The organism is Aromatoleum anaerobium, assembly GCF_012910705.2.
Classification (GTDB): Bacteria; Pseudomonadota; Gammaproteobacteria; order Burkholderiales; family Rhodocyclaceae; genus Aromatoleum; species Aromatoleum anaerobium.
Genome location: NZ_WTVG02000037.1, coordinates 56,160 through 285,345, shown reverse-complemented (window position 1 = coordinate 285,345; position 229,186 = coordinate 56,160). Strand labels below are relative to the sequence as shown.

At 66.8% G+C, this 229,186-nt stretch carries 212 protein-coding genes and 3 pseudogenes (2 of these 215 only partly in view); 115 read left to right on the top strand and 100 right to left on the bottom strand.

The window, feature by feature from the left end:
- Positions 1-430, bottom strand: the 5' end (the start) of a protein-coding gene (locus tag GO606_RS07335; RefSeq protein WP_169119529.1) for a PAS domain-containing sensor histidine kinase. The gene continues 1,208 nt to the left of window position 1, outside the view; 430 of the gene's 1,638 nt are visible here — the first part of the coding sequence; the start codon lies at positions 428-430; its stop codon lies beyond the left edge, outside the window.
- Between the two features lie 247 nt (positions 431-677).
- On the opposite strand from GO606_RS07335, the gene bssD reads away from it, so the two are divergent.
- From bssD to GO606_RS07320, 3 genes are read left to right on the top strand one after another with little or no spacing between them, the layout of a single operon-like run.
- Positions 678-1,778 carry a [benzylsuccinate synthase]-activating enzyme gene (gene bssD / locus GO606_RS07330; RefSeq protein WP_211166732.1) on the top strand — a complete coding sequence of 367 codons (1,101 nt, stop codon included), beginning with the start codon at positions 678-680 and terminating at the stop codon, positions 1,776-1,778.
- Positions 1,779-1,796: 18 nt separating this feature from the next.
- Complete coding sequence (locus tag GO606_RS07325) at positions 1,797-1,979, top strand: benzylsuccinate synthase gamma subunit family protein (RefSeq protein WP_169119530.1); 183 nt, start codon at positions 1,797-1,799, stop codon at positions 1,977-1,979.
- A 23-nt stretch (positions 1,980-2,002) separates the two neighbouring features.
- Entirely contained in the window at positions 2,003-3,967 is a 1,965-nt protein-coding gene (locus GO606_RS07320; RefSeq protein WP_246979433.1) for a pyruvate formate lyase family protein, read from the top strand.
- A 105-nt stretch (positions 3,968-4,072) separates the two neighbouring features.
- Here the strand turns inward: GO606_RS07320 and GO606_RS07315 are convergent, their stop codons facing one another.
- Positions 4,073-5,374, bottom strand: coding sequence for an IS1182 family transposase (locus GO606_RS07315; RefSeq protein WP_246979209.1), 1,302 nt, complete (start codon positions 5,372-5,374; stop codon positions 4,073-4,075).
- A 76-nt stretch (positions 5,375-5,450) separates the two neighbouring features.
- Here GO606_RS07315 and bssA point away from each other — a divergent pair.
- Positions 5,451-6,119, top strand: a pseudogene (gene bssA, locus GO606_RS07310) (benzylsuccinate synthase subunit alpha); the annotation flags it as partial.
- 8 nt (positions 6,120-6,127) lie between these two features.
- Here bssA and GO606_RS07305 read toward each other — a convergent pair.
- Entirely contained in the window at positions 6,128-7,096 is a 969-nt protein-coding gene (locus tag GO606_RS07305; RefSeq protein ID WP_246979431.1) for an IS1595 family transposase, read from the bottom strand.
- Between the two features lie 146 nt (positions 7,097-7,242).
- Here GO606_RS07305 and GO606_RS07300 point away from each other — a divergent pair, with 146 nt between their 5' ends.
- The 13 genes and pseudogenes from GO606_RS07300 to GO606_RS07240 all read left to right on the top strand — a co-directional run bounded on the left by GO606_RS07300 (position 7,243) and on the right by GO606_RS07240 (position 19,736).
- Positions 7,243-7,488 (top strand): benzylsuccinate synthase beta subunit family protein, encoded by a 246-nt coding sequence (locus tag GO606_RS07300; protein WP_425532193.1) that lies wholly within the window; start codon positions 7,243-7,245, stop codon positions 7,486-7,488.
- A 47-nt stretch (positions 7,489-7,535) separates the two neighbouring features.
- Positions 7,536-8,396 (top strand): AAA family ATPase, encoded by an 861-nt coding sequence (locus GO606_RS07295; RefSeq protein WP_169120768.1) that lies wholly within the window; start codon positions 7,536-7,538, stop codon positions 8,394-8,396.
- 14 nt (positions 8,397-8,410) lie between these two features.
- On the top strand, positions 8,411-10,150 hold the full coding sequence (locus tag GO606_RS07290; RefSeq protein ID WP_246979430.1) for a vWA domain-containing protein: 1,740 nt from the start codon (positions 8,411-8,413) through the stop codon (positions 10,148-10,150).
- Positions 10,147-10,674 (top strand): annotated as a pseudogene (locus tag GO606_RS07285) (DUF4125 family protein); the annotation flags it as partial. The gene GO606_RS07290 and the pseudogene GO606_RS07285, both read left to right, overlap by 4 nt.
- A 133-nt stretch (positions 10,675-10,807) precedes the next feature.
- A complete protein-coding gene (locus tag GO606_RS07280) occupies positions 10,808-11,932 on the top strand; it encodes an ISAs1-like element ISAzo3 family transposase (protein ID WP_169120938.1) in 1,125 nt (374 codons plus the stop codon).
- 75 nt (positions 11,933-12,007) lie between these two features.
- Positions 12,008-12,289, top strand: coding sequence for a MoaD/ThiS family protein (locus GO606_RS07275; RefSeq protein WP_169118027.1), 282 nt, complete (start codon positions 12,008-12,010; stop codon positions 12,287-12,289).
- Between the two features lie 14 nt (positions 12,290-12,303).
- Positions 12,304-12,828 carry a hypothetical protein gene (locus tag GO606_RS07270; RefSeq protein ID WP_169118026.1) on the top strand — a complete coding sequence of 175 codons (525 nt, stop codon included), beginning with the start codon at positions 12,304-12,306 and terminating at the stop codon, positions 12,826-12,828.
- Between the two features lie 119 nt (positions 12,829-12,947).
- Entirely contained in the window at positions 12,948-14,222 is a 1,275-nt protein-coding gene (locus tag GO606_RS07265; protein WP_169118025.1) for a multidrug effflux MFS transporter, read from the top strand.
- Positions 14,219-14,803: a DUF4258 domain-containing protein gene (locus GO606_RS07260; RefSeq protein ID WP_169118024.1), complete on the top strand. Its 585-nt coding sequence runs from the start codon at positions 14,219-14,221 to the stop codon at positions 14,801-14,803. Before GO606_RS07265 ends, GO606_RS07260 begins: the two co-directional genes overlap by 4 nt.
- Positions 14,800-15,723: a DUF4037 domain-containing protein gene (locus tag GO606_RS07255; RefSeq protein ID WP_169118023.1), complete on the top strand. Its 924-nt coding sequence runs from the start codon at positions 14,800-14,802 to the stop codon at positions 15,721-15,723. The genes GO606_RS07260 and GO606_RS07255 overlap by 4 nt, the downstream gene beginning before the upstream one ends.
- A gap of 22 nt (positions 15,724-15,745) precedes the next feature.
- Positions 15,746-16,693, top strand: coding sequence for an SDR family oxidoreductase (locus tag GO606_RS07250; protein WP_169118022.1), 948 nt, complete (start codon positions 15,746-15,748; stop codon positions 16,691-16,693).
- Positions 16,690-18,252 (top strand): amidohydrolase, encoded by a 1,563-nt coding sequence (locus GO606_RS07245; protein WP_169118021.1) that lies wholly within the window; start codon positions 16,690-16,692, stop codon positions 18,250-18,252. The genes GO606_RS07250 and GO606_RS07245 overlap by 4 nt, the downstream gene beginning before the upstream one ends.
- A 119-nt stretch (positions 18,253-18,371) precedes the next feature.
- Positions 18,372-19,736, top strand: coding sequence for a Fic family protein (locus GO606_RS07240; protein WP_169118020.1), 1,365 nt, complete (start codon positions 18,372-18,374; stop codon positions 19,734-19,736).
- A 122-nt stretch (positions 19,737-19,858) separates the two neighbouring features.
- Here GO606_RS07240 and GO606_RS07235 read toward each other — a convergent pair whose 3' ends face one another.
- From GO606_RS07235 to badH, 21 genes are all read right to left on the bottom strand, one after another.
- On the bottom strand, positions 19,859-20,629 hold the full coding sequence (locus GO606_RS07235) for an enoyl-CoA hydratase/isomerase family protein (protein ID WP_169118019.1): 771 nt from the start codon (positions 20,627-20,629) through the stop codon (positions 19,859-19,861).
- Between the two features lie 35 nt (positions 20,630-20,664).
- On the bottom strand, positions 20,665-21,885 hold the full coding sequence (locus GO606_RS07230; RefSeq protein ID WP_169118018.1) for an acyl-CoA dehydrogenase family protein: 1,221 nt from the start codon (positions 21,883-21,885) through the stop codon (positions 20,665-20,667).
- A 51-nt stretch (positions 21,886-21,936) separates the two neighbouring features.
- A complete protein-coding gene (locus tag GO606_RS07225) occupies positions 21,937-22,221 on the bottom strand; it encodes a hypothetical protein (RefSeq protein ID WP_169118017.1) in 285 nt (94 codons plus the stop codon).
- An 80-nt stretch (positions 22,222-22,301) separates the two neighbouring features.
- Positions 22,302-23,531 (bottom strand): CaiB/BaiF CoA transferase family protein, encoded by a 1,230-nt coding sequence (locus GO606_RS07220; protein WP_169118016.1) that lies wholly within the window; start codon positions 23,529-23,531, stop codon positions 22,302-22,304.
- Entirely contained in the window at positions 23,515-24,747 is a 1,233-nt protein-coding gene (locus GO606_RS07215; RefSeq protein ID WP_169118015.1) for a CaiB/BaiF CoA transferase family protein, read from the bottom strand. Before GO606_RS07215 ends, GO606_RS07220 begins: the two co-directional genes overlap by 17 nt.
- Positions 24,748-24,794: 47 nt before the next feature.
- A complete protein-coding gene (locus GO606_RS07210) occupies positions 24,795-25,541 on the bottom strand; it encodes an SDR family NAD(P)-dependent oxidoreductase (protein WP_169118014.1) in 747 nt (248 codons plus the stop codon).
- Between the two features lie 14 nt (positions 25,542-25,555).
- Positions 25,556-26,308 (bottom strand): SDR family NAD(P)-dependent oxidoreductase, encoded by a 753-nt coding sequence (locus GO606_RS07205; RefSeq protein ID WP_169118013.1) that lies wholly within the window; start codon positions 26,306-26,308, stop codon positions 25,556-25,558.
- A gap of 16 nt (positions 26,309-26,324) precedes the next feature.
- Positions 26,325-27,494 carry a benzoylsuccinyl-CoA thiolase subunit BbsB gene (gene bbsB / locus GO606_RS07200; RefSeq protein ID WP_169118012.1) on the bottom strand — a complete coding sequence of 390 codons (1,170 nt, stop codon included), beginning with the start codon at positions 27,492-27,494 and terminating at the stop codon, positions 26,325-26,327.
- A gap of 10 nt (positions 27,495-27,504) precedes the next feature.
- A complete protein-coding gene (bbsA, locus tag GO606_RS07195; protein WP_169118011.1) occupies positions 27,505-27,948 on the bottom strand; it encodes a benzoylsuccinyl-CoA thiolase subunit BbsA in 444 nt (147 codons plus the stop codon).
- Between the two features lie 213 nt (positions 27,949-28,161).
- Positions 28,162-29,475 carry a DUF1329 domain-containing protein gene (locus GO606_RS07190; RefSeq protein ID WP_169118010.1) on the bottom strand — a complete coding sequence of 438 codons (1,314 nt, stop codon included), beginning with the start codon at positions 29,473-29,475 and terminating at the stop codon, positions 28,162-28,164.
- A 26-nt stretch (positions 29,476-29,501) separates the two neighbouring features.
- Positions 29,502-31,469 carry a DUF1302 family protein gene (locus GO606_RS07185; RefSeq protein ID WP_343316183.1) on the bottom strand — a complete coding sequence of 656 codons (1,968 nt, stop codon included), beginning with the start codon at positions 31,467-31,469 and terminating at the stop codon, positions 29,502-29,504.
- Positions 31,470-31,614: 145 nt separating this feature from the next.
- Positions 31,615-34,041, bottom strand: coding sequence for an efflux RND transporter permease subunit (locus GO606_RS07180; RefSeq protein ID WP_169118008.1), 2,427 nt, complete (start codon positions 34,039-34,041; stop codon positions 31,615-31,617).
- A 13-nt stretch (positions 34,042-34,054) separates the two neighbouring features.
- On the bottom strand, positions 34,055-35,032 hold the full coding sequence (locus tag GO606_RS07175; protein WP_169118007.1) for a WD40/YVTN/BNR-like repeat-containing protein: 978 nt from the start codon (positions 35,030-35,032) through the stop codon (positions 34,055-34,057).
- 563 nt (positions 35,033-35,595) lie between these two features.
- Complete coding sequence (locus tag GO606_RS07170) at positions 35,596-36,540, bottom strand: branched-chain amino acid ABC transporter permease (RefSeq protein ID WP_169118006.1); 945 nt, start codon at positions 36,538-36,540, stop codon at positions 35,596-35,598.
- A complete protein-coding gene (locus GO606_RS07165) occupies positions 36,537-37,424 on the bottom strand; it encodes a branched-chain amino acid ABC transporter permease (RefSeq protein ID WP_169118005.1) in 888 nt (295 codons plus the stop codon). Before GO606_RS07165 ends, GO606_RS07170 begins: the two co-directional genes overlap by 4 nt.
- Complete coding sequence (locus GO606_RS07160; RefSeq protein WP_169118004.1) at positions 37,421-37,618, bottom strand: hypothetical protein; 198 nt, start codon at positions 37,616-37,618, stop codon at positions 37,421-37,423. Before GO606_RS07160 ends, GO606_RS07165 begins: the two co-directional genes overlap by 4 nt.
- Complete coding sequence (locus GO606_RS07155) at positions 37,615-38,322, bottom strand: ABC transporter ATP-binding protein (protein WP_169118003.1); 708 nt, start codon at positions 38,320-38,322, stop codon at positions 37,615-37,617. Before GO606_RS07155 ends, GO606_RS07160 begins: the two co-directional genes overlap by 4 nt.
- Positions 38,319-39,170, bottom strand: coding sequence for an ABC transporter ATP-binding protein (locus GO606_RS07150; RefSeq protein WP_169118002.1), 852 nt, complete (start codon positions 39,168-39,170; stop codon positions 38,319-38,321). Before GO606_RS07150 ends, GO606_RS07155 begins: the two co-directional genes overlap by 4 nt.
- Before the next feature lie 41 nt (positions 39,171-39,211).
- Positions 39,212-40,366: an acyl-CoA dehydrogenase family protein gene (locus tag GO606_RS07145; RefSeq protein WP_169118001.1), complete on the bottom strand. Its 1,155-nt coding sequence runs from the start codon at positions 40,364-40,366 to the stop codon at positions 39,212-39,214.
- A gap of 106 nt (positions 40,367-40,472) precedes the next feature.
- A complete protein-coding gene (gene badI / locus GO606_RS07140) occupies positions 40,473-41,255 on the bottom strand; it encodes a 2-ketocyclohexanecarboxyl-CoA hydrolase (protein ID WP_169118000.1) in 783 nt (260 codons plus the stop codon).
- A 44-nt stretch (positions 41,256-41,299) separates the two neighbouring features.
- Positions 41,300-42,067, bottom strand: a complete 768-nt coding sequence (gene badH, locus GO606_RS07135; protein ID WP_169117999.1) for a 2-hydroxycyclohexanecarboxyl-CoA dehydrogenase — start codon at positions 42,065-42,067, stop codon at positions 41,300-41,302.
- 102 nt (positions 42,068-42,169) lie between these two features.
- On the opposite strand from badH, the gene GO606_RS07130 reads away from it, so the two are divergent.
- Positions 42,170-42,640 (top strand): MarR family winged helix-turn-helix transcriptional regulator, encoded by a 471-nt coding sequence (locus GO606_RS07130; protein WP_169117998.1) that lies wholly within the window; start codon positions 42,170-42,172, stop codon positions 42,638-42,640.
- Positions 42,641-42,647: 7 nt separating this feature from the next.
- Here GO606_RS07130 and aliB read toward each other — a convergent pair whose 3' ends face one another.
- The gene (gene aliB, locus GO606_RS07125; RefSeq protein ID WP_169117997.1) at positions 42,648-43,796 is read right to left on the bottom strand and encodes a cyclohexanecarboxyl-CoA dehydrogenase; all 1,149 of its coding nucleotides are present in this window, start codon (positions 43,794-43,796) and stop codon (positions 42,648-42,650) included.
- Positions 43,797-44,077: 281 nt separating this feature from the next.
- Here aliB and GO606_RS07120 point away from each other — a divergent pair, with 281 nt between their 5' ends.
- From GO606_RS07120 to GO606_RS07105, 4 genes are read left to right on the top strand one after another with little or no spacing between them, the layout of a single operon-like run.
- Positions 44,078-45,346, top strand: a complete 1,269-nt coding sequence (locus GO606_RS07120) for an ABC transporter substrate-binding protein (RefSeq protein WP_169117996.1) — start codon at positions 44,078-44,080, stop codon at positions 45,344-45,346.
- 26 nt (positions 45,347-45,372) lie between these two features.
- Complete coding sequence (aliA, locus tag GO606_RS07115; protein ID WP_169117995.1) at positions 45,373-47,022, top strand: cyclohexanecarboxylate-CoA ligase; 1,650 nt, start codon at positions 45,373-45,375, stop codon at positions 47,020-47,022.
- A complete protein-coding gene (locus GO606_RS07110; protein ID WP_211166578.1) occupies positions 47,022-47,795 on the top strand; it encodes an enoyl-CoA hydratase in 774 nt (257 codons plus the stop codon). The genes aliA and GO606_RS07110 overlap by 1 nt, the downstream gene beginning before the upstream one ends.
- Before the next feature lie 35 nt (positions 47,796-47,830).
- Positions 47,831-48,871 carry a porin gene (locus GO606_RS07105; protein WP_169117994.1) on the top strand — a complete coding sequence of 347 codons (1,041 nt, stop codon included), beginning with the start codon at positions 47,831-47,833 and terminating at the stop codon, positions 48,869-48,871.
- A 33-nt stretch (positions 48,872-48,904) separates the two neighbouring features.
- Here the strand turns inward: GO606_RS07105 and GO606_RS07100 are convergent, their stop codons facing one another.
- Positions 48,905-51,964 carry a sensor domain-containing protein gene (locus tag GO606_RS07100; protein WP_169117993.1) on the bottom strand — a complete coding sequence of 1,020 codons (3,060 nt, stop codon included), beginning with the start codon at positions 51,962-51,964 and terminating at the stop codon, positions 48,905-48,907.
- Positions 51,965-52,256: 292 nt separating this feature from the next.
- The gene (locus GO606_RS07095; protein ID WP_169117992.1) at positions 52,257-52,871 is read right to left on the bottom strand and encodes a TetR/AcrR family transcriptional regulator; all 615 of its coding nucleotides are present in this window, start codon (positions 52,869-52,871) and stop codon (positions 52,257-52,259) included.
- 161 nt (positions 52,872-53,032) lie between these two features.
- Here GO606_RS07095 and GO606_RS07090 point away from each other — a divergent pair, with 161 nt between their 5' ends.
- Genes GO606_RS07090 through adeC form a run of 3 tightly spaced genes read left to right on the top strand, consistent with a single transcriptional unit; the run spans position 53,033 to position 58,837 of the window.
- The gene (locus GO606_RS07090) at positions 53,033-54,244 is read left to right on the top strand and encodes an efflux RND transporter periplasmic adaptor subunit (RefSeq protein WP_211166577.1); all 1,212 of its coding nucleotides are present in this window, start codon (positions 53,033-53,035) and stop codon (positions 54,242-54,244) included.
- Between the two features lie 10 nt (positions 54,245-54,254).
- Positions 54,255-57,416 (top strand): efflux RND transporter permease subunit, encoded by a 3,162-nt coding sequence (locus GO606_RS07085; RefSeq protein WP_169117991.1) that lies wholly within the window; start codon positions 54,255-54,257, stop codon positions 57,414-57,416.
- Positions 57,416-58,837 carry an AdeC/AdeK/OprM family multidrug efflux complex outer membrane factor gene (adeC, locus tag GO606_RS07080; RefSeq protein ID WP_169118028.1) on the top strand — a complete coding sequence of 474 codons (1,422 nt, stop codon included), beginning with the start codon at positions 57,416-57,418 and terminating at the stop codon, positions 58,835-58,837. Before GO606_RS07085 ends, adeC begins: the two co-directional genes overlap by 1 nt.
- Positions 58,838-58,880: 43 nt before the next feature.
- On the opposite strand, the gene GO606_RS07075 is transcribed toward adeC, so the two are convergent.
- The 4 genes from GO606_RS07075 to GO606_RS07060 all read right to left on the bottom strand — a co-directional run bounded on the left by GO606_RS07075 (position 58,881) and on the right by GO606_RS07060 (position 64,731).
- On the bottom strand, positions 58,881-59,408 hold the full coding sequence (locus GO606_RS07075; protein ID WP_169117990.1) for a Dps family protein: 528 nt from the start codon (positions 59,406-59,408) through the stop codon (positions 58,881-58,883).
- A 144-nt stretch (positions 59,409-59,552) separates the two neighbouring features.
- On the bottom strand, positions 59,553-62,321 hold the full coding sequence (locus tag GO606_RS07070; RefSeq protein WP_169117989.1) for an Hsp70 family protein: 2,769 nt from the start codon (positions 62,319-62,321) through the stop codon (positions 59,553-59,555).
- A 5-nt stretch (positions 62,322-62,326) separates the two neighbouring features.
- Positions 62,327-64,171 carry an Hsp70 family protein gene (locus GO606_RS07065; RefSeq protein WP_169117988.1) on the bottom strand — a complete coding sequence of 615 codons (1,845 nt, stop codon included), beginning with the start codon at positions 64,169-64,171 and terminating at the stop codon, positions 62,327-62,329.
- A complete protein-coding gene (locus GO606_RS07060; RefSeq protein WP_169117987.1) occupies positions 64,168-64,731 on the bottom strand; it encodes a DUF2760 domain-containing protein in 564 nt (187 codons plus the stop codon). The genes GO606_RS07065 and GO606_RS07060 overlap by 4 nt, the downstream gene beginning before the upstream one ends.
- A gap of 221 nt (positions 64,732-64,952) precedes the next feature.
- On the opposite strand from GO606_RS07060, the gene GO606_RS07055 reads away from it, so the two are divergent.
- From GO606_RS07055 to GO606_RS06985, 16 genes are all read left to right on the top strand, one after another.
- On the top strand, positions 64,953-65,681 hold the full coding sequence (locus GO606_RS07055) for a glutathione S-transferase (RefSeq protein ID WP_169117986.1): 729 nt from the start codon (positions 64,953-64,955) through the stop codon (positions 65,679-65,681).
- A gap of 95 nt (positions 65,682-65,776) precedes the next feature.
- Complete coding sequence (locus GO606_RS07050) at positions 65,777-66,016, top strand: hypothetical protein (protein WP_169117964.1); 240 nt, start codon at positions 65,777-65,779, stop codon at positions 66,014-66,016.
- 141 nt (positions 66,017-66,157) lie between these two features.
- A complete protein-coding gene (locus tag GO606_RS07045; RefSeq protein WP_169117985.1) occupies positions 66,158-68,293 on the top strand; it encodes a TonB-dependent receptor plug domain-containing protein in 2,136 nt (711 codons plus the stop codon).
- A 48-nt stretch (positions 68,294-68,341) separates the two neighbouring features.
- Positions 68,342-70,279, top strand: coding sequence for a carotenoid biosynthesis protein (locus GO606_RS07040; protein ID WP_169117984.1), 1,938 nt, complete (start codon positions 68,342-68,344; stop codon positions 70,277-70,279).
- A gap of 35 nt (positions 70,280-70,314) precedes the next feature.
- Positions 70,315-70,911 carry a YfiR/HmsC family protein gene (locus GO606_RS07035; protein WP_169117983.1) on the top strand — a complete coding sequence of 199 codons (597 nt, stop codon included), beginning with the start codon at positions 70,315-70,317 and terminating at the stop codon, positions 70,909-70,911.
- Positions 70,898-73,735, top strand: a complete 2,838-nt coding sequence (locus GO606_RS07030) for a hybrid sensor histidine kinase/response regulator (RefSeq protein ID WP_169117982.1) — start codon at positions 70,898-70,900, stop codon at positions 73,733-73,735. The genes GO606_RS07035 and GO606_RS07030 overlap by 14 nt, the downstream gene beginning before the upstream one ends.
- Positions 73,728-74,663 carry a GGDEF domain-containing response regulator gene (locus tag GO606_RS07025; RefSeq protein WP_169117981.1) on the top strand — a complete coding sequence of 312 codons (936 nt, stop codon included), beginning with the start codon at positions 73,728-73,730 and terminating at the stop codon, positions 74,661-74,663. The genes GO606_RS07030 and GO606_RS07025 overlap by 8 nt, the downstream gene beginning before the upstream one ends.
- Positions 74,664-74,771: 108 nt before the next feature.
- Positions 74,772-75,707 carry a pyrroloquinoline quinone biosynthesis protein PqqB gene (pqqB, locus tag GO606_RS07020; RefSeq protein ID WP_169117980.1) on the top strand — a complete coding sequence of 312 codons (936 nt, stop codon included), beginning with the start codon at positions 74,772-74,774 and terminating at the stop codon, positions 75,705-75,707.
- The gene (gene pqqC / locus GO606_RS07015; RefSeq protein ID WP_169117979.1) at positions 75,704-76,471 is read left to right on the top strand and encodes a pyrroloquinoline-quinone synthase PqqC; all 768 of its coding nucleotides are present in this window, start codon (positions 75,704-75,706) and stop codon (positions 76,469-76,471) included. Before pqqB ends, pqqC begins: the two co-directional genes overlap by 4 nt.
- Before the next feature lie 58 nt (positions 76,472-76,529).
- Entirely contained in the window at positions 76,530-76,652 is a 123-nt protein-coding gene (gene pqqA, locus GO606_RS22090; RefSeq protein WP_211166576.1) for a pyrroloquinoline quinone precursor peptide PqqA, read from the top strand.
- Between the two features lie 61 nt (positions 76,653-76,713).
- Positions 76,714-76,998: a pyrroloquinoline quinone biosynthesis peptide chaperone PqqD gene (pqqD, locus tag GO606_RS07010; RefSeq protein WP_169117978.1), complete on the top strand. Its 285-nt coding sequence runs from the start codon at positions 76,714-76,716 to the stop codon at positions 76,996-76,998.
- Positions 76,999-77,087: 89 nt separating this feature from the next.
- Positions 77,088-77,984 (top strand): prolyl aminopeptidase, encoded by an 897-nt coding sequence (gene pip, locus GO606_RS07005; protein WP_246979427.1) that lies wholly within the window; start codon positions 77,088-77,090, stop codon positions 77,982-77,984.
- 137 nt (positions 77,985-78,121) lie between these two features.
- Complete coding sequence (gene pqqE / locus GO606_RS07000) at positions 78,122-79,267, top strand: pyrroloquinoline quinone biosynthesis protein PqqE (protein WP_169117976.1); 1,146 nt, start codon at positions 78,122-78,124, stop codon at positions 79,265-79,267.
- Positions 79,268-79,372: 105 nt separating this feature from the next.
- On the top strand, positions 79,373-79,876 hold the full coding sequence (locus GO606_RS06995) for a urate hydroxylase PuuD (RefSeq protein WP_169117975.1): 504 nt from the start codon (positions 79,373-79,375) through the stop codon (positions 79,874-79,876).
- Between the two features lie 4 nt (positions 79,877-79,880).
- Positions 79,881-80,972 carry a 3-phosphoserine/phosphohydroxythreonine transaminase gene (gene serC, locus GO606_RS06990; protein WP_169117974.1) on the top strand — a complete coding sequence of 364 codons (1,092 nt, stop codon included), beginning with the start codon at positions 79,881-79,883 and terminating at the stop codon, positions 80,970-80,972.
- A complete protein-coding gene (locus tag GO606_RS06985; RefSeq protein ID WP_169117973.1) occupies positions 80,969-81,745 on the top strand; it encodes a dihydroorotate dehydrogenase in 777 nt (258 codons plus the stop codon). The genes serC and GO606_RS06985 overlap by 4 nt, the downstream gene beginning before the upstream one ends.
- Here the strand turns inward: GO606_RS06985 and GO606_RS06980 are convergent, their stop codons facing one another.
- Positions 81,746-83,377 carry an isovaleryl-CoA dehydrogenase gene (locus tag GO606_RS06980; RefSeq protein ID WP_169117972.1) on the bottom strand — a complete coding sequence of 544 codons (1,632 nt, stop codon included), beginning with the start codon at positions 83,375-83,377 and terminating at the stop codon, positions 81,746-81,748.
- 218 nt (positions 83,378-83,595) lie between these two features.
- Here GO606_RS06980 and GO606_RS06975 point away from each other — a divergent pair, with 218 nt between their 5' ends.
- Both GO606_RS06975 and GO606_RS06970 read left to right on the top strand, forming a co-directional pair.
- Positions 83,596-84,033 (top strand): MbcA/ParS/Xre antitoxin family protein, encoded by a 438-nt coding sequence (locus tag GO606_RS06975; RefSeq protein ID WP_169117971.1) that lies wholly within the window; start codon positions 83,596-83,598, stop codon positions 84,031-84,033.
- The gene (locus GO606_RS06970) at positions 84,030-84,503 is read left to right on the top strand and encodes an RES family NAD+ phosphorylase (RefSeq protein ID WP_169117970.1); all 474 of its coding nucleotides are present in this window, start codon (positions 84,030-84,032) and stop codon (positions 84,501-84,503) included. The genes GO606_RS06975 and GO606_RS06970 overlap by 4 nt, the downstream gene beginning before the upstream one ends.
- A 5-nt stretch (positions 84,504-84,508) precedes the next feature.
- Here the strand turns inward: GO606_RS06970 and GO606_RS06965 are convergent, their stop codons facing one another.
- Positions 84,509-85,582 carry a tellurite resistance/C4-dicarboxylate transporter family protein gene (locus GO606_RS06965; RefSeq protein WP_169117969.1) on the bottom strand — a complete coding sequence of 358 codons (1,074 nt, stop codon included), beginning with the start codon at positions 85,580-85,582 and terminating at the stop codon, positions 84,509-84,511.
- A 236-nt stretch (positions 85,583-85,818) separates the two neighbouring features.
- Here GO606_RS06965 and GO606_RS06960 point away from each other — a divergent pair, with 236 nt between their 5' ends.
- From GO606_RS06960 to GO606_RS06950, 3 genes are read left to right on the top strand one after another with little or no spacing between them, the layout of a single operon-like run.
- A complete protein-coding gene (locus GO606_RS06960) occupies positions 85,819-86,001 on the top strand; it encodes a type II toxin-antitoxin system HicA family toxin (protein WP_169117968.1) in 183 nt (60 codons plus the stop codon).
- Positions 86,002-86,010: 9 nt separating this feature from the next.
- Entirely contained in the window at positions 86,011-86,403 is a 393-nt protein-coding gene (locus GO606_RS06955; RefSeq protein ID WP_169117967.1) for a type II toxin-antitoxin system HicB family antitoxin, read from the top strand.
- A 34-nt stretch (positions 86,404-86,437) separates the two neighbouring features.
- Positions 86,438-86,776, top strand: a complete 339-nt coding sequence (locus GO606_RS06950) for a nucleotidyltransferase domain-containing protein (RefSeq protein ID WP_169117966.1) — start codon at positions 86,438-86,440, stop codon at positions 86,774-86,776.
- A 44-nt stretch (positions 86,777-86,820) separates the two neighbouring features.
- Here GO606_RS06950 and GO606_RS06945 read toward each other — a convergent pair whose 3' ends face one another.
- Together GO606_RS06945 and GO606_RS06940 are read right to left on the bottom strand one after the other, a co-directional pair.
- Positions 86,821-88,329: an extracellular catalytic domain type 1 short-chain-length polyhydroxyalkanoate depolymerase gene (locus GO606_RS06945; protein WP_169117965.1), complete on the bottom strand. Its 1,509-nt coding sequence runs from the start codon at positions 88,327-88,329 to the stop codon at positions 86,821-86,823.
- Between the two features lie 202 nt (positions 88,330-88,531).
- Entirely contained in the window at positions 88,532-89,092 is a 561-nt protein-coding gene (locus GO606_RS06940) for a tetratricopeptide repeat protein (RefSeq protein WP_246979425.1), read from the bottom strand.
- Between the two features lie 281 nt (positions 89,093-89,373).
- Here GO606_RS06940 and GO606_RS06930 point away from each other — a divergent pair, with 281 nt between their 5' ends.
- The 4 genes from GO606_RS06930 (at position 89,374) to GO606_RS22085 (ending at position 91,354) form a co-directional block, all read left to right on the top strand.
- Complete coding sequence (locus GO606_RS06930; RefSeq protein WP_169119852.1) at positions 89,374-89,808, top strand: pilin; 435 nt, start codon at positions 89,374-89,376, stop codon at positions 89,806-89,808.
- 528 nt (positions 89,809-90,336) lie between these two features.
- Positions 90,337-90,543 carry a hypothetical protein gene (locus GO606_RS06925; protein ID WP_246979424.1) on the top strand — a complete coding sequence of 69 codons (207 nt, stop codon included), beginning with the start codon at positions 90,337-90,339 and terminating at the stop codon, positions 90,541-90,543.
- Between the two features lie 275 nt (positions 90,544-90,818).
- Positions 90,819-91,085: a type II toxin-antitoxin system RelB/DinJ family antitoxin gene (locus GO606_RS06920; protein WP_169119853.1), complete on the top strand. Its 267-nt coding sequence runs from the start codon at positions 90,819-90,821 to the stop codon at positions 91,083-91,085.
- A gap of 104 nt (positions 91,086-91,189) precedes the next feature.
- On the top strand, positions 91,190-91,354 hold the full coding sequence (locus GO606_RS22085) for a type II toxin-antitoxin system YafQ family toxin (RefSeq protein WP_425532201.1): 165 nt from the start codon (positions 91,190-91,192) through the stop codon (positions 91,352-91,354).
- A gap of 147 nt (positions 91,355-91,501) precedes the next feature.
- On the opposite strand, the gene GO606_RS06910 is transcribed toward GO606_RS22085, so the two are convergent.
- Entirely contained in the window at positions 91,502-92,107 is a 606-nt protein-coding gene (locus tag GO606_RS06910) for an EAL and HDOD domain-containing protein (RefSeq protein ID WP_169119854.1), read from the bottom strand.
- A 387-nt stretch (positions 92,108-92,494) separates the two neighbouring features.
- Here GO606_RS06910 and GO606_RS06905 point away from each other — a divergent pair, with 387 nt between their 5' ends.
- The 10 genes from GO606_RS06905 to GO606_RS06860 all read left to right on the top strand — a co-directional run bounded on the left by GO606_RS06905 (position 92,495) and on the right by GO606_RS06860 (position 97,844).
- Positions 92,495-92,767, top strand: a complete 273-nt coding sequence (locus tag GO606_RS06905) for a type II toxin-antitoxin system TacA family antitoxin (RefSeq protein ID WP_169119855.1) — start codon at positions 92,495-92,497, stop codon at positions 92,765-92,767.
- The gene (locus GO606_RS06900) at positions 92,764-93,258 is read left to right on the top strand and encodes a GNAT family N-acetyltransferase (protein WP_169119856.1); all 495 of its coding nucleotides are present in this window, start codon (positions 92,764-92,766) and stop codon (positions 93,256-93,258) included. Before GO606_RS06905 ends, GO606_RS06900 begins: the two co-directional genes overlap by 4 nt.
- A 211-nt stretch (positions 93,259-93,469) precedes the next feature.
- Positions 93,470-95,104 carry a methyl-accepting chemotaxis protein gene (locus tag GO606_RS06895; protein ID WP_169119857.1) on the top strand — a complete coding sequence of 545 codons (1,635 nt, stop codon included), beginning with the start codon at positions 93,470-93,472 and terminating at the stop codon, positions 95,102-95,104.
- 26 nt (positions 95,105-95,130) lie between these two features.
- Entirely contained in the window at positions 95,131-95,277 is a 147-nt protein-coding gene (locus GO606_RS06890) for a hypothetical protein (RefSeq protein WP_169119858.1), read from the top strand.
- Positions 95,278-95,473: 196 nt separating this feature from the next.
- Positions 95,474-95,713, top strand: coding sequence for a type II toxin-antitoxin system VapB family antitoxin (locus GO606_RS06885; protein WP_246979423.1), 240 nt, complete (start codon positions 95,474-95,476; stop codon positions 95,711-95,713).
- A complete protein-coding gene (locus tag GO606_RS06880; protein ID WP_169119859.1) occupies positions 95,710-96,093 on the top strand; it encodes a type II toxin-antitoxin system VapC family toxin in 384 nt (127 codons plus the stop codon). Before GO606_RS06885 ends, GO606_RS06880 begins: the two co-directional genes overlap by 4 nt.
- Positions 96,094-96,285: 192 nt before the next feature.
- Positions 96,286-96,555 (top strand): BrnT family toxin, encoded by a 270-nt coding sequence (locus GO606_RS06875; RefSeq protein WP_169119860.1) that lies wholly within the window; start codon positions 96,286-96,288, stop codon positions 96,553-96,555.
- Positions 96,539-96,835: a BrnA antitoxin family protein gene (locus GO606_RS06870; RefSeq protein ID WP_169119861.1), complete on the top strand. Its 297-nt coding sequence runs from the start codon at positions 96,539-96,541 to the stop codon at positions 96,833-96,835. Before GO606_RS06875 ends, GO606_RS06870 begins: the two co-directional genes overlap by 17 nt.
- A gap of 230 nt (positions 96,836-97,065) precedes the next feature.
- Positions 97,066-97,344 (top strand): type II toxin-antitoxin system TacA family antitoxin, encoded by a 279-nt coding sequence (locus GO606_RS06865; protein WP_169119862.1) that lies wholly within the window; start codon positions 97,066-97,068, stop codon positions 97,342-97,344.
- On the top strand, positions 97,341-97,844 hold the full coding sequence (locus tag GO606_RS06860) for a GNAT family N-acetyltransferase (RefSeq protein WP_169119863.1): 504 nt from the start codon (positions 97,341-97,343) through the stop codon (positions 97,842-97,844). The genes GO606_RS06865 and GO606_RS06860 overlap by 4 nt, the downstream gene beginning before the upstream one ends.
- Before the next feature lie 111 nt (positions 97,845-97,955).
- Here GO606_RS06860 and GO606_RS06855 read toward each other — a convergent pair whose 3' ends face one another.
- The 30 genes from GO606_RS06855 to GO606_RS06710 form a co-directional block, all read right to left on the bottom strand.
- Positions 97,956-99,782, bottom strand: coding sequence for an EAL domain-containing protein (locus GO606_RS06855; RefSeq protein WP_169119864.1), 1,827 nt, complete (start codon positions 99,780-99,782; stop codon positions 97,956-97,958).
- Between the two features lie 103 nt (positions 99,783-99,885).
- Positions 99,886-100,725: an NAD(+) diphosphatase gene (gene nudC, locus GO606_RS06850; RefSeq protein WP_169119865.1), complete on the bottom strand. Its 840-nt coding sequence runs from the start codon at positions 100,723-100,725 to the stop codon at positions 99,886-99,888.
- Positions 100,726-100,803: 78 nt separating this feature from the next.
- Positions 100,804-102,201 carry a heavy metal sensor histidine kinase gene (locus GO606_RS06845; protein WP_169119866.1) on the bottom strand — a complete coding sequence of 466 codons (1,398 nt, stop codon included), beginning with the start codon at positions 102,199-102,201 and terminating at the stop codon, positions 100,804-100,806.
- Positions 102,198-102,878 (bottom strand): heavy metal response regulator transcription factor, encoded by a 681-nt coding sequence (locus GO606_RS06840; protein ID WP_169119867.1) that lies wholly within the window; start codon positions 102,876-102,878, stop codon positions 102,198-102,200. Before GO606_RS06840 ends, GO606_RS06845 begins: the two co-directional genes overlap by 4 nt.
- A 186-nt stretch (positions 102,879-103,064) precedes the next feature.
- Positions 103,065-105,752 carry a winged helix-turn-helix domain-containing protein gene (locus GO606_RS06835; protein ID WP_169119868.1) on the bottom strand — a complete coding sequence of 896 codons (2,688 nt, stop codon included), beginning with the start codon at positions 105,750-105,752 and terminating at the stop codon, positions 103,065-103,067.
- Between the two features lie 65 nt (positions 105,753-105,817).
- Positions 105,818-106,039, bottom strand: coding sequence for a cysteine protease (locus GO606_RS06830; protein ID WP_169119869.1), 222 nt, complete (start codon positions 106,037-106,039; stop codon positions 105,818-105,820).
- A complete protein-coding gene (locus GO606_RS06825; protein WP_169119870.1) occupies positions 106,036-106,524 on the bottom strand; it encodes a hypothetical protein in 489 nt (162 codons plus the stop codon). Before GO606_RS06825 ends, GO606_RS06830 begins: the two co-directional genes overlap by 4 nt.
- A gap of 36 nt (positions 106,525-106,560) precedes the next feature.
- Entirely contained in the window at positions 106,561-107,238 is a 678-nt protein-coding gene (locus GO606_RS06820; protein ID WP_246979422.1) for an acyl-CoA thioesterase, read from the bottom strand.
- A gap of 162 nt (positions 107,239-107,400) precedes the next feature.
- The gene (locus GO606_RS06815; RefSeq protein WP_169120478.1) at positions 107,401-108,579 is read right to left on the bottom strand and encodes an ABC transporter substrate-binding protein; all 1,179 of its coding nucleotides are present in this window, start codon (positions 108,577-108,579) and stop codon (positions 107,401-107,403) included.
- An 87-nt stretch (positions 108,580-108,666) separates the two neighbouring features.
- Positions 108,667-110,295, bottom strand: coding sequence for an AMP-binding protein (locus GO606_RS06810; RefSeq protein ID WP_169120481.1), 1,629 nt, complete (start codon positions 110,293-110,295; stop codon positions 108,667-108,669).
- A gap of 123 nt (positions 110,296-110,418) precedes the next feature.
- The gene (locus GO606_RS06805; RefSeq protein ID WP_169120483.1) at positions 110,419-112,434 is read right to left on the bottom strand and encodes a 3-hydroxyacyl-CoA dehydrogenase/enoyl-CoA hydratase family protein; all 2,016 of its coding nucleotides are present in this window, start codon (positions 112,432-112,434) and stop codon (positions 110,419-110,421) included.
- A 390-nt stretch (positions 112,435-112,824) separates the two neighbouring features.
- A complete protein-coding gene (locus tag GO606_RS06800; RefSeq protein WP_169120485.1) occupies positions 112,825-113,706 on the bottom strand; it encodes a DMT family transporter in 882 nt (293 codons plus the stop codon).
- Between the two features lie 208 nt (positions 113,707-113,914).
- Positions 113,915-115,306 carry a DcaP family trimeric outer membrane transporter gene (locus GO606_RS06795; RefSeq protein WP_169120487.1) on the bottom strand — a complete coding sequence of 464 codons (1,392 nt, stop codon included), beginning with the start codon at positions 115,304-115,306 and terminating at the stop codon, positions 113,915-113,917.
- A 659-nt stretch (positions 115,307-115,965) separates the two neighbouring features.
- Positions 115,966-116,931, bottom strand: coding sequence for an electron transfer flavoprotein subunit alpha/FixB family protein (locus GO606_RS06790; protein WP_169118363.1), 966 nt, complete (start codon positions 116,929-116,931; stop codon positions 115,966-115,968).
- 2 nt (positions 116,932-116,933) lie between these two features.
- Entirely contained in the window at positions 116,934-117,683 is a 750-nt protein-coding gene (locus tag GO606_RS06785) for an electron transfer flavoprotein subunit beta/FixA family protein (RefSeq protein ID WP_169118364.1), read from the bottom strand.
- 33 nt (positions 117,684-117,716) lie between these two features.
- A complete protein-coding gene (locus GO606_RS06780; protein WP_246979421.1) occupies positions 117,717-118,538 on the bottom strand; it encodes a universal stress protein in 822 nt (273 codons plus the stop codon).
- Positions 118,539-118,641: 103 nt separating this feature from the next.
- Positions 118,642-119,781 (bottom strand): acyl-CoA dehydrogenase family protein, encoded by a 1,140-nt coding sequence (locus GO606_RS06775; RefSeq protein WP_169118365.1) that lies wholly within the window; start codon positions 119,779-119,781, stop codon positions 118,642-118,644.
- Positions 119,782-119,819: 38 nt separating this feature from the next.
- Positions 119,820-120,632, bottom strand: coding sequence for an SDR family NAD(P)-dependent oxidoreductase (locus tag GO606_RS06770; protein ID WP_169118413.1), 813 nt, complete (start codon positions 120,630-120,632; stop codon positions 119,820-119,822).
- 82 nt (positions 120,633-120,714) lie between these two features.
- The gene (locus GO606_RS06765; protein WP_169118366.1) at positions 120,715-121,500 is read right to left on the bottom strand and encodes an enoyl-CoA hydratase-related protein; all 786 of its coding nucleotides are present in this window, start codon (positions 121,498-121,500) and stop codon (positions 120,715-120,717) included.
- Positions 121,501-121,529: 29 nt separating this feature from the next.
- Complete coding sequence (locus tag GO606_RS06760; RefSeq protein WP_169118367.1) at positions 121,530-123,206, bottom strand: CoA-transferase; 1,677 nt, start codon at positions 123,204-123,206, stop codon at positions 121,530-121,532.
- 22 nt (positions 123,207-123,228) lie between these two features.
- Positions 123,229-123,975 (bottom strand): SDR family NAD(P)-dependent oxidoreductase, encoded by a 747-nt coding sequence (locus GO606_RS06755; RefSeq protein ID WP_169118368.1) that lies wholly within the window; start codon positions 123,973-123,975, stop codon positions 123,229-123,231.
- A gap of 47 nt (positions 123,976-124,022) precedes the next feature.
- A complete protein-coding gene (locus tag GO606_RS06750; protein ID WP_169118369.1) occupies positions 124,023-124,781 on the bottom strand; it encodes an enoyl-CoA hydratase/isomerase family protein in 759 nt (252 codons plus the stop codon).
- Between the two features lies 1 nt (position 124,782).
- Positions 124,783-126,399: an AMP-binding protein gene (locus tag GO606_RS06745; RefSeq protein WP_169118370.1), complete on the bottom strand. Its 1,617-nt coding sequence runs from the start codon at positions 126,397-126,399 to the stop codon at positions 124,783-124,785.
- Between the two features lie 4 nt (positions 126,400-126,403).
- Entirely contained in the window at positions 126,404-127,186 is a 783-nt protein-coding gene (locus GO606_RS06740) for an SDR family NAD(P)-dependent oxidoreductase (RefSeq protein WP_169118371.1), read from the bottom strand.
- A gap of 12 nt (positions 127,187-127,198) precedes the next feature.
- Entirely contained in the window at positions 127,199-128,386 is a 1,188-nt protein-coding gene (locus GO606_RS06735) for an ABC transporter substrate-binding protein (protein ID WP_169118372.1), read from the bottom strand.
- A gap of 21 nt (positions 128,387-128,407) precedes the next feature.
- A complete protein-coding gene (locus GO606_RS06730) occupies positions 128,408-129,106 on the bottom strand; it encodes an ABC transporter ATP-binding protein (protein ID WP_169118373.1) in 699 nt (232 codons plus the stop codon).
- Complete coding sequence (locus GO606_RS06725; protein ID WP_169118374.1) at positions 129,103-129,813, bottom strand: ABC transporter ATP-binding protein; 711 nt, start codon at positions 129,811-129,813, stop codon at positions 129,103-129,105. The genes GO606_RS06730 and GO606_RS06725 overlap by 4 nt, the downstream gene beginning before the upstream one ends.
- A complete protein-coding gene (locus GO606_RS06720) occupies positions 129,810-130,829 on the bottom strand; it encodes a branched-chain amino acid ABC transporter permease (protein WP_169118375.1) in 1,020 nt (339 codons plus the stop codon). Before GO606_RS06720 ends, GO606_RS06725 begins: the two co-directional genes overlap by 4 nt.
- Entirely contained in the window at positions 130,826-131,677 is an 852-nt protein-coding gene (locus GO606_RS06715) for a branched-chain amino acid ABC transporter permease (RefSeq protein WP_169118376.1), read from the bottom strand. The genes GO606_RS06720 and GO606_RS06715 overlap by 4 nt, the downstream gene beginning before the upstream one ends.
- Entirely contained in the window at positions 131,674-132,336 is a 663-nt protein-coding gene (locus GO606_RS06710) for a TetR/AcrR family transcriptional regulator (RefSeq protein ID WP_169118377.1), read from the bottom strand. Before GO606_RS06710 ends, GO606_RS06715 begins: the two co-directional genes overlap by 4 nt.
- A 151-nt stretch (positions 132,337-132,487) precedes the next feature.
- On the opposite strand from GO606_RS06710, the gene GO606_RS06705 reads away from it, so the two are divergent.
- The gene (locus tag GO606_RS06705) at positions 132,488-133,411 is read left to right on the top strand and encodes a helix-turn-helix domain-containing protein (RefSeq protein WP_169118378.1); all 924 of its coding nucleotides are present in this window, start codon (positions 132,488-132,490) and stop codon (positions 133,409-133,411) included.
- Positions 133,412-133,614: 203 nt separating this feature from the next.
- Here GO606_RS06705 and GO606_RS06700 read toward each other — a convergent pair whose 3' ends face one another.
- Positions 133,615-134,538 (bottom strand): TetR/AcrR family transcriptional regulator, encoded by a 924-nt coding sequence (locus GO606_RS06700; RefSeq protein ID WP_169118379.1) that lies wholly within the window; start codon positions 134,536-134,538, stop codon positions 133,615-133,617.
- A 234-nt stretch (positions 134,539-134,772) separates the two neighbouring features.
- Between GO606_RS06700 and GO606_RS06695 the strand changes: the two genes are divergently transcribed.
- From GO606_RS06695 to GO606_RS06635, 13 genes are all read left to right on the top strand, one after another.
- The gene (locus tag GO606_RS06695) at positions 134,773-135,456 is read left to right on the top strand and encodes a GntR family transcriptional regulator (protein ID WP_169118380.1); all 684 of its coding nucleotides are present in this window, start codon (positions 134,773-134,775) and stop codon (positions 135,454-135,456) included.
- Between the two features lie 116 nt (positions 135,457-135,572).
- Entirely contained in the window at positions 135,573-136,778 is a 1,206-nt protein-coding gene (locus tag GO606_RS06690) for a thiolase family protein (protein WP_169118381.1), read from the top strand.
- A 145-nt stretch (positions 136,779-136,923) separates the two neighbouring features.
- Positions 136,924-138,456: an acyl-CoA synthetase gene (locus GO606_RS06685; RefSeq protein ID WP_169118382.1), complete on the top strand. Its 1,533-nt coding sequence runs from the start codon at positions 136,924-136,926 to the stop codon at positions 138,454-138,456.
- On the top strand, positions 138,456-140,582 hold the full coding sequence (locus tag GO606_RS06680; protein WP_169118383.1) for a hydantoinase/oxoprolinase family protein: 2,127 nt from the start codon (positions 138,456-138,458) through the stop codon (positions 140,580-140,582). Before GO606_RS06685 ends, GO606_RS06680 begins: the two co-directional genes overlap by 1 nt.
- Entirely contained in the window at positions 140,579-142,273 is a 1,695-nt protein-coding gene (locus GO606_RS06675; RefSeq protein WP_169118384.1) for a hydantoinase B/oxoprolinase family protein, read from the top strand. Before GO606_RS06680 ends, GO606_RS06675 begins: the two co-directional genes overlap by 4 nt.
- Entirely contained in the window at positions 142,273-143,406 is a 1,134-nt protein-coding gene (iaaF, locus tag GO606_RS06670) for a benzylmalonyl-CoA dehydrogenase (protein WP_169118385.1), read from the top strand. Before GO606_RS06675 ends, iaaF begins: the two co-directional genes overlap by 1 nt.
- On the top strand, positions 143,403-143,822 hold the full coding sequence (locus tag GO606_RS06665) for a cobalamin B12-binding domain-containing protein (RefSeq protein ID WP_169118386.1): 420 nt from the start codon (positions 143,403-143,405) through the stop codon (positions 143,820-143,822). The genes iaaF and GO606_RS06665 overlap by 4 nt, the downstream gene beginning before the upstream one ends.
- Positions 143,819-145,432 carry an acyl-CoA mutase large subunit family protein gene (locus GO606_RS06660; protein ID WP_169118387.1) on the top strand — a complete coding sequence of 538 codons (1,614 nt, stop codon included), beginning with the start codon at positions 143,819-143,821 and terminating at the stop codon, positions 145,430-145,432. The genes GO606_RS06665 and GO606_RS06660 overlap by 4 nt, the downstream gene beginning before the upstream one ends.
- A gap of 10 nt (positions 145,433-145,442) precedes the next feature.
- Complete coding sequence (locus GO606_RS06655) at positions 145,443-146,309, top strand: FAD binding domain-containing protein (protein ID WP_169118388.1); 867 nt, start codon at positions 145,443-145,445, stop codon at positions 146,307-146,309.
- Positions 146,293-146,766 (top strand): (2Fe-2S)-binding protein, encoded by a 474-nt coding sequence (locus tag GO606_RS06650; RefSeq protein WP_169118389.1) that lies wholly within the window; start codon positions 146,293-146,295, stop codon positions 146,764-146,766. Before GO606_RS06655 ends, GO606_RS06650 begins: the two co-directional genes overlap by 17 nt.
- A gap of 11 nt (positions 146,767-146,777) precedes the next feature.
- On the top strand, positions 146,778-149,195 hold the full coding sequence (locus tag GO606_RS06645) for a xanthine dehydrogenase family protein molybdopterin-binding subunit (protein ID WP_169118390.1): 2,418 nt from the start codon (positions 146,778-146,780) through the stop codon (positions 149,193-149,195).
- Complete coding sequence (locus GO606_RS06640) at positions 149,192-150,385, top strand: CaiB/BaiF CoA transferase family protein (protein ID WP_169118391.1); 1,194 nt, start codon at positions 149,192-149,194, stop codon at positions 150,383-150,385. The genes GO606_RS06645 and GO606_RS06640 overlap by 4 nt, the downstream gene beginning before the upstream one ends.
- 213 nt (positions 150,386-150,598) lie before the next feature.
- Positions 150,599-151,747, top strand: a complete 1,149-nt coding sequence (locus GO606_RS06635; RefSeq protein ID WP_169118392.1) for an ABC transporter substrate-binding protein — start codon at positions 150,599-150,601, stop codon at positions 151,745-151,747.
- Positions 151,748-151,852: 105 nt separating this feature from the next.
- On the opposite strand, the gene GO606_RS06630 is transcribed toward GO606_RS06635, so the two are convergent.
- Positions 151,853-152,557, bottom strand: coding sequence for a PRC-barrel domain-containing protein (locus tag GO606_RS06630; protein WP_169118393.1), 705 nt, complete (start codon positions 152,555-152,557; stop codon positions 151,853-151,855).
- A gap of 207 nt (positions 152,558-152,764) precedes the next feature.
- Here GO606_RS06630 and GO606_RS06625 point away from each other — a divergent pair, with 207 nt between their 5' ends.
- A complete protein-coding gene (locus tag GO606_RS06625; protein ID WP_246979420.1) occupies positions 152,765-153,070 on the top strand; it encodes a hypothetical protein in 306 nt (101 codons plus the stop codon).
- A 61-nt stretch (positions 153,071-153,131) separates the two neighbouring features.
- Here the strand turns inward: GO606_RS06625 and GO606_RS06620 are convergent, their stop codons facing one another.
- Positions 153,132-153,845 carry a PRC-barrel domain-containing protein gene (locus GO606_RS06620; protein ID WP_169118394.1) on the bottom strand — a complete coding sequence of 238 codons (714 nt, stop codon included), beginning with the start codon at positions 153,843-153,845 and terminating at the stop codon, positions 153,132-153,134.
- 217 nt (positions 153,846-154,062) lie between these two features.
- On the opposite strand from GO606_RS06620, the gene GO606_RS06615 reads away from it, so the two are divergent.
- The 6 genes from GO606_RS06615 to GO606_RS06590 all read left to right on the top strand — a co-directional run bounded on the left by GO606_RS06615 (position 154,063) and on the right by GO606_RS06590 (position 162,061).
- Positions 154,063-154,596, top strand: coding sequence for a TRAP transporter small permease (locus GO606_RS06615; protein WP_169118395.1), 534 nt, complete (start codon positions 154,063-154,065; stop codon positions 154,594-154,596).
- 1 nt (position 154,597) lies between these two features.
- Entirely contained in the window at positions 154,598-155,914 is a 1,317-nt protein-coding gene (locus GO606_RS06610; protein ID WP_169118396.1) for a TRAP transporter large permease, read from the top strand.
- A gap of 51 nt (positions 155,915-155,965) precedes the next feature.
- A complete protein-coding gene (gene dctP, locus GO606_RS06605) occupies positions 155,966-156,937 on the top strand; it encodes a TRAP transporter substrate-binding protein DctP (protein WP_169118397.1) in 972 nt (323 codons plus the stop codon).
- Between the two features lie 23 nt (positions 156,938-156,960).
- Positions 156,961-159,141 (top strand): ferredoxin family protein, encoded by a 2,181-nt coding sequence (locus GO606_RS06600; protein ID WP_169118398.1) that lies wholly within the window; start codon positions 156,961-156,963, stop codon positions 159,139-159,141.
- 7 nt (positions 159,142-159,148) lie between these two features.
- The gene (locus tag GO606_RS06595) at positions 159,149-160,750 is read left to right on the top strand and encodes an indolepyruvate oxidoreductase subunit beta family protein (protein WP_246979418.1); all 1,602 of its coding nucleotides are present in this window, start codon (positions 159,149-159,151) and stop codon (positions 160,748-160,750) included.
- Between the two features lie 78 nt (positions 160,751-160,828).
- The gene (locus GO606_RS06590) at positions 160,829-162,061 is read left to right on the top strand and encodes an NnrS family protein (RefSeq protein WP_169118400.1); all 1,233 of its coding nucleotides are present in this window, start codon (positions 160,829-160,831) and stop codon (positions 162,059-162,061) included.
- Between the two features lie 139 nt (positions 162,062-162,200).
- Here GO606_RS06590 and GO606_RS06585 read toward each other — a convergent pair whose 3' ends face one another.
- The 14 genes from GO606_RS06585 to GO606_RS06520 form a co-directional block, all read right to left on the bottom strand.
- Positions 162,201-163,730: a methyl-accepting chemotaxis protein gene (locus tag GO606_RS06585; RefSeq protein ID WP_169118401.1), complete on the bottom strand. Its 1,530-nt coding sequence runs from the start codon at positions 163,728-163,730 to the stop codon at positions 162,201-162,203.
- Between the two features lie 75 nt (positions 163,731-163,805).
- Complete coding sequence (locus tag GO606_RS06580) at positions 163,806-164,516, bottom strand: substrate-binding periplasmic protein (protein WP_169118402.1); 711 nt, start codon at positions 164,514-164,516, stop codon at positions 163,806-163,808.
- A gap of 201 nt (positions 164,517-164,717) precedes the next feature.
- A complete protein-coding gene (locus tag GO606_RS06575) occupies positions 164,718-165,122 on the bottom strand; it encodes a ribonucleotide reductase subunit alpha (RefSeq protein ID WP_169118403.1) in 405 nt (134 codons plus the stop codon).
- A 69-nt stretch (positions 165,123-165,191) separates the two neighbouring features.
- On the bottom strand, positions 165,192-165,605 hold the full coding sequence (locus GO606_RS06570; RefSeq protein WP_169118404.1) for an iron-sulfur cluster assembly scaffold protein: 414 nt from the start codon (positions 165,603-165,605) through the stop codon (positions 165,192-165,194).
- A complete protein-coding gene (locus tag GO606_RS06565) occupies positions 165,602-167,296 on the bottom strand; it encodes an NTP transferase domain-containing protein (protein ID WP_169118405.1) in 1,695 nt (564 codons plus the stop codon). Before GO606_RS06565 ends, GO606_RS06570 begins: the two co-directional genes overlap by 4 nt.
- A 45-nt stretch (positions 167,297-167,341) precedes the next feature.
- Entirely contained in the window at positions 167,342-168,058 is a 717-nt protein-coding gene (locus tag GO606_RS06560; protein ID WP_169118406.1) for an XdhC family protein, read from the bottom strand.
- A complete protein-coding gene (gene meaB / locus GO606_RS06555; protein WP_211166613.1) occupies positions 168,055-169,185 on the bottom strand; it encodes a methylmalonyl Co-A mutase-associated GTPase MeaB in 1,131 nt (376 codons plus the stop codon). Before meaB ends, GO606_RS06560 begins: the two co-directional genes overlap by 4 nt.
- A gap of 74 nt (positions 169,186-169,259) precedes the next feature.
- Positions 169,260-169,646, bottom strand: coding sequence for a hypothetical protein (locus GO606_RS06550; protein WP_169118407.1), 387 nt, complete (start codon positions 169,644-169,646; stop codon positions 169,260-169,262).
- A 54-nt stretch (positions 169,647-169,700) separates the two neighbouring features.
- Positions 169,701-170,093 (bottom strand): RidA family protein, encoded by a 393-nt coding sequence (locus GO606_RS06545; RefSeq protein WP_169118408.1) that lies wholly within the window; start codon positions 170,091-170,093, stop codon positions 169,701-169,703.
- A 91-nt stretch (positions 170,094-170,184) separates the two neighbouring features.
- On the bottom strand, positions 170,185-172,155 hold the full coding sequence (locus GO606_RS06540; RefSeq protein WP_169118409.1) for an oxidoreductase: 1,971 nt from the start codon (positions 172,153-172,155) through the stop codon (positions 170,185-170,187).
- Between the two features lie 133 nt (positions 172,156-172,288).
- A complete protein-coding gene (locus GO606_RS06535; protein ID WP_169118410.1) occupies positions 172,289-172,537 on the bottom strand; it encodes a hypothetical protein in 249 nt (82 codons plus the stop codon).
- The gene (locus GO606_RS06530) at positions 172,534-172,899 is read right to left on the bottom strand and encodes a zinc ribbon domain-containing protein (RefSeq protein WP_211166614.1); all 366 of its coding nucleotides are present in this window, start codon (positions 172,897-172,899) and stop codon (positions 172,534-172,536) included. The genes GO606_RS06535 and GO606_RS06530 overlap by 4 nt, the downstream gene beginning before the upstream one ends.
- A gap of 20 nt (positions 172,900-172,919) precedes the next feature.
- Positions 172,920-173,708 (bottom strand): cyclase family protein, encoded by a 789-nt coding sequence (locus GO606_RS06525; protein WP_169118411.1) that lies wholly within the window; start codon positions 173,706-173,708, stop codon positions 172,920-172,922.
- Positions 173,705-173,860 (bottom strand): 4Fe-4S binding protein, encoded by a 156-nt coding sequence (locus GO606_RS06520; RefSeq protein WP_343316184.1) that lies wholly within the window; start codon positions 173,858-173,860, stop codon positions 173,705-173,707. Before GO606_RS06520 ends, GO606_RS06525 begins: the two co-directional genes overlap by 4 nt.
- 293 nt (positions 173,861-174,153) lie before the next feature.
- Between GO606_RS06520 and GO606_RS06515 the strand changes: the two genes are divergently transcribed.
- Positions 174,154-174,426, top strand: a complete 273-nt coding sequence (locus tag GO606_RS06515) for a ferritin-like domain-containing protein (RefSeq protein ID WP_246979417.1) — start codon at positions 174,154-174,156, stop codon at positions 174,424-174,426.
- On the opposite strand, the gene GO606_RS06510 is transcribed toward GO606_RS06515, so the two are convergent.
- Positions 174,406-175,530, bottom strand: a complete 1,125-nt coding sequence (locus tag GO606_RS06510; RefSeq protein ID WP_169120938.1) for an ISAs1-like element ISAzo3 family transposase — start codon at positions 175,528-175,530, stop codon at positions 174,406-174,408. The genes GO606_RS06515 and GO606_RS06510 overlap by 21 nt on opposite strands.
- Before the next feature lie 65 nt (positions 175,531-175,595).
- On the opposite strand from GO606_RS06510, the gene GO606_RS06505 reads away from it, so the two are divergent.
- On the top strand, positions 175,596-175,916 hold the full coding sequence (locus tag GO606_RS06505; protein WP_246979416.1) for a ferritin-like domain-containing protein: 321 nt from the start codon (positions 175,596-175,598) through the stop codon (positions 175,914-175,916).
- 261 nt (positions 175,917-176,177) lie between these two features.
- On the opposite strand, the gene GO606_RS06500 is transcribed toward GO606_RS06505, so the two are convergent.
- Positions 176,178-176,372, bottom strand: coding sequence for a DUF2149 domain-containing protein (locus tag GO606_RS06500; RefSeq protein WP_169118739.1), 195 nt, complete (start codon positions 176,370-176,372; stop codon positions 176,178-176,180).
- A 51-nt stretch (positions 176,373-176,423) separates the two neighbouring features.
- Between GO606_RS06500 and GO606_RS06495 the strand changes: the two genes are divergently transcribed.
- The 3 genes from GO606_RS06495 to GO606_RS06485 all read left to right on the top strand — a co-directional run bounded on the left by GO606_RS06495 (position 176,424) and on the right by GO606_RS06485 (position 178,561).
- On the top strand, positions 176,424-176,675 hold the full coding sequence (locus GO606_RS06495) for a hypothetical protein (RefSeq protein ID WP_169118740.1): 252 nt from the start codon (positions 176,424-176,426) through the stop codon (positions 176,673-176,675).
- A 238-nt stretch (positions 176,676-176,913) separates the two neighbouring features.
- On the top strand, positions 176,914-177,294 hold the full coding sequence (locus GO606_RS06490) for a DUF6746 family protein (RefSeq protein WP_169118741.1): 381 nt from the start codon (positions 176,914-176,916) through the stop codon (positions 177,292-177,294).
- Positions 177,295-177,379: 85 nt separating this feature from the next.
- A complete protein-coding gene (locus GO606_RS06485; protein WP_169118742.1) occupies positions 177,380-178,561 on the top strand; it encodes a methyltransferase in 1,182 nt (393 codons plus the stop codon).
- On the opposite strand, the gene GO606_RS06480 is transcribed toward GO606_RS06485, so the two are convergent.
- The 7 genes from GO606_RS06480 to GO606_RS06450 all read right to left on the bottom strand — a co-directional run bounded on the left by GO606_RS06480 (position 178,515) and on the right by GO606_RS06450 (position 183,130).
- Positions 178,515-178,790 carry a hypothetical protein gene (locus GO606_RS06480; protein ID WP_169118743.1) on the bottom strand — a complete coding sequence of 92 codons (276 nt, stop codon included), beginning with the start codon at positions 178,788-178,790 and terminating at the stop codon, positions 178,515-178,517. The two genes, GO606_RS06485 and GO606_RS06480, sit on opposite strands and share 47 nt — an antisense overlap.
- 70 nt (positions 178,791-178,860) lie before the next feature.
- Positions 178,861-179,307 (bottom strand): SRPBCC family protein, encoded by a 447-nt coding sequence (locus tag GO606_RS06475; protein ID WP_169118744.1) that lies wholly within the window; start codon positions 179,305-179,307, stop codon positions 178,861-178,863.
- A 621-nt stretch (positions 179,308-179,928) separates the two neighbouring features.
- On the bottom strand, positions 179,929-181,065 hold the full coding sequence (locus tag GO606_RS06470; protein WP_169118745.1) for a COG3904 family protein: 1,137 nt from the start codon (positions 181,063-181,065) through the stop codon (positions 179,929-179,931).
- Between the two features lie 52 nt (positions 181,066-181,117).
- Entirely contained in the window at positions 181,118-181,588 is a 471-nt protein-coding gene (locus GO606_RS06465) for a hypothetical protein (RefSeq protein WP_169118746.1), read from the bottom strand.
- A gap of 262 nt (positions 181,589-181,850) precedes the next feature.
- Complete coding sequence (locus GO606_RS06460; protein ID WP_169118747.1) at positions 181,851-182,315, bottom strand: hypothetical protein; 465 nt, start codon at positions 182,313-182,315, stop codon at positions 181,851-181,853.
- 65 nt (positions 182,316-182,380) lie between these two features.
- Complete coding sequence (locus tag GO606_RS06455; RefSeq protein WP_169118748.1) at positions 182,381-182,806, bottom strand: hypothetical protein; 426 nt, start codon at positions 182,804-182,806, stop codon at positions 182,381-182,383.
- Between the two features lie 36 nt (positions 182,807-182,842).
- The gene (locus GO606_RS06450; protein ID WP_169118749.1) at positions 182,843-183,130 is read right to left on the bottom strand and encodes a hypothetical protein; all 288 of its coding nucleotides are present in this window, start codon (positions 183,128-183,130) and stop codon (positions 182,843-182,845) included.
- Between the two features lie 514 nt (positions 183,131-183,644).
- On the opposite strand from GO606_RS06450, the gene GO606_RS06445 reads away from it, so the two are divergent.
- The 3 genes from GO606_RS06445 to GO606_RS06435 all read left to right on the top strand — a co-directional run bounded on the left by GO606_RS06445 (position 183,645) and on the right by GO606_RS06435 (position 188,460).
- Positions 183,645-184,259: a tyrosine-type recombinase/integrase gene (locus GO606_RS06445; protein ID WP_169118750.1), complete on the top strand. Its 615-nt coding sequence runs from the start codon at positions 183,645-183,647 to the stop codon at positions 184,257-184,259.
- A 349-nt stretch (positions 184,260-184,608) separates the two neighbouring features.
- Positions 184,609-186,372 carry an AIPR family protein gene (locus GO606_RS06440; RefSeq protein WP_210147685.1) on the top strand — a complete coding sequence of 588 codons (1,764 nt, stop codon included), beginning with the start codon at positions 184,609-184,611 and terminating at the stop codon, positions 186,370-186,372.
- 912 nt (positions 186,373-187,284) lie between these two features.
- Positions 187,285-188,460: an SRPBCC family protein gene (locus tag GO606_RS06435; protein ID WP_169118751.1), complete on the top strand. Its 1,176-nt coding sequence runs from the start codon at positions 187,285-187,287 to the stop codon at positions 188,458-188,460.
- Positions 188,461-188,604: 144 nt separating this feature from the next.
- Here GO606_RS06435 and GO606_RS06430 read toward each other — a convergent pair whose 3' ends face one another.
- The 4 genes from GO606_RS06430 to cbiB all read right to left on the bottom strand — a co-directional run bounded on the left by GO606_RS06430 (position 188,605) and on the right by cbiB (position 192,597).
- Positions 188,605-189,900, bottom strand: coding sequence for a cobyrinic acid a,c-diamide synthase CobB (locus tag GO606_RS06430; RefSeq protein ID WP_169118752.1), 1,296 nt, complete (start codon positions 189,898-189,900; stop codon positions 188,605-188,607).
- A gap of 11 nt (positions 189,901-189,911) precedes the next feature.
- Positions 189,912-190,511, bottom strand: a complete 600-nt coding sequence (gene cobO / locus GO606_RS06425; protein WP_169118753.1) for a cob(I)yrinic acid a,c-diamide adenosyltransferase — start codon at positions 190,509-190,511, stop codon at positions 189,912-189,914.
- Between the two features lie 99 nt (positions 190,512-190,610).
- Positions 190,611-191,642 (bottom strand): threonine-phosphate decarboxylase CobD, encoded by a 1,032-nt coding sequence (gene cobD, locus GO606_RS06420; RefSeq protein ID WP_169118754.1) that lies wholly within the window; start codon positions 191,640-191,642, stop codon positions 190,611-190,613.
- Positions 191,635-192,597 carry an adenosylcobinamide-phosphate synthase CbiB gene (gene cbiB, locus GO606_RS06415; protein WP_169118772.1) on the bottom strand — a complete coding sequence of 321 codons (963 nt, stop codon included), beginning with the start codon at positions 192,595-192,597 and terminating at the stop codon, positions 191,635-191,637. The genes cobD and cbiB overlap by 8 nt, the downstream gene beginning before the upstream one ends.
- A gap of 641 nt (positions 192,598-193,238) precedes the next feature.
- Between cbiB and GO606_RS06410 the strand changes: the two genes are divergently transcribed.
- The 7 genes and pseudogenes from GO606_RS06410 (at position 193,239) to GO606_RS06380 (ending at position 203,732) form a co-directional block, all read left to right on the top strand.
- Complete coding sequence (locus tag GO606_RS06410; RefSeq protein ID WP_246979415.1) at positions 193,239-194,390, top strand: SRPBCC family protein; 1,152 nt, start codon at positions 193,239-193,241, stop codon at positions 194,388-194,390.
- A 251-nt stretch (positions 194,391-194,641) separates the two neighbouring features.
- Entirely contained in the window at positions 194,642-197,584 is a 2,943-nt protein-coding gene (locus tag GO606_RS06405) for a chemotaxis protein CheB (protein ID WP_169118756.1), read from the top strand.
- 2 nt (positions 197,585-197,586) lie between these two features.
- Entirely contained in the window at positions 197,587-199,812 is a 2,226-nt protein-coding gene (locus tag GO606_RS06400) for a putative bifunctional diguanylate cyclase/phosphodiesterase (protein ID WP_169118757.1), read from the top strand.
- Between the two features lie 48 nt (positions 199,813-199,860).
- On the top strand, positions 199,861-200,991 hold the full coding sequence (locus GO606_RS06395; protein WP_169118758.1) for a chemotaxis protein CheB: 1,131 nt from the start codon (positions 199,861-199,863) through the stop codon (positions 200,989-200,991).
- Positions 200,992-201,122: 131 nt separating this feature from the next.
- Positions 201,123-201,476 (top strand): annotated as a pseudogene (locus GO606_RS06390) (S-adenosylmethionine decarboxylase family protein); the annotation flags it as partial.
- 45 nt (positions 201,477-201,521) lie between these two features.
- A complete protein-coding gene (gene speE / locus GO606_RS06385) occupies positions 201,522-202,397 on the top strand; it encodes a polyamine aminopropyltransferase (protein ID WP_211166644.1) in 876 nt (291 codons plus the stop codon).
- 273 nt (positions 202,398-202,670) lie between these two features.
- On the top strand, positions 202,671-203,732 hold the full coding sequence (locus GO606_RS06380; RefSeq protein ID WP_169118760.1) for a BON domain-containing protein: 1,062 nt from the start codon (positions 202,671-202,673) through the stop codon (positions 203,730-203,732).
- Between the two features lie 78 nt (positions 203,733-203,810).
- Here GO606_RS06380 and GO606_RS06375 read toward each other — a convergent pair whose 3' ends face one another.
- From GO606_RS06375 to GO606_RS06360, 4 genes are all read right to left on the bottom strand, one after another.
- Positions 203,811-204,620, bottom strand: coding sequence for a proteasome-type protease (locus GO606_RS06375; protein ID WP_169118761.1), 810 nt, complete (start codon positions 204,618-204,620; stop codon positions 203,811-203,813).
- 216 nt (positions 204,621-204,836) lie between these two features.
- Positions 204,837-205,067 (bottom strand): hypothetical protein, encoded by a 231-nt coding sequence (locus tag GO606_RS06370; RefSeq protein WP_169118738.1) that lies wholly within the window; start codon positions 205,065-205,067, stop codon positions 204,837-204,839.
- Positions 205,064-205,588: an ATPase gene (locus GO606_RS06365; protein WP_169118762.1), complete on the bottom strand. Its 525-nt coding sequence runs from the start codon at positions 205,586-205,588 to the stop codon at positions 205,064-205,066. Before GO606_RS06365 ends, GO606_RS06370 begins: the two co-directional genes overlap by 4 nt.
- A gap of 179 nt (positions 205,589-205,767) precedes the next feature.
- Entirely contained in the window at positions 205,768-208,083 is a 2,316-nt protein-coding gene (locus GO606_RS06360; protein WP_169118763.1) for a bifunctional salicylyl-CoA 5-hydroxylase/oxidoreductase, read from the bottom strand.
- Between the two features lie 374 nt (positions 208,084-208,457).
- On the opposite strand from GO606_RS06360, the gene GO606_RS06355 reads away from it, so the two are divergent.
- From GO606_RS06355 to GO606_RS06265, 19 genes are all read left to right on the top strand, one after another.
- Positions 208,458-208,817 carry a copper-binding protein gene (locus tag GO606_RS06355; RefSeq protein ID WP_246979414.1) on the top strand — a complete coding sequence of 120 codons (360 nt, stop codon included), beginning with the start codon at positions 208,458-208,460 and terminating at the stop codon, positions 208,815-208,817.
- Positions 208,818-208,969: 152 nt separating this feature from the next.
- Positions 208,970-210,274 carry a TolC family protein gene (locus tag GO606_RS06350; protein WP_169118764.1) on the top strand — a complete coding sequence of 435 codons (1,305 nt, stop codon included), beginning with the start codon at positions 208,970-208,972 and terminating at the stop codon, positions 210,272-210,274.
- Positions 210,271-211,827: an efflux RND transporter periplasmic adaptor subunit gene (locus GO606_RS06345; protein WP_169118765.1), complete on the top strand. Its 1,557-nt coding sequence runs from the start codon at positions 210,271-210,273 to the stop codon at positions 211,825-211,827. The genes GO606_RS06350 and GO606_RS06345 overlap by 4 nt, the downstream gene beginning before the upstream one ends.
- 1 nt (position 211,828) lies before the next feature.
- Positions 211,829-215,002 carry an efflux RND transporter permease subunit gene (locus GO606_RS06340; protein WP_169118766.1) on the top strand — a complete coding sequence of 1,058 codons (3,174 nt, stop codon included), beginning with the start codon at positions 211,829-211,831 and terminating at the stop codon, positions 215,000-215,002.
- A 107-nt stretch (positions 215,003-215,109) separates the two neighbouring features.
- Positions 215,110-216,324: a TolC family protein gene (locus GO606_RS06335; RefSeq protein ID WP_169118767.1), complete on the top strand. Its 1,215-nt coding sequence runs from the start codon at positions 215,110-215,112 to the stop codon at positions 216,322-216,324.
- Positions 216,321-216,893 carry a hypothetical protein gene (locus GO606_RS06330; protein WP_169118768.1) on the top strand — a complete coding sequence of 191 codons (573 nt, stop codon included), beginning with the start codon at positions 216,321-216,323 and terminating at the stop codon, positions 216,891-216,893. The genes GO606_RS06335 and GO606_RS06330 overlap by 4 nt, the downstream gene beginning before the upstream one ends.
- Positions 216,894-216,913: 20 nt before the next feature.
- Positions 216,914-218,053, top strand: a complete 1,140-nt coding sequence (locus tag GO606_RS06325; protein WP_169118769.1) for an efflux RND transporter periplasmic adaptor subunit — start codon at positions 216,914-216,916, stop codon at positions 218,051-218,053.
- Between the two features lie 10 nt (positions 218,054-218,063).
- Positions 218,064-221,195, top strand: coding sequence for an efflux RND transporter permease subunit (locus GO606_RS06320; protein WP_246979413.1), 3,132 nt, complete (start codon positions 218,064-218,066; stop codon positions 221,193-221,195).
- Positions 221,196-221,223: 28 nt separating this feature from the next.
- On the top strand, positions 221,224-221,616 hold the full coding sequence (locus tag GO606_RS06315; protein ID WP_169120166.1) for a hypothetical protein: 393 nt from the start codon (positions 221,224-221,226) through the stop codon (positions 221,614-221,616).
- Between the two features lie 168 nt (positions 221,617-221,784).
- Entirely contained in the window at positions 221,785-222,021 is a 237-nt protein-coding gene (locus GO606_RS06310; protein WP_169120168.1) for a ribbon-helix-helix protein, CopG family, read from the top strand.
- A complete protein-coding gene (locus GO606_RS06305) occupies positions 222,018-222,416 on the top strand; it encodes a type II toxin-antitoxin system VapC family toxin (protein ID WP_169120170.1) in 399 nt (132 codons plus the stop codon). Before GO606_RS06310 ends, GO606_RS06305 begins: the two co-directional genes overlap by 4 nt.
- Before the next feature lie 253 nt (positions 222,417-222,669).
- Entirely contained in the window at positions 222,670-223,134 is a 465-nt protein-coding gene (locus GO606_RS06300) for a hypothetical protein (RefSeq protein ID WP_169120172.1), read from the top strand.
- Between the two features lie 301 nt (positions 223,135-223,435).
- A complete protein-coding gene (locus GO606_RS06295) occupies positions 223,436-225,796 on the top strand; it encodes a heavy metal translocating P-type ATPase (RefSeq protein ID WP_169120174.1) in 2,361 nt (786 codons plus the stop codon).
- Between the two features lie 10 nt (positions 225,797-225,806).
- The gene (locus tag GO606_RS06290) at positions 225,807-226,646 is read left to right on the top strand and encodes a class I SAM-dependent methyltransferase (protein ID WP_246979411.1); all 840 of its coding nucleotides are present in this window, start codon (positions 225,807-225,809) and stop codon (positions 226,644-226,646) included.
- A 47-nt stretch (positions 226,647-226,693) separates the two neighbouring features.
- Positions 226,694-227,113 carry a hypothetical protein gene (locus tag GO606_RS06285; RefSeq protein ID WP_246979409.1) on the top strand — a complete coding sequence of 140 codons (420 nt, stop codon included), beginning with the start codon at positions 226,694-226,696 and terminating at the stop codon, positions 227,111-227,113.
- Between the two features lie 11 nt (positions 227,114-227,124).
- Positions 227,125-227,379, top strand: coding sequence for a DUF2933 domain-containing protein (locus GO606_RS06280; protein WP_169120176.1), 255 nt, complete (start codon positions 227,125-227,127; stop codon positions 227,377-227,379).
- Positions 227,376-228,032: a methyltransferase family protein gene (locus tag GO606_RS06275; RefSeq protein ID WP_169120178.1), complete on the top strand. Its 657-nt coding sequence runs from the start codon at positions 227,376-227,378 to the stop codon at positions 228,030-228,032. Before GO606_RS06280 ends, GO606_RS06275 begins: the two co-directional genes overlap by 4 nt.
- A 44-nt stretch (positions 228,033-228,076) precedes the next feature.
- Positions 228,077-228,859 carry an HD-GYP domain-containing protein gene (locus GO606_RS06270; protein WP_169120179.1) on the top strand — a complete coding sequence of 261 codons (783 nt, stop codon included), beginning with the start codon at positions 228,077-228,079 and terminating at the stop codon, positions 228,857-228,859.
- A 184-nt stretch (positions 228,860-229,043) separates the two neighbouring features.
- Positions 229,044-229,186, top strand: the 5' portion of a protein-coding gene (locus GO606_RS06265) for a hypothetical protein (protein ID WP_169120181.1). It continues 136 nt past the right edge of the window; only the first 143 of its 279 coding nucleotides appear in the window; it begins with the start codon at positions 229,044-229,046; its stop codon lies beyond the right edge, outside the window.

Sequence of the window (229,186 nt, the reverse complement as noted above, 5' to 3'; positions counted from 1 at the left end):
CGTCGGCCTTCAGCTCCTCTTCGAGCCGTATATGTTCCGATATGTCCTGCACCACCCAGATGCTGCCGAGCTTCGGCTCGGTCGGATCGAGCAGCGTGCCGCTGACGATGCACCAGATCAGCGTTCCATCCTTGCGGACGAATGGCCGCTCGTCCTTGAAAGTATGGTGCCGCTCGAAGAAGTGGCCGTATTTCTCGCCGATCGTTGCAAACGAGTCGTCGCTGGGGTAGTGCACCCGCACCGACTGCTTGTCGAGCTCACCGCGCCCGTAGCCGAACAATTCCTCGTATCGCGTGTTGCAGCGTCTGATTATGCGGTTTCGCAAATGGCAGATTGCTACGGGCGTGTTGCGAAAGATCGCCTCGTAGCCGACCGAGGCATCCTCGTCCTGCTCGTCCTCCTGCTCCACATCGAACGCGTAATCCATCATGCGCATCGCCTCCTTGCGGCCGCCCCGTACGTTCTGTCGACCAAACAGTCAGTCTTCGTACAGTCTGCCACTTCCACAGTACGATAGTGCTCGAACCGGCGCAACCGGCGCATCGACAGCCGCGGGATATCGCTCCCGTTCCGCGGCCCGACGCTGCCACGATTGTGCGCGCACCGCGCGCCGGCCGCATTAAGGGCAATCCCTCCTCTCCTTAAGTGTTCGCACCAATTGGTCGCACCGAGAGCCGATGCTTAAATACACCACATCGACGTTAGGCCCGGGTGCTCCGGAACCGGATTCCTCCGATGCACGCGGATCAACAACCTTCGCAATAAACGCAGGGGCTGTCGTGAGAATTCCTCTTGTTACCGAAATACAGAGGTTCAGCCTGCAGGACGGGCCGGGGATCAGGACGACGATCTTCCTGAAAGGCTGCCCGCTGCACTGTCCGTGGTGTCACAACCCGGAGACCCAGGATGCGCGGCAGGAGTTCTATTATGACCCCGCCCGCTGCGTCGGCTGCGGCAGATGCATCGCAGTCTGTCCGGCCGGAACATCGCGCCTGGTGCGTCAGTCGGATGGCCGCATGAGAGTCGAGCTCGACCGGACGGACTGTCAACGCTGCATGCGCTGTGTCGCCGCCTGTCTGACCGAGGCGAGGTCGATCGTCGGCCAGCGCATGAGCGTCGAGGACATCCTGCGCGAAGCGTTGTCCGACTCCCCCTTCTACCGCAATAGCGGTGGCGGCGTCACCATCAGCGGTGGCGATCCTCTCTACCATCCCGCATTCACATTGGAACTGGTGCGCAGAATCAAGGAGCGCAACGTCCACGTCGCTATCGAGACTTCCTGTTTTCCCAAGAACTGGGGGGCTATTCAGCCGCTGCTGGAATTTGTCGATCTTTTCATCGTCGACCTGAAGTCGCTGAATCCAAAGAAACACGAAGAAGTCGTTGGTTGGCCACTGCAGCCAATACTCGACAACATCGAGCATCTCATGCAATCCAAGGCCAATATCCGCATCCATATTCCCGTGATCCCTGGATTCAACGATTCCCCCCAGGATTTCGACAACTACATCAGTTATTTGAGTCGCCACGCCATGCAGCTGGAGGGTGTCGATATTCTCAATTACCACGTCTATGGAGAAGGCAAATATCGCTCCCTGGGCAGGGAAAAGGAATACCAATACTTGGGGGTGGAAGAGAACCCGCCCGAGAAGGTAGTGCCACTGGTTAAAGGTTTGAAGCTCGCGGGCATCAAGAGCGTGACGATCGGCGGCTTGGTTGGCATCACGACGGACAGACACGAGATTACTCGCGATGCCGGGACTGGGTGTATTACATAAATCAAAGGAGACTCATCTATGGAAACCACCACATGTAAGCAGTGCGCAAACTTCTTTCCTGTCCCCAAGGGCGCTGATGACTACGAAGCCGGCAAGGCTGATTGCGTGCGGGAAAAGGAAGATGAAAAAGGCAAGTACTGGCTCTCCAAGCCCATATTCGAGAACAGCACGCGATGCGAAGCCTTTCACGCGAAGCGATAAACATAAAGCTAGAGGAGACAGTCATGAACGAACTAGTAAGCGCCAAGGTGTTGGAATATAAGGGGAAGACGCTCAATTTCACGCCGGAAGATCCGGCGGAAGCGAAAATTCCGTCCGACGAGTTGCACGAGCATCTGCAGAAGCCTTCGACCGCGAGAACCAAGCGTCTGAAGGAGCGTTGCCGCTGGAAGCATGCATCCGCCGGCGAGTTCATCGAAAAGAGCGTCACGGCCGGCATCGAGCGCATGCGCTATCTGACCGAAGCGCACAAGGCCAGCGTGGGTCAGCCGGAAGCCATCCGTCGCGCGCTCGGCTTGGCGAACGTGCTGAACAAGTCGACCCTGGTGCTTCAAGAGGACGAATTCATCGTCGGCTACCATGCCGAAGATCCCAACATGTTCCCGCTGTATCCAGAACTGTCCCACATGGCGGTTCAGGACTACCTGAGGAGCGACTACTCGCCACAGCCGGCCGACGAGGCGGCGGCGATCAACGAGTACTGGAAGCCGCACAGCCTGCAAAGCAAGTGCCAGCCCTACTTCGACCCGGCGGATCTCGGCCGCATGTACCAGGTCAGCAGTATGGAGGCGCCCTCCTTCGCTTCCGGTTACAACAGCATTGTGCCACCCTACGAAACCGTCCTGGAAGACGGGCTGCTAGCGCGCATCAAGCTCGCCGAGAAGCATATCGCCGAAGCCCAGGCCGATATGTCCACCTTCCCCTGGGACGGCACCAAGGGCCTGGACAACATCGCCAAGATCGACAACTGGAAGGCGATGGTCATCGCCTGCAAGGCGGTCATCAGCTGGTCGCGCCGTCAGGCCCGTCTGTGCAAGATCGTCGCCGAGAACTTCGAAACCGATCCGAAGCGTCAGGCCGAGCTGCTCGAAATCGCCGACATCTGCCATCGCATTCCCGCCGAACCCTGCAAGGGCCTCAAGGATGCGATGCAGGCGAAGTTCTTCACATTCCTGATCTGCCACGCCATCGAGCGCTACGCGAGCGGCTACGCCCAGAAGGAAGACACCCTGCTGTGGCCGTACTACAAGGCCTCCGTCATCGACAAAAAATTCCAGCCGATGAGCCACATGGACGCGGTGGAACTCGTCGAGATGGAACGTTTGAAGATTTCCGAGCACGGCGCCGGCAAGTCGCGCGCCTATCGCGAAATCTTCCCGGGTTCAAACGATCTGTTCATCCTCACCGTCGGCGGCACGAACGCCAAGGGCGAGGACGCCTGCAACGACATGACCGATGCCATCCTCGAGGCGGCCAAGCGGATCCGCACGGCCGAGCCGTCGATCGTCTTCCGCTATTCCAAAAAGAACCGTGAAAAGACGCTGCGCTGGGTTTTCGAGTGCATCCGCGACGGTCTCGGCTATCCGTCCATCAAGCACGACGAGATTGGCACGGAGCAGATGAAGGAATACGCCAAGTTCAGCCTCAACGGCAACGGCGCCACCGACGAGGAAGCCCACAACTGGGTCAACGTGCTGTGCATGTCGCCCGGCATCCACGGCCGCCGCAAGACGCAAAAGACCCGTTCGGAAGGCGGCGGCTCGATCTTCCCGGCCAAGCTGCTGGAAATCACGCTTGACGGCGGCTACGACTGGTCCTACGCCGACATGCAGCTGGGCCCGAAGACCGGTGATCTCGCGTCGTTGAAGACCTTCGAGGACGTTTGGGAGGCCTTCCGCGAGCAGTACCAGTACGCGATCAACCTATGTATCAGCACCAAGGACGTGTCCCGCTACTTCGAGCAACGCTTCCTGCAGATGCCCTTCGTGTCCGCAATCGACGACGGCTGCATGGAACTCGGTATGGACGCCTGCGCCCTGTCCGAGCAACCCAACGGCTGGCACAACCCGATTACGACGATCGTCGCGGCGAACTCCCTCGTGGCCATCAAGAAGCTGGTGTTCGAGGAGAAGAAGTACACCCTCGAACAACTCAGAGTTTGTGAATCTTTCGTTCGCAGGACCGATTAGACGCGCGAGCGGGGTTAACGCCGTTTTGCTGGGCGCGATAGGGTTTTTGCACCGTTTGTGCTGCTATCGACGGTTCATTTGACGTTTTTCCCCATTTTTCGCCCCTTAAACCCCGATTCCGGGAACGGCAGACGCACCTATCCCTACCCCGAGCAATTCCGGTGCGAGGCTGACCATGCGCATCAGGTTGTGCGCCAAAGCAAAGATCAGCATCACACACTTGACCTTCGCCAGACCCCGCACCCGGAACTGCTGCAGGCCGCGGTTGCGGCTGTGCGCATTGACGCATTCGGCCGTTGCCGCTCGCCGCTTGTAAATGACCTTCGCCTCGTCCGTGCCCATCCGTTGCCGCCAGGCCGCCACCGCTTCGCTGTCGCCGGCCTTCGCCTGGTGAGGATCGACCGCCTTGTTCTTGGGTTGCGGCACCGGCCCATAGACGACGGTGCTTTGGCTCGCCTGCTCGATCTGCTCGTGTCCGACGTAGCCGCCATCGACCAGCCAGGCTTCGGGCAGCCGACCGCAGCGCGCGGTGACCTGCTCGATCATCGGCACCATCTGCCCTTGGTCGCTGCCGACGGTGGCCACCTCGACCCCCACGATCACCAGCGAGTCGGCGTCGCTCGCCAGTTGCGGGTTGTACGCCGGCCGAAAGCCGCCGTCGCCCATCTTCATCACCGTCGCTTCGGCATCGGTCATCGACGCGCGCGCCTGGTCGGGGTTTTTGCCTTGCCGCTGCTTGATCGCTTCGATCTCGGGCAGCCGCGCCAGCGCTTTCTCAAGACGCGCTTCACGCTCTTTCGCCGCCCGTAGCCGGGCCGCTTCCCGCGCCCGTTCGGCCTGCGCCGGGTCCGCCTCCACCTCGGCTTTGAGCCGCGCGACTTCGGCACGCGCCGCCTCCAGGTAGCCTTCGAGCTTCTCCTTGCGGCGAAACGAGCCCGCCCCGGCGCTGGCGCGCACACGCATCCCGTCCTGCGCCACCTGTTTGAGCTTGACTACCCCGGCCGCCATCAGGCTGGCGATGCTCACACTCAACAACTCGTCCAGCCCTTCGCCCTGATCCTTGCGAAAGTCCGAAAGGGTGTGGTGATTGACCTGAACCCCGCCGCACAACCAGCGGTAGGCGTCATGCGATTCGATCAGCCGTGACACCGCCCGCGCGCTGCCCACCCCGTCGAGCGTGGCGTACAACCACAGCGCCAGCAAAATCTCCGGCGCGATTGCCGAGCGGCCCACCCCGCCATCGACCGCACGAATCCCGGCGTAGAACCGTGACAGGTCTTGCCGCTCGACGTACGCCCACACCAGGCGCGCCCGATGCCCCTCCGGCAGCAGTGACTCCAGGTCACTCGCCCGAAACTCCATCTGCCCCCGGTTGGGCAGCAGCACCCGTGCTCGCGTCTTCGTCATCGGCGCAAATCCAGACCTCGTAGCAAGACCTAATTATACCAAAGGCATATAACTGGCCGGGGATTTTTCACAGCCTCTCAGCCAGGCATTGAAGGCGAACTGGGAAGGCTTCGAGGAAATGCGCGTCGACTTCAAGCGGGCGCCGAAGTGGGGCAACGACGACGATTACGCCGACGGCATCATCACCCGCTTCTACGAGGAGATTATCGGCGGCGAAATGCGCAAGATCACCAACTACTCCGGAGGTCCGGTCATGCCGACCGGTCAGGCCGTCGGACTGTACATGGAAGTGGGCTCGCGCACGGGCCCCACGCCCGACGGCCGTTTCGGTGGCGAGGCGGCAGACGACGGTGGCATTTCGCCCTACATGGGCACTGACAAGAAGGGCCCGACAGCCGTGTTGCGCTCAGTGTCCAAGGTGCAGAAGAACCAGAAGGGCAATCTGCTGAACCAGCGCTTGTCGGTGCCGATCATGCGCTCCAGGCACGGTTTCGAAATCTGGAACTCGTACATGAAGACTTGGCACGACCTGAATATCGACCATGTTCAGTTCAATGTCGTCAGCACGGACGAAATGCGTGCCGCGCAGCGCGAACCCGAGAAGCACCATGACCTCATCGTTCGCGTTTCCGGCTACAGCGCCCGGTTCGTCGACATTCCAACCTACGGGCAGAACACCATCATCGCCCGCCAGGAACAGGACTTCAGCGCGTCCGATCTCGAGTTCCTGAACGTCGAGATCTAAGAAAATGGCTATGTCACCGTTCGCTGTTGAAATTGCCCCAATGCGGCTGCCAGCAGGGTATCCGGGGAGCGAATACGCTGAGCATCCAAGGCGCGGCGCCAGCCCAAGTAGTTTGGGAGGTACTTTGTGGCGACACCATGGAAGATGCCGAGCCAGGCGTGGAGACGGCTGTGGTAAGCATTGACGTTCTGGACGTGGTAGGCGCCCCGGACCCGGATGCCGGCGCTCAAATTGACCGCCTCATGGGAGAGTCCGGTATCGAGCGCGAAGTAGCGATAGGTCGGATTCCCGTCACTCACCAACAGCGCATCCGGATCAAGAACGGGCGGCAGAACCGTCTTGAGTTGAGCCTTGGTGATCTGCCCCTTGCCGGTGACGAAATCGAGGGTCTGCCCCGTGCGATCGCGGGCGACGAGAACGCAGACCTGCTCGTTGGAGAGGCCGCGCTGGGTTGCAGCGCCGCCGCGTTTGCGCGGCTTGCGAGCCAGTCGGCGACTGCCTTTGTCCGACTCGAGGAGATACGTTTCGTCCGCTTCGGTAATACCTTGCAGATGTGCCGGGCGGTCGTTCTTCGCCCACGTGAGGAAGCGATGGCGCCAACGAAAAGTCGTGTTCCGGTGCACGCCAAGCACCGCTGCCGCTTTGCGCACCGTCAGCGAATCGAGCATCGCCTGGCCGTAAGCCAACCATTTCTCCCTTTTACGCAACCTCGCCAATGGCGTGCCGGTGAGAGCGTTGAACGTCTTGTGGCAACTTCTGCACCGGTAACGTTGCAGCCCGCCCGCGAGGCCGTGCCGATACAAACTCTTCGCCCCACAGTGGGGACAGCCCCCGTCCCCACCCAGGCGGGATTCGATCAGCGTGCTGCACCGCGCCCCGTCATCGTCTTTTGCCAGCAACGCTTTCACCTGTTCGCGCTGCCGCCGGGTCAACGCCCGCAGCTGCTCGATCCACCGTTCAAATTCATGAGCTTTCATGGGGCACCCCGCGCGGTTTCGCTCTCAGAGGTAAGAGCCCGACCGCCACGGGAGGGTTCCACAGCTAACGGTGACATAGCCAAGAAAATCCGCTAAAGAGGGGGGCGGCGTCCTGCTCCCCTCTGTTTATGGTTATACGAGACGATATGGAGAGCTACAACATGGAAGCAGAAAAGAGCTTGCAAAACCAGCCGCATGTCGAGGTCGGCACCGCGAGGCCGTGCCGGAGTTGCAAGTGGCAAACCCCCGATCCCACCGATCCGCACCGCGGGCAATGCACCGCCAACCGTCACGCGATGGGGGGCGTCTGGAAACGTTGGCTGAGGGACGTCGAGAACACGACCTGCTCCCGGCACGAGGAAGGAAAACTGAGCTTCCGCGACCACGTCTGAACATCGGACCGACGTTGTTCACCTCTTGATGGCTGTAACAAAACACCATGAAAATTTCTCCTAGCGCAAATGGCCTGTTCGTCCCGGAAGTCGACCCTTACTACTACGTAAGTACGGAAAATCAGAGCTTTCTCGATAAATTTGCCAAGATATCCCGGAAGCATCCCGTCAATGTCCTGGTGGTCGGGAAACAGGGCTGCGGGAAATCCTCGCTGGTGCGGCAATACGCCGCCGTCAACAGGCTGCCGCTGGCGACCTTCCAGATCGGCATCCTGTCCGAGCCGGGACAGTTGTTTGGCGAATACGCACTGGAGAACGGGGAGACCCGCTACAAGCAGTTCCTCTTCCCGCAGGCCATCCAGACACCCAACTGCGTCATCCATCTCGAGGAGATTAATCGCCCCGAACATCCGAAGGCGTTGAACATGTTGTTCTCCATCCTCTCCGACGATCGTCAGGTATGGATGGACGAACTGGGACTGCTGCAGGTCGCGCCGGGCGTTGTTTTCTTCGCGACGCTCAACGAAGGCGCCGAATTCGTCGGCACCGAGCTTCTCGACCCCGCCCTGCGCGACCGCTTCTATGTCACGACGATGGATTTCCTGCCGAACGAAGTGGAAGTCGAGGTACTGGAAAAGAAGACCGGCGTGACGAATGAGCAGGCGAGGGAAATCATCGCGGTGGCGAACAGCATTCGCGCCAATCCCGACCTCGGCGTCGACGTTTCAACCCGCAAGATCCTGATGCTCGGCGAGATGATCGCCGCCGGCGGAACGCTGCGCGAAGCCATCGTGACGAGCCTCCAGACAGACAAGAAGACGCTCGAATCGGTTTTGCTGTCCCTGCACGTCAATCTGGGGAAGGTGGAAAAAAGCAAGACAGAGTACGTTCAATACATCGCTGCCTAAGGTCTTCCATTGCCATGACCTACGACACCACACTTCGGCTAATGAACGGCACGGGGGACGTCAAGCGTTTCGTCATTCCCGGCGAGGAGGGTTATTCGGACTTCTGGCGTCGCGACAAGTCGCCGATCGAATCCGTCGAGTTGGTGAAGCTTTTGGTCGCCATTCGCAAACTGTCGACTTTCATCGGCCGCAATGTCGGTGAAATCGTCTGGTCGGGAATGGAACTCGACAATGCGCTCGCCCTCGATCCGACACCGATCATGGGCACGTATCCGGTGCCGGCGGGAAAGACCGATCTGATGGTCGGCATCATGGTGCAGGAAGCGTACAAACGCGTCGAGTGGTCCGAACGGCTGCGCGAAATGTTCAGGCTGCGCGTCCAGCCGCCGACGCAGTACGGATACAAGTTCGACATGTTCTTCAATGTCTGCGAGGCCGTCTATGTCGACGGCCTCGCCAACAGGAGCGTGCTCGGCTACTACGCCGAGGTGGCACGCGACTGGCGTATCGTCAAGACGCTGAAGAGCCTGATCAAGCCGCCCACCCTGTCCGAGATGCTGCACTTGTGGTGGCGCTTGGCGGCCCACCGCGATCCGGAACTCTACAAACAGGGCCACAGCGACCTCACGCTGGGTGGCCTCGTCATGCGCGGCAGCCTGGATCAGTATTACAGCAAGCCGATGCAGATCATGAACAGCATCGTGCCGGCCCTGCGCCACGACTGTCCGGCGCTCTCGAGCGTCAGCGATCGCTGTGATTTCCGCCTTGATCTCTACGCAAAGCTTTGGCGCGAAGTGCTCGGGCACATCCGGTTCTGGCCGGGCGACCGCAGCGATCGGTTCATGATGCCCGACATGGGCGAGGATGATGAACTGGCCCAGGAAGAGGCGGAGCAGGCGGCGGTCAAGGCAACCATCGTCAATTACGCCAACCTGATCGAAGCTTCGCTGCCGCAGAAGAACCGGGATTTCACCGATCAGATCAAGGGCAACGTCGCAAACTTCGAGAATGTCGCGCGAGTCGAGGGTAACGACATCGTCATGATGGCGCGCAACCGCGTCGATCGGCACCTTTTGCACCAGCTGCAGCAAGTGGTGCGGAACGCCACCGACCGCCGGAGTGTTTTCAACCGCGGCCTCAGTTCGGGGAAAATTCATAGTCGGCGGCTTTACCGCGCCCACACGACCGGTGCCGTGTTCCAACAAAAGAAGCACGAGTTCGACATGCGAAAGAATGTCGTGCTGCTCGTGGACGCGACCGGGTCGATGGCGGATCCGACTCAGTGGGACCAGGCGGAGATGATCTACCAGACGCTGTTCACGGCGATCCTGGAATACACGAGCAACGCGCGACTGTTCGCCTACAACGAGGTCAGGAACGCCTGCCGCATCACGGAAATCTATCGTGGTGGCCGCATGCTGACGGTGCTGCCCCACGGGAGGACGGCTTCCGGCGAGGCCATTATCGCCACGGCCTTGAATACCCGTATACCGGGGAAAAAAACGCTGCTGGTCCACATCACCGACGGAGCCTCCAATTGGGGGTGCGGCGTGGCGGATGCCATCAAGTACTGCAAGGGCAACGGTGTCAGCCTGCTCACGCTGGGCATCAGTTGCAGTCTGTCCTCCAAGCAATCGCTACGCGACGAATACGGCAGTCTCGTGAAGTTCGTCGACAAGACCGAGCAATTGCCCAAGCTGTTTGGCGAATTGATCGTCAGCGAAATGCGCGAATCGAGGACGCCGCAGAAGTGAGTACATTCTTGCTCGACCAGGTGCTGGAAGCCGAATGGCAGATGTTCGTCCGCGTCAGGAGCGCACGGCATGCCCCCTGTCAGAGCGCTCCCGACAACTTCAAGACGATCCGTTCCAGCCTATTTGAAACGTGGACGCAACCGATGCTCGCCTCTTATCTTGCCGACCTGGAACAGGCCGAGGCGGTTGGCCGCAACCTGCTTGCGGAAAAATACGCGCGCATGGACGACTTGATTCCGCCGCTATCAAGCAGCCCGCTCATCGGCATCATCGTCACGGTGGAAAGCAATTGGCAGGAAGAGTTGCAACGTCGCTATCCCGCCCTTTATCGACGCTGTTGCCGCAGCATGGATGAAACCGGCGACGGCCGGAATTTCGGAATCTATCTCGGCTGCGAACTGGAAACCTACGGCGATCGAACATTGCAGCTGTATTTCGAGAATATCGAGGCAGCGGTGGCGGTCCATCGCAATCTGGCGATGGAGGCCCTGCATCGGCTGGTGTGCAAGAACGGCTATCGCGACCTGGATCACGCCGCAGGGCAATCGCACCTAAAATGCATAACCGATACAGGTAAACCGTTTACGATCATGCGCTTAGCGAGCCCCTGTTCACAACGTCATATTTTGTGTAGCTTACTGTCTTTTTGGGACTCCCATGAAGACAGGCCAGTTGATGCCCGTGAGCGAAGTGTTCGTGTCGGTACCCGACCCGCGCAGCAAGCGGCAGGCCAGGCACGATCTGTCCGAGTTGCTGACGGTGGCGGTGTGCGCGGTGCTGTGCGGGGCGAACGATTTCGTGGATGTGGCGCTGTGGGGCAAGTCCAACCTGGCCTGGCTGCGCAAGTTCCTGAAGCTCAAGGCGGGCGTGCCCTCGCATGACACGTTCTGCCGGGTGCTCGCGATGATCGATCCCGCGGCCTTCGAGGCGGCCTTTCTGCGCTGGGTGGGCGTGCTGGTGCCGGCGCTGGCGCCGGACAGCGTGGTGGCCATCGATGGCAAGACCAGTCGGCGCAGTGGCGGCAAGGATACGTCGGGGCCGTTGCACATGGTCAGCGCCTTTGCCGCCGGGATGGGTCTGGTGCTGGGGCAGCGCGCCACCGATCAGAAGAGCAACGAGATAACAGCGATTCCCGAGTTGCTCGCCATGCTGGCGCTCGAAGGCACCATCGTCACGATCGATGCGATGGGCACCCAGGCAGCGATTGCCCGCACCATCCGTAGTCGTGGCGCAGACTACGTGTTGTGCGTCAAAGACAACCACCCCACGCTGACCGACTCGATTCTGCTCACCCTGGCCGGCGTGGCGGAAAAGATCGCGCCGGCTTCGCATTTCGAAGAACAAACCAAGGGCCACGGCCGTGTGGAGGTGCGCCGCTGCTGGGCCTATGATGCGGTCAGCCAGTTGTACAAGTCCGAGCAGTGGGCCGGGCTGCAATCGTTTGCGCTCGTCGAGCGCGAACGCACCGTCGACGGCAAGACCAGCGTCGAGCGCCATTACTACATCAGTTCCCTGCCCGCAGATGCCGCCAGAATTGCGCAGGCCGTGCGCAGCCATTGGGCGGTCGAAAATCAGCTTCACTGGTCGCTCGATGTGCAGTTCAACGATGATCAGTCCCGTGTGCGCCGAGGCTATGCGGCCAACAACTTCGTGGTGCTGCGCCACATCGTACTGAACCTGCTGCGCCACAACACCACCCGCAAGGCCAGCATCAAGTCCAAGCGACTGCTCGCCTGCATGGAGGATGACTTTCGCGAAGAGTTACTCGGGCTGGCCATATGAGCGCCTCGGGTTATGACAAAACGGTGCAATTGCCCTGGATCACGCCGAGAGCGTATTGAAATCGGGAGAGACGGCATGAAGATCGACGTGAGGCTGAATCTGCTCGGCGTACTGGGCATCAAACAAAGCGAACTCGCCATCGATACACCGGCGAATGCCACGGTCGCCACCTTGATCGGTTTGATCGACCAGCGCAATCCCGGCTTCGCTGCAGCGCTGACGAACGACAACGGAGGCATCTCGCCCCAGTTCGTATTCTTCATTAATGGCCGCAATGCCGTACACCTCGATGGCATGAAGACCAGACTGAACCCAGGCGATGTCATCAACGTGATTCCGGCGATTGCCGGAGGCTGAAAGGGAGGCTCCCCATGATCGTCGACCGGCCGGAGTCGCACTTCATCTTCGTCGTTCCCCTGGATCACGTCGAGTACCGTTACAACTACATCACCCTGCGCGGCGAGCCGCTGACCAACAAGCAATATCTCGAACATTGGGGAAAATGGCTCGTGTTCGGCCTGCGCGAGGAAGTCGAGGAGCTGGCGAGGAAGCTGGACCCCTATGTCGAGGAAAGGAAGATTCCCGCCGTCAAATACGACCGCAAGCTGATCACCGAATTCCAGCTCAACCGCTGTGTCATGTGTGTCTATTGTCACGATGAAACCAAGGACGAGGTATGGGAAATCCTAGCCGCGCTTGGCGTCAAGGACAAGGCATGGATGTATGAACGGGAGACGCTGGAGAAATGGCTGCCGGGCGGAGTCAATCTGGAAAAGTGGATTCAGGGACGCGGGCTGGACCATGAGCATGCCGAACGCGTACGTGCAGATGCGCGCGCAAAGTTCAAGAGAATTTTTGCCGAAGAGAATGAAATCTTCACTGGCATCGATCAATAGCCTGTATCCGTGTTCGCTTGGACCCAGGCGACGCCCGCGAGCCCCTGAGCATGAGTATTGAACGCGTTGACCGGCGGCATATGCGTGTCGGGGACCCGGGCTCCGCGGCGGGTAGCGCAATGACCAACGCGAGTCGCCACGCCGCGCCCCCCCGGGCGCCGGCCGCAGCCGTCGGGTGCCCTGCCGCAGGCCCGCTGCCAGGCCGTACTGCGCATCTGCTGTGGCTGATCACCGGCTTCTGGATGCTGCAGCCGTTGTCGACGGACCTGTATCTGGCGTCGCTGCCGGAACTGGGGTCGTATTTCCATGCGTCGCCGGCGCTCGTGCAGCAGACGCTGTCGATGTTCGCGCTCGGCGTCGCGGTGTCGCAGCTCGTCAGCGGACCGTTGTCGGACCGCTTCGGCCGGCGTCCGATTCTTCTCGCCGGCGTGCTGGTCTATGCCGCGGCGAGTCTCGCCTGCACGCTCGCGACGCGCATCGACGCGCTGCTCGTCGCCCGCTTCATGCAGGCTGCCGGCAGTTGCACGGTCGCGGTGATCGCCCGCGCCGTCGTCCGCGACACCTACCCGGTCGGCGAAGGCGCGCACGTGATCGCCCGCTCGACGAGCATCCTCGCGGTGGCGCTGCTGCTCGCTCCCGTCGTCGGTGCGCAGCTGCAGGCATCCTTCGGCTGGCGCGCCAACTTCGCGCTGCTGACGCTCGGCGGCGCGGCGCTCGGGCTCGCGTCGGTGCTGCGCTTCGCCGAGACGGTTCCGCGCCGCAACCCCGCGGCGATGCGGCCGGCCACGCTGCTCGGTAACTACGGCGCGCTGCTGCGCAGCCCGGCGTTCTGGGCTTACGCGTTGCCGGGCAGCCTCTCCTTCGGCATGGTGTTCGTCTACATATCCGGCGCCTCGTTCGCGCTGATCGACGTGCTGCACGTGCCGACGCGCTACTTCGGCTACTGCTTCGCACTGGGCGTGCTCGGCTATCTCTTCGGCACGCAGGCGTGCCGGCGCCTGCTGCGGCACTACGGGCTGTCGCGCACGCTTCGTGTCGGCAGCACGCTCGGGCTCGCGGCGGGCACGACGTTCGCCGCAGGGCTCGCGCTGGACCTGCAGCACTGGGCCACGGTCGTCGTCGCGCACTTTCTCGTCACGCTCGCGCATGGCATCAACAGCCCGTGCGCGCAGAGCGGCGCCGTGGCGCCCTTCCCCGAAAAGGCCGGTGCCGCGGCGGCCCTGCTGGGGTCGCTGACGATGCTCTGCGCCTTTTCGGTCGCGACGCTGCTCGGCGCAACCTACGACGGCACGCTCCAGCCGCTGGCGACCCTGTCCGCGCTGCTCGCGATCGCGCTGTTCGTCGCCGAGCGCGGGCTCGCCGCGCATCGCCTGCGGGACGAGGCCCTGTCATGACGCATTCCGAATCCGGCCCGGACGCCGCATGGATCGCCGCGCGCGCCGAAGCCTCGCGCTACGTCCTGTCCGAACACGTGATCCGCTCGCTGATGGCGGGACGGATCGAGGTCGCGCAGATCGAAGCGGCGCTGCGCGGCGGCCGCATCATCGAGGAGCACCGGCACGCGGAGCGCGAGACCGCCTACCTGCTGTGCGCCCTCCACGACGGCAAGCCGGTTCATGCGGTCGCCGCCCCGCGCGCCGACGACTGGCTCGTCGTCACCCACGCCTACGTGCCGGCACCGCCGCTCTGGCGCACTGCCCTGCATCGTTCCTCCGGAGAACCGACGATGTCCGATTCGATCACCCAGTGTTTCTTCTGCGGCGGCGCCATCAAGCAGGTGACCGTCGGCAATTTCGACTACCGTCTCGAAGGCCGGCTGTACGTCATCAAGAAGGTTCCCGCCGGCCTGTGCGGGCAGTGCGGCGAAAAATACGTCGACGCCGAGGTCGGCCGGCGCCTCAACGCGCTGATCGTGCGGCAGGCCTTTACCGGCAGCGAAACGGTCGGCGTCATCGACTACGCGACCGCGCCGTGAACGGCCTGACGCTCGCCGAACGTTACTTCGAGCGCTACGGCGACGAATTGCTCGGGGGCGAGTTCGCGCCTTGGCGCGAACGCGTCGCGGTCGGGCTCGCCGGTGACGGTTCCGACTGCCTCGGCTTCGACGACGAACAGTCGCGCGACCACGACTGGGGTCCGGGCTTCTGTCTGTGGCTGACCAATACGGATTACGCCGCGATCGGCGCGTCGCTGCAGCAGGCCTATGACCGACTGCCGAAGTCGTTCGCGGGCTTCGAGCGCTCGACCACCGAGTGGGGCGGCGGACGCGTCGGCGTGCTCGAGATCGGCGCCTGGTACAAGCAGTATCTCGGCCATCCGGACGGCCCGCAGACGCTCTTCGACTGGCTGCGCATCCCGGAAAAGAATCTCGCTGCGTGCACCTCCGGACGGATCTTTCACGACCCGCTCGACGAGTTCTCGCGGCGCCGACGTGAACTGCTCGCGTTCTATCCGGAAGACGTCAGGCTCGCGAAGATCGCCGCCCGCTGCATGTCGATCGGCCAATCGGGCCAGTACAACTTCGCGCGCGCACTCGCGCGCGGCGAGCTTTTCGCGGCGCAATATGCGGAAACCAAGTTCTGCAGCGATCTGATGTCGCTCGTCTATCTGCTGAACCGCCGCTACGCGCCGTATTACAAATGGCTGCACCGCGGCCTGCTCGCGCTGCCGCGGCTGGGCTGCATCGTTCATTCGCAGGTCACGGCGCTGGTGTCGTCGACCGACCCGAACCTGAAGCACGCGTGCATCGACACGCTGTGTGAGGCCGTGATCGCCGAGCTTCGCGGCGAAGAGCTGACCGACTCGGACAGCCCGTTTCTTGTCGATCACGGTCCGCTCATCCATGAGCGCATACACGATCCATCATTACGCCGCCTGAGCGTCCTGATCGGCTAGGGCGGCAACGGGAGAGATCCTCATGGCGAAACGGATATTGATCATTGGCGGCAGCTATTTCGCCGGCCGCGTCTTCGTCGAGGAAGCGCTGAAGGCGCCGGACGCCGAGCTTCACGTCTTCAACCGCGGCAACCTGCCCTTGCGCATGGAGCGCGTGACCGAGCACGTCGGCAACCGGGAGCACCCCGACCGGGTGCGCGAGGGCGTTCCGGACGGGGCATGGGACGCCGTCGTCGATTTCTGCGCCTACACTCCGGCTCACGTCGAAACCCTGCTGCGCAATCTGCGCGGCACGGTCCGCCAGTATCTGCTGATCAGCACCACGACCGTCTACCAACAGTCCGCCGGCGGGCCGGTCGACGAGAACGCCCCCCTGCTCGACGGCCCGCAGCCGGAACTGGGCGACTACGCCGATTACGGCTACGACAAGTGCCTCGCCGAGCGCGCCGCGCGGCGCGAATGCGAGCGGCTGGGGATCGCGCTCACGGTGCTGCGACCGGCGATCATCTACGGCTATTACAACTACGCGCCGCGCGAGATGTATTTCTTCGACCGCCTGCGCAATCGCGAGCCCGTCGTGATCCCCGAGCCCGCTCGCTCGTCGTTCAACTTCATCTGGGTCGTCGACATGGCGCACCTCTTGTGGCGGTGCATCGGCGATCCGCGCGTCTTTGGCGAAACCTTCAATCTCGCCTCGGGCGAAGCGGTGACCCACGCGCGCATCATCGAAACGCTCGGCGAGATCGTCGGCAAGGCCGTCGAAACGCTGCCTCTGCCGGTCGAGGAGATCACCCGTCGCAAGGTTCCGCTCCCCTTCCCGCTCGACGAGCACCTCCTCTACAGCGGCGCGAAGATCGACCGCCTGTTCGGCTTCGAGCACACGCCATTTCGCGCCGGCCTGCGCGAAGCGCTGAAGTACTACCTGATGACGAAACGCCGGCAAGAGGCCCTCGCCGGCGAGGCGCGATGAACGCCGACCTGATCCTGTGCAATCTCGTCGCCTTCACGCCGGAGCGCGCACAGAACGCGCGCCGCGCCGAGCTGATCGCGATCAGGGACGGCCGCATCCTTCACGTCGGTGACCGCAGCGCGCGCGCGGCGCTGGCGGGACCGCACACGCGCGTCGTCGACTGCCAGGGCGCGACGGTGGTCGCGGGCTTCAACGATGCCCACTGCCATCCGGTCGCGTTCGCGATGACGACGCGCTACGTCGATTGCTCGCCGGCACGCGTCGGCAGCATCCCCGAGCTCATCGACGTCCTTCGCGCCCGTGCCGTCGATATGCGGCCCCGCAACTGGCTGCGAGCCGCGAATTACGATCCGGCGACGCTCGCCGAACAGCGCCCGCCGAACCGCTGGGAGCTGGACCGCGCCTCGCCTGCGCATCCGGCGATCCTCGTCGAGCGCGCGGGGCAGCATTGCGTCCTCAACAGCCGGGCGCTGGCGCTGTGCGGCATCGACGAGGCGACGGGGCCGTCGGATGCCGGCGCGGTGCTGCGCGATCCCGTGAGCGGGCGGGTGAACGGCGTCGTCTGCGGCAACCACGCGCAGATCGCCGCGGCGATCCCGCCGCTCGCGCGCGACGAGATCGACGCCGGCCTGCGCGCGGCGAACCGCATCTTCCTCGAATCCGGCATCACCTCGCTGCAGGACACGAGCTGGTCGAACACGCCGACGCACTGGCAGGCGATGGCGGACTACAAGCGGCGCGGCCTGCTCGCCCCGCGCGTGTCGCTGTGCGTCGGCGCCGATGCCGTGGCCGCCTTTGCGGAACAGGGACTGCGTTCGGGAAGCCCCCACGCCGACTGCGAGCCCGACGCACTGCGCATCGGCGCGGCGAAGATCGCGCTTGACGAGAGCACCGATAATCCAGACCCGCCGCAAGAGCTGCTCGACGACACCGCGCTCGCCGCGCACCTGGCCGGCTTCCAGCTGGCGTTTCACGTCCCGGACCTCGGCCTGCTGCAGCGCTCGCTGAACACCCTCGCGTTCTTGCGCGAAAGCTGTTTCCAGTCGTGTTGCCGTCCGCGTTTCGAGCACTGTCCGGTATGCCCGCCCGAATGGATGGACCGCCTGGCGTCCAGCGGCGCAGTGGTCGTCGCGCAGCCCGCGCTGCTTCAACTGGCCGGCCCTGCCTACCGTGAGAGCGTGCCGGCCGATCAGCAGCACCAGCTTTTTCCGTTCCGTTCGTTTCTTCGTCACGGCATTCCGCTGGCGTTCGGCTCCGACGCGCCGCTGGTTTCCTGCGCCCCGCTCAACGGGCTGCAAACCGCAGTCACCCGCCGGGACGACGCAGGCGGTCGCGTCGCGGCGGAGGAAGCCATTTCCGTGGCCGAGGCCCTGCACCTTTACACCTGCGGCGGTGCCTATGCAGCCGGAGAGGACGACGCGAAAGGCACGATCCAGGCCGGCAAGCGAGCCGATCTGGTAGTCATCGCCGGTGCCGGAGAATGGGCGACCGCCGACGACCTCGAGCGCGCGCAGGTCGTCATGACGCTGATCGACGGGGAGATCGCTTGGACGCGATAGCGCCGAAACGGGATCGTTCCGGATCAAAAAATCTCCTCAATTTCATCGTCTTCCTGCTCATAAATGAGTAAATTAGCCTTATCTCCTCATTTTTTGAGGAGATCAAGGGGATCTTCTCAATGATGCAGAAACTACAGCCGGACGCCATTCTTGAAGCGGTCAAGGCGCTTGAAGCGGAAGGCGCTCAGGGTGCCTCGTCGTCCGAAATTCATGCACGAGTCGGCGCCAGCTACGCCACGGTCGGGAGGCTTCTGGACAAACTCGTTCAGGCCCATGCCCTTGTCCGGACCGGGAAAGCGCGGGCCACCCGGTATTTCCTGGCACCGGTCGAAACCGACGTAAGAGAAACGCTCCGCGTCACGGATTTTGTAACCGCGACCGTATCGCCCCCTTGGTCCGACAGAGCGCGGTCATTGCTGGAAGTTCTCAACCGCCCGCTTGGGGCACGGACGCCCGTGACCTACCAGCGCCGGTTTCTCGATGATTACGCTCCGAACGAATCCGCCTTGCTGCCCCGCGAACTCGCGGACGCCTTGGCACAGGAAGGCCGGATGCAGGGGCAGCAACCGGCGGGGACCTATGCCCGGAAAGTCCTCGAACAGCTCCTGATCGATCTGTCCTGGTCGTCGTCCCGGCTGGAGGGCAATACCTATAGCCTGCTGGCGACGGAAGAACTGTTCAAGAGCGGTGACCCACCGACGGATTCGGAAGGCGTGATGCTGCTCAACCACAAGCGCGCCATCGAATTTCTGGTCGACGCGGTGCCGACCTACGGTCTCAGCGATATCGTCATCCGCAACCTGCACGCGCTGCTGATGCAGGACCTGCTGGCCGATGCCGCAGGGCTGGGCGCGATCCGGACCAAAGTGGTCAATATCTCGGACACCACTTATGTCCCCTCACAGGTGCCCCAGCTTCTTGACGAGATGCTCTCCCGGATCGTTGCCAAGGCCCAGCTCATCAAGAGTCCGGCGGAGGCCGCGTTCTTTCTGTGGGTGAACCTCGCTTACCTGCAGCCCTTTGAAGACGGCAACAAACGCACCAGCAGGCTCGCGGCGAATATCCCGCTGATGCTCTATAACTGCGCGCCGCTTGCCTTTCTCGATGTCGATCAGCAGGACTATGCGAAAGCGATGCTGGGCATCTACGAACTGCTTGACGTCACGCTGGCAGCTGAACTCTTCATGTGGACGTACCGGCGGTCCATCCGCAAATACAAAGTGATCCTGGAAGCGATGGGATCGCCCGATCCCTTCAGGGTTCGCCACCGCGAACACTTGAGCGAAGCCGTGCAGCGCGTTGTGAAAAACGGCCTGCCTCTGCAGCAGGCGGTCGCGGCCCTGGGGCTACTCCCCGAGGACATCGGGCCGTTCGTCGAGGCGCTGGAAACGGAACTCAAAACACTGACCGCACACAACTGCGCGCGGTACCGGTTGACCATCGGGGAGGTGCAGGCCTGGATCGAACGCGGCAAGCCGATCTGAGCGCCCCCAGGAAACGGCTTTGCCGTTTCCGCCCCCCGAGGGGGACAATAGAACGATCGTGTGCCGTCCGGCGCCGCACCGCGCGGATTGCTTGCGGCCGGCAGCGACTCGCCGGCTGGTCATCAGGCGCCGCGGAATTCCGGCGCGCGACGCTCGCCGAAAGCCTTGAAGCCTTCCTTGCGGTCCTCGGTATCGCGCAGCACGCCCCACAGCAGGTGCGAGTACAGGATGCCGTGCTCGAGCGGCATGTCCTTGCCCAGGATCGCCGCCTGCTTGGTCGCCTGCACGCTCAAGGGCGCCGCGCTGGCGATCTTCTCCGCGTACGATTTCGCCAGATCCGCGAGGCCGGACGGTTCGACGACGTCGCTGACCAGGCCGTAGCGCAGTGCCTCGTCGGCCGTGATCATCTCCCCGGTCAGCAGCATCTTCATCGCCACCGCCTGCGGCACCGCGCGCGGCAAGGCCTGCGTGCCGTTGAGCCCGGCGAGGCTCGCGACCTTGACTTCGGTGAGGCCGAACTTCGCGTTGGACGACGCGATCCGCAAGTCGCATGCGAGCGCCATCTCGAGCCCGCCGCCCACGGCGTAGCCGTTGATCGCGGCGATGATCGGCTTCCACATCTTCATGTGCGGCAGGATCGGCTGGCCGTCGCGCAGATAGGTCGCGGCCATGCACTCGGTCGGCGTCGGCGCCTTCTTCATGTCTGTCCCGGTGCAGAACGCCTTCTCGCCGGCGCCGGTCAGCACGGCGACGCGGATGTCGGGATCGGTGCGCACGCGCGCCCAGATTTCGGTCAGATCGGCGGTCGATTCCGGATCCAGCGAGTTCATTGCTTCGGGACGATTCAGGGTCACGTACGCGACGTGGTTCGATACTTCCAGCATTACCGGCATGCGATTCTCCTGTGCTCTTCGTGTCCGGCGCCCGTTCAGGCGACGACGAACGGACTGTAGGGCCTGCCGTCGGTCAGCAGCTTCTTCGCGATCGACAGGCGGTGGATTTCGGAGGCGCCCTCGACGATCCGCCAGATCCGGACCATGCGCGCCACGTATTCGACGCCCAACTCGCGCGACAGGCCCAGCCCGCCGTGCAGTTGGATCGCGCGGTCGGCGACGCGCGTCAGCATTTCGGTGGCGGCGACCTTCAGCGACGACGCTTCGATGCGCAGATCCTTGTGCCCCTGGTCCGACTTCCACGCGGTGTAATAGAGCTGCAGCCGCACCTGCTCGAGCTCGATGGTCGAATCGGCGATCCAGTTCTGCACCGTCTGTCGGTCGGCGAGCGGCTCACCGAAGGTCTTCCGCAGGTTCGCCTGGTCGATCATCATCTGGATCAGCCGCTCGGCCATGCCGGTGCAATGCGCCGCGAGTTCGATCCGCCGCACGCCGAAGCGGTTCTGCAGCGGGATGAACGCGTCGCCGACCTCGCCCAGTACCGCGTCGTCGCCGACGCGGACGTTGTCGAGGTACACCGTCCAGCTCGGCATCGCGCCGATGACCGGGATCTCGGCGCCGATGCGCAGCCCCGGCGTGTCCTTGTCGAGGATGAACGCGGTGAAACGCCGCTTGGTCGCCGCCGCCTTGTCGGTCACCGCGATGCAGATGAAGAACAGCTCGTCCTTGTCGCACTTGCTGATGAAGATCTTCGACCCGTTGATCACCCACTGGCCGTTTTCGCGCACCGCCGTCGTCGCGAGCCCGCTGATATCGGAGCCCGCAGCCGGCTCGGTCGCCATCATCGCCGAGTCGATTTCGCCCCGGCAGTAGCGGCGCACGTATTTCTCGCGCTGCGCGGGGGTGCCGCATTCGTTGAGGTAATAGAGGTTGGGCGCGTCGGGCGGCAGCGTGAAGCCGTGGTGCGAGAAGCCGACCAGCGACTTCGACATCTCCTCGACGACCAGGGTCTTGGCGAACATGCCGAGCCCCTGGCCGCCGAGCTTCTCGTCGACCTCGATGCCCCAGAAGCCCATCTCCCGGGTGATATGCATCAGACGCTCGTGATCGGCGGCCGGCAGCAGCGTGTACCCGTCGGTCCACATCCGCATTTCCCGCTCCAGCAAGACCTTTTCCAGCGGCATCAGCTCGTTGGTGGTGAACCGCAAGGCCACCTCCTTGAGCATCATCTGTTCTTCGGATAGGGAAAAATCCATTTTTCGTCTCTTGTCCTGTGTTTATCGGGCCCGCTGCGCCAATTCCGGCCTTCAATCAGCGTCCGAGCGCATCAACGACTCGATCTTGTCCGCCAGCGCCTCGCCGCCGCCGCAGCGACACTTCGCCGCGGCCGCCCGCACGCCGTCTTCGAAAACGGCCATCAGCGCCTCGCGGATCGTCGCGCCGTCGTGGCAGCCGCTGACCATCAGGCAGGCCGCATACGGGTGGTATTCGTCCGCGCCCACGGACATGCCGCACTCGGGACACGTGTATTGCGACAGGCCGACTGGAACGGAAGCGGTGGCTCCGGTTTGCCGCAGGTCTTGCTCATGCATGATTCATCCTCCTTTTGGCTGGACTCGCGGCCGCCCGTCTGGCTTCATCGGCGCCCGCCCACAACACTGGCCAGGGTCCCTCACACCAGGACTTCGTGACTGACCAGATTCTCGATTTCGTCATGCGAATACCCCAGCATCCCGCCGAGCACCTCGCGGGTGTGCTGCCCGATCGACGGCGCGGCGGTCTTCATCTCGAGCGGCGTGCGCGAAAACACGATCGGCGCGCGGTTGTAGAGCGTGACGCCGACTTCGGGGTGGTCGAGGTAGGCCCAGAAGCCGCGCCGGCGCAGATGCTCGTCCTCGATCGCCTCGCGCGCGTCGCGCACCTCGCCCGCCGGCACGCCCGCGCGCAGCAGCTCGGCCATCAACCAGTCACCGTACTGCGTCGCGGTCCAGCACTCGATGCGCTCGTCAAGTTCATCGGCCTGCCGGCGGCGCATTTCCGCGGTGGCGAAGCGCTCGTCCTCGGCCCACGGCGGATTGCCCATCACGCGGCGCAGCGCGGCCCATTGCGTGTCGTCGAACACCGCGATCGCGATCCACTTGCGGTAACCAAGCGTCGTATACACGCCATGCGGCACGGCCTCCGCATCGCCGTAGCCTTGCGGGCCGAGCACCTCGCCATTGGCGGCGAACGCCATCGGCGCACTCGGCGTCATCGAGATCGCCGACTCGAGCTGTGACAGGCTGACCGTCTGGCCGCGTCCGGTCACCTCGCGCTCGAGCAGCGCCGCCATGATTCCGAACAGCGTGTGCGTCGGCACCATCACGTGGTCGGTGTAGTTCGTGCCGGTGCCGAACGGCGGCGCGCCGGGAAAGCCCGCGCGCGCGGTCAGGCCGCACAGCGCGTTGAGGTTCACGCCGTAGCCCATGTAGCGGCTGTGCGGTCCGTCGGTGCCCTGCATGCTCATCGTCACGTAGATCGCGCGCGGGTTGATCTTCTGCACCTCGTCCCAGCCGAGCTTCCACTTCTCCATCTGGCCGACGCGGAAGTTGTTGATGACGATGTCGCTCTTCGCGATCAGCCGGACCGCAACTTCGCGTGCCTGCGGATGGTTCATGTCGAGCGCGATGTCGCGCTTGTTCGCGTTGCGCGCCGCGAAGTAGCCGCTGCGGTCCAACCCGGTGCCGATGCCGTCCTTGAACGGCTCGCCCCGGCGCAGCGTGTCCGGGCGCTTGACGCTCTCGATCCTGATCACGTCCGCACCGCACTGCGCCAGCACGCTCGTCGCGATCGGGCCGGCGCCGACCCACGAGAAATCGCACACGACAATGCCCTCCAAGGCACGTTCAACGCTGTTCGGCATATACCGCCCCCTTCCGCACCAGATTGTCGATTTCTGCCGTCGAATAGCCGCACTCGGCGAGGATGTCCCGCGTGTGCTCGCCGAGCCGCGGCGCATTGCGCCCGAGCCGCCACTGCAATTCGCCGAACTCGTACGGCGCGCCGGGATAGGTGATGTCGGCCCCGAGGGTGTCGTTGAACTTCGTCTGCCAGAAACCCCGGTACTTGAGCTGAGGGTTCGCGAGCAGATCGCAGCCGTCGCTGACGGGCGTCACCGCGACATTGAAGCGCTGCCCGATCTCGTACAGATAGGCCTTGCTGCGGGTGCGCGTGTAGCGCTCGAAGACGCGACAGAAGGTCGCGTAACCCTCCTCCGAAGTCCGGTAGGCGTAGTCGATCCACTTGTCGTCGTCGAGGACTTGCCACTCCTCGACGCCTTCGGCCTCCATCCAGCGCACGAACGGCGTCCACATCGGCTTGTTGCGCCCCATGATCGCGACCAGCGCGATGAACCCGTCGGCGCACGGATGCAGCGTCGCACTGCCTGCCTCGCGGCCGCGCCCGCGCCGGATCTTGCCCTCCAGGTCCCAGAACTGCGCCGCGTTCTCGAGCGCCATCGCCTGCGCTTCGATGCAGGCCACATCGACCACCTGGCCGCGACCGCTGCGCTGCGCGCTGAAAAGCGCGATCGCGCTGCCGACCGCAGCGTACGCCTCGGCCATCCGGTACGCCTGGTTGTCCGGCGCGCGCACCGGCTTGTCGCCGTTGACCCCCGCCAGATAGAGGAAACCGCTCAACGCCGAACAGGTGAGATCCGAACCCGGATACGCGGCCATCGGGCCGGTGCGCCCGAACGGCGTGATCGAGGTCTGCACGAGGCCCGCGTTGTCCCGGCTCAGGACCTCGTAGGGCAGGCCGAGTCCGTCCAGATAGCCGGGACGGCAGCTCTCGATCAGCAGATCGGCGCCGTCGCACAGCCTGCGGAACGCGGTGCGTCCCGCCTCGTGCTCGAGATCGACGGCGACGCCGCGCTTGCCGGCGTTGTAGTAGAGGTACTGCAGGCTCGCCTGAGCGTCGCGCCGGTCGCCGAACCAGGGGCCGACGCGGCGCAGCGGGTCGCCCGCGGGCGACTCCACGTGGATCACGTCGGCACCGAGCCCGGCGAACATCTTGGCCGCGTACGGCCCGAGTTCGCCGGTCATGTCCAGCACCCTGAATCGGGAGAAATCCTGTCCCATGTCACCTTCCCCTTGCCGACCGACCGCCGAGTCCGAGTATTACCGCATCAGCCCGCGAACAGGCTCCGTCCGCCGCACACGTAAAGCACCTGGCCGGTGACGAAGCCGCTGTCGTCGTCGGCGAGGAAGAGCAGCGTGTTGGCGATGTCGTCGGGCTCGCCGAGCCTGCCGGTGGGCTGGCGCGACAGCAGGAACTGCTGATCCTTCTCGGGCAGCTCGTCCCACATCGGCGTGTGGATCAGCCCCGGCGCGACACAATTCACCGTGATCCCGGCGCGACCGAGCTCGATCGCCAGCGCGCGCGTCATGCCGACGACGCCGGCCTTCGCGGACGAATACGGCGTCTGGCCGGCCCCGCCGAGCCAGGCGCGGGAGGCGATATTGACGATGCGCCCGTGCTTGTTCTCGACCATGTGCCCATGCACCGCCTGCGTGCACAGGAACGTGCCTTTGAGGTTGACGTCGACCGTGATGTCCCAGTCGGCCTCGCTGAGCTTGCGCAGCGCGCCCGCCCGCTCCATGCCGGCGTTATTGACGAGGATGTCGATGCGGCCGAACGCCTCGACGGTCTGCTGCACCATGCCATCGACGGCCGCCTTGTTGCTGATGTCGGCGACCGCGCCGAGCACGCGATGCCCCAGTGCGCTGAACTCATCGACCGTCGTGCGCACCTTCTCCGTGTCGATGTCGTTGATGACGACCGCCGCACCCTGCTCGGCGAAGCGCAGCGCCGTCTGTTTTCCCATGCCGCTGGCCGAACCGGTGACCAGCGCGACCCTGTTCTGAATTCCCATTGCCGCCTCCGTGATCAAATGGACATCGAAAAGTACGCGCTCTTGCCGCCGCAGACGAAAAGCGTCTGGCCGGTGACGTACTTCGAGCTGTCGGCCGCGAGAAAGCCGACCGCGTTCGCAACGTCGGCGGGGGTGCCCAGCCGCTTCACCGGGATGCCGGCGGCAAGCTTTTCCCGCTCGGCCGCAGGTGTCGCGTCGTTGTCGAGGTCGCCCATGACGACCGTGCTCACCGTAACGCCGTTGCGCGCTGATTCCAGCGCCAGCGCCCGCGTGAGCCCGAACAGGCCTGCACGCGCTGCGGCGACGTTGGCGCTCGCCGCGAGGCCGAGATAACGAATGTCGCTGATATTGACCACCCGTCCGAAGCCGCGCTCGCGCATCGCCGGAACGACTTCGCGCAGGTAGTGGAACGGGCCCGCGAGGCCCGCCCCGAGAGCGGCGCCGACGTCGGCGTCCGAAATGTCCTGCAACGGCTTGGCAGTCAGCACGCTTTCGTTTTGCACCAGGATGTCGATCCGACCGTAGCGCGCCATCACCCGCGCCACCGTGTCCCGGATTTCTCCCGGCTCGACCGCGTCCGTTACCACTGCGATCACCGCTACCCCCTTCTCGGCGAGTCGTGACGCGAGCCTGTCGAGCCTGCCTGCGTCGGCGCCGACGAGCGCGAGTTGCGTGCCAGGGCGGGCGAGCCGCAACGCGACCGCCTCGCCCACTGCATCGTCGGCATTGACGATCAACGCCACCTTTTCCTTGCCTTTCGATTCCATCGTCCCATCCCCCCTGTTACCAGTCGCTCACCAGCATGTGCATCGTGCACGCCGCGTGTTCCGTACCCGACAGGCCGCCGCCCGTCACGTGCGTCATCGCCACGCGCGGCACCGGATCGACCTGGTAGCCGGGGCACTGGTTGCGCATCTGCTTGACGCTCGCGGCGATCTGCGCCGCGCCCGACGCGCCGATCGGGTGTCCGTACGACAACATTCCGCCGCGCGGGCTGACGACGCATTTGCCGCCGTGCGTCGCGTTGCCGTCGCGCAGGAACTTCAGCCCTTCGCCTTTCGGGCACAGGCCGAGGCACTCGTAATACAGCAGCTCGGCGATCGTGAAGGCGTCGTGCAGCTCGACGATATTGACGTCCTGAGGTCCGATGCCCGACTCTTCGTAGAGCTGCGCCGCCGTTTCCTCGGTGATGTCGTCGCCGGTGATGTCGCGCGGCCGGTTGTGGTACGGCCCCGAGCGCACGACCGAACCGGCAACGAGGATCGGCTTGTCGATGCCGAGCTTCTTCACCATCCGTTCCGAGCACACGACGATCGCACCGGCGCCGTCGGCGATGCCGCAGCACTGCTGCAGCGTCAGCGGCGAGGCGACGACGCGCGACCTGACGACCTCCTCGACCGAAATCTCGCCCTTGAACCACGCATACGGGTTGTTGGTCGCGTGGCGGCGGTTCTTCACCGTGATCATCGCCAGGTCCTCGGCCGTGGCGCCGGTCTCGTACATGTAGCGCTGCGCGCGCATCGCGTACTTACCCGTCATCACCGCGCCATGCACCGTCTCGATGTCCGACATCGCCGTCGCGAACGCGGTGCCCTGCGCCATGTGCAGCGTGTGGTTCTCGCAGCCGATGCCGATCGCGACGTCGGCGAGCCCCATCGCGACATCGCGCACCGCCAGGTGGATCGCCATGCCGCCCGCCGAGCACGCGCTCTCGACGTTGATGATCGGCAGATGACCACACATGCCGAGATCCTTGAGCACCGTCTGCCCGGTGACCATGCCGTTGGTGCCGTTGCCGACGTAGGCGCTCTGCACCATCGTCGGGCGGTCGATGTTCGACGCCCTCAACGCCTCGAGGGCCGCGGCCCGCCCGAGCACGTCGAAATCGACTTCATGCCGGCCGAATTTCGTCTCGCCGACGCCGGCGATATAGACCTTGCGCTGCAGTTTCATTTGTCGTCACTCACCGAGAATTGAGCTTGCGGAACTTGTAGCTGATCAGCGGCACGCCGTCGCGGTTGTCACGCACGGGGCCGACCGTCAGCTCGACGTCGTCGTCGCAGCGGAAGCTGCCCGGCTCGCCTTCCAGCTGTGCGAAGATCCGCAGGTTTTCCGGGAGGTCGATATAGCCGAACGAATACGGCGTTTTCATTCCCGCCTGGCCGATGAAGTTGTCGCTGAAGCTGTAGAGCTTCCCCTGCCGGCTCAGCGGCACGACGTCGAATTCCTCTCCCCAGCAGCTCGGGCACGGGCTCAGTTTCGGGAAATCGAGCTGTCCGCATTTCTTGCAGCGATACCCCTTCAGATAGGGCGCGCGGCCGTCGGCGGGCGCCTCGAGCAAATCGGGATGAAAGAACGTGATATCCGGCTTTTTTTCCGGCTTCTTGTTCGGTTTTTGATCTGACATGACGCCTCCGTAGCAATTCTTTCGTGATCAACCTGTGGTGATTAAAGCGCTGCGGCCGGAGATCAACAATTGGTGCGAACACCTAAACGCTAGGGGGCAACCCCCGACGGGCAAGAGCACGAGACCCCGAGTTGTCCGCCATGGCCAGAAAAAAAAAGCGCGCCGGATGGCGCGCGAAGTTTCTGTGGAGGAGAGTCCCAGAAAATCTATCTCTCAGTTTCCGCCGCGCATGTTCTGGACGCTGAAGAGGTTGACCGGGACCATCTGGGGGTCATGCTGCCCCTTGAACTGGCCAGTCGTACAGTGCTTCGCCTGCACGTCGATCATGCTAAACGAGTCAAACAGGGCGATACCGCTTCCCTTGTTCTTGGGAAGATGAAAATCGGGATCCGATACCCCCACCATGAAAATTTTCCACAAATCACCCTTGCGGTCGTACACGAGCGTGCGCGACATTGCCGAGGTCTGCGCGTCCATGTAATGAACCCGTTTGCTTACCGGATGATTGGGGTCCAACGGAGACGACTCCAGGATGTACACCTTGCGCAGCTGCCACGTGATGTTCGGAAAGCAACCGCCTTGGCCGCCGAAAGAGACATATTTATATCCGTCGGGCTCCTTGTATTCGTCCGACAGTTTCATGTCGTTATGGTTGTAATAGGGCATCAGCATGTTCGCGGTGCCCTTGTACTTCCAGTTCATGTCCGAAATGCGGCCGTTGTAACCCTCGAAGTCCTCGATCATGATGTCTGAACCGAGAAAGGCGTCCGTGGTCTGCCCGGTCGACAACCGGCGCACGCGGCGCTGGAAACCGAGATAGAGGTATGCGTCATCCTGCTTCAGGTCGTCCTCGTAGCGCTGGATCAGCAGCTGCGTGTTCTTGACGTCCTGCGGTTCCTGCACATTCACGTAGGTCGCGCGATACAGCTTTGACGGGTTCGGCGTGATCTCAGGCATCGGCGCCTGGCTTACCCGATGGCTGTACTTTAGGAAATAGAAATTGAACAAAATGTTGCGCTCGACCTTTCCGCTATCCATGTTACGGTACTGCCAGTAAAACGGCGAGATTGCCAAACCGTCTCCCCAGTTGATGCCGTAACGGTAATTCCACGCAAGTTTCTCGCCCGCGCGCGGATCGGCGGCGTCAGGCTCTTCCGGAAAAGGCCGTCCCCCGACGTAGCCGTTGAGTTCGCCGGGCTTGGCGCCGAGCTTGACCTTACCGACGTTCTGCGTCGTCGCCTCGACGTAGCTCTTGTTGACACCCAACGACGTCGTCGTACCGACAGTCACCTCGACCGCCCCTTCCTGGAGGTGCCGTTGCAGTGCCGGGTCGAGCACCGCTTCGAAGGACGACGCGTTGCTCTTGTTGATCACCGTACCTGGTGTCACCCCCGGCGCCGTAGGCACGCCGTTCTTGTACGGGAAGAAGGATTTCTCGACGTCCGCCTCGGTCGCCGCGTGCAGCGTGCCCGCGACGCTGGCCACTGCCAACGCGATCGCGCTCAGCCTTGCAAAGTTTCCGGTCATTTTCACTGTCTCCTCTTATGGATCGGTCAGAACCTGTAGCGAACCGTCAGGTAGATGTCGTCTTCCGCGACTGCTGCCCCGAACGGGCCGGCGCGGAAGCGTCCCAGCGGCTCGATGCCCGCAAGACCCGCGGATCCGGGCACGAAGGCCTGGCCCGAGGCGGTGTAGGTCGTGAAGGGCGGATACGGGTTGGCCGAACGGGTATCGTCGAACTTGTAGTGGTTGTCGCCGTTCGCATACTTGAAGTTGGCCCCGAGCGTGACTTTGAAGTCGTCGGTCACGCTCCATTCGATCTGCGGCGCGATCGTGAACGCCTTCGCCCGGAAATCGCGCGCCATCATCAGTTGCGGATTGACCCGGTCGCCCGCAAGGAATCCCTTGATCAGCAGCGTGCCGATGAAGTTGTCTTCCCAGTCGGCCATACCCACTGTGCCCAACGGGCCATCCTGTCGTTCGTGATCGAATATGTGCTGCCAGAACAGCTGGGCCGAGATCAGTGTCGCCCGTGTCTTGCTGATGAAAGGAATGAAGGTCGGACGATCGACACCGATGACGGTGCGCAGGACCCTGTTCTCCGAGTACAGCCCGCGACGGGCCGTGTTCTGGAACTCCTCGCCCTGCGTCAGCGCGGCTTCCATGCGAATCGCGGCATTGGCTTCGGAAATCTGGAAATCCACCGATCCGCCAATGAGGTTGACGCGTGGGTAATGGACGTCGAATGCGATCAGGCGGCTCACCGGAACACCCGCCGCGGGAGGCGTCGTATTGCCCGTCCCGCCTGTGAAGGGGTTCACGACGCCGGTGCCGAATGCATGCAGACTGGGCAATTGCGAACGGTAGGTCAGCGCATTCAGGGAAAACGCGAGGCCCTCCTTCGTGATCCCCTCGTATTTGACGCCCAGTTGCGTGTTCGAGAGCGACCATTCGGGTAGATGTACCTTGCGGATGCCGATCTGATGCGGTCCGAAATCCGTCGCAGCCCATGCACCCGCAACGCCTGGAGGAACGGAGGCGAAGTTCGCGACGGTCCCGCCGTTGTCCCACAGGTTGGCCATGCCGCGGAAGAAGCAGCTGGCGTCGAGCATCACGTTCGGCGAACCGCATTGCCCGAGGTTGTTCGGGCGGAACTTGTCGAAATTCCACACCACCTGCACGTTCTGGTCCTGCATGGCCTCGCTCGCCCCCATGCGATACTCGGCCTGCGCAATCCACATCGGGATCCGGATATCCTGCAGTTCGTCGTAGATGTTATTGCGCGAATAATCGACGGGGTTGACGACGTCGAGGACGCGAAAAAGGTCCGTGCGCCCCCAGACCACCTGCTGGCGACCGAGCTTGACGAAGAGTTCAGTGCCGTCGGCAAGCGGGATCGTCTTCTTCGCATACAACTCGCGCAGGAAATCGAGCCGGTCGTTGAACTCCGGCGTTTCGAGCTCGTGCACGTTGAGGTCGCCGTAGCCGCCGAAATTCCGGCATCCTCGCGAATCGCTGTCGCATGGCCGGACCGGGACACCGAAAGCGATACCGCCCTCGGTCCGGTGCCAGCGGTCGCCGAGCACGCGCATCGCGTCGTTCGGATTGGCGGCGAGATCGAAGCCGAAGGCGTTTGTCGGCGGCAGCCCGATCGCGGTGCCGATCGGGTTGTTGATGCCCCCGCCGTGCGGAACCTTGGGCAGATTGAGCGGCGTGCCGGCGGTGGTCGGCACCGGCGGCAACAGCGGCGCGGCCGTGTTTTCGAGCAGGATCGGGCCCCCGGCGCGGCGGCCGTACTCGTCCTTGTTCATCCGGTACACGCCGTCCCAGCTGCCGCGCAGAATGCCGCGGACGGCCCAGCCATCGCCCATCTGCTTGTCGGCTTCGACCTGCAGCGTATTGCGGAACTTGGCGAGCCCCGCGTGCCGGCGCCGGGCAGTGTGGTTCTCGTAATAGACATCCGCAACCCAGGGCGAAGCGCCGCCCGCCAGGTCCGGAAGGTTCTCGTCGGCCGCGAGCAACGGTCCTCCTGCCGTCAGAGACAGCGCCGCAACGAGAATTCTGATTTTTGGACTTGAAAACTCCCCTGCCGTGTGCATACAGCATTCCCTCCTTTGGTGGACCCTTTGGGTTCTTGTTCGAGTCTTGCGCCCGCCCGGGGCGCCGTTACGCCGCTTGTACGACCGCGACGCCGCCGGGCCCTTGCGGCTCCGGCTCGCGGACCTGGAGCACCTGGTCCTCGTCCAGATACACCGCGGTGATGAAGCGCGGCTTGAAAATCATGACCCACGCCGGCACCAGCAGCATCGCCGCCACGACGTTCAGGATCAGCATCAGGCTGAGCAGCAGCGCGGCATCCGACTGGAAGCGCAGGTCCGACAGCAGGATCCACATCACCACACCGGCAATCAGCGTCGTCGCCGTGAAGGAGACCGCGAATCCGGTTGTCGCGATCGCCTTGAGGACCGCCTGGCGGAGGTCCTGTAGCGCCGCCATCTCCTCGCGGATGCGGTTCATGATATAGATCGCGTAGTCGATGCCGACCCCGATGCCAACGGCGATGACCGGCACGGTATTGACGTTCATGCCGATGCGCTGGACGCTCATGTACGCGTAAGTCATCACGGTGGCGAAGAGCATCGGCAGCACCATCAGCCACCCGGCGTGCAGCGAGCCGTAGAAGGCCCACACGAAGGCGAACGACAGCGCCAGCACCAAGGGGACGATCAGGAAGTTGTCGTGCCGGACGGCGTCGTTGATTGCCGCGTTGACCCCGATCATGCCGCCGGCCAGCTCGATGCTGAGGCCCGGCGCCTTGCTCGCCGGCGCGGCAATGCCTTCCTTCGCCAACGCGATCGCGCGATCGATGGTTTGCGCCTGATGGTCCTTGTAGAAGAAGACCACGTTGGCGAGATTCTCGTCGGTGTTGGTGTATTCGTTCAGCGCCCCCGGGATCGGGCTCGCCGCCATGAACGTAAACATCAGGCCGCCGATCTCGTTCGGGTCGGAGGGGATCTGATTCCAGCGCGGGTCGGTGTTGTGGATGAGGCCGTTGACCGACCGGATCAGTCCCGGCAATGCCTTCGTGCCGCCGACGTTGGGATCGTTCAGCATCGCCTTCTGGAACGACTCGATCGCGCGCAGCACTTCGGGATTCTTGAGCCCACCCTTGTCCGCCGTCCTCGCCACGACGTAGAGCTCTTCCGAGCCCGGGAAGCTGTGGTTGATCGCGCGCGACGATACGTTGTAGTCGTGCTGCGGATAGAGCAAGGGGCTTCCCGGCTCGGCTTCGCCGATCTGCACGCCCAGACTCAGCCAGGCGCCCGTGGTGACGAGGACGGCCGCCCCGGCCAGCACCGCGATCGATCCGCTGCGATGGCCGACCACGCCGAAAACCCTGACCACCAGCTTGCGCAGTATGCTCGAGCGCTCCGCCCTCACTCGCGGCTGCGGCAGGACGAGCAGCAGCAGCGGCACGACGAGGAGCACGGTGAACACCACGGTAAACGCCCAGAATCCCGCGTAATAGCCCATCTTCGTGTTGATCGGCGCCGCCCCCAGCGCCAGCACGAGGATGCCTGTGGCATCAACGGCGATCGCCAGCGAGCCGGGCCGGAACAGATCGTCGAACGCGTTGCGCGCGGCCTGACGCGAACTGTTCGTCCGGCCGAGCTCGAAGTAATACCGCTCGACCAGCTGGATGCTGTGCGACATCGCACGGGCCGCGATGAGGAAAGGAATCACCAGGTTCAGCGGATCGAGGTTCCACCCCATCAGCGAGATGAAGCCGAGCCCCCAGATCGATGACACCACGATTCCGAGCAAGGGCAGCAGCACGCCGTACAGACGCCGGAAATACATCACCAGCAGCGCCACCATCAGCGCGAGCGTGTAGAGGAAGATCTGCACGATCTGCGGCAGGTAGGTGTACACCCAGCCGATCAGCACCGGGTTGCCGGTCGCATGGATTCGGACCCCGTCCGTGGCCTCGGCTGCCCGCACCGCCTGCAGTTCGGCAAAGGTCTTGCCGTAATCGATGTCGTCCGCCTCGTTCAGCTGGGCCTTGATCAAGGCCGACTTGAGATCAGGTGACACGAGCAGGCCATAGACGCGCGAGTTGGCCATGACATCGTTCTTGAGCGCCTCGAGCTCTTCGATGCCGAGTTTCGGCTGCGTCGGATCGTAGTACAGCCGCGAGATCATCTCGCCGCTCTCGGTCAGCCAGATTTTGCGCACCGTTCGATGAGCGAGACTGGAAACCTGGTTGTGATTCACGCTCGACAGATTGTCGACCGCCTGCGTCAGGCGATGCAGGCGCGACAGCGTTTCATTGGTGAAGATGGTCCCGTCTTCGACCTCGAGAGCGACGACGATCTGACTGGCGCCGCCGAAGCTGCCGCGAATCTCGTTGTGCAACTGGATGTAGGGATGGTTTTGCGGCAGCAGATCTTCGAACGCCGTGTAGATCTGCAGCCCGGGAACCTTCAATGCGAAGAAGACCGTCACCAGAAATATCGCCGTCAGAATCGCCCGCGGAAATCTGAAGACGATGTTCTCCAGCTGATGGACGGCATGGGTAAAACGATGACGCATGACGTGACCTCGCTCAATTGTTCGCCGTGACGTTCTTGCCGCCGGCGGAGCTCGTGATTTCCACGCTGCCCGCCCCGCCCGCGAGAAGGAGTCGCCCATCGCCGAGCGGCAGGACGGCGCGCAGGTAACTCGCCTTGCGGGCGTCGGCGAGCTTCCACTCGTCGCCGTTCAGCCGGAATACCAGCCCGTTCACCCCGACGCCGACCGGGCTGCCACTGTCGAGGACCAATCCGTAAATCGGCGCACCCGCATCGTTGATCCGCTTGCTCCAGCTCTTTCCGCCATCGGTGGTCTGCATGACCACCCCGGCGAGGCCCGAAACCCAGCCGCGGTCACTGTCGGCGAAGACAGCCGCGTAGGGATAGAAGTCGTCGCCGATCACCGCCAATTTCTCCCACGTCATCCCAGCGTCGCCGGTCCGATAGACGGCGCCGAATTCTCCGGTGACGAATCCTTCGCGCTCGTCGATGAACTGGACGCTGGTAAGCATGGCGTCGTCGCCGACGACTGTCGTGTTCCAGGTGGCGCCGCGGTCGGTGCTCGACGCGATGGTGCTCCCGCTACCCACCACCCACAGCCGGTTTTTCGTGTCGCAGGCAATGGCCAGCGGATTGACCGGCTCCTCGATGTCCCGCGGTTGCCAGTTACCAGCAGCAGCATCTGCAACCCAGACGCGATGAAAGAAATCGAGTGCGACGAAGGCTCCATCGGCACATGCCGCGACACCGACGAACGAGCTCCCCGGATCGAGTTGCTGGCGGGTCCAGCTGTGACCACGATCACCCGAGGTCAGGACAGTTCCGGTCATGCCGACCACGACGGTTGTTTTTCCGTTGTCGGCGGCCGCCTGGAAATCGTCGGAACGCTTTATGACGATTGCTTTCTCTTCGCTGACATTGGCAATGCCGGCCGATGCCCCGCATCCTGCCAACGCGACGCAAAGCGACGCGCTCAAGAGATGGGCGGACCACGACCTCGTTGTGACACTCATGAATTCGTCTCCTTCCTTCTGGACTTGTTGATGCGAATCATGCGATCTCTGCTCAAGAACATGAGACGCCCCGCCCGATGAGCCGAATGTAGGCCTGGCTGAACCGCCCAACAACTGGGACGAACACTTAACGAATGAGGTGTTATTCCTACGTCGGAGGCAGGGAGTGGGCGGCCGCGTGCGCATTCGTACGTCATCGAGCCTCTGCAAATGACATGTCGTGCGGGGAATTTTTCGCCATGTCAGTCGACGGCGGAAGGTGTGAAGGCAACCGTTTCTGAAAAGCGAGGCCCAGCACGCGCACATCGGCCACGGCGCGGTGCTGCACTGCTGCACTGCTGCACTGCTGCACTGTTGAACGATCGGGCGCAACGCGCTCGTCGGCATAAGAAACAGGGCCGCTGATAAAAAACCGGCCCGACGCGCGTGCGTCGAGCCGGCAAAAACTCCGGCGAATCAGGAAGGAGGAGAGGGAGGGATCCTTCGCCGGAGGCAAGACCTTTCAGCAGGCTGTGGTGCAGTGGCCGACAGCGGCGCCCGGCCGGGGCGCCGCTGTCGGCCACTCAGCGGTTCTTCTCGCCGATCATGCGGCGGTACAGCGCGATGCCCTCGCCGACGATGCCGCGGCGGAACGCGAGCACGCAGACGACGAAGATCGCGCCCATGATCACCGTCACCAGCGAACCGACCTTGTCCGCGAGCTCGTTCTGCAGCGTCACGATCAGCGCCGCGCCGACGACCGGGCCGAACACCGTGCCGAGGCCGCCGACGAGCGTCATCAGCACGACCTCGCCCGACATGTGCCAGTGCGCGTCGCCGAGCGTCGCGAAGTTGAACACCAGCGTCTTCGTCGCGCCGGCGAGCCCGGCCAGCGCCGCCGACAGCACGAACGCGAGCAGCTTGTAGCGCGTGACGTCGTAGCCGAGCGACAGCACGCGCGCCTCGTTCTCGCGGATCGCCTTCAGGATCTGCCCGAACGGCGAGTCGATCGTGCGCCGGATCAGCCAGAACGCGCCGACGAACAGCGCCACGACAACGTAATACAGCGCGTAGTCGTCCGCGAGATCGATGCCGAAGAGCCGCCCGCGCGGCACGCCCTGCAGGCCATCCTCGCCGTGCGTGAAGGGCGCCTGCAGCAGCACGAAGAACACGAGCTGCGCGAGCGCGAGCGTGACCATCGCGAAATAGATGCCGTGGCGCCGGATCGCGAGGGTGCCGAAGACCCAGCCGAGCGCCGCGGCACCGAGCGTGCCGGCGGCGAGCCCGACGAGCGTCGGCAGTTCCCACACTTTCAGCGCATGGCCGGTGATGTACGCGGCGCTGCCGAGGAAGGCCGCATGGCCGAACGACAACAGGCCGGTGTAGCCGAGCAGCAGGTTGAACGCGCACGCGAACAGCGCGAAGCACAGCACCTTCATCACCAGCACCGGATAGATCACCGCCGGGGCCGCGAGCAGCAGCGCGAGGCCGGCGAGGCCGGCGTACGTCGACAGTCTCGGTTGCATCATTTCTCCCTCCCGAACAGGCCCGCGGGGCGGAACATCAGCACGATCGCCATGACGATGAAGACCACCGTGGAACTCGCCTCGGCATAGAACACTTTCGTCAGGCCTTCGATGAGGCCCAGCCCGAGGCCGGTCACGACCGAGCCGAGGATCGAACCCATGCCGCCGATGACGACGACGGCGAACACGACGATCAGCAGGTTCGAGCCCATCAGCGGACCGACCTGCGTCGTCGGCGCGGCGAGCACGCCGGCCAGGCCCGCGAGCCCGACGGCGAAGCCATAGGTCAGCATCACCATCAGCGGCACGTTGATGCCGAGCGCCTGGGTCAGCGTCGCGTTCTCGGTCGCGGCGCGCAGGTAGGCGCCGAGCCGCGTCTTCTCGATCGTGTACCACGTGAAGAGGCACACCGCGAGCGACGCGGCGATGACCCACGCGCGGTACTTCGGCAGGAACATGAAGCCGAGATCGAGCGCGCCGGAAAGCTCCTCGGGAATCGAATATGGCTGGCCCGCGACGCCGTACAGATGGCGGAACAAGCCTTCGATCATCAGCGCGAGGCCGAAGGTCAGCAGCAGGCCGTACAGGGGATCGAGCTTGTACAGCCGCTGCAGCAGTACCCGCTCGATGACGATGCCGATCGCGCCGACGCCCGCCGGCGCGAGGACCAGCGACCACCAGTAGCCGACCCCGGCGTACTCGAGCAGCATCCACGTGAACAGCGCGCCCATCATGTACAGCGCGCCGTGCGTGAAGTTGATGATGTGCAGCATGCCGAAGATCACCGCAAGGCCGAGGCTCAGCACGGCGTAGAACGAGCCATTGACGAGGCCCAGCACGAGCTGGCCCATCAGCGCCTGCAGCGGAACACCGAAAATGTCCGTCATTGCGCGAAACTCCAGAAAGCGTCGGCCGGGCGGGACAGCGGCCCGCTCGGCTGACCGGGAAACGGCCGGTAGGTGACCGGCCCGAACAGTCCCGGCAAGGGGTGGTCCGCGCCGCGGTCGAAGGGCCGGAACGACGGCGGCGCCGCAAACAGGTCGGCGGGGCCGAACGGGGGAAGTGGCGCGGTCGTCTTCATACGCCGAGCAACTCCTGCAGAAAGTCCTGCTTATGCCGCAACTCGCGCTGCGCGATCTCCGCGACGATCTGGCCGTGCTCGACGACCAGCAGGCGGTCGGCAAGCGGCGCGGCGAAGCGGAAGTTCTGCTCGACGAGCAGGATCGTGTAGTCGCGCTGCTTGAGCTTGCGGATGACTTCGCCGAGCTTCTGCACGATCACCGGCGCGAGCCCTTCGGAGATTTCGTCGAGCAGCAGCAGCCGCGCGCCGGTGCGCAGGATGCGCGCCATCGCGAGCATCTGCTGCTCGCCGCCCGAGAGCTTCGTGCCCTGGCTGTGGCGCCGTTCCCACAGGTTCGGGAACATCACGTAGATCTCGTCGACGCTCAACCCGCCGCTGCCGACGAGCGGCGGCAGCAACAGGTTCTCCTCGGTGCTGAGACCGGCGTAGATGCCGCGCTCCTCCGGGCAGTAGCCGACGCCGATCTGCGCGATCCGGTGCGGCGCGAGGTGGATCGCCTCGCGGCCGTTCAGCATGATCGAGCCGGTGCGGCGTCCGGTCAGGCCCATGATCGCGCGCAAGGTCGTCGTGCGTCCGGCGCCGTTGCGGCCCAGCAGCGTCACGCATTCGCCGCGCCGCACGGTGAAGTCGATGCCGTGCAGGATGTGCGACTCGCCGTAGAAGGCGTGCAGGTCCGAGACCCGCAGGTATTCGGTCGGGCTCATAGGACCAGCTCCGTGTCGTGGGGCCGCGCGTCGTCGGAACCGGACAATCCGCCGGCCGCCGCCTCGTTCGATTCCGATCCCATATAGGCTTCGATCACCGCCGGATTCGCCGAGACGGTCGCGTAATCGCCCTCGGCGAGCACCGCGCCGCGCGCGAGCACGGTGATGCGGTCGCAGATGCCGGCGACGACCTTCATGTTGTGCTCGACCATCAGGATCGTGCGGTTCGCCGACACCTGCTTGATCAACTGCATCACGCGGTCGACGTCCTCGTGGCCCATGCCCTGCGTCGGTTCGTCGAGCAGCATCAGCTCGGGGTCGAGCGCGAGCGTCGTCGCGAGTTCGAGCGCGCGCTTCCTCCCATATGGCATCTCGACGGCGATCATCCGCGCGTAGTTCTCGAGACCGACCGCGGCGAGCAACTCCATCGCGCGCCCGTCGAGCCGCTTGAGACTCGCGCCGGGCTTCCAGAAGTGGAAGCTCGTGCCGAGGGCGCGCTGCAGCGCGATGCGGACGTTTTCGAGCACCGTCAGGTGCGGGAACACCGCGGAGATCTGGAACGAGCGGACCATGCCGAGCCGCGCAACCTGCTGCGGCGCCTCGCGGGTGATGTCGGCGCCGTTGAAGCGGATCGTGCCGCGCGTGGGCTCGAGAAACTTCGTCAGCAGATTGAAACACGTCGTCTTGCCGGCGCCATTCGGCCCGATCAGCGCGTGGATGTGCCCGCGCCGGACCTTCAGATCGACGTCATTGACGGCGACGAAACCGCGGAACTCCTTGACGAGTCCCTGCGTTTCGAGAATCGGCGCGAGGTCGAGCTCCGCGTCCGGTGCATGTTGCCCAGCCATTTATGATGTCTCCTCTCTGTGGGGATGCTTTTCGGCCGGGCTCAATCCGCCTGCGCGCGGATCATGTTGCGGGCAATAACGAGCTGCTGGATCTGCGTCGTACCTTCGAAGATGCGGAACAGGCGCACGTCGCGGTAGAAGCGCTCGATGCCGTACTCGGCGAGATACCCGGCGCCGCCGAAGATCTGCACCGCGCGGTCGGCCACGCGGCCGCACATTTCCGACGCGAAGAGCTTCGCGCACGCGGCTTCGGTGCCGACATCAAGCCCGTCGTCGCGGCGCCGTGCGGCGTCGATCACCATCGAGCGCGCGGCATAGATCTCGGCCTTGCTGTCGGCGAGCATCGCCTGGATCAGCTGGAACTCGGCGATCGGCTTGCCGAACTGCTTGCGTTCCATCGCGTAGCGCAGCGCGTCGTCGAGCATGCGTTCGGCAACGCCGACGCACACTGCGGCGATGTTGATGCGACCCTTGTCGAGCACCTTCATCGCCGTCTTGAAACCGACTTCCTCACGCCCGCCGATCAGGTTCGCGGCCGGCACGCGGCAGTCCTCGAAGATCACGTCGCAGATATGCGCGCCCTTCTGGCCCATCTTCTTGTCGATCGGCCCGAGCGCGAGGCCCGGTGTGCCGCGCTCGACGATGAACGCCGAGATGCCCTGCGCGCCGCGGCTGTCCGGCGTCGTGCGCGCCATCACGGTGAAGATGCCGGCTTCGGGGGCGTTGGTGATGTAGCGCTTCGTGCCGTTCAACACGTAGAAGTCGCTGTCGCGCCGCGCGCTGGTGCGCAGGCTGGCGGCGTCCGAGCCGCTGTCGGGCTCGGTCAGCGCGAACGCGCCGATGATCTCGCCGGACGCGAGCTTCGGCAGGTAATGGCGCTTCTGCTCGGGGGTGCCGTCAATCACGATGCCCTGCGCGCCGATGCCGTTGTTGGTCGCGAACAGCGACCGGAAGCACGGCGAGGTCTTGCCGATCTCGAAGGTCGCGAGGACTTCCTCCTCCATCGTCAGCCCCATGCCGCCGTATTCCTCGGGAATCGACAGGCCGAAGAGGCCGAGTTCCTTCATCTCGTCGACGAGTTCCTGCGGGATCTGGTCGGTTTCGGCGACGTGGGCTTCCTGCGGCACGAGGCGCTCGCGCACGAAGCGCGAGATCGTGTCGAGAAGAATGTTCACTGTCTCCTGATCGCGGATCATGTCCTGTTCCCTCTCCGGTAATGATGGTGCGTTGTGGTTTTCATCGTGCGGCGAAGCGCCGCCGCCGGCGATCGGTCACCGGTCGGGGCGGCGGCTGCGCGAGCGCTTACTTGACGTGCTTGCGGAACTCCGGCTTCCTCTTCTCGCGGAACGCGTTGCCGCCTTCGGCCGATTCGGCCGTCTCGTAATACAGCTTCAGCGCGTGCATCGCGAGGCCGCCCATGCCGCGGATCATCTCGGTGTCGACATTGAACGACTTCTTCGCGAGCGCGATCGCGGTCGGGCTCTTCTCGACGATCTCGTCGCACCACTTCTTCACTTCGGCGTCGAGTTGGTCGTGCGGCACCACCGCATTGACGAGGCCCATCGCGAGCGCTTCCTGCGCGGTGTAGCGGCGGCACAGATACCAGATCTCGCGCGCCTTCTTCTCGCCGACGACGCGCGCGAGCAGCGCGGTGCCGAAGCCGGGGTCGACCGAGCCGACGCGGGGCCCCGCCTGGCCGAGCTGGGCGCGGTCGGAGGCGATCGCCAGATCGCAGATCGTCACGAGCACGTTGCCGCCGCCGATCGCGAAGCCGTTCACGCGCGCGATCACCGGCTTCGCGATGTCGCGGATCGCGCTCTGCACTTCCTCGATCGGCAGGCCGATCACGCCGCGGCCGCCGTAGCCGCCGTCCTGCGTGCCCTGGTCGCCGCCGGTGCAGAACGCCTTGTCGCCGGCGCCGGTCAGCACGACGACGCCGATCTGGCGGTCGTAGTCCGCGTCCTTCAGCGCGTGGATCATCTCCTCGCAGGTCTGCGCGCGGAACGCGTTGTACTGCGCGGCCCGGTTGATCGTGATCGTCGCGATGCCGTCTTGCTTCGTGTACAGAATGTCCTGGTATTCCATTTTGATTTCCTCTGGATGTTCGATGCAGGTTTGCAAGGCGGCGCTCAGCCGGCCATCGTCAGGCCGCCCGACACGCTCAGCACTTGGCCGGTGATGAAGGACGCGTCGTCGCTCGACAGGAACAGAACCGCACCGGGCAGGTCGTCGGGCTGGCCGAGCCGGCCGAACGGCACCGCGCGCGTGAAGGCCGTGCGCAGCTTCTCGCCCTTCTCGCCCTCGCCGCAGATGTCGTCGAGCAGCGGCGTGTCGGTCGGACCGGGGCACACGACGTTGACGCTGATCTGCTGGCGGGCAAGTTCGCGCGCCATCGTCTTCGAGAACGCGATCAGGCCGCCCTTGCAGAACGAATACACCGCCTCGCCCGACGAGCCGCCGCGGCCGGCGTCGGAGGCGATGTTGACGACACGGCCCGAGCCGCGCTCGACCATGCCCTTGACAACCGCGTGGTGCATGTACAGCGCGCCGTACAGGTTGATCGCGACGATCTTGTCCCACAGCGGCTTGTCGGTGCTGAGGAAGTTGCCGATCTTGTCCCAGCCGGCGTTGTTGACCAGCACGTCGGTCGGCCCGAGCGCCTCCTCGGCGGCCGTCACCGCGGTGATCACCGAATCCTGCTTCGTCAGATCGACCGCGAACGCGTGCGCCGCGCCGCCTTTCGCGCGGATGTCCGCGGCGACCGCCTCGGCCGCGTCGCGGTTGATGTCGAACACTGCGACTTTCGCGCCTTCCTCGCCGAAGCGACGGCAGATTGCCGAACCGATGCCACCGGCGCCGCCGGTGACGATGACGACTTTTCCGTTGATTCCTCTCATTTGCTGCTCCTCTGTTGGATACCGCTCAATTTCCGGCCCGTTTGCGTCCGGGCCGCTGTTTGCGTTTCAATGGGCGCCGTTCGAACCCTGACCACCCACCCGATGACCGACGTTTCCACCGCCAAGAACCTCGCCACGATCGAGATCAGCAACCGCCTGTTCTTCCGCTTCTTCCAGGCCGCGAACACGCTGCACACGAAGGGCACGCAGGCGCTCGACGAGTTCGGCGTGACGACGCAGCAGTGGTCCGTGCTCGGCGCGCTGTCCCGGCCGAAGGCGAAGGACGGCATGGGCATCAACGAGCTCTCCCGCTTCCTGCTCGTCAGCCGCCAGAATCTCGCCGGCCTGCTGACCCGCCTCGAACGCGACGGCCTGATCGAACGCGTGACCAGCGAGGAAGACCGCCGCTCGCGCAAGGTCAAGCTGAGCCCCAAAGGCGAGGAGCTGTGGGTCAAGCTCGCTGAGCCGATCCACGCGTTCTACGACCAGGCGCTCAAGGGCTTCTCGTTCGACGACCGGCTGCAGTTCATCCATTACGTGAGCCTCCTGCAGCGGAACATGGCGAAGCTGTAGCGCCGCCTCAGACCCGGTGCGCCGCGAGCTTCTCGCGCCCGATGATCATCTTCATGATGTTCGCGGTGCCGTCGCCGATCTGCAGCCCCATGACGTCCCGGTAGCGCTGGCCGAAGTCGTAGTCGGCTGCGTAGCCGCCATGGCCGTGCGTCAGCAGGCACTGGTGGATGATTTCGCAGGCGAGCTTCGGCGCCCACCACTTGCACATCGCGGCCTCCGCGGTGTGCGGCAGCCCCTGGTCCTTGAGCCACAGCGTGCGCAGGCATAGCGCGCGGCAGGCTTCGTACATCGTCTCGGCTTCGGCGAGCGGGAACGTGACTCCCTGGAATTCGCCGATCTTCTTGCCGAACGCCTCGCGCTCCTGGATATAGCGCCACGTCTCGTCGAGCGACGCGCGCACGACCGCCATGCACTGCATACCGATCAGCGCGCGGCTGTAGTCGAAGCCCTGCATCACCTGCACGAAGCCCTGCCCTTCGTCGCCGAGCATCATCTCGGCCGACACTCGGACGTCGTCGAAGAAGATCGAACCGCGGCCGACCGGACGCGTGCCGATGTCGTCGAACGCCGTGCGCGTGATGCCGGGCAGGTCCATCGGTACGAGGAACGCGCTGATGCCGCGGGCGCGCTCGGCCTCGGCGCCGGTGCGCGCGAACACCACCGCGACGTCGGACTGCGTGGCCATCGAGATCGACGTCTTCTCGCCGTTGAGCACGAAATCCTTGCCGTCGCGCACCGCCTTGAGCTTCAGGCGCGCGGCGTCGGACCCCGCGCTCGGCTCGGTCAACGCGATCGCGATCGTCTTGTGTCCGGCGATTACCTGACCCAGCCACTCCTTCGCGATGTCGGGCCGCGCATGGCCGGCGACGATCTGGCCGCACAGCGACGTGAGCAGGTTCACATACGACACGTTGAAGTCGCCGTACGAGATCTGTTCGAGCAGCAGCCCGCTGGTGAGGCAGTCGACGCCGAGACCGCCGTGCTCCTCGGACAGCTCCGGTCCGAGAAAACCGAGTTCGCCCATCTCGCGGATGACTTCGCGCTCGATGCGCTCGGCCTTCTCGCGCGCCTTGTAGCCCGGCGCGAGGCGCTCGCGGGCAAAGCGGTTCGCGGTGTCGACGAGCGCCTGCTGCTCGGGGCTGAGACTGAAATCCATTTTTCTCCTCCTTATCAAGTCCGACCGATTCTAGGAAGCTCTCGGGTTTTGTGTCAATACCTTTCCTTATTTTTACGCGTAACAGAATTCTTTTGAGGTCTGAAAAAATAATTTTTAAGTAATAAATTCATAATGTTACACAGATTTTCTCGAATGGTTGCCGGACCATTCACGAACGCTGCATCTCGCTTTTTATATCAATCTATTGACTTAAAAAGTTCCGGACGCTAACTTTGGGCGTCCCCGTCGCACATGCGCGTGGACCACACGTGGAGAGAGATATGCATCCAGAAAAAACAGAAACGAAAGCAACGAGCGGCAACACCAGGCTGAGCCGGCGCGTCCTCGCTAGCAGCCTTGCGGTGCTGACGATCGCGTCGGGCACACCGGCCTTTGCCCAGCAGAAGGTCAGCGACGAAGTCGTGAAGATCGGCGTGCTCACCGACATGTCGGGCACGTACTCCGACTTCACCGGCAGCGGCGCGGTCGTCGCCGCGCAGATGGCGGTCGAGGATTTCGCGAAGGACGGCACCGTGCTCGGCAAGAAGATCGAGCTCGCCAGCGCAGACCACCAGAACAAGGCCGACATCGGCGCCGAGCGCGCGCGCAGCTGGTTCGACCGCGACCGCGTCGACGTCATCGTCGAACTGGTGACGACGAACGTCGCGCTCGCGGTCATGGACGTCGCCGCGCAGAAGAACAAGCTCGCGCTGGTATCGGGTTCCGCATCGCAGTCGATCACGAACGAGCGCTGCAACGCGAACACCGTGCACTGGGTGTATGACTCGTATGGGCTCGCATCCGGCACCGCGAAGGCCGTCGTCGGCACGGGCAGGAAGAACTGGTATTTCATCGCCGCCGACTACGCGGCGGGTACCGCGATGACAAACGACGCGAGCCGCGTCCTCACCGCGAACGGCGGCACCGTCGCCGGCATCTCGCGCCATCCGTTTCCAACCGCCGATTTCTCGTCCTTCCTACTGACTGCCCAGAGCTCCAAGGCCGACGTCATCGCACTCGCGAACGGTGGCCAGGACACGATCACCGCGATCAAGCAGGCGGCGGAATTCGGCATCACCGGGTCGAAGCAGACGATCGTGCCGATCGTGCTGTTCATCAACGACGTGCATGCGCTGGGGCTGAAGACCGCGCAAGGGCTGACGCTGACGGAGGGCTTCTACTGGAACCGCGACGATCGTACACGCACGTGGTCGCGGCGCTTCTTCGCCAAGACGAAGAAGATGCCGAGCATGGCGCAGGCCGGCGTCTATTCGTCGGTGCTCAACTACCTGAAGGCGGTCGAGAAGACCGGCACCGATGACACTGCGACAGTGATGAAATACCTCAAGTCGAACGAGATCGACGACGGACTGTTCAAGGGCCGCATCCGCGCCGACGGCAAGTTCGCGCACGACATGCTGCTGCTCGAGGTCAAGAAGCCCGCCGAATCGACCGAGCAGTGGGACTACTACCACGTCCGGGGCGTGATTCCCGCGTCCGACGCCGCGCTGCCGCTCAACGAATCCAAATGCAAGCTGGTCCAGGGCTGAAGCCCGGCAGTGAAGGAGAACAACACATGAACTTCGACCCGGTACTGCTCACCGCCCGCATGGAATCGATGAAGGCCCGCGGCCTGTGGCGCGACGAGACGATCGACGTGTATCTGCAGCGGGCGCTCGCGAACTGCCCCGACAAGCTGGCGGTGGTCGCCTATCGCGACGGCCAGGCCGAGCCGGTGCGGCTCAGCTACCGCGAACTCGACCGCCGCGTCGAGCGCATCGCCCGCGGGCTCGCCGCGCTCGGCGTCGGCCGTGGCGACGTGGTGAGCTTCCAGCTGCCGAACCGCTGGGAGTTCGTCGCGCTCGCGCTCGCCTGCGCGCGCATCGGCGCCGCGGCGAACCCGGTGATGCCAATCTTCCGCCAGCACGAACTCACCTACATGCTGAACTTCGCCGAGTCGAAAGTCTTCATCGTGCCGACGGTGTTCCGCAAGTTCGACCACGCCGCGATGGCGCGCGAACTGCAGCCGAAGCTGCCCCATCTGAAACAGGTCGTCGTCCTCGATGGCGACGGCGACGACAGCTTCGAGCGCCTGCTGATGCGCGACGACTTGCCGCCGCTCGCCGGCACAGCGCTCGACCCCGACGACGTCGCGCTGCTGATGTACACGTCGGGCACGACGGGCGAGCCCAAAGGCGTGATGCACACGTCGAACACGCTGTTCTCGAACCTGCACGCGTACATCGAGCGGATGGAGCTCGGCGCCTCCGATGTCGTCCTCGGCGCCTCGCCGATGGCGCACCTGACCGGCTACGGCTACCTCGCGATGCTGCCGCTGATCCTGAACTCGACGACCGTCCTGCAGGAGACCTGGGATGCGGCGCGCGCGCTCGAGATCGTCCGCGACGAGGGCGTCACCTTCAGCATGGCGTCGGCCGCGTTCATCTCCGACATGTGCGCCGCGGTCGAGGCCGGTGCGCCGGTGTCGCCGCAGTTCACGAAGTTCAACTGCGCCGGCGCGCCGATTCCGCCGGTCGTGATCCAGCGCGCCTGGGAGCTGATGGGCCTCCTCGTGTGCTCGGCGTGGGGCATGACCGAGTGCGGCGCGGTGACGGTGACCGAGCCGGCCCGCGCGCTCGAAAAATCCGGCGTCTCCGACGGCCGGGCGCTGCCCGGCGTGGAGGTAAAAATCGTCGATGCGAACGGTGCGGGCCTGTCGCAGGGCGAAACCGGCAGCCTCTTGATCCGCGGCGCGTCGCTGTTCGCCGGCTACCTGAAGCGTCCGCACCTGAACAGCGTCGACGCCGAAGGGTGGTTCGACACCGGCGATCTCGCGTATCAGGACGCCGAGGGCTACATCCGCATCAACGGCCGCAGCAAGGACATCATCATCCGCGGCGGCGAGAACATCCCGGTCGTCGAGATCGAGAACCTGCTGTACCAGCATCCGTCGATCACGACCGTTGCGGTCGTCGGCTATCCCGACCGGCGGCTCGGCGAGCGCGTCTGCGCGTTCGTGTCGCTCAAACCCGGCTGCACGCTGACTTTCGCCGACCTCACCGCGTATCTCGACAGCCAGCAGGTCGCGAAACAGTACTACCCGGAGCGCCTCGAGATCGTAGCCGACCTGCCGCGCACGCCGGCCGGCAAGCTGCAGAAGTTCAAGCTGCGCGAGACTGCGAAAACTTTCGGCGACGCCGCCAACGCCGCCGTGGAGAAATCCTGATGAATCCCGTGATCCTCGTCGAAACCCGGCACAAGGTCGGCCTGATCCGCATCAACCGGCCCGAAGTGCATAACGCGCTCAACGATGAAGTGATGACCGAGCTCGGCCGCGCGCTCGACGCGTTCGAGGCCGACCGGAACATCGCCTGCGTCGTGCTGACCGGCTCCGACAAAGCTTTCGCCGCCGGTGCCGACATCGCGGCGATGCGCGCGATGGACTTCATGGACGCCTACAAGTCCGACTTCATCACACGCAACTGGGAGCGGCTGCGCACTTTCCGCAAACCGGTCATCGCCGCGGTGAACGGTGTCGCGCTCGGCGGCGGTTGCGAACTCGCGATGATGTGCGACATCGTTTTCGCCGCCGACAACGCGCGTTTCGGCCAGCCCGAGATCAAGATCGGCACGATCCCCGGCGCTGGCGGCACGCAGCGCCTGCCGCGCGCGATCGGCAAGACGAAGGCGATGGACATGTGCCTGACCGGCCGGCTGATGGACGCGCAGGAAGCCGAGCGCAGCGGCTTGGTCGCGCGCATCTTCCCGGCCGGCACGGTGCTCGACGAGGCGCTCGCGGCCGCCGCGCAGCTCGCCGAGTATTCGCTGCCGGTGCTGATGATGATGAAGGAATCGGTCAACCGCGCGTACGAGAGCCCGCTCAGCGAAGGGCTGCTGTTCGAGCGTCGCACGCTGCACGCGACCTTTGCGCTCGCCGACCAGAAGGAAGGCATGAACGCGTTCGTCGAGAAGCGCAAACCGCAGTTCGCGCACTGCTAGCAGCGCTCGATCCAGACTCACACCAAAGGAAATCAATGAACAAAAAACAATCAGTGGTCGCAGTCGGCGCTGTTTTGGCCAATCTGGCCTCGGCGCCCGTCATGGCCCAGTCGAATGTGACGCTCTACGGCGTCGTCGACGCCTATCTCAGCTACGGAAAAATGGGCGACAACAGAAAGACCGGCATCGATTCGGGCGGCCTGACCGGCTCCCGCGTCGGCTTCCGTGGCACCGAAGCCCTGGGCAACGGTGTGGCGGCCGTGTTTGCGCTCGAATATGGGCTCCTGAACGATGCCAACGAAGGCATCGGCACCACCGGACTGCGCGCCCGGCAGCAATTCGTCGGTCTGAAAGGCGGCTTCGGCTTCGCCGGCCTCGGCCGTCAATACGCTCCCGGCTACTATGTCTTCAAATACGACGGTGCCATCGGAACTCCATGGGGGCCGCAGGCGATGCTCGGCATCAAGGCCGGCGCGACGATCGTGCCCGCGAGCCCGGCGCGCGCGAACAATGCGCTGAACTACATTTCGCCGAACATGGGCGGCCTCACGGTCAACACGCTCTACGCGTTCGGCGAGGAAAATCAGGCGACAAACCGCCGCCAGGGCGATCGTTTCAGCATCGGCGCCGAATATGCGAACGGACCGGTCGGCGCGAACGTGATCTACCACCTCGGCCGGGACATGCCGGCCGCAGTGGGCGTCGACGACAAGAAGGAATGGTACGCGGGCGGCTCCTACAATTTCGGCGTCGTCACGTTGCTGGCCAGCTACCAGCAGGTCGAGCAGGATTCGGACACCAACAAGGTCTATCAGGTCGGTGCGATTGCGCCGATCAGTCCGGCCGGCAAGCTGCATTTCGCGATCGGCCGCCTCGATCACGAGAATTCCGACATGGACGCGACGAATCTGACCGTGGGCTATGGCCACGCACTTTCCAAACGGACGACGGCTTACGCCTTCGCCACGCGGGTGAACAACGACTCCGCGCAAAATGCGACATTCGTCGCCAGCGCGGCCGGTCAAACGGGCGAGAACAGTACGAACCTCATGGTCGGCGTGAATCACAACTTCTGATCCTTTCCTGACCCATGCCGTCGACGGGCGCCGCTAGGATTGGCTCCCGTGGCGCAGGAACTGCCGCGCGAACTCGTCGCGCGGCAGCGGCCGGCCGAGGAAATACCCCTGGGCCTGGTCGCAGCCGTGCGCTTTCAGGTATGCGAGCGTGTCGCCGCTTTCGATGCCTTCGGCGACGACTTCCAGCCCCAGCGTGCGGCCGAGCGCAATGACGGCCTCGACGACCGCGCGGCTCGTCGAGCTCTCGGTGATGCCCTGCACGAACGAGCGGTCGATCTTGAGCTTGTCGAGCGGCAGTGAACCGAGATGGACCAGACTCGAGCAGCCGGTGCCGAAGCCGTCGAGCACGATCTTGACGCCCAGCGCCCTGACTGCGGCGAGGATCCCGGCCGCGTCGTCGGCGTTGTCCATCACCGTGCTTTCGGTGATCTCCAGCTGCAACGATGCCGGGTTCATGCCGCACTCGCGCAGGATGTCCGCGAGGCGCTGCGCGAAGCGCCGCTGCCGGAACTGGATCGGCGACACGTTGATCGCGATCGGCACCGGCCCCAGCCCCGCCGCGGCCCACGCGATATGCTGACGGCACGCTTCGGCAGTGACCCACTCGCCGACGGCGCCGATCAGGCCGGACGATTCGGCGACGGGAATGAAGAGCCCGGGACCGAGCCCTTCGCAGTCCTCGCCGGCAAAGCGGAGGAGCGCCTCGGCTCCCGTGACGGCGCCGGTTCTCAGGTCGATCACCGGCTGGTAATGCAGCGCGAACGTGTTTCTTGCGAGCGCCTGCCTGAGCCGACCCTCCATCGTGGTCGACACGTCGTCGCGGTGTTCGAGGTCCGGCGCATACACGAAATAAGCGCCGCCGCTGCAGTGCTTGGCCTGGTACATCGCCAGATCGGCGGCGCGGATCAGCGCATCGACGGTCATGCCGTGCTGCGGAAACAGGCTGATGCCGATCGACGGTGAAACGGAGACTTCGGCGTCGCGGATCACGAACGGCTGCGACACGCTTTCGACGACGTACTGCGCGATGTTCATCGCTTCCTGCGTCTGCTCGAGATAGGGCAGCAGGACGATGAACTCGTCGCCGCCGAGCCGCCCGACGATGTCTTCCTTGCGCACGCCCGCCTTCAGCCGGCACGCGACCTCCTGCAGCAGCCGGTCGCCGGCTTCGTGGCCGTAGCGGTCATTGACCGGCTTGAAGCGGTTCAGGTCGATGAACAGGAACGCACCCTGGCTGTGCTTGCGCCCGGCCGCCGCGAGCAGGTGCTCGGCATATTCGAAGATCAGCCGGCGGTTCGGCAGCGCGGTCAGCGGGTCGTGCAGCGCCGCTTCATGCGCGCGCTGTTCCGCCTCTTTGCGGTCGGTGATGTCGATGTTCATGCCGACCCATTTCTCGACCTCGCCGTCCGCCCCGACGAGCGGCGCCGCCCTCACGTTGGCCCAGCGCCACTCGCGCCGGCGATGATGCAGGCGAAGTTCCGTATCGAACACGCGCCGACCGGCGACCGCCGCGCGCCATTCCCTTTCGACGCGGAGGCGGTCGTCGGGATGAATCGCATCGAGCCATCCGAAACCTGCCATTTCCTCGAAAGTCTGGCCGGTGTAGGCGGACCAGGACGGCGAATGGACGACCAGGGCTCCCGCGGCATCGCCTTCCCAGACCGCTTGGGCGGTTTCCTCGACGAGCACGCGGAAACGTTCCTCGCTCTGGCGCAGCCGCTCGCTCGCGAGTTGCCGTGCGAGCGCAGTACCGGCGGCGCGCGCCAGCACTTCGAGCACCGCGACCTCCTCGTCGTCCGGCCGGTGCGGCTCGAGCCAGTACGCGCCGACAGCGCCGGACGGGATCGCGCCGCCCACTGGAATCATCACCAGGCTGCGCTTCGATACCCCTTCCAGAACCGCCGGCGGCACGCGATCGTCGTCGCGCACGTCGACGATCACCGCCGTCTCGCGGCGCCGGATCGCCCAGTCCGTGACGATCGCAACGAGCGGGTGGTGGCTTCGTTCCCACACCGCACCGTTCGTCGCCCCCCTGCCGATGCAGCGGAAGCGGCCGTTGTCGAGTTCGACCGTGATGCCGTCCGCACCGACGAGTTCCTGCGCCGCGCGCAGCAGCTGGTCGAGGAGTTCGGCGCTGCTGTCCGCGCGCGCAAGCCGCTCGAGCCCTTCGGACAGGCGGCAGAAGCGCACATGCCTTGCCAGCAGCGCCGCTTCGGTGCGCACCTCGTCGGTGATGTTGCTGAACACGATCGCCACTTGCCGCTCGTCCGGCTTGCCGTAGCGGAACGCGTAGACGTCGAACCAGCGGTCGAGCATCCCGGCGCGCCGCTGAAAACGGACCGGCTCGCCGGTGAGCGCCACTTCGCCGTAGATCTGATACCAGGAGGATTCATTCTCCGGCACCAGCTCGCGTATCCGGCGGCCGACCACATCGACCAGGCCGGTGTGCTGCCCGAACGCCGGATTGACCTCGATGAAGCGGTAATCGACTGCTTTTCCGTGCTCATCGAAGATCATCCCGATGATGCAGAACCCTTCGTCGATCGAGTCGAAAAGTGCCCGGTAGCGCGCCTCGCTCGCATCCTGGCGCCGCCGGGCGAGGATCCGCGGGGTGTCGTCGATCACCGTCACCAGCACGCCGCCAATGCTCCCGTCCTCGCAACGGACCGGGCTGTAGCAGTTCGTCACGTACAGCGGCAGGGTGCCGTCGCCGGGCGATTCGACGACCTGCTCGGAGAGCATGACCGCCTCGCCGTCGGTCATCACCTGGCGGCACAGCGGTTCGTGAACCTGCCACGCTCCGCTCCCGCTGTCCCTTGCGCTGCGCCCGAGCGCGTCGGGATGGCGCGCGCCGAGCAGCGGCCGATAGCCATCGTTATAGATCTGGACGAGATCCTCGCCCCACAGCAGGGCCGCCGGGAAGCCCGCCCCGAGCACCAGCGCGACGACGGTCTTGAGGCTCGCCGGCCACTGCGCGACGGGGCCGAGCGCTGTCCGTCCCCAGTCGATGCGGCGCACCAGCGCCCCCGTTTCGCCGCCGGGGGGGAGCCACTCCCGAGGAGGAGCGCGCCCGTCGCTGAGAGGGTCGTCCAAAGTACACCTCGTCTGTGAATCCGGCGCGCACTGCCGCCGGGAGCGGACATCCGAGGCCGGACTTCCGACGTCCGGTGTCCCGCCCTTCCGTGGCAGTGGGAACCCTTGATTCCGCTGGAGATGTTCATGAAAGGACAGGAATCCGTTCCGCGCAAGCTATGAGACTGAAACCTACCCGACGGGGCTCAGCGCGGAAATACCTCGAAACAATGATTTTCATGCCTCACGGGTATTCCGGAAGCAATCCCCGGCCACCGCGGCTGCCCTCGTGGGGCCGCGGAGAAGGCAGGCGTCAGGGATTTTGGCTGAGCAGGTCGCGCAGCGCGCCCTGGAACAGCCGCACGACGACGTCGCGGTCGAGATGCGGGTTGCGGATGCTGCGGCTCGCCAGCCCTTCGAACATCGCGGCGAGCACTTCGATCATGCCGGCGATCGTCGCCTCGTCGTCGTCATGGCCGCTCGCGCGGCGCATGTCGCGCAGCGTCCGCCCGAGGCTGTCGCGGCACACGCGGTCGGCCGACCGGACGATCTCGGCGACATGCGGGTTGCGGGCCGCTTCGGCAAGGATCTCGAGATTGAGTCCCGCCGTACGCGGCTCGAGATTGCGCGCGACGCCGTCGGCGACGTGTTCGACCATCGCCTCCTTCATGTTGCAGGCGACGCGCAACGAGGCGGTCATCGCCAGGACATGTTCAAGGTCCTGCGCGACGATCGCCGCGATGATCGCCTCCTTGTTTTCGAAGTAGTGATAGATATGCCCCGGACTCATGCCGGCGATCCTGGAGATCTGGGCAATGCTCGCACCGTGGAAGCCCTTGCTGCGAAAACAGTCCCCCGCGGCGGCGAGAATCTGCGCGCGGCGGACTTCGGCGCGCGGCGGGTCGGGAGGGGCGGAGTCGGGGGGCATTCGCAGGGTCTCCGGAGATATTGAAGATGTATTGCATCGATCTTGCACTGCGGAAAATCCTAACATAGAATGGTCATTCTAGAATAAACATTCTATTTTTGCACCCCACCCGGACGGTGCGCACTTTCCGGCACCGGTCCAACCATTTCGAGAGGCGATTCATGGGGATCAACGGCAATCGGCTGTTCCGGCCAGTGGCCATTGCACTGGCAAGCGCCGTGCTGCTCGCTGCCTGCGGGAGCGACAAGCAACAGGGCTCGGCAGACGCCGCTGCGCCCCCCCCTCCTGCCCCGACAGTGACCGTCGTCACCGTACACACCGAAGCGGTGCCGCTCGTCGTCGAGTTGCCGGGGCGCACGGCGCCTTACCTGATCGCCGAAGTGCGTCCGCAAGTCACGGGCATCATCAAACAGCGCCCATTCACCGAAGGCAGCGACGTCAAGGCGGGCCAGGTGCTGTACCAGATCGATCCCGCGACTTATCAGGCTACCTACGCCAGCGCCAAGGCGAACCTCGCACGCGCCGAGGCGAATGTTTACGCCGCGCGCCTCAAGGCCGACCGCTACGCCGACCTGGTCAGGATCAACGCCGTGAGCAAGCAGGCTTTTGACGACGCCACGGCCGCGCTGCAGCAGGGCCAGGCTGAAGTCGCGGCCGCGAAGGCGGCGATCGACAAGGCGAAAATCGACCTCGAATTCACCCGCGTCACGTCGCCGATCGCCGGGCGCATCGGCCGTTCCGCGGTCACGCCCGGCGCGCTGGTGACGGCGAACCAGAGCCAGGCCCTCGCCACGGTGCAGCAGCTCGACCCGATCTACGTCGACGTCACCCAGTCGAGCAGCGAGCTGATCCGCATGAAGCGCGATCTGGCCGAAGGCAGGCTGCAACGGGCAAGTGGCGACACCGTACCCGTGCGCCTGGTGCTGGAGGACGGCAGCGTCTTCGGCGCCGAAGGCAGGCTCGCGTTTTCCGAGGTCTCCGTCGATCCAGGCACCGGCAGCGTGACGCTGCGCGCGGTGTTCCCGAATCCGCACGCCGAACTGCTGCCCGGCATGTATGTGCGCGCGCGGCTCCCGCAAGGCGTCAAGAGCGACGCCGTGCTCGTGCCGCATGCGGCGCTCAGCCACGATCCGCGCGGCAACGCCCAGGTCATGGTCGTCGATGGCGAAAGCAAGGTCGAGGCGCGCAGCGTCACCGCCGAGCAGTCGCTCGGCGACAAATGGGTCGTGACCGCCGGCCTCGCCGAGGGCGACCGGGTGATCGTCGAAGGGCTGCAGCGCGTGCGCCCCGGCGCCCAGGTGCAGGTGACCGAAGCCGGCGCGACCCCTCCCGCGGCAGCAAACGCTCCCCCTGCCGCCGCGCAGAAGAACTGAGGACGCGACGATGGCACGCTTTTTCATCGACCGACCGATCTTCGCGTGGGTCATCGCGATCGTCATCATGCTCGCCGGCGCGCTGTCGATCCTGACGCTGCCGGTGTCGCAGTACCCGTCGATCGCCCCTCCGACGGTCGTCATCAACGCCAGCTATCCCGGTGCGTCGGCGAAAGCCGTGGAGGATTCGGTCACCCAGATCATCGAACAGAAGATGACCGGTCTCGACGGCCTGCTGTACATGAAGTCGTCGTCGGATTCATATGGCCGCGCCTCGCTGACGCTGACTTTCGACGCCGGCACGAACCCCGACATCGCGCAGGTGCAGGTGCAGAACAAGCTGCAACTAGGCTTGCCGCTGCTGCCGCAGCCGGTGCAGCAGCAAGGCGTGCAGGTCGCCAAGTCGACCGCCAACTTCCTGATGGTCGTCGGCTTCGTGTCGCAGGACGGCAGCCTCAAGCAGGTCGACCTGGCCGACTTCCTCGTCTCGTCGGTGCAGGATCCGCTGTCGCGCGTCACCGGCGTCGGCGAAGTCCAGGTGTTCGGCTCCCAGTACGCGATGCGGGTGTGGCTCGACCCGGCGAAGCTGGTGAAGTTCGGCCTCACGCCAGGCGACGTCCAGGCGGCGATCCGTGCCCAGAACAACGAAGTTTCCGCCGGCCAGCTCGGTGGTACGCCCGCGGTGGAGGGACAGGGTTTTACCGCGTCGATCACGGCACAGAGCCGGCTGGAGACAGTCGGGCAGTTCGAGGACATCCTGCTGCGCAGCTCGGCCCAAGGCGGCGAAGTGCGACTCGAAGATGTCGCACGCATCGAGATCGGCGCCGAGAACTACGGCACCGTCGGCCGCTACAACGGTCAGCCCGCGGCCGCGATCGGCATCAAGCTCGCCGCCGGCGCGAACGCACTCGACACCGCGACGGCGGTGCGGGCACAGCTCGACCGGATGGCCCCGTACTTTCCCGCCGGCGTGGAGGTGGTGGTGCCTTACGACACCACGCCTTTCGTCGCGATCTCGATCCAGGGCGTCGTCAAGACGCTGCTCGAAGCGATCGCGCTGGTGTTCCTCGTGATGTACCTGTTCCTGCAGAACATCCGCGCGACGCTGATCCCGACGATCGCGGTGCCGGTGGTGCTGCTCGGCACTTTCGGCGTGATGGCGGCGTTCGGCTTCACGATCAACACGCTGACGATGTTCGGCCTGGTGCTCGCGATCGGCCTGCTCGTCGATGACGCGATCGTCGTCGTCGAGAACGTCGAGCGCGTCATGAGCGAGGAAGGCCTGTCGCCGAAGGAGGCGACGAAGCGCTCGATGGACCAGATCACCGGTGCGCTGGTGGGCATCGGCCTCGTGCTGTCGGCAGTGTTCATCCCGATGGCGTTCTTCGGCGGCTCGACCGGCGTCATCTACCGGCAGTTCTCGATCACCGTCGCCGCGGCGATGGCGCTGTCGGTGCTGGTCGCGATCATCTTCACGCCGGCGCTGTGCGCGACGATGCTCAAGCCGGTCGAGAAAGGCCACGAGCACGGCGAAGGCGGCTGGTTTTCGGGCTTCTTCCACTGGTTCAACGGGATGTTCGCGCGCAACACGCGGCGCTACGAGTCGACGGTCGGGCGCATCCTGCACCGCAGCCTGCGCTTCCTCGCGATCTATCTGGCGATCATTGCCGTGCTCGCGCTGCTGTTCCTGCGCATGCCGACCTCGTTCCTGCCCGAGGAGGACCAGGGCGTGATGTTCAGCCAGGTCACGTTGCCGGCCGGCGCGACGCAGGATCGCACGCTGGCGGTGCTGAAGAAAGTCGAGGACCATTTCCTCGAGACCGAAAAGGACACGGTGCGCTCGATCTTCACCGTGGCCGGTTTCAGCTTCGGCGGCAGCGGGCAGAACATGGGACTCGCGTTCATCAACCTGCAGGACTGGGACGAGCGGCAAGAACCGGGAATGGACGTCAAGTCGGTGGCCGGGCGCGCGATGGGCGCGTTCGCGCAGATCCGCGAAGCGATGGTGTTCGCGTTCGTGCCGCCGGCCGTGCTCGAGCTCGGCACCGCGAGCGGCTTCAACATTTTCCTGCAGGATCGCTCCGGCCTCGGCCACGATGCGCTTCTTGGCGCGCGCAACCAGTTCCTCGGCCTCGCTGCGCAGGACAAGCGGCTCGTCGGGGTGCGGCCGAACGGCCAGGACGACATGGCCGAATTCCGCCTCGACATCGACCACGCCAAGGCCGGCGCGCTCGGCGTCTCGGTCGCGGACATCAACGAGACGCTGGCAACAGCATGGGGCGGCACGTACGTGAACGACTTCCTCGATCGCGGCCGCATCAAGAAAGTCTATCTGCAGTCCGACGCGGACGCGCGCATGAAGCCTGAAGACCTTGCCAAGTGGTACGTACGCAACCGCCAGGGCGAGATGGTGCCGCTGTCGGCGTTCGCCACCGCGCACTGGAGCTACGGCTCGCCTCGCCTCGAACGCTACAACGGCCAGCCGGCAGTCGAAATCCTCGGCCAGGCGGCGCCAGGCCTGTCGTCGGGCGACGCAATGGCCGCGGTCGAGGAGATCATGGCGAAGCTGCCTGCCGGCATCGGCTACGAATGGACCGGCACCTCGTACGAGGAGCGCCGTTCCGGAGCGCAGGCGCCGGCGCTGTATGCGCTGTCGCTCTTGGTCGTGTTCCTGTGTCTGGCAGCGCTGTACGAGAGCTGGTCGGTACCGTTCGCGGTGATGCTGGTAGTTCCGCTCGGTGTGCTCGGGGCGCTGCTCGCGGCGACCGGGCGCGGCCTGTCGAACGACGTCTATTTCCAGGTCGGCCTGCTCGCGACGATCGGCCTGTCGGCGAAGAACGCGATCCTGATCGTCGAGTTCGCGAAAGCGCAGATGGAGCACGAAGGCAAGGAGCTCGTCGCCGCGACGCTCGAAGCGGTGCGCATGCGGCTGCGCCCGATCCTGATGACTTCGCTCGCGTTCGGCCTCGGCGTGCTGCCGCTGGCGATCTCGACCGGCGCCGGCTCGGGCAGCCAGAACGCGATCGGCACCGGCGTGCTCGGCGGCACGATCGCCGCGACCGTGCTGGGCATCTTCTTCATTCCGCTGTTCTACGTCGTGATCATGCGCATCTTCAAGAAAAAGCCGGCTCCGCCCGCAACCATCGCACCCGTCGCCGAGGAGGCCAAATGATGACCCGACTGCGCCTCCTGACCGCCGCGCTGGCCGCCACTGTCGCGAGCGCATGCTCGACGCTGGCGCCGGACTACCAGCGGCCGGCCGCACCGGTCCCGGCATCCTTCCCGCAGGTGCCGGACACGGTTTCGGCCAGTGCTGCCGCAGCCGACGCGCTGCCGTGGCGCGATTTCTTCGCCGCGCCCGGCCTGCGCGAGCTGATCGCGCTGGCGCTCGACAACAACCGCGACCTGCGCGTAGCGGCTCTCAACATCGAGCGTGCCCGCGCGCAGTACCGCATCCAGCGCGCCGACCTGTTCCCGGCGATCGGCGCGAGCGGCGGCCAGAACGCGCAGCGTCTGCCCGCGGACCTCGTGCGGAGCAACGGCGGCGGCAACGGCGATGCGACGATCAGCCGGCAGTACAGCGCGACGATCGGCTTCTCGGTGTGGGAGCTGGATTTCTTCGGCCGCCTGCGCAGCCTCAACGAGCAGGCGCTGGAACTGTACCTCGGCACCGAGGAGGCGCGCCGCAGTGCGCAGATCAGCCTCGTCGCGGAAGTCGCGAACGCGTGGCTGACGCTCGCCGCCGACCGCGAGCGCCTCGCGCTGGCGCGCAACACCTACCAGACGCGGCAGGAGTCGTTTGAACTGACGCGGCGCAGCTTCGAGGCCGGCGCGGTGTCGGCGCTCGACCTGCGGCAGGCCGAGACGCTGCAGGAAGACGCCCGCGCCGACGCCGCCCGTTTCGCTGCGCTCGTCGCACAGGACGAGAACGCGCTCGCGCTGCTCGCCGGCACGCGCGTTCCGCCCGAACTGCTGCCGCCGCAGCTTGCCGACACGCTGACCGCCGTCGCCGAGCTGCCGGCCGGCGTGCCGTCCGAAGTCCTCGTGCGCCGTCCCGACATCCTCGAGGCCGAGCGCCGGCTGCGCGCGGCCAATGCCAACATCGGCGCGGCGCGGGCCGCCTTCTTCCCGTCGATCACGCTGACCGCGGCAGCCGGCAGCGCGAGCAGCACGCTCGACGGCCTGTTCTCGAGCGGCTCCGGCACATGGAGCTTCGTGCCGCAGATCCGCATCCCGATCTTCGAGGCCGGCCGCCTGCGCGCGAACCTCGACGTCGCCGAGATCCAGCGCGACATCAACGTCGCGCAGTACGAAAGGGCGATCCAGGGCGCGTTCCGCGAAGTCGCCGACGCGCTGGCCGAACGCGCGACGCTCGCCGAGCAGCTCGACGCGCGGCGCCGCCTCGTCGAAGCGACCGCCGAAAGCTTTCGGCTGTCCGAGGCGCGCTACAAGGGCGGCGTCGACAGCTACCTCGGCCTGCTCGATGCGCAACGCACGCTGTACGGCGCCCAGCTCCAGCTGATCGCCGTGCGCGAATCCGACGCGGCGAACCGCATCGCGCTGTACAAGGCGCTCGGCGGCGGCTGGCAGTAAATCGCGAGGCGCCGGCGCAGGCTGCGGGGGCGCAGGAGGTCGTTCAGTCTTCGAGCAGGCTGCGCAGCATCCACGCGGTCTTTTCGTGGACTTCGAGGCGCTGCGTCAGCAGATCGGCGCTCGGCTGGTCGTTCGCGTCGTTGACGACCGGGAACAGGCTGCGCGCGGTGCGCGCGGTCGCTTCCTGCGCGGCGACGAGGCTGCGGACCATCTCGAGCGCTTTCGGCACCCCTTCGATTTCCTTGATCGAAGCGCGCTCGACGAATTCCCGGTAGGTCCCCGGCGCGGGAAACCCGAGCGCGCGGATGCGTTCGGCGATCAGGTCGAGCGCGGTCCATTGCTCGGTGTACTGCTGCATGAACATCACGTGCAGCGTGTTGAACATCGGCCCGGTGACGTTCCAGTGGAAGTTGTGCGTCATCAGGTAGAGCGTGTAGCTGTCCGCGAGCAGCGCCGACAATCCGTCCGCGATCTTCGCGCGGTCGACTTCGCTCAGCCCGATGTCGATCCTTGCCACCCCTCTTTCCACCTTCTCCTGCTTCTCCTGCTTGTCCTGTTTCTTCGATGCCATAGTGTTCTCCTTGTTGAAAGCAAACGAAAACCGGTGCATTGCACCTGCAGGACTATATACGGGATGCAGCGGCGCGACACAGGACGCAGGCATTGCCGCGGCGATGCGCAGCGCAAATGACGGCATGCCGGGAGGGTTGCGCACTCAATGGTCGAGCAGTTGCAGGCCCGGCGGCAGCGATTCACCGAACGCGCGCCATTTCTCGGCCTCCTCGAGCACGACGACTTCGCGCACCATCGCGGTCCAGCTCGGCGGGGCGTTGATCGCCGCGAGACGCCGCGCCACTTCGTCGCGCAGCTCTGCCGGCAGGTCGCGCGAGCGGTCGCCGGTCATGCGCCCGATCTGCGCGGCGGCGAACGCGGCCGGCTCGATGCGCTTCCAGTCGAGCGCGAGGATCGCGCCGAGCCAGCGCGCCGCGACGTCGGCCGGCACGACGTTGTGCGCGCTGCCGTACAGCGGCTCACGCGCGCCAATGCGCCCGACCGCCCACCACGCGTTGTGCTTTTCCGCAGGTTTCTGCAGCCGCTCGATCAGCCATTCGCCGATCTCGATGCGATGCTCGACTTCGACCCGCTCGAGCGACGCGGCCAGGCGCACGAGATCCTCGAGGCTGCCTCGCGTCCCGACCGGCTGGTGGGCGCGGCGCGCGGCGTCGTCGGCTTCGAGCTGTTCGCCCGCCGCCTGCAGCACGAGCAGCTGTTCGGGCGCGCCCAGGCCGCCTGCCGCGCGCCGCCACAGCGTCCACCATTCCGACCAGTTCTGCCGCTCCCGCACGTACTGGATGCCCTGCGCGAACAGCGTCCACAGCTGCTCGACCCGCCAGTCGTCGAGCGGATAGCCGAGCCCGGGGCGCAGGCAGTAGCCGGCGAGGTTCAGCCACAGCCGCTCGTGCTCGGCCGAGCGGCGCCGGCGGCGCACGCGCTCCCACAGCACGTCGAACAATGCGCGCAGCAGCGGCACGTCCCAGCTTTCGCGCTTGCCGAGCAGGTGGTCGAGCTGGCCGCGCAACTGGCGCACTTCCTTGCCGCTGAGGTCGTGCGAGCGCGAGCCGAAGACGCGGTCGACCGCTTCGACCGCGTCGGCGAAGCGCGGCGGCAGCGCCGCGACCGTCTCCGCCTGCGCTGCGCCGTCGCCGCGCAGCTGGAACGCCAGCAGCCAGCGGCGCGCGGGCTCGACGAGGCTGACGCAATGCATGTCGAGCGTGCCGACTTCGGTCATCGCGGCGACGATTCGTACCGGCACGTCGACGGCGCCGCTGCCCGCCGACGGGATGACGGTCGCGATCGGCGGCAGGCGCACGAAGTCGTCGCCGGCGATGTCGACGAGGTCGCCTGCCCGATGGGGCGTATCGGCGGCCGACGACACGAGGTGGAACTGCACCGGCTGGCCGAGCTTCAGCGCGAAGCTGCGCTCGGGCAGATGGACTTCGACGCCCTCCTCGGTGCCGCGCGGCAGCACGCACACGCCGCGCCGCGACGGCCCGTCGCCCTCGATGACGAGAAAGTAGCTGCGCGGCGAGCCGCCGCCGATGCGCGGCCCGTGGCCGGCGCGCACCAGCGCGTACGCGACGGCGCCGCGTGCGACCGCGACGTCCGGGTCGTCGTTGTGCAACAGGCGCAGCGCCTGGCCGCGCCAGCCGCCGAGCACGTGCTGCAGCCGCTCGCTCAGCGCAACGGCGCGGAACACACCGCCATTGAGCAGCACGGTGTCGGGCACCGGCAGTTCGGGCGCTTCGGGCGCGTCCGCACCGAGCGCTTCGCGCGCCGCGGCGGCATGCCGTTCCAGAAACGCCGCGAGGTGGCGCGTGATCGCGGGATCGGCCGGATACGGCAGGCCGAACTCGACGATGCCGGCGCGCCGCCGGGCGGGCCGCGCGTCGGCGCCGATGCGTGGCAGGAAGCCGTCGACGATCAGGTGCTCGACCTCGTCGCGTGCGAGCTCGACCGAGCGCGCGCCGCCGACGAGCCGGCTGCCGGCACCGAGCAACGTCACCGTCACGCGCTCGGGCGCGGCCGGGCCGAGCAGCTGCTCCTTCGCACCGCGGCAGCGCTGCAGGAGCTGCGAGAAGCGCGCCGCGGACAGCTTGCCCTCGGCCGCGCCGAGGCGCGCTTCGACGACATGCGCGAGCGCGAGATCCATGTTGTCGCCGCCGAGCATCAGGTGGTCGCCGACGCCGATGCGGGTCAAGCGCGGTTCGCCGTCCTCCACGGCGACGCGGATCAGCGTGAAGTCCGTCGTGCCGCCGCCGACGTCACAGACCAGGATCAGCCGCGTCGCCTGCAGTTCCGCCGCGAGGCTCAGGCGATGGCGGAACAGCCAGTCGTAGCACGCCGCCTGCGGCTCCTCGAGGAGGCGCAGCGCCGGCAGCTGCGCGAGCCGCGCCGCTTCGAGCGTCAGCGCCCGCGCCCCTTCGTCGAACGACGCGGGCACGGTGAGCACGACCTGCTGGCGCTCCAGCGGCGCGTCCGGGAAGCGCGCATTCCACGCTGCGCGCACATGCGCGAGGTAGCTTGCGCTTGCCGCGACCGGCGACACTTTCGCGATGTCGTCGCCGGCGCCCCACGGCAGGATCGGCGCGCCGCGATCGACGCCGGCGTGCGACAGCCAGCTTTTCGCGCTCGCGACGAGCCGTCCCGGCACCTGCGCGCCGAGCTCGCGCGCGAGCGTGCCGACGACGACCGGCTCGACGCCGGCGACATCGCTCACCGCCCACGGCAGCTGCAGGTCGTCCGGGCTCAGCTCGCTGGGGCCGGGGTGATAGCGCAGCGACGGCAGCAGCGATCGCGCCGCGACCTGGCCAGGGGCGACGAGCTGATCGATCGGCAGCAGCGCGATATCGTCGTCGCCCGGCGCCGCGTACGCGACAACGGTGTTGCTGGTCCCGAGGTCGATCCCGACGAGGTAAGGTTTCACGGCATTCAGGACTGTCCGCCGCGCACGTCGAACGACACTTTCCAGCGCGCGCTGCCGTCGGCGGGCAGCGCTTCGAGCTCCAGCGTGCCGGCTTCGGTGACGCGCGCATGCAGCTTCACGCGCACAATCTCACCCGCGGCGCGGCCTTCGGCCGGCAGGCTGGCCTCGATCTCCTCGAGCTCCTGCAGCTCGTCCGGCCCCCAGAAGTCGAGCAGCGTGCCGACTTCGTCCTGGCGCCGCACCGACGAACCAAAAAAGCGGAACCGCACCGGTTCGCCGACGATCAGGCCGAACTCCTGCGCCGGCAGCTGCGCCTCCGTTCCCTCTTCCATGCCGAACGGCGCCAGGCACAGCGCCTGGATCGGCGGCTCGACGCCCGGCACCGCCGGCATCGCGGACTCGACCGCGACGTAGTACGCCCGCGCAGTGCCGCCGCGGATGCGCACGCCGCGCCCGCGCCGCACGTAGCCGTAATACGCCGCGCCGCGCGCGACGGCGAGATCGAGATCGGCGCGCTGCAGCACGCGCACCGGCGCGGCGCCTTCGGCTTCGAGCCAGCCGTTGAGCGTCGCCAGCACGCGGTCGGCGAGCAGCGCGGACTTGAACACGCCGCCGTTGAACAGCACCGCGGTCGGATGCAGGAAGCTCGCGTCGGCCGGATGAAGCGCGCCGAACCCTTCGAGCTCGGCGGTCGCGCCGAGCTGGCGGCCGAGGAACGCCGCGAGGTGGCGCGTGATCGCCGCATCCTGCGCATACGGCAGGCCGAGCTGCGTGAGAGCGGCGCGGGCGCGCGACAGCGGGCGGTCGCTGACCTGGGCCGACGGGAAAAAGCCGTCCACGATCGTCGCGGTCAGCGTCTCGCGGCCGAGCTCGGTGCGGATCGAACCGCCGATGAGCTTCGAGCCGCGGCTCGGCACGACGATCGGCACGGCGTCGACCGTCGGGTCGCCGAGCAGCGTCTCCTTCGCGCCGCGGCACGCGTGCGCGAGCGCGCGCATCTGCCACGCGTCGAGCTGCGTGCCCGCCGTGGCGAGCTTGCGCGCGACTGCGTAGGCGAGCGCGAGGTCCATGTTGTCGCCGCCGAGCAGGATGTGCTCGCCGACCGCGACGCGGTGCAGTTCGAGGTTGCCGTCGCGTTCGACGACGGCGATCAGCGACAGGTCGGTCGTGCCGCCGCCGACATCGACGACGAGGATGACGTCGCCGGGCTCCGCCTCGTCGCGCCAGTGCCCTTCGCTCATCTGGATCCAGCTGTACAGCGCCGCCTGCGGTTCCTCGAGCAGCGTCATGTGGCGATAGCCGGCAGTGGCCGCGGCTTCCGCGGTCAGCTCGCGCGCGGCCGGATCGAACGACGCCGGGATCGTCACGGTGATGTCCTGCTCGTCGAACGGCGCGTCGGGCTGCGCGTCGTTCCACCCATCGCGCAGGTGCGCGAGGTAGCGGATCGACGCTTCGAGCGGCGAAATCCGCGCGACTTCGTCCGGCGCGTCGCTCGGCAGGATCGCCGCCTTGCGGTCGACGCCCGGATGGCACAGCCAGCTCTTCGCGCTCGACACGAGACGGATCGGCGTGCCGGCGCCGCGCGAGCGCGCGAATTCGCCGACGACGTAGTCCTGCGCGCTCGTCCACGGCAGCGTCAGGTCGCCTTCGCCCAGCTCGTTCTCGTGCGGCAGGTAGAGGAAGGACGGCAGCAGCGGCAGCGCCTCGACGGCGCCAGGGCCGGTCAGTTGCGGAATCTGCAGCACCTGCTGCGCGGCATGTTCGCCGTCGCTCGCGGCGATGTCGACGTACGACAGCGCGCAGTGGGTCGTGCCGAGGTCGATGCCGATGACGAAACGCGGCTCGCTCATAGCTCCACCTCCGCCTGCGCGATGATCGATGCGTCATGATGTTCGGCGAGCTTCGGCAGGCGTGCGTCGGTGACGCGCCAGCCACGGTGGCTGATCGTGCCGGTGAACGGCGGCTTGCCGACGACGTTGCCGGTGACGCGGATCGCGGCAGCATCGAAACCGTCGGCGAGCGTCACGCGGCTGCCTTCGGCGTCGGCGCGCACCGGTTCGATGCTGAAATGCTCGCCCAGCACCTTGCGGCAGCCGGCGTGCACGAGCCGCGCCGCGCCGCCGACATCGGCGTCGGAATAGGCGGCGATGTCCTCCGCGACGAAGTCGACGAGGCGCGCTTCGCGCTGCAGCATGCCGAGCAGCTGCAACGCGGCTTCGTGCGGCACTTCGCGCAGCGGACGGACGTCCGGGGCGGGTTCAGCGGCGGCCGGGGCGGCCGGGGCGGCGACGTCGGCACCCGCGCGCAGCCGCATCACCTGCGCGGCGAAGTCGCGGTTGCCGATGATCGAGAAGAACGCGCCGAACGCGAGCGACAGTCGGCGCATCAAAGAAGGAGGGGTCTGAGCCATCAATTAGGTCCTGTGGTGGTCGCGTCATCCGCGGCGCGGAATGCCCGACGCCGGAGGATATTGCGACGCAATATAGTCGATTCCTCGACTGACGCCCACAATGACAACGAGACCGGCCGAGCCCCCGCCAGCGGGTGGATCGTACCATTGCTGCCGGACCTGCGCGCCAGCCACGACACCGGTAACGCCGCCGGCCTCGCTCACTGCGGGAGAACGTCCTCATGCGCTACGAACTGTATTACTGGCCGTCGATCCAGGGGCGCGGCGAATTCGTTCGCCTGCCGCTCGAAGAAGCGGGCGCCGACTACCTCGACGTCGCCCGCCTGCCCGAGGAAAACGGCCGGGGCCTGCCGGCGCTGCTGCGGCTGCTCGACGGCGAGTCGCTGGAACACGTGCCGTTCGCGCCGCCGTTCCTGAAAGCGGGGGACATGCTGATCGGCCAGACCGCGAACATTCTGCTGTATCTCGGCCCGCGGCTCGGCCTCGCGCCGAAAACCGAGGCGGGACGGCACTGGGCGCACCAGCTGCAGCTGACGATCGCCGACCTCGTCGGCGAAGTCCATGACACGCACCACCCGATCGCGGGCAGCCTGTATTACGAGGACCAGAAGCCCGAAGCGCAGCGCCGCGCGAAGGACTTCACGCAGAACCGGCTGCCGAAGTTCCTGCGCTATTTCGAGCAGGTCCGCGCGCAGAACAGCTTTCGCAGCGGCTACCTCGTCGGCGACACGCTGTCGTACGTCGACCTGTCGCTGTTCCAGATCGTCGCAGGCCTGCGCTACGCGTTCCCGCGCGCGATGTCGCGCGTCGAACCGGGCTGCCCGGGCCTCGTCGAGCTTCACGAGCGCGTCGCCCGGCGCCCGCGCCTCGCCGCCTATCTCGCGTCGGATCGGCGCCTGCCGTTCAGCGAAGAGGGCATTTTCCGCCATTACCCGGAACTCGACCGTTAGGCCGAACTTCGACGTCGCGAGATACTGGATCCCGCGTCAGCAACGGGACCCAGCTATTGGGCGGCGTGGCCGTACCCAGGGCGGAGGAGGTGTTCGTGGTCGAGCGTCTGGTGGTGTGCCGCAACCCCTTGCTGACCGAGGAGCGGGCGAGAAAGCGCACGGAGTTGCTCGCCGCGACCGAGGCCGAGCTCATGCAGGATCTCGCCACGCTCGCCTACAACGTCACCCACACCACGTTGAATCCGAACGCCAAGATCGTGCTCACCGCCCGGCCGACGCCCTTGCAGGAAAAGGCCTTCCAACTCCTCGGCGTCACCCCCGCGCGTACCCAGTAGCCGGCCGGCAGCGCCGCCAAAAAATCGAAACTGGCAGTTATTAGTTCGCAGCAGTCAAAGTTCGGGAAGGAGTAGTATCCCCGCGCCTCGGCATGATCCGCGACGGGCGCGATCCACGATGCGCCGGGGACAAGGGGAGAAATGAAGAAAGCCGTACTCCGGCATTGCCTGCTGGGCCTGTTGTCGTTCACCGCCTGCGCCCAGGCCGCGCCGGACCAGGATGCGCCGGCCGGGGGCGAAGAGTCCGCCGAGTTGCGCGACCTCCTGGCGGTCCTCGACCAGCAGACCGAGATCGCCACCCGGACGAAGATGAACGCCGACTACGTGCCGGGCCTCGTCACCGTCCTGCTCGGCGACGAGCTGGAAGCGCTGGGCGCGCGCACGGTGTGGGAGGCGCTGCGCCTCGTGCCCGGCATCGAGCCCTCGACCGACCAGATCGGCGGGCGCCAGACGCTGGTGCGCGGCGTGGGCGGCACCTTCGCCTCGGGCAACATGAAGATCCTGCTCAACAGCCAGTCGATGAACTCGGCCCTGTCGGCCAACGCCAATCCGGTGCTCAACATGCCGATCGAGCAGGTCGGCCAGATCGAGGTGATCCGCGGCCCGGGCTCGGCCATCCACGGCGAGTTCGCCTACGCGGGGGTGATCAACGTGATCACCCGCAAGGACGCCGACGGCGTGTTCGCGCGCGCCGGCCGCTTCGACACCTACGGCGCCGGGGGCTTCCGTCACTGGCGCTCGGAGGACGGCCGGAGCGGCGGCAGCATGAGCTTCGGCGGCTGGCACAGCCGAGGGGCGAGGGTTGGTTCCGGGCAGGATGCGCTCTCCGGCATCCCGGTGGACCCGGCCGGCATTCCGGTGAACCCGCTGCTGAACGGCACGCTGTCGAACGCGCCCGGTCCGGTGAACGACGAGATGGAACAGCGCTCGCTGCTGGTGGACCTCTACCGCGACGAGTATTCCCTGTCCGCGAGCTACGTCGAGGACGGCAACGGCGACCACTTCGGCACCGTCAACGTGCTGTCCCAGCCGGACGACGGCATCGCCTACCGCAACCGCTACTTCATGGTGAACGGCAAGGGCGGCTGGCGCCCGTCGGAGACGCTCGCCACCGAGCTGCGCCTGGGCTGGCAGTACTACGAGAACCGCTTCGACTTCCGCCTGTTGCCGGCGGGCCTCACCTGGTTCACGCCCCTCCCGGCCGTCCTGCCGGAAGGCTGGTGGGCAAAGGGCTATTACGACGAACAGCGCCTGTCCGCCGAGTACGACATGCACTGGAGCGGCTGGCGGGACCACAACTGGCTGCTGAGCCTCGGCGCCACCCACATCGCCGCCGGCGACGCCTGGGTGGAAAGCAACCTCGACCCGCTCACGCGGACCCCCCTGCCCGCCCCGCGGCGCTCCACGGCGGACGAAGGCGCACAGTGGGCCGACGACGGCAGCACGCGGCGGATCCTCAGCCTGACGCTGCAGGACGAGTACCGGCTGAGCGACGACGTCACCGTCACCGCCGGCTTGCGCTACGACGACTACGACGACGTGGGCGACAAGCTGTCGCCGCGCCTCGCGGCGGTCTGGCGGCTCGACCGCCGGCACATCCTGAAGGCGCAGTACGCGGAAGCGTTCCGTCCGCCGACCTTCTACGAGATGGCGATGGCGGAGGCGGGGACGGAGCTTTCTCCCGAGACGATCAAGACCACGGAGTTCGCGTACATCTACAAAGGTCCGGCCACCGGAGGCCGCGCGACCCTCTTCCACTCGCGGCTGAAGGACCTCATCGTCGGCAGCCGCATCCTCCAGTACCGCAACGCCCCGGGGGTCGAGGTCGATGGCGTCGAGCTGGAGCTCGACCAGCGCCTGACGAGCCGGCTCCGGCTCAAGGCCAACATTACCCTCTCCGATGCCGAGCACTCGGACACCGGTGACGCCGTGGCCGGGGCGGCCGACCGCCTCGCCAACCTGGCACTGGTCTTCCAGCCGACGGCGACGCAGACCTACAGCCTGTGGCTGCGCCACGTCGGCGAGCGCGCGCGCGAGGCCGGCGACCCGCGCCACAGGCTGTCGGGCTACGAGACCGTCGACGCCACCACGAGCTTCGGCAACGTCGGCGTGCGCGGCCTCACGCTGCGGCTGGGCGTGAGCAACCTGCTGGACGAGCGCGTGCGCTATCCCGCATTCCTCACCCGGGACGTGGCCGATCAGCCGATTCCCTCCTACGCCGGCGACTACCCCCAGCCGGGCCGCGCCGGCTGGGTGCAGCTCTCGTACCGCATGTGACGCAGCGGCCCCGCCCCCGGAACACAAAAAAACTAACGAGGAATTCCGATGCAGCCCGCCGATCCCGCGACCGCCTTCATCATCATCCAGATCCTGAACTACCTGCTCACCGCGGTGCTGCTCGTCCACACGTGGCGGCACGAGCGCCCGCTCTTCTACCTCATCCCGGCGGCGATCCTGTTCGGCTTCATCGTCGAGTACTCGCAGGTCGTCAAGTCGCCGCCGCCCTACTACTACACCGAATCCCTCGTGTGGCTGCCGGGCCCGGTGCCCCTGTCGATCATCCTGAGCTGGGGCACGATCATCTACGCGGCCCTGCGCACGGCGCGCGCGCTGGCCCTGCCGGCGACGCTGGTGCCGATCGCGGCGGGGCTGCTGGCGACCGTGATCGACCTCGTCTGCGATCCGGCCTTCGTCTCCCTCGGCGTGTGGGTGTGGGCCGAGCCCGGCGCCTGGTTCGGCATCCCGTGGGACAACTACGTCGGCTGGTTCGTCATCGGCGCGAGCTACACCGCGATGCTGGAGCTCGCGGGCCGCGTCGGCCACGGCAAGGCCTGGTGGACCGCCGCCGCGCCCTTCCTCGCGATCGTTCCGGCCTTCCTGATCTTCGTCGCGGTGATGCTCGGCTATCTGTGGCTAGTGGGGCGCCACTTCGTCGACGAGGCCACCATCGTCGCGCTCTTCTTCGGCACCTGGGTGACGCTGCTGCTGGCCAGGCTCGGGCGCATGCGCGGCGACGTCCCGGTGGACGGCTGGCGCCTCGCCCCGCCGGCCTTCGTCTTCGCCGTCTCGCTGGCGATCCTGTTCCTCACCCCGCTGCACGCGAAGCAGCCGGAGCTCGCGCTCGTGATACCCGCCTTCGCCCTGCTCGGCATGGCGGGCTACCTGTGGCCCAGCCGGCAGGTGCTCGGCCTGGCGCGGGCCGGCGGGACCGGCGCGGCACACACCCGCCGGCGCTACCTCGTGTGGGCCTTCCTCGCCGGGCTGCTGCCGGCGCTCGGGCTCGCGGCCTTCGCGCCGCACCGGGGCCTGATCGGCGCGATCGAGCTGCCCGGGGACGACGTCTTCCTGCCCGACGAGAAGGTGCAGTGGTGGTACTGGACCGGCCACCTGGAGTCGGAGGAAGGCCGCCGCTTCGGCTTCGAGGTGGTGTTCTTCACCTTCGACAGCTTCCTGGTGATGCGCGACCAGCTCACCCAGGTCGCCATCACCGACGTGGACGGCGACAAGTTCCACTTCGCCGAGCATCTCAAGTTCCACCTGCCCGCGCGCACCACGGACCGCTTCGCGCTCACCGCCGGGCCCGGCGACATCATCCGCGCGACCGGCGACGCCAACGGCGACCGCCTGCGCAGCGAGGTGGGCGGCTACGTCCTCGACCTGGAGCTCGCACCCACCAAGGCGCCGGTGCTGCACTACGGGGGCGACGCCCACCCCTACCGCTACGGCGGCTACACCTACTACTACTCGCGCGTGCGCATGGAGACGCGCGGCACCATCACGGTCGGCGGCAAGACCTACAAGGTGAGCGGCGCGAGCTGGTTCGACCGCCAGTACGGCGAGCTCTACCAGGCCATCGTCAAGGGCTGGCAGTGGTTCGCCATCGACCTCGCCGACAACCGCCAGATCATGCTCTACGACATCCTCGGCAAATCCAACGCGGGCGAGCGCACCGGCTCCGTCACCGACGCCGGCGGCAACACCCGGACGCTGTCGGGGCACCAGTTCCAGGTCGAGATCCTGGGCCACTGGACCAGCCCGCACACCGGCTGCACCTATCCCTCGGGCTGGCGTGTTACCGTGGAAGGCGAGAGCTTCGAGGTCCAGCCCATGGTCAAGGACCAGGAACTGCGCGCCCGCCACGGCTACTGGGCGGGGCCGGAGTACTGGGAAGGCGCCTCCAGCGTGACGGGGGCGGTGCCCGGCAAGGCCTACGTGGAGCTCAACGGCTACTGCCGCGGCGTCGAGGGCTCGCTGGACCTCTGACCCGACGTTTGCCCGCGGCCCCGACACCGACCCGAATGAGCCTGATGGGCAAAATCCGATTCCGCACCCGACGCGCAGCGAGAACGCTGCTGTGCGCGCTGCTGGTGCTCGGCTCGCCCTGGCTCGGCGCGAACGCCGCCGATGAGCAGGACGCCCGGCGCATCGCCGTCGGGCTCAACGTCTTCCCCACCTTCCTCGCCGCCGACCAGGATATCGCGGCCAAGCGCGCGGGCGAGGGCCCGCTGCTGCTGCTCGTGGTGCACCGCGACGAACCCGGGCTGGCCGAGCGCTCCGCCGACGGCCTGCGCGACAAGGGGACGATCCGCGGCATCCCGCTGAAGGTGGAGGCCGTCGCCCTGTCGCGCCTCGCGCACTACGCCGACGCGGACGTGGCCGGCGTCTTCGTCGTCCAGCGCCTGGGCGAGGATCTCCCGCAACTGCTCGCCTTCGGCCGCCGCCACAAGCTGCTCACCTTCTCGCCCTTCGAGGGGGACGTCGAAAAGGGCATCGCCGCTGGCATCGTAGTCGGCGACCGGGTGCTGCCCTACGTCAACCTCGCCGCCGCCGCCGCCGCTGGCATCCGTATCAAACCCTTCTTCCTGCGCATCGCCGAACGCTATGAGCAACCCTAGGCCTCCCGAACGCCAACTGAGGCGGCTGCCCGCCGCGGCCGCAGTCACGCCGCTCTTCCTCGCGGCCAGCCTCTTCCTGGCGGCGCTCCTCGCGTTCTACTGGTTCGGCGTGCTCGCCCCCAAGCTGGACGCCAACGCGCGCGCCAACGCCACCGCGCTTGCCAACTCCCAGGCCCACGCGCTCGTCGACGCGATCCAGACCGGCGAGCCCGAAGCGGCGCGCCGCCGCCTGTCCGACGTCATGGACGAGATTCTCATCGCGGCCGAGCCGACCACCGGCGCCCCAGTCTTCATCGCCCTCAAGACCGAGCTTGACTACGACGTCCTCGACGCCCCGGCGGGCTCGCTCGACATCGACAAGGCGACCGGACGCTGCGGCGATTGCCTGGTGATCGAAGTGCCGCTCTATGCGAGGACCACGCGCGAGCTGCTGGGTATCGCCGAATTCCGCGCCAACCTGCTGTTCCTCGTCGAGCTCAAGGCCGACGTGCGCGCCAAGCTCACGGCCGGCGCCGCCCTCCTGCTGGTCGTGATCGCCGGGATCTGGTGGGCGGTGTCAAACCTGCTGAAGAAGATCACGCGCAGCGAGGACAACCTGCGCGCCGTGTTCGACGCCGCCCCGGTGCCGATGGCTGTGATCGGCAACGCGGACGGGCGCATCGTGCGCGGCAACCAGGCGGTGGCCGACCTCTTCGGCGTCGAGCGGGCCAAGCTCGGGGATCTGCCCGCGGCCCCCTTCCATCGCCTGCGGCCGGACGAGGCGCCCCTCTTCGGGCCGGGCACCTGCCCTGCCGGGGTGGAGGGTCGCGAGATCGAGATCGAGGACAAGCGGGGACAGCGCCATTGGGTACTCGCCTCGTCGCACCCGATCGAGTTCTTCGACGTGCCGGCGCACATCCTGAGCTACGCCGATATCACCACGCTGAAGAACATCCACCGCGAACTCATTGAGGCGAAGGAGGCGGCCGAGGCGGCCACCCGCGCGAAGAGCGCCTTCGTGGCCAACATGAGCCACGAGATCCGCACCCCCATGAACGCGGTCATCGGCTTTTGCCACCTCGCCCTCGGCACGGCGCTCGACGAGCGCCAGCGCGACTACATCCAGAACATCCAGAAGGCGGGCCATGCGCTGCTCGGCGTGATCAACGACATCCTCGACTTCTCCAAGCTCGAGGCCCACAAGATGCAGCTCGCCTGCGTCGAGTTCCGGCCCGCCGAGTTGCTCGACGAAGTGGTCGATCTCTTCCGGGTGATCGCCGACCAGAAGGGGCTGCGCATCGCGGTGACCCTCGACCCCCGAGTGCCGGAGCGGTTGCGGGGCGACCTGCAGCGCCTGCGCCAAGTCGTCACCAACCTCGTCGGTAACGCGCTGGAGTTCACCGAGCGCGGCGGCGTGGCAATCGACGTGACGCCTGCCGGCGCAGACGCAAGCGGCGTGACACTGCGCTTCGCGGTGCGCGACACCGGCATCGGGATTTCCCCTCAGGTGGTCCCCGGGCTCTTCCAGCCTTTCATCCAGGCCGACAGCTCCCTCACCCGCAGCCACGGCGGCACCGGCCTCGGGCTCGCCATCAGCCGCAACCTTGTCGAGCTGATGGGCGGAACGATCGGGGTCGTGAGCACGCCCGGCGCGGGCAGCACCTTCACCTTCACCGCCGTCTTCGCCGACGCGGACGACGCGGACGACGCGGACGAGGCGGACGAGGCGGACGAGGCGGACGACGCCTGCCCGGGCCGCGCCGCCGACGCGGGCGAGCCGCCGTGCGAGGCGCTCGCCGCCATCGCCGGCGCGCAGGTGCTGGTGGTCGAGGACAACCCGCTCAACCAGCGCATCATGCGCGAGCTCCTGGAGAGCATGGGCCTCGCCGTCGCTCTGGCGGGCGATGGCCGGGAGGCCGTCGCGGCGGTCGCAGCCGGACCCTTCGACCTCGTACTGATGGACCTCCAGATGCCGCAAGTCGACGGCTACCAGGCGACCGCCCGGATCCGCGCCGAGCCCGAGCACGACGGCCTGCCGATCGTGGCCATGACCGCCCACGCCCTCCCCGAGGACCGCGCCCGCTGCCTCGCCGCGGGCATGAACGACCACCTCACCAAGCCCATTGACCCGGATGCGCTCGCGCGCATGCTCCTCGCCTGGATCACGCCCGGGGATCGCCGCCCGGCCGCGCCGGGCGCAGATCGCACGCTGGCGCCGGGCGAAGCCGCAAGCCCGCTCCCGGACGCGCTGCCCGGCATCGACGCCGCCGCCGGCCTGCGCCGGGTCGCCCACAACCACGCTCTTTACTTGCGTCTGCTGGTCGATTTCCGCCACGATCACCGGGACAGCGCGGCGCGCCTGGAGGAGGCGCTCGCAAGCGGAGACAGCGCGTCGGTCCTGCGCATCGCCCACAACCTGAAGGGCACCGCCGGCAACCTCGGCGCGACCGGGCTGCAGCAGCGGGTCCATGAGCTGGAGCGTGCCGCGCGCGCGGCAAGCGGCGTCGATGCCGAGCTCGCCGCGGTGAAGGCCGAGCTCGCCCGGGTGACGGCGGGCCTTGCCGCCCTGGCGCCCCCCGCGGCGAGCGCCCCGGAAGGCGGCACGCTGGCGCCGGACGCCTTCGCCGTCGGCGCCGCCGCGCTCGCGCCCCTGCTGCGGGAGGGAAGCTTCCGCGCGGCAGAGCGCCTCGCCCCGCTCGGCGAGGCGCTGGCGGGACGCACGCCGCAGCTCTTCGCCGAGCTCGAAGCGCACGTCCTGACTTTCGACTACGAGGCAGCCGAGCAGACCCTGCAGCGGCTGGCGGACCACCTCGACCGCGTCCCCGGAGAGACCGCGCATGAATAGCGCCCTGCCCCGCGTCCTGATCGTCGACGACGAGCGCTCCAACATCAACATCCTGGGGAACCTGCTCGCGCCCGACTACGAGGTGGTCGTCGCCATCGACGGGGCCTCCGCGCTGCGCCGCGCGCGGGCCGCGACGCCGCCCGACATCATCCTCCTCGACGTGATGATGCCGGACATGAACGGCTACGACGTGTGCCGGCTGCTCAAGGCGGACGCGGCCACGCGCGACATCCCGGTGATCTTCATCACCTCCATGGGGGAGGAGGACAACGAGGCGTACGGCCTCGACATCGGCGCCGTGGATTACGTGGCCAAGCCCTTTTCGCCCGCCATCCTCAAGCGCCGCATCCAGACCCACGTGGAGCTGAAGCGCCTGCGCGACCACTACCAGCACCTCTCGGCCACCGACCCGCTGACCGGCATCGCGAACCGGCGCCGCTTCGACGAGGCCTACGCGGCCGCCTGGCAGAGCGCGCTGCGCCGGCACGAGCCCCTCGCCCTGATCATGCTCGATGTGGACCGCTTCAAGGCGTACAACGACCACTACGGCCACCCGGCGGGGGACCGCTGCCTGCAGCGGGTCGCCCGCGCACTCCACGGCTCGCTGGTGCGCGCGGACGACCTGCTCGCGCGCTACGGCGGCGAGGAATTCGTGTGCCTCCTGCCGGCGACCGACCTCGCCGGGGGCGAGGCGGTGGCGCGGCGCCTGCACCGGGCGGTGCGCGAGCTCGACCTGCCCCACGAGCACCCGGAGGTGGCGGGCCGGGTGAGCATCAGCGTCGGGGTAGCCGTCGCCTGGCCGGCCGCCGGCGGCGAACCCGAGCGCCTCGTGGCCGAGGCGGACCTGCGGCTGTACGAGGCGAAAGCCGGCGGCCGCGACCGGATCGTCGCCGGCGGCGCCGTTTCCGACGGGTCCGGCCAGGCGTGAAGGCGAGCCCCAGATGCCCGCTGCGCCGTGCGCGCCTCCAGAAAACCATGAGGCGCATTTCGCGATTCGACGTACGCGGGCCTTGCGACGGCGGCTGATACTGGACTCATGAAGATCCTCGTTCTCGGCTCGTCCGCCGGCGGAGGCTTTCCCCAGTGGAATTGCAACTGCCGCAATTGCCACGGCGTGCGCCACGGCACCGTCCGTGCCCGGCCACGCACCCAGTCTTCGATCGCGGTGAGCAGCAACGGCGACGACTGGGTGCTGTTCAACGCCTCCCCCGACCTGCTCGCGCAGATCCGCGCCAACCCCTGCCTGCAGCCCGCCCGCGCATTGCGTGACAGCGGCATCGCCGGGGTGGTGCTCATCGACGCCCAGGTGGACCACACCACCGGACTTTTCATGCTGCGCGAAGGCCAGCCGCTGCCGGTGTGGTGTACCGCGCAGGTGCATGAGGACCTCACCACCGGCAACCCGGTGTTCAATGTGCTTTCCCACTTCTGCACAGTCGTCCGGCACCCGCTGCAGGTGGCGCCGCCGACGCCTTTCACGGTGCCCGGCGTGGCCGGCCTGCGTTTCACGCCGGTGCCGCTCGCGAGCAAGGCGCCGCCGTATTCGCCGCACCGCGACGACCCGCATCCGGGCGACAACATCGGCGTGCTCATCGAGGACGCGGCCAGCGCCCGCAAGGTCTTCTACGCGCCGGGCTTCGGCGCGATGGCGCCGCACCTGCAGCCTTACCTCGCCGGTTCCGACTGCGTGCTGCTCGACGGCACGTTCTGGAGCGACGACGAGATGATCCGGCTCGGCATCTCGACGCGCACGGCGCGCGAAATCGGCCACCTGCCGCAAGCGGGTGCCGGCGGCATGATCGAGTTGCTGTCCGGCTACCCGCGGCCGCGCAAGATCCTGATCCACATCAACAACACCAACCCGATCCTCGACGAGGACTCGCGCGAGCGTGCCGAACTGGCGCGGCACGGCATCGAAGTCGCCGCCGACGGCATGCTGCTCGATTTCGGCCCCGCTGGAGACTTGCAATGAGAATCGACGAAACGGAAGCCTGGAGCGCGGAGGCGTTCGAAGCCCGGTTGCGCGCCTTGGGCGGGTGTTACCACATCCACCACCCGTTCCAGGTGATGATGCACCGCGGCCAGTGCACCCGCGAGCAGATCCGGGCGTGGGTCGCGAACCGCTACTACTACCAGGTCAGCATCCCGATCAAGGATGCCGCGATCCTGTCGAACTGCCCCGACCGCGACGTGCGCCGCCACTGGGTGCAGCGCATCCTCGACCACGACGGCCACGGCGGCGAGGGCAACGAGGGCGGCGGCATCGAAGCGTGGATCCGGCTCGGCGAAGCGGTCGGCCTGGCGCGCGACGAGATCGTCTCCGAGCGCCTGGTGCTGCCCGGCGTGCGCTTCGCGGTCGATGCCTACATCAATTTCGCCCGCCGCAGCACGTGGCAGGAAGCGGCGGCTTCGTCGCTCACCGAGCTCTTCGCCCCGACCATCCACCAGTCGCGCCTCGAACACTGGCCGGAACACTATCCGTGGATCGAAGCCGAGGGCTACGCCTACTTCCGCCGCCGCCTCACCGAAGCGCCGCGCGACGTCGTCAACGGGCTGCGCATCACCCTCGGCCACTTCAACACCCGGGCGCTGCAGGAGCGGGCACTCGAGATCCTGCGCTTCAAGCTCGACCTGCTGTGGTCGATGCTCGACGCGATGATGCTCGCGCACTGCGACGTGCAGATCGCCGGCTGGGGAAAATACACGCCGATGGCCGAAGTTTCCGCCACATCATGATTTTCATTAGCCGATTCCGGCGAAATGCCACTGGCTCCGGAAGGGCGGGCTGCAAATAATGGATCAAGGCGCGGCATGGTGTCGCGCCACCGCTGAGGAGACAAACATGACTTGGGAAACCCCTGCCTACTGCGAGATTCGACTCGGATTCGAAGTCACCGCATACGTGTACGTCCGCTGAACCCGGTCGGGGCGGAACCGGCCTGCCGGCTCCGCCCATTCGCCAAGGACGCCTTGCCGCCATGGAAACCATCGCCCTTTCCGCCGACGCCCGCCCGCGGCTGTCGCCGCATTTCATGTTCCGCTGGGAAGCGAGCCAGGACGCCTACATTCTGCTCTACCCGGAAGGCCTCATCAAACTCAACCTTTCGGCCGGCGAAATCCTCAAGCGCTGCGACGGCGAGCGCACGGTCGCCGCGATCGTCGCCGACCTGCAGGCCGCGTTTCCCGGCCATGGCGAAGAAATCGCCGCCAGCGTCCGGGCGTTCGTCGACCTGGCCTGCGACAAAGGCTGGCTGCGCACCTGATGTCGCCGGGCGATCCGCGCGGCGGCCCGCCTGGCTTCCCGCGTCTGCCCGAGAGCTCGCCGCTCTTTGCCGCAACCCCGCCATTCGCCATGCACCGCCTGGCGGTCGGTCACGGCCACGTGCTGCACGTCGAGGAAATCGGACGTCCCGGCGGCCTGCCGGTGGTCTTCCTGCACGGCGGCCCCGGTAGCGGCTGCACGCCGGCCCAGCGCCGCCTGTTCGACCCCGGCCGCTTTCGCGCGGTGCTTTTCGACCAGCGCGGCTGCGGCCGCAGCACGCCCGCGGGCAGCCTGCGGGCCAACACCACCGCCCACCTCGTCGCCGATATCGAACGCATCCGCCACGCGCTGGGCATCGAGCGCTGGCTGGTGTTCGGCGGCTCGTGGGGCAGCCTGCTGGCACTCGCCTATGCGCAGGCGCATCCCGACGCAGTGTCGGGCCTCGTGCTGCGCGGCATCTTCCTCGGCTCGGCCGCGGAGCTGCGCCGCTACGCGCAGGGCGTCGCCACTCCCGCACCGCACGCGTGGCAGCGCTTCGCCCGGGCCGTGCCGCACGGCGAGCGCGACAATCTGCTCGACGCCTATACCCGCCGCCTGCTCTCGCGCGATGCGCCGACTCGCGTTGCAGCCGCCCGGCACTGGCTCGATTACGAACGCGCGCTGATGGGCGAGGCGCCGCTCGTCGCCGACCTCGACCCGCGGCAGCTCGCCAAGACGCGCATCCAGGCCCATTACCTGTCGCGGGGCTGCTTTGGCGACGCGGATCGCCTGCTGGCAGGCTGCGAACGTCTGCGGCACATCCCGGGCGCCCTCGTGCAGGGCAGCGCCGACCCGGTGTGCCCGCCGCAGGCCGCGGAACGGCTGCATCGGGCGTGGCCGCAAGCCGAGCGGGTCGTGGTCGACGGGGCCGGCCATGGCGCGCTGCAGCCGGCCATCGCCGCCGCCTGCATCGCCGCGCTCGACCGCATCGCGCGCCGCGCCGCCTGAGCGTTGCGCGTCTGCCCCTCCATCGCGTGCCGGCCGATCTCAAGAAAATCGCGAGCTGACGTTCCAGCCTTTCTCGTATCGACCCGAACGCCAGCTGCAAATAATGGTGCTAACGATCAAGGAAACAGGAGAACACGATGCCCAAGGAAACCGGCGGTCTCAGTCTGGACGGACAGGGCAAGCCGCTGTGGCTGTCGCTGGAGCTCACCTACCGCTGCCCGCTTAAATGCAGCTGGTGCAACAACCCGCTCGATTTCGAGGACTACGCCGCGAAGGAGCTGAGCACCGAGGAGTGGAAAAAAGTGCTGCGCGAATCGCGCGAGCTGGGCGCGCTGCAGCTCGGCTTCACCGGCGGCGAGCCGCTGCAGCGCCCGGACCTCGAGGAGCTGGTCGCGTACGCCGACAGCCTGGGTTTCTACACCAACCTCATCACCTCCGGCATCGGCCTCGGCGAGGAGCGCCTGATCGCGCTGAAGAACGCCGGCCTGAAGCAGATCCAGCTGTCCTTGCAGGCGACCCGCGCCGACGTCACCGACGCGCTGGTCGGCGCCCGCGCCCACGCCCGCAAGCTCGAAGCGGGGCGCCTCATCAAGGCCCACGGGTTTCCGATGGTGCTCAACATGCCGGTCTTCCGCCAGAACATCGGCATGACCGGCGAAATGATCGAATGGGCGGCCGGACTCGGCATCGAGTACCTGGAATTCGCAAACATCCAGTACTACAACTGGGCGCTGATGAACCGCGACGAGCTGATGCCGACGCTCGAGCAGGTGCGCGACGCCGAAAAAGTCGTGCAGCAGTGGCGCGACAGGCTCGGCAAGAAGATGACGATCTATTTCGTCATCCCGGACTACTACGAGGGCCGCCCGAAAGCCTGCATGAATGGCTGGGGCGCGATCCACCTGACGATCGCTCCCGACGGCGTGGCGATGCCCTGCCAGGAAGCCCGCGTCATTCCCGGGCTGGAATTCGAGTCGGTGCGGGACCGGCCGCTGGCGTGGATCTGGCACGAGTCGCCGCTGTTCCGCAAATACCGCGGCCTCGACTGGCTGCCCGAACCCTGCGGTTCGTGCGCCGAAAAGGAGAAGGATTTCGGCGGCTGCCGCTGCCAGGCTTTCCTGCTGACCGGCGACGCCGGCAACACCGACCCGGCGTGCAGCCGCTCGCCGCGGCATCAGGTCGTGCAGGACGCGGTCGACGCCGTCGCCAGGCCGCTGCGTTTTCGCAAACCGCTGGTGAGGCGCGCCGCCGGCGCGATGTCCACCGCGTTCCTGGAGACCTGAGATGCGCCATCCCTACGACACCGCGACCGGCACGATCGCGCTCGGCATCGCGCTCACCGCGGTCCTGGCCGCGCTCGTGCGCGTCCTCGCGGGCTGAGGCGCGGCATGGACGCGACGCTCGAGCTCACGCTGCGCTGGGCGCATTTTCTCGCCGGCATCATCTGGGTCGGCCACAACTATTCCAGCGTCGTGCAGCGCCCGACCTGGCGCCCGCTGACGGCCGCCGACCTCATCGACGACCGCAGTCCGCGCTTCCAGGCGCTGCTCAATCGCGAACACGGCTTTTTCCGCTGGGCGTCGGTCGTCACCTGGTGCGCCGGCGTGCTGATGCTGTGGCAGCACGGCTGGCTCGCGGGCGCCGCCGGCCTGCAGGGCAGCCTCGCGCCGATCGGTGTCGGCATGTACATCGGCACGCTGATGATGCTCAACGTCTGGTTCGTGCTGTGGCCGCACCAGAAGAAAGTGCTGGGCCTGGTGCCGGCCGGCATCGAGGAGCGCGTGCGCTGCTCGCGCATCACGCACCTGTCGTCGCGCACCAACACGATGCTGTCGATTCCGCTGCTGTTCTTCATGGCGGCGGGGAGCCACGGCGGCTTCCTGCTCGGCTGACGCGATGTCACCGTCGCCTGCGTTCAACTTCGCCGCCGGCCCCGCCCGCCTGCCCGACGCGGTGCTCGAGCGGGCGCGCGACGAACTTTTTGCGCGCGGGCCGGACGCCGCCTCGGCGCTCGAACGGCCTTTCACCGACGACGCGTTTCGCGCCACGCTCGCCCACGCCCGCGAACGCCTGGCCGAACTGCTCGCGCTGCCGCCGAACTACCGCATCCTGTTTCTCGCCGGCGGCGCGCTGCACCAGTTCTCGCTGGTGCCGATGAACCTCCTCGGCGACGCGCGTCACGCGGCCTACGCCGACTCGGGCTACTGGTCGCGGCGCGCGATGGCCGAAGGCGCTCGCTACGCCGACGTGGTGCTGGCCGCCCGCCACGCCGGCCCGGTGCCGCTGGCCGCGCCGGCGCTCGGCCGCTGGGCGCTGCCGGCCGGCTGCGCGTACTGCCACATCACGCCGAACGAGACCGTCGACGGCATCGCCTACCCCGGTTTGCCGGACACCGGCGACGTGCCGCTGGTCGCCGATTGCACGTCGTGTTTCCTCACCGGCCCGGTCGAGGTGTCGAGATTCGGCGTCCTCTACGCCAGCGCGCAAAAGAACATCGGCCCCGCCGGCCTCACCGTCGTCATCATTCGCGAAGACCTGCTCGGGCGCCCCGCGCCCCGCGTGCCCGCGCCGCACTGTTACCGGCTCCAGGCCGAGCACGACAGCTGCGTCAACACGCCCCCGACGTGGGCGATCCACGTCGCCGGCCTCGTTTTCGACTGGATCGCCGACGCCGGCGGCCTGGCGGCGATGGCCGCCGCGAACCGGCGCAAGGCCGAAAGACTCTATGCGGCCATCGACGGCAGCGAAGGCTTCTACGTCGCGCCGGTCGCGACCGGACACCGCTCCGGCTCGAACGTCCGCTTCCACCTCGCCGACGACCGGCTCACCGACCTCTTCCTCGCCGAAGCCGAGGCGCACGGGCTCACCCACCTGCGCGGCCACCGCCAGGTCGGCGGGCTGCGCGCGAGCCTCTACAACGCGATGCCGGAAGCCGGCGCCGCAGCGCTGGCGGACTTCATGGCCGGCTTCGCGAGGCGTCACGGATGAGCCGCATCCGCCTGCGCTGGCACGACCGGCCGGGCCTGGCCGGCGGCATCGACAAGGACGGCACGCGGGCGGAGGAACTGCTGAGCCTGGGCTTCGGCAGCGTCGAATTCGGCACCGTCGCCGCGCACCCGCAAGCGCCTTTCAGCCTCGCGGCGCTGACTGCGCGCCTGGCCATCCTGCCGCCGCGCCATCCCGACGGCAGCGCGATCGGCATCGGCATCGGCCTGTCGCCCGGCGCGGCGCCGGCGGACTTGCCGGCGCAGTGGCTCGCCGGCCTCCTGGGCGCGTGGCGAATTGCGGACTACGTGAGCTTCAATCTCAGCGCGCAAGCCTGCCGGCCGCTGCTCGCCCGCGAGCATCTGCCGCTCCTGGCCGCAGCCATGAAGTCGATCGCGGCCGAACGCGACCGCCTGCCGCGCCGGATCCCGCTGGCGCTCAAGTTTCCGCTGGGCACGGAAGGCGAGCCGCTGCCGGACGTCGCGGCAGCGGCCGCGCAGGCCGGCTTCGACGCGCTGACCGTGGTCCTCCCCGCAGCGGGCGGGCAGCTCTCGCGGCTGGCGCGCTTCGCCGCGCTGGCCCATCGCATCGCAGACGGCCCGGCGCTCGTCGCGGTGGGCGGCATCCGCACCGCCGTCGATGTCGGTGCGGCCCGCGCCGCCGGTGCAGCCGGAGTGCAGGTCCATCGCGCCTTTGTCGACGCCGGGCCCGACTGCCTGCGGGCGCTCACTGGCGCGAGCGGCGCGCGCCGGCGCGCGGCCGTCCTGCCGGGATGATCAGCCGGGCCACGCCCGCTCGATCAGCGCTGCTGCCGCGTCGGGCGTCGCGAGCAGGCCCGCGACCTGTCCGGCCGGGCGGTTGAAGCGGCTGGCGATGAACGCCGCCGCGACATTCCCCGGCGCATGCCGCAGCAGCAATCCCGCCTGCACCAGCAGGACCAGCTGCATCGCGACGCGGCGCGCGTGCCATTCGGCTTCGGCCGGTGCGCGCAGCGCGTTCGCCAGGTCGCCGAGCGCCTGCACGAGCACCGCGTCGCCGGCGAGGCCCTCCGACAATTCCCGCAGCAGCGCCTCGATGCCGTCCGGCTCGCGCGCGACGGCACGCAGCACGTCGAGGCACATCACGTTGCCGGAACCTTCCCAGATCGAGTTCACCGGCGCCTCGCGGTACAGACGTGCCATCGGCCCATCCTCGACGTAGCCGTTGCCGCCCCACACTTCCATGCATTCGGCGGTGAACGGGATCGCGCGCTTGCAGATCCAGAACTTCGCCGCCGGCGTGACGATGCGCCGCCACGCGCGCTCCAGCGGGTCGTCGTCCGACTCGGCCGCCTTCGCCAGGCGCATCGCCAGCATCGTCGCGGCTTCGCTTTCGAGCGCGAGCTCGGCCAGCACGTTGCGCATCAGCGGCTGCGCGACGAGCACATTGCCGAACGCGGAGCGGTGCCGCGCGTGGTGGATCGCTTCGACGAGCGCGCGGCGCATCAGCGCGGCGCTGCCGAGCACGCAGTCGAGCCGAGTCTGCGCCGCCATCTCCATGATTGTCGCGATGCCGCGCCCCTCGTCGCCGACCAGCGTGCCGACGGCGTCCTCGAACTCGACCTCGGCCGACGCGTTCGAGCGGTTGCCGAGCTTGTCCTTGAGACGGCGGATGCGCACCGCATTGCGGCTGTCATCCGGCAGCCAGCGCGGCACGAAGAAGCACGACGGCCCCGCGCTGGCCTGCGCCAGCACCAGATGCGCGTCGCAGGTCGGCACCGAGAAAAACCATTTGTGCCCGACCAGCGCATAGTCCCGGCCGCCGGCGCCGAGCAGGCGCGCCCGCGTGGTGTTCGCGCGCAGGTCGGAGCCGCCCTGCTTCTCGGTCATGCCCATGCCGATCGTCACCGAGCGTTTGCCCGCGAGCGGCACGTCCCGCCCGTCGTAGTCGCGCGAGCGGAACTTGTCACCCAGCGCGCCGAACAGCGCCGGCTCCCGGCGCAGCACCGGGATCGACGCGAAAGTCATCGTCACCGGGCACAGCGACCCCGCTTCCGCCTGCCCGTGCAGGAAGAACGATGCGGCCCGCGCGACGTGCGCGCCGGGACGCGGCTCGAACCACGCCGAACTGTGCACGCCGTCGGCATACAGCATCGCGAGCAGGCGCGACCACGCGGGGTGGAAATCGACGTCATCGACGCGCCGGCCGCAGCGGTCGTAAGCGACGAGCTCCGGCACGTGACGATCGGCGAGTTCCGCGAGGCGCTGCGTGTCGGCGCTGCCCAGCACCTCGCCCTGCCCGCGCAGCGCCTCCGTGTGCCACGCCGCACCTTCGCGCACGAGCGCCTCGCGCAGCGCAATGTCGGAGTCGAACAGATTGCAGTCGCTCAGCACCGGTACCTGGTTGAAGACTTCATGAGTTCGCCACATGGGGCCTCCCGCCGCGACGCTCCACCGTCTTTCAGCCTAGACATGCCTGCTGCGGCCGGCAATCTCCGGGCAATCACGGCTCAGCTCGCCGCGTCGCCGCCACGACCTCACGACCGCGCCGGACCTGCTTTTCCAGGGTTTCTGAAGATGTCATCTTCCTTGCACGGCTGCGCCATTTGGCCCATCATTTGGTTATATTTGGCTCACAAGGTGACACCATGACTCAGACGCTCTCGCTGCAGGATCGATTGAGTGACAAGCTGAGTGGGGTCCTCGGCATGGACAGTGCAGCCGACGAGCTGACGTTGGCGCGGACCGATCGCAAGCGGCTGGGCGCGATGCTGCTTCGCACCCTGTCCGGCGAGCGTGTGCTGGAGCCCGCCGACGTCTATCGCGTGATCCCGCGCCGCACCTGGGTTCGGCGCAAGGGTGAAGGCACGCTGACTCCGGCCGAGTTCGATAGTCTGTACCGGCTGGTTCGGCTGCGATTGCTGGCCGACCTGGTCTTCGACGACCGCCAGCGCGCCCACGACTGGCTCCACACGCCGAAAACTCGTCTTGGCGGTGTCGCGCCGATGGATTTCGCGGCCGACTCCCTCGGCTTCGAGGCCGTGGAGAACTGGCTCCACGAGATCGATCAAGGGTACTTTGCGTGATCCTGTGGCGCATCAGCAACTACGCCGAACTCTCGGGCGCCGGCGGACTGACGCACCCTGGCCGTTGGCACAACCGCGGCCGCCCGGTCGTATATCTGGCGGAAAGTGCGGCCGGTGCGTTGCTGGAGGCACTGGTCCACGTCGAGGCGACTCATCCCGGCGAGCTCCCGCGGCACTACCAGCTGCTGGAGGTCGAAGTGCCCGACGGGGCCTCGATTGCCGATCCGGACTCGCCCGACGGTCTGCGGCTGGAAACTGGATGGCAGCACGAGTTCGCGGCGACCCGCCGCTGCGGAGACCGATGGCTCGCCTCCGGCACATCGCTGCTGTTGCGCGTGCCGTCCGCCGTCGTCGGGCGAACCTGCAACGTCCTGTTCAACCCGCTTCATCCCGGGGCACGGGAGTGCCGCATCCTGTCGGCATTGCGCTACCCCTTCGACGACAGGCTGCTCGGCAAACCAAAAGGTTAATGCCGCTATTGCCGGGCTGCGCCGAGGCGGCGCCACAGGTCGCGCACGACGCCGACGAACGCGGCGGTCCACGCGGCGAGCGCGGCATACAGGAAGATCGGCGGCACGAAGCCGAGGAAATCGAACCCCAGCGCGCCGGCCATCTGCTGCGTGCTCGCGGCGTACATGCCGAGCGGGAAGACCGCGCCCCAGTACAGCGGGTCGTACTTCAGCGGGAAGCGCTTGTAGATATGCCGCCACAGGCCGAGGATCAGCAGCATCGGGATCCACCATGTGCCCGTCGCCCAGTAGAAGACCGTGAACCCCTTGAGGAACGGCAGCAGCGAATGCAGGAAAGGCGCGTCGGGGGCGTTCGCGATCAGCAGCGAGCCGGCGAGTGTCGAGATCGCCATCGCGCCCATGTTGATCCAGTACGGCGGCGCGAGGTCGCCGGGCGAGAACAGGAAGAACGTGTAGCGGTAGAAGATCAGCGACATCATCCAGATGTAGAGCATGCCGCCCCACAGCCACATCGACAGCGCGAAAAAGTTCAGCTCCAGCCGGTAAGGCTGCTCGAGGTGGTTCGCGAGCAGCGCGCCGAGCACCGCGATCGACTGCGTCGCGACCACCGCGAGCAGCCAGCCGCCGCTGATGCCGCGGTCGAGCGTCGGCTTCTGCTCCTTGACGGTGAAGGCCGTGAAGATCGTGTAGGTCAGCCCGATCCACAGCGCGATCGCGACGAACCACAGCGCGAGCCCGACCGCTTCGCTGTCGGCGAGGATCAGGAACTGGCTGCCGAGGATGCCGGAGGCGGCGACAGCGGTGAAGAACCCGGGCCCGCGCAGGTGATCGACCATGTCGCCGAAGAAGCGCTGCGGAAAGCGGACCATGCGCAGCACGAACAGCAGCGCGATGACGGCGTAGATGCCGACGTTGAGGATGAACAGCGCCTGCGCGAGGCGCGGCAGCGCGAGCCGGTGCGCGCCCAGCGAGATGATCCCGGTCGCCATGACCATGCCGAAGTAGGCCGGAGACATGCCTTCGAGATCCTGCAGCAGGCGCGCGCCGGCAAGCGTGCGTGCCGCCGGAACGGCGGTCATTCCTCGGTGCTCCGCGGCGACCACCCGCCACAGGGGACGGACGGCGTGCCGGGCGGGCGGGAAAACGCTCCCGGTGGCAGATCAAGCCCCGTGTGCCGGAACAACTTTCCGCTTGCTGGAAGCATTTCTTCTCCCGAGGCGTGCCGGATTCGGCGCAAAAAGCATATCACGCTCCGCGGCAGGCCTCGGCCTAACCCGGTGTTGCTTGCCGTTGTACGGTAGGTACAATAACCACCATGAACAGCAAGCAAATCATCAAGCAACTGGAAACGGACGGCTGGTTTCTGGCGCGGGTCAAAGGCTCGCATCACCAGTTCAAGCATCCGAGCAAGCCGGGCTTGGTGACGGTCAAGCACCCTGACAGCGACATCCCCGCCGGTACGCTGAACAGCATCAGGAAGCAGGCGGGGTGGAAATAGGAGGTTGTCATGCGTTTTCCCGTGGTGTTGCATTCCGACGATGACGTTCGTTTCGGCGTGACGGTGCCCGATCTGCCCGGCTGTTTTTCGGCGGGCGACACCTTCGACGCGGCGCTGGATTCGGTGGTCGAGGCCATCGACCTGCATCTGGAGGGGCTGACCGAGGAGGGCGGCGATATTCCCGTGCCGCGCCCGATTGCCGAGCATCGGACCAATCCGGATTTCGCCGACGGCGTATGGGCGGCGGTCGAGGTGGATGTGTCGCGCTTCGAGGGGCGCGCCGAGAAAATCAACATCACCCTGCCGCGTCGCCTGCTGGCGAAGATCGACAGTTACGCCAAGGCCCACGGCGAGACCCGTTCCGGCTTTCTGGCCGAGGCGGCCCGTGCGGCGATGCGCTAAGGGGAAGACCCGACCAACGATGATGGAGTCGCCTGTGAACCGCATTGACCACTGCACAGAGGAAGCCATCCGGCGCTTCCTCGCTCTGATCGCCAGCCGCTACGACACGGCAGGCGCGATCGTCTACGGTAGCCGGGCGCGCGGGACGCACCGCCCGGATAGCGATGCGGATGTCGCCGTGCTCCTCAAAGGTGAGCATCAAAGGGTCCTGACAACCACTCTGGCGATGGCAGACGTGGCCTATGACGTACTGCTTGAAACGGGCATCAACATCTCGCCGCTACCAGTGTGGCTCGACGAATGGGAGCACCCGGAGAATTTCTCCAATCCCGCGCTGCTCCGGAACATCGCCAGGGAGGGGGTCAGGCTGTGAAGACCGAGAACTGATGGCGAAGACAAATAGGTTTCGTCGATTGACTAGCCCTCGCAGCCCCGCGGCGGGTGGGCGTACCAGCGGCCCGGCTCGCCTTCGTACAGCGTGACACGCGACCAGAAATCCCAGCTGAAGCCGATGTCCTGCCGGTCGCCGGTGGTCAGCGCGCGGGCGAAGAACCAGCCGCTCGTGCTCGCGCGGCCAGCGACCACGTGGGTGCCCGGCGAGGCCGTGGCCTGCGCGCAGCTCATGCCGGAACCGCCGCGCGCGAGGACTTCGACCGTGCGGCTCGCCGACGCCGTGTTGCCGGCGCTGTCGGTTGCGCTGTAGGTGCACGCGTAGCGGCCCGGCCGGGCAGGGTCGACGCTGCTGCAATCGGCGCTGACCGTGAGCGCGCCGTCCTCGGGGTCGGTGGCCGTCGCGCCCGGATCGACGAACGCCTGCCCCTCTTCCAGCCGTAGCGGGTTCGCCCCGGCGATCGTGATGCGCGGGCCGCCGGGCTCGGCGGCGGCCGCGCGCGGATGGCGCTCGAAGAAATTCCACGCGATGTCCGGGAAACTCGGCCCGCGCCGGATCGACCACTTGCCGTCCCGCCCCTGTTCGCCGCCGATCCAGTAGTGGCCATGGTCGGTGTCGGACGGGTTCGGTGTCGCCTGCGGGCCGTCGTAGAACACCGTCTCGACGACCGAGCGGCTGGCGGTGGCTCCGTCCGTGGTGAAGACGGAATGCCGGCAGCCGTAGTCTTGGTCGCCGAACACCGGGGTGCACGGCATCTGCCGCGCCATCGCCGTCGCCGGCGTATCGTGTCCGGGCGAGCCGAACACCGTCAGCTGGGCGTCGCGCAGGTTGCGGCCGGCGGGCTGGACGACCGTGCAGTCGGCGTTGTTCTGCACCACCAGCAGCGGGATCGGGTAAGGGTCATCGACTTCGGCCTGCATGTCGGCGGCGACGCGGCCAACCGGATGGAACGTCGCCCGCCCCGGGCACTGGCCCGACAGCGACACCGACGCCGAATCCTCGCCATACGGGATGCCGGCCACGCTCGCGGCCGCTGCCCAGTACTCGTTGTGCGCGACCGCCGCGACCACCGTCATCGCCCCGCCTGACGACAGGCCGGTGATGTAGCGCCGCGCCGGGTCGATCGAGAAGTTGCCCTCGACTTCGCGCGCGATGCGATGCAGGTCTTCAGGCTCGCCGCGCCCTTCGTGCTGGTGCGCGTCGAACCAGAACCCCCAGCAGTTGGTGTTGCGCAGGCCGTCGTAGCTGGTGATGCGCGGCGCGACGAGGATGAAGCCATAGCGTTCGGCCGCGGCGGTCAGGCCCCAGTCGCGCAGCACGTCTTCCTCGGTCTGCTGGCAGCCGTGCAGCGCCATGACCAGCGGCGCCGGCCCGCTCAGGCCGTCCGGGACATAGACCTTGTACTGCCGGTCGCGCGAGCCGGAATAGTCCTGCGCGCGGAACGTGAAGGACTCGGTCGTGCCGGCCACGGCCGCGCCGCACAGGACCAGCAGCACCGCAGCCAGCGCATTTCGCCATACCCGTTTCACGCGCATCGACACACCTCCCTGAGGATCGCCGCGGAAAATCCGCCGCGATCGATCATCTCGCGCGTCCCGCCGCGCCGAAGCGACGCCGACGCTCCGGCCGCTGTGCTCCCCCTGCCCTGCGCCTTCACTGTAACGCAGCGCGCGTATTGACACTGTTTTGCGCCGCTTTTGACACGTCGCGCAGATTACTTCGCGACCCCCTTTCCCCTTATCTGTGAGCGGGATGCGCCGTCTCATTCAGCGCACGCAGGACGACTTCCCGATCGATTGCGTCGAGGGCCGCTTCGAGGGCGGCGGGGTCGCGGGGGGGGAGCGGTCGGGTTTCGTGGTACTGGATCATCCGGGGGGCCGTGGCGTGGCCGCGGCTGGCGGCTCTTGCGATCCACTCCATCCCCGCCTTTTCGTCGGCTGGCGCGCCGGTCCCGGCGATGTGGCAGCGGCCCAGCCAGTGCATGGCCTCGGGGCAATTCTGCTGGGCTGCGGGCTCGAGCCAGCGGACGGCCTCTTCGGGCAGGTTCTGCGCGAGGAACAGCAGCGCGAGATCGCACTGCGCTTCCGCGATGCCGGCATCGGCCTCGCGGATCAGTTCGCGGTCGTCGGGCTCCAGGCGTAGCCGGGAGAGCGCCAGCGCGTCGTCGAGCGCGACGAGCGTGCGTTCGCCGGCACCCAGGGTCTGTGTCCGCAGCAGCCCGTCCGCGACCCGGCGCCACAGCGTGCGCTTGCTGAGGCCCGACAGCGACGAGACGGTGTTCAGGGAGATGCAGTCCATCGTGGCTCCGACGCGGCGAGAAAGCGCGAGTTTAACTGCAGGCCCGGCCGGGCAAAACGGTTTCGCGGCACAGGCGCCTCCGGCTGCGCCATGCCCGTCCTGCTGGCACGACCGGGTGTGCCATTCGAATCGCGTGGCACAGGTGGGGGTGTGCCAAGTGTGGGGGGTGGCACACCCCGGATCGCCTGAACCCCGCTGTTTCCGGCCTTTCTCGGCATGGCGCAGCCCTTGCGTTGTATGCCGCAAGCGGGATTTTCCGCGGGCATCCAAGGGAGTACAAAATGAAAAAGGCACAACAGGGCTTTACCCTGATCGAACTGATGATCGTCGTCGCGATCATCGGCATTCTGGCGGCGGTGGCGCTGCCGGCGTATCAGAGCTATACGGTTCGCGCCCGCGTGTCCGAATTGCTCCTTGCGGCGAGTTCAGCGCGCACGTGTGTCACCGAAGCTTCCCAACTCAAGGGCGCGGCGTCCGGTGGCAGTTGCGAGAAGCCTGGTACGGGTGGCTTAGTGGATAAGACCACCCTCGACGCTGCCACCGGCATCATTACTGTGACCGGTACGGATGACACGAAGGCTCAAGTGATCACTCTCACTCCGAAGTGGAGTGCGACTGCGAACTCGGTTACATGGGCCTGCACGTCGAGCAAGCCGGAGTACGCTCCCCAGTCCTGCGGCGCCGCAGCTGCACCTGCACCTGCACCAAACCCTTAAGAAATGGAAAACGGAAGGAAAACGGGGACAGACCCTGAGGGACAGACCACCTTTTCCCCCTTGCTTCCGAAAAAGACCGCCTTGAATAAATACCTTGAATAAATAGGGGACAGACCACGTTTTCCCCCTTGCTTCCGAAAAAGACCGCTGCGGCGGTCTTTTCTTTTGGAACTGAAGCAAGCACGGAAACGGGGGACCACCATTTCGGCGAGTTCCTCGATGCGGCCCGAAGGGAACCTGTCGTCGTCACCAGGAACGATCGTCCGGTCGGGATCATGATCTCCATCGAGGACGCCGCCGACACCCGGAAAACGGGCACCCGGAAAACGGGGACAGACCACGTTTATTCCCCGGAAAACGGGGACAGACCACGTTTATTCCCTTGCTTCCGAAAAAGACCGCTGCGGCGGTCTTTTCTTTTGGAACTGAAGCAAGCACGGAAACGGGGTCCGCCATTTCGTCGAGTTCCTCGACGCAGCCAGCAGGAAACCTGTCGTCGTCCCCAAAAACAATCGCCCGGCCGGGATCATGATCTCCATCGAGGACGCCGCCGACACCCTGCTGCCCGAATTCCTGCTCGACAAGGATCCCGGATACGACGGCTGGCTCTTCGGCAAGGTTTCGGCGACGCTCGCGCGCGTCGACGCGAAGGAGGCCCGCCTCCACGACCACGACGAGGCGATGGCCCGGCTGCGGGAGCGCCTGCGGGAACACAGGGCCGGCAAGACCGCGTAAGAATGGGGATCGTCTGGACGGAAAAGGCTTTCTCGCAAACGAAGATCTGCGAAAGCCTTGCTGAGAAGTTGGCGGCATTGTCGTTTTCAGAAGACGACTGCACCAGTTCATTGGGCTGGTCGCCGCGTGTGCAGCGGACTTCTGATCGGCAGGCTTCAGCAGACCTATGCACGAGACACGCGGATTGCTCAAAACTCCCCTGCACGATGCCGCCTTGTGACGTAGTCACATTGAGACCACAATGGAAGTGTCCAAACTGTTCACGGAGAGCTGTCATGAGCACCACCGATACCTATGTCCGCGCTCGCATCGACACCAATACCAAGGAGCGCGCCGCCAGCGCGCTCGAAGCGATGGGGCTGTCGATCTCCGATGCCATCCGTCTGCTGATGCTGCGCATCGCCGACGAACACCGCCTGCCATTCGACGTGAAGGTGCCCAGTGCCACCACGAAGAAGGCTATTGCCGAGCTGGAAGCGGGCAAGGGCAAGAAGTTCGCCAGCGTTGACGATTTGATAGCGGACCTGCATGCGGACGATTGATCGTTCATCCGCCTTCAAGCGCGATTACAAGCGGGAGGCCAAGGGCCAGCACCGCGCCACGCTCGATGACGCACTCAAGCCGGTGTTGATCGCGCGGGCGACCGATCAGCCCTTGGGATGCACGCTACCGCGATCACGACCTTTCAGGCGATTGGGCGGGCTACCGTGAATGCCACCTCAAGCCCGACCTGCTGCTCATCTACCGCAAGTCGAATGCCGACACCATCCGGCTGGCGCGGCTTGGCTCGCACAGCGAGCTTTTCGGCTGACGGAATTTTCGGCGATTCCGGCTTCCTTAAGCCGGTTCGCTGTTCCATTGCGCCCAACTGGGGACAAGGGAAATACGGACAGGCCGGACAGACCTGAAATCACACCCAGTATCCGAGAGCAAAAACAGCCCTGCAGAAGAAGACGCCTCACGCCCCCGCGAACGCGGCCGGTCGGCCGAAGTGGAAGCCCTGGTAGAAATCGAAGCCGAGCGCGCGGCAGCGGCGGGCGCGTTCGGTGGTGTCGACTTTCTCGGCAAGCAGCCGCGCCGGGTACAGCCGCAGGCGGCGCACCAGCCGTTCGAGCGCGTCGGGATCGAGCTGCAGCACGTCGATCTTGACGATGTCGACGAGCCCGAGCAGCGGTTCATAATCGGGCGTGATCGCGCAGAAGTCGTCGAGCGCGAGGCGGTAGCCGAGGTGCTTGAGTTCGGCGCAGCGATTCACGACCGCCTCGTCAACTTCGATCGTTTCGAGCAATTCGAGGACCACGCCCTTTGTCGGCAGGCGTTCGACGCCGCGGCCGAGCAGGGTTTCGGCGTCGAGGTTGACGAACGCGGCGCAGCCTCCCATGACGCTGTGGACGCCGAGACGGCCGAAGACGCGCGCGATCACCTGCGCGGTGGCGCGTGCGCCGTCGCTGACCCTCGCTTCGCCTGAGCCGTCATCGCGGAACAGCAGCTCATAGGCGATCACATTGCGATCCTTGTTCAGGATCGGCTGACGCGCGACGAACACTTCGTTCTGGTTGCCCATGATTGCCTCCATTGGCGTGATTCCGGCGGCATGTATTGCCTCGACCGCCCTGCCCGGCCCGGCTCTTTCCGGACCATGACTGCATTCTTCGCCCCTGCGGCTGAACCGCTCATGAAGCCGGGAAAATAGGGGACAGACGGGAAAATAGGGGACAGACCACGTTTTCCCCCTTGCTTCCGAAAAAGACCGCCTCGGCGGTCTTTTCCTTTTGGAACTGAAGCAAGCACGGAAACAGGGGACCACCATTTCGGCGAGTTCCTCGACGAGGCGATGGCCCGGCTGCGGGAGCGCCGGCGGGAACGCAGGGCCGGCAAGACCGCGTATTGACAACAGCTACACGCCCTCCCACAATTCGTGTATCCAACATGTATGCAAAAGGAGCCACCCATGCGTGACGCGGCCATCAACCTGCGGGCCTTGCCCGAACAGCGTGACCTGATCGATCACGCCGCCAGCCTGTTGGGCAAGAACCGTTCGGACTTCATGCTCGAAGCTGCTTGCGACCGAGCACAGGCCGTGGTGCTGGATCAGGTTTTTTTTGGCCTGGATGCCGACAAGTTCAAGCAGTTCACTGCCATGCTGGACGCACCCCCCGGACCAAATCCCGGGCTTGAGCGCCTCATGGCCGTGCAGGCGCCGTGGAACACCGACGCGGCATGAGCTTGCAACTGAGCGCACCACAACCCCTCGCTGCCGATCATCTCCTCGAGGGATTCGCCAGCGGGGAGGCCAGTCTCGACGAATGGCTCAAGCGGCGGGCACTGTCCAATCAGTTGAGCGGGGCCAGCCGCACATTCGTCGTCACGGATCAGGAGGCGCGCGTTTTCGGCTACTACGCGATGGCGGTGGGAGCGGTCTCGCACCGGATGGCGACGGGCGGCGTGCGACGAAACATGCCCGACCCCATTCCGGTGATGGTGCTGGCACGGCTCGCTATTGACCATCGTGCCCAGGGCATCAAGCTCGGTGCGGCCCTGCTTCAAGACGCCGTCAATCGGGCCGTGGCAGTGTCGCAGAACGCTGGCGTGCGAGCCTTGCTCGTTCATGCGCTTCACGAGCGCGCCAAGCAGTTTTACGAGCACTACGGCTTTCAGGAATCGCCACAGCACCCGATGACGCTGATGCTGCGCCTGAACGCCGTCAAGGCTTGAGAGCGCAAAAATAGGCCAGGGCGCCAAAAACAGCACCTTCTGCACCATCCGCTCCTATCTCGTTATCATGCACAGGCAGGGCGCCAACCTCTTCCACGCTCTCACCCTGACTTTCCAAGGCCAGCCGCCCCCGCCTCGCTTCGCGTGAGATCCGCGGTCGCCGGCAAGAGCTGAGCAGGTACGAATATCCGAAAAACAACGAGGCTGGTAAATGAAGCTCAATCTTCCCGTCACGAATGTCGAAACCCTGTTGCCCGAGAACGAGTTCATCTATTCACGCACCGACCTGAAAGGGGTCACCGAGGACGCCAACGAGGCGTTCTGCAAGGTGAGCGGCTTTACCCGCGAGGAGCTGGTCGGGAAATCGCACAACATCGTGCGCCACCCCGACATGCCGCCCGAAGCCTTCGCCGATCTGTGGACGGATCTCAAGACGGGTCGTCCGTGGCGCGGACTGGTCAAGAACCGGCGCAAGGATGGCGGCTACTATTGGGTGGTGGCCAATGTGTCGGCGGTGCGCGAGAACGGCGCCGTGGTCGGCTACCAGTCGGTGCGCTCGCGCCCCGGCCGCGACGAGGTGGCCGCAGCCGACGCGGCGTACGCGGCCCTGCGCAAGGGGGCCAAGACGCTCGGTGTCGAGCACGGGCGGGCGGTGCGCAAGCGGCCGGCGTGGCTGGAAGCCCTCATGTCGCTGCGGGCGCAGATGACGCTGGTTGGGTTGATGGCGGTGGTGCAGTCCCTGATGCTGTTCGGGCAACGGCTATTCGACATGGCGGCGCCGCGATCGCTGGAGCTGTTCCTGGCGGGGGTGGCGCTGGTCTACGGGGTGTTCTGGTTGTTCATTTACGCGGGGCGGGTTACGCGTGATCTGGACGCGACCTCGGCGTGGCTGGAACAGGTGCTCGCGTCGGGCAATCTGCGCACCCGCTTCGATCTGTCGCGGCGCGATGTGATCGGCACGATCGCGCGCGGTATCGATACTTTCGTGTCGTCCATTCAGGCGACGTTGCAGGGAGTCTCCGACATCACCGGGCAGGTCGCGATCGCGGCCGACGATGTCGACGGCGGAGTCAGGAACGTGCGCGATTCGGCGCACAAGCAGAGTGAAGCGACTTCGTCGGCGGCGGCGGCGGTCGAGGAGGTGACGGTTTCGATCGGCGAGGTCAATACCTATGCCGGATCGACCCGTGGCGTCGCCGAGGAGGCGGGCCAGACCTCGCGCGACGGGGTGGCGGTGATAGAAGGCGCAAGCAAGACCATACAGTCGCTGGCCGACACCGTGCATACCGCCGCCGCGCAGGTTGAGTCGCTGGGCAAGCGCTCGGAAGAGATCTCGCGCATCACCGCGGTCATCAAGGAAATCGCCGACCAGACCAACCTGCTCGCGCTCAATGCCGCGATCGAAGCGGCGCGGGCCGGCGAGCAGGGGCGCGGGTTCGCGGTGGTGGCCGATGAAGTGCGCAAGCTCGCCGAGCGCACCAGCAACGCGACCCAGGAAATCAGCGGCATGGTCAACAGCATAGGGGTGGAGACCCATTCAGCGGTGAATGGCATGCGCACCGGCGCGGCGCGTGTCGCGGAAGGGGTGTCGCAAGTGAATGAAGCGGCCGATTCGCTGCGCCGCATGCGCGATGAAATGAGCAAGACCATCGAGATGGTCAGCGAGATCGCCCACGCGGCCAACGAGCAGAACAGCGCCATGACCGACCTGGCGCGCAATCTGGAACAGGTGGCGGCGATGACTGAGCAGAACGTCGCGGTCGTGGAGCAGACCTCGGCGACCGTGAACTACCTGGAAGCCGTAGTTGCCAGGATGCGCAAGGCGGTCCAGCAATATACTGTCTGACCGGCCAAGGTCGCGGGGCGGCCGAAGTGGAAGCCTTGGTCGAAATCGAACCCGAGCGCGCGGCAGCGATGGGAGCGCTCGGGAGTGTCGACTTCTCGCCGTCGCTGCCTCGCCTCGCCCGATCCGTCGTCGCGAAACAGCACTCGAAGAAGGAATACCGTACCAGACGCTGATCGCAAGCGTTCCCCACAAGTACGTTACGGGCCGATTGACCGAGCGCCCTGCGCGGCAAGCCCGGAGCCCCGAGGCGAAGCGCCGCGTCCGGTCAGGCGACTGACGCCGCGAAATCCGGGGAACGCGCGCCCTCAGGGGCCACGGGCCTCCCCCTGCCGTTCACCTCTTGCGCAGCTTGCAAAGATGCGTATATTGATGCTTATTAACATCTTTTCTGATGATGGTGCTCGCATGAGAACGACTGTCACGATTGAGGATGATCTGTATGAAAAGGCCCTGGAAGTGGCCGACCCGACGATGGACAGGGCCGATCTCTTCCGCGAGGCGATGAAAACTTTCGTTCGGGTACAAGCCGCCAAGCGTCTTGCTGCGCTGGGTGGCACCGTGTCGGAGATGCAGGATGTGCCGCGACGGCGCGGCGAGCCCTCGCAATGAAAGGCGTCCTGGTCGACACCTCGGTATGGGTTGACCACTTCCGACAACGCAATGATGTCCTGGTGGACTTGCTCGATCTGGACCTGGCGCTGACGCATCCAATGGTCCTGGTCGAACTTGCGTGCGGAACACCACCCGCACCCCGTGTTCAGACACTCAGCGACATAGGACTCCTTCAACAGACGCAACAGGCGAGTTTGCGCGAGGCGATGGACTTCATCGAGCGCGAAAAACTGTATGGGCTTGGGTGCGGGCTGGTTGACATGGTTTTGCTGGCGTCAACGCTGATCACACCGGGCGCAGAGCTGTGGACGCTGGACAAGCGCCTTGCCGCGCTGTCAGAACGGTTCGGCGTGATGCATCGGTCGATCTTGCAGTAGAAGCGGTGTGGGTGGGCACCCACAGCCAAATCCGGGCCTGATCAGCGTTGACGCCAACGAAAACCCCTTCCCGCAGCCCGAACCGGAACGGCGCGACCAAGCGCAAACACCCAAGCCCCAGCCGCGCTAGCGGCCGTTTGTGTATGTACAAAAACCTTGTTCACGCATGTTTTTGTGCATACAATAAATAACATGGAAATCACCTTCGATCCCGCCAAGGATGCCGCCAACATCGCCAAGCACGGGGTACCCTTGTCGCTGGCCACCGAACTGGATTGGGAGTCACTGTGGGCCAAGCCCGATGAGCGCCGCAATTATGGCGAACCGCGCATGATCGGCTACGCCATCGCGGGGGAGCGCCTGTTTTGTGTGGTTTACACGGATCGCGGCGAGGTGCGTCGCGTCATCAGCCTGCGCAAGGCTAACCCGAGAGAGGTCAAACGCTATGTTTCTGAAGACTAAATCAGGCAAAAAGGTCTACCTCCCGACCCCGGAAGAGGACACCGCGATCGCGGCTGGAATCGCCGCCGATCCGGATACGTATGAACTGAGCGACAAGGAATGGGAGCAGCTCAGGCCGATCGGGCGCATCGGCCGCCCGCCCGCAGCGGTGACCAAGGAACGCATCACCATCCGCCTGTCGCCGGAGGTGGTGCAGGCCTTCCGCGCCTCGGGCGAAGGTTGGCAGACCCGCCTCGATGCCGCGCTGAAGGACTGGCTGAAGACCCATTCCCCCGCGTAAGCAGCTCGCGGGCCCGACGCGCGGGCTAGAGCCCCCCGCCACGATCGCGACCGCCACCGGCGCGGCCACCAGCAGCAGGCGCACGCGGTCCAGCCACTGGGCGACACGGGCGTTGCGCGTGCGCCCGACGGCCGCGCCAGCGGAACGATGCGCTTGCCGCATACGTTTTATTTGTCAGGACATCATCCGGACGTTACCATCGATCCAATGTCAGAAACCGGAGGCTGGCCATGACCACCTTGAACCAATCGAAAACCGAACGGATCGATGTCCGGGCGAGCGGCCCCGTCAAGCAGCTCCTGCAGGAAGCAGCGCGTGCTTGCCACAAGAACGTCAGCGAGTTCCTGCTCGACGCCGGCGTGACTGCGGCCAACCAGGCGCTGGCCGACCGTCGCCGTTTCGTTCTCGACGACGAGCAGTGGCAGGCATTCCAGCAGGCTCTGGATCGCCCGGTGCAGGCCAAAACGCGCCTGAAGAAACTGCTCACCGAACCTGGAGTGCTGGGTTGAGTGCAGCGTATGAACCGATAGGCAAACTCAGTGCCGCAGACGCCGTCGAAGGTTTCGACTGTGGTCAGCCGGCACTGAATCAGTTTCTGCATCAGTACGCGCTGGTCAACCAGAAGGCCAACAGCGCGCAAACCTACGTCTGCCGCAGTGCCGGTGAGGTCGTCGGTTTCTACAGCCTCGCGGTAGGCAGTGTTGATCCCGAGTCGGCACCTGCGCGGGTGATGAAAGGTCTCGCTCGCCGCCCTGTCCCAGTGATGATTCTGGCCAGGCTGGCGGTGGACAAAGACCATCAGGGCAAAGGGCTGGGCAAAGCGCTGCTCAAGGATGCCTTGCAGCGCACAGCCCAAGCGGCCGACATCGCGGGCATTCGATGCTTGCTGGTGCACGCGAAGGACGATGCGGCGCGGCAATGGTACGAGTCCTGGGAGTTCGAGCCGAGCCAGACCGACTCTTATCATTTATTCCTGATGCTCAAGGATTTGAAGGCTTTGTTAACGTGAAAGCCCCCGAATCAGGCGAAATACCCCAGGCAGCGAGGGACTATCTGAATCAAGGTGAAGCAGATGCCGAAAACTGACTGACGACTACGAACGCGCCCATGACGGCGGCGCTCAGTGCGGCGAAAGACGCGACGCGTTCGGCGGGCTCGTCGTGGCGAGTCGCGGAACGCCCATCGCGATGCCCGCAAGGTGGACGCCGTCGGGGGAGAGCTTGGCGATTTTCTTTGCCGCGGCAGCCGCCGAAGCCACCTCCTCGGGATCGCGGAACTGCCCGGGCGACACGGCGACTTCGCCGACGGCGATCGTCGTCAGCGGGAAAAAAGCCCGGAACCCGCGCCGGTCCTCGCTGTGGAAGCCGCCCTGTTGCAGTTCCCGGACATCGAAGAGGCGGCGCGCTTCGCGATTGAACTGTGCGACGATCCGCTCGCAGCGCTCGGCCCAGTCGTCGCTCTGGAACAGCACGACGAAGTCGTCGCCGCCGACGTGCCCGACGAAATCCTGCATCCGGTCGCAGTGCCGGGCGACGATTTCCGCCGCCAGCTTGATCATCTCATCGCCCCGCCAGTAGCCGTAGAGATCGTTGTACGGCTTGAAGTTGTTGAGGTCGAAATAGCAGGCGGCGAACGAGGTCCGCGCGTCGAGCAGGCGCGCGATATGCTCGGTGACGGGGATGTTGCCCGGCAGCAGCGTCAGCGGATTCGCATGCCGAGCCGCCTCGATGCGCAGCTCGGTGACCGCGCGCACGAGACTCTCGCCCGTCGCGACGCCCACGTAGCGCCCCTCTTCGGTGACGATGAATCCGTCGTGCAGGTAGCGCTGATCCTCGCCGGCCAGCACGTTGATCAGCGAATCGAGCGGCGCGCTGCGCTCGGCGCAGATCGGATCCGCATTCATGAACTGCCTCACCGGCCGCCTGCTGTTGAGCTCGCGGTAAAACGGCTGCGCATAGCTCTCGACAAAGTCGCGGCGGTTGACGAGGCCCAGCGGCAGGCCGCCCGTCACCACCGCAACCGCGTGCAGGTCCGGATTCGCGCCGAACATGCGGAACAGCTCCTCGCTCGCAAGATCGGGAGCGACCGCGGGCGCGGCCATCTTCAGCCTGTCCACCGAGTGGCCGACGCGCTGCCGCCGCGACAGTGTCGGCAGCACCGAGATCTTTGCCGAACCGAGCACTTTCAGGACAGCGGACGACAGCGAGGACGCCGGCACCGCGGCCGGGCGGCCGATGTAGTAGCCCTGCGCATAGTCGCACCCGAGGTCGCGCAGCACCGCGAGTTCGGCGGCGTCCTCGATGCCTTCGGCGACCAGCGGCGTGCCGAGGACTTCGGCCAGCCGCAGCACGGTCCGGACGACCTCGAGCTTGCGGCTGTCGCGCTGCAGGCCATGCACGAAATACTTGTCGAGCTTGACGATCTGGGGCCTCAGTTGCACCCACAGGCGCAGGCTCGAACGGCCATCGCCGAAATCGTCGATCGCGAGCGTGATGCCGCGCGCGGCGAGGACCTTCATCGCCACCTGGAGCCCATCGGCATCCTCGACGCGTTCGTGTTCCGTCAGTTCGAGCACGAGCCGGTCGGGGGAAAGCCCGGCCTCGTGCGCATGCTGCAGCAGCTCGCGCCCGTGATCGAGCGCAAAATGTTCGATCAGGGGCGCGGACAGGTTCACGAAGAGCTTTCCGGGCAGGCCCAGCCGCGGAAACGCGGCGATCGCGCCGAGGCACGCCGCACGCTCGAGTTCCGCCAGGCGCCCGGCGCTGCGCGCGGCGCGCAGCAGTTCCTCGGGCGAACGCAACGCCGAGCCTTGCGGCCCGCGCATCAGGGCCTCATAGCCGAGCACCGAAGCGCGGCCGATGTCGGCGATCGGTTGAAATTCGTATTGGAGCGCCTGCGTATCGAGCAAGGCGTTGAACAGGGCAAGAGGGTCGGACGTCGACGGCATTGCTTCCTCGCAGCGGATGAAGACCTGCCCGTGCCGCCTGCGCGTGCAGACTGCCGGGCGTGCCGGTGCATTCTGCTTACCTTCTGTTACAGGCCCGCGATCGCTACGCGATGGTCTGCGCGATCGACGCCACGGTCTCGTCGATGAGCCGGCGGGCGATGCTGACCGGATGGGGCAGGCGCGGCAGGCGGTCGATGCCGAACCAGTCGGCGGCCTCGATCTCGCCGGGCTGCGGGACGATCTCGCCGCTGACGTAGTCGGCGACGAAGGCGATCATCAGCGAGTGCGGAAAAGGCCACGGCTGGCTGCCGAAATAGCGCAGGTTCGTGATCTCGACGCCGACCTCTTCGCGCACTTCGCGCTCCAGCGTCTGTTCGAGCGTTTCGCCGGGCTCGACGAAACCGGCGAGCGCGCTGTACATGCCTTCGGGGAAATGCGGCGAGCGTGCGAGCAGCAGTTCGCGTCCGCGCCGCACCAGCCCCATCACCGCCGGCGACAGGCGCGGATAGCCCGCAAGCCCGCAATCCGGGCACACACGCGCCCGCTCCCCCTGCTTCAGCGCCGTCGCCGAACCGCAGCGGCCGCAATACCGGTGCGTGTCGTCCCACTCGATGATCTGGACCGCGCGCCCGGCGATCGTCAGCACCGTTTCGTCGATCCGCCCGAAAAGCCTTCGCAGGCCCTGCCATTCGACGTGTTCGGCCAGCTCGGGCGGCGCTTCAGCCGCAGCCGTGAAGCAGTCCCGCTCGCCGAGCCGGCCGAGATAGTGGCGGCAGCGCGCGGCGGCGACACCCAGTTCCTCCAGTTCGCCGCGGCTCGGGACGCGCGCTGACTCGCCTTCGCTGATCACGAGCAGACGGCCCGCGTTGAACACGAACCACAGGTCGCTGTCGCTCGCCTGCGGAGGTTCGGTGATTCCCGGCACAAAAGTGTCCATGCGCATTGGTTGATTCCCGCTGTTCATCATCGCTGGGCGACAGTCTCCACGCTTTGCGCGGCGGCCGGAAGTGCCGGCGCATCTTCAGGACGGCGCACGCTCGCGCGGCAGAAGCATGCCGAACGTCGTGACGCCATCGGCCGACTCGGCGCTCATCGTTCCGCCGTGCGCCTCGACGATCGCGCTAGTGATCGCGAGCCCGAGCCCCGCCCCTTCGCCGTGGCGCTGCCGGTCGGCGCTGGCGCGATGGAAGCGCTCGAAGACCCGCGACAGCTGGTCGGCAGCGATCGTGTCGCCGTGGTTTCGCACGCGCAGCGCGACCTGGGGGCCTTCGTCCGCGATCGTGATCTCGATCGTCCCGCCCGCATGCGCATGACGGATCGCGTTCGACAGCAGATTCGAAATCGCGCGGCGCAGCATCAGCCCGTCGCCGCGCACGCGCGCGTCACCGCGCACGTCCATCTTCACGCCGCGCTCCTCCGCGAGCGCTTCGTAGAACTCGACGAGGGCGCGGGCCTCGGTGGCGAGCGCGACCGTTTCGTCGGGATGCGGCAGGCGGCCGTTCTCCGCTTTCGCGATGAACAGCATGTCGCCGACCATGCGCGCGATGCGCTCGTATTCCTCGAGGTTCGACGCCAGCACGTCGCGGTATTCGTCGGCGCTGCGCGGGCGCGACAGGCACACCGCGGTCTGCGTCATCAGGTTCGAGACCGGCGTGCGCAGCTCGTGCGCGATGTCGGCGGAGAAGTCGGAAAGACGCTGGAACGCGGACTCGAGGCGGTCGAGCATGCCGTTGAGCGCTTCGACGAGCTCATGCACTTCGGTCGGCGCATCGGCCTCGGCCAGGCGCTCGCCGAGCCGCTCGGCCGACAGGCCGCCAGCGGTCGCGGTGACCCGGCGCAATGGCGCCAGGCCGTGATGCGCCGCCCACCAGCCGAGCATCGCCGCAACCGCCGCCGCGACCGAGATGCCGAGCCACAGCCCGCGGCGCATCGTGTCGAGGAATTGCGCGTGGTGCGTGATGTCGAGCCCGACCAGCGCGGTGACGCGGCTGCCCTCGCCCGCCGCGGACGGCAGCGCGAACGTCCTTTCCCTGCCGACGTAATGGCGCCCGTCCTTTTCCCAGCTCGCGACGCCCGCCGGCAGGCGCTGCCCCGCGAGCTGCGGCGCGCCGAAGTGGCCCGGATGGACGACGTAGATGATGCTGCCTTCGGCGTCGCGCAGCAGCACGCCGACCATGTCGTGGCCGACGAGCGCGTCATCGAGGCGCTGCGCAAGCGTGTCGCGCGCCTCGGACGTCACGGAGGTCAGCAGGTGGTTCTCGATCAACGCGAGCTTGCCGAGCAGCTCATGGCTGTCGAGTTCGACGAAATGCGCCTCGACTGCGCGCCCGAGCACCACGCCGACGACGATCAGCAGGCTCGCCGCCAGCGCTGCGAACAGCAGCGCCAGCCGCGCCGTCAGCGACAACGGGCGCTTCACGGCGTCTGCGGCGCTTCGAGCACGTAGCCCATGCCGCGCACGGTGCGGATCAGCTTCGGCTCGAACGGGTCGTCGACTTTCGCGCGCAACCGCCGCACCGCGACTTCGATGACGTTGGTGTCGCTGTCGAAATTCATGTCCCACACCTGCGACGCGATCAGCGAACGCGGCAGCACTTCGCCCTGGCGGCGCAGCAGCAGTTCGAGCAGCGCGAACTCCTTCGACGTCAGGTCGACCTTCACGCCGGCGCGCGTCACCCGCCGACGCAGCAGGTCGAGTTCGAGGTCGCCCGCGCTGTAGATCTCCGGCTCCTTCGCCTTGCCGCGGCGCAGCAGCGTGCGCACGCGCGCCAGCAGCTCGGAAAACGCGAACGGCTTGACGAGGTAGTCGTCGGCGCCAAGCTCCAGCCCCCGCACGCGGTCCTCGACCTGGTCGCGCGCGGTCAGGAACAGCACCGGCATGTCCCGCCCGCTGCGCCGCACCGTCTGCAGCACGCCCCAGCCGTCGAGCGACGGCAGCATCACGTCGAGCACGATCAGGTCGTAATCGCCGTCGAGCGCCAGATGCAGGCCGTCGAGCCCGTCGCGCGCGAGATCGACGACGAAGCCCGCTTCGGCCAGCCCCTGGCGCAGGTAATCACCGGTTTTCGGCTCGTCCTCGACGATCAGGATTTTCATTGCTCGTGTCCCCCGCGGCTATCCGCGAGCGCATTCTGCCCCGGCATGCCTCAACATGAGCAGAGATTACAAAGATGTAATCGGCGCGTCAGCCTCGAGTCGTCCGGCGAGGCACGGCAGCGTGCCGTCGGGGCGCAGCCGGCACCCGACGGAAACCGACGATGCCGAAAAGAAAACGCTCACGCGCTACTCGATGATCCCGAGCAGCCGCGCCCGATCCACCGCGTGCCGGCGGTTCGCGGCGTTGAGCTTGGCGAGGAGGTTCTTCATGTGCCACTTGATCGTCTCGGCGCCGACATCGAGCATCTTCGCGATTTCCTTGTTCGAGCGGCCGAGCGACAGCGCGCCGAGGATTTCCATCTCGCGCGCGGAGAGCTGCGCCGGGCGGTTTTTCGAGTCCGCCGTTTTGTGCCCGCTCGCTTCCGGCACCCAGCCGAAGCGGCAGCGTTCGGTCGCACGCTCGATGAACCCCGGCGTGATGCCCGCGCCCCGCGCGAGGCCGGAGCGGTCGAGCTCCGGCAGGCATTCGAGCGCCGCCGGCCAGTCGTCGGCGATGACGCGCACGAGCCGGAAGGATTCGGCGAGGCTCAGCGCCTCGGCGAAAAGCCGCGCCGCACCCTCGTCGCCCGACCCCTCGCAGCACGCGGCAAGCAGCTTGACGGTGAGCTGGTCGCGCCCGCGTCGCAGCCGGGCGGCGATTCCGCCTGCGCGCTCGAGCGCGAGCGCGGCCACCTCGTCGTTGAAATCGAGCAGCGCGACGCGCGCGGCGGCGATCTCGCGGACCAGGCGCAGTTCCGCCTCCAGCCCGCGGTCCGGGCGATCCGCGCCGGCGACGATCTCGTCGATCGCGCCCAGCAGCATGCGGCACGACACGACGCGGTTGCGGATCGCGTGCTGGCGCAGCTGCTCGCCGAGGCTCGCGACGACGAGGCGCGGCTGGCCGCGCAGCTCGCCGATCGCGGCGAGGCTGTTCAGCGCGTCGAACGCCTTCCCTTCGCGTCCCTTCTGGTTCTCGTAGCGCGCGAGCGTCAGGTAGGCGAGCATCACCGCGTCCGGCAGCGCCGCCTGCTCGATGAGATCGAGCCGGTTCGCGAGCAGCGCGCGCGCTTCGTCCTCGGCGCCGAGCTCCCAGCACGCCGCCGCGAGGCCGGCCGCCTGCATCGCCGCCGGCAGCGAGCGCCAGCCGGTGCTCGCCTCGGCGCGTTCGAGCGCGGCGCGGAAAACGCCCGCCGCCTCGCTCGCCTGGCCTTCGATCAGGTAACTGAGGCCGACCGCGAACGCGCCGTACATTGCGTCGTAGAAGTTGCGCACGCCGCGTCCGCGGCCGTCGGAAATCTGCTGGTAATAGCGCGCGCGGTCGGGGAAGCCGGTATGGATCGCGACGAACGACAGGGTATTGCAGTACAGCGGCCCGAGCTCCGGGTCGTAGCTCTCGATGCAGCCGCGCGCGCGGGTGTAGTCGTCGCAGTGGATCGCGACCGCCGAGCGCACGATGTTCGCCTGCAGCGCGATCTCGGGCGTGACCCCGGGGCGCGCGAGGATCACGTCGGTCAGACGCTCCGCATCCTGCGGGCGGTAGCACAGCGCGCACGCCCACGCGGCCGTCAGCTGGATGCCTTCGCGCCGCGTGATTTCCTCCGGCGGCAGGCGGTCAAGCCACGCCAGGACTTCGACGATCCGGCCCTGCACGCCGAGGTGGCGCAGGCGCTTCTCGATCCAGTCCATCGCCTGGGTGCGCATGCCGGCGACGAAAGCGTGGTCGGCCGCCTGCTCGAGCATGTTGTGCGCGGCGAACCACTCGGCCGCGGTCGCGTGCAGCACGCGCAGCTCGTCGGCCGGCAGCGCGTCGAGGAGGCTGTGCAGGTACTCGATGAACAGCGGGTGCATGCGGTAGTTGTCGCCGTCGCCGCCGACCGACGTCACGAGCCCGGTGTTCTGCTCGAGCCGCGACAGGATTTCGCCGCTGTCGGCGACGCCGCTCAGGGCCGTGCACAGCTCGGGGTGCTGCGTCTTCAGGATCGACGCACGCACGAGCATCGCGACGGCGTCCGGCTCCAGGCTTTCGAGCACGAACTGCGAGAAATAGCGCGCGATGTCGCCGGTCGCGCCCGACAACCCCGCCACCGTGCCCGCGACGTCGCTTTTCCGCGCCATCGCGGCGGTGGCGATCTGCAACGCCATCGGCCACCCTTCGGTGCGCTCGTGCAGCCGCGCGCAGGTCTCGATGTCGATGTCTTCGCCGAGGCGCCGGCGCAGGAAACCGATCGTGTCGTCGAGGCGCAGGCGCAGATCCTCGGTGACGAACTGGGTGTACAGCCCGTGCGCGTTCAGTTCCTCGACCGGGAACGGCGGGTCGGCGCGCGAAGTGGCGACGACATGGAAATTCGGCGGCGCGTTGCGGATCAGGTAATAGACGAACTCGACGGCGTGCGCGTCGGACAGCTGGTGCAGGTCATCGATGAGGACGTAGGTCGGGCGCGCGAGTTCGTGGATCTGCACGAGGACTTCGCTCGCGATCCACAGGTCGGCGCCCGACTGGCCGAGCTGGTCGAACGCGCGCGCCGGCACGTCGAGCCCGACCGCGACGCGGATCGACGCCACCAGCGCCGGGATGAACGTCGCGCTGTCGTCGCTCGCGTCGACCGTCAGCCACGCGACGGCCGCGCCGGTCGCGAGCAGCTCGCGCCGCCACTGCACGAGCAAGGAGGTCTTGCCGAAGCCCGCCAGCGACGTGACGACGACCAGCGGCTGCTCGGCCGTCTCGCGCAGGCGCTCGAGCAGGCGCGCCGGCGCGAGCGCCTGCTTCGCCGAATGCGGCGGCATCGTCTTGAGGGCAAAACGATACGGGATTGCCTCGGTGGTCTTGTTCCTCATGCAGCGTCCGTGCGTTGGTGATGCGGGAACGCCACGATACCAGCGCTTCCATCCGCGCCGAAGCCTCACGCGTCAGCGGGCGGATTCGCTCCCGGCACGGCAGCCGACCCTTCCTTGCCGGCACTTTTCGCCCAGAACGCCTGCAGCGCCCGGTCGAACTCGGCAATCTCTTCCGCGGGAACCTGGCTGCCGCATTCGTAGCACGTGCCGTGCATGCGATCGAACCAGCGGCAGCCGCACTGTTCGCACGCGAGTTCCGGGGCGCCGGACGGGTTGTGGAAGATCATCGGCACGCTCCCAGGAAGGCCAGGCCGAGCGTGTCGAGGAACTCCTCGTAGCCCGCGTCCTGCAGTTCGAACTTCGTGCGCAGCACGAAGAACATGATGTTGCCCTGGCGGATCAGGCGCTTGATCGACGACAGCGTGTCGCCGTCGAGCGAGGCGTGCATCACCGTGAGCGCGACGTCGTCGGCGACGAACAGCAGGTCGACGCGCGCGTCCTGGAAGCCCGGATAAGGCTGCACGCTCGCGACCATGCCGCTGCCGTCAGCCATCCAGCGCATCATCTCGACGTCGCTGCCGCTATCGACGAGCCCGGCGACGTGCTTGCCCGGCTGGATGCCGGAGCCCGAACGCGGCACGAAGCCGACCGCCGAGCCCGGGATCATCTCGGTGAAAAGTTCGCAATGCCGGTCGAGCATCGCCTGCCACACGGGCGGATCGGCAAACACGCACGACGCGGTCGCCGGCGGCGCATCCAGTTCAATCTGCATCTGAACCTCCATGCCTCATCGGGAGAATTCCCTTCATCACACTTTCTCCTCGCTCGAACATCCGTTGCGGCAGTAGCGCGCGAGGCCGGCGCGGATCTGCGGCGGAATCGGGACTGATTTCATCGTTTCCAGGCAGCACATCACGAGCGTCTGCCGGGCCTGCAGGCGTATTTCGTCGCCGACGCGCCCCTGCACTTCGAGGTCGATCGCGCTGTTGCCGATCTTCGTCACCGTCAGCCCGAGCACCAGCCGGTCGCCGAGACGGCTCGGGCGGGAAAACGTGCAGTCCATCCTCGCTGTCGGGATGCCCATTTTGTGCACCGTCACGAGTTCCGCGAAATCCGCCCCCAGCCCCTCGGTGAACCAGTCCTCGACAAGGCCGTTCAGGAGGACGAAATACTGCGGGTAGAACACGATCCCGGCCGGGTCGCAGTGCGCGAACCGGATCAGCTCCTCGCGCTCGAACATCGCCGACGCGGCGCACGGTTCGACGCCCGGCCGCACGTCCCCCTGCGGCGCGTCCCCCTTCGCCGCTGCAGCGGGTCTGGCCGCCGGCCCGAACGGCAGAAAGCCGAGCAGCGTCTTCCACACCGACGTCATCACTGCCGCTGCCGGTTTGGCGCCGGCGTCCGCAAAACGCTCTCCGCCCCGCGCGTTGCGCGCCGCCCCTTCGGGCACGACTCCCGTCGCGATCGCGTTGCCCAAAGCTGTCATGGTCTTCCTCCTGGCACGAGCCACCGGGACGACCCGGGGCTGCTGAACATGGAGTGAATATAACGACGCCCGTCGCCGCCACCCCCACCCGGGAGGGGTGAAGGAAGGGGGCACCCCTTCGTGGCGGGGTCGCGGCAGGCGAACCGGCGGCCCCCGCATCGCTTACATCTTGCAGCCGCGGGCCGGGTCTGCGAGCGCTTTCTCGGCGATGCCGACGAGCTTGTTGTCGCGCCCTTCCACCTTGCGCAGATAGATGTCCTGCACCGGGTTGTGCGCCTTCGACATCGTGAACGCGCCGCGCGGGCTGTCGATTTTCGCCGCTTCCATCGCCTTGATCATCGCCGCCTGGTCGAGCTTGCCGCCCTTTACCCCCTCAAGGCCGGAACGCAGCAGTTGCGCCGCATCGTAGCCCTGCACCGCGTAGACGTCGGGCTGCATCTTGTAGCTCGTCGCGTAGCCGGTGCGAAAGCTCGCGTCCTTCGCGTGGGAGAGCCCGTCGGCGTAATGCAGCGTCGTCAACAGACTCTCGCCGGAGCCGCCCATCGCGTCCAGCGTGCCGTCGGTGAGGAAGCCCGAACCGTACAGCGGGATGCTCTTCTTCAGCCCGGCGGCGTCGTAGTCCTTGACGAACTTCGCCGCGCCGCCGCCGGCGAAGAACACGAACACCGCATCCGGCTTGAGATTCGCGATCTCGGTCAGGAAAGGCTGGAACTCGACGTTCGGGAACGGCAGGTAGAGTTCCTTCGCGACCTTGCCGCCGGCCTTCTCGAACGCTTCCTTGAAACCGGCGACGGCCTGCTCGCCGGCGGCGTATTTCCACGTCAGCGTCACCGCGTTCTTGTGGCCGCGTTCGGCTGCAACATTGCCCATTGCATAGGCCGGCTGCCAGTTCGTGAACGAGGAGCGGAAGATGTTCGGTGCGCACAGCGGGCCGGTCAGCTCGTCGGCGCCGGCGTTCGGGATGATCAGCAAGGTCTTGGTGTCGCGCGCGACCTTCGCCATCGCCAGCGCGACGCCCGAATGCACCGTGCCGACGAGGACGTCGACCTGGTCGCGCTTGACCAGCTTGCTCGCGTTCTCGGTCGCTTTCGACGGATCCGACTCGTCATCGACGACGAAGTACTCGACTTCACGCCCGCCCAGCGTGCCGCCCTGCTCGGCAACGTGCTGCTTGAAGCCGTTCGTGATCGCGTTGCCCAGCGCCGCATAGGTGCCGGTGTAAGGCAGCATCAGGCCCACTTTGACCTTCTCTGCGGCCTGCGCGGCGCCTAGCGGAACCAGGACGCCGATCACCACTGCCAGCACCGCACGACACGCTTTCTCTTGTTGTTTCTTGCGCATCCTCATCTCCTCCCGTCGTTCCATGGATTGGCGGCAATTGCGGCGGCCGCTCGGCGCCGTCATGCGACCCTGCTGTCGCTGTTCCGTTCAGGGGGCGGGATTGCGCAGCCGGAACCGCTGCAGCTTACCGGTTTCGGTGCGCGGCAGCTGGTCGAGGAACTCGACCGCGCGCGGGTACTTGTACGGCGCGATCGTGCGCTTGACGTAGTCCTGCAGTTCCCGGACGAGCACAGCGCCTGCTTCGTGGCCGGGTTTCACGACCACGTAGGCTTTGACGATCTGCCCGCGCTCGGCATCCGGCACGCCGATCACCGCGCACTCGGCCACGGCCGGATGCTGCAGCAGCGCGTCTTCCACCTCCGGGGACCCGATGTTGTAGCCGGCCGACACGATCATGTCGTCGACGCGCGACTGGAAATGGAAGTACCCGTCGGCATCCATGATGTAGGCATCACTGGTGTAGTTCCAGCCGTGCCTGACGTAGTCGGCCTGCCGCGGATCGTCGAGGTAGCGGCAGCCGGTCGGCCCCTTCACCGCGAGACGGCCCAGCGTGCCGGGCGACACTTCCCGCCCGGCCTCATCGACAATGCGGGCACGGTAGCCGGGCACCACGGTGCCGGTGGCGCCGGGTCGCGCATGGGCTTCGTCGGCCGAGATGAAGATGTGGAACATCTCGGTCGCGCCAATACCGTCGATCAGCTCGATGCCGGTGGCGTCCTTCCACAGCGCGCGTGTCGCCGCGGGCAGCACTTCACCGGCGGACACGCATTTCTTCAGCGGCCCGCCCTGCGGTGCGCCGAGCCGCCGCTCGCGGGCGCCTTCGGCCATCGCGCGATACGACGTCGGTGCGGTGAAGAGGACCGTCGCGCCGAACTCGCCGATCGCGTCGAGCAGCTGCGGCGGCGACGCCTGCTCGAGCAGGACGGTCGAGGCGCCGACACTCATCGGGAACAACACCAGGCCGCCCAGCGCAAAGGTGAACGCCAGCGGCGGACTGCCCATGAACACGTCGTCGGCGCGCGCTTTCAGCACGTGTTCGGGCCAGCACGCGCAGCTGGCGAGCAGGTCACGATGAAAATGCATCGTCGCTTTCGGCTGACCGGTCGTGCCCGACGTGAAGGCAAAGAGACAGGTGTCGTCGGCCGCGGTCGCAACGTTGTCGAAATGCCCGGAATGGTGCGCCATGTGCGCTTCAAGGCCGGTGCCGGACGGGTCGTTGAAAAAACGCACCTGCGCAAGCGTCGGATGCGCGCGCGCGGCCTCCTCGAGTTCGGCGCGCAGCGCGTGCTCGCACAGCGCATGCGTGACGCGGCCCTTGTCGATGACCTGGCCCAGCTCCTTCGCCCGCAGCAGCGGCATCGTCGTCACCGCAATGCCGCCGACTTTCATGACCGCGAACCAGCACGCGACCATCATCGGGTTGTTCGGCCCGCGCAGCAGCACACGGTTGCCGGGGACGACGCCGAGATCGCTGACCAGCACATGCGCGATGCGGTTCGCGTGCCGTTGCAGATCGGCGTAAGTCCAGTCGCTGCGGCCGGGCGCGCGCAGGCAGGTCCGATCCCCTTGACCCCGCTCGATCCAGCGGTCCAGCAACTCGGTCGCGCAGTTCAGAAGCGGCGGGAACTGCAGCGATGGAAGGTCGAACAGGAATTCGGGCTGCTGCGCGACCGGGGGCAGATTGTCGCGCGCGAACGTATCAACGTGAGCCGTCATATCATTTCCTCGCATCAGTCGGACGGGTGACCGAAGCCGTCGGACAAGGCACAAAACGTGGGCGTGTACCCCCCGCCTCCGCTCGCGAAAGGAGCGGGGCGGGCGAAACATCCGGGCCTGGTCTTACGGCGTCTTCGTGAAGTCCGGCTTGCGCTTTTCCTGGAACGCGGTGATGCCTTCGCGCGCGGCGGGGGTGCAGGCGCTCTCGCCGAACGCGCGATAGCCGACTTCCAGCGCCTCGTCGAGCGTGCCGGCAGAGGCCGCTTCGTGGATCGCGGACTCCATCAGGCGGATGACTTCGGCGCTCAGCACCTGGCCGTTCGCGGCTTTCGGCTCGATGCGGTCGAGCGGGGCGATGTCGATCGCGCCGTTCGGAATCCCCGCCACCTTGCCGGACAGCGCCCTGACCCGCGCGACCGCCGCGCGCACCAGCCCCGGGTAGTCGTCGGCGAGTTCGTCGATGACGCCGAGTTCGAGCGCGCGGACGGCCTTGAGGCGCTCGGCGCGGCGCAGCATGCCGTTGAACTCGCTCGACGCCTGCGGCCAGCGCCGGTAAGGCACGACCATCGCGCCGATGCCGTGCACGATGCCCAGCGTCACTTCGGGCAGCTGCATCCACGCGTCCTGCAACGCGACGATGCCGTGGCAGCGAATCGCGAGCTCGAAGCCACCGCCGAGCACCATGCCGTTCAATGCGGCGACAACCGGCTTCTTCATGCTGTCCAGATATACCAGGAGGCGCGAGCAGTCGCGCGCGTACTGCGCCGCGCCTGCCGCGTCGCCGAGCAGGCGCGGGAAGCGGCCGATGTCGGCACCGGCGCAGAACGCCCGGTTGCCGTAGCCGGTGATGACGAAACCGGTCACCTCCGGGTTGTGTTCGTGCCGGCGGATCACCGACAGGATCTCGTCCGTCATCTCGTCGTGCAGCGCGTTCATCGCCTCGGGCCGGCGCAGCGTGATGACCTTGACGCCGTCGACGTCATCGACGAGCACGTGGCGCAGGAAGTCCTGGTACGCGGCAAACGCGCGCCGCGGCTCCGGCATTCCCGGCCGCTCCGCGCAGAAGCGTTCGACGATGCGCCCGCTCGCGTCGTCTCCGAGGTCCCGCATCAGGTCGAGCGGTCCCTTGCGGAATCCGAGCGCCTGGCGGCAGCCGAAATCCAGATCCGCCGGTTCGCCGATGCCGCGGTCGAGGATATCCGCGCTCTGCGAGAACAGCACTCCGAGCAGGCGCTCGCGCACGGCGTCGGCCGTTTCGGGCGACACCGTCACCGACTTGCCGGGGGCGACCGTGAGCCAGCGATCGACCGAGCGGAAGACCGGCGCGGGCGTGTAGTGCGGGCCTTCGATCTCGGCCTGCAGCGTGTTCGTTTCGGTGATGATCGGGTTGCCGTTCGCGAGGTTCAGCACGAAGAACGGGCCGGCATGGACGAACTCGGCGGCGACGGTGTCGATCTCGGCTGCGGTCGCACGCTCGAGCAGCAGCGCGGACTCGTTGCACCAGTTGTCGAAAATCCGGTCGAGCATGAAGCACGCGACGTCGTCGGTCACGAGCGGCACTTTGCCGGTGCTGCAGAACAGCCAGCGCAGGTATTCGACGACTGCCGGGTCGGTTTTCTCCCAGCGCACGACTTCGACGACGGGGTTGCGCCATGCCGGGGCGAAGAAGTGCGTCACGGTGGCGCGTTCGGGGTGGCGCAGCTCGGCGAAAATCTGCGCGGCCGGCAGCGAACTGGTATTCGACGTGATCAGCGCATCGGGTCGCACGACCGCTTCGACGTCGGCGAAAATTCGGCGCTTCAGCGCGATGTTCTCGGTCGCCGCCTCGAGCACCCAGTCGGCGTCGGCGATGTCGCCGTAATCGAGCGTGCCGGCGAGATTCGCGGTCACCGCGGTGGCCTCGGCTTCGCTCATCTTTCCCTTCGCAACCGCCTTGGCCGCGTAGTCGTGGAAGCGCTGCAGCGCGCGGTCGAGCGCGGCTTGCGAGACATCGACAAGGGTGAGCTTCAGGTCCGGCAGCGCGCTCTTGAGGTAGTAGCCGATGTCCGGCCCGATCGTGCCGGCCCCGATGACGGCGACCGACCGGGGCAGCGGACGCGAAGGCGCCGCGAGCAAAGGATTGGCGAAGGAAGTGGCCATGAACGAGTTTCCTTTGGTAGATGATTGGCGTTGTCCGGAGTCACGCCGCGAGTCCCGACGGCATCGCAGCGATTCCAATATTTATGTATACAGTATCCCGTACTCTTCGACACAAACGCAACGCCAACGCGATCCATGCGAACGGCGCGGTAGCGGCAAACCGAAAAAGGGGTTGAGTGTGCCGCGCGACGCAGCGCCGACGCGGTCGTCGGGCAAGAGGTCCGCCAGCGCCACAGGGGGCGCGGCGGCAGGGGCGATCAGAATTGACGCCACCAGGCGCGTCCATGTCGGGTCGATGGCCCCCTCGCGGGGGACGGTTTGCAGGCCGTGAGGCCCAGTCGAAAACCGAGAACCTGCTCACGTCCTTTTCGCAGCCGATGCACCGCGGACTCATGCCTTCCGATTGAACCGCTCCGAGTACGCGACGACGACGCCCGACGCAACGATGATCAGCATCCCGGCAAGCGACATGCTGCCGGGAAAATCCCCGAACACCAACCATCCGAGCAGCGTTGCCCAAACCAGTTGCGCATAGGTAAAGGGGCTCAGCGTCGTCGCCGGTGCGGCGCGCAGCGCCATGATCATCAAAAGATGCGAGCTCGCTCCGAGCACGCCGAGTGAGCCGATCATCAGCCAGTCGCGCAGGTCGAGCGCACCCGGCACCCAGAACCACGGCACCAGCACGCACATTGTCGCTGCGCCGACGAGCGCGGCGTAGAAGAGCTGCGTGACCGAGCGGTCGACCGCACTCAACTTGCGGGTGAGGATCTGATAGACAGCGTAGCAGCACGCGCCGGCGAGCACGGACACGACGCCGACGTTGAAGGCCGAGCCCGACGGGCGCGCGATCAGCAGCACGCCCGAGAAGCCGACGACGACGGGCAGCCAGCGCCACGGCGCGACCTTCTCGCCGAGGAAGACGACCGCGAGCATCATCACGAGGAAGGGAGCGACGAAGACGAGCGCGGTGACCTCGGCGAGCGGCATGTGCTGGAACGCCATGACGATGGCGCCGGTCGTGCCGAGGAGCGTCATGCCGCGCACCACCTGCAGGCCGGGCCGGCGCGTCTTGAAGAGCGCCGTGCCGTGGCGCGGCAGGAACACGACGAGAGTGATGAGGAAATGCGCGAAGTAGCGCCCCCAGACGACGACCGCGACCGGGTGGCGCGACGCGAGGCTCTTCGAGATCGTGTCGAGCAGCGCGAACAGCGCGAGCGCGCCCATCATGTAGAGGATGCCCCGGACGGGATGATGGGCGGCGGAAGCATTCACGGATTCGGATCCTCGGCCGGTCGCGCGGCCCTCGGCCGACGACGGTGGGTGCACAGCCGGGAGGTCTTCCGGCCGGGATGGGTGCGTCAGCGGCAGCATATCCGCTTGGTCGGGTCTTGGTGCCGATCCGTTCGGGCGGGCCCAGGACAGCCATCCCGGACCCGCCGCGTTCCTGCGCGCGCACGCCGATCGATCGCGCCTGGCTTGGCTAGAAGTGATATTGAACCGTCGCCCCCAACCGGTCGGCGCGCCCCTTGTTGGATAGCGTCGCGGTCTTCGGCTCGTCGTTTTCGACTTCGCCGCGAACGTATTCGATGCCGACGAGCGCGCGCGGAATCGGTTGCCAGATCAAGTTCACGAACAGCGCGTCGACGCGGCTCACCGCGGTCTTCGGCATCGCCGGATGCGGGTTGTCGAGGCGGACCTGGCCGTAGGTGACGTTCGAGCGCAACGTCGGGCTCCAGTGATGCTGATAGCCGAGCATCGCGCCCCAAGACTTCACCGCATTCAGGCTGCCGTCCGACATCACCGCGGCGGTCGGGATCGGCGCGCCGGTGATGTAGCGGCCGAGGCCGCGCCCGCCTTCGATGCCGAACTGGATCGAGTCCTTGCCGCCGGTCTTGATCCGCCCGGCGAGCATCAGCCCGCCCGCAGTCACGCTGTCGTCGCCGACGAAGCCGCCGATCGCGCCCGCGCCGCGGTTGTCGATCGACAGCTTGCGCGCGACGCCGCCGAGCGCGACGCGGCCCCAGTGGCCGGAAAACGCGTAACGCGCGGTCAGGTCCGGCAGCTCGTCGACGTGCGTCGTCGGCACCGGGCCGACGCCGGGGTTGAAGCTCGACACCGACATGCCGACGATGTCGGCCTCGGGGTTCTCGATCGCCGCGGCGAATTCGTGCGCGCCCCACTTCTTCGTGTAGCGCAGCTGCGGCTGGCGGATCGCCTGCGCCATGCCGTGGCCGCCCTGGAAATCGACCGTCTCCGGGAACGTCGCGAGGTCGGCGAAGTTCGTCCAGAATTGGCCGGCAAGCCACGGGCCGAGCTCGACGTACGCGTGGCGCAGCCGCGGCGACGACGAGTTCGTCACGAGCTCGTTGCCGCCGCTACCGATGAAGTCGCCCTCGATGTGCGTCAGCACGTCGCCGAGCGGCGTCGGCGTCAGCGTGCGCAGGTACAGCCGGCTGCGCCGAGCGGTCATCGACAGCTGCCCGTCGCGTTCCGACTTCGGCGAGCCGTCGAACGCGATCGACTGCGGCTGCGCAACCGCGCCGCCCATGCCGCCGCCGGTGAAATCCTTGACAATGTCGAGCGCCGCGAAGCCGCCAATCTTCACCGACGTCTCGGTCCCCGGCATCTTGAACGAGCCGGGCAGCGCGCCTTCGGTCACGACCGCGGCGGCGGATGGAGCCTGCGCGGCCGGGGCAGCGTTCTGCTGATCAACGATCGCCTTCAGCTGCGCCTGCAACGCCTCGATCTTCGCTGCGAGTTCGCGGATTTGCGCCTTGTCGGTCTCGTCGGCAAACGCCGGGGCGGCTGAGGCCGCCAGCACGGCGGCAAACAGGCCCGCGGAGCGGCGGGCGAACCGGTGAGCTGTCTTCATGGTGTCCTTCCTGGTGGTGTGGTGAGGCTTTTTGGGTGAATGCTTTGGATTCGGCGGCGGCACCGCGGGCAGCCGTCCGCGCGGAGCCGGCCGGGGCGGGCCGCTCGCATGTCTGGCCTGGCCGGGCCGCTCAGCGGGCGATGTCTCCTCCTCGTGCTTGGGTTGCGTCGGGCGCAAACTGCACGTTCATTCAGCGAGACTGATTCTGCGACGGGGAAGGACGCAAAGCCGGCCAGAATCGGGCCATCACTAGGACAGTTCGTGCATCCTGCTACGTTCGGGGGCGGGGGTCGGGAAGCGTCGCCGACAATCTGACGGACGTGCCGACGTGGAGCCGACGTGACGCGTCAACTCCCGGAATTGCAGGTAACTTGTCGATGAGCGGTGAGCGTCTGATTGTCTCCGCGGTGCACAGAGACGGCGACGCTCGGATGCCGCGCGAAGGATAGGAATGGAACAATTCGGGCATCGACTTCGTCTGCCGCACGCCGGCGAACGGAGGCCGGACTCGAGCGCTCCCGCTCTATGCGGGACGGGAACTCAAGCAAAAAGGGCCCGGCTCGCGGCGGTGGGCCGTCGAGCCGGACAAGCTCCGGCGGCACGAAGGGAGAGGGAACGAATGCCGCTGAAGTCGGAGGACGCCCGAGTAGCGGGGGCAGTTACGCAGAGAGCTCGCCGGTCAGCTCCGGCACGACCTCGAACAGATCGCCGACCAGCCCGTAGTCGGCGACCTGGAAGATCGGCGCCTCGGGATCCTTGTTGATCGCGACGATGACCTTCGAGTCCTTCATGCCCGCCAGGTGCTGGATCGCGCCGGAGACGCCGACCGCGATGTAGAGCTGCGGCGCGACGATCTTGCCGGTCTGGCCGACCTGGTAGTCGTTCGGGGCGAAGCCGGCGTCGACCGCGGCGCGCGAGGCGCCGAGCGCGGCGCCGAGCTTGTCGGCCAAGGGTTCCAGCAGCTTGTGGTAGTTCTCGCCGCTGCCCAAGCCCCGGCCGCCGGAGACGATGATCTTCGCCGCACCCAGTTCGGGCCGCGCGCTCTTCGTCAGCTCGCGCCCGACGAGCTTCGCCACCCCCAGGTCGGGCCCCGCGGCGAGCGCTTCGACCGCGGCCGTGCCTTCGTTGGCCACTGCGGCCGCTTCGAACGCGGTCGTGCGTACCGTCAGCACTTTCACGCGATCGGCGCTCTTGACGGTCGCCAGTGCGTTGCCCGCGTAGATCGGGCGCTGGAAAGTGTCGGCCGCTTCGATCGCGACGACGTCGGAGATTTGCGCGACGTCGAGAAGCGCTGCCACGCGCGGCGTCACGTTCTTGCCGTACGAAGTGCCGGGGGCGACGAGGTGCGAGTAGTCGCCGGCCTCATCTGCAACTGATGCGACGACGAGCGCCGCGACGTTCTCGGCGGTCTGCGCCTCGTAGTGCGCGGCATCGGCGACGCGCACCTTGGCCACGCCGGCGAGCTTCGCGGCTTCTGCCGCGGCCGCGGCGCAGTTCGTGCCCGCGACGAGGACATGCACTTCGCCTCCGGCCGCCTTGCCGAGCTCGATGGCCGCGGCCACGGCGTTCAGGGTCGCGGCCTTCAGGCTCGCGTTGTCGTGTTCAGCAATAACCAGAATCGCCATGGTCAGATCACCTTCGCTTCGTTCTTGAGCTTGTCGACGAGCTGCGCGACGTCGGCGACGCGCACACCGGCGCTCCTCTTCGCCGGTTCGACGACTTTCAGCGTCGCCAGGCGCGGTGCGACATCGACGCCGAGCTCGGCGGGCTTGACCGTGTCGAGCGGCTTTTTCTTCGCCTTCATGATGTTCGGCAGCGTCGCGTAGCGGGGCTCGTTCAGGCGCAGGTCGGTCGTGACGACCGCCGGCAGCTTGATTTCGAGGGTTTCGAGGCCGCCGTCGATCTCGCGCGTGACGCTCGCAGCACCGCCGGCAACGACGAGCTTCGACGCGAAGGTCGCCTGCGGCCAGTTCATCAACGCAGCCAGCATCTGGCCGGTCTGGTTCGAGTCGTCGTCGATCGCCTGCTTGCCGCAGATCACCAGCTGCGGGGCTTCTTTGTCGCACAGCGCCTTCAAGAGCTTCGCGACGGCCAGCGGCTGCAGTTCGACGTCGGTCTCGACGAGGATGCCGCGGTCCGCGCCGATCGCCATCGCCGCGCGCAGCGTCTCCTGGCAGGCCGCAACACCACAACTGACTGCCACCACTTCGGTGGCGATCCCTGCTTCCTTCAGACGGACCGCCTCTTCGATGGCGATCTCGTCGAACGGGTTCATCGACATCTTCACGTTCGCGATATCCACGCCGGTGCCGTCGCTCTTGACACGCACCTTGACGTTGTAATCGACCACGCGTTTCACCGGTACCAGCACTTTCATCGCGTTGTCTCCACAGTTCGAATAAATGAATGTTCAGTTTGACATCAGCACCGGCACGATCATGTGGCGCAGGATGTGCCGGGTCCCCGCACCCGCGCTGACGAACGGCACCGCGGTCGGCGCATGCGCGCCCATGACGAGCAGATCGGCCCCGACGTCGGATACGCGACTCAGCAGCACGTCCATGACGCCGACGTCCTCGACGACGAGCGCCTCGGTGTTCGCGCGGATGCCATGGCACGCGAGGTGCTCGGCGAGCCGTTCGCAGCCGGCGTCCGCATGCTCGTGGCGCATGTCGAGCGAGACGACCGAGGCCTCGACGCAGCCGGCGATCAGCGGCAGCGCGTCACCCACCGCATGTGCGGATTCGCGCGACGCATTCCACGCGATCAGCGGCCGGCGCCCGACCTCGGCGAAGCTGCCGGCGTAGGGCACGATCAGTACCGGACGTCCGGAGCCGAGCACGACCTCCTCGGCGAGATCCGGCGGCGTCAGCGGCCGCGCCGACTCGTCGTGCTGGCCAAGGATCGCGAGATCCGCGTAGCGCGCGAAATCCGTGATACGGCGCAGCAGCTCGGCGTCGCTGCCCCGGTTGACGTCGTGCCACTCGACGTCGGGCAGCCCTTCGGTCGCCTCCGCAAACGCGCGGCGATTGTCGGCCGCAGCTTCCTCGTATTCCGGGCTCGGCCAGTTCGCGACGACGCCGATCCTTTGCGGCTGGGCGCGCTGGCCGAACACGCCGATGAGGCGCGCGGCGTGCGAGTACGCGAGCGAGGCCGCGAGCGCGAGTCGGACGGCGGAGCGCTCGCCCTGGTCCAGATGGACCATCAGCCGTTTCAGCGGTCGCGACGGCATACGCTGCCCTCCTCCGTGCGATGGGTTGCGGCCGGCAACGGCGGATGCATGCAGCGCATACCTCGGTGCGAGCCGGACCCGCGGCAGTGTCGGACGACGAAATTCACAGCGGATACCTCCCGACCGTCTCGCGCGCGATCACGAGCCGCTGGATCTGGCTCGTGCCTTCGGCGATGTGGTAGCACTTGACGTCGCGGAAGTAGCGCTCGACCGGGAAGTCGCAGTAGTAGCCGTAGCCGCCGTGGATCGCGATCGAGGTGTCGCAGATCTTCAGCGCGGCTTCCGCGGCGAAGTACTTCGCCATCGACGATTCGAGCTTGATCGGCAGGCCGGCGTCGTACATCCGCGCGCCGTTGAGCACCAGCAGGCGCGACGCCTCGATGTCGGTCGCCATCTCCGCGAGCGGGAACTGCACGCCCTGGAATGCGGCGATCGGCCTGCCGAACTGCTCGCGCTCGCGGGCATAGGCGACGGCCGCATCAAAGGAGGCCTGCGCGAGGCCGACGATCAGCGACGCGACGTTGATGCGGCCGCGGTCGAGCGCCTGCGCGAACTTCTTGAAGCCGGTGCCTTCGGCGCCGAGCATGTTCGCGTGCGGCACGCGCACCTCGTCGAAGTACAGCGACGATGTCGGCGAACCGTGCATGCCCATCTTCCGGTCCGGCGGACCGACCTCGGAGCCCGGCATGCCGCGCTCGACGATGAACGCGGACACGCCGTTGGGCGTCTTCGCGGTGACGACGAAGATGTCTGCGATGGGTCCGTTGGTGATGAAGGCTTTCGACCCGGAGAGCACCCAGTCGCCGCCGTCGGGGACCGCGCGCGTGAGGGGGGCGCCGGCGTTCGAGCCGCCTGACGGCTCGGTCAAGCCAAATGCGCCGAACTTGCGGCCGGCGATCAGCGCACCGAGGTACTTGTCTTTCTGCGCCGGCGTGCCGTGCGTGCCGATCAGCTCGGTGACGAGGCTCACGTGCGTGTTGAACGAGTTGCCGACGGCGCCGGACGCTTTCGATAGTTCTTCGAGGATCAGGCACAGCGTCACCGCGTCGCAGCCGGCGCCGCCGTAGTCCGGCGACTGCGCCGCACCGAGGTAGCCCTGCTCGGCGATCTCCCGAAAGATCTCGCGCGGGAATTCGTTGCTGTCCTCGATCTCTTTCGCGAACGGCGCGATGCGCTCCTGGGCGAATTTGCGGACGGCATCCCAGGTCGCGAGCTGCTCGTCGGTCAGAAGGTACTTGTTCATGGCGGAATCCTTGTGTATTGAAGGCGGCGAGCCGCCGGTCAGTTCGCGTCGGGCGCGGCGACGACGCCCGCGCGGTGCAAAAAATCGGCGGCGGCCGGCAGCCGCATCGCGCCGTCGAGGCGGATCACCTCGCCGTTGAGCATCCGATTGGCGACGATCGCGAGCGCCAACTCGGCGAACTCGTCGGGCGCGCCGAAGCGTTTCGGGAACACGCAGTCGGCGAGATAGAGGTCGCGCACGTAGTCCGGCAGGCCGGCGATCATCGCGGTGTCGAAGATGCCGGGCGCGATCGCATTGACGCGGATGCCCAGCGGCGCGAGCTCGCGCGCGGCCGGCAGCGTCAGCGCGGCGATGCCGCCTTTCGATGCGGAGTACGCAGCGCTGCCCGCCTGCCCCTCGAACGCGGCGACCGACGCGGTATTGACGACGACGCCGCGCTCGCCGTCGTCGAGCGGCGCGAGCGCGCGCATCGCGTCGGCGGCGAGACTCAGTACGTTGAGCGCGCCATCGAGGTTGATGCGCAGCTGTCGCGCGAATTTCGTCAATCGTTCGGCCGGATCGCCGCCGACGAGCGGCACGCGGCCGATCGAGATCGCCGCGCAATGCACGACGATCCGAGCGGGGCCATGACGAACCGCAGCTGCCGCGAGCGCGTCGGCGACGCTCGCGGCGTCGGCAACGTCGCAGCGCACCGCGAAGCCGCCCGTTCGCTCGGCAACCCCCACCGCCGCCGCGTCGTCGAGGTCGAACAGCGCGACGCGGGCCCCTGCCCGCGCGAGCGCGCCGGCGGTCGCCGCGCCGAGGCCGGAACCGGCGCCGGTCACGACCGCAGCCATGCCTTCGATCTTCATCATGAGTCTCCTGTCAGCAGTCGTTGTCTTCGGCATTCCGTCACCCCTCGCCGCCGGCGGAGAGCCGGCGGCGTGCGTCCCGTCAGCGGAACTGCGCGAAGTTCGGCGGACGCTTGTCGACGAAAGCCTGCTTGCCTTCGGCGCTCTCCTCGGTGCCGCCCAAGAGCTCCAGCGACACGGCGGCCATCTTCACGCCGCCGAAGATCTGCGCGCTGTCGGCGTTGAAGCCGTACTTCAGCGCCTTCAGCGCGGTCGGGCTCATCGCCGCCGCATCCTTCGCCCACGCCTTCGCTTCAATGAGGAGCTGCTCGCCCGGCACGACCTTATTGACGAGGCCCCAGTCGAGCGCCTGCTGCGCGGTGTATTGGCGGCAGAAGAACCAGATTTCGCGCGCACGCTTCTCGCCGATCGTGCGCGCTAGGTAGGCGGCGCCCCAGCCGGCATCGAACGACGCAACGCGGGGCCCCGCTTGGCCGAACTTCGCGTGTTCGGCCGCGATCGTGACGTCGCACAGCACGTGGATCACGTGGCCGCCGCCGATCGCGTGGCCGTTGATCGCGGCGATGACCGGCTTCGGGATGTTGCGGATCACCGTGTGCAGCTCGTCGATCTCCCACAGACCGTTCTCGCTGGTGCCATAGCTGCCAGTTTCGTTGAAGATCTTCTGGTCGCCACCGACGCAGAAGGCGCGGTTTCCGGCAGCGGTCAGGATCACCGCGGCGACGTCGCGCGACGCCCAAGCGCGCTTGAACGCGTGGATCAGCTCCTCGATCGTGCGGGCGCGGAAGGAATTGAGGCGGTCGGGGCGGTTGATCGTGATGATCGCTGCGGCATCGCTGATCTCGAAAAGGACGTCTTCGTATTGCATGCAAGTCTCCTTGAAAAAGGTGTGGTACTTCAGGAAAGAAGGATTCGGCCCGGATCGAACGCGCGCACCGCGGCAAGCTCGGCCCCGGACGGCGAGTCGATGCGGCACAGGTCGGCCGCAGCTTCGATGGGCCAGTCGCACAGCTCGCGGATCTCGCGTACGGCCTGCGCCTCGCCACCGGGCTCGGCCATCACTGCCGCGATCTGCAAATCGCCACCGGGCCCGCCCGGCGCGAACCAGCCACGGTCGGTCGCGACGCCGCGCAGCCGCCGGGCCGGACTCGTCACGAACGGCAGGCGGTCGACGAGGCGCCCCGCGCGCAGCGGCATCACGACGACGAGATCGCCCGCGCCGTTGACGAGGTCGTTCGCGCCGCCGGAGCCAACGATCAGCTGGCCGTTCGCCGCGCGCGACGAATTGATGCTGCCGCGCCGGTCGAGCTGCGCCGCCGCGAGAAACACCAGCACGCGCTCGGCATGCGGCCCCGCGAGCGCGCCGAGCATCCGGATGAAGCTCGAATGCATCAGGCTCGAGCGCGCGTTCGGATAGTTGAAGAGGTACGGATCGCCCTGGAACGGACGGAACCCGTACATGCCGATCTCGGCGACGAGCTCGACTCGCACCCCCGCGTCGCGGCAGCCGGACTCGGCGGCCCACGCAGCGAGATGAGACAGCCCGATGCCGGCGAAGAATGCGTCGTACGAGCCCGACTTCGCGGCGACGACCGCCTCGCGCATCGCGACGACCGCGGCGCGCTCCTCGACAGTCACGTCGTCGTACGCGGCTTGCGACGCGGCTGGCGGCGTCATGTCGTGCAATTCGGCGAGCCGCTCGCGGCCGATGCGCTCGAGGTAGCCCGCGTGGTCGAGCCCGAACACCCACTCGTCGAGCCACTCGCGCATCGCAACGGCGTCGCGCGACACGGTGCGCAGCCGCTGCCGGAACGAATAATCCTCGGCGTACGGGCGGATGCCGTCGGCGTCGTTCCAGACGAACTGCGCCTGTGGATGCGCGCCGTACGGCGCCTCGACGACGGCCGCGACGCAGTGCCCGGGGAGCCCGGGCCGCGGCCCGAGCGCGCGGAACGCCTCGGGCGTGACGACACGCTCGGCAGTCACGACGACGCGGCGGGCCGCATACGCGCCCCACAGCTCCTCGGCGTCGGGCCCGTAGATCACCGCGTTGCCGTCGGTGTCGGCGATCGCCGCGTGCACGAATGCGACGTCCGGGTTCAGCGGCGCGAGCAGCATCGCCGTACCGTCGCCGAACGGGTTATTCACCCACGCGCGCCCAGGGCCGCGTTCGAGGTCGCTGCCGGCGAGGCTCGCGGTCGGCACGAACGGCCAGCCGAGCGCGCCCGCCATCAGGCGCAGCGTCATCGTCAGGTTCGTCCAGTTCGGGTCGCAGTCGGGCTGCGCCTCGAAATGACGGACGAGCACTCTCGACGGCGCTGGCGACGGATAGGTGTTGCCGGCGAAGGCGCTCTCGAGCGATGAGACCACGCCGGCCGCGACGAGCACCGACGCGTATTCGAGCAGCCCGGTCGCGACGAGGCGTAGATTGCCCTGGTCGCGGAACTGCCGCGCGACCTCCCACACCGCCGCGTGCGAGCGGTTGTGCGAGAACACGAAGTGGATCGTGTCGCCTGCGCGCACGTGCTCGCGGATGGCGTCCGCGAGGCTGCGCTGTTTGCCGTGCATGGTCATGGCCGCGGTCTCCGACGCTCGATCAGCCGGCCATCGTCAGGCCGCCGCTGATGCTGACGACCTGGCCGGTGACGTAGCTGCAGCGGTCGCTCGAGAAGAACACGACGGAATCGGCGACTTCCTCGGGTTTCGCGAGCCGGCGGAACGGGATCGCGTTGATCAGCGCCTGCTGCGCCTTCTCCGTGTGCGTGCGGAAGAGCGGCGTGTCGGTGGGCCCCGGGCAGACGCAGTTCACGTTGATCGCGTAGCGCGCCATCTCGCGCGCCAGCGACTTCGTGAAGGCGATGACGCCACCCTTGGCGCCCGCATACACCGTCTCGCCGCCGCTGCCGACGCGACCGGCGTCGCTCGCGATATTGACGATCTTGCCGCCACCCGCCTCGATCATCTTGTCGAGGAACGCGCGCGTAAACTTCACCGGGCCCATGAAGTTGATCGCCATGATCCGGTCCCAGTACTCGGGCGTGTTCTTCACGAACGGCTCGATGATGTCCCAGCCGGCGCCGTTGACGACGATGTCCGCTTTGCCCGCGCGCTGATGCACGACGTCGGCGTATTCCTTGATCGCGCCGTCCTTCGTGATGTCGAGGAACACGTATTCGGCCGCGCCGCCGACGGCGCGGATCTCGGCGGCGACGGCCTCGCCCTTGGCCGTGTCGATGTCGCCGATGAACACGCGGGCGCCCGCCTTCGCGAGCTCGATGCAGGTAGCGCGGCCGATGCCCGAACCGCCGCCGGTGACGACTGCGACCTTATTGGTGAGCTTCATGATTCGATCTCCGTGGTTGAGGTTGCTGCAAGGGAAAAGCGGTCGCGTCAGCGCCGCTGAGCGAAAAAGGCCTTTACGCGCGAACGGGTGTCTTCGAGGGCCATCAGGCCGTGCGTGCCCTGGAGCTCGCCTTCGTAGCCGGTGCGCGAAAGCGGGGCGACGCGCGCGATGCAGCGCTTCGAGACGAGAAGGGAGGCCGCCGACAGGCTGCCGATGCGCTCGGCAAGCGCTTCGGCCTCGGCGACAAGACGTGCCGCGGGCACGGACCACTGCACCATGCCGAGCCGGCAGGCTTCCGCGCCATCGACGATGTCGCACGCGAGGATGATTCGCCCGGCGGTACCGGGGCCGCACAAGCGCGTCAATCGCTGCGTGCCGCCAGCGCCGGGGATCAGCCCGAGGCGCGCTTCCGGCAGGCCGAGCTTCGCCTCGTCGGCGGCGACCCGCAGGTCGCACGCGAGCGCCAGCTCGAAGCCGCCGCCGAACGCGGTGCCACCGATCTCGGCTAGCGTCACGCAGGGCAAGTGCTCGATGCGGTCGAACAGCCGGTGGAACTCGCGGATGTCGCGCACCATGATGTTCGCGCCGTCGTCCAGCGCGAAGCGGGTTTCGACCTGCGCGAGGTCGGCGCCGGCGCAGAACACGCGCTGAGAGCTGCGAAGATGCACGACCGTGACGTCCTTGCGGCCTTCGACATCGTCGAGCACACGGTCGAGGCCGGCGATGAATTCGTTGTTGAGGGCATTGACCGGCGCGCGTTGCATCGTGATGCGCACGACGCGGCCGAAGGTTTCGACTTTGAACATGTCACGACTCCATGAGGTCTTTAAGTTCCTGACGCAGCTTGAATTTCTGGATCTTCCCGCTCGGCGTCACCGGCACCGCGTCGCGCAGCACGAGCTTCTCGGGGAGCTTGAAACGGGCGACGCCGCGTTCGATGAGGAAGGCCTTCATCTCGTCGAACCCGAGCCGCTGGCCGGGGTGGCAGACGACGACCGCAGCGCAGGTCTCGCCGAGGCGCGGGTGGGGGATGCCGACGACCGACACCGACTGGCAGGCCGGGTGCTCGAGCAGGATGTCCTCGACCTCGCGGGCCGAGATGTTCTGGCCACCGCGGATGATCATGTCCTTGATGCGGCCGACGATCCGCACCGAGCCGTCGGGGCCGACGCGCGCGAGGTCGCCCGAGCGGTACCAGCCCTCCATGTCGAGCGCGGCCGCGGTGAGCTCGGGCTCGCCGAGATAGCCGATGAAGGTGTTCGGCCCGCGGGAGCACTGCTCGCCCTCCTCGCCCGGCGCGACGGCGTTGCCGGCCTCGTCGACCGCGCGCACCTCGATGCCCGGCAGCGCGCGGCCGTCGGCCTGCCACGCGGCCTCGACCGGGTCGTCGGGCCACGTCACGGTATGCGGCGGGCTCTCGGTCGAGCCGTAGATGCTGAGCACGCGCACGCCGGCGTCGAGCGCGCGGCGCACGACGACTTCCGGGATCGGCGCGCCGCCGCACAGGAAGTAGCGCAGATCCGGCAGACGCCGGCCGCTCTTCTCCATCGCCTCGACGACGTCGCCGAGGAACGGCGTCGCGCCCATCGTCCAGGTCGCGCGGCTCGCGGCCATCTGCGCCGCGGCGACGTCGCCGTGGAACACGTCGAGCAGCGACACCGACGAGCCGAGCATCAGCGTCATCAGGATGCCGTGCATGAAGCCGCTGGTATGCGACACGGGCGAGGCCATGAAGCAGAGGTCGCGGTCGGTGAGCCGCAGCGTCTCGGCCAGCGCCCGCTCGCCATAGATCGCGGTGTTGTGCGTATGCACGACGCCCTTCGGCTTCGATTCCGAGCCCGACGTAAAGAGCACGAGCGACGGCTCGTCGGCGGCGGCGTAGCGGGCCTCGGCGAGCGGCGGCCCGGCCACCGCGTCGTCGAACGATGTGCCCAGCGCGACGTTGCCCTCGCCGATGACGACGATCGCCGGCCTCACCGCGAGCGCGTCGCGGATGCGATCGAGGTGCTCGGTGTAGTCCGTGCTGCGGAAGCGCCCCGGCACGACGATCGCCTTCGCACCGCACTTGTTCATGACGAACGCGAGGTCCTTCCAGCCGTAGGTCGGCGGCAGCGGATTGACGACCGCGCCGAGCTTGAAGGTCGTATAGGTCACGACCACCGTCTGCCACCAGTTCGGAAGGTGCATCGTCACGACGTCGCCCGCGCCGACGCCGCTCGCCGCGAGGTGCGCCGCAAGGCGCGAGGCGAGGTCCTCGAGCTCGCGGTACGTGATCGAACGGCCAGCCGCGTCCGCGACGACGGTCTTGTCAGCGTGGCGTTCGCAGCTCGCGGCGATCAGCATGCCGAGCGAGCGCGACTGCCAGTGGCCGGTCTCATAGTGGCGTGCAACGGCCTCCCGCGAGGGATTCATGCGGATCGTCATGGGTTTAGCGCTCCGTAGCGGGACGGCCTGGGATCAGGCCCTGGACGGTGTCGAGCAGACCGCCGTCGGCCAGCAGGTTCTGGCCGGTCATGTAGGCGGCATCGGGTCCGAGCAGGAAGGCGACGATGCCGGCGATGTGCTCGGCCGGGTCACCGATGCGGTGCAGCGGGATCAACTCTTCGCGCCCCGTGCGGACCTCGGCGTCGGCATAGACGCGCGCGGTCAGTGGCGTGTGGATCAGGCCGGGCGACACGGCATTCACCCGGATGCCGTCGGCGGCCCATTCCTGAGCGAGCACGCGCATCGTCATCAGCAGCGCCGCCTTGCTCGGGCTGTACGCGCCCATGCCCGGGTAAGGCTGCACGCCGGACATCGACGCGACGGCGACGAACGCGCCGCGGCTCGCGCGCAGCGCCGGATGGGCCGCCTTCGCGAGCAGCCACGGCGCGCGCGCATTGACGCCGAACAGGAATTCCCAGTCCTCGAGCGCCGTCGCGGCCAGCGCCGACGGGCGCGACACGCCGGCGTTGCTGACGACGGCATCGAGCCCGCCGAGCGCGGCGACCGCCTCTCCGACGAGCCGCGCCGGCATCGCCGGATCGGCGAGGTCGCCGAGCAGCGGCACGACGCGCCCGCCCGCCCGCGCGGCCTCTTCGACGACTGCCGCGAGCTCGTCGCCGTGCGCCGAGGCGCACGCGGCGATCACGGCGCCCTCACGGGCGAGGCGCAGGCAGGTCGCCCGGCCGATTCCCCGGCTCGCGCCGGTGAGCAACACACGCTTCGACATGACGGTCTCCGCTCAGAGTTTGCAGGTCGTCGGTGCGGGCGTCGCGATCGATGCTTCGAACGCCGTCTCGATAACCGGTCGCAGCTCACCGCCGACGCGTTTGACGCGGCCGACGTAGTTCGGCTTCACGAGCTGGTGGTCTTCGGCGCGCATCACGGCCGGGCCCCAGACGGTATCGAGCGTCGCGCCGCTGAGCGCGGAGGCCACCGCAGTCGGCTTGACGCTGTCTGCCTTCTCGACGCCCTGCACGATCACCTGGATGCCGCTGTAGCCGGCGACCTCGTTCTCGCTCGGATCGCGACCGAACTTCTTGCGCCACGCAGCAACGAGCGCCTTGTTGCGCGGCGTGTCGATCTCCGGCGCGTAGTTCAGGACACCCCAGACGCCGTCGGTGGCCGAGTCGGTCGCCTTGACGACGAAGCTCATGATGTAGGCATGGCCGATGATGCGTTTCGACGTCGTCAGCCCGAACTCCGCAGCCTGCTTCGCGAACGCGATGAGATCGCGACCGACGAGCGCGACCCACACGGCCTCGGCGCCGGAATTCTTCAGCTGCGCGATGTAGGGCGCGAAGTCCTTCGTGCCAATCGGCGCGAACACCGACAGCTCGACCTCTTTGCCGAGCTTCTGCGCGGCCTTCGTGAAGGATTCGGCCGAGTCGCGGCCCCAGATGTAGTCGTTGGCGAGGATCGCGAAGCGCTTTTCCTTCGCGTTGTCCTTCAACCACGGCTGCACGATCGCGAGATCCATCGCATCTGAATGGTTCGCCTGGAACATACGCATGTTGCAGGAATCCCCGGTGATGCGGTCTGACTTGCTCAAGGTGCTCACGTACAGCGCGTCCCAGCGTTGCAGGTTCTGCCCGAGCGCGAGGCTGATCGACGACGCGATCGGGCCGACAAGCAGGTTGTAGCCGCTGCGGGCGAACTTCTCGGCGACGCGGCGCCCCCCTTCCGGCGTGCTCTCGTCGTCGCCGATCTGCACTTCGATACGACGGCCGGCGACGCCCCCCGAGGCGTTCGCCTCGTCGACCGCGAACTGCATGCCGCGCAGCGAATCCTCGCCCTGCGCGGTGAAGCCGCCCGACTGCGAGGTGACCATGCCGATGCGGATCGGCTCCTTCGCCTGGGCGAGGCTCGCGCCGGATGCGACCGCGAGCACCGCGGCGGCGAGGAGGTTCGTGATTCTGCGTGTTTTCATGATGTCTCCTTTGAACGCTCTTCAAACGACGATGTGTTTGTGCAACTGCGCGATGTCGAGGCCTTCGAGTGCGCCTTCTTCGATGATCGAGCCCTTCGCCATGACGTAGAACCGCCTGGCGACGCGCGTAATGAGGCTCAGGTTCTGCTCGATCAGCAGCAGCGCCGTGCCGGCGTTGGCGAGCCGGTTGAAGATGTCGGCGAGCTGGTCGACGATGACCGGCGCGAGGCCCTCGCTCGGCTCGTCGAGCACTAGGAGCTGTGGGTTGGCCATCAGCGCGCGGCCGATCGCGAGCATCTGCTGCTGGCCGCCCGACAGCGCCGTGCCCGGCGTATTGCGTCGCTCCTGCAGGATCGGGAACAGCTCGTAGATGCTCGCGAGATTCCACGGACCGGGCCGCTTCACCGCGCCGCCGAGCAGCAGGTTCTCCTCGATCGTCAGGTTCGGGATGATCCGCCGGCCCTGCGGCACGACCGAGATCCCCGCGCGCGCCGCGCCGTAGGTGCGCAGGCCGTGTTGCACGACGCCGTTGAACTTCAGCGTGCCGCCGCGCAGCGACGCGAGGTTCAGGATCGAATTGACGACGGTCGTCTTGCCGACGCCGTTGCGCCCGACGAGCGCGACGCGCTCGCCCGGGCAGACCGACAGCGTCACGTCGTGCAGCACGTGCGCGGCGCCGTAGTAGGCGTTCACCGCATCGAGATTCAGCAGCGGGATCATGCTGCGCTCCCCAGGTAAGCCTCGCGGACCTTCGGATGCGCGCGGATCTCCGCCGGCGCGCCTTCCGCGAGCAATTTGCCGGTCTCGAGCACGGTGATGCTGTCCGAGATGCCGAAGACGACTTCCATGTCGTGCTCGACGAGCAGCACCGACACGCCCCAGTGGCGCGCGAGCTCGCGCAGGTGCCGGGCGAGCTTCATCGACTCCTCGATCGACAGTCCCGCCATCGGCTCGTCGAGCAGCAGCACGCTCGGACGGCCGACGAGCGCGAGCGCGATGTCGAGCCGGCGCTGGTCGCCGTAGCCGATCTCGTTCGCGTGGCGATCGGCGAAGCGGTCGAGGCCGAGTTCGCGCATCACCTCGTCGGCATCGGCGTCCGGGATCTTCGATGCGGCGAGTTCCATCTGCGCGCCGATGCGCATGCCGGGGAAGATGCTCGTGCGCTGGAAAGAGCGCGACAGGCCCAGCAAGCGTCGCTCGACGACGCCGAGCGCGGTGATGTCGCGGCCCGCCAGATGCACGCTGCCTGCCGCGGTCGCGCGCCGGCCCGACAGCGCGTCGATGAACGTCGACTTGCCGGCGCCGTTCGGGCCGATCAGGCCGCGGATCTCGCCCGGCGCGATGCGCATCGACACGCCGTCGTTCGCGGTCACGCCGCCGTAGCGCACGGACAGCCCCTTCGCTTCGAGTGCGTAGGTCATGGTCATGCGTGCCTCCCCGAACCGCGCTTGATCCGTTCGACGGCGTGCATCACGCCGCCGGCGATGCCGGCCGGCCACAACACGATGACCGCGATCAGACTCACGCCGAAAATTCCCATCCAGTGCGTCGTGTGCTCGCCGACGTAGTCGCGGAAGAGGTAATAGACGACCGCCCCGACCGCCGGGCCCCACAGCGTGCGGCTGCCGCCGAGCACGACCATGATCAGCACGGTGCCGGACACCGACCAGTGCAGCGACTCGGGCGACACGAAGCCGGTGTAGAGCGCCGACAGCGCGCCGCCGACCGCGGTAACCATCGCCGAGATCGCGAACACCACCGCGCGCGGCAGCAGCGTGCGGAAGCCGATGAAGCGCACGCGCTCCTCGTTCTCGCGGATCGCCTCGGTCAGCGGGCCGAAGCGCGTGCCCAGCAGCAGACTCAGCGCGAGCACCAGCGCGACCAACGCGAGCCATGAGATCAGGAACATGCTGGCCGGGTCCTGGAACGCGCCGATCTCGAGTCCGAACACGCGCGGCGGAAACTCGATGCTCATGCCGTCGGCGCCGCCGGTGACGCCGCGCGACTTCGATACGAGCACGTAGAAGCTCTGCCCGATCGCCAGCGTCAGCATGCCGAACGCGATGCCCGGCACCCGCACGATGACGAGCGCCAGGGCGAACGCGAAGAACCCGATTCCCGCGATCGTCAGCACGACGACCGTGCCGACCGACCCGGTGAGGCTCGCCCCGACGCCGACGAGGTAGCCGGACAGGCCGAAGAACAGCGCGTGGCCGAAGCTGACCATGCCGTTCTGCTTCAGCAGGAAGCCGAGGCCGAGCGCGAACACCGCGTAGATGACGGCCTGCGTCAACAGCGACATCACCGTGTTCGATTCGACGAGCATGCTGACCGCGAGCCCGACGGCGACCGCGACCGAGGTCAGGCTCAAGAGGCGCGGCAGACGCGACGCGCGCTTGACCTGCGCACCGTCCAGCGCAGGGGCAGTGAGGGTGGCGCTCATGTGCGGCTCCCGGAAAGGCCCGACGGACGCCAGACCAGCACGGCGGTCATCAGCGCGAACGGCAGCAGCGCCGCGAGGTCGGGGAGATAGACGGCGCCGAGCGCCTGGACCTGACCGAGGATCATCGCGGCGACGAACGCGCCGGCGAAGCTCCCGAGCCCGCCGATGACGACGACGACGAAGGAATCGATCAGGATGTCGCTGCCCATCGTCGGCGAAAGCGACAGGAACGGGCCCGAGACCACGCCGGCGAGGCCTGCGAGCGCCGCGCCGACCGCGACGACGCCGCCGGAGAGCCGGTCGGTATTGACGCCCTGCATCGCGGTCGTCACCGGATCGGTGCTCGCGCCGCGGATGAAGAGGCCAACACGGCTGTGGCGCAGCCAGCCGACGAGCGCGGCGGCCACCGCGAGACCCGCCGCGACGATGACGAGTCGATAGACCGGGAACGGCGAGCCGAAGAGCTCCACGGTGCCCGCGAGCGACTCGGGCGCGGCGAGCGAATAGCTCTGCTTGCCCCACACCGACTGCACGACGTCCTCGAACACCAGCAGCAGCCCGAAGGTCACGAGCATCACCGTCAGCGGATCGCGGTCCTGCAGCAGGCGGAAGCCGAAACGGTCGAGGCAGAACCCCACCGCGGCGAGCACCGAGACCGCGGCGACGAGCCCGACCCAGAAACCGAACTGCTGCGCCGCGGCGTACGCGATGTACGCGCCGAGCATGAACAGCGACCCGTGCGCGAAATTCACGACGCGGCGCAGGCCGTAGATCAGCACGAGGCCCGACGCGACGATCATCAGCAGCGAGCCGTAGACGAGGCCGTTGAGTATCTGCAGGCCGATCATTGGACCCCCCTCCCCTCGCGAACTTCGCGGTAGTGCGCCCAGCCTTCGGGCGTCAGCAGCGCGTTGAGAAAAAGGTCCAGCCCCTCGTCGATGTACTCGTCGAGCGTCGTGAATTGCTGCAGCCGCCACGCCTTCAGCGCCCAGCCGTGCGCGAGCAGCACGATGCGGTAGGTCAAGAGTTCGACGTTGACCGGGCGGAAATAGCCGGCGTCGATGCACTCCTCGATCCGATCGATGATCAGTTGGTTCGTCTCCAGCTCCATGTTCTTGATCACCGTCTGGTAATCGGCGCCGAGCGACTTGGTCTCGCGATAGGCGAGCTGCGTCGCGTCGGGCTTGTCGCCGATCACTTCGCAATAGGCGCGCACCGTCGCGCAGAACCGCTCGACCGGCCCGCCGCCGGCTTCGAGCGCCCGCGGGATCTCGGCGAGGTAGGACTTCAGGACGTTCTCGAGCACGAGGAACAGCACGTCCTCCTTGGCCCGCACGTACGAATAGATCAGGCCGGTGCTCAGGCCCGCACTCTGGGTGATGTCCCTGATGGTGGTCCGGTGGTAACCCTTGCGAGCGAACAGCTCGCTCGCCGCTTTCACGAACTGGCTACGCCGCATCTCCACCAGGGCCGGATCGTCAACGTTGCTGACTACACACGGCTGCATTTCGGTCTCCTCCTCCATGCCGGATTTGTTCTGCGCTGACTGAAGTGGACGTTCATTCAGTGGAGGCGATTCTGCGCGGCGCGGCGCAGCGAAATGGTGCGGAATCGAGCGAGAAGTAGGACAATTCGTGCATCCTTTGCGGAGCGCACGAATGAAGCGGTCAATTCCGAACTACGCGCTGTACGGCGATCAGGCGCAGCCGGGCTGGGTCGATTCGTTCAATATCGAATGGATTCCGCAGCGATCTCGGCCTTACAACTGGAAAATCCGGCCGCACATCCACGACGCGTTCATCCAGATCCTGTATCTGCAGAGTGGTGCGGTGGAGGCGCTGGTGAACGACGCGAAATGGACCGCGCACTCACCCTGTCTCGTCGTGATCCCGGCACAAACCGTGCACGGCTTCCACTTCACCCCCGACACCGACGGCCCAGCGGTCACCGCGGCGCAGAAGCCACTCGAGTCGATGGCAAGCCTCGTGATGCCTGAGCTGGTGCAGATCATCCGGACGCCGGCCGTCATCGCGATGCCGGAGGAAAACTCGCACTCGGCGACGCTGATGATGCTGTTCCGCGAGGTAGAGCGCGAATGGCGGCTCCACGCGCTCGGCCAGGCGGCGGCCGGCATGTCGCTGCTGATCGCAGTGCTCGTGCAGATTGCGCGCATCGGCAACGCGATAGGGCCTGCACCCGCAGTCGTGAACTCGCGCAAGACGGGCCAGGTCGAGAAGTTCCGCGCGCTCGTCGACAAGCACTTCCGCAAACGGCTCGCGATTGACGCCTATGCCGGCGAGCTCGGCGTGACCGCGGGCCAGTTGTCGCGGCTATGCCGCGACGTGCTCGGCGTGTCAGCGCTCGACGTCATCAACGCGCGCATCGTGCATGAGGCGCAGCGCGAACTCGTCTATGGCGGCACGGGCATCAAGCAGATCGCCGCCGCGCTCGGCTTCGCCGACGAGGCCTATTTCGGGCGCTTTTTCCGCAAGCACACTGGGGTCGGGCCGAAGCAGTTCCGAGAGGACGCCCGCGCGCGCCTCGCCGAGTCCTCCGCGGCGATCGGGGTGCCGAATCGCTGATCGCCGCTGCGGCACCCGTGCACCTCGCCCTTGTCGCCGGCAACGCCGTTCACGCGATTCCACCGCGCATCGGCTTCGCTGCGTACAGAGCATGCTGGTTAATTTTGCTCGATGAGCAGCCCGGCCAAATACAGGGGATTCCGGACCGATCGAGTACCCTTAAGCCGTGGCTCGTGGCCCAGCGGACGGCGCGGCGACAAGCTCTAGGCGCCGTCCGGCCCAGGGACCCGCTGGACCCCGCGGCGCAGCATATCGACCATCGCGTCGGCGATCTCCTTCGGCGAGCGCCGGCCTTCGCGATACCAGATGTACACCCAGTTCATGCCGCTGAGCAGCAGCAGGCGCAGCAGCGTGCGGTCGGTGCCGGGCGCGAGCGGCAGCGCGTCGATGAGTTCGCGGTAGATGTTTTCGTAGGCTTCGCGCACCGGGCGGATTTTCGCGAACAGCCCGTGGTGGCGGATCATCGCGAGGTTGTGGCCGGTGACGCGGTCGACCGGAGAGCCGGTCGCGATGCCGCCGACATGGACTTCGCAGGCCCGCATGAGGCGTTCCCACGGATCGCGGGTTTCGCCGATCGCCGCCGTCACCGCAGCCGTCAGGCGGCGGAAGCCTTCGCCGTGCACCGCCAGATAGAGCTCGTCCTTCGACGCGAAATAGTGATACACCGAGCCGGGCAGGAGCCCGACCTTGCGCGCGATGTCGCGGATCGAGCTGCGGTCGTAGCCCTGCTCCGCGAACAGCTCGGCGGCCGCGTTGAGGATCACCTGGCGGCGGTCGACCGGCTCTTCGCCAGCATCTGCGGCATCTCCGAATGAGGCGCCGCGGACGAGCCGTGCGGTGAGCGCGCCGCGCTCGAGCAGCCCGCGCTGCGTGTCGGTCAGCGCCGCCAGCCCTTCGTCCGAACTGCCGGCGAGCGCCCGCAGGCGCTTGACCGCGGTCTCGAGGCCGTGCTTCTGCCAGATGTAGCGCACGCCGGACGGCGAGATCGGCAGCCCGGCCTGGCGCAGCCGCTCGGCCACCGCCGCCTGGCCGAGCGCCGGCTGCTCGCGCGACAGCCGCAGGATCTCGGCCTCGACCGGGGAAGGCTGCGCGGCGCTGTGTTCGGAAATGGTCGGGGGCTGATTCATCGAAGCCTGGGCACGGGAGGTCGGATGGGGACAGGATCATAGCGAGCGCGGCGCCCCGGCGCAGCAAATCGCGCCACAATCCCGATATAAGGCCTGCCGGGAGCCCTGCCAAACCGCCGCCCGTTTCCGCCTCCTCCGCCATTGCGCATGCTCGGCTTTACATGCAAAAAAATACTGTATACAGTATTCATTCATCGGCCTTCGGCCCCGCACTGGCACTACAAGGTTCTGCCCATGGTTCCGTCACTCAAACCTGTCGAACGTCCGCTCGCCCTCGGCGAGCAGGTGTATCACAAACTGCGTTCGCATCTGCGCAACGGCATGATCGTCGCCGGCCAGCCGCTGCAGGAAGTCCAGCTCGCCGAGCAGCTCGGCGTGTCGCGCACGCCGGTGCGCGAAGCGTTGCGGCGCCTGTCGAGCGAAGGCCTGCTGGTGTCCGACGGGCGCAGTTTCGTCGTCCCGGCGCTGACGCTCGACGACGTCAACGACATCTACGAGATCCGCTTTCTCGTCGAAACGGCGGCGATCCGCCGCATCGCCGCCTTCACGCAATCGCCGGCGATGCGCCGCTCGATCGACGACGCGCTCGCCGCAGCAGTGCGCGCGCACGAGGCGAACGACGCCGATGCCTTCCGCGAAGCCAACATCAGCTTTCGCGCCGCGTGGCTCGCGCTGGTGCCCAATCCGCGCCTCGTGAGGATCGTCGAACAGTACGCCGACCACATGCAGCGCATCCGCACGCTGACGCTCGGCGACGCGCAGATACGCACGATCGTGCTGCGCGGGCTCGGCCGCATCGCCGCAGCGCTCGCCGCCGGCGACGGCGATGCCGCGGCCGCCGCGATGCACGAGCACCTGTCCGAAGCCAAGCACGCGTTCATCGTCGCGGTCGGCCTCGACGACAGCGCCGCCGGGTAGACGCCTCGCGCCACGACCCGGACACCCGCCACCCTGCACCTCCCCGCCAACAACCACCGGAGACCGGAACGAATGAACAGCATCCGCATCATCGGCACCGCAACGGCGGTCCTGTCGTGAGCTACAAGGCCGAAATTCCGTACGGCGCGTACTGGAGCACGCCGTTCGCGCGCTGGCAGGGCAGCTTCGCCAATCTCCACAGCGTCCGCTTCGCGGCGCACGTCGCGCGCGAGGAACTGGGCCGGCGCGCGATCGACCCCGCGCTGTTCGACTACGGCGTGCTCGGCTTCTCGGTGCCGCAACAGCATGCGTTCTACGGCCTGCCGTGGCTCACCGGCATGATCGGCGCGACCCGCGCCGGCGGCCCGACGATGATGCAGGCCTGCGCGACGGGCGTACGCACGCTGCTCGCGGCGGCGCAGGAAATCGAGTCGGACATGGCGAGCGTCGCGCTGGCGATCAACTGCGACCGCACCTCGAACGGGCCGCACCTCTACTACCCGAATCCGCGCGGCCCCGGCGGCACCGGCAGCGCCGAAGACTGGGTCATGGACAACTTCGGCTGCGACCCGCTCGGCGGCCATTCGATGCTCGCCACCGCCGAGAACGTCGCGTCGAAACACAACGTCACGACCGCGCAGCAGCACGAACTGGTGTTGCGGCGCGAGCAGCAGTACGGCGACGCGCTGCGCGACGACTCGGCGTTCCTCAGGCGCTTCATGACGCTGCCTTTCGCGGTGCCGAGCGCGGACTTCCGCAAGACGGCAGCGACGCTCGACGGCGACGAAGGGACTTCCCGGTCGACGGCCGACGGGCTGGCGAAGCTGCGGCCCGTCATCGACGGCGGCAGCGTGACGTTCGGCGCGCAGACGCACCCGGCCGACGGCAACGCCGCGATCGTCGTCACGACGCCGGACAAGGCGCGCGAACTGTCGGCGAACCCGAAGATCGCGGTCCGCCTGCACGGCTTCGGCCTCGCCCGGACGGAACTTGCGTACATGCCCGAAGCGATGATCCCGGCCGCGCGCCGCGCGCTTGACCAGGCCGGACGCGGCATCGCCGACCTCGCCGCGATCAAGACGCACAACCCGTTCGCGGTGAACGACATCGTCTTCGCCCGCGAGACCGGCGCCGACCTCGCTTTGATGAACAACTACGGCTGCTCGCTCGTGTGGGGCCATCCGCAGGCGCCGATGGGCACGCGCGCGATCATCGAGCTGATCGAGGAGCTCGCGCTGCGCGGCGGCGGCTTCGGCCTCTTCACCGGCTGCGCGGCCGGCGACACGGCGATGGCGGTGGTGATCGAAGTATGTGACGCGTAGGCAACGCAAGCTGCACGAGCTCCCCTGACGGGGAGCGACGAGAGGCGCAAAAGCGCCCGGACAGACGTACCCCCGACCAGAGTGAAAACGTGTTTATAGAGGCGCAAAAAGCGCCCGTGACGAAACAACTGGAGGAGGAGTGGGCATGGAGCTGTCCGAATGGATAGACCGTCACGCCGGGCTCGTGCCCGGCAAGACGGCAATCCGGTTCCCGGGGCGCGACCTGACGTATGCAGCGTTCGCCGCGGAGATCGACCGGCTCACGTCGGCGCTTCACGCGTCCGGCGTAGTGCGCGGCCGCTGCGTCGCCTATCTCGGCTACAACAGCCCCGAGATGCTCGCGACGCTGTTCGCCTGTGCGCGGCTCGGCGCGCTGTTCATGCCGCTGAACTGGCGGCTGGCCGGGCCCGAGCACCGGCAGCTGCTCGCGGATTGTCCGCCGTCGGTGCTGCTCGTCGAGCCGCGCTTCGTCGCGCAGATCGACGCGTTCCGCGACGCGCTGGCGGGCGTGACGCTGGTCGCGTTCGACGCGCCGCCGCACGGCTGGATCTCGTACGAGGCGCTGCTCGAGCGCAGCGGTGACGCGGTGCCGCGCGACCCGGAAGTCGGGCCGCAGACGCCGCTGCTGATCTGCTACACGTCGGGCACGACCGGCAAGCCCAAGGGGGCGCTGCTGTCGCAGGGCGCGCTGGCGTGGAACGCCGCGAACAGTATCGACCTGCACGAGCTGACCGCCGACGACCGCATCCTGACGACGCTGCCGCTGTTCCACGTCGGCGGGCTCAACAACCAGACGACTCCAGCGCTCTCGGCCGGCGCCACCGTCGTGCTGCATCCGAAGTTCGACGCCGACGCGACTTTCGACGCGATCGAGCAGGAACGCATCACGCTGACCGTGCTCGTGCCGGCGCAGCTCGAAATGATGATCGCCCGGCCGCGCTGGGAGAGCGCCGACCTGTCGAGCCTGCGCATGATCACGACCGGCTCGACGATCGTCCCCGAGCGACTGATCCGCGAAGTGCACCGGCGCGGCGTGCCGCTCGTGCAGATCTACGGCTCGACCGAGACCTGCCCGATCGCCGCGTACGTCAAGGCCGCAGACGCGCAACGCAAGGCCGGTTCGGCCGGTCGCGCGGCGCCGCACTGCAGCCTGCGCGTCGTCGGCGATGACGGTCGCGACGTGAAGCCGGGTGCGACCGGCGAAATCCTCGTGCGCGGCCCGAACGTCATGAGCGCTTACTGGAACGACCCGCAGGCGAGCGCCGCGGTGCTCAAGGACGGGTGGTTTCGCACCGGCGACATGGGCCACCAGGACAGCGAAGGCTATCTCTGGGTCGACGGGCGCAAGAAGGAAATGATCATCTCCGGCGGCGAGAATATCTATCCCGCCGAGATCGAGAACCTGCTCGGCGAGTCGCCCGATATCGCCGAAGTGGCGGTCGTCGGCCGGCCCGACGAGCGCTGGGGCGAAGTCGTCGTCGCCGTCGTCGTGCCGCTCGAAGGCCGCACGCTCGACACGGGGCACGTGCTGCAGCTGCTGGAAGGCCGCATCGCCCGCTACAAGCTGCCGAAAGAGGTGGTGTTCCTCGACGAACTGCCGCGCACCGCGCTCGGCAAGGTCAGGAAGGATGACGTGCGCCGGCTGGTCGCACGGAAAACGTTCATGGAGCAGACCTGATGACATTGAAGATCGGAATCGACGTCGGCGGCACCTTCACCGATTTCGTCGTCACGCGCGACGGCGCCGAGCCGGCGATATTCAAGTCGCTGTCGACGCCGGCCGACCCGTCGATCGCGGTCGTGAATGGCCTCGCCGACATCGCCGCGAGCATGGACCCGCCGCTGTCGCTCGAAGCCTTCGCGCCGCTGATCGACACGATCGTCCACGGCACGACGGTGACGACGAACGCGACGCTCACCGGCAACGGCGCGAAATGCGGCCTCTTGACGACCGAAGGCGTGCGCGACGCGCTCGAGATGCGCCGCGGCGTGCGCGAGGAGCAATACAACAACCGCTACACGAACGTGAAGCCGCTCGTGCCGCGTTATCTGCGCGCCGGCATCCCGGGGCGGCTCGACCGCGACGGCAACGAAGTGGCAGCGCTCGACGTCGAGGAAGTCGCACGGGCGCTCGAACTGTTCCGCCGCGAAGGCGTCGAGGCGGTGTCGATCTGCTTCATGAACTCGTTCGCGAACCCGGCGCACGAACAGGCCGCGGCCGAGCTCGTGCGCCGCGAGCTGCCCGACGCGTACCTGTCGGTGTCGACCGACTTGCTGCCGTCGATCCGCTTCTACGAGCGTGTCAGCACGACGGCGCTCAATTCCTACGTCGGCCCGAAGCTCAACCACTACCTCGACCAGCTCGTCGGCCGGCTCGAGGGCATCGGCTTCGATGGCCTGCTGCTGATCATGCAGTCGAACGGCGGCGTGATCTCGCCGCAGCTCGCGCGCGAAAAAGCGGCGCTGACGCTGCTGTCGGGCCCGGCCGGCGGACCCGGCGCGGGACTTTTCTATGTCCGCACGCACGGCCAGGACCGCTGCATCATCACCGACATGGGCGGCACGAGCTTCGAGGCGTCGGTCGCAGTCGGCACGCCGATGATCAAGAACGACGGCGAGATCGCGCGCCACAAGATCGCGCTGCCAATGCTCGACATCCACACCATCGGCGCCGGCGGCGGCTCGATCGGCTGGCTCGACGAAGGGGGCCTGTTGCGCATGGGCCCGCAGAGCGCCGGCGCCGATCCGGGACCGGCGTGCTACGGCAAAGGCGGAAAACTTCCGGCGACGACCGATGCGAACGTCGTGCTCGGCTACCTCGACCCGGAGTTCTTCGCCGGCGGAAAAATGAAGCTCGACGTCGCCGCCGCGCGCGCCGCGATCGAGGAGCACATCGCGACGCCGATGGGGCTCACGGTCGAGGAAGCTGCGGCCGGCATGTACCGCGTCGCGTGCAACAACATGGCGCAGGGCGTGCGCGAAGTGACGATCAAGCGGGGCTTCGACCCGCGCGAGTTCCCGTTCATCCCGGCCGGCGGCGCCGGCCCGATCCACTCGTGCCTGATCTGCGACGAACTCGAGATTCCGCTGCAGATCGTGCCGCGCGAGTCCTCCGTGCTGTGCGCGTTCGGCATGCTGATGAGCGAACTCAAGCACGACTTCGTGCGCACTTTCGTGTCGCGCCTCGACGCGCTCGACTGGCCGAAGCTCGCGCAGATCATCGGCGAGATGGCGTCCGAAGGGGCCCGCCAGCTGACCGAGGAGCGCATCCCGGACGCGCGCCGCCGCTTCGACGTCAAGCTCGACTGCCGCTACATCAAGCAGTACCACGAGGTGTCGTTCGTCGTGCCGGGGAATCTCATCGACGCCCACGACAGCGCGGGCATCGCGTCCGCGTTCCACGCCGAGCACAACCGGCTGTACGGCTACTCGCTCGAGCAGGAGGGGACGCCGGTCGAAGTCATCAACGTGCGCGTGCAGGCGATCGGCGTCACCGACAAGCCGGTCGCGCGCGAGGAGCCGTGGGCGGGCGACGACGCGGCGCACGCGCTCAAGGGCCGGCGCGCCGTCTATATCCCCGAGACGAAGACGTTCCGCGACGTGCCGGTCTATGACGGCCACCGCATGGGCCACGGCAACCGCATCGACGGCCCCGCGATGATCGAGCAGGAAACCACCGCGATCTTCGTCAGCGCGTCGTACGACTGCGTCGTGGACGCGCTCGGCTCGTTCGCGCTGTTCCGGAAAGGCCGCGAGGACCTCGTGAAATCGTGCATCAAGGACAAGAAGGAGGCCCTGGCATGAGCGCCGTGACTATCGATCCGATCCTGCTCTCCGTCTATGCGCGGACGTTCCGCTCGATCACCGACGAGATGAGCATCTCGATGGAGCAGACGACCCGCTCGCCGATCCTGTGCGAGGCGAAGGACTACGTCACCGGGCTGTACGACGGCGACGGCAACATGCTCGAGCAGACCGAGAACCTGCCGATCCTCGCGTTCTCGCTGGCGCCGGTGTGCAAGTACATCAAGGAATTTTTCGGCGACGAGATCTACCCCGGCGACGTGATCTTCCACAACGACGTGTTCAGCCTCGGCAACCAGAACAACGACGTCGCGGTGTTCAAGCCGGTGTTCTTCGAAGGCCGGCTCGTCGCCTGGACCGCGGTCAAGGGCCACCAGGCCGACATCGGCGGCAACGTCGCCGGCGGCTACAACCCGAACGCGGTCGAAGTGTGGCAGGAGGCGCTGCGCATTCCGCCGGTCAAGGTCGTCGAGAAGGGCAAGCTCAGGAAGGACGTGTGGAACCTGATCTTCGCCAACGTGCGGCTCGACATCGTGCAGCACGACATGAAAGCCGAGATGGGCGCGTGCACGGTCGGCGAGCGGCGCCTGCTCGAACTCCTCGCCAAGTACGGCGTGCCGAGCTACGAGGCACACAAAGAGGCGCTGTTCGACGCGACGCGCAAGATGATGGAAGCCGAGATCGCGAAGATCCCGAACGGCAGCTATTCGGGCGAAGGCAAGGTGTTCTACGACGGCCGCCACGTCGGCTCCAAATTCACGATCCGCGTCGACATCGAGGTCAAGGACAAGTCGATCCGCTTCGACTATTCGCGCACCGACCCGCAGACCAACGGCTTCGTCAACGGCACGTTCACGTCAAGCGCGTCGGCGACGATCCTCACTTTGCTGCAGATGGTGAACCCGGACATCCCGCACAACGAAGGCATGGTGCAGCCGATCGAGATCGTGATCCCGGAAGGCACGATCCTGAACGCCGCGTATCCGAAAGCGACGACGTTCGGCAACCATCTGTGCCCGCCGAACGCCGACGCGATCCAGCGCGCGTTGGCACCCGTGATGCCGGAGCGCGTGACCGCCGGCTGGAACAACCTGTTGGCATCGCTGACGACCGGCATCGACCCGCGCACCAACGAAAAATACGTCGATATCGGGTTCATGGGCCTGAAGGGCGGCTCGGGCGCGATGCTCGGCACCGACGGCTACGACCACATCGGCATGATCGACGCGTCCGGCGGCGTGCTCGACCAGGACTACGAGATGTTCGAGCAGCAGACGCCGCACCGCCTGATCCGCCACGAGCTCCTGACCGATTCGGCCGGCGCCGGCGAATGGCGCGGCGGGCTCGGCGTCGAGACGATCTTCGAGATCGGCTCCGACGACACGCAGCTCGTGACGTTCGGCGACGGCGATTTCGAGCCGGCATTCGGGTTGTTCGGTGGCGGCAGCGGCGGGCTGAACTTCATCCGCCTGCACTACCCGGACGGCCAGACCGTCGTGCCGAAGAACAAGGATCTCATCACCGGCGTGCCGCGCGGCACCGTCTACCACCAGGTCGCGAGCGGCGGCGGCGGCTACGGCGACCCGCAGCGGCGCAGCCGCAAGCTGCTCGCCGAGGAGGTGAGGAACGGTGTGATTTCCGAAAAGGCGGCGCGCGAGCTGTACGGCTACGAAGCCGAAGGGAGCGCGTGATGGACTTCGATCTGTCACCCGAACAACGCGCGATCCAGGACACGTTCGCGCGCTTCAGCGACGAGCGCATCGCGCCGCAGGCGGCCGCGCTCGACGAGGCGCACGCGTTCCCGCGGGCGCTTTTCCGCGAGCTCGCCGAACTCGGCTTTTTCGGCATGCGCTACCCCGAGTCCGTCGGCGGCTCGGGCCTCGCGCTGACCGAGTTCTGCCTCGCGCTGACGGAAGTCGCGCGCGGCTCGATGTCGCTCGCCGGCGCGGTCGCGATGCAGTCGCTGATGGGGACGAAGTTCCTGCACGCGCTGGGCAACGCCGACATCGTCGAGCGCCTCTTCAAGCCGGCGCTCGCCGGCAACAAGATCGGCGCGATCTGCATGACCGAACCGAACGCCGGCTCCGACCTCGAATCGATCGCGACGACCGCGACCCGGGTCGACGGCGGCTATGTCATCAACGGCCAGAAGACGTGGATCACGTCGGCGCCGGTCGCGGACTTCTTCACCGTGTTCGCGCGCGCCGGCGACGAGAAGAAGCTGACGATCTTCCTCGTCGAGAAGGACTTCCCCGGCCTCACCGTCGGGCGCGAGATCCACAAGATGGGCGTGTGGGCGCTGCCGACGTCGGAAGTCGCGTTCGACGGCTGTTTCGTGCCGGACAGCCACCGCCTGTCGAATGAGGAAGGCGACGGCGAAGCGCACCTGAAGAAGACGCTCGCCGAGATCCGCATCATCACCGGCGCGATGGCGCTCGGCGTCGCGCGCGCGGCGCTCTTTGCTGCGGTGCGCTACGCCGGCGAACGGAAACAGTTCGGCAAGCCGATCAACCGCTTCCAGGCGATCCAGCTCAAACTCGCCGACATGGCGACCGGGCTCGAAGCGGCGACCGCCCTCGTCCACCGCGCCGCGTGGCTGTGCGACATGAAGCGCCCACACCACAAGGAAGCGGCGATGGCGAAGCTGTTCGCGACCGAGACGGCCGCAAGCATCTGCGACGACGCGGCGCGCGTGCTCGCGTCGTACGGCTACGCGATGGAATACCCGGTGCAGCGCTACCTGCGCGACGTGCGCTTCACGCTGATCGGCGGCGGCACCAGTGAAATCCTGAAACTCGTCATTGCGAAGGAAGTGAGCTCATGAACGACACAGGACAGCAACGCAGGATCAAGGTCCTGCTCGCGAAGCCCGGCCTCGACGGCCACGACCAGGGCGCGAAGATCGTCGCCCGCGCGATGATGGACGCGGGCTTCGAAGTGATCTACACGGGCCTGCGCCAGACGCCCGAACAGGTCGGGCGAATCTCGCTCGAGGAAGACGTCGACGTCATCGCGCTCTCCAGCATGGCAGGCTCGCACCTGCCGTTCTGCCGCAAGTTGAAGCCGCTGCTCGAAGCCGACGGCCTGCAGGACAAGCTGTGGCTGATCGGCGGCAACCTGCCGGCGCAGGACCACGACGCGCTGCGCGAGCTCGGCTTCAGGGGCATTTTCCCGACCGGCTCGAAGCTCGACGCGATCGTCGCTTATATCCGTGAGAACGTCCGGGAGCACGTCGCATGAACGATCGCGCGCAATCGACGCTGAAAATCATCACGAACGAATCGGGGCTCGAAGTCAAGCCGCTCTACACCGCGGCGGACGTCGAGGAGAGCGGCGGCACGACGATGCTCGGCGAGCCGGGCGAATACCCTTTCACGCGCGGCATCCACCGCGAGATGTACCGCAAGCAGCCCTGGACGATGCGCCAGTACGCCGGCTTCGGCAATCCGCATGACACGAACCAGCGCTTCAAGTACCTGATCGCGAACGGCCAGACCGGCCTGAACGTCGCGTTCGACCTGCCGACGCAGATCGGCCTCGACTCCGACGACCCGCTCGCCGCCGGCGAGATCGGCCGCGTCGGCATGTCGATCGACACCTTGCGCGACTTCGAGGTCGCGTTCGACGGCATCGATCTCGACAAGATCACCGTGTCGATGACGATCAACGGCGCGGCGGCGATCGCGATCGCGATGTACCTCGCGATGGCCGAGAAGCGCGGCTACGACGTGAAGAAGCTGCGCGGCACCGCGCAGAACGACATCCTCAAGGAGTTCATCGGCCGCGGCACGTGGATCTTCCCGGTCGAGCCGTCGATCAAGCTCGTCGGCGACACGATCGAGTACTGCGCCGAGCACGCGCCGAAGTACAGCCCGGTGTCGGTGTGCGGCTACCACATCCGCGAATCGGGCGCGACCCCGGCGCAGGAGATGGCCTACGCGTTCTGCATCGCGAAGGCCTACGCCGACGAAGTCATCGCGCGCGGCCTGGCGGTGGACGAGTTCGCCGGCCGGCTGTCGTACAACTTCAACATCTTCGGCAACCTGTTCGAGCAGGTGTGCAAGTTCCGCGCCGGCCGCAGCCTGTGGGCGAAGATCATGAAGGAGGAGTACAAGGCCGAAAAGCCCGGCTCGATGTGGCTGCGCATGATCGCGGCCGGCGGCGGCGGCGGGCTCACGTTCGAGCAGCCGGAGCTGAACATCGTGCGCGGCGCGTACTACGCGCTGATCAGCGCCTTGTCCGGCACGCAGACGATGGCGCTGTGCTCGTACGACGAGGCCTACACGATCCCGACCGAGTATTCAGCGCGCATCTCGCTGCGGACGATGCAGATCCTCATCGAGGAGATGGGGATGACCGAGACGGTCGATCCACTCGGCGGCTCGTACTACGTCGAGACGATGACGAACCGCATGCGCGACAAGATGGAGGAGATCATCGCCGAGACCGATGCGCAGGGCGGCATCGTCAAGCTCGTGTCCGAAGGGATCATCCAGGCGAAAGTCTCGGCGCAGGCGTACCAGATGCAGCGCGACATCGAGTCCGGCAAGTTCCCGAAAGTCGGCGTCAACCGCTACCGCAACGAGCACGAGGACGAGCACCCGGTCGAGTTCCACCCGTACAACGAGGACGACGCGCGCGTGCAGGTGGACGGGCTGAACAAGGTTCGCGCCGAGCGCGACAGCGAGCACGTCGCGCGCACGCTCGCCGCCGTCAGCGAAGCCGCCCGCGCCGGTGCGAACGTCATGCCGGCGATCGTCGAGGCGGTCAAGGCCTATGCCAGCGTCGGCGAAATCACGAAGGAACTGGTGAAGGTCTATGGCCGCTACCAGGAACCGATCCGCTTCTGAGGAATTGCGAATGACCCCAATCGAACAATATCTCGCACCGGCCACTCTCGACGAGGCGGTCGGCATCCTGCAGCAGGGCGAAGTCACGATCCTCGCCGGCGGCACCGACCTGATGCCGCAGAGCAAGGCGGGACGGCTCGCGATCAAGCGCACGCTGATGAACATCCGCCGCATCCCGGAACTGAAAGGCATCGCGCTCGACAATGACGCGATCCGCATCGGCGCGCTCACGACCATCACCGAGATCCTCAACGACCCGCTCGTCAAGGAATACCTGCCGGTGCTCGCCGACGCCTGTGACCATTTCGCCAGCGACCAGATCCGCAACGCGGGCACCCTCGGCGGCAACATCGGCAACGCCTCGCCCGCCGGCGACACGCTGGTGCCGCTCATCGTGCTCGATGCGGAGGTCGAGCTCGCATCGAAGCCGAATGGTTCGGTGACGACGCGCCGCCTGCCGCTCGCCGAATTCTTCACCGGCCCGGGCCGCACGAAGCGTGCCGCAAACGAACTCCTGACCGCGGTGCGCATCCCGTTGCCGAAAGCCGGCCATGTCGCGCGCTTCTTCAAGTTCGGCACGCGCCCCGCGCTCGACATCTCGGCGATCTCGATCGGCATCGCCGGCGTGATCGACAACGGCGTGATCTCGAACGCGCGCGTCGCGTTCGGCGCCGTCGCGCCGACCCCGATCCGCGCGGCGCGCACCGAAGAGGCGCTCGAAGGCCGGCGCCTCGACGAGGCGACGATCGAAGCGGTCGCGAGCGCCGCACGCGACGAGGTCAACCCGATCGACGACGTGCGCGCGACCGCGTGGTACCGCAAGGAACTGATCCACAACATGACGAAAAGGATTCTCGACCATGTCGCTCAAGCATGACATCGGCTTTACCCTGAACGGCGTGAAGAAGCGCGTCACCGTCGACGTCGGCATGACCGCGCTCGACATGCTGCGCGACGTCGTCGGGCTCACCGGCACGAAATACGGCTGCGGCGAAGGCGAATGCGGCGCATGCACGATCCAGGTCGACGGCCTGTCGATGAACTCGTGCCTGATGTTCGCAGTGGACTGCGACGGCCGCGACCTCGTCACGATCGAAGGCCTCGCCGCCGACCCGCGCGCCGACGCGCTGCGCGAAGCCTTCGTCGAGCACGGCGCGGTGCAGTGCGGTTTCTGCACGCCGGGCATGGTGGTGCAGGCCGCCCACCTCCTCGCCACGCACCCCGACGCGGACGCCGAGACGATCAAGCGCGGCATCGAAGGCAACCTGTGCCGCTGCACCGGCTACAAGAAGATCGTCGACGCGATCGAATCCGCGTGCTGCGGCGGAAAATGAGGAGCGATGCGATGAATGTTGCAGAGAAGACCCATTTCATCGAGGCCGACACACTGATCGGCAAGCGCATCCAGAAAAAGGACGCGCCCGAGAAGGCGGCCGGCAAGACGCGCTACATCCAGGACATGGTGCTGCCGGGGCAGCTGCACGCGAAGATCCTGCGCTCGTCGCGCGTGCATGCGCGCATCGTCTCGATTGACACGTCGGCGGCGAAAGCGCTGCCCGGCGTGCATGTCGTGCTGACCGCAGCGGACGTGCCGGACCAGCAGCCGATCGGCGTCGCGCGCGACCACCTGCCGCTCAAAGGCGAGCGCGTCAGGAGCCTGCGCGACGAGATCGCCGCGGTCGCCGCCGACTCCGAGGAGATCGCCGAAGCGGCGCTGAAACTGATCCGCGTCGAATACGAGGATCTGCCGATCATCAGCGACCCGCAGGACGCGCTGAAGCCCGGCGCGCCGCTGATCCATCCGGAACCGCACGGCGCCGACGGCAAGCACCTGCATCTGAAGCCGAATGCACCGATCGCATTCGCCGGCAAGCCCGACAACATCGCGATGCAGTTCGACTACACGCACGGCGACCTCGCGCAGGCCGAAGCCGAGTCCGACGTCGTGTTCGAGGACACGTTCAAGCTGCATTACGTGACGCACTGCTGCATGGGCGTGTCGGGCATCATCGCCGAGTTCGACGCGTCCGGGAACCTCCTGATGTACTCGAACACGCAGGTGCCGTTCCTGCACAAGCGCGAGTTCGCCGAATACCTGCACATGGACCCGAGCCGCATCCGCATCATCCAGCCGCCGATCGGCGGCGGCTTCGGCTCGAAGCTCGACATCTACCCGTTCGAAGTCATCTGCATCTTCCTCGCGCGCGCCGCGCAGCGGCCGGTGAAGATGGTGTTCTCGCGCGAAGAGGAGTTCCTCGCGTCGCCGACGCGCCAGCCGGTGCTCTTGACGCTGCGCTCCGGCTGCAAGAAGGACGGCACGCTGACGTTCCGCCAGGTGCACACGCTGCACGACAACGGCGCCTACACGTCGTGGGGTGCGACGACGCCGTTCGTCATGATGCAGACCTTCTCGTCGCTGTATCGCGTGCCGGCGTGCGACTACCACACGACCGCGGTGTACACGAACAACCCGTACGCCGGATCGTTCCGCGGCTACGGCAACCTGCAGGCGACGTTCGCCATCGAACAGCACATGGACATGCTGGCCGAGGCGATCCAGATGGACCCGCTCGAGTTCCGGCTGAAGAACGCGCAGGACGCCGGCGAAGTCACCGGCCAGGGCATGAAGTTCAAGAGCTGCGGCTTCAAGGAATGCCTCACGACCGCGGCCGAACGCAGCGACTACCAGGCGAAGCACCGCGACAACATCGTGCATCGCGGCGACGCCGGTCCGGTCAAGCGCGGCATCGGCATCGCGTCGATGCTGCACGTCGGCGGCGGGGCGAAGATCTACCCGTCGGACGGCTGCGGCACGATCCTGAAGCTCGACGACTTCGCCAACGTGACCTTGATCACCGGCGCGTCCGAGATCGGCCAGGGCTCGGAGACCGTGCTGTCGCAGCTCGTCTGCGAGGAACTCGGCCTGCCGATCTCGGCGGTCACGGTCGTCAACAACGACACCGCGATCACGCCATGGGACGTCGGCGTGCATGCGAGCCGCACGACTTTCATCGCCGGCAACTCGGCGATCGGCGCGGCGAAGAAGGCGAAAGCGAAGATCCTCGCGGCGGCGGCAAAGAAGCACGGCTGCGACGAGACCGCGCTGGATTTGCGCGGCGGCTTCGTCATCAAGGCCGACACCGGCGAGCCGGTCGTCGAGCTCGCGCGGCTGATGCGCAACCTGCACTTTTCCGACAAGGCCGAGCTCGTCATGACGACCTTCTACTACGAGCCGCCCAGCGTGCATCAGGACAAGGGCTTCAAGGGCGACGTGTCGGCCGCGTACGCGTGGGCGACGCAGGTCGTCGAAGTCGAAGTCGACACCGACACCGGCATCGTGAAAATGACGAAAGTCACCGGCGCGCACGACGTCGGCCGCGTACTGAACCGCCTCGGCATCGAAGGCCAGATCGAAGGCGGCGTCGTCATGGGCCAGGGTTACGCGCTGACCGAGAACCTGATCGTCGACAACGGCGTCACGCGCAACCCGAACTTCCGCGACTACAAGCTCGTCACTGCGCCGGAAATCCCCGAGATGGACATCTCGTTCATCGAGTCGATGGACGGCGAAGGCCCGCAGGGTGCGAAAGGCGTCGGCGAAGCGCCGTCGATCTGCATTGCCGCGGCCGCCGCAAACGCGATCTACAACGCCACCGGCGTGCGCATTTTCGCGCTGCCTTTCACGCCGGAGGCGGTGTATCGGGCGCTGCACGGCAAGGCCGAAAAACCGCAGCTGCAAGCGTGGAAGGTGACGACGACATGAAAAGGCGCACCGTCCTCTCGATGGAGCAGGCGCTGTCGATGCCGTACGCGACGCTGCGCTTCGCCCAGCTCGGCTGGCGCGTGATCCGCCTCGAATCGACGCCCTCCGGTGGCGGCCTGCCCGGCGACCCGAATCGCTACATCGGCGCGAACGTCGTCGATGACGACCGGCGCACGTATTTCATCGCGCCCAACGTCGGCAAGGAGGCGATCGCGATCAACCTGAAGGAGCCCGACGGCCAGGCGCTGCTGCGGCGCCTGCTCGTCGAGCTCGACGTCGACGTGTTCTGCTGCAACACCGTGCCGCGCCGCTACGCGCAGCTCGGCATCGACTACGAGACGCTGAGCCGCACGAAGCCCGACCTGATCTGGGCCGGCATCTCGGCGATGGGCCCGGACTACCCGGACGCGCCCGGCTACGATCCGGTGCTGCAGGCGATGGCGGGCTACATGGAGCTCACCGGCGACGCCGACGGCCCGCCGACGCTCGCCGGCGTGCCGATCGTCGACCTCAAGGCGGGCGACGAAGTCTTCGCCAATGTCATGCTGGCGCTGCTCGAACGTGCCGAAACGGGCAAGGGCAGCCGCATCGACGTGTCGATGCTGCAGGCCGCTGCGTCGTGGCTCATCACGACGCTGCCGCTGCTCGACTTCGACTGCGCGCCTGCGGAGATCACGCGCTGCGGCAACGCGCACCGCAAGTTCATCCCGACCAACGTCTACCCGACCGCGGACGGCTTCATCTACCTGGCGATCGGCAGCGACGTGCAGTGGCGCCGCCTCACCGAGATCCCGAAGTTCGCGTCGCTCGCCGCAGGCGCCCGCGCGACGAACGAAGGGCGCCACAAGGAGCGCGACGCGATCCACCACGACATGGCGGCGGTGACGACGCGCTTTGCAACCGCCGAGATCGCCGCGGACTTTCGCGACGCGACCATTCCGCACGCACCGATCCATGACATCCCGGCAGTGCGCGACATGGAGGCGGTGCGCCGCCGCCTGACGACGACGCACACGCCCGGCGGCCGGCTCGTGCACATGCAGCCGATGGCCGTCGACGTCGCCGGCGCGAGCGGCGAACTGGCGTTTCCGGCGAAGTACGGGCAGGACACCTGCGCGGTGCTGCGCGAAGCGGGCTACGCGGACGAGGCGATCGCGCAGCTGCGCGAACGGGGCATCGTCGCCGGCTGAGCGTGCCGCAACGGCACCAAGCGAAAAGCGGCTCGACTGCAGCATGTCGGGCCGGCGCGGGCGCTGCACCGGGAGAGGCAGCCCGCGCCGTATTTCCCATGCCTCCCGGAAAGCATTTTCCAGCGACAGCGAGGTAAGTCTTCCGAACCCTGAGTTCTTCACGCGCAGCAGCAATCCGGTCTTTTTGGTCCACACCGCAGGAGACAAGAAAACATGAAAATGAAAACGATGCTGATGGTCCTGTCAGGCCTTTTCCTGACAGCCTCCCTGCCGGCCCACGCGCAGGTCAGAATCGGCGTGGTTTCGTCCGCGACCGGCCCGACGGCGCTGGTCGGCATTCCGCAGAAGAACACGGTGGCGCTGCTGCCGGCGAAGATCGGCGACCTGACGGTCGAGTACATCGCGCTCGACGACGCGAGCGACCCGACCGCGTCGGTGACCGCGGTCAAGAAGCTGATCTCGGAACAGAACGTCGACGCGATCATCGGGCCCTCCGGCTCGCCGAACGCGATGGGCGTGATCCAGTTCATCGCCGAGGCCGGCGTGCCGCTGCTCGCGCCGGTCGGCACCGCGGCGGTCGTCACGCCGATGGACGACAAGAAGAAATGGGTGTTCAAGACCACCCAGAACGACGACATCATCGCCAGGGCGCTGATGGAGCACATGGTCAAAAGCGGCGTGAAGACGATCGGCTTCATCGGCGTCGGCGATCCGTACGGCGAAAACTGGCACAAGGTGTTCTCCGCGCTCGCCGCCGCCAACGGCATCCAGATCATCGCGAACGAGCGCTTCCAGCGCCAGGATGCATCAGTCACCGGCCAGAGCCTGAAGATCCTCGGCGCGAACCCGGACGCGGTGCTCGTCGCCGCGGCCGGCGGGCCGGCAGTGCTGCCGCAGACGACGCTGCGCGACCAGGGCTACACCGGGCGGATCTATCAGACCCACGGCGCCGCGCTGCCGGACTTCCTCAAGCTCGGCGGCAAGAAAGTCGAAGGCACGATCCTCGCCGCGAGCCTGATGCTGGTGCTGCCCGAGATCGCCGACAGCAACCCGTCGAAGAAAGTCGCGACCGAGTACATCGCCGCGTACGAAAAGGCGTACGGCTCGCGGCCGGCGACTTTCGGCGCCAACGTCTATGACGCTGGCCTGCTGCTGCAGCAGGCGATCCCGCTTGCCGCGAAGACCGCGAAGCCCGGCACGAAGGAGTTCCGTGCGGCGCTGCGCGACAGCCTCGAGCAGACCACCGAGCTGGTCGGCACGCAGGGCGTCTACAACATGACGAAAGACGACCACAGCGGCTTCGACGAACGCGGCCGCGTGCTGATCGCGGTCAAGGACGGCGGTTGGACGCTGGCGAAATAAGCGTCATCGGGGCGGGGCGCTGCGGGCGCCCGCCCGTCGCGTTCCTGCCGGTTGCGGGCCTGGTCGAGGTGTTGCGCCGGGGGCGTGCTGGCGCAGAGCCGCCGTTTATGGATAACCGGCGCTGCGCGTGACCTCGTCCCGCGTCATCGTCAGCCGCACCAGACCCGCTCCCCAGTCGATGCAATCCAGCGCCTGGACGGGGATCAGGACGTGCCCGCGCGCCACCCAGTTGCGCTTGTCGACGAGCAGGTAGCCGACGCGCCAGTTCTCGTCGTCGATGAGGAAGTCCTCGACGGTGCCGATCGTGCCATCCGTCGCCTCGATGTCGTACCCGACGACTTCGGCGCCGCTGCGCAGATGAGAGCGTTCAGCGGCCTCGATCTCGCGTTCGGCAATGGCTTCCAACTGGCGCCCCTCGTTCCCCGGCCGCAGTTGCGCCGTTCCGAGCAGCATGCCGAACGGGCCGCCGGCCCGGCTGTGCGGGCCGTTCCAGTGATGGCCAGCGCGGTAATGGGCGGCATGCGCCATTTCGTAATGTCGCGAGACGGGGTGCCCGGTGTCGACGGGCGGGCTCTTCTCGATCTGCTCGCGGCTCAGGTTCGTCGGAATCGCTTCGCCGCTCCAGGCGCCCGGGCGAATCGCCCGCGGCGAGATCAGCACCTCGCGCCCGCGCAGCCAGTTCCCGGCCCTGACGACAAAATAGCGCACGCCCCACCACTCGGCGTCGAAGTACACATCCTCGACACAGCCGATCGTGCCGTCGGTGGCATCGATCGAGTAGCCCTGCAGCTTCGTAAGTCGATAGAACATCGCGGCCTCCTTCATGCCGCCGGTGGCAGCGAAAACCGCTCCGTCCGGCGGTCACGGTCTCATCATTCGCCGTGCCAGCCCTTCAGCATCCCTTCGCCGCGCACCGGCCCGCATCATGGTGTCCGATTGGCAAGCCCCATGCCCGTCGACAGCGGGCGGCACGCGGCTTGCCTGCACTTCGCCCCAAGCCGGCGAGGAGACGAGGCCATGACAGATTTCGACATCACGCAGGCGGTGGCGTGCCGAGCGCGAACCGCATCACGCTGTTGCGCGACGCCGAGTGGCTACAAGGTCGTCTTCGTCCCGTTCTCCGGCGGCGCTCCGTCCGGGGAGCCGATCGACGTGCTGACCGGCTTCGTGAATGGCGACGGCGAGGCGCAGGGGCGGCCGGTCGGCGTTGCGATCGACAACCGCGGCGCGCTGCTCGTTGCCGACGACGTCGGCAACGTCATCTGGCGCGTGTCGGCGATGGGGGACGCAGCGGGCGCGGGAACGGCCGGCAGTGGGCGGTGAAGTTCTTTCAAGGCGCTGTAGTTCTTGCCGGGCGGGCCGGCCTCCCACCCATGCAGACCGTCTACGCCTTCGGTGCCTTCTCGACCTCTGCCCGCGCAATATTCAGGCGCATTTCGCGCGTCGCCCAATCGACTTTCGCGACGGCGCTGGTCGGCAGCCGCAGGTGGTCGCTCGGCAGCCAGGTGCGCGTGTCGATGACGATGTCCGTGATCCGCCAGTCGCTGTCGTCGATGACGAAGTCCTCGACGTGCCCGGCCGGCCCGTCGGTTGCGACGAGGCGGTAGCCGATCACCTCCTCGCTGCTGCGCAGATGCGACTCGCGGGCGCGCTGCTCGGCTTCCTTCAGCTCGCGCACGCGCTCGCCGGCGACTTCGCCGCGCGGGGTCAATGTCACCGACGGTTCGCCGCTGATCGGGTGCGGCGACGAGCCCCACAGGTAAGGCCCGTCCCAGTAGAACGGGTAGCCGTAGTAGTTCGCGTGCGCTTCCTCGAACTGGCGTGACACCGGCATGTCCTGGTCCGCCCCCGGACTGTTGCGCACCTGCTCGCGGGTCAGCGCGACCTCGACCTCCTGGTCGTTGCCGGCGTCACGCCGGATCGAGGTCGGCGAGATCAGCACCTTGCGCCCGCCGACGCCGTCGTCGCCCGCCTCGACTTCGAGGTAGCGCACGACCCAGCGCGCGTCGTCCAGATACACATCGCGCACCGAGCCGATCCTGCCGTCGCTGGCGACAAGATGCCGATCGAACAATTCGCCCTTCGCCCTGAGAAGCATGGCTGCCTCCTTGGATTTTGGTGGTCGTAGGCGGTGACCAGCAAACGGCGTTCCACGCAGGGCGGGCGTCCGGCATTTCGCCACCAGGCGCCGGTCGGGCAAGCCCGGCACGAATCCGGCCATCACCGGCCGCCGCCCCCCCCTTCCCGGGGAGTACGGAGACTGCGGGATGCGCCAATAATTTGTTTCCAATCCAGCACCGCCGCGAGGGCTCAGCATGGCATTGCAGGAAGCAGCGGCCGCACAGGCCGTTTCGTTCGGCTCGCTCCGCTACCGCTATTACCATCACCTGATGAACGCCTGCGGCCTCGTCGCCGCGCTGCTGCTCGGCGCGATGGCGCTGCTGGTGTGCGCCGACGTCGTGCTGCGCAACGTGGGCGGCAGTTCGATCGCGTGGAGCACCGAGATGACCGAGTACATCCTGATGGTCGCGACTTTCGTCGCGGCGCCGTGGCTGCTCTATCTCGGCGACCACATCCGCGTGGACGTCCTCGTCCGCGAGGTTTCGGCGCCGATGCGCCGGCGCCTCGAACTCGCCACGGATCTGCTGTGCTTCGTCATCTGCGCGGTGCTCGCGTGGCAGGCCCTCGCCGTCGCCCGCGACGCCGCCGCGCAGGGCAGCCTCGTGTTCAAGGTGCTGGTGATTCCCGAGTGGTGGCTGAACATCCCGATGATCTTCGCGTGCACGCTGCTCGCGATCGAGTTCGCGCGCCGCTTCGCCCGCGCGCTGCCAGGCGCTGGAGGCAATTGACATGGAATGGTACTGGGCACTGCTGCTGATGCTCGGCCTGATGTTCGGGCTGATGGCGATCGGCGTTCCGGTCGCGTTCACGTTCCTCGGCGTGAACCTGGTCGGCGCGTGGGTCTTTCTCGGCGGCGAGGCGGGACTCGGCCAGCTCGTGCGCAACTCGGTCGGTTCGATCACGAGCTTCTCGCTGACGCCGATCCCGCTGTTCGTGCTGATGGGCGAAGTGCTGTTCCACACCGGCCTCGCGTTCCGCGCGATCGAGGCGATCGAACGCCTGATCGCGCGCCTGCCCGGGCGCTTGTCGGTGGTATCGGTGCTCGGCGGCACGACGTTCGCCGCGCTGTCCGGTTCGACGATCGCGAACACCGCGATGATGGGGGGCGTGATGCTGCCCGAGATGTTGAAGCGCGGCTATCACCCGACGCTGGCGATGGGGCCGATCATGGCCGTCGGCGGCATCGCGATGCTGATCCCGCCGTCGGCACTCGCCGTGATGCTCGGCAGCCTCGCGGGCATCTCGATCGCGCAGTTGCTGATCGGCGGCATCCTGCCCGGGCTTCTGATGGCCGCCTGCTTTCTCCTCTATGTCATCATCCGCTGCCGCCTCGATCCGCAGCTCGCACCGATCGACGACGCGGCGCCGGTGGCGGGCGCGTGGGCGCGCTGGAAGCCGTTCGTGCGCGACGTGCTGCCGCTGTTTTCGATCTTCGCCGCGGTCGTCGGCAGCATGCTCGCCGGCTGGGCGTCGCCGACCGAGTCGGCGGCGATCGGCGCGGTCGCGTCGGTGACCGCGACGGTCTGCTACCGCGCGCTGACGCTGCGTGCGCTGCACAAATCGCTGGTCGAAACCGCGCGGGTGTCGGTCGTGATCCTGTTCGTGCTCGTTGCCTCGACAACCTTCGCGCAGCTGCTGAGCTTTTCCGGCGCGACCAGCGGCCTGCTCGGCGTCGTCAGCGAACTGCAGCTCTCGCCGCTGATGCTCGTGCTCGGCATGCTGCTGATCCTGCTCGTGCTCGGCTGCGTGATCGACCAGATCAGCATGATGATGATCACGCTGCCGTTCTTCATGCCGCTTGCCAACGCCGCCGGCATCGACCCGGTGTGGCTCGGCGTGATGATGCTGGTGTCGATGGAGCTCGGCCTGCTGACGCCGCCGTTCGGCCTGCTGCTGATGGTGATGCAGTCGGTCGCCCCGCCGCCGATCCAGCTGCGCCAGATCTACGCGGCGGCCGCGCCGTTCGTGCTGATCGAAATCGCCGTGCTCGGCCTGATCGTCGCCCTGCCCTGGCTCGCGGTCGGCCTGCCGCGGCTGATGCACTGACCCCGCAGCCTCTTTTTCCGGTCCCGCCCACCTCTTACGGAGAACGACAAGATGAGTTCCAGTACCCGCAAACTCGCCATCGGCGCCCTGATCGCACTGCTTGGCAGCGGTGTGCACGCCGCGGAAATCACGCTCAAGGCGGTCAGCGCCTTCGGCCAGGACACGTTCTTCAACCAGCGCTTCAAGACTTTCGTCGAGAAGGTCAACCGCGAAGGCAAGGGCATCGTGAAGATCCAGGTCGTCGGCGGGCCCGAATCCATCCCGCCGCTCGAAGTCGGCAACGCCGTGCGCGCCGGCGTCGTCGACTTCGCCAATACCACCGGGGTGTTCCACGCGACACTCGTGCCCGAAGCGATCGCCGGTTCGCTCGCCGAAAAACCGATCGCCGAGCTGCGCGCGAACGGCGGGCATGCGCTGCTCGACCGCATCCACCGCGAAAAGGGCAACATGGTATGGCTCGCGCGCGTCTCCGACGGCCTGCAGTACCACATCTACGCGAACAAGAAAGTCAGCGGCGGGGATTTTTCCGGCTTGAAGCTGCGCAGCGTGCCGGTGTATCGCGCGTTCTTCCAGTCGCTGGGTGCTACGCCGCTGCAGGTGCCGCCAGGCGAAGTGTTCACCGCGCTCGAGCGCGGCGTTGTCGACGGCTACGGTTGGCCGTCGGTCGGGATCTTCGATCTGGGCTGGCAGGAAAAGACGAAATACCGCATCGAGCCCGGCTTCTACAACGTCGAAGTCGGCTTCTACATGAACCAGAACACCTGGAAGAAGCTCGACGACGCGCAGCGCGCCTTCCTCGAAAAACAGGTGGCGTGGGTCGAGTCCCACAACGTCGACGATCTCGCTGCCGCCGACGCGGAGAAGGCGCGCCAGACCGCGGCAAACATCGAGACGCTCCCGATTCCGGCCGAGCAGGCCGCGCAGTTCCGCAGCCGGGCGTACGAGGCCGGCTGGAAAGGCATCGAGCAGGCGAGCCCGCAGCACGTCGCGAAACTTCGCGAGCTGTTCGGCAGCGGCCGCTGAACCGGTGAGCCCGGTTTCGAACCATGGCTGAGCGCTCGTTCAAGAAGGAAGTCGGGCAGCTGCGCATCCCTGCCGGCGAGGAGTTCCGCGGCGAAGGCATCCTCGCGGTGACGAAAGCGCTGCTGCAGTCGGGCGTCGGCTATGTTGCCGGCTACCAGGGCTCGCCGATCTCGCACCTGATGGATGTGCTCGCCGACGCGAAGGACATCCTCGACGAGCTCGGCGTGCATTTCGAGGCGAGCGCGTCCGAGGCGACTGCGGCAGCGACGCTCGCAGCGTCGGTGATGTACCCGATCCGCGGCGCGGTGACGTGGAAGTCCACGGTCGGCACGAACGTCGCGTCCGACGCGCTGGCGAACCTCGCGTCGGGCGGCGTCACCGGCGGCACGCTCATCATCATCGGCGAGGACTACGGCGAAGGCTCGTCGATCATGCAGGAGCGCTCGCACGCGTTCGCGATGAAGTCGCAGATGTGGCTGCTCGACCCTCGCCCGAACCTCGAATCGATCGTGCAGGCAGTCGAGGACGGCTTCGAGCTGTCGGAAGCGAGCCACACGCCGGTGATGCTCGAGATGCGCGTGCGCTCGTGCCACGTGCATGGTCGCTTCATCACGCGCGAGAACCGCCGCCCCGCTTTCACGCTCGCCGAGGCGCTGGAAAATCCGAAGCGCGACGTCGGCCGCATCGTGCTGCCGCCGGCGTCCTTCGCGCACGAACACGAGAAAGTCCGCGAGCGCTGGCCGGCCGCGGTGAAGTTCATCCGCGAACGCAAGCTCAACGAATTTTTCGATGGCGACGAGGATTACGCCAGCGACGTCGGCCTGATCCTGCAGGGCGGCCTCTACAACGGCGTGATCCGCGCGCTGCAGCTCCTGGGATTGGCCGATTCGTTCGGCAACACGCGCATCCCGCTGTACGTGATGAACGTGACGTACCCGGTCATCGACGACGAAGTGCTCGAGTTCTGCAAGGCCAGGCGCGCCGTGCTGCTGCTCGAGGAAGGCCAGCCGGAGTTCATCGAGCAGAACCTGCACGCGATCCTGCGCCGCGCAGCCTGTGCGACCGTGCTCGCCGGCAAGGACGTGCTGCCGATGGCCGGCGAATACACGACCGAAGTCATGCGCGACGGCATCGCAGCGTTCCTCGCCGCGCACGCGCCGCACGCCCTGGCCCCCGCGCCGACCGCAGTGGCCTCCCCGCCGCAGCCGGCCGCCGTGCCGCTGCGCTTCCACCCGAAGATCGCGGCGCTCGCGACCGTCGTGCCGGCACGCCCTGCGGGGTTTTGCACCGGCTGCCCGGAGCGGCCGATCTTCGCCGCGATGAAGCTCGTCGAGGCCGACCTCGGCGAACACCACATCTCGTGCGACATCGGCTGCCACCTGTTCTCGATCCTGCCGCCGTTCAACCTCGGCGCGACGACGATGGGCTACGGTCTGGGCGCGGCGTCGAGCGCGGCGTTCAACGTCAAGGGCGGCAGGCGCGCGATCTCGGTGATGGGCGACGGCGGCTTCTGGCACAACGGGCTGGCGTCCGGGATCGGCAACGCGGTGTTCAACAAGTACGACGGCGTCATCGTCATCGTCGACAATTTCTACGCCTCGGCGACCGGCGGCCAGGACATCCTGTCGTCGCGCGCGGACAACCCCGACCGCGCGACGAACAACCCGATCGAGGCTGCGGTGCGCGGCGTCGGCGTCAAGTGGCTGCGGGTCGTCGACCGCACTTACGACGTTGCGCGGCTGCGCGACACGCTCGAAGAGGCGCTAACCACACCGGAGCCGGGTCCGAAAGTCATCATCGCCCAGTCCGAATGCATGCTGAACAAACAGCGCCGGGTGAAGCCGATCTTCAACAAAGCAGTGAAGGCCGGCGAGCGCGTCGTCAAGGAGCGCTTCGGCGTCGACGCCGACGTATGCAGCGGCGACCACGCCTGCATCCGCCTGTCGGGCTGCCCGTCGCTGACGCTCAAGGACAGCGGCGACCCGCTGAAAGAAGATCCGGTCGCGTACGTGGACGCGAGTTGCGTCGGCTGCGGCAACTGCGGCGAAGTCGCCGATGCGGCGGTGCTGTGCCCGTCGTTCTACCGCGCCGACATCCTCCACAACCCGACGCGGCGCGACCGCCTGCTCGCGCGCGTGCGCGGCGCGGTGATCGGCTTCCTGCAACGCCGTCGCGCCGCGCGTCTCGCCGGCTCCGCGCTGTGAGGAAACCATGATGAACCGCATCACTCTCCACCCCGGCACGCCGATCAGGATCGCGATCCTTGCGATGGGCGGCCAGGGCGGCGGCGTGCTCGCCGACTGGATCGTCGAGATGGCCGAGCGTGCCGGCTGGTGGGCGCAGACGAGTTCGGTGCCGGGCGTCGCGCAGCGCACCGGCGCAACCGTCTATTACCTCGAGCTGCTGCCCGAGTCGGCCGCGCACGCGGCAGGCCGGGCGCCGGTGCTCGCGATGATGCCGACGCCCGGCGACGTTGATCTCGTCGTCGCCGCCGAGCTGATGGAGGCCGGGCGCGCGATGCAGCGCGGCCTCGTGACGCCGGAGCGCACGACGCTGATCACCTCGACGCACCGCAGCTACGCGGTCGCCGAGAAAGCCGCGCCGGGCAACGGCATCGCTGACCCGAACAAGGTCGTCGACGCGGGGCGCGCGGCGGCGAAGCGGCTGCTGTGCTTCGATCTGCAGCAGATGGCCGAGCGCGCCGGCAGCGTGATCTCGGCGAGCCTGTTCGGCGCGATCGCGGGCGCCAAAGTGCTGCCGTTCGCGCGCGCCGCGTTCGAGGACACGATCCGCGACGGCGGCGTCGGCGTCGGCGTCGAGGCGAGCCTGCGCGCGTTCGCGCTCGGCTTCGATGCGGCCGCCGCGGCGCCCGCGGAGCCGGCCCCGCTCGACACCGCCCGGCCGCTGCCGGACGTCCCCGAGCGCGCGGCCAGTCCGCAGGCGCAGGCGCTGCTCGACGCCGTGAAACGCGACTTCCCGGCGGCCGCACAGCCGATGCTCGTCGCCGGCCTGCGCCGCCTGATCGACTTCCAGGACCTCGCCTACGCGGCCGAATACCTGCAGACGCTCGGCACCCTGCGCGAGCTCGACGAGCGCAGCGGCGGCAGCGCGCACGACTGGGCGCTGACGCGCGCCGCGGCCCGGCACGTCGCAGTCGCGATGAGCTACGACGACGTGATCCGCGTCGCCGACCTCAAGACGCGCGGCAGCCGCTTTGCGCGCGTCCGGAACGAAGTCGGGGCGAAATCTGACCAGCTCGTCTACACGACTGAATTCATGCACCCGCGGCTCGAGGAGATCTGCGGCACGTTGCCGGCGCGGCTCGGGCGCCGACTCGAGAAATCGAAAGCGTTCGGCGGCTTCATCCGCCGCCGCGTCGAGCATGGCCGGCGCGTCAAAACCGGCACGCTGACGGGGTTCGTCGCGCTGTACTGCGCGGCTGGCATGCGGCGGTTCCGCCGCGGCACGCTGCGCCACGCGATCGAGACCGCGCACATGCACGACTGGCTCGCGCGCACGACGCGCATCGCTGCCGCCGACTACGCGCTTGCCGTTGAAGTGCTCGAATGCCGCCGGCTCATCAAAGGCTACAGCGGCACGCACGACCGCGGCGACAAACGCTTCGCCCGGCTGATGGACGCCGCCGAGCAACTGCTCGGCCGGGCCGACGCCGCTGCAACGCTGCACCGGCTGCGCGACGCGGCGCTCGCCGACGAGGCAGGCCACGCGCTCGACGCCCAGCTCGCAGCCCTTCTCCGCGGGCCTTTCACGCCGCCGCAAGAAACCCGCCGGCCGGGTCATGTCGCGGCCTGACGCGTCGCGGAGCGGACGCGTTTCCCCCGGCCACCGTCATGTTCGTTGCGCACGCCGCGCCGCCCGGGGCCGAATAGAATGAAGCCCCTCGTCGAATTTCCCGCTCCGCCCATGCCCCCGCCGCCATTCCCGTCCCTGTCGGCCCCCGTATGGGCGAGCGCCTTCCGGCCGTTCTACCTGCTCGGCGCACTCTATGCGCCACTGCTGATGGCAGTCTGGGCGGGCGCGTATCTCGGCGCGTGGGGCCTGCCGGTTTCGGCCGCGACGCCGCTCGCGCTGTGGCACGGCCACGAAATGCTCTTCGGTTTCGCCGCCGCGATCATCACCGGCATCGTGCTGACCGCCTTGCCGAGCTGGGCCGGCACGCCGGAAATCCGCGGCGGCCGGCTCGCGCTGCTGGTCGCGCTGTGGCTCGCCGGCCGGCTGGCGAGCTGGACGACGCCGTGGCTGCCGCCGCTGTCGGTCACCGTCGCCGACAGCCTGCTTTTCGCCGCGCTGTTCGTCATGCTCGCGCCGCAACTGTGGCGCGCGGCGAACCCGCTCTACCTGCTGCTGCTGCCGATCCTGGCCGCGCTCTTTGGCGCCAACCTCGCCTATCACGCCGGAATTGCCGCTGCCGACCCGGCCCTGGCCGGCCTCGGCCTGCGCGCCGGCGTCTATGCGGTGATCGTGCTGTACGTGCTCAAAGGCGGCCTCCTCACGCCGATCTTCACCGGCAACGCGCTGCGCGAGAAAGGCCGCGGCGACCAGGCGCCGTTCCGTGCCGGCCTCGATGCCGCGGCAGTCGTCGTCGTGGTCGTGCTCGCCGGGCTCGATCTCGCCGGCGCACCGGCGCACTGGACCGGCACTGCGGCGCTCGCCTGCACGGCCGTCCACGCGTGGCGCGTCGCACGCTGGCAGGGCTGGCGCGTCGCCGACGTGCCGCTCGTCCTCGTCATGCACCTCGGCTTCGCGTGGCTGATTTTCGCGTTCGCGCTGAAAGCCGCCGCGGAACTCACCGGCGTCGTCGCGGAAGCCGCGTGGCTGCACGCCTTCACCGTCGGCAGCCTCGGCATGATGATGATCGGCCTGATGGTGCGCGTGAGCCTGCGCCACACTGGCCGCCCGCTCGCGCTGCCGCACGCGATGCGCGTCGCCGGCGTGCTGTTGTTCGCCGCAGCCCTGGTCCGGCTGGCGGTGACGGTCCACGATCTCGGCGCATGGGCGGTCGCGGTCGCTGCGCTGGCATGGATAGCGGCCTTCGTGATCTACCTTGCGCGGTTCGGCACGATCCTCGTCGCTCCGAGCGTGGTGCGCGGCAGCAAGCGTTAGGCTATCGGCGTAAGCGGCATCCCTCGCCGGGAGCGCTCCCGACAGGTAGCCGGCTTTCGGCGGACACAGGAAAAGAAGCGCGTTGAGGGCTTCTTCCGGCAGGTGCCGGCCGGAATCAATATGTAAAACCTTCTGCCTTCTACGTCTTGAACTCCTCCGTCAACCGCCGCATTTCGCCGGCCAGGCGTTCCAGCTTCTCGCTCGCCTGGGCAGCGTGCCGGGATACTTCCACGGTCTCGTCGGACAGGCGCAAAGCATGGTCGATGCTTCCCGAGATGCCTTCGACCGCCTTGTTCTGGGAATTGGCGGCCGCCAGGATTCGCCCGTTCAGGTCGGACATGCGCGTGATCGAATCGAGAATTCCGTCGATCACGGTTTGCGCCTGGTTGGCGTAGCGGACACCGGTCTCACCGCGCGCCTTTCCGGCGTTCATGGCCTCCACGGCCTGGCGGTTGCCTTCCTTGATCCGTCCCACCATGTCCTGGATCTCGTGGGTCGAATGTGTCGTGCGCTCGGCCAGCTTGCGCACTTCATCCGCGACCACGGCAAAGCCGCGCCCCTGCTCGCCGGCCCGGGCTGCCTCGATGGCCGCGTTGAGCGCGAGCAGATTGGTCTGGTCGGCGATGTCGCCGATCACCCGCAGCACTTCCTCGATTTTCGTGGTGTCCGCGGCAAGCCGCTGCACCACGTTGCCCACTGCGGCCATGTGTTCGGCCAGCTCCTGGGTGCCGCGCATGGACTCGGTCAGCACCTGGCGACTCTTTTTTGCCTCCTGGTCCGCAGCGGCGGCGGCATCCGACCCGATCGAGGCGTTTCTGCTCGCTTCACCGACCTGCTCGGTGAGATGACCGACCGCCTCGGCCATCTGCTCGGTCATCTGCTTCTGCATGCTCGAATGGCCGCTTGCGCGATCGCTTATGTGCAAGGTGTCCTCGGCAGCATGCGCCAGCAGCGCCGAGTTTTCCGAAACCTGCCTGAACACTCCCTGGAGCCGCGCGATGAAGACGTTGAACCAGTGTGCGACCTCGGCGAACTCGTCTCCGCTGCGCTCCGAGAGGCGCTTCGTGAGATCCGCCTCGCCCTGCGCAATTTCCTGCAAGGCCGACTTGACCGACAGCAAGGGCTTGACCACCACGGCCCTGATGCCCAGATACAGGGCAACGACGATGATGACGTCGAGAACGAGAATCTCCCCCAGGATCAGGAGCAGATTGTGCCGGAGTGCCTGGTCCAGCGTCTCGGTCGAGATGAACACGGTCGCCGTGCCGACGGGCGTCGGTTTGCCGTCATTGTTGAACACCAGGCTGACCTGGCGAGACGGCCCGTCGTGTTTCGCCACGGTCGCCGCGGCAACGATCTGTCCGTTCTCGCGGACCACGCCGCCGCTCACCTTGCCCGATTCGTCGCTGATGAGGATGCCGTCCACCAGTTCCGAACCGGCTTCCGATACCAGCACCTTCTGCAACTGCTCCTGATCGAGATTCCACAAAATCCCCGGCAGGGAAATCTGCACCCTCCCCGTGACCTGGTCCAGCTCCTTGTCGATCTGCGCCTGACGGTTCTTGCTGGCCTGGTAGTAGTTCAGTCCGCCGAAGGCGGCCAGGACCGCCGAGATGATGACCACATACAGGAGCGTCAATCGCCCGCTGATTGTTCTCAAGTAGCCCATGCTGTTCCTCTCGCTCGTGCCGGGGAGCGGCCCGGATATCGGGCCGCGGGGGATGGGACGCGACGAGCAGCGTCGTTAGTCGACGTAAGGATGGTCGATGGCGGCCATGATCTTTTCGAACTTGCCCCCTTCGCGCAGCTTTCCGATAGCTTCGCTGAGGAACTTGTCCGCCGGTCCGTTCTCGCCGCCCTTGGGAAGAATGGCCTTCACCTCGAAGCGCTTGTAGAGCTGCCTCTTGATATTTTTCAGGCCGTTGGATTTGACCAGGGGATCGGTGGCGTCATCGGCGAATATGAAACCGTCGATACGCCCCAGTTCGAGTTTCTTCAGGCTGCCTTCGATGCTCGTCGAGGGTTTGATGTCGAACGGGAAGTAAGGCGTGTGAGCGGCGTCCGTTTCGAGCGAGGCACCGGCCAGGTTGTTCGGATCCAGCGGCTTGTTCTTGTTGGTGTACAGGACGAAATTCACGTGAAATATGGTCGCGGTGGACAGGCTGAAATTAGCCTTCGACATGTCCAGCGGTTTGATGAGGGGCATGTGGAAGTCCGCCTGCTTGTTCTCCACGTCCTTCATCGAGCGGGAAAACGGAACGACCTGGACATCGATGGATTTCTTCGACGTGTCGGCGATCGCCTTCACGAGGTCGACAAGCACCCCCTTGTCCAGACTTTCCGCGTACATCGGCATCTGGGCCAGACTGGCCTTGTAGTCTGCAGCCCCGGCGACGAGCGGCGCGACGATCAGACCGGACAGCAGAAGCAGCTTCCTCAACATGTTCTCCTCCAATAGATGGCAATGCAGGGTCGGCCCGCGATCCGCCCGGGCCTCGGAAACTTCTCCCGGGCTGGGTCGCAAACTCGTTGTGGGTGCGCGACCGCGGCAACGCTCGCAGCGGCAGCACGTTCACAACAACGGCATATGAGTATGGGAACTTTAGGGAAGCATTCGACAAATGAATGAAGAATTTGCGGCTTCGGGTCTTGCTGGTCAGGGGAGACGAACCTGTTCCCCGTCCGGGCGATACATCAGCAGATGGCTGACCAGGCCGCCCTGGATCGACTTGATCATGGATTCCAGCGCTTTCTGCGTCGCCTCGTCGCTCGGTTCCCGATCCCCCTGCCCGCCCAGGCAGCCGACGAACACCATGTCCCAGGGTTTCCCCATGCGCTGCGATTCCTCGACCAGCTCGGCGAAACTGTGGATTTCGTCAGTCTTCTTGTCCACGTACATCACCGGCGCGAGCGCGCCGCCCTGGCCGTTTTCGAAGCGGCGCTTCTCTTCCGGCGTCGCGCCTTCGGGCAGTTCCGCCCGGGCGAAAACGAACAGCAGCCGCTGCGGTTCGGGCTGCTGCCGCGCCGCCTCCAAGAGGCTTTCAAACCCTGAAATGACCATTTTCCTGCCCTTGCTGTGATGGAAACAAAGCCATTTTGTCACAGCCCGCCCGGCCTGCGCGCCGCTTCCTCAGCCCGCGGCGACAGCTTTCGCGAGGGCTTCGAACGGGATCAGCACGCAGCCGTGGCGGCTGCGATGCTGGCGCACCGGCTCGAACACCGCCAGTTCGGCCCAGCCGGCCGGCCGCTCGCCGCCGGCAAGCATCGCCGCGACTGCGGCGCGCAGCGCTTCGGCCTCGGCGGAGGACAGGCCGACGCCGTGCAGGCCGATCACCGAAGCGGCGGCGCGGCACAGCAGGCAGCCTTTCACCTCGTGCGCGAGTGCGACGATGCGACCGTCGGCAACGCTGACTTCCATGCGCACGCGGTCGCCGCACACCGGGCTGTCGCGCATCGCCGAGCCCGACGGCGCGTCGAGCTTGCCGGCGCCGCATGCCGCCGCGGCGAGTTCCTTGATGCGCTGGTTGTAAAGGGCTTCAATCACGTGACCGGCTCCTCGACGATGCCGCTGCCGGCCTGGGCGACCAGCGACGCTTCGGCCTGCGCGAGATCGCCGGGCCGGTCGACATCGACGAAGATCGCGTCGTCGTCGATCGCGACCCGCTTCACGCGGTCGGCATTGTGTTCGAGGAGGCCGCGCGCGCCCTGGTCGCCGCAGATGCCCGCCATCGCGGCGAAGAACTCGCGCGGCCACAGAATCGGATTACCGCGGCGGCCGTCCTTCTCGGGCATGACGATCGACGGGGCCGCGGGGTCGAAGGCCGCGATGACGCGATCGACATGTTCGGCGGTGATCCGCGGCATGTCGCCGAGCAGCACGATCACCGCGTCGATGTCGTCCGGCAGCGCCGCGATGCCGTGGCGCAGCGAGCTCGACATGCCCTGCGCATGGTCCGGGTTATCGACGAGCGTCGCCCCGCTCGTCGCGAGCGCCGTCCCGACCGCTTCGGCTTCGTGGCCGACGACGACCGTCACCGACGCGGCGCGCGACGCGCGGGCCGCATTGACGGCGCGCAGCACCATCGGCACGCCGCCGACCTCGATCAGCAGCTTGTTGGCGGCGCCCATGCGCGACGACTGTCCGGCCGCCAGCACGAGCGCGGCGACGCGCGGGGCGCCCGGCCGGGGCGGCGGCGCTGCGGAACCTTCGCTGTCGCCGTCCTCCGCGTCTTCTCCCGCGGCGTCTTCCGCTTCGAGCGGACTGCGGATCAGGCCGCCGACGCCCAGGCGCATGATGTCCTCGCGCGTCGGGGCGAGCCCGGCGAGCAGCCGCTGCAGCACCCAGTCGAGTCCGTTCGTGCGCCGCGAGCGGCCGCAGCCGGGCATGATCACGACCGGCACGCTGCCGACATGCGCCAGCACGAGCATGTTGCCCGGCTCGACCGGCATGCCGAAATGGTCGATCCGCCCGCCGGCGGCGGTGACCGCCGCGGGCGCGATGTCGTTGCGGTCCTTCGCCACCGTCGCGCCGCAGACGAGCACCAACTCGCAGCCGGATGCGAGCGCCTGGCGCACCATCGCTTCGAGCGCCGCGCGCTCGTGCGCGCAGCGCAGCACCAGCGCGAGGCGGCTGCCGAGCGCGTCGAGGCGATGGCGCGTCGCGGCGACGGTTCCGGCGAAGATGCTTTCCTTCATGCCGGGAAGCTCGCTCATGATCAGCGCGACGCGGTGCGGCTTCAACTCGGCGACGCGCAGCAGCGGGCCGGCCGAGGCGATCTCGCGGCACGCCTCGATGAGGCTCGCCGGCACCGCGAACGGGATGATCTTGACGGTCGCGACGACCTGGCCCGGGCGTGCCACCGCGTGCTGCGGCAGCGTGCCGATCGCGACCGCCTCGTCGAGCAGGTTGAGGCGGTCGATGCGCTCGATGTCCACCTGCACGACGCCGCGCAGCGACGCGTGCAGGTTGCAGCGGCCGGTGTAGGGCGGGCGCGTCGCGGCATTCGTATCCGGCCCGGTCAGCAGCGCCGCGATCTGCGCCGCGGCGGCGTCTTCCGCGACATCGCCGGGCGCCAGGCGCGCGCCGAGGACGGTGTCGATGCCCGCCTCGCGCAGCCACGCGAGATCGGCATCGACGAGCGTGCGGCCCTTTTTCAGCGTCCTGCCGCCGGCCTTCAGGGTATGCGCGAGCATCACGCCCGCAGCCGCATCCGTGTCGAATTCACCGAAAATCATGGGGGTCTCCAGGACCGTGGCGGGTCCGTTCCGGGCGTGCTCCGGTCATCTTGCGCGATGCCTCGCCTGCACCACCTGGGCGAGGATCGCGACGGCGATCTCGGCCGGTGCGCGCCCGCCCAGATCGAGCCCGACCGGCGCATGGATGCGGGCAATCGCCTCCTCCAGCCCGGCCTCGGCGAGCCGCGCGACGCGCTTCGCGTGGGTCCGCGTGCTGCCGAGCGAACCGATGTAGAACGCGTCGCTCTGCAGCGCGACGATCAGCGCCGGATCGTCGAGCTTCGGGTCGTGCGACAGCGTGACGACGGCGGTCTGCGCGTCGATGCCGAGCCGCTCCAGCGCCTCGTCGGGCCATTCGGTCGTCACGCTGACGCCCGGCAGGCGCTGCGGCGTCGCGAACGCGCGCCGGGGGTCGACGACGATCACTTCGAAGCCGGCGATCGCGGCCATCGGCGCGAGCGCCTGCGCGATATGCACCGCGCCGACGATGACGAGCCGCGGCGCGCTGACGTGGCAGCGCGCGAACAGCGCGCCGTCGGCCGACGCCAGTGCGCCGCTGCGGTCGGCACGCAGGCGCTGGCGCGTCTCGGCGAGCTGCTCCGGCGTCAGCGCCAGCGCGCCGGAAAATCCGTCCTGGTTTTGGTTTTCGCTTTCCTCTTCGTGCACCAGCGCCTCTTCGCCGTCGGCAAGCCGCGTGACCACCGCCACCGGCCGCTTCGCGCGGCGATCGGCGAGAAGCTGCTCGAACATCGTCGCTTTCATTCGATCCGCTCCACGAGGACCTGCACCCGGCCGCCACACGCGAGGCCGACCTCCCACGCCTGCTCGTCGCTGACGCCAAACTCCAGCAGGCGCGGCGTGCCGTCGGCGATGACCTCTTTCGCTTCGCTGATGACGGCGCCCTCGATGCAGCCGCCGGACACCGAGCCCAGGAACGCCCCGCTCTCCTCGACCGCGAGATGGCTGCCTTCGGGGCGCGGCGACGAACCCCAGGTCCGCACCACGGTCGCGAGGGCGACGCCACGGCCCGCCGCACGCCAGCGCCGCAGCTGCTCGAAAAGTTCGTCGTCGGTCGCGGGCGCCGCCGGCATCGCGTCGCTCGCCCCCGAAGGGGTCGCGGCGCGCAGCCGCCGCCCGATGCCGATGACGTGCGCGTGCGCGTCGATCCGCTCCACGAGCTCGGCGATCCCTTCGCCGCTCGTCGCGACCGTGCGCAGCACCGGCACCGTCCAGTGTTCGTCGCGCTGCAGTCCGCCGCTCGTCTGCAGGTCGAGCATCGTGCGCGCGGCGAGCGGCGAGTCGCCCTTGTTCACGACGAGGATGTCGGCAATCTCGAGGATGCCCGCCTTGATCGCCTGCACTTCGTCGCCGAGTCCCGGCGGACACACGACGACCTTCGTGTCGGCGACGCGGCCGATCTCGACTTCGGACTGCCCGACGCCGACCGTCTCGACGATGACGACATCGAAGCCCGCGGCGTCGAACACATCGACGAGCTGCGCGGTCGTGCGCGACAGGCCGCCGAGGTGGCCGCGCGACGACAGCGAGCGGATGAAGACGCGCTCGTCGGCGCCGTGCCCGCCCATCCGCACGCGGTCGCCGAGCAGCGCGCCGCCGGTGACCGGGCTCGACGGATCGACGGCGACGACCGCAATGCGCCGGCCGCGCGCGAGCAATTCACCGAGGAGCGCATTGATCAGCGTCGATTTGCCGGCTCCCGGCGCACCGGTGATGCCGACGACGTGAGCACGGCCGCGGTGCGACGCGAGACTCGCGAGGAGTTCGGCGGCGCCGGGCCGGGCGTTTTCGATCGAGGTCAGCGCGCGCGCCAGCGCGGGACGCGACCCGCCGATGACTGCGACCGGATCGATGTCTTCGGAAAGGCTCATGGCTGCAGTGCCGTTTGTTTGACTTCCAACCATCTTGCCCGTGTGCGCGCGCTCGCGCAACCGCGCATGCGGCGTCAGTGCCGTGGAAACACGAGCCCGAAGTCCTCGACGAAATCGGACAGGCCGGCATCTTCGAGGGCTTCGAGCGTCCTCAGCATGTAAGGGTGCAGCTTGCCGCAGCGCACGAGCGGCGCGACCTGCGCGAGGCCGTCGGCGAGGAGCTCGGCGAGCGCGTCGCGGTCGGCGACAAGCAGCATCGCGACGTCGTCGCCGAACTCGCCGTCGTAGCCGCGCAACGCGACGCTCGCGCCGTCGCCGGTGCCGCGCCAGACGAGCACGCTGCCGCGGCGCGCGGCGAAATCGTACTTCGTCAGCACCCCGACCGACGCGTCGGCCGCAGCGAGCCCCTCGCGGTCGAGCATCGCCTTCCAGCGCGCGCAATCCAGAATCGCATCGTTCATCTCATCGTCCTCGGCGCCGCCCGGCGCGCGTGCGCCGGGCTCGTCGCGTCCCGTTCAGGCCGGCAGCATCGCCGTGACCTCGATCTCGACTTTCGCGCCCTTCTCGACGAAGCCGGCGACCTGCAGCGCCGTCATCACCGGGAAATGCTTGCCGATCAGCTCGCGGTACACGGCGCCGATTTCGGCCAGACGGGCGTTGTACTCGACGCTGTCCGCGAGATACCAGTTCATCCGCACGATGTGGGCCGGGCGCGCGTCGGCTGCGGCGAGGACCGCGACGATGTTGCTCAAGGCCTGGCGGACCTGGGCGACGAGATCGTCGCTGCGGAACTGCTCCTGTTCATCCCAGCCGACCTGGCCGGCGACGAACACCATGCGCCCGCTGGCGACGATGCCGTTTGAATAGCCCTTGGGACGTGCCCATCCGGGCGGTTGCAGAAATTGCATCAGTTCGGTCTCCTTCCGTTTTCGAGTGGGCAGTGCAACCGCGCCCGCTGTCTGGGTGCGGCTGCACTGCCGTTTGCGTGACGGCGCCGGCTTAGATCCGCACGCCGAGCCGGTAGCCTTCGTGGATCGCGGCGTCGAGTCCGCGCGCGATCACCGCGTCGCCAGCGCCGTGCAGCTCGTCGACCATCCACTGGAATTCGTGGAACAGGTCGTGGTTCGCCTTGCGCGGCCCGGACACGATGACAGTGTCGGCTTCGACGAAGACCTCCTCGCCTTTCGCGTTTCTCACCGTCGCGCCTTCTGCCGTCACTTTCGTCAGCACCGAAGACGTCAGCGTGCGGATGCCCAGTTCCTCGATCCAGGCCGAGTGGCGCCACTTGAACGACGGCATGACGTCGCCGGCGATGCGCTTGTCTTCCTCGACGAGCACGACTTCGTGGCCCTGCTTGCACAGCGACTCGGCCAGCGTCAGGCCGATCTTGCCGGCGCCGACCATGATCAGGCGCTTGCCCGGGGTGACCTTGCCGGTGGCGACGTCGAGCGCATCGACGAGCTGCTCATGGCCTTCAATGTGGCGATAGGCTTTCATATCGGTGCGCGAGCCGGCCGCGACGATGCAGACGTCGAACTGGTGCAGGATGCTGCGCATGAACTTCGCGTTGGCTTCGGTGTTGAAGCGCACGTCGATCTCCATCTTGCGCGCCATCGTCTCGTAGTACTTGATCACCGAGATCAGGTCGTCGGGCCGCGCCAGGTCGTTCGCGGCATACCCCGCGAGGCTGCCGCCGATGCGGTCGCCCTTCTCGAACACGGTGACGTCGTGGCCGCGGCGCTTGGCGGTGATCGCCGCTTCCATGCCGGCCGGGCCGGCGCCGATGATCATGATCTTCTTCTTCACCGCGGCCGGCGTGACGTGGTATTCGGGCTCGACTTCGTGGCCGAGCGCCGGGTTCATCGCGCAGGTGTAGGGCAGGTCGCGGAACAGGCGCGACAGGCAGTTGAGCGACCCGATGCAGCGGCGCACTTCGTCGAGCCGGTCTTCGGCCGCCTTGTGCAGCAGTTCGGGGTCGGCGAGCATCGGGCGGCACACTTCCCAGTAGTCGAACACGCCGTCGGCGATGCACTGATTGGCCATCACCGGGTCGGGCAGGCGGTTGCCGAACGTGATCAGCGTGTTCGGGAAGAGCTTCTTCGCCTTCGCCGACAGGTAGTTCCAGTGGCCGGGCGCGACGTCGCGGCCGATCGACGACTCGGGCGCTTCCTGCCAGCCGACCGTCACCGAAATCATGTCGACGCCCGAATCGACCGCCTGCTGCATCAGCTCGAAGCACTCGTCCTCGCTGTTGCCGCCCCAGCGGTCCATCAGCTCGGCGCCGTTCAGGCGCACGACGAGCGGATGCTCGGGAGTCGCCTGCTTGATCGAATCGATGAGTTCGCGCATGAAGCGGCCGCGGTTCTCGATCGAGCCGCCGTATTCGTCGGTGCGCTGGTTCGTGAAGCGCGAGTTGAAGTTCGCCAGCAGGTAGCCCATGAAGCTCGTCACTTCGGTGCCGTCGAAGCCGGCGCGGATCGCGCGCTTCGCGGCGTCGGCGTGCTGGCCGATGATCGCGCGGATCTGCTCTTTCGTGACTTCCCTGGGCGGGCGGAAGTGCGGCAGCGTCTGCGGCACGACCGACGGCTGGATGCAGTAGCCCAGATCGATGCCGCCGTAGCGCCCGGCGTGCAGGATCTGCTGGATCGCGACCGCGCCGCCGTCGTGGATGTACTGCGCGATGGTCTCGAACTGCGGCAGGAACTTGTCGTCGAACAGCGCGACCTGGCGGAAGTAGGACTTGCCTTCGCCGAGCGGGTCGGGATACGCGCCCTGGTTCGTGATGATGCCGGCGCCGGTCGCGGCGATGACGCGCATGCGGGCGAGCTCGCGCGGCGTGATGTAGCCGTCGCGCGTGTTGTAGTTCGACACGCAGCACGCGCCGTACTTGACCATGTTCTTGGTCGGGTACTTGCCGATCTGGCCGGGTTTGAACAGGTGGGGGAGCTTGAGCTCGCCGGGTCGGGTCATGCGGGTCTCCAGTGGATTTCGTTGCTCATGAACGAAGCGTTGCGGGGATGCGGGTAAAAACGGGGTACGGGCCGCAGCGGGGCGCGCGGGAACTGCGCGACGCGCACCGCTCCATGCCGATTGCGTCGCGGCGTCACGCGGCGACGGCCGCGGTCTTTCGTCCTGTCACCGGCGGCAGGGAATCCATGAATGCCCTCAGGCTGTCGCCCTGCATCTCGCGGATGAGCGCGACGACTTCGCCCAGCGACGAGGCACACACGCACGAACAGGCCGCGGGGAAATCGATCCCGCTGCGCGTCTGCGGCACCACGGGCGCGTCGGCGGCCGCGTCGTCTTGCTCGAGTTCCCGAATGAGCATCATCACATTGCCCAGTGCTGTCATGGCCTTTCCTCCTTCCAGGGATCCGCCTCGTCATTGGGGCGGCTGAACATGGATTCAATATAGCCATGCGCCGTTTGCGGCACCCCCCCCATGCGGGAGGGGTTTGCGCGATGCTCAGCCGCGCGCCCATGCGGGCGTTCGCGAAGGACATTCGCCGTACTTGTTGCGGGGCAAACCCACTCGCGCACGCTCAACGGCAGCTTCGATACGGCATGCCGGCAGTCCGAGCAGCGCTTGCTGGACGGATACCAGCGGTCGACGCCGATCAGCGTGCGCCCGTACCACTGCGCCTTGTATTCGAGCTGCCGCACGAACTCCGACCAGTTCGCATCGCTGATCGATTTCGTCAGGCGGGCGACCACCGCAGCGCCCGGCCTTCGTTTCAGGCCGGGACGAGCGCCAGCACGCGCAGCGGGCTGCCCGAGCCGCCGACGAGCTTCAGCGGCGAGGCGACGAGCACCGCGCCGGTCGGCGGCAGCTGGTCGAGATTGCACAGGCTGGCAAGGCCGAACTTGCCGTTGCCCTGCATGATGTGGTGCGTCCAGAACGGCGGATCGAAGGAGTGCGCCTGGCCCGCGTCGGTGCCGACGGTCTCGACGCCGATGCCGAGCACGTCGCGTTCGAGCGCGAGCAGTTCGGTCGCATCGCGGTCGAAGCCGGGTGAATGCGGGCCGTCTTCGCGGCAGTTCAGGAACTCGTCCGCGCCGACGCGCTTCGACCAGTCGCTGCGCAGCAGCACCCACGCATTCGGCGGAATGCGCCCGTGCCGGCTTTCCCATTCGAGCAGCGCGTCGCGCGTCAGCAGATAGTCGGCGTTCGCCGCGGCCTCGCGGCTGATGTCGATGACGCAGGCGGGACCGACGAGGCGGCGCGGCGGAATCGTGTCCACCGTCCCTTCGCTGCGATCCTTGCCGCTGATCCAGTGCACCGGCGCGTCGAAATGCGTGCCGGTGTGCTCGCCCATGCGGATCGTCCGCCAATACCACGCCGGCCCCTGGTCGTCATAGTGCGAGATCGTCTCGAAAGTCACCGGCGGCGAATTCGAAAACGGCGCCGGCAGGCCGAGCACCGGCGTGTCCGGGCCGAGCGGCTGGGTCAGGTCGAGGACTCTGACAGTCCCCGTTGCGAGCGCGTCGACGAGCTGCGTCAGGAGGGTTCCATTCGATGTCATCTTGTGCTTTCCTCGGTTTCGTTATTGAAAGTGCTCGCCATCATCGAAATTTCTCCTTCGTCGCTGCCATCGAGTCGCGTGCGCTGGTCGTGCGGACAGACAACGATGCACGAGCCGCAGCCGGTGCACTTGTCGCGATCGGCCATAACGATCCCGTCGGCGCGGGTCTCCGCCTTCGCGAGCGTTGGAGTTTCGCGACTGCTCAGCGGCCTGAAGGTATGGCAGTCGCCGTGAGGCAGCTATCCCGTGATTGCGGCGCCTATCCCGGAAATGCCCGTCTTTCGACGGGCCGGTAAAAACGCGGCGCAAAAACCGCGCGCCTGTGCTCGGATGACCCTGCATCGCCCCCTGATCGACAACGCGTCTCATTAACCACAGAAAAACGGCCTTGAGCTATGTTGAACGATGACTTCAAGGTGCTGTTGTCCGGACCCACAAGGAGAACATGATGAAAGGCGACAACCAGGTAATTGATCATTTGAACGCGTTGCTGGCAGGCGAAATGACGGCCGTGGATCAGTATTTCACCCATTCGAGGATGTACGACAACTGGGGGCTGCCCAAGCTGCACGAACGGATTGCCCATGAGATGTCGGAGGAACTCGAGCATGCCTCCGGCCTCATCGCGCGCATCCTTTTCCTGGAAGGCACCCCCGATCTCAGGGCAATTGCACCGTTTTGTCATAACCCGAGGCGCTCATATGGCCAGCCCGAGTAACTCTTCGCGAAAGTCATCCTCCATGCAGGCGAGCAGTCGCTTGGACTTGATGCTGGCCTTGCGGGTGGTGTTGTGGCGCAGCAGGTTCAGTACGATGTGGCGCAGCACCACGAAGTTGTTGGCCGCATAGCCTCGGCGCACACGGGACTGATCATCGTTGAACTGCACATCGAGCGACCAGTGAAGCTGATTTTCGACCGCCCAATGGCTGCGCACGGCCTGCGCAATTCTGGCGGCATCTGCGGGCAGGGAACTGATGTAGTAATGGCGCTCGACGCTGGTCTTGCCGTCGACGGTGCGTTCGCGCTCGACGAGCGCAAACGATTGCAGCCCGGCCCACTGCTCGGACTTGTACAACTGGCTGACCGCATCATAGGCCCAGCAGCGGCGCACCTCCACACGGCCGTGGCCCTTGGTTTGTTCTTCGAAATGCGAAGCCGGCGCGATCTTTTCCGCCACGCCGGCCAGGGTGAGCAGAATCGAGTCGGTCAGCGTGGGGTGGTTGTCTTTGACGCACAACACGTAGTCTGCGCCACGACTACGGATGGTGCGGGCAATCGCTGCCTGGGTGCCCATCGCATCGATCGTGACGATGGTGCCTTCGAGCGCCAGCATGGCGAGCAACTCGGGAATCGCTGTTATCTCGTTGCTCTTCTGATCGGTGGCGCGCTGCCCCAGCACCAGACCCATCCCGGCGGCAAAGGCGCTGACCATGTGCAACGGCCCCGACGTATCCTTGCCGCCACTGCGCCGACTGGTCTTGCCATCGATGGCCACCACGCTGTCCGGCGCCAGCGCCGGCACCAGCACGCCCACCCAGCGCAGAAAGGCCGCCTCGAAGGCCGCGGGATCGATCATCGCGAGCACCCGGCAGAACGTGTCATGCGAGGGCACGCCCGCCTTGAGCTTCAGGAACTTGCGCAGCCAGGCCAGGTTGGACTTGCCCCACAGCGCCACATCCACGAAATCGTTCGCCCCGCACAGCACCGCGCACACCGCCACCGTCAGCAACTCGGACAGATCGTGCCTGGCCTGCCGCTTGCTGCGCGGGTCGGGTACCGACACGAACACTTCGCTCACGGGCATCAACTGGCCTGTCTTCATGGGAGTCCCAAAAAGACAGTAAGCTACACAAAATATGACGTTGTGAACAGGGGCTCGCTAAGCGCATGATCGTAAACGGTTTACCTGTATCGGTTATGCATTTTAGGTGCGATTGCCCTGCCCCCGATCTATCCAAGCGCGAGCCCCTGCAGATCGGCCAGACGGTCCCCGATATGCTGAAGAACGACCTCGCTCTGGAATTGAAGGTTGTCGGCCACCTGAAGAATGTGATTGCCTACTGCGAAACGGTCAAGGACTACCAGACGCGCGAGATCCTTGAAGGGATGCTGGCGGACACCGAAGAGGATCACACCTACTGGCTGGAAAAACAGCTCGGCCTGATCGACAAGGTAGGGTTGGAGAATTATCTGCAGTCGCAGATGTGAGCCCTGCCATGGAAAGCGATCACGTGGTCGGCATCCAGGCGGATTCCGATGTTCTCGCCGATGGGGTGGTTGTGGTGGGTCGAAACGAGGGAAAGCACCCGTGCCCCGCTCTTCATTCTCAAAATCGCCAGGCTTCCGGCCGCCCAAGCCGACGAGGGACGCATCGGATGATCGAGTCCGGAGATGTCGCGGCGCCCGCCGTATCGCGCTCGACTCGTGGGGGTACCGTCACTCGACTGCCATGCCCGAACCGGTAGCCCCTCACTCGGGCACATACACCATCGACCCGTCCTTCATGCGGTAGGCCACCCCCGCCTTCTCCCCCTCGCCGCTGCCGATCGTGCCGCTCGCCTTGTAGTGCTCGACCTTCTCGCCGTCCTTGACGATCATCTCCATGTCGGGCTCGCCTGGATTCTTGATGACGGTCACCTTGTCCGCGCTGAAGGGGTTCGTCATCGCACTTGACAAGCCATCATACGCGCCTACACTTGCGAATAATTCTCATTCGTGAATACCAATGACATGCCTGCGACTAACCTGCTTCAGTCTGCCTTCCCCGATCAGATGGCCCTCCTCGCCGGGACGCTGGCTCACCTGTCGAACTATATGCATACCGGCTGCCAGCGCTCGGTCCATCGCGCCCGCCTGTTGCTCCACAGGATGGATCACCAGCCGACATTCGATCGCGACCTGCTCGACTCCTGCCGGATGCTCGAACAGGAAATCACCAAGGCATGGGCAGCCCCGCAACAAGCATGAAGCGGAAGTCCCGCGCGACACTTGTGCCGAATTTCGAGACCGCCTCGCTGGCGCTGTTTCGCGAGCTTGCCCGGCGATTCCGGGTCCCGGACCCACTTCACATTCACCTGTCCCAATCACTGCAAGGAGCACCCCTTGTCTTGCATACGCCCCGCGGACAGAGCTCGCGGTCGCAGCGCTGACCCAGTAAGATGAATGCGACTTACTCTCGTTATGCACAAAATCCCGGGAGCAAAGAATGAAGAAACCCGCAGTCATCGCCGCGACCGTCGCCCTCCTCGCGTTCGTTCCGACCGCCTTCGCCTCCGGAGCGGGCGAACCGGTCAGACATTACAAAGGCGAGCCAGCAAAGACGCTTCCTGAAGCCGTAAAGAACTTTTCCGAATACAACGCCAAGCTCGAGGCCATTCTCAAGGGCAATGTCAGCGATGCAGCGATGGCCGACGTGCACGAGTTGACGTACACGCTGGAAAACGCGCTGGGGAAGATGAACGAGGAATTGACGAAGCTCGCCGAAAAGCTGGAGAAGCTGCATCAGGCGTCCGAGAAGCTGGATCGGGAAGGCGTCATCCAGCATGGCGACGAATACCTTTCAGTTTCCCGGCAGGTCGTAAAGTAGCTGGCTGCGGGACTCCTCAGCCTCGGCTCCACGGTGACAGCCGCCGCAGAAATTGCCGCTTTTCCAACCTGGCTGCTCTCAACCGATGAACCACCGCGAACGCCTTCTCGAACTGCAGTCGCTGCTGCAGCAGCACCAGTCGCTATGGCGGCCGCAGCCGTTTCACGTCCGGCGCCCCGAATGGTGCGCACAGTGGCCGGCGCTGGCCGAAGCGGTGCTCGGGCTCGACGAAGCCGCGCTCGAGCAATTCACCGCCGATCCCGCCGCGTGCCGTGCGTGGCTCACGCCCCGGCTGCCGGCAGCCGGCAGGCTCGAAGCCTTGTGCGACGTGCCGAAACTGGTCCCCCGCGTGCTGCCGCCCGTCGGCACCCGGTTCGACTGGTCGATTCCCGGACGCAAGCGCGAGCAGGTCGAAGCTTTCGCCGCGCACGGGCACGCCGCCCACGCGCCGCTGCTGGAGTGGTGTGCCGGCAAAGGGCACCTGGGAAGGCGCCTCGCGCTCGCCGACCGGGTGCCGGTCCGCTCGCTGGAGCTCGACCCGGCGCTGTGCGAAGCGGCGCAACACCTCGCCCAGCGCGCGGGCGTCGAGCAGACGGTGCTGTGCGCCGACGCGCTCGCGCCGGGATCGCGCGAACACGTCCGCGGCCACGCCGTCGTCGCGCTGCACGCGTGCGGCGAGCTGCACCGCACGCTGGTGCGCTCCGCCGCCGCCGACCGCGCGCACAGCTACCGGATCGCGCCCTGCTGCTACCACCTCGGCGCCGACGACGGCTACCGCCCGCTCAGTTCGGAGGCTTCACTGCCGCTCGACGCCGCGGCGCTGCGCCTCGCGGTGACCGAGACCGTCACCGCCCCGCGCCACGTGCGACAACGTCTCGCACGCGATCAGGCGTGGAAGCTCGGCTTCATCGCGCTGCGCAACGCGCTCGAAGGCGAGGCGATCCGCCCTTTCCGCCCGGTGCCCTCACCCTGGCTGTCGGGCGACTTCGCCGGTTTCTGCGAAGCCCTGGCGCAGCGCGAGCGCGTGCGCTTGCCGGCCGCGATCGACTGGACGCACTGGCTCGCGAGCGGCGAGCGGCGCCGCGCCGAAGTGCGGCGCTTCGAACTGGTGCGTCACGCGTTCCGGCGCGCGCTGGAGACCTGGCTCATCATGGATCTCGCGCTGGGGCTTGAAGAGGCCGGTTTCGACGTCGAGGTCGGCACCTTTTGCGCACGCGCGCTTACGCCGCGAAATCTGATGGTGCTGGCGCGGCGGCGGGAGACTTAGCGTTTCCGACGCCGTGCCCGGCCCGCCACATTCTTCCCTGATCGTCGATTTCGTAGGCCGTTGCGTCCCCACCGGCCGCACGGCTCAGCAGGCTGAGCACGGCTGGTTCGTTGATGTCGCGCAGCGCGATGCGGATCGACTGTAATTGAGCCCGTTCATCGGTCGAACAGACGGTGGTGGCATGAGGGTTGAACGGCTGGGACGTAGCCCTGAGCAGCCACTCCGCCATGGAATCATCCCGAGCGACTGCCTTGTAATGACCGCCGCGCCAAATCCCGAGGAAGGATCCGGGCCGGGTTTCAATCCGGAATTTCCGGCTCGACGAGCCGCGCCAGATGCTCGAGCGACTCCTGCCACCCGAGGTAGCAGAACTCCGGTGGAATCGCCTCCGGGATACCTTCCTGCACGATGTGCACCTCCGTCCCGCAGGCCACCGCGCGCAGGGTGACCGTCATCACCATTTCGCCCGGCAGGCCAGGGTCGTCGAACTTGTCCGTGTGGCGGATGCGTTCGTTCGGAATGAGTTCCAGATAGCTGCCGCCGAAGGATTGACTGTTGCCCGTGCCGAAATTCCTGAACGCCATCCTGAACGTGCCGCCAACCTGGGCATCCAGGTGGTCGACCTTGCAGGTGAAGCCGTTGGGCGGCAGCCATCGGGCGAGCGCTTCCGCATCGAGGAAAGCACGGTAGATCTTCTCGGGTTTTGCGCGCAGCACGCGGTGCAGGTGGACGGTACCGGTAGACATGTTCTCTCCTTTCGTTGGGGTTGGATTCGGGGCCGTTGCCGCCCCTTCTCATACCTTAGTCGAACGGCAGGAAACCCAAGCGATAGTCACCCGAAATCCTTTGGTGCTCGGGATCACCCGCTCTGCCTCGGCGTGACAAGCCGAGCGGCTCCGGACAGTCATTCCTGTAATGGCTCAAGGGCGACTTCAAGGTTGAACGGCCTTCGACGCGGTCCACCCGGCGTCATCGACCACAGCGGCCGATCGGTCGGCACTGCCGAGAAGGGGGACGACCGCTTTGGGGAAATGTCCGTAAAGCGGAGCTTCCGGCTACGAGCGGTCGATCACCCAATCTCCAGCCCTGACACCAAAAAGGCCGCTTCACGCTGAAACCTGCCAGGTGCTCAATGAGTGCTACTCGGCCTGACCTGCCGTTGGCCTTGTGTTCGGTATCGGGCGGCAATGAGCGGGATACCCGTCGCTCAGCCGCCGCCCATGGTCAATGACCGCTTGCCCGCCCGATGAACTCGAACTTCCGACCCAATGCGGCCATACGCCCCATCGCGAAGCGGTCGTTCAATCCAGTTCCGCGTAGGGGGCAAATGTATTTAAACCACCCTATGTCGCCGCGCTGTCCTGTAATTAGATGCAGTGCTTGAACGCAAACGGACTCATCGTCCCTGCCTTTTTTAGCGAAAACCAGCCTGAAAAGAATTTTTGAGACACTCTTGATGCGTCCCGCGCCCAGGAAAATTTTTTCTCCTTCACTAGCTGCTCCAATGCGTCGTCGCTCAAGGCTAACCGAAGGATCATAAGTGACTTCTTTTCTTGGCCTACAATTTCAGCGCTGTAATTATTGATCTCAAGGGTGGTATCACTGCGTAATACCACGGCGCCGCGGCCAAGCTTAAGTTCGTGGTCTATCTGTCCTGCGAATTGACCAACAGGCACGATGATTTCGAGGAAGCGCTTGTTTGGCTGCCCGCTTGTGCATAGCAGACGGGCTCTTTGAATTGAGCCGGAATCATCCTGTATCTGCTCAACCTGCGCGACTAGGCCATTTGCGATTGGAACGAGAGACCACTCAGCCATCGGAGGCGTAATATCAGTAACAACTCGCATTGCCTCAAGAGCATTACGATCCAGAACAGCAATGTCTTCATGAGGGGCAGCCATCGCTGCAACGGTCACGAGCAGCGGATTCACGTCCATTTCGATCACATAGGCGACCAGCAACCCTGTCAGGAACTGACTCGTCGATAAGTCCAGCGAACTGAGTGTTTTGGCAAGGGGTGCCACAACGGCATCCGCGTTGAAGTGCTGGTGCACTCCATAGCGGCTTGTTGCATCCACCCAACGGCGCTCGCCACCGAGGAAAGCATAAGCGCACGCTGAGTAGCAATGGCCCGGTTCTACATCTTTGAGATGGGGCGCTTCCTTAATCTGTGCCGACACGGTACGTCCAATGGTCGTGGTGCATCCATGCTTTCGCAATGCGTAGCCTAGTCTAATGCCCTCCGTTAGCAACCCGCCGGGCGAATGCATGACCACCAACCGGCACATTTTGTCGTTGCGCTGCTGGACGAAGCGTTCGAATCGCTCAGCGGTTCCCTCCGTTATCTCGCCCGTAGCCGCAATCCACGCGCAACTACTGCAGTTTCCACCATTGTTAGCATCGTAAAAAACCATCTGACCGGCCGGTTCCACGGCGGATGCAGGTGCGATCGTTGCTCCAACAATCGTCGTGAGAGCCACAAGAACGAGGTGGAAATTCGTCATTTTGAGTTTTTGGTTATGACAAATGATCTGTTGTAGGTCTAAATCGGCTTTCTCAGTATCTCTTTTGGTAGTCCGCCTCAATGACAGCGAGCTCGGCTAGTTGATCCAAGACAGCCGTCGCATTTGTTAGCAGTGACTCGGTTCTGCTTGGATTGCTCCAGCCAGCACCGCCATGTTTTCCACCGTGGAACAAATTATTCCGCACCGTCTTGACCAGTCGAACAACTTTCGCCAAATCAGATCGGTAGTCCGATAGCTCTGTGACTCGCCATGTCAGCTGACTGTTTTCCCCCACCACTTGCGTCTCAGGAGGCGCTCGTAGCAACTCAATTGCGTTGCGAGAGGGGCTATATCCTTCACTCCACTTCGCTACAAACTCATCCCAGCCTGGTTCAGCTTTTTTGCCTACATCATGAGACCTTAAGTAGCCGTTCTCTTTAAGTGCAAATTCGAACCGGGAAAACCAATAAAAGAACTCGAATGCCCTGATCGATAATTCATTTGCGATTTCGTCTCTGCGCATTATCATCCTGGCAGTCTAGAGATTCTGTCCCCTCGAACGGCTGCTATCTTCGCATCCGTCAGGCCGGGCTCGACCCACAGCCGCTCTACCCTCAATGGGAAAGCGGACGCTCAACGACCAAGATCAGCCGTGCCGGCAGGCACCCGCTGGAGCGACGACAGGGGCGCAGGTGGTTCAGATTCAGTGCATTTACCAACACCGATCCGAGACATTGCGCCCCAACCAAATTCCGGCGGACACGATTTCGACTACAATAATGCGATCACAAATTTTGCAGATAGCATTCGTCATAGTCAATCGACCCTGCTGTTATTAGGAGCCCCTCGGCGTCGACCGTTGCGAAACTCATTTCGAGTGAATAACCTTTGGCGCGCGGTAAGAGCTTCAAGGATGTGAGGTATCGATAGGCCTTTGTTTGGTGAGTCGCCGTATGAAAGGTAAAGTGCACACCCCCTAAGCGGCCCACAGGCAAATTCTTGCTCGAAATTACTCGATCTTCATCTGTTTCGATCTTCCCATCCGGGCTATGCCCCTTCGTAACGAGCTTTGCTCCATCCCAGTTGATTCGAATTGGATCATCGACGCTCTTGGCAGGACCAACAACTAATTGGTTACAGGTCACAGCAAAAGGTGGCGGCGGCTCGGCTCGAGCACCCGCTGCCCCAAACATCAGCGGAATAAGGACTGAAAGGGCGTAGGTTTTCGTGGCAAGTGAGTCACTCCGCATAGTACAATACTCCGTCATGTTTGTTGGCTCGATGGAGGGGTTGGGGCGAGACGACCACTGACTGCTCACTTCGAATTGCGCGCAACAAGGTCTCGAGCCTTCATCGTTGGCAGCACCGATGAATGAAGAGAGCCGTCGTACCCGTTGCCCGATAGGCCGGCAGATAGCCTGCGCTCCTTACTTACCAGACCGTCACGCTCAAGCCGATTGAGCAAGGCCATCATTTCGTAGTGCGATACTTGGAAATGCTTCGTACATTGTTCCGTCGTGGGCGGCGCAATGTATCGCGACTTTGTTGCTGCCTTCTTGTGAAGGTACTCATCGGCCCAGACAACAAGTTGCCGCAGAATGCGGCTTTCTTGATGACTGAATCCCGGAAGAGGAAAGGCAAACGCCTCTTTGCTTTTCATGGTCGTTGTAAGGAAGATAACGTATCGCGTGACGCCCAACGTTCGACATGAGCGACGCCCGATGGAGGTGTTGGGCGTCATTGCACTTGATGCCTAACTTGCGTGACCGGACTGAACCTACCCGGACTTCTTTAACTTAAGCAGCGCCGAAACAGCAACTTGCGTGCATTCAGCGAGGGTTTGCGCAAAGTCTGGGTGCTCTGCGGCGAGTTGTTTGAGTAGAACTCGTAAGTCTTCAAGACCTACGCTGACCTGGATTTGCGTATCGCCACCGCCCTTTGACGGAAGCATGAAGCTGAATCGAAGGCCCTCGGCGCCGGTATGGCAGGAGACATCCTGGGTGCCACCAGACCAGTACGAGGACGTTACGCCACCGCGTTTGACTGCCGAGTGTTTTAGCTGCATTTGCGCTTCCTCATCGGTTCTCGTGTGACGCCCAAAATTGCTTTAGGGAGACTGCATTGCTGCATAACATGGGCAGCGTTCGATAACATCAAACCGCACAAGCCTCATGCCTTCTACGAAAATCGGCACTTAACATCATAGGTGACGCTTCTCGCCCCGAGCAACAGATCGCGAAAGCCGGCGGCGCCACAAACGCGAGCAGCATACCGTATATAGATGTGGAATGCCCGCTAGACGCGGCAAACTCTCACTGACTGTTCCTAGCCCGGCTGAGACCTCGGGAAGGCGATGGCCAGCATCTGGAGCACTCGCAGAGCAGCTCGTCGTCGGCGGAAGCCGCCTCTGTCGGGCGAACGACGGCTTATGAACCCGAGATCCACCTCAACGTCGGCTTAGCGGAAAAATCGTCACCGGCAGGTCCTGGCCGGCAGCACGAGTTGGCGGCTCTCCCTGTAAGCGGTCGGACGCTCGGGGGGGAACAATCAGGCTCCGATCAACAGCAAAGGAGTCTGACATGGAATCCTACGAGCGTCGGGAGCCCTGGAACAAGGGAAAGCTGGTGGGTCAGAAGGCGCCGCTCAAGCCCAAGGACATCTGGGCGATCCGCATCCACCTACAGAACGCGCATCAAGTGCGGGATCTGGCGCTGTTCAACCTCGCCATCGACAGCAAACTACGCGGATGTGACCTCGTCGCCCTGCGCGTTCGTGACGTGACGCATGGCAACCAAGTGCTGTCCCGCACGGCGGTCGTCCAGAAAAAGACGCAGCGGCCGGTCCAGTTCGAACTGACTGAGCCGACGCGAGCTGCAGTGGCGACATGGATCGAGAGGGCAAAGCTAAAGCCGGAGGACTTCCTCTTTCCCAGCAGGCTGCACCGTTCGCCGCACGTCTCCACCCGCCAGTATGCGAGGATCGTCGAACAATGGGTGACAGCGGCCGGCCTGGATCCATCCGCCTACGGCACGCATTCCATGCGACGGACGAAGGCGACCCTGATCTACAAGCGGACGAAGAACTTGCGGGCGGTTCAACTCCTACTGGGTCATTCCAAGCTGGAGTCCACAGTCCGATATCTTGGCATCGAGGTCGACGATGCCCTGGAGATCTCTGAGCAGATCGAAATCTGACCGTGGTTCGGCTGCTCGCCGAAAACCACTGAAGCGACGAGCGGCCGCTAACCGCCGGGAGGGTAGGATCGGCCAACGTCAGCCAGTCGCCCATCAGGCATAGCCGCCATTCAACCGGCGGCTCCACTCTGAAACCTATCGGGTAGCCGACTAAAATTCACCGGCCGACGCCGCGACTTGGCTATTACGCATCATCTAGCAGGTATTTCACCCCAGATGGACACTCGGGGCTACCTGGAAAGGTCCATGCGACTCACATTGATGTTCGCACGGTCGAATGAACCTCATTCAATCTTCATGCCATAATGAAGCGATGGACGTACAAGAGTATTTTGGGGGAGGCAGAGGCGTGTACGAGCTGATCAAGCAGCAGATTGATTCGTCGGAATATTTTCGGCAGAGGTTTTCTAACGACGGCCAACGGTTCGTCGCTTGGTATCTGCGAAACATCCTTTTTCGCGACATGAACGAGACTCGCGACGATATCACCGATGGCGGAAACGATAAACAGATTGACGCCATCGTTATTGACGATGACAGATCGCTCGTTCACATTGTCCAAGGAAAGTTCATCCAGGGCGGCGTAGTGGACGCCGAACCGTTGCGCGAAGTCTTGTCGGCTTGGCTGCAGATCAAGGACTTGGCTCGCCTGCAAAACGTCGCTAATGCAAAGCTGCAAAGGAAACTCGCAGAACTCGCCGCGGCGCTGGATGAGGACTACGAGGTTTCCTTCGAGCTCATTACTACCGGAGTCCTTACGGACGCGGCCAAGCATGACTTGGAAGCGTTTCAACAGGAGCTTGCTCGACTCAGCGAAAAAGACGACTTTGACGCAACAATTCATGTCATCGACCCCGACGAGTTGCGGCGACGCTACGAGTACGCGGTCGAGACGGATAACCCGAGCCTCAACTACGATTTGCAGCTTAAGGGCAGCAAATTCATGTTCCACGAGGTCGCTGGGACACCTGTGGTGATCGCTGCGCTGCCACTAAGTGAGTGCGTCAAACTCCCAGGGATTAAGGACGGTACGTTATTTCAGAAGAATGTTCGTCAGAGCTTGGGATCGAGTAACGCGGTCAACAAGGGGATTCGAAGCACAATCCTCGGCGACAAACGCTCGGACTTCTTCTTCTTCCATAACGGAGTCACGGCGCTCTGCAACAAACTGACGTTGGAGGGGGAAACTCTTAGCCTCAAAGGGTTGAGCGTCGTCAATGGATGTCAATCGCTCAACACGATTTTGTCGTGTAGTGAAACGGTTAAGAAGGTCGATGACGCATTCATTCTTTTCCGTTTCTATGAAATCCCGCAACGTGAGCGCGCGGATAAGATTTCGATTTTCACCAACTCTCAGAGTGCGGTGAAGGCGAGAGATCTCCGTAGCAACGATAAGCGGGTGTTGTCGATCAAGAAGGCGTACGAGCTACGTTACCCGAACGGATATTTCAGTACAAAGCGAGGGGAGACTGCGCCGGCAGAGAAAGACGCCGCCTATGTCGTCGACCTCTCTGGATTCGCCAAGAACTTGGTCGCCTGGCACACGCAACGCCCCAACCTCTCATATGGGGAAACGAAGATTTTTGATAAGTACTTCGAGACCCTGTTTAAGAACAAGGACTACCAGCCAGAGAACGTTTTTTCCCTCAGCAGCTGGATGAGCAAGGTGCTCGAAAACTGGGTTACCACCAACCCCCTGAACTTCAATGAGACGTTGCTGGCGATGAAGGCGTACGCACCGTACCATCATCTCTACGCGATAGGTATGTGCTTCTCGATTGCCAACAATCAGTCTGAGCGCGTGCCGAGTCCGAGCAGGTCCTACCAAGCTGCAGCTAAAGCAGGGATGATCGACGAGATTGTGAGGGTTGCGGGCACGAGTCTAAACATGGCTCTCGAAGCGGCCGCGAACGAACCACAACCGGCCAACCGCGTTTTTAGCCCGCAGAACTGGGTTAAGACAAAGGGATGCCTTGCTGGGATCAACGGCGCCATTCGAAACTACTTCAACATGTTGCCCATGATGCCGGGCGGAGCTGAGATCAAGAACAAGCTCAGTGAAGCGACGGCGCTAAAGGTGGAGGACTTCGAATACCGCTGGTCTGCCGATTGACGGCGAGGGATACCCTACTTCAAGCCCAAAGCCATAACCTACGTCGCCGTTGATTAATTTGTTCATGGCTTGGGGCTCCTTTGGCTCAGTTGCATGCCACGCGTAGGTCGCCTGGCTGTTCTTGGAGCGAACTAGCCGTCCGAATGGCGGCTGTGTCGAATCGACGACCGGCTGGTCGCACTCCGCGTTCGGTCTGCAGTCGGGTCCGGCTGTAGCCCGACGTGACAAGCGGTCAATGAGCTCCCTCAGCAGCTGACCGGCAAGTGACCGTCGCATTGCCGCCCGACACGGACCATCAGGCCAACGGCCGGTCAGGCCGAGGGGCCGTCTGTCAATTGCCGCTCTGGGTGACAGCTATGCTTAGGAACCTGCCATCGGACCATCCGAACGTCGAATGACAGCAGTGGGTCGAAAGGGTGAGCTCGTCGAAGCGCGGAACTGCCGTTCGCCCCGATTTTCGGGTCAATGGCCGCTAGCCGATCGAGACCGGCCCCTTCAGCGTCTGTTCCCGGGCGCTCACCTGATCCCCGTGGCGTTGCCCGCGATGATGACGCGCGCGCTCGTCCGGCCGATGGATGTGAGGAAGCGTCCCAAGGCGGGGCCGAGCGCGGGAGGCTGACCACGTTTACGCCGGACCGGAGCGCCCTGCGGGATTTGCACCCGCCCGCAATCTTTACAATCCGCAGCCGGCTGCCCCCTCGGCGCACCGCTTTCCGGCGTCCTCTGCGGCATTCCTGCAGGGAACGTTTCTTGCCCGCGCCTCCTTCGTGAGCCCGCACCCGACCGACACGGCCGGCCGGGCGAGGCCGGCTTCGTCGCGGTAATCCCCGGCGCGACGGTGTCGACGGTGCACACTTCACGAAGCCGGGGGCGTTGTTCCTGTCGTCGCAGCGGCCGGCAAGGAGGACTGGAATGAGAAACCATGTGAGTCGCGTCACGTCGGCAATCCGGGGGTTCGGTCTCGGGATGCTGGCGATGTATCTGTTCGATCCCGATGTCGGCAGGCGCCGGCGCGCGTTTGTCGTCGATCAGTTCGAGAGCACGCGCAACCGGCTGACCCACTTCGCCGACACCGCGTACCGCGACGCGGTCAACCGCAGCTACGGCATCGCGGCCCGGTTGCGTCCGGGTACGGGCCGGTTGCAGCCGGTGACGGCGCATCAGGTCGAGGAGCGCGTGCGGGCCCGCATCGGCAGGCTGGTGCGCAATTCACACGCGCTCAGGGTGCAGGCGCGCGACGACGGCACGGTGGTGCTGTCCGGGCCGGTGCTCGCGAACGAGGTGAACCGCCTGATGAGCGCGGTGTGGTCGGTGCGCGGCGTCACGGGGATCGAGGACCAGTTGCAGGTACACGAGCAGCCGGGGAACGTTTCCGCGCTGCAGGGGGCGCTTGCGCACGAAGGGCGCCGTGGCGCGGGAATGGCCGAGAGCTGGCCGCCCTCGATCCGGCTGCTCGCGGGGGTCGCGGGCGGTGCACTCGCGCTGGCCGGGCTGTCGCGCAACCGTCCGCTCGGCATGCTGCAGGCGCTGCTCGGCGGCGCGCTGGTCACGCGCGCGCTGGCAAACCGCAAGCTCGGCGAGGTCACGGGCATGTCGGGGCCACGCAGCGTGCATATCGACAAGGAAATGTTCATCGCCGCCCCGCCCGAACGCGTCTTCGACTTCTGGCAGCACCAGGAGGATTTTCCGCAGTTCATGCGCAACGTCGAGGAAGTGCGGCCGACCGGCGAGAACTGCTGGCACTGGAAAGTCGCCGGCCCGTTCGGTCCGGTCGAATGGGACGCCCGGATCACCGAGCGCGAACAGAACCGCCGCCTCGCCTGGCACACGGTCCAGGGCGCACCGGTCGAGAGCGAAGGGCGCGTCGACTTCGAACCCGCCGGCGAAGGCACGCGGCTGCGGGTGTCGATGGACTACGCGCCCGCCGCCGGGGCGATCGGCCATGCGGCAGCGCGGCTGCTCGGGCGCGATGCGAAGACCGAGATCGACGAGGACCTGATGCGCGTGAAGTCCTTCCTCGAAACGGGCATCGCCGCGCGCGATGCCTCGGCCAGACGTGCGGCCGAAGATGCTCAACGGCTGCACTGAACCGGAGCCGGGCCGGTCGTCACCGGCTTTCGGCCTGCGGAAAAACTACGGCCGCCCCGGGGCGGCCGCTTTGTGCAGGGACTGCCGAAACTGGATTGGTTGATCGGAAACCCTGTTCGACCAAGGTTCATCCCCATGTGTCGCTTATCGCAAAAATATCCCTGCTGTGCCCTCCGGGTTGGACGGAAAGTAGAAGTGCAGGTAACTGGCCGTCAGGCGCGAGACGCGGTAGATCGCCTCGCCCGGCCTGCCCTTGAATCGCGCCGCCAGCGGGGTGGCGTGGGCGAGCGGCGCGAGCGGCGTCGCCGCCTTCGAGTAGTGGAAGGTATGGCCGGCGAAGCGCCCCTCGGGCAATTCGACGAGTTGCGTGCCGAGCGCCGACAGGCGGTCCTGCATGGCGACCTCGCCGGGAAGCAGTCCGCCCATCGCATGGGCGTGGCCCGCCTTGTCGCGCAGGGTCTCGAACAGGCTCATCATGCCGCCGCATTCGGCGAGCACCGGGCGGCCGGCCGCGACATGCCGGGCCAGCGCCTGCCACAGGGGACGACGCGACGACAGTTCGGCCGCGTGTAGTTCCGGGTAGCCGCCGGGCAACCAGATCGCGTCGCAGGTCGGCAGGGCATCGCCGGCCAGCGGCGAGAAAAATTCCAACCGGGCGCCAAGGGCGCGCAGGCAGTCGAGGTTGGCCGGATAGATGAAGCTGAAGGCGGCGTCGCGCGCAATCGCCAGCGTTTTTCCGGCCAGCAACGGGGCCACCCCCGGCGGGGTGACGGCGGGAAAGTCGACTGCCGGTGGCAGCTCGGCAGCGCCGGTGGCAGCGAGATGGTCGGCGATGCGGTCGAGGCGATGACCGAGGTCGGCGATCTCGATCGCCTGCAGCAGGCCGAGGTGGCGCTCCGGCAAGGCCGCCCCGGCGTCCTTCGGGATCGCGCCGTAGAAACGCATCCCGGCCGGCAGGCTGGTGCGCAGCAGCTCGCCGTGGCCGGCGCTGCCGACGTGGTTGGCGAGCACGCCGGAGAACGGCAGACCGGGCTGGAAGCTAGCGAGGCCGTGGGCGAGCGCGCCAAAGGTCTGCGCCATCGCGGCGGCGTCGATCACCGCCACCACCGGCACGCCGAAACGGCGCGCGATGTCGGCGCCCGAGGGCTGGCCGTCGAACAGACCCATCACGCCCTCGATCAGGATCAGCTCGGCGCCTGCGGCCGCTTCGGCCAGCCGCCACGCCGCGTCTGCCTCGCCGCACATGCCGAGGTCGAGGTTGTAGCAGGGCTGGCCACTGGCGAAGGCGTGGATCTGCGGATCGAGAAAGTCGGGGCCGCACTTGAAGATGCGCACCGTCCGGCCCTGGCGGACGTGCAGGCGCGCGAGCGCGGCGGTGACAGTGGTCTTGCCCTGGCCCGAGGCCGGCGCGGCGATGAAGAGTGCGGGACAACTCGGCATGGTGATTCCGTTCAGAACTCGAGACCGGGCATCGCCGGCACCCCGGCCTGGAAGGCGTGTTTGACCGCCGCGATCTCGCTCACCGTGTCGGCGGCCGCGACCAGCGCCGGCGGCGCCGCGCGGCCGGTCAGGATGACGTGCTGCATGGGCGGTCGGTCCTTGAGCGCGGCAATGACGGCGTCGAGGTCGAGCCAGCCGTATTTGAAAGCGTAGGTGATCTCGTCGAGGATCAGCAGGTCGATCACCGGGTCGGCCAGATAGACCCGCGCCTGCGCCCAGGCGGCCTGCGCGGCGACCGCGTCGCGTGCCTTGTCCTGCGTTTCCCAAGTGAAGCCTTCGCCCATGACGTGCCAGCGCACCTGCGGGTGGACGCGGAAAAACTCCTCCTCGCCGGTGTCCGAACGCGCCTTGACGAACTGCACCACGGCCGCCCGCTGGCCGTGTCCGAGTGCGCGCGCCAGTACGCCGAAGGCGGCCGAGGACTTGCCCTTGCCGTTGCCGGTGTGGAGCACCACCACGCCGCGTGCCCCCTGCGCGGCGGCGATGCGCGCGTCGATCACCTGCTTTTTGCGCGCCATGCGCTGGCGATGGCGTTGATCGGCTTCATCCATCACGTTTCATATCTCCCTGTTGTAGTTGTTGCCGGTCGGCGACGACCGTGCTCTTGCCGGCGTCGGAGGTGCAGCCCAGCACCCTCAGCGCGCGGATGGTCACGCCGTCCCCCCGGAATCCTTGCGCGCCGCCGGGCCGGCCAGCGCACGAAGCGCCGCTTCAAGGCGTTGCCAGTCACTCTCCGCCCGCGGCAGGCCGAAGCGCAAGCCTTGGCAATCGGGGGCCGCGAAATGGCGCACCAGGATGCCCTGGCGCGCCAGCGCAGCGGCGATCGATTCGGCCGCCGGGGTGGGCAGCCAGACAAACAGCGAATGCACGCACCGCGTGCCCTGCGGGTCGAGCGGCGCGAGCAGCCGGGCGAGGCGTGCGCTGGCTTCGGCCAGCGTGCACCGCATGACGTCCTGCCAGGCGGTATCGGCCAGCGCCCGGCGCGCCACCGTGCGTGCCGGCCCGCACAGCGGCCACGGGCCGGCCGCCTCGCGCAGCGCGGCGAGGAGGTCCGGCCGGGCGGCGACGAAGCCGACGCGGGCACCGGCGAGGCCGAAGAACTTGCCGAGCGAACGCAGGACGATCAGATGCGGCAGGCGATCGCCGGCCAGCGTGATCACTGAAGCCTCGGGCGTCGCGTCGATGAAGGCTTCGTCGACCACCAGATGGCCACCCCGCGCCTGCAGGCGTTCGGCGATATCGATCAGGACCGCCGGCGCGATACAGCCGGCATCGGGATTGTTCGGCTGGCAAATCACAAGCGTATCGACCGTGTCCGCGACGGCGGGCAGCGCCGCGGCCGCAAAGCGGATCACCTCATGGCCGGCGCGCTGCCAGTGATGCGGGTGTTCGGCGTAGGTCGGCGCCAGCACGCCGACGCGACCGCGCGGCAGCAGGAAAGGCAGGCCCTGGATCGCCGGCTGCGAGCCGGCCAGCGCCACCAGCCGCGCGGTGCCGTAGTACGCCGCGGCGGCGTCGAGCAGGCCGTCGTCGTCTTCGGGCAGACGCAGCCAGTCCTCGGGCGCAATGGCCGGCACCGGATAGCCGTGCGGACTGATGCCGGTCGACAGGTCCAGCCAGTCGGCTTCCGGGATTGCGTACCGCCTGGCCGCAGCGCGACGGCGCCCGCCGTGTTCAAGCATGGCGCGCTCCCCAGACCAGCGCCGGCACGAAACCGGCGATCAGCCACAGGCCGATGCCGCGCCGAACCAGCGCCAGCGCACGTCGGATGTCGGCTGCCGTCGGCGCCGGTCCGACGCCCAGCGCCGGGCGTGCCTCGCGCTGCCCGTGATATACCGCGGCGCCCCCCAGACTCACCCCGAGGCTGCCGGCGCCAGCGGCCATCACCGGGCCGGCGTTCGGGCTGTCCCACAGCGGCGCCTGGGCGCGCCAGCAGGCCAGCGCCTGCCTCCCGCGGCCGAGCGCCGCGTAGGTCAGCGCGCAAAGGCGGGCCGGCAAATAACCCAGCAGGTCGTCGAGACGCGCCGCCGCCCGGCCGAAGTGAAGGTAGCGTTCGTTGCGGTAGCCCCACATCGCGTCGAGCGTGTTGGCGAGGCGGAAGAGCAAGGCGCCCGGGCCGCCCAGCAAGGCGAACCAGAACAGCGCGCCGAACACCGCGTCGCTGCCGTTTTCCAGCGTCGATTCGACGGCGGCGCGGGCAACCGCCGGCTCGTCGAGCGCGGTGGTGTCACGCGAGACGATGCGGCCCACGGCTTGACGTGCGGCGGGCAGGTCGTCGGCCTCGAGTGCGGCGGCGATGGGCACCACGTGTTCGCGCAGGCTCTCTGCGCCGAGCGCGAAGTAGAGCAGGACGACATCGAGCGGCACCGCCAGCCAGGCCGGCGCGATACTGCGCAGCCACAGCGCGACGCCGACGAAAGGCAGGACGGCCAGCGCCCAGGCGGCGATGCCGGCATTTGTTTGCCAGGTGTGCCGGGTCGGAAAGCGGCGCAGCGCCGCTTCGATCCCTTGCGCCAGCCGGCCGAAACCGACCAGCGGATGAAAGCGGCGCGGTTCGCCGAACAGGCGGTCGAGCCCGACGGCGACGAGGGCGCAGAGCGGCAGCTGCAGCAATGGCAACAATTCGACCGCGGCCATCAGGAGCTCGGGATCGCCGGGCCCGGCACCGACCAGATAGACGGCCCCCGTGGGGGACATTGCCGCCGTCATCGGTTCAGGTCACGGCAGCCGGCTCGGCCAGCAGCGCTTCGATAGAGGTGGGCAGGCCGAAGCGCGCGACAATGGGCGCCGCGCGATCTCCGGAGTAAAGGTCGGGGCTCCGCATCGAGGAACGCACGGTAGATCTTCTCGGGTTTGGCGCGCAGCACGCGGTGCAGGCGGACAGTACCGGCAGGCATGATCTCTCCTTTCATCGGGGTTGGATTCGGGGCTGTTGCCGCCCCTTCTCAGTGAAACCTTAGTCTAACGCCCGGCAGGTCGGCACTGCCGCAACTTCTTGCCGCTGAAGTGTACATGCCGACCGGGAAGCCGCCGGCTGCGCCCCCCGCCGCACCGCTTTCCCGCATCCGCTGCGGGGCTCCGCGGGGAACGTTTCTTGCATCCGCTCCTTCGCGAGCCCGCACCGATCCCTCAACGGCCGGCCGGGCCAGGCCGACGCTGTCGTCGTCATCCCTGGCGACGGCGTCGACGGTGCCAACTTCACGGAGCCGGAGTCGTTGTTCCTGTTGTCGCGGCGGCCGGCAAGGAGGACTGGAATGAGAAACCATGGGAGTCGCGTCATGTCGGCAATCCGGGGGTTCGGTCTCGGGATGCTGGCGATGTATCTGCTCGATCCCGATGTCGGCAGGCGCCGGCGCGCGCTTGTCGTCGATCAGTTCGCGAGCACGCGCAACCGGCTGACTCACTTCGCCGACACCGCGTACCGCGACGCGGTCAACCGCAGCTACGGCGTCGCAGCGCGACTGCGCCCGGGTACGGGCCGGTTGCAGCCGATGACGGCGCATCAGGTCGAGGAGCGCGTGCGGGCCCGCATCGGCAGGGTGGTGCGCAATTCACACGCGCTCAGGGTGCAGGCGCGCGACGACGGCACGGTGGTGTTGTCCGGGCCGGTGCTCGCGAGCGAGGTGAACCGCCTGATGAGCGCGGTGTGGTCGGTGCGCGGCGTCACCGGCATCGAGGACCAGCTGCAGGTACACGAGCAGCCGGGGAACGTTTCCGCGCTGCAGGGGGCGCTTGCGCACGAAGGGCGCCGTGGCGCGGGAATGGCCGAGAGCTGGCCGCCCTCCATCCGGCTGCTCGCGGGAGTCGCGGGCGGCGCGCTCGCGCTGGCCGGGCTGTCGCGCAACCGTCCGCTCGGCATGCTGCAGGCGCTGCTCGGCGGCGCGCTCGTCACGCGCGCGCTGGCAAACCGCAAGCTCGGCGAGGTCACGGGCATGGCCGGCCCGCGCAGCGTGCACATCGACAAGGAAATGTTCATCGCCGCCCCGCCCGAACGCGTCTTCGACTTCTGGCAGCACCAGGAGAATTTCCCGCAGTTCATGCGCAACGTCGAGGAGGTGCGGCCGACCGGCGAGGACTGCTGGCACTGGAAAGTCGCCGGCCCGTTCGGCCCGGTCGAATGGGACGCCCGGATCACCGAGCGCGAACTGAACCGCCGCCTGGCCTGGCACACGGTCGAGGGCGCCCCGGTCGAGAGCGAAGGGCGAGTCGACTTCGAACCCGCCGGCGAAGGCACGCGGCTGCGGGTGTCGATGGACTACGCGCCCGCCGCCGGGGCGATCGGCCATGCGGCAGCGCGGCTGCTCGGGCGCGATGCGAAGACCGAGATGGACGAGGACCTGATGCGCGTGAAGTCCTTCCTCGAAACGGGCGTCGCCGCGCGCGACTCGGCCGCCCGACGGGCGGCGGAGGACGCGCAGCGGCTGCACTGAGCCGGAGCCGGGCCGGTCGTCACCGGCTTTCGGCAGGCAGAAAACAACGGCCGCCTCCGGGCGGCCGTTCCGTGCAGCGACTGCCGAAACTAGCAAGCGACCAGCCGTTCGCGCCCGGCCCTTTCTCGTTGATAGCGCCCCGGTTGCTTCGCCGCGATCCGCTGCATCACCGCCTGTCCTGAAATTGCGCGAAGTTCGGCCACAGCCGAAAACGGCCCGCAAGATGAACTCGTATAGAATTTCCCCCAATCATGAGTGAACAGAACCACGACCCGGACGATCGCGGCGCGCGGGCGCTGCCTGCGGCGTTCCCGATCGTCGGCATCGGCGCTTCGGCCGGCGGCCTCGAAGCCTTCAACGAGTTCCTCGACCATCTCGCGCCGGACCTCGGCATGGCCTACGTGCTGGTCCAGCATCTGGACCCGAAGCACCACAGCATCCTCGCCAGCCTGCTCGCGGGGCGCACGCACATGCCGGTCAGCGAGGCGGGCGACGGCATGCGGGTCGAGCGGGATCACGTCTACGTGATCCCGCCGAACACCAACCTGGCAATCCTGGGCGGCGTGCTGCACCTGATGCCGCCTGCCGAGACGCGCGCGCCGCAGCTGACGGTGGATTATTTTCTGCGCTCGCTCGCGCAGGACCAGGGCAGCCGCGCGATCGGCGTCATCCTTTCGGGCGCCGCGTCGGACGGCGTGACCGGCATGAAGATGATCAAGACCGAAGGCGGCATCACGTTCGCCGAGGACCAGGACAGCGCCCGCTACAGCAGCATGCCGGAAGCGGCGATCGCGAGCGGCTGCGTCGATTTCGTGCTGCCTCCGGCGGAGATCGCCCGCGAACTCGCGCGTCTCGCCGGGCGGGTTGCCGCGACGCCGCGCGAGGCGCCGGCCGTTCCCCCCGCCGACGAGCGGCACCTCGACAAGCTCTTCATCCTGCTGCGCCGGCGCACCGGCGTCGACTTCGCCCAGTACAAGCACACGACGATCCACCGCCGCATCCAGCGCCGCATGCTCGTCCACCGGCTCGACCGGCTCGCCGACTACGTCAGGCTGCTGCAGGAGCGGCCGACCGAGATCGACACGCTCTACAACGAGATCCTGATCAACGTCACCGCGTTCTTTCGCGACCCGGCCGTGTTCGACGCGCTGGCGCGCGAAATCCTGCCCAGGATCATCGAACGCTGCGCCGGCGGCGGCGACCCGATCCGCATCTGGGTGCCAGGCTGTTCAACCGGCGAGGAGCCGTATTCGATCGCGATGGCGCTGCTCGAATGCCTGGACGAAGCGGGCGTCCACCTGCCGATCCAGATCTTCGCCACCGACATCGACACCCACGCGATCAACACGGCGCGCGCCGGCGTGTTCCCCGACAACATCGCCGCCGACGTGTCGCCCGCCCGGCTCGCGCGCCACTTCACGCACGACGAGCAGGGCTACCTGATCAGCAAGCAGATCCGCGACATGTGCCTGTTCGCGAAACAGAACGTCGTCAAGGATCCGCCGTTCTCGCGCCTCGACCTGATCAGCTGCCGCAACCTCTTGATCTACCTCGGTCCGGTGCTGCAGAAGAAAGTGCTGGCGCTGTTCCACTACGCGCTCAAGCCGGCCGGCTTCCTGCTGCTGGGCAGCGCCGAGACCATCGGCAAGCACGCCGACATGTACCGGACGCTCGACACGAAGCACAAGATCTACGTCAAGAAGGCGCTCGCGGCGACCCTGCAGCTCGACTTTTCCGCGCCGCTGTCCTCGTCGTTCAGCGTCGCCGAACCGGCCGCGCACGAACGCGCCGCGCCGCTCGCCGGCCGCGACCTGTCGAAGGCCGTCGACCGGCTGCTGATGAAGAGATACTGCCCGGCGAGCGTTGTCATCAACGAGCAGATGGACATCGTGCAGTTCCGCGGCCAGACCGGCGAGTTTCTCGAACCGGCGCCGGGCGAGGCGAGTTTCAACCTGCTGCGGATGGCGCGCGGCGCGCTCGCGATGGAGCTGCGCGAGATCGTCGGCGAAGCGTTCAGGACGCGCGCCGGGACGCGCAAGGAAGGCATCGCGTTGCGGCGCGGCGACGAGACGCTGCTCGTCGAAGTCGAAGTGTCGCCGCTTGAATCCGCCGCGCCGGGCTTTTTTCTCGTCGTCTTCCGCGCAACGCCCGGCACCTCACTGGCCACGGGGAGCGCGAGCGCGCCCGGCGCGCAGCACGAGGAACGCCTGGCGCGGCTCGAACACGAGCTCGCCACGACCCGGGAATACCTGCAGTCGGTGATCGAGCAGGACGAGACGATCAACGAGGAACTGCGCTCGGCCAACGAGGAGATCCTGTCGAGCAACGAGGAACTGCAGAGCACCAACGAAGAGCTCGAAACAGCCAAGGAAGAGCTGCAGTCGGTCAACGAGGAGCTGTCCACCGTCAACGAGGAGCTCGAGACGCGCAACCGCGAGCTGTCGCAGCTCAACAACGACCTGTCGAACCTGCTCGGCAGCGTCAACGTCCCGATCGTGATCCTCGGTACCGACTTGCGCATCCGCCGCTACACGCCGCTGGCCGGGAAGCACCTGAATCTCGATGACCGCGACATCGGACGCACGATCGGCGACATCGAACTCGGCATCCGGGTGCCGGATCTGCCGAAGCGCATCACGCAGGTCATCGACACCGTCACGGTGCAGGAGATCGAAGGCCAGGCGCGCGACGGACGCTGGTATTCGATCCGCGTGCGGCCGTACAAGACGATCGAGAGCCGGCTCGAAGGCGCGGTCGTCGCGTTCGTCGACATCGACGACACCAAGCGCGCGCTGCAGATGGCGCAGGAGGCCCGCGACTACGCGCAGGGCATCGTCAACGCGGTCCGGCACCCGCTGCTGGTGCTCGACAAAAACCTCAAGGTCGTGTCGGCGAATCCGGCGTTTCTCGACACGTTCCGGGTCGCCCCGCTGGAGACGGTCGGCAACCTCCTTTACCATCTGGGCAACGGCCAGTGGGGGATCCCACGGCTGCGCAAGGCACTCGAAGGGGTATGCACGCACGGCGAGGGGTTCGAGGATTTCGTCGTCGAGCATGACTTCGAGGCCATCGGGCGGCGGCGCGTGCGCATCAGCGGCCGGCCGATAGACGCGGCCTCAGGGCCGCCGTTCCTCGTGCTGATGCAGATCGAGGGCGGCGCCGATAACGCCGGCCTCGCGCCGGACAAGGAGTAGCCATGGACGACGGGTATGGCGAGGACGGCAAGTCCAGGGATGAGCTGATCGCGCGCATCCGCGAGCTCGAAGCGCGCCTCGCAGCACTGCGCGACGGTGCGGACCTCTCGTCCGTCGTCGAGGAGCTGCGGGTGCACCAGATCGAGCTGGAAGCGCAGAACGAGGAACTCATCGAGGCGCGGCGGGCGCTCGAGGACGCCCGTGACCGCTACAGCGACCTCTACGATTTCGCCCCGGTCGGCTACATGACGCTCGACGAGAGCGGCGCGATCCTCGAGATCAACCTGACCGGCGCGCGCCTGCTCGGGCAGGACCGCGCGCAGGTGATCGGCATGCCGCTGAGCGGCTGGCTGCCGAACGGCGCGACGGCGCAGCTGTTCGGCCACCTGCGCCGCGTGATGTCGGAGCCGGGCCGGGTGTTCGACCACCTGCCGCTGCGCACCTCGCCCGCTCGCGAGAGCCCGATCCGCCACGTGCGGCTCGAGAGCGTCGCATTTGGGCAGTATGGCAGCGGGCGCCTCTGCCGCACCGCGCTCGTCGACCTCAGCGACCGCAAGCGCGAAGAAGACCGCCTCAACCTGATCGCCCAGGTGTTCGAGCGCAGCACCGACGCGATCATGATCACCGACAGCCTCAACCGCATCGTGTCGGTCAATCGCGCCTTCACCGCAGTCACCGGCTACTCGGCCGACGAAGTGCTCGGCCGCAACCCGAAACTGCTCGCCTCGGGCCGCCATGATCGGGATTTCTACCGCGAGATGTGGAGCGCGATCGAACGCCACGGCTCGTGGAGCGGCGAGATCAGCAATCGCCGCAAGAACGGCGAGATCTACAACGAATGGCTGACGATCCACGCGGTGCGCAACGAGGCCGGCGGCATCGAGAACTGCATCGCGATCTACGCCGAGATCACCGACCAGCGGGCGGCCACGTCGCGCATCCGGTTCCTCGCCCATTACGACCCGCTGACCCTGCTGCCGAACCGCGCGCTGTTGCAGGACCGCATGCAGCAAGGCCTCGCCCACGCCGCCCGCGAGGGAACGCGGGCGGCGGTGCTGTTCCTCGACCTCGACCGCTTCAAGACGATCAACGATTCGCTCGGCCACCTCGTCGGCGACCACCTGCTGCAGGAAGTCGCCAAGCGTCTCAAGGCCAGCGTGCGCGAGGACGACACGGTGGCGCGCCGCGGCGGCGACGAATTCATCGTGATGCTGCCGCACGTCGACTCGGCCGAACAGGCGGCACATGTCGCCGGGAAGATCATCGAGGCGATGGAGCAGAGCATCCCGGTCAACGGCTACGTGCTGAACGTCTCGTTCAGCATCGGCATCAGCGTGTTCCCCGACGACGCGACGGACCCGGACACCCTGATCCGCAACGCCGACATCGCGATGTACCGCTCGAAAGCAAGCGGGCGCAACCAGTTCCAGTTCTTCACTGCCGACATGAACGCGCACGCGCTCGAGCGGCTCGCGCTCGAAAACGACCTGCACCGGGCGATCGAACGCGGCGAGTTCAGGCTCGTGTTCCAGCCGCAGTTCGACGGCAGCGGCGACATCGTCGGGACGGAGGCGCTGCTGCGCTGGCAGCATCCTCAACGCGGCCTCGTCATGCCCGCGCAGTTCATTCCGGTCGCCGAGGAAACCGGGCTGATCGTGCCGATCGGCGCGTGGGTGCTCGAACGCGCGTGCCAACAGACGCGCGCGTGGCGCGAGGCCGGGCTGAAGAAGATCACGGTGTCGGTGAACATCTCGGCGCTGCAGTTCTCGCAGAAGAACCTTCTCGACCTGATCCGTCGGCTGCTCGCCGTGAGCCACATCGAGCCCGGCACGCTGGAACTCGAGCTGACCGAAAGCGTGCTGATGCACGATCACGTCGCGACTTCCGGCCTGATGAGCGAGCTCAAGGAAATGGGGGTACGGATGTCGATCGACGACTTTGGCACCGGCTACTCGTCGCTGAGCTATCTGCGCAGCTTCCCGATCAGCAAGCTGAAGATCGACCAGTCCTTCGTGCGCGACCTCGGCGGCGACGGCGACGCGGGCGCGATCACCGGCGCGATCATCGGGCTGGCGAAGAACCTGAACATGCGCGTGATTGCCGAAGGCGTCGAGACTGCACAGCAGGCGAGCTTCTTGCAGGGGCAGTGCTGTGACGAATTCCAGGGGCACTTCTTCAGCAAGCCGGTGTCGGCAGAGAAACTCGCCGAACTGCTGCGCGCCGGCTAGCCGGCGCCGGGGCCCGGCACCCGGCCGCCGCCACCACCGAGGCAGCGCATGTCCAGCACGACCTCTTCGCACTTTCGCGTGATCGTCATCGGTGCTTCGGCCGGAGGGGTCGAGGCGCTGCGCAGCGTCGCGCGCGCGCTGCCGGAGAATCTTCCGGCCGCCGTCTTCGTCGTCCTGCACTTGTCGCGCGACAGCCCTTCGATGCTGCCGGACATCCTGGCGCGTGCCGGTCCGCTGCCGGCGGGCCGGGCCGTTGACGGCGAGCCGCTCCGTTCCGGGCGCATCTACGTCGCGCCGCCGGATTTCCACCTTCTGGTGGAGCGCGACCAGGTGCGCATGTCGCGAGGCCCGCGCGAGAACAACGTGCGGCCGGCGATCGACCCGCTGTTCCGCAGCGCGGCGATCGCCTACGGCCCGGCGGTGATCGGCGTCGTCCTCACCGGCAACCTGTACGACGGCGCAGCCGGCCTGAGGTCGATCAAGCTGCGCGGCGGCACGACGATCGTCCAGGACCCCCGCGACGCGCTTTTCCCGTCGATGCCGCAGAGCGCGCTGCGCGAGACCGAGATCGACCACTGCGTGCCGCTGCACGAGATCCCGCGCGTGCTGGTGAGCCTGACAAAACCCCTGCCGGCCGGCGCCGCAGCGGGCGCGCCGAACCCGAGCCCGCAGCCGTGCCTGCATTCCGGGCCCCCCGCTGTTTCGAATCCGCAATCACGGGAGACGAACATGGCGAAGACAGAGAATGCAAAAACGAACATGGCAACGACGGAGATCGATGTCGTCGAAGCGAAGATCGCCGCGGGCAGCCCCGACAGCGAGGAGTTGCTGCGCCGGATCGCGTCACCGGCGCCCTACATCTGCCCCGAGTGCCGCGGGGCGTTGTGGGAAATCCGCGACGAGGCGCTGATCCGCTTCCGCTGCCGTGTCGGCCACGCCTACACGCTCGAATCACTGCTCACGGAACAGGACGAGGCGATCGAGGAGGCGCTGTGGACGGCCGTGCGCGCCCTCGAGGAGGGCGCAGCGCTCAACGCGCGGATGGCCGAACGCGTCGAACAGCAGCAGATTGCCGGAATGCGGCAGCACTTCCGCGAGCGCGAGCGGGAGTCGACACACCACGCGCAGGTGGTGCGCCGGTTGCTGCAGGGCGGCGTCGACAAGCTGGCGCCCAAATAGCGCCGGCATTCGGTACCCGGCCGGGCCGGCGCGTGCTGCCGGCCCGAATCACTTTTGCAGAAATATTAAATACTGGGTGCATGCTAGCATCGCGTCATTCATCCCAATTCTGACGAGATATCGAACGGCCGATGAACGGATTGCACCTGCTTGCCGACCTGTATCGCTGCGGCGCTCCCGCCGCGGCGCTGACCGAGCGCGAAGCGCTCGAGACCCTGTGCGTGACGCAATGCCGGGAAGCGGGGCTGACCCCGCTCGGCTCCTGTTTCTATCAGTTTTGCGACGAAAGCGGAGCAGCGGCCGGCGTCACCGGGACCGTCGTGCTGGCCGAATCCCATCTGGCGATCCACACCTGGCCGGAGTCGGGCGGCGTCACGCTCGACGTATACGTCTGCAACTTCTCGCGCGACAACGGTGATCGTGCGCGCGTGGTGTATCGCGCACTCATCGACGCCCTGCGGCCGGCCGAGATCGTCGGGCACGAGGTCGTGCGCGGCCGCCTGCCGGAGAAAGCCGCAGCCACCGGCCCGATGCCGCTCCCCGCTGCCGAAGGCGTGATTTTCGAGCAGCTCAACGAGGACGCCGGTTATTTCACGCGCGGCGGGACGCTGATCGAGAAGGGCCGCTCCCGCTACCAGGAGTACGAGGTCTGGGAAACCCCCCAGTTCGGCCGCCTGTTCCGGCTCGACGGCTGCTTCATGACGTCCGAGCGCGACGAGTTCCATTATCACGAGAACCTGATCCAGGTGCCGTGCATCGCCCATCCCGCGCCGGCGCGGGCGCTGATCCTCGGCGGCGGCGACGGCGGCTCGGCCGAGGAGCTGCTGAAGCAGCCGACGATGGTGAAAATCGTCATCGCCGAACTCGACGAGAAAGTGATCGAGATCGCGCGCCGTCACCTGCAGGCGGTCCACCACGGCGCCCTCGACGACCCGCGCGTCGAGCTGCGCATCGGCGACGGCTTCCGCTATGTCATGGAAGAGGCTCCGGCCGCCGCCGAGCGCTTCGACCTGATCGTGCTCGACCTGACCGACCCCGTCGGTCCGGCCGAGGCGCTGTACTCGGAAGATTTCTTCCGCGGCTGCCGCGCGCTGCTCGCACCGGGCGGCGCGATCAGCCTGCACATCGGCGCACCGGTGTTCCAGCCGGATCGGCTGCGAACGCTCGTCGCCAGACTGCGCGAAGTGTTCGCGATCGTCCGCCCGTATTTCCTCTACGTCCCGCTGTACGGCACGCTGTGGGGTTTCGCGACCGCCTCCGACATGCTCGACCCGGCCGCGCTCCCCGCCGCAGAAGTCGACCGCCGCCTCGCGGAACGGCGAATCGGCGCCTTGCAGCACTACAACGGCGCAGTCCACTGCGCCCAGTTCGCGTTGCCGAACCACCTGCGCGCGCTGCTGGCCTGATCCCGGCAGTCTGCGGAAGGGCCGCACACTGCCCGCGCCCTGACGAAACTACAAGCCCTTGTAACTTTTCCCTGACCGATCCTGCCGCATCAGGGCGGCTCCACGCTCCGCGGCGCGTGCTGCGTCCCCTTCCCCTGTCGCGCCCCCGTTCGCCAGCCGGGGCATGCCTATTGCTCAGGATGGGGAGGAAACCGATGGGCGGTCGAAGCCGTCCCTTTTCCGCCGGGGGTGTGTCGGAACCCGGCTTGTTGTCGCCACCTGAGGAGACAGAACATGAAATCGCAGCGCCAGAAGGGCCAGCGTGAGCAGGGCTACGGACAGCAGGATTACGAAGAAGAGGAATTCGGCCAGCAGGGCGGCCGCCAGTCTCAGCAAGGGTACGGCCAGCAGGGCTGGGGGCACCAGCAGCCGCAGCAGGGATTCGGCCAGCAAGGCTACGGCCAGCATCAGCAGGGTTACGGACAGCAAGGTTACGGTCAGCAGGGCTATGGCCAGCAGCATGACCAGGGTTACGGCCAGCAGGGCTACAGGCAGCATCAGCCGCAGCAGGGCTTCGGCCAGCAGGGCTGGGGCCAGCAACACGAACAGGGGTTCGGGCAGCAGGGTTACGGGCAGCATCAGCCGCAGCAGGGTTTCGGTCAGCAGGGCTGGGGCCAGCAGCACGAACAGGGATTCGGCCAGCAAGGCTACGGCCAGCAGGGCGGCTATGGCCAGCAGGGATTCGGCCAGCGCGGATACGGCCAGCAGTCTCAACAGGGGATGGGTGGCTACGGGCAACAAGGCAGCTTTGGTCAGCAAGGCGGCTACGGCCAGCAGGAATGGGGCCAGCAGCCGCAGCAGGGGATGATGGGCACGCAGACGTCGCAGACGGGCCGCGGCTACGGCGGTATGCAAGCCTCGTGGGGCCAGTCCGAGCTGTCGTCGCGCAGCCGCAAGGGGCCGAAGAACTATGCCCGCTCGGACGAACGCATCCGCGAGATGGTATGCGAGCGCCTTGTCGAGGAACCGGGGGTGGACGTGAGCGAGGTGAGCATCAACGTCAAGGAAGGTTGCGTGGAACTGGAAGGCACCGTGCCGAGCCGCCAGATGCGCCATCGCATCGAGGACGTGGTCGATGAGTGCTGGGGCGTGCAGGACATCGAGAACCGCATCCGGGTGCAATCCGAATCGCAGTCATCCTCGCAGCAGTCGCAGTCCGGCCAGCAGCGGGGGGCGAGCGGCAGCGAGCACGGCCAGAGCGGCTCGTCGTCCGGCGGCTTCTCCGGCATGTCCGGTTCATCGAGCAGCAAGTCGGGCTCGAGCGAGTCGAGCCGCGGCAAGAACAAGGAGGATTAGCACTCGCCCCTACCGTCCGCCCGCCAGCCTGTCGGGCGGCGAGGGGCCGGCCACACGATCGTGTCCGGCCGGCCCCGCCTAGCTTTCGTCTTCGCGTTTTTCGCTGCGCGGCGCGCTGAGGCAGGTGTTTTGCCGCAGTGCTTCCGCGGTGAGCTGGATATTCTCCCAGTCCGGATCGGGCAGGGCGCCGAATGCCTCGCGCAGCCGTTGGCTCCAGAGCTTGCGGATCAGCGCGAAATAGGCGTTGTCCTCGCGGATGACACAGTAATGGCCGACGCGCAGCGCGTCGCGCTGATAGACCAGCAAGTCGAGCGGCAGGCCCACCGAGAGGTTCGAGCGGATGCTCGAATCCATCGATACCAGCGCGCATTTCACCGCTTCGTCGAGCGAAGTCGTGTGCGTGATAATCCGCACGATGATCGGCTTGCCGTACTTGGATTCGCCGATCTGGAAATACGGCGTCTCCTGCGTCGCCTCGGTGAAATTGCCGGCCGCATAGAGCTGGAACAGGCGCGGTTCCTCGCCCCGGATCTGGCCTCCGAGCAGCAGCCCGGCCGAAAAATCGACGCCGAATTCCTTCAGCGATTCGGCATCACGCGCGTGGACTTCGCGCAGGCAGTCGCCGACATGCTTGGCCGCCTCGAACATGGTCGGGACGTTGCACAGGTTCCTCCCCCCGCCCGATTCGATCCGTTCGCGCAGCGTGTTGACGACGGACTGGCTGATCGACAGGTTGCCCGCCGTCATCAGCACCAGCACCCGCTCGCCGTGGCGCTCGAAGAAATGCATCTTGCGGAAAGTGTTGATGTGATCGACGCCGGCATAGGTACGGGAGTCGGACAGAAAGACCAGACCTGCGTCCAGACGCATGGCGACACAATATGTCATGAACCCCCCGGGTGCGAGCGAAGGAATCCCGCGGGGCTGCCCGCGGCCGCCGGTGTCACGTCGGAATTCCTCCGCGTTAACGGGTTACATCGGGCACAGCACGCAAAACTGTCCGGTTAGACCGGGCCAGCGGCGTTTTGTGCTGTGCCCGGGCTCACGTCCGAAGCAAGACCGGCTCCCTGCCCGCGCCAACTCACTTTCTTGACGCGAAAGCAGTCATGACTTGTCGCCGTAGTTGGATTCGGGCTCCTTCACCGTCCGGGGCGTGTGAATGGACACATGACCTCCTGCCGGCTGGATGGTCTCCACCCGTCCATTGCGAAACACGATCAACGCGGTTCCAGTCTGTGCAGCCATTTGGCTTGCGCGCGCCGCGGCCCGCTCCAGGGCTTTTTGTGAGAAGCGCAAATCGGCGTCGCGTGCCTGAGAAATCGGCAATGCGTTCATAGCTTTTCACTCCAGTCGAGCAGCACCGGGCTGGGCCCGGAGTTGTCATACAGCGCCCACGCGTCGACCAGGGGGGCATAGTGTTCGGAAAAATTAACCAGCCCTGCTGCAAACCGGCGCCGGATGACCTCTTCGGGAATATTGTGTCCGCCCTGCTTCACACGTTGGGCAACACGCGCAACCGCCTCGTCCGGTTGAGCAAGTTGCAAGAAAATGAGCTTCACCCGATAGCCCGCGGACTGCCAGCGCACAATGTGACGGAGGTACCCACGCCCTGACAGCGTAGTTTCAAAAGCGAAACTCTCGCGTGCCGCAAAATGGCGCTTCAACTCTTCCAACATCAGTCGCCCCGCTTGCACTGCAGCCGTTTCAGGCGCAAAGGGCGCCAGACCGGCGGCAATCAGATCGGCGTTCACGAACACCGGGCAACCCGCTTCATTGGGCAAAAACTCTCGCGCGAAAGTCGTCTTGCCCGCGCCGTTTGGCCCCGCGATGATGATGACCTTGCGCTCGCTGGCCATGTCACCCATTCAGCGCGGAAGGGGTTTGCCTGGAGGTGATGACCCGCAGTTCGGCTGTCATGGAATAGGCACCCGGTAGAACAGCCTCGAAATCGTCACAAGTCTACCAGACACCTATCTCGGCGAGCAGCACGAGAAAGTTGTAGCAATGAGTGCCCCCAATGCAAACGACCCGGTGTTCACTTGCCCGGCGCTGCCCCCTCGCGCCGCAGATTCGTCTCGTACTGGCTGCGCGCGGACAGATACTGCTTCGGCCATGCGACGTCGCCGAAGCCGATCTTCGCCGCTTCATGCAGCGTCCAGGCCGGATCGGCGAGGTGCGGGCGCGCGACGGCGCACAAATCTGCGCGGCCCGCGGCGATGATGCTGTTCGCGTGGTCGGCCTCGTAGATCGCGCCGACAGCGACGGTCGGGATGCCGGCTTCGTTGCGGATACGGTCGGCGAACGGCGTCTGGTACATGCGTCCATAGACCGGCCGGTCGCCTTTCCACACCTGGCCCGACGAGCAGTCGATGAGGTCGGCGCCGGCGTCCTTGAAGAGACGCGCGAACTCGACCGCGTCGTCGGCGGTGTTGCCGCCGGGGAACCAGTCATGGCACGACAGGCGCACCGACATCGGGCGGCTCGAAGGCCACACTGCGCGCATCGCGCGGAACACTTCGAGCGGGAAGCGCGCGCGGTTCGCGTGTCCGCCGCCGAATTCGTCGCGGCGCCGGTTCGTCAGCGGCGACAGGAAGCTCGACAACAGGTAGCCGTGCGCGCAGTGCAGCTCGAGGATGTCGAAGCCGGCCTCGGCAGCCATTTTCGTCGCGCGCACGAAGTCGTCGCGCACGCGCTCCATGTCGTCGCGCGTCATCTCGCGCGGCACTTGCGAATGCGGCAGGTACGGCAGCGGCGACGCCGACATCAGCGGCCAGCCGCCGGCTTCGAGCGGCTCGTCGATGCCTTCCCACGCGAGCTTCGTCGCGCCCTTGCGGCCGGCGTGGCCGAGCTGGATGCCCATCTTTGCGGCGGAATTCGCGTGGACGAAATCGACGACGCGCTTCCATGCATTGACGTGCTCGGGCTTGTACAGGCCGGCGCATCCCGGCGTGATGCGCGCGTCGGGCGACACGCAGGTCATCTCGGTATACAGCAGCCCGGCGCCGCCGAGCGCGCGCGAGCCGAAATGCACGAGGTGGAAGTCGTTCGCGCTGCCGTCGTCGGCCGAGTACATCGCCATCGGCGACACCACGACGCGGTTCGCGAGCGTCAGGCCGCGCAGCGTGAAGGGCGTGAACATCGGCGGCGGCGCCTCGCCGGCCGTGGTCGGCAGCCCCGCGTTGTTCGCGAACCAGCGCTCGTAGCCTTCGAGCCAAGCCGCGTCGCGCAGGCGCAGGTTCTCGTGCGAGATGCGCTGCGAGCGCGTCAGCATCGAGTACATGAACTGCTCGGGTTCGAGCGTATCGCAGTAGCGCGCATCGCAGACCTCGAACCATTCCATCGCGTTCCACGCGGCGTTCTGCAGCCGCAGCACATCGATGTTGCGCGCTGCCTGATAGCGGGCGAGCACTGCCGGGATGTGGTCCGCCGTGTCGCCTTCGTCGCGGAACAGCCTTGTGAGCTCGATCGCGTCCTCGATCGCGAGCTTGGTGCCCGAGCCGATCGCGAAATGCGCGGTATGCACCGCGTCGCCCATCAGCACGACGTGGCTCCTGCCGTTGTCGTGGTGCCACTGCTCGCACTTGACGCGCTGGAAGTTCAGCCACGCCGAGCCGCGCAGGTGGCGCGCGTTCGTCATCAGCGGATGGCCGTCGAGATGCTTCGCGAACAGTTTCTCGCAGAATGCGATCGACTGTTCCGGGTCGGCACGGTCGAGCCCGTGCGCTTTCCAGACGTGCTCGGGACATTCGACGATGAAAGTCGTCGTGGTGTCGTCGAACTTGTAGACGTGCGCCTGGAACCAGCCGTGCGCGGTCTTCTCGAACAGGAACGTGAACGCGTCGAAGAGCTTGTTCGTGCCGAGCCAGATGTAGCGGTTCGGCCGCGTGACGATGTCCGGTTTGAAAACTTCGGCGTACTTGTTGCGGATGCGCGAGTTGATGCCGTCGGAGGCGATGATGAGATCCGCGTCGGGAAACTCGCTGTCCGACTCGACGTCGCGGTCGAACACCAGCTCGACGCCGAGTTCCTCGCAGCGCGCCTGCAGGATGTTGAGCATCTTCTTGCGCCCGATGCCGACGAAACCGTGGCCGCCGCTGCGGATCGTGCGGCCTTTGAAATGCAGCTCGATGTCGTCCCAGTGGTTGAACGCGACGCGGATCGCATCGGCCGTCGCCGGGTCCCATTCGCACATGTTGTCCATCGTCGCATCCGAGAACACGACACCCCAGCCGAACGTGTCGTACGGCCGGTTGCGCTCGACGACGGCGATCTCGTGCGCCGGGTTCAGCTTCTTCATCAGGATCGCGAAATACAGCCCTGCGGGTCCGCCGCCGATACACACGATGCGCATGCCAGGTCTCCTTCGTTCGTTGCGCCTGCGGACGCGGGGCCGGCGCCGTCCCTGCAGGGTCCGGCCGGGCCGCGCCACAGCGACAATTTGCCCCACGCCGGCAGGCCGCGCGCCCCCTTTCACGGGGGGGCGCGCCGATGGGAATGGCGGGGGAATGGCGATGTTCCGCTCGACACCGGGAGCGTCCTGTACAAAGATTCGCCTTCTGCATGGAACGCGCCGATCCACACATATCGCATATTCCTTCCCGCCAGCCGGCCGCGGGTTCGCTGCCTCGCGGCCCGGCCCCGGCTGACAAAAATGTAATCTCCCCGTCAGCCTCCGGTCGGTATTACGACCTCATACTTCATTCCAATCACCGCAACACAGGATCCATGATGCCCCTCACCTGCCCCCTCGCCACGTTCGCCCTCCTCGCCACGCTCGCCGCTGCCGGTCCGGCTTTTGCGATGAGCGGGCACGGACACGATGCCGCTCACGGCGCCGCGATGCCTGTCGCCGACGCGAAAGCTCCGTTGTCGGAAGGCACCGTCAAGAAAGTCGACAAGGCCGCCGGCAAGATCACCATCAGCCACGGCCCGCTCGAGAACCTGGGCATGCCGCCGATGACGATGACCTTTCGCGCGACCGACCCGTCGATGCTCGACGCGGTCAGGGAGGGCGACAGGATCCGCTTCGCCGCGCAGCGCGTCGATGGGGTGTTCACGGTGACGAAGCTGGAAATCGCGAAATAAGGGCCAAATAAGGGCGAAGAAATAACGGCGAAACAGGCGTGACGCGCCGCAGCCGGACGGCGTTGCGGCTGCGGCTCGCTCGACCCGCCGTTTCGCCCGGTCACCTTCCCCGTCCACCGGCTCCGGCCACCCCCACTTTTTCCGGACATCCGATGAAACCGCTTATCGCCGGCCTGCGTTCCCTGCGTCTGGCCGCGGGCATCGCCGTGCTCGCGGCGAGCGCCTTCGGCCACGCGCAGGACGCCACGCCGCCCGCTGCCGCTGCGCCGCCCCTCGGCGCCGACCTCGCCGGCCTGATCGAATACGCCCGCGTGAACAACCCGGCCTTTGCCGTCGACCGCGCCGAAGCGGATGCCGCCCGCGAACGGGTCGAGCCCGCCGGCGCGCTGCCCGACCCGAGCTTCCAGGTCGAGCTGATGGACTTCACGAACCGCATGCGCGGCGGCCCGACGACGCTCGTGCCGGGCGAAGTCGGCGAAACCCGCTACCGCGTCATCCAGCCGCTGCCGGCGTGGGGCAAACGCGAGCTCGCCGAGCGCGCGGCGGGCGCCCGCGCGGACCAGGCAGAGGCGGCCCGCGACGCGGCGTGGGCGAACATGGCTGCCGAGATCAAGGCGGCGTGGCTGCGCTATTACGCTGCCGACCGCGAAGCGGGGCTCAATCGCGACGCGCTGGCGCTGCTGCAGAGCCTCGAGGAGATCACGCTGTCGCGCTACCGCCTCGGCCTGCTGCCGCAGCAGGCGGTGCTGCGCGCGCAGCGCGAGATCACGTCGCAGCGGCTCGCGCTCGTCGGCGTCGAACAGCGCCGCCGCGGCACGGCGTCGGCACTGAACGCGCTGCTCGGCCGCGCGCCCGGCAGCGCCCTCGCGGCGCCGCAGGAACCGCCGCCGCTGCCGCAGGCGGTCGCCCTCGCGCCTCTCGTCGAACGCACGCGCGCGACCCATCCGGCGATCGCCGCCGAAGCGCGCGGCATCGACGCGGCACGCTTCGAACGCGACCGCACGTGGCGCGACCGCTACCCGGACTTCAGCGTCGGGCTGACGAACAACCGCCCGCGCGGCGGCGAAGGTTCGTGGGACGTGATGTTCGAAGTCATGATCCCGCTGCAGCAGTCGGCGCGGCGCGCCCGCGAGCGCGAGGCGGCGCTGATGGTCACCGCCGCCGACCAGAGGCGCGCTGCGGCCGAAGCGCGGCTCCTCGGCGAGCTCGGCAGCGCGTACGCCGCGTTCACCAGCGGCCACGAGACGCTGCAGCTCCTGCGCGGCACGCTGACGCCGCAGGCCGAAGCGACGCGCGACGCGACCCGTGCCGCGTTCTCGACGGGGCGCGTCGACTTCGACACCGTGCTCGAAGCCGAGCGCCAGCTCGTCGATACGCGCATGGCGCTGCTGCAAGCCGACGTGGACACCCGCCTGGCGCTCGCCGAAATCGAAAAACTTGCAGGAGAACAGCCGTGAAGCCCGCCGTACGACTTTCCCTCGCGGCGGTCGCCGTCGCGCTCGCGCTCGGCACCGGCTACTGGGCGGGCAGCCGCCGCGCCGACCCTGCTCCCGCGGCCGGCGGCACCACGACGGCCGCCGAAAGCACGGCCGCAGGCGCCGGCAGCGAACGCCAGATCCTCTATTACCGCAACCCGATGGGCCTGCCCGACACCTCACCGGTGCCGAAGAAGGACTCGATGGGCATGGACTACCTCCCGGTCTATGCCGACGACAAGCCCGACGACAGCGGCGCCGTCGTCGTCAGCCCGGCGCGCGTACAGACGCTCGGCGTGAAGACCGCCGTCGCCGAGATGCGCGTCGTCGGGGCCGCAGTGCGCGCGGTCGGGCGCGTCGAGCTCAACGAGCGCGCGGTCGTCGACGTCGCGCCACGCTTCGAAGGCTGGATCGAGCGCCTGCACGTCAATGCGGTCGGCGACCCGGTGCGCCGCGGCCAGCCGCTGTTCACGATCTACAGCCCCGAGCTGCTGTCGGCCAGCGAGGAACTGCGCATCGCCGAGCGGCTACAGCGCGACAGTGCCGCCACCGACCCGATCGCATCGGAAGCGGCGCGCCGGCTCGCCAACGCGACGCGCGAGCGCCTGCAGAACTGGCAGGTCGGCATGCCGCGTGGCAGCGAGATCGCGCAGCGCCAGACTTTCCATTCGCCGGCGAACGGCGTCGTGCTCGAGAAGAACGCGGTGCAGGGCGCGCGCTTCATGCCCGGCGAAGCGGTCTATCGCATCGCCGACCTGGCGAAAGTGTGGGTCATCGCCGACATCTTCGAGCGCGACCTCGCGCGCGTGCGCGTCGGCCAGCCGGCGAGCGTAACGCTCGACGCCTTCCCGGACCGCCGCTTCGACGCGAAAATCGGCTATCTCTACCCGACGCTGAACGTCGAGACGCGCAGCACCCGCATCCGCCTCGAACTGGACAACCGCGAAGGCCTGCTGCGCCCGGGCATGTTTGCGCACGTCGAGCTCGCGTCCGGCTCGCCGACACCGCGCGTGACCGTGCCGACGTCCGCGGTCATCGACGACGGGGTGCGCCAGGTCGTGCTGATCGCGCTCGACGAAGGCCGCTTCAAGCCACAGCCGGTGCGCCTGGGCGAGCGCGGCACGGAGCACGTCGAAGTGCTCGAAGGCGTCGAGGCCGGCGACCGCGTCGTGACGTCGGCGAACTTCCTCATCGACTCCGAAAGCCAGCTGAAGGCCGCGCTGTCGAACCTGACTGACGCCGCCCCGGCCCCGGCCGCAGCGCCGGCAACGTACGAGGCCGAAGGAACGTTCGACGCCGTCGATCCGGCGACGAACACCGTCACGCTGACGCACGGCGACATCCCCGCGCTGCAATGGCCGGCGATGACGATGGACTTCGCGGTGGCGTCGCCCGAGCTCGTCGCCGACCTCGCGCCCGGCACGCCGGTTCGATTCGAGTTCGAGCAGCGCCAACCCGGCGAATTCGTCGTCACGAAAGTCGAGAAGGCGAACGGGGCGAAACCGGCGGCCGCGAACGGACACGGGAGCCACTGACATGCTCGACCGCCTCATCGACTGGTCCGCGAAGAACGTCTTCCTCGTGCTGCTCGCGACGCTGTTCGTCATCGGCGGCGGGCTGTACGCGGTGAAGAACACGCCGCTCGACGCGCTGCCGGACCTGTCGGACGTGCAGGTGATCGTGTTCACCGACTTCCCCGGCCAGGCGCCGCAGGTCGTCGAGGACCAGGTGACCTATCCGCTGACGACCTCGATGCTCGCGGTGCCGCGTGCGAAAGTCGTGCGCGGCTTCTCGATGTTCGGTGCGTCCTACGTCTACGTGATCTTCGAGGACGGCACCGACATCTACTGGGCGCGCTCGCGCGTGCTCGAATACCTGTCGTCGGTCGCCGGCCGGCTGCCGCAGGGCGTCGCACCCCAGATCGGGCCGGATGCGACCGGTGTCGGCTGGGTCTATCAGTACGCGGTGACCGGCAAGAACCTGTCGCTCGCCGAGACGAGGAGCCTGCAGGACTGGTACATCCGCTACCAGCTGACGAAAGCCGGCGGCGTGTCGGAAGTCGCAAGCGTCGGCGGCTTCGTGCGCGAATACCAGGTCACCGTCGACCCGCACCGGCTCGCGACCTTCGGCCTCGCGCTCGACGACGTCAGCCGCGTGATCCGCGAGTCGAACCGCGACGTCGGCGGGCGCGTCGTCGAGATGGCCGAGAAGGAATACATGGTGCGCGGCCGCGGCTATCTGCGCGGCGCCGACGACATCGCGAACCTGGTGCTCAAAACCGAAGGCGGCACGCCGGTGCGCGTCGCCGACATCGGCCGCGTCGAGCTCGTGCCGGCCGAGCGCCGTGGCATCGCGGAGTTGAACGGCGAAGGCGAAGTGGCAAGCGGCATCGTCATGGCGCGCTTCGGCCAGAACGCGCTCGACGTCATCGCGAACGTCAAGGCGAAGATCGCCGAGATCGCGCCGGGCCTGCCCGAAGGCGCCGAGATCGTGCCGGTCTATGACCGCTCGACGCTGATCGAGCGCGCGATTGCGAACCTGAAGTGGACGCTGCTCGAAGAGAGCCTGATCGTCGCGGCAGTCTGCGTGATTTTCCTGCTGCACGTCAGGAGCGCGTTCGTCGCGATCATCACGCTGCCGCTCGGCATCCTCATCGCGTTCATCGCGATGCGTTTCCTCGACCTGGGCTCGAACATCATGAGTCTCGGCGGCATCGCGATCGCGATCGGCGCGATGGTCGATGCCGCGATCGTCATGATCGAGAACGCGCACAAGCGCCTCGAACATCTGCCGGAGGGCGCGACACAGGCCGACCGTACGCACACGATCATCCGCGCGTGCAAGGAAGTCGGGCCGGCGCTGTTCTTCTCGCTGCTGATCATCACCGTGTCGTTCCTGCCGGTGTTCACGCTCGAAGGGCAGGAAGGCCGGATGTTCTCGCCGCTCGCGTTCACAAAGACTTTCGCGATGGCGGGCGCGGCGATCCTGTCGGTGACGCTGGTGCCGGTGCTGATGCTGTTCTTCGTGCGCGGGCGCATCCTGCCCGAGGCGAAGAACCCGGTGAACCGCTTCCTGATCTGGGTCTACCGGCCGATCATCCGCGGCGTGATGCGACACAAAGTGCTGACGCTCGTCGCCGCGGTGGCGGCGATGGCCGTGACGGTGTTCCCGGCGCGCCAGCTCGGCTCCGAGTTCATGCCGACCCTGAACGAAGGCACCCTCTTCTACATGCCAGCGGCGCTGCCCGGCATGTCGGTGACCGAAGCCGGGCGCCTCTTGGCGACGACCAACCGCATCATCAAGACTTTCCCCGAAGTCGAATCGGTCTACGGCAAGGCCGGGCGCGCGCTGTCGGCGACCGACCCGGCGCCGCTAGAGATGTTCGAGACGGTCGTAAACCTCAAGCCGCAGACCGACTGGCGGCCAGGCATGACGACCGACAGGCTGATCGCCGAGATGGACGCAGCGCTGAAATTCCCCGGCGTCGCGAACTCCTGGACGATGCCGATCAAGGCGCGCCTCGACATGCTCGCGACCGGCATCCGCACGCCGATCGGCGTCAAGGTGTTCGGCAACGATCTGGCGACGATCGAGCAGGTCGCCAAACAGGTCGAAGCCGCGGTGCGCAACGTCCCGGGCGCGTCCAGCGCATATGCCGAGCGCGTCAGCGGCGGCTACTACCTCGACATCGTGCCGCGCCGTGACCAGCTCGCGCGCTACGGGCTGACGGTCAATGCGTTGCAGGAAGTCGTCGCGACCGCGCTCGGCGGCGACATGGTCACGACTGCGGTCGAAGGGCTTGAACGCTACAACGTCACGGTGCGCTACCCGCGCGGCCTGCGCGACGACCCGCAGCGCATCGCGGCCGAAGTGTACGTGCCGACGACGAGCGGCCCGATCCCGCTCGGCCAGCTCGCCGACGTGCGGCTCACGCGCGGCTCGCCCGGCATCCGCACCGAGAACGCGCTGCTCGCCGCGTACGTATACGTCGACACGCGCGACGCCGACCTCGGCGCATTCGTCAAGCGCGCGCAGCAGGCGGTCGCCGGAGAGGTGACGTTCCCGCCCGGTTACTACGCGACCTGGAGCGGCCAGTTCGAGTACATGGAGCGCGCGAAGGAGAAGATGAAGGTCGTGCTGCCGCTGACGCTCGGGCTGATCTTCGTGCTGCTGTACCTGAACTTCCGGCGCCTGACCGAGACCTTGATCGTGATGCTGTCGGTGCCGTTCGCGCTGGTCGGCGGCGTGTGGCTGATGTGGTGGCTCGGCTACCAGATGAGCGTCGCGGTCGCGGTCGGCTTCATCGCGCTCGCCGGCGTCGCGGCCGAAACCGGCGTCGTGATGCTGATCTACCTCGATCACGCTTGGGAAGCGATCCGCGCGAAACGGCTCGCCGAAGGCCGCGAGCCGACGGTCGCCGATCTTTACGAAGCGATCATGGAAGGCGCGGTCGAGCGGGTGCGGCCGAAGATGATGACGGTCATCGCGATCATGGCGGGCCTGCTGCCGATCATGTGGGGCACGGGCACCGGCTCCGAAGTCATGAGCCGCATCGCCGCGCCGATGGTCGGCGGCATGATCTCGTCGACGGTGCTGACGCTCGGCGTGATCCCCGCGCTGTATGCGCTCGTCAAGCAGTGGCAGCTGCGGCGGGAGCTGCAATCCGGTGCGGGCGCACCGGTCGCGGCACCGGCGGTGACGAGCCGATGAACGCGAAGCTGCACGGCACGCCGGTCGACTTTTTCCGCTGCCGTTTTCACGCTCGGAGCTCCGGGGTCCTTAACCTTAACCCGCCGCGGTCGGCGATTTCCCGAACGATGTTCGCCGCCGGCACGCTGTTGCTGCTCGCCCTCGCCCCCGCGGGCGGGACCTCGGCGCAGCCGCCGGATGCGGCGCCGCTGCCGACGCTCCGTCAGGCCGTCGAGGCGGCATGGTCGCGCAGCGTGAACGCCCGCGCCGCGGGCACCCGCCGCGACGAACAGGCCGCGCGGCGCGGCGCCGCGGCGAGCTGGACCCCGGAGCCGCCTGCGCTGACCCTGACCCGGCGCTCCGACGAACTGAACCGTGACGAAGGCGCGCGCGAGATCGAAGCGGAACTCGAGGTGCCGCTATGGCTGCCCGGCACCCGCACGGCGGCCGTGGCGCTCGCCGACGCCGAAGGCGACGCGCTCGAAGCCCGGCTCGTACGCGCCCGGCTCGAGATCGCCGGCGAAGTACGCGAGGCGATCTGGTCACTGCGTCTGGCGGCGAGCGAAGCCGACGCCGACGAGCGCCGCGTCGGCGAAGCCGAAGCGCTGGCCGCCGACGTCGCGCGGCGCGTGGCGGCGGGCGACCTTGCGCGGGTCGATGCGAACAACGCGCAGGCCGCGGTCCAGCAGGCGCGCGCCGCGCTCGCTCGGGCCCAGGCGGGGCTGCGGCGCGAAGAGCGCCTGTACGCCGCGCTGACCGGGCTCACCGCGCCGCCGGTCGGGCAGGAGCCCGAGCCCGCCGCGGCCGACGTCGATCACCATGCCGGGCTCGTCGAGTTGCGGCAGACCACGGCCGTCGCGCGCAACCGGCTGCGCCACGCGAGCGCCGACACGCGCGACGCGCCCGAGCTGATCCTCGGCGTGACGCGCGAGCGCGGCGAATTCGGCGCGCGCTACGCGACGACGACCACCGTCGGCATCCGGGTGCCGTTCGGCACCGACGCGCGCAACCGACCCCGCATCGCCGCAGCGAACGCCGAGCTCGTCGAAGCCGAAAGCGGGGCGGCGCTGCAGCGCGAGCGCGTGCTGGCCGGCATCGACATCGCGCGCGCCGAGCTCGACCGCGCGCGCGATGCCGAGCGTTTCAGCGCCGAGCACGCACGGCTTGCCGCGGACACCCGGCAACTTCTCGCGAAAGCGTTCGACCTCGGCGAGATCGACCTGCCGGCGCGGCTGCGGGCCGAGAACGACCATTTCAACGCGCAGCTCGCGCTCGCCCGTGCGCGCCTCGAAACCGGGCGCGCCGCGTCCCGGCTCCGACAAGCTTACGGATTATTGCCTTGAATCCCTTCTTCCGCACCGTTCCCGGCTTCGTTCGCCGACTCGCGCTGGCGCTCGCCGTCGGCCTCGCCGCGCCGGCGCTGGCAGGCCCCGGCCACGAGGGCGGCCACGATCACGACGAGGCGCCGATCGTCACGAGCGGCGCGGCGCTGCCGCGCTTCGAGGCGCACTCGGATCTGTTCGAAGTCGTCGGCACGCTGCGCGGCGGCGAGCTCGCGCTGACGCTCGACGACTACGCGACGAACGCCCCGGTGGCCGGGGCCCGCGTCGAGCTCGAATCCGGCAGCTACCGGAGCGTCGGCGAGCCGGTGGAGGCGGGCAGCTACCGCTTCGGCGACACGCCGTTCGCGGCGCCCGGGACGTATCCGGTGATGCTCACGGTCAGCGCCGGTGACGACGTGGACCTGCTCGCGGCCGATCTGGTGGTGGCAGCGCCGGCGGTCGACGCGGCCACCGGCAGCGCGTCGCTCCGCGAGCGCCTGCTGTGGGGCGCAGGCGGCGTGCTCGCGCTCGTCACGCTCGGCCTGGGCGTGCGCGCCCGCCTGCAACGCCGCCCGCGCCCGGGCGCGTGAACCCTTCGAACGGATCCTTGATGAATACCTTGCATTGTCCACCTGCCGCGCGCGGGCTCGTCGCGGCGGCCACGCTCGTCGCCTTCCTCGTACCGGGGGCGGTCGTCGCCGACGCCGGCCACGACCACGGCGACGAGACGCCGCTCGTCGCCCCCGCCGACGCGCCCAAGCGCCTGCCGGACGGATCAGTGTTCCTGCCGAAGCGCGCGCAGCGTCAGCTCGGGGTGCGCACCGTGATCGCCGAGCCCCGGTCGCTGCCGCAGACATGGCAGTGGATCGGCCGCGTCGTCATGGACCCGAACGCCGGCGGCAAGGTGCAGCCGACGATCGACGGGCGCATCGAGGCCGGCGCCCGCGGCCTGCCGGTGCTCGGCCAGGCCGTGCGCCGGGGCGAAGTCCTCGCCGTCGTGCGCCCGTCGGCGAGCCCGATCGAGCGCGCCGAGCAGAGCGCGCAGGCCGCCGAGCTGCGCGCCACCCTCGAGATCGCGAAGAAGCGCCTCGAGCGCCTGCAGCAGCTCGAAGGCAGCGTGCCGCAGAAGGAGATCGACGCCGCGCGCATCGACGTGCAGAGCCTCGGCGAGCGGCTAGGGGCGATCGGCGGCAGCCTGGCCCGCAGCGAGACGCTGGTCGCGCCGGTGTCGGGCGTCATCGCGGCGAGCCACGTCGTCGCCGGGCAGGTCGTCGAGGCGCGCGAGTTGCTGTTCGAGATCGTCGATCCCGCTCGGCTGCAGGTCGAAGCGATCGCGCACGACGCCGCGCAGGCGGTCGGTGTCGCCCAGGCGTCCGCATCAGTGGATGGTGGCAGGACCGCGTTCCCGCTCGAATGGGTCGGCGCCGGGAGCACGCTGCGCGATCAGAGCCTGCCGGTACTGTTCCGCACCGTCCCCGGCAGCACGCCGCCGCTCGCCGTCGGCCAGCCGCTGCAGGTCATCGTGCAGACACGCGAACAGATCGACGGCATCCCGGTGCCGAGCGCAGCGCTGGTCAAGAACTCCGCGAACCAGGAGATCGTCTGGGTGCATGGCACGGCCGAGCGCTTCGCGCCGCGCACGGTGCGCTACCGCCCGCTCGACGGCGCGACCGTGGCCGTCACCGCCGGGCTCGCTGCCGGCGAGCGCGTCGTCGTCGAAGGCGCGCCGCTCGTCAATCAGGTTCGCTGAAGGGCCCCGCATGTTCGACTGGCTCGTCCATCAATCCCTGCGCAACCGCCTGATGGTGCTCGCGCTCGCTGCGGTCATGATGATCTACGGCGGCCTCACGCTCGTGCGCACGCCGGTCGACGTTTTCCCCGACCTGAACCGGCCGCAGGTGACGCTGCAGATCGAAGCCGGCGGCATGGCGCCCGAAGAGGTCGAGCAGCTCATCACGATCCCGCTCGAAGTGTCGATGAGCGGGCTGCCGGGCGTGAGCGCGGTGCGCTCGGTGTCGTCGGTCGGCCTCGCCTTCGTCTATGTCAGCTTCGACTGGAGCGTCGATATCTACCGCGCGCGCCAGATCGTCAACGAGCGCTTCACGACCGTGCGCGACCAGCTCCCCGCCGGCATCGAGCACGCGGCGATGGGGCCGATCAGCTCGATCATGGGCGAAATCCTGCTGATCGCGATGCCGATCGACCCTTTGCGGATCGACCCGATGGCGACGCGCGAATACGCCGACTTCGTGCTGCGCCCGCGGCTGCTGGCGGTGCCCGGCATCGCCCAGGTGATCCCGATCGGCGGCGAGGTGCGCCAGTACCAGGTGCAGCCCGACACCGCGCGCATGGCCGCGCTCGGCGTCAGCGTCGACGACATCGCGGGCGCGCTGAAGGGTTTTTCGGCGAACACCAGCGGCGGCTTCCTCGAACTCAACGCGCGCGAATACCTGATCCGCCACATCGGCCACACGACCCGGCTCGCCGATCTCGAACGGCTGCCGGTGGCCTCCCGCAACGGGCGCAGCATCCTGTTGAAGCAGGTCGCCGCGGTCAGCTTCGCGCCGGCGATCAAGCGCGGCGACGCCGGCTTCAACGGCCAGCCGGCGGTGATCCTGTCGGTGCAGAAGCAGCCCGACGCGGACACCGTGAAGCTCACGCGCGAAGTCGAAGCGGCGCTCGGCGAGCTGAAGAAGTCGCTGCCCGCCGGCATGGACGCGCCACGCGTGACTTTCCGCCAGGCGAACTTCATCGAGTCGTCGATCGGCAACCTGCAGGGCAAGCTCGTCGCCGCTTCGGCGATCGTCGCCGTCGTGCTGTATCTGTTCCTCGCCAACCTGCGCACGACGCTGATCTCGCTCGTCGCGATTCCGGCCTCGATCCTGACGACGGTGCTGGTGTTCCGCTACTTCGGCATGTCGATCAACACGATGACGCTCGGGGGCCTGGCGATCGCGATCGGCGAGCTCGTCGATGACGCGGTCGTCGGCGTCGAGAACGTGCTGCGGCGCCTGAAGCAGGACCGCCAGCGCGGCGCCGAAGGGCACGCGCGGCTCAACCCGCTGGAAGTCATCGGCAAGGCGACGCTGGAAGTGCGCTCGGCGATCGTCTATGCGACCTTCATCATCGTGCTGGTGTTCGTGCCGCTGTTCGCGCTGCCGGGTATCGAAGGCCGGCTGTTCATGCCGCTCGGGGTCGCGTACATCACGTCGATCCTCGCGTCGATGCTGGTGTCGGTGACGCTGACGCCGGTGATGGCGTTCTATCTGCTGCCGCGCATGACGAGCCTCGACCACGGCGAGCCGAAGCTCGTGCAGTGGCTGAAGGCGCGCTACGCGAAGGCGCTCCACTGGGGCTTCGAGCATGCGCGGCTGCTCGTCGCCGCCGCCGCCGTCGCGGTACTCGCCGCGCTCGCGCTCGTGCCGTTCTTCCCGACGACCTTCCTGCCGCCGTTCAACGAAGGCACGGTGCTCGTCGGCCTGCGGCTGAACCCCGGCACGACGCTGACCGAGTCGGTGCGCATCGCGCAGCAGGCGGAGCTCTCGATCCGCGAGGTGCCCGAAGTCGTGCATGTCGGCCGCCGCTCGGGCCGCGCCGAGATGGACGAGCATGCCGAGGGCGTGCATTCGTCGGAGCTCGACATCGCCCTCGGGCCGAGCGAACGCCCGCTGGACCCCATCTACGCCGACATCCGGGCGCGGCTCGCGAGCCTGCCGGCGAACATCGGCATCGGCCAGCCGATCAGCCACCGCATCGACCACCTGCTGTCGGGCGTGCGCGCGCAGATCGCGATCAAGATCTTCGGCGACGATCTCGACACGCTGCGCGCGCAGGCCGACGCGCTGCGCGGGCGGCTCGCCGGTATCGAGGGCCTGGCCGACCTCGAGATCGAAAAGCAGGTGCTGACGCCGCAGATCAAGGTGCGCGTCGACTTCGACGCCGCCGAAGCCTATGGCCTGCCGCCGTCGAAGCTGCTCGCCGAGCTGAAGATGCTCGTCGACGGCGAGCGCATCACGCAGGTCATCGAAGGCAACCGGCGGTTCAACCTGGTGCTGCGCCTGCCGGATGCCGCGCGCTCGGTCGGCGGCCTCGCCAACGTGCTGATCGACACGCCCGCCGGACGCGTGCCGCTCGCGAAACTTGCGCACATCGACGAATCGGACGGCCCGAACCAGATCAGCCGCGACGACGGCAAGCGCCGCATCGTGCTGTCGGCCAATGCGTCGCAGCGCCCGCTGTCGGACGTCATCGCCGACATCCGCGGCGTGATCGCCGACACGCCGCTGCCGGAAGGCTACTTCGTCGACCTCGGCGGGCAGTTCGAGGCGCAGGAGGAATCGAGCCGCCTGATCGGCCTGCTGTCGCTGGTGTCGGCGGCGATGGTGTTCCTCGTGCTCTACAGCCGCTACCGCAGCACCGCGCTTGCGCTGATGATCATGGTGAACATCCCGCTCGCGCTGGTCGGCTCGGTGATCGGCCTGTGGCTCTCCGGCCAGCCGCTGTCGGTCGCCGCGCTGATCGGCTTCATCACGCTGGCAGGCATCTCGACGCGCAACGGCATCCTCAAGGTCAGCCACTACATCAACCTGTGCGCCTTCGAGGAGGAGAAGTTCGACCAGCAGATGCTCATCCGCGGCTCGCTCGAACGCCTGACGCCGGTACTGATGACCGCGCTCGTCGCCGCGTTCGCGCTCGCGCCGCTGCTGTTCGAGGCCGAGCAGCCCGGCACCGAGATCCTGCATCCGGTCGCGGTCGTGATCTTCTCCGGCCTGATCAGCTCGACGCTGCTCGACACTTTCCTGACGCCGGCGATGGTGTGGCTCTTCGGCCGCAAACCGATCGAACGCCTCGTCGCCGACGCGGGCCAGGACGCGTACCGATGTTCCCCGTGAACGCCCTCCCCACCCCGAAGGAGAAACCATGAAGACCCTGCCCGCCCCTCTCGCCACCCTGCTCGCCGCCGTCGCGATCCTGTCCGCTCCGGCCGCCTTCGCCGGCGCCGGCCACGACCTCGCGCCGAAACACGGCGGAGCGGTCGTCGAAGTGAAGGAAGTCGTCTATGAGCTCGTCGCGACGCCCGACACGCTGAGCCTCTACCTCGATGACCACGGCCGGAAGATCGACACGACCGGCGCGACCGCGAAAGTCACGCTGCTGAGCGGCGCCGAAAAGAGCGAAGCCAGCCTCGCGCCCGCCGGCGACAACAAGCTCGAAGCGAAAGGCACGTTCAAGGTCGCCCCCGGCACCAAGGCCGTCGCGGTGGTCACGCTGGCGGGCAAGGCGCCGGCGACGGCGCGCTTCGCGATCAAGTAAGGACGCGAGCCGGGACCGGCGGTCGAAGCTTCGCGCGGCTACGACAAACCTGCCGCTACCGCGCATGGCCGACAGCCGGATTCGTCGCTGCGTTTTTCCGGTGGAAAGCTTGATTCTTCCCCCCAGCGAACATAACATCTGAACATGTTATATTCATCGGGAAACGTCATGAACTTCAACATCTACCTCGACGACCAGACCGGCCGGCAGCTCGTTGCCGCGGCCGAACGTACCGGGGAAACGAAGAACGCGCTGATCCGCAAGGCAGTGAGCGAGTGGCTCGCGCGGCATGGCACGCCGCAGTGGCCCGATGAAGTGCTTGGCTTCGAGGGCGTGGCCGACATGCCGCCCCTGGAAGCCGGCCGCAGCACGCTGAAACCGCCGCTGACGGATCCGCTGGCATGAAGTACCTGCTCGACACCTGCACGGTCAGCGACTTCGTCAAGGGACAGCCGGGCGTGCTGGCGCGCATCAAGGCTACCGCGCCGACTCTGATCGGCATTTCCAGCGTCACGCGCATGGAACTCGAATTCGGGCTGAGGCTCAACCCGGAGCGCGCCAGAAGACTCGCGCCGGTCATCGACGCTTTTCTCGGCTCGATCACGACCTTCCCGTTCGATGACGCCGACGCACAGGCGGCGGCCGGTATTCGCGCCGCACTGCAGCGTCAGGGACAGCCGATCGGTGCCTACGACGTGCTGATCGCCGGCTGCGCCCTTGCCCGCGGCCTGATCGTGGTGACGTCCAATGTCAGCGAATTCGCGCGGGTCGGCGGGCTGGTGGTGGAAAACTGGCGCTGAACCTGCCCCGCGCGGATCCAGGTCGAACATGCCGATATCGTTCCACCTGCGCCCCCTGCGTCAGGATGACCGAAATGTAATCTTCGCGTCAGCCTCCTGTCGACCGGCGCGGGCTATGATGAATTCATCTTCAGCACGGGGAGCGCAGCATGCACTTGCATCACCCTCCAGCCCACGCAACGGCCGAACGGTCTGACCCGGCCTGCGCAAGTTCCCTGTCTGGTTCCGGCTACGCCGACTTAGGAGACAAATCATGAAAACGATCCTGACTGCAGTCGCGATATCCCTGGTCGCGGCCCTTCCCGCCTACGCCGACGATGCGCACCACCCCGACCAACCCGCGGCCGTCTCCGCCCCGACGCCCGAAACGACGGTGCAGAAGATGCGGGACAACACGAGCAAGATGCAGTCGCAACTCGAGGCCGTGGCCGCAGCCAAGGATCCCGAGGAGCGGCAGAAACTGCTGATGGAGCACATGCAGACCATGCGTGAAAACATGATGCTGGGCCAGCAGATGGCGAGGGGCCAGATGGGCTGCCCGATGATGGGTGACATGGGCATGATGCAGGGGATGGGAATGATGATGGCTCCGGGCACGGGCGCCGCATCGACCGAAGCCATCACCAACCGCATGCACCAGATGGAGCGGCGCATGGACATGATGCAGATGATGATGGAGCGGATGCCGAAGCCGACGGGTAAATCCACCGGAAAATGATCGTCATCCGCTGAACATCTTCCAGCCCCGTCCGTGACATGGACATGGCGTCCGGGCTGGCGCGGCATGTCCTGCGGCGCTCCAGTCCGCCTGATTGCAGCGTGATCGGCTCGTTCGCTGGGTGAACCGACCTCGACCCAGGCGCACCGGTCGCGCCATGGGTGAGGCGGACATGACATGCGAGTTAAGCGCTGATGCCCGTGGAAGAGGCTCTGAGACGGACACCCCGATAAGGCTCCGGTCATCCAGCGGAAAGGCTTGCGCGTCTATCCCGATACATGAGCTCCACGAGGAAACCATCATGGTCATCGACCCTGTCTGCGGAATGAAGGTGCAGGAGCAGTCAGCGGCAGGCAGCGCCGAGTTCGAGGGGCAGCGCTATTACTTCTGCTCCACGTCCTGCCTGACGAAGTTCCAGGCGAACGCTCCGGTCTATGCAAGATCGGCGGCGCCGGCCCTCCCATCGGCCCGGCACGCCCATCGCCACCCGCACGGCGAGCACGCTCTCGGCGCGCCACCAGTGACGGCACCGGCGAGCGCGGGCAAGGACATGGCGAAGGACCCGATCTGCGGCATGGTCGTCAACAAGGCGACCGCGCTGAAGACCGAGCGGGCGGGGCGGACGTATTACTTCTGCAGTGTCGGCTGCCAGCGCACCTTCGAATCCCCGGAAACCGAGCTGAAATCCATGCGCACGCGCGTGGCGATTGCGCTGACCGGCGTGCTGGCGCTGGCGATCCTGCGTGCCGGGGCCTTCCTCGCGCTGGCGACGGGCGCGACCATCGTGACCTGGGCGCCGATCCCTGCCCTGCCCTGGTTCACCTGGGGCATGTGGCTGTTCCTGCTCGTGACGCCGGTGCAGTTCATCGGCGGCTGGAGCTTCTACAAGGGGTCATGGACCGCAATTCGCACGCGCACGATCAACATGGACTTCCTGATCGCGCTCGGCACCTCGGTGGCGTACCTCTACAGCGTTGCGGTGCTGTTTTTCCCCGAAGTGCTGCCGGTCAAGGTCGAAGAGCGCGATGTCTATTTCGAGGTCTCCGCGGTCATCATCGCATTCGTGCTGCTCGGGCGCTACATGGAGGAGATGATCAAGAAGCGCTCGTCGGCCGCGGTGCGAAAACTCCTCGACCTGAAACCGGCGACGGCCCGCGTCATCCGCGACGGCGTCGAGATGGAGGTACCGGCCGAGTCGGTGATGGTGGACGAAGTGGTCGCCGTGCGGCCGGGCGAGCGGCTTCCCACCGACGGCGTCGTTACCGAGGGCAACTCGTCCGTGGATGAGTCGATGCTGACGGGCGAGTCGATGCCGGCGGAAAAGACGGTCGGCTCGCCGGTCATCGGCGGCACGCTGAACCGCACCGGGGCCTTCCGCTTCACGGCGACTAAAGTCGGTGCGGAAACCGCGCTGGCGCAGATCATCAAGATGGTCGAGGACGCCCAGGCGAGTACCGCCCATATCCAGCGCATCGCCGACAAGGTCACAGGCTACTTCGTACCCGCCGTCGTGGCGGTCGCCTTCCTCGCCTTCTTCGGCTGGTGGGGAGCGGGCAATTTTCCGCAGGGGCTGCTCGCCTTCATCGCCGTGCTGATCATCGCCTGCCCGTGCGCACTCGGCATCGCCACACCCGCGGCGCTGATGGTCGGCGTCGGCAAGGGGGCCGAAGCCGGGATCCTGATCCGCGGCGGAGAAGTGCTGGAGCGCGCCCAGCAGCTCACGACGGTGGTGTTCGACAAGACCGGCACCCTCACCCGCGGCGAACCCGCCGTGACCGACATCGTGGTGCTCGGCGCTCGTCCCGAGGCGGAGGTTCTGCAACTGGCGGCGGCACTCGAAGCCGGCTCCGAACATCCGCTGGGCGAGGCGATCGTGCGCGCGGCACAGCACCGCGCCATCACGCTCCCGGCGACGTCGAGGTTCGAGGCGGTGCCGGGCCACGGCGTGCGCGGCGAGATCGACGGGCAGCGAGTGGCACTGGGCAACCGACGCATGTTCGACGTGGAGGGCGTGGCCACCGTGCAGGCGGAAGAAGCGATGACGCGCCTCGAATCGGAAGGCAAGACCGCGATGCTCGTCGGTGTGGACGGCGCGCTGCTCGGCGTCATCGCCGTGGCCGACACGCTCAAGCCCGAGGCGAAGGAAGCCGTCGCGACGCTGCGGGCCGAAGGCATAGACGTCGTGATGCTGACCGGAGACAACCAGCGCACCGCGAACGCCATCGCGAAGGAGTTGGGGATCACCGAGGTCATCGCCGAGGTGCTGCCCGAATCCAAGGCGAAGATCATCCAGTCGCTGCAGCAGCAGGGAAAATGCGTCGCGATGGTGGGCGACGGGGTCAATGATGCGCCGGCGCTCGCCACCGCCGACATCGGCATCGCCATCGGTTCGGGCTCGGACGTCGCGAAGGAAACCGGCAGCATCATCCTGATCCGCAACGACGTGCGCGACGTCGTCGAATCGATCCGTCTGTCGCGGGCGACGATGCGCAAGATCAAGCAGAACCTGTTCTGGGCGTTCGCCTATAACACGGTCGGCATCCCGATTGCGGCGCTCGGTTTCCTCAACCCGATCATCGCCGGCGCGGCGATGGCGCTGTCCTCGCTGTCGGTCATCGTCAACTCGGCCCTGCTGAAGCGCCGGAAACTGGGCACGGCGTGAGTGCCGCCGGATGAACCGACGCATCGACAACTGGATGTGGATCTGCCCCGCCCTGGCCATTGCGATGGCGGCGGCGATCCTGTGGCTGTGGGGACTCACGTGGGCGAGCGCGATCGTGGTCGCCATTCTGCTTATCTGCCCGGCGTTGCTCATCTGGGGTGCCTTGCAGTTGCGCCGCTCAAACGCCTTTCCCCCAGGCCCCGTCCCGCACACGGCGGGAATGACCATGGGCTGGGCTGCACCGATCTATGATTGGTACTGTCCCAAGCTCGGTCTCGGCAAAGCCTTTCGGATCGAGACGCTGCGCCATGCCGCCCTGCGCCCAGGCGAGCGCGTGCTGGAAGTTGGCTGCGGCACGGGCGTGCTGACCCGGCTCGCCGCAGAAGCAGTCGGGCCGTCGGGCGAGGCCGTCGGGATTGACGCGGCACCGGCGATGATCGGCGTCGCACGTGAGAATGCCGCCCGCGCGGGCAGCCGCGCGAGCTTCCAGCTTGCCGCGATCGAAACGCTGCCGTTTCCCGACGCCTCATTCGACGTGGTGCTGGCGAGCGTGATGCTGCATCACCTGCCGCCGCAGGCGAAGGAAGCCGGGCTCAAGAGTGTGCGACGCGTCCTGAAGCCCTCGGGACGTCTTGTCATCGCCGACCTCGACCGGCCGGCGAACCCGCTGTGGTGGCTGCTGGTCTGGCCCTTGCTGGCGATGCCGATGACTGCCGGCAACCTGCGCGGCGAGATCCCCGCTTTTCTGCATCGGAGCGGATTCGGCTCAGTCCGAAGGCACGGGCGCTGGATGCAGTTGCTGTCTTTCTGGGTGGCACGTCCCGCTTCAACGCAAGGAGAAGGATCATGAGAAAAGAGTACCCGCGAACGATTCGGCACTGGATCGCTGCGCTGATCATGCTGGTCACGGCGGCTTTCGCCCATGCGGTCGAGTCGGGGCAGCACGCAACCGTGCAGGGCATCGAGATCTATTACGGCATCCTGCCCGCACAGGTCGCCGGCAAGCACCCGCTGCCTCACGAAGAGCGGGCCATGCATGGCGGCGTTTCCACCGGGAAGAACGCCTATCACCTGGTCGTCGCCCTCTTTGATACGGCCGGCCAGCGCATCACCGAGGCCGATGTGCGGGCGACCGTGGCCGACCTCGGCCTGGCCGGTACACGCAAGCAACTTGAGCCGATGCGTATCGAAGAAGCGACGAGCTTCGGCGGCTATTTCATCCTGACGGGCGATGGCCCGTACCGAATCGCGTTGGAAATCCGCCTGCCCGGAACAGCGAAGCCGATTGAAGCCTTATTCGAATACCGCCGCCGTTAATGGGGAGACACATGAAATCGCTGGACGACAAGGAGCAGTCATCCCATCCACACGCCCGCTCCGGCTCGCGGGCGAAGTGGGTCTTCGCCGGATTTCTCGCGCTGGCGGTGTTCTTGCTTTTCACCGAGCACCGCGCCCACGTACTCGGCTTCCTCCCCTGGCTGATAGTGCTCGCGTGTCCGCTGATGCATCTGTTCATGCATGGCGGTCACGGCGGGCACGATCACGGGACGAAGCCGAGAAGTGTGCAAGGAGATGAAAAATGAGCGACACGCCCGCCTATGGCCTGTGGTCGCTGGTCGTGATCAATTCGCTGTTCTTCATCGCGTTCGCGTTCAGCTTCGCCAGGCCGCGCAGCAAGCGCGACTGGCGCTCGTTCGGTGCCTACTCGGCGTTCATCGTCGCGCTGTTCACCGAGATGTATGGCTTCCCGCTGACGATTTACCTGCTGTCCGGCTGGCTGTCGTCGCGTTTTCCGGGGGTGGATTTCCTCGCCCATGATTCCGGGCACCTGCTCGAGACGATGGTCGGCTGGCGCTCGAATCCGCATTTCGGCCCCTTCCACCTGCTCAGCACGGTGTTCATCGTCGGCGGATTCTGGCTGCTCGCGAAAGCCTGGCCGGTGCTCTACGAAGCCCAGCGCGAGCACCGGGTGGCCGACAGCGGTCCCTATGCCAGCATCCGACATCCCCAGTACGTCGCCTTCGTGCTCGTGATGTTCGGCTTCCTGCTGCAGTGGCCGACGCTGATCACGCTCGTGCTGTTCCCGATCCTGCTCGTCGTCTACGCGCGGCTCGCGCGGCACGAGGAGCGCGACGCGGTCGCCGAATTCGGCGATGCGTACCGCCGCTACCTCGAACGCACGCCCGCGTTCATCCCCCGCCTGGGTGCGCAACAGTCCGGGGCGCCGCGGAACTGACGAAACCGGGTTCGATCGCACGGCCATCGAGGGAGATTGCGGCCTTGAACGATTCACGCACTTCGACCACTTCAGCGGCGACATGCAGTTGCTGCGGCGCTCTCATCGCATCCCGGGACCGGCCGGAAACCGGCGATGCGCTCTGCGAACGCTGCTTTCTCGAACCGCTCGCGGCGGAGTGTTCGGCTTGCGGCGATCTGAACGCCGGTTTCGCCGAAGCGCTCGCCAGCGCGCTCGATCTGCGCGAACACGAGACCGGTCTCCACTCGCGGCGCGTCGCCTGCCACACGGTCGTCCTGGCAAAACGCTTCTTTCCGCACGACGAGCGGCGCCTCACCCAAATTTACTGGGGCGCGCTGCTTCACGACATCGGGAAGATCGGCGTCCCGGACCGTATCTTGTTGAAGAACGGACCGCTCGACGACGACGAATGGACCGTGATGCGCCGCCATCCCGACGACGGCCATCACCTCGTCAGTCACCTCGCAGGCATGGAGGACGCGGCAGAAATCGTGCGCTGCCACGAGGAACGCTTCGACGGCACAGGGTATCCGCGTGGTTTGCGTGGCGAAGCCATCCCGTTGGGGGCGCGACTGTTTGCCGTGATCGACGCGCTCGATGCGATGACCTCGGACCGCCCCTATCGGCACGCGCTGCCGTTCGAAACGGCGATGGCGGAAATCCGGCGCATGAGCGGCAGCCAGTTCGACCCTGAGGCGGTCCGGCTTTTCGTTGCCGAAGAGCCGGCTTTGCGGCGCATGGTCGAGTTGAAGTGCAGCGAAGCCGATTTCGGCCGAACCGACCGGCCATCGCACCGGCGAACGTAGCGGCCATCGCAGTGGTGAAGGCGGCACGTGTCGGCAGGCCGCGTCGGCATCCTGACTCATCTGTAATCCGTTCGTCATCGACCGGACAGCCGCGCCGGCGCACACTGACAGCGTCTTCAAGAGACTCGGGCGCGGCCAGCCGGACGCTCCCGATCCGATTCAACGCCCATCGCCGGAGATCATCATGAAACGCACGACAAGCTTCGTCCTCAGCGTATTTGCCATCGCCATGACGTTTTCCGTCGGCGCAGGCGCCGCGCAGGATACCCCCCCGGTCGATGCCAAAGGGGAAAACACGGAGACCACCGCGCCGGGCAGCCCGGCGCA

Bases quoted from the DNA above. Each gene is read 5' to 3' on its own strand.
- bssD (WP_211166732.1), top strand. From the start codon at position 678: ATGCTTAAATACACCACATCGACGTTAGGCCCGGGTGCTCCGGAACCG.
- GO606_RS07325 (WP_169119530.1), top strand. From the start codon at position 1,797: ATGGAAACCACCACATGTAAGCAGTGCGCAAACTTCTTTCCTGTCCCC.
- GO606_RS07320 (WP_246979433.1), top strand. From the start codon at position 2,003: ATGAACGAACTAGTAAGCGCCAAGGTGTTGGAATATAAGGGGAAGACG.
- GO606_RS07315 (WP_246979209.1), bottom strand. From the start codon at position 5,374: ATGACGAAGACGCGAGCACGGGTGCTGCTGCCCAACCGGGGGCAGATG.
- GO606_RS07305 (WP_246979431.1), bottom strand. From the start codon at position 7,096: ATGAAAGCTCATGAATTTGAACGGTGGATCGAGCAGCTGCGGGCGTTG.
- GO606_RS07300 (WP_425532193.1), top strand. From the start codon at position 7,243: ATGGAGAGCTACAACATGGAAGCAGAAAAGAGCTTGCAAAACCAGCCG.
- GO606_RS07295 (WP_169120768.1), top strand. From the start codon at position 7,536: ATGAAAATTTCTCCTAGCGCAAATGGCCTGTTCGTCCCGGAAGTCGAC.
- GO606_RS07290 (WP_246979430.1), top strand. From the start codon at position 8,411: ATGACCTACGACACCACACTTCGGCTAATGAACGGCACGGGGGACGTC.
- GO606_RS07280 (WP_169120938.1), top strand. From the start codon at position 10,808: ATGAAGACAGGCCAGTTGATGCCCGTGAGCGAAGTGTTCGTGTCGGTA.
- GO606_RS07275 (WP_169118027.1), top strand. From the start codon at position 12,008: ATGAAGATCGACGTGAGGCTGAATCTGCTCGGCGTACTGGGCATCAAA.
- GO606_RS07270 (WP_169118026.1), top strand. From the start codon at position 12,304: ATGATCGTCGACCGGCCGGAGTCGCACTTCATCTTCGTCGTTCCCCTG.
- GO606_RS07265 (WP_169118025.1), top strand. From the start codon at position 12,948: ATGACCAACGCGAGTCGCCACGCCGCGCCCCCCCGGGCGCCGGCCGCA.
- GO606_RS07260 (WP_169118024.1), top strand. From the start codon at position 14,219: ATGACGCATTCCGAATCCGGCCCGGACGCCGCATGGATCGCCGCGCGC.
- GO606_RS07250 (WP_169118022.1), top strand. From the start codon at position 15,746: ATGGCGAAACGGATATTGATCATTGGCGGCAGCTATTTCGCCGGCCGC.
- GO606_RS07245 (WP_169118021.1), top strand. From the start codon at position 16,690: ATGAACGCCGACCTGATCCTGTGCAATCTCGTCGCCTTCACGCCGGAG.
- GO606_RS07240 (WP_169118020.1), top strand. From the start codon at position 18,372: ATGATGCAGAAACTACAGCCGGACGCCATTCTTGAAGCGGTCAAGGCG.
- GO606_RS07235 (WP_169118019.1), bottom strand. From the start codon at position 20,629: ATGCCGGTAATGCTGGAAGTATCGAACCACGTCGCGTACGTGACCCTG.
- GO606_RS07230 (WP_169118018.1), bottom strand. From the start codon at position 21,885: ATGGATTTTTCCCTATCCGAAGAACAGATGATGCTCAAGGAGGTGGCC.
- GO606_RS07225 (WP_169118017.1), bottom strand. From the start codon at position 22,221: ATGCATGAGCAAGACCTGCGGCAAACCGGAGCCACCGCTTCCGTTCCA.
- GO606_RS07220 (WP_169118016.1), bottom strand. From the start codon at position 23,531: ATGCCGAACAGCGTTGAACGTGCCTTGGAGGGCATTGTCGTGTGCGAT.
- GO606_RS07215 (WP_169118015.1), bottom strand. From the start codon at position 24,747: ATGGGACAGGATTTCTCCCGATTCAGGGTGCTGGACATGACCGGCGAA.
- GO606_RS07210 (WP_169118014.1), bottom strand. From the start codon at position 25,541: ATGGGAATTCAGAACAGGGTCGCGCTGGTCACCGGTTCGGCCAGCGGC.
- GO606_RS07205 (WP_169118013.1), bottom strand. From the start codon at position 26,308: ATGGAATCGAAAGGCAAGGAAAAGGTGGCGTTGATCGTCAATGCCGAC.
- bbsB (WP_169118012.1), bottom strand. From the start codon at position 27,494: ATGAAACTGCAGCGCAAGGTCTATATCGCCGGCGTCGGCGAGACGAAA.
- bbsA (WP_169118011.1), bottom strand. From the start codon at position 27,948: ATGTCAGATCAAAAACCGAACAAGAAGCCGGAAAAAAAGCCGGATATC.
- GO606_RS07190 (WP_169118010.1), bottom strand. From the start codon at position 29,475: ATGACCGGAAACTTTGCAAGGCTGAGCGCGATCGCGTTGGCAGTGGCC.
- GO606_RS07180 (WP_169118008.1), bottom strand. From the start codon at position 34,041: ATGCGTCATCGTTTTACCCATGCCGTCCATCAGCTGGAGAACATCGTC.
- GO606_RS07175 (WP_169118007.1), bottom strand. From the start codon at position 35,032: ATGAGTGTCACAACGAGGTCGTGGTCCGCCCATCTCTTGAGCGCGTCG.
- GO606_RS07170 (WP_169118006.1), bottom strand. From the start codon at position 36,540: ATGATGCAACCGAGACTGTCGACGTACGCCGGCCTCGCCGGCCTCGCG.
- GO606_RS07165 (WP_169118005.1), bottom strand. From the start codon at position 37,424: ATGACGGACATTTTCGGTGTTCCGCTGCAGGCGCTGATGGGCCAGCTC.
- GO606_RS07160 (WP_169118004.1), bottom strand. From the start codon at position 37,618: ATGAAGACGACCGCGCCACTTCCCCCGTTCGGCCCCGCCGACCTGTTT.
- GO606_RS07155 (WP_169118003.1), bottom strand. From the start codon at position 38,322: ATGAGCCCGACCGAATACCTGCGGGTCTCGGACCTGCACGCCTTCTAC.
- GO606_RS07150 (WP_169118002.1), bottom strand. From the start codon at position 39,170: ATGGCTGGGCAACATGCACCGGACGCGGAGCTCGACCTCGCGCCGATT.
- GO606_RS07145 (WP_169118001.1), bottom strand. From the start codon at position 40,366: ATGATCCGCGATCAGGAGACAGTGAACATTCTTCTCGACACGATCTCG.
- badI (WP_169118000.1), bottom strand. From the start codon at position 41,255: ATGGAATACCAGGACATTCTGTACACGAAGCAAGACGGCATCGCGACG.
- badH (WP_169117999.1), bottom strand. From the start codon at position 42,067: ATGAGAGGAATCAACGGAAAAGTCGTCATCGTCACCGGCGGCGCCGGT.
- GO606_RS07130 (WP_169117998.1), top strand. From the start codon at position 42,170: ATGACCGACGTTTCCACCGCCAAGAACCTCGCCACGATCGAGATCAGC.
- aliB (WP_169117997.1), bottom strand. From the start codon at position 43,796: ATGGATTTCAGTCTCAGCCCCGAGCAGCAGGCGCTCGTCGACACCGCG.
- GO606_RS07120 (WP_169117996.1), top strand. From the start codon at position 44,078: ATGCATCCAGAAAAAACAGAAACGAAAGCAACGAGCGGCAACACCAGG.
- aliA (WP_169117995.1), top strand. From the start codon at position 45,373: ATGAACTTCGACCCGGTACTGCTCACCGCCCGCATGGAATCGATGAAG.
- GO606_RS07110 (WP_211166578.1), top strand. From the start codon at position 47,022: ATGAATCCCGTGATCCTCGTCGAAACCCGGCACAAGGTCGGCCTGATC.
- GO606_RS07105 (WP_169117994.1), top strand. From the start codon at position 47,831: ATGAACAAAAAACAATCAGTGGTCGCAGTCGGCGCTGTTTTGGCCAAT.
- GO606_RS07095 (WP_169117992.1), bottom strand. From the start codon at position 52,871: ATGCCCCCCGACTCCGCCCCTCCCGACCCGCCGCGCGCCGAAGTCCGC.
- GO606_RS07090 (WP_211166577.1), top strand. From the start codon at position 53,033: ATGGGGATCAACGGCAATCGGCTGTTCCGGCCAGTGGCCATTGCACTG.
- GO606_RS07085 (WP_169117991.1), top strand. From the start codon at position 54,255: ATGGCACGCTTTTTCATCGACCGACCGATCTTCGCGTGGGTCATCGCG.
- adeC (WP_169118028.1), top strand. From the start codon at position 57,416: ATGACCCGACTGCGCCTCCTGACCGCCGCGCTGGCCGCCACTGTCGCG.
- GO606_RS07075 (WP_169117990.1), bottom strand. From the start codon at position 59,408: ATGGCATCGAAGAAACAGGACAAGCAGGAGAAGCAGGAGAAGGTGGAA.
- GO606_RS07065 (WP_169117988.1), bottom strand. From the start codon at position 64,171: ATGAGCGAGCCGCGTTTCGTCATCGGCATCGACCTCGGCACGACCCAC.
- GO606_RS07060 (WP_169117987.1), bottom strand. From the start codon at position 64,731: ATGGCTCAGACCCCTCCTTCTTTGATGCGCCGACTGTCGCTCGCGTTC.
- GO606_RS07055 (WP_169117986.1), top strand. From the start codon at position 64,953: ATGCGCTACGAACTGTATTACTGGCCGTCGATCCAGGGGCGCGGCGAA.
- GO606_RS07045 (WP_169117985.1), top strand. From the start codon at position 66,158: ATGAAGAAAGCCGTACTCCGGCATTGCCTGCTGGGCCTGTTGTCGTTC.
- GO606_RS07040 (WP_169117984.1), top strand. From the start codon at position 68,342: ATGCAGCCCGCCGATCCCGCGACCGCCTTCATCATCATCCAGATCCTG.
- GO606_RS07035 (WP_169117983.1), top strand. From the start codon at position 70,315: ATGAGCCTGATGGGCAAAATCCGATTCCGCACCCGACGCGCAGCGAGA.
- GO606_RS07030 (WP_169117982.1), top strand. From the start codon at position 70,898: ATGAGCAACCCTAGGCCTCCCGAACGCCAACTGAGGCGGCTGCCCGCC.
- GO606_RS07025 (WP_169117981.1), top strand. From the start codon at position 73,728: ATGAATAGCGCCCTGCCCCGCGTCCTGATCGTCGACGACGAGCGCTCC.
- pqqB (WP_169117980.1), top strand. From the start codon at position 74,772: ATGAAGATCCTCGTTCTCGGCTCGTCCGCCGGCGGAGGCTTTCCCCAG.
- pqqC (WP_169117979.1), top strand. From the start codon at position 75,704: ATGAGAATCGACGAAACGGAAGCCTGGAGCGCGGAGGCGTTCGAAGCC.
- pqqA (WP_211166576.1), top strand. From the start codon at position 76,530: ATGGATCAAGGCGCGGCATGGTGTCGCGCCACCGCTGAGGAGACAAAC.
- pqqD (WP_169117978.1), top strand. From the start codon at position 76,714: ATGGAAACCATCGCCCTTTCCGCCGACGCCCGCCCGCGGCTGTCGCCG.
- pip (WP_246979427.1), top strand. From the start codon at position 77,088: ATGCACCGCCTGGCGGTCGGTCACGGCCACGTGCTGCACGTCGAGGAA.
- pqqE (WP_169117976.1), top strand. From the start codon at position 78,122: ATGCCCAAGGAAACCGGCGGTCTCAGTCTGGACGGACAGGGCAAGCCG.
- GO606_RS06995 (WP_169117975.1), top strand. From the start codon at position 79,373: ATGGACGCGACGCTCGAGCTCACGCTGCGCTGGGCGCATTTTCTCGCC.
- serC (WP_169117974.1), top strand. From the start codon at position 79,881: ATGTCACCGTCGCCTGCGTTCAACTTCGCCGCCGGCCCCGCCCGCCTG.
- GO606_RS06985 (WP_169117973.1), top strand. From the start codon at position 80,969: ATGAGCCGCATCCGCCTGCGCTGGCACGACCGGCCGGGCCTGGCCGGC.
- GO606_RS06980 (WP_169117972.1), bottom strand. From the start codon at position 83,377: ATGTGGCGAACTCATGAAGTCTTCAACCAGGTACCGGTGCTGAGCGAC.
- GO606_RS06975 (WP_169117971.1), top strand. From the start codon at position 83,596: ATGACTCAGACGCTCTCGCTGCAGGATCGATTGAGTGACAAGCTGAGT.
- GO606_RS06965 (WP_169117969.1), bottom strand. From the start codon at position 85,582: ATGACCGCCGTTCCGGCGGCACGCACGCTTGCCGGCGCGCGCCTGCTG.
- GO606_RS06960 (WP_169117968.1), top strand. From the start codon at position 85,819: ATGAACAGCAAGCAAATCATCAAGCAACTGGAAACGGACGGCTGGTTT.
- GO606_RS06955 (WP_169117967.1), top strand. From the start codon at position 86,011: ATGCGTTTTCCCGTGGTGTTGCATTCCGACGATGACGTTCGTTTCGGC.
- GO606_RS06945 (WP_169117965.1), bottom strand. From the start codon at position 88,329: ATGCGCGTGAAACGGGTATGGCGAAATGCGCTGGCTGCGGTGCTGCTG.
- GO606_RS06940 (WP_246979425.1), bottom strand. From the start codon at position 89,092: ATGGACTGCATCTCCCTGAACACCGTCTCGTCGCTGTCGGGCCTCAGC.
- GO606_RS06930 (WP_169119852.1), top strand. From the start codon at position 89,374: ATGAAAAAGGCACAACAGGGCTTTACCCTGATCGAACTGATGATCGTC.
- GO606_RS06925 (WP_246979424.1), top strand. From the start codon at position 90,337: ATGATCTCCATCGAGGACGCCGCCGACACCCTGCTGCCCGAATTCCTG.
- GO606_RS06920 (WP_169119853.1), top strand. From the start codon at position 90,819: ATGAGCACCACCGATACCTATGTCCGCGCTCGCATCGACACCAATACC.
- GO606_RS06910 (WP_169119854.1), bottom strand. From the start codon at position 92,107: ATGGGCAACCAGAACGAAGTGTTCGTCGCGCGTCAGCCGATCCTGAAC.
- GO606_RS06905 (WP_169119855.1), top strand. From the start codon at position 92,495: ATGCGTGACGCGGCCATCAACCTGCGGGCCTTGCCCGAACAGCGTGAC.
- GO606_RS06900 (WP_169119856.1), top strand. From the start codon at position 92,764: ATGAGCTTGCAACTGAGCGCACCACAACCCCTCGCTGCCGATCATCTC.
- GO606_RS06895 (WP_169119857.1), top strand. From the start codon at position 93,470: ATGAAGCTCAATCTTCCCGTCACGAATGTCGAAACCCTGTTGCCCGAG.
- GO606_RS06885 (WP_246979423.1), top strand. From the start codon at position 95,474: ATGCTTATTAACATCTTTTCTGATGATGGTGCTCGCATGAGAACGACT.
- GO606_RS06880 (WP_169119859.1), top strand. From the start codon at position 95,710: ATGAAAGGCGTCCTGGTCGACACCTCGGTATGGGTTGACCACTTCCGA.
- GO606_RS06875 (WP_169119860.1), top strand. From the start codon at position 96,286: ATGGAAATCACCTTCGATCCCGCCAAGGATGCCGCCAACATCGCCAAG.
- GO606_RS06870 (WP_169119861.1), top strand. From the start codon at position 96,539: ATGTTTCTGAAGACTAAATCAGGCAAAAAGGTCTACCTCCCGACCCCG.
- GO606_RS06865 (WP_169119862.1), top strand. From the start codon at position 97,066: ATGACCACCTTGAACCAATCGAAAACCGAACGGATCGATGTCCGGGCG.
- GO606_RS06855 (WP_169119864.1), bottom strand. From the start codon at position 99,782: ATGCCGTCGACGTCCGACCCTCTTGCCCTGTTCAACGCCTTGCTCGAT.
- nudC (WP_169119865.1), bottom strand. From the start codon at position 100,725: ATGCGCATGGACACTTTTGTGCCGGGAATCACCGAACCTCCGCAGGCG.
- GO606_RS06840 (WP_169119867.1), bottom strand. From the start codon at position 102,878: ATGAAAATCCTGATCGTCGAGGACGAGCCGAAAACCGGTGATTACCTG.
- GO606_RS06835 (WP_169119868.1), bottom strand. From the start codon at position 105,752: ATGAGGAACAAGACCACCGAGGCAATCCCGTATCGTTTTGCCCTCAAG.
- GO606_RS06830 (WP_169119869.1), bottom strand. From the start codon at position 106,039: ATGATCTTCCACAACCCGTCCGGCGCCCCGGAACTCGCGTGCGAACAG.
- GO606_RS06825 (WP_169119870.1), bottom strand. From the start codon at position 106,524: ATGCAGATTGAACTGGATGCGCCGCCGGCGACCGCGTCGTGCGTGTTT.
- GO606_RS06820 (WP_246979422.1), bottom strand. From the start codon at position 107,238: ATGACAGCTTTGGGCAACGCGATCGCGACGGGAGTCGTGCCCGAAGGG.
- GO606_RS06815 (WP_169120478.1), bottom strand. From the start codon at position 108,579: ATGCGCAAGAAACAACAAGAGAAAGCGTGTCGTGCGGTGCTGGCAGTG.
- GO606_RS06810 (WP_169120481.1), bottom strand. From the start codon at position 110,295: ATGACGGCTCACGTTGATACGTTCGCGCGCGACAATCTGCCCCCGGTC.
- GO606_RS06805 (WP_169120483.1), bottom strand. From the start codon at position 112,434: ATGGCCACTTCCTTCGCCAATCCTTTGCTCGCGGCGCCTTCGCGTCCG.
- GO606_RS06795 (WP_169120487.1), bottom strand. From the start codon at position 115,306: ATGAAGACAGCTCACCGGTTCGCCCGCCGCTCCGCGGGCCTGTTTGCC.
- GO606_RS06790 (WP_169118363.1), bottom strand. From the start codon at position 116,931: ATGGCGATTCTGGTTATTGCTGAACACGACAACGCGAGCCTGAAGGCC.
- GO606_RS06785 (WP_169118364.1), bottom strand. From the start codon at position 117,683: ATGAAAGTGCTGGTACCGGTGAAACGCGTGGTCGATTACAACGTCAAG.
- GO606_RS06780 (WP_246979421.1), bottom strand. From the start codon at position 118,538: ATGCCGTCGCGACCGCTGAAACGGCTGATGGTCCATCTGGACCAGGGC.
- GO606_RS06775 (WP_169118365.1), bottom strand. From the start codon at position 119,781: ATGAACAAGTACCTTCTGACCGACGAGCAGCTCGCGACCTGGGATGCC.
- GO606_RS06770 (WP_169118413.1), bottom strand. From the start codon at position 120,632: ATGAAGATCGAAGGCATGGCTGCGGTCGTGACCGGCGCCGGTTCCGGC.
- GO606_RS06765 (WP_169118366.1), bottom strand. From the start codon at position 121,500: ATGCAATACGAAGACGTCCTTTTCGAGATCAGCGATGCCGCAGCGATC.
- GO606_RS06760 (WP_169118367.1), bottom strand. From the start codon at position 123,206: ATGACCATGCACGGCAAACAGCGCAGCCTCGCGGACGCCATCCGCGAG.
- GO606_RS06755 (WP_169118368.1), bottom strand. From the start codon at position 123,975: ATGAAGCTCACCAATAAGGTCGCAGTCGTCACCGGCGGCGGTTCGGGC.
- GO606_RS06750 (WP_169118369.1), bottom strand. From the start codon at position 124,781: ATGTTCAAAGTCGAAACCTTCGGCCGCGTCGTGCGCATCACGATGCAA.
- GO606_RS06745 (WP_169118370.1), bottom strand. From the start codon at position 126,399: ATGACGATCCGCATGAATCCCTCGCGGGAGGCCGTTGCACGCCACTAT.
- GO606_RS06740 (WP_169118371.1), bottom strand. From the start codon at position 127,186: ATGTCGAAGCGTGTGTTGCTCACCGGCGCGAGCCGGGGAATCGGCCGG.
- GO606_RS06735 (WP_169118372.1), bottom strand. From the start codon at position 128,386: ATGAAAACACGCAGAATCACGAACCTCCTCGCCGCCGCGGTGCTCGCG.
- GO606_RS06730 (WP_169118373.1), bottom strand. From the start codon at position 129,106: ATGATCCCGCTGCTGAATCTCGATGCGGTGAACGCCTACTACGGCGCC.
- GO606_RS06725 (WP_169118374.1), bottom strand. From the start codon at position 129,813: ATGACCATGACCTACGCACTCGAAGCGAAGGGGCTGTCCGTGCGCTAC.
- GO606_RS06720 (WP_169118375.1), bottom strand. From the start codon at position 130,829: ATGAGCGCCACCCTCACTGCCCCTGCGCTGGACGGTGCGCAGGTCAAG.
- GO606_RS06715 (WP_169118376.1), bottom strand. From the start codon at position 131,677: ATGATCGGCCTGCAGATACTCAACGGCCTCGTCTACGGCTCGCTGCTG.
- GO606_RS06710 (WP_169118377.1), bottom strand. From the start codon at position 132,336: ATGCAGCCGTGTGTAGTCAGCAACGTTGACGATCCGGCCCTGGTGGAG.
- GO606_RS06705 (WP_169118378.1), top strand. From the start codon at position 132,488: ATGAAGCGGTCAATTCCGAACTACGCGCTGTACGGCGATCAGGCGCAG.
- GO606_RS06700 (WP_169118379.1), bottom strand. From the start codon at position 134,538: ATGAATCAGCCCCCGACCATTTCCGAACACAGCGCCGCGCAGCCTTCC.
- GO606_RS06695 (WP_169118380.1), top strand. From the start codon at position 134,773: ATGGTTCCGTCACTCAAACCTGTCGAACGTCCGCTCGCCCTCGGCGAG.
- GO606_RS06685 (WP_169118382.1), top strand. From the start codon at position 136,924: ATGGAGCTGTCCGAATGGATAGACCGTCACGCCGGGCTCGTGCCCGGC.
- GO606_RS06680 (WP_169118383.1), top strand. From the start codon at position 138,456: ATGACATTGAAGATCGGAATCGACGTCGGCGGCACCTTCACCGATTTC.
- GO606_RS06675 (WP_169118384.1), top strand. From the start codon at position 140,579: ATGAGCGCCGTGACTATCGATCCGATCCTGCTCTCCGTCTATGCGCGG.
- iaaF (WP_169118385.1), top strand. From the start codon at position 142,273: ATGGACTTCGATCTGTCACCCGAACAACGCGCGATCCAGGACACGTTC.
- GO606_RS06665 (WP_169118386.1), top strand. From the start codon at position 143,403: ATGAACGACACAGGACAGCAACGCAGGATCAAGGTCCTGCTCGCGAAG.
- GO606_RS06660 (WP_169118387.1), top strand. From the start codon at position 143,819: ATGAACGATCGCGCGCAATCGACGCTGAAAATCATCACGAACGAATCG.
- GO606_RS06655 (WP_169118388.1), top strand. From the start codon at position 145,443: ATGACCCCAATCGAACAATATCTCGCACCGGCCACTCTCGACGAGGCG.
- GO606_RS06650 (WP_169118389.1), top strand. From the start codon at position 146,293: ATGTCGCTCAAGCATGACATCGGCTTTACCCTGAACGGCGTGAAGAAG.
- GO606_RS06645 (WP_169118390.1), top strand. From the start codon at position 146,778: ATGAATGTTGCAGAGAAGACCCATTTCATCGAGGCCGACACACTGATC.
- GO606_RS06640 (WP_169118391.1), top strand. From the start codon at position 149,192: ATGAAAAGGCGCACCGTCCTCTCGATGGAGCAGGCGCTGTCGATGCCG.
- GO606_RS06635 (WP_169118392.1), top strand. From the start codon at position 150,599: ATGAAAATGAAAACGATGCTGATGGTCCTGTCAGGCCTTTTCCTGACA.
- GO606_RS06630 (WP_169118393.1), bottom strand. From the start codon at position 152,557: ATGTTCTATCGACTTACGAAGCTGCAGGGCTACTCGATCGATGCCACC.
- GO606_RS06625 (WP_246979420.1), top strand. From the start codon at position 152,765: ATGACAGATTTCGACATCACGCAGGCGGTGGCGTGCCGAGCGCGAACC.
- GO606_RS06620 (WP_169118394.1), bottom strand. From the start codon at position 153,845: ATGCTTCTCAGGGCGAAGGGCGAATTGTTCGATCGGCATCTTGTCGCC.
- GO606_RS06615 (WP_169118395.1), top strand. From the start codon at position 154,063: ATGGCATTGCAGGAAGCAGCGGCCGCACAGGCCGTTTCGTTCGGCTCG.
- GO606_RS06610 (WP_169118396.1), top strand. From the start codon at position 154,598: ATGGAATGGTACTGGGCACTGCTGCTGATGCTCGGCCTGATGTTCGGG.
- dctP (WP_169118397.1), top strand. From the start codon at position 155,966: ATGAGTTCCAGTACCCGCAAACTCGCCATCGGCGCCCTGATCGCACTG.
- GO606_RS06600 (WP_169118398.1), top strand. From the start codon at position 156,961: ATGGCTGAGCGCTCGTTCAAGAAGGAAGTCGGGCAGCTGCGCATCCCT.
- GO606_RS06595 (WP_246979418.1), top strand. From the start codon at position 159,149: ATGATGAACCGCATCACTCTCCACCCCGGCACGCCGATCAGGATCGCG.
- GO606_RS06590 (WP_169118400.1), top strand. From the start codon at position 160,829: ATGAAGCCCCTCGTCGAATTTCCCGCTCCGCCCATGCCCCCGCCGCCA.
- GO606_RS06585 (WP_169118401.1), bottom strand. From the start codon at position 163,730: ATGGGCTACTTGAGAACAATCAGCGGGCGATTGACGCTCCTGTATGTG.
- GO606_RS06575 (WP_169118403.1), bottom strand. From the start codon at position 165,122: ATGGTCATTTCAGGGTTTGAAAGCCTCTTGGAGGCGGCGCGGCAGCAG.
- GO606_RS06565 (WP_169118405.1), bottom strand. From the start codon at position 167,296: ATGATTTTCGGTGAATTCGACACGGATGCGGCTGCGGGCGTGATGCTC.
- GO606_RS06560 (WP_169118406.1), bottom strand. From the start codon at position 168,058: ATGAAAGCGACGATGTTCGAGCAGCTTCTCGCCGATCGCCGCGCGAAG.
- meaB (WP_211166613.1), bottom strand. From the start codon at position 169,185: ATGAGCCTTTCCGAAGACATCGATCCGGTCGCAGTCATCGGCGGGTCG.
- GO606_RS06550 (WP_169118407.1), bottom strand. From the start codon at position 169,646: ATGAACGATGCGATTCTGGATTGCGCGCGCTGGAAGGCGATGCTCGAC.
- GO606_RS06545 (WP_169118408.1), bottom strand. From the start codon at position 170,093: ATGCAATTTCTGCAACCGCCCGGATGGGCACGTCCCAAGGGCTATTCA.
- GO606_RS06540 (WP_169118409.1), bottom strand. From the start codon at position 172,155: ATGACCCGACCCGGCGAGCTCAAGCTCCCCCACCTGTTCAAACCCGGC.
- GO606_RS06535 (WP_169118410.1), bottom strand. From the start codon at position 172,537: ATGACAGCACTGGGCAATGTGATGATGCTCATTCGGGAACTCGAGCAA.
- GO606_RS06525 (WP_169118411.1), bottom strand. From the start codon at position 173,708: ATGACATCGAATGGAACCCTCCTGACGCAGCTCGTCGACGCGCTCGCA.
- GO606_RS06515 (WP_246979417.1), top strand. From the start codon at position 174,154: ATGATGAAAGGCGACAACCAGGTAATTGATCATTTGAACGCGTTGCTG.
- GO606_RS06510 (WP_169120938.1), bottom strand. From the start codon at position 175,530: ATGAAGACAGGCCAGTTGATGCCCGTGAGCGAAGTGTTCGTGTCGGTA.
- GO606_RS06505 (WP_246979416.1), top strand. From the start codon at position 175,596: ATGATCGTAAACGGTTTACCTGTATCGGTTATGCATTTTAGGTGCGAT.
- GO606_RS06500 (WP_169118739.1), bottom strand. From the start codon at position 176,372: ATGACGAACCCCTTCAGCGCGGACAAGGTGACCGTCATCAAGAATCCA.
- GO606_RS06490 (WP_169118741.1), top strand. From the start codon at position 176,914: ATGAAGAAACCCGCAGTCATCGCCGCGACCGTCGCCCTCCTCGCGTTC.
- GO606_RS06485 (WP_169118742.1), top strand. From the start codon at position 177,380: ATGAACCACCGCGAACGCCTTCTCGAACTGCAGTCGCTGCTGCAGCAG.
- GO606_RS06480 (WP_169118743.1), bottom strand. From the start codon at position 178,790: ATGGCGGAGTGGCTGCTCAGGGCTACGTCCCAGCCGTTCAACCCTCAT.
- GO606_RS06475 (WP_169118744.1), bottom strand. From the start codon at position 179,307: ATGTCTACCGGTACCGTCCACCTGCACCGCGTGCTGCGCGCAAAACCC.
- GO606_RS06470 (WP_169118745.1), bottom strand. From the start codon at position 181,065: ATGACGAATTTCCACCTCGTTCTTGTGGCTCTCACGACGATTGTTGGA.
- GO606_RS06465 (WP_169118746.1), bottom strand. From the start codon at position 181,588: ATGCGCAGAGACGAAATCGCAAATGAATTATCGATCAGGGCATTCGAG.
- GO606_RS06460 (WP_169118747.1), bottom strand. From the start codon at position 182,315: ATGCGGAGTGACTCACTTGCCACGAAAACCTACGCCCTTTCAGTCCTT.
- GO606_RS06455 (WP_169118748.1), bottom strand. From the start codon at position 182,806: ATGACGCCCAACACCTCCATCGGGCGTCGCTCATGTCGAACGTTGGGC.
- GO606_RS06450 (WP_169118749.1), bottom strand. From the start codon at position 183,130: ATGCAGCTAAAACACTCGGCAGTCAAACGCGGTGGCGTAACGTCCTCG.
- GO606_RS06445 (WP_169118750.1), top strand. From the start codon at position 183,645: ATGGAATCCTACGAGCGTCGGGAGCCCTGGAACAAGGGAAAGCTGGTG.
- GO606_RS06435 (WP_169118751.1), top strand. From the start codon at position 187,285: ATGAGAAACCATGTGAGTCGCGTCACGTCGGCAATCCGGGGGTTCGGT.
- GO606_RS06430 (WP_169118752.1), bottom strand. From the start codon at position 189,900: ATGCCGAGTTGTCCCGCACTCTTCATCGCCGCGCCGGCCTCGGGCCAG.
- cobO (WP_169118753.1), bottom strand. From the start codon at position 190,511: ATGGATGAAGCCGATCAACGCCATCGCCAGCGCATGGCGCGCAAAAAG.
- cobD (WP_169118754.1), bottom strand. From the start codon at position 191,642: ATGCTTGAACACGGCGGGCGCCGTCGCGCTGCGGCCAGGCGGTACGCA.
- cbiB (WP_169118772.1), bottom strand. From the start codon at position 192,597: ATGGCCGCGGTCGAATTGTTGCCATTGCTGCAGCTGCCGCTCTGCGCC.
- GO606_RS06410 (WP_246979415.1), top strand. From the start codon at position 193,239: ATGTCGGCAATCCGGGGGTTCGGTCTCGGGATGCTGGCGATGTATCTG.
- GO606_RS06405 (WP_169118756.1), top strand. From the start codon at position 194,642: ATGAGTGAACAGAACCACGACCCGGACGATCGCGGCGCGCGGGCGCTG.
- GO606_RS06400 (WP_169118757.1), top strand. From the start codon at position 197,587: ATGGACGACGGGTATGGCGAGGACGGCAAGTCCAGGGATGAGCTGATC.
- GO606_RS06395 (WP_169118758.1), top strand. From the start codon at position 199,861: ATGTCCAGCACGACCTCTTCGCACTTTCGCGTGATCGTCATCGGTGCT.
- speE (WP_211166644.1), top strand. From the start codon at position 201,522: ATGCCGCTCCCCGCTGCCGAAGGCGTGATTTTCGAGCAGCTCAACGAG.
- GO606_RS06380 (WP_169118760.1), top strand. From the start codon at position 202,671: ATGAAATCGCAGCGCCAGAAGGGCCAGCGTGAGCAGGGCTACGGACAG.
- GO606_RS06375 (WP_169118761.1), bottom strand. From the start codon at position 204,620: ATGACATATTGTGTCGCCATGCGTCTGGACGCAGGTCTGGTCTTTCTG.
- GO606_RS06370 (WP_169118738.1), bottom strand. From the start codon at position 205,067: ATGAACGCATTGCCGATTTCTCAGGCACGCGACGCCGATTTGCGCTTC.
- GO606_RS06365 (WP_169118762.1), bottom strand. From the start codon at position 205,588: ATGGCCAGCGAGCGCAAGGTCATCATCATCGCGGGGCCAAACGGCGCG.
- GO606_RS06360 (WP_169118763.1), bottom strand. From the start codon at position 208,083: ATGCGCATCGTGTGTATCGGCGGCGGACCCGCAGGGCTGTATTTCGCG.
- GO606_RS06355 (WP_246979414.1), top strand. From the start codon at position 208,458: ATGATGCCCCTCACCTGCCCCCTCGCCACGTTCGCCCTCCTCGCCACG.
- GO606_RS06350 (WP_169118764.1), top strand. From the start codon at position 208,970: ATGAAACCGCTTATCGCCGGCCTGCGTTCCCTGCGTCTGGCCGCGGGC.
- GO606_RS06340 (WP_169118766.1), top strand. From the start codon at position 211,829: ATGCTCGACCGCCTCATCGACTGGTCCGCGAAGAACGTCTTCCTCGTG.
- GO606_RS06335 (WP_169118767.1), top strand. From the start codon at position 215,110: ATGTTCGCCGCCGGCACGCTGTTGCTGCTCGCCCTCGCCCCCGCGGGC.
- GO606_RS06325 (WP_169118769.1), top strand. From the start codon at position 216,914: ATGAATACCTTGCATTGTCCACCTGCCGCGCGCGGGCTCGTCGCGGCG.
- GO606_RS06320 (WP_246979413.1), top strand. From the start codon at position 218,064: ATGTTCGACTGGCTCGTCCATCAATCCCTGCGCAACCGCCTGATGGTG.
- GO606_RS06315 (WP_169120166.1), top strand. From the start codon at position 221,224: ATGAAGACCCTGCCCGCCCCTCTCGCCACCCTGCTCGCCGCCGTCGCG.
- GO606_RS06310 (WP_169120168.1), top strand. From the start codon at position 221,785: ATGAACTTCAACATCTACCTCGACGACCAGACCGGCCGGCAGCTCGTT.
- GO606_RS06305 (WP_169120170.1), top strand. From the start codon at position 222,018: ATGAAGTACCTGCTCGACACCTGCACGGTCAGCGACTTCGTCAAGGGA.
- GO606_RS06300 (WP_169120172.1), top strand. From the start codon at position 222,670: ATGAAAACGATCCTGACTGCAGTCGCGATATCCCTGGTCGCGGCCCTT.
- GO606_RS06295 (WP_169120174.1), top strand. From the start codon at position 223,436: ATGGTCATCGACCCTGTCTGCGGAATGAAGGTGCAGGAGCAGTCAGCG.
- GO606_RS06290 (WP_246979411.1), top strand. From the start codon at position 225,807: ATGAACCGACGCATCGACAACTGGATGTGGATCTGCCCCGCCCTGGCC.
- GO606_RS06285 (WP_246979409.1), top strand. From the start codon at position 226,694: ATGCTGGTCACGGCGGCTTTCGCCCATGCGGTCGAGTCGGGGCAGCAC.
- GO606_RS06280 (WP_169120176.1), top strand. From the start codon at position 227,125: ATGAAATCGCTGGACGACAAGGAGCAGTCATCCCATCCACACGCCCGC.
- GO606_RS06275 (WP_169120178.1), top strand. From the start codon at position 227,376: ATGAGCGACACGCCCGCCTATGGCCTGTGGTCGCTGGTCGTGATCAAT.